Genomic DNA, 228,615 nt, shown 5'->3' on the forward strand with positions numbered 1-228,615 from the left:
CATCTCGATGACCGGCGGCCTGGCAACCAACCAGATTCCATCGGTTTCGGTTGCGACACTCGTCACCGACAAGCCTGAGCAACTGGCCGCGAGTCTGCAGAAAGCCGGCAGCGAATACGCGAAAAAACACGGTGGTGACTTCGAAGTCGCGGCCAAGGTTGACGGCAAAGACGTCAAGCTGAGCGTCACCGGCGTGTCCGCGCACTCCTCCGAACCCGAGTCCGGCGTCAACCCGGTCGCGCGGATGCTCGACTTCATCAACAGCCTCGACGGCAAGGTGGCGCTCAAGCACAACCAGATCACCGATGCTGCACGCTATGCGTCGACCAACTGGGGCCTGGATTATTTGGGCAAAAAACTCGGCGTCGGTTTCTCCGATTCGTTCATGGGTCCGCTGACCACTTCGCTGACCTACGTCGGCGTGGACGACAAAGCCTTCAAACTGGCAGTCAACCTGCGCGTGCCCAAGGGCAAATCGCCAGAAGTGTTGAAGAAGGAAATCGCTGACAAGCTCGCGGCCTGGAGCAAGAAAAACCATGTTGCCGTGGACTTCACTTACTCGATCGCCGAACCGATGTACCGCAATCCGGAAGGCGAATGGGTCAAGGCACTGCTGGCGGTGGCCACTGAAAACCTCGGCATGAAGCACGAGTTCGGCACGTCTGCCGGCGCGACATCGGTGCATGAACTGCCGAACGGCGTGCAATTCGGCCTGGCCCGGCCTGAAGTCAAATACACCGGTCACACTGACGGTGAGTTCAAGACGGTTGACCAGTTCCTGCTGGATCTGCAGATCGTCACTGAGATGATGGGCCGTGTCGGCCAGCTACCGAAGCTCTGATAAGGCATGGGCCCGTGCTTCAGCGGGCCTGACGTGAAAACAAAAAAGGACCCGAAGGTCCTTTTTTGTTGCGTGCTAAATGCTGCACAAACAAAAACGCCGATCATCACTGATCGGCGTTTTTGTGAAATTGGAGCGGGAAACGAGACTCGAACTCGCGACCCCGACCTTGGCAAGGTCGTGCTCTACCAACTGAGCTATTCCCGCAATGGCGTCCCCTAGGGGACTCGAACCCCTGTTACCGCCGTGAAAGGGCGGTGTCCTAGGCCACTAGACGAAGGGGACAGGCTACAACTTTCACTAATAAAAACGCCGCTCACTGAGCGGCGCTTTTAGAATTTGGAGCGGGAAACGAGACTCGAACTCGCGACCCCGACCTTGGCAAGGTCGTGCTCTACCAACTGAGCTATTCCCGCAAATGGCGTCCCCTAGGGGACTCGAACCCCTGTTACCGCCGTGAAAGGGCGGTGTCCTAGGCCACTAGACGAAGGGGACACGCTACCCGGAACACATGGTGTGTGTTTCGGTGTCCAGACCCGCATCCGAAGACATGGTTCTGGTTTCACTCAGCCCCGCCCGAAAGCAGTGCTGTTTAAAATTGGAGCGGGAAACGAGACTCGAACTCGCGACCCCGACCTTGGCAAGGTCGTGCTCTACCAACTGAGCTATTCCCGCAATGGCGTCCCCTAGGGGACTCGAACCCCTGTTACCGCCGTGAAAGGGCGGTGTCCTAGGCCACTAGACGAAGGGGACACGCTACAACATTCACTCCCTGCCGCGTTTCGCTGTGTGCTTTACGCTGCAAGTGGCGCGCATTCTATGGATGGTTTGAGAGGTCGTCAACCCCCGAATATAAATTTATTTAAATCAATGACTTCGACCTGCTTTACGGAAGCATTCGGGGTTTTCCGTCGCCCGACGATTGACGCCTATATTCCGCCACTCGCCAAGGCGTTATAGTCCGCAACACAATGATGGCAATCTGCGCACCTTGCGCCAGCATTCATATAAGCAGTACGCAGCCGATATAAACAGAAGCTGCTGAATCAACTCGTCGAGCGGCGCTGGGCGCCTGAATGTCCAGCCACTACACTCGCATGCGAACCCTATAAAGAGGTCTTACCGGTGACACCACTCATGATCACCCTGCTAGTTATAGCCGGGATCGCAATTCTGATCGCCATTGGCTACATGAACCATGTGGTGGAAAACAACAAACTGGAGAAGGCCCGCACCAAAGTCGAACTCAACGATCGCTTGCGCCGCTGCGGCGAGCTGACCGAAACCTTCCCCGGCCAGTTCATGACCCCGGCACTCAAGCTGCTGCTGACCCGTCTGGAGCTGAACGTCTGCCAACGTCTGCTGAACCTGGAAAAAACCAGCGCCACGACCAAGTCACGGATCACCGAACTCAGCGCACTGGTGGCCCAAGGTGAATCGATCCCGGTCAACAACCCGCCGGCACCGATCCTGACCGAAGCCAAAGCCAAGGACGTCCGCTTCCTGCTCGAAGCCCTGCACGGCCAGATCACCCGCGCCGCCCATGACGGCTTCCTGCCACCGAACGAAGCCAAACACTGGATCAAGGAAGTCCGCCACATCCTGGTCCTGCTGCACATCGAATTCTTCAACAACCTCGGCCAACAATCCCTGCAACAAAACCAACCCGGCCAGGCCCGCCTCGCCTTCGAACGTGGCGTGCAATACCTGCGCAAACAGCAGGAACCACAGGTGTACTCGGAACAACTGCAATACCTGGAAAAACTCCTGGCCCGCGCCAATGCCCAGGTCATGGACAAAATTGCTCCTGTTGAAGGCGAAGTGAACCAGTTGACCGAAGGCCTCAAGGAAGCCGAAGCCGATGCGGACTGGAAGAAGAAAGTGATTTACGACTGATGGTCGAAGGTCAAGAGAAGCCACCGAGAGGTGGCTTTTTTGTGGGGGGGTGGGCTGGTTGCCATTGAGGGTATTCAGTTAGAGATTGGTTGGCTGTCAGGCCGCCTTCGCGAGCAAGCCCGCTCCCACAGTGGGATTGGGTGAGTCAGTTAGAGACTGGTCGGCTGTCAGGCCGCCTTCGCTGGCAAGCCAGCTCCCACAGTTGGAATGGGGGCGCTCAGTTAGAGAATGGTCGGCTGTCAGGCCGCCTTCGCTGGCAAGCCAGCTCCCACAGTTGGAATGGGGGCGCTCAGTTAGAGAATGGTCGGCTGTCAGGCCGCCTTCGCTGGCAAGCCAGCTCCCACAGTTGGAATGGGGGCGCTCAGTTAGAGAATGGTCGGCTGTCAGGCCGCCTTCGCTGGCAAGCCAGCTCCCACAGTTGGAATGGGGGCGCTCAGTTAGAGAATGGTCGGCTGTCAGGCCGCCTTCGCGAGCAGGCTCACTCCTACAGAAAAGCAAAAGTCGACCACATGCTTTTCACCACTCAACAGGATGAGCGCAAGCTCGGCTGCAGCTCTTGATCTTGCCGTGCCGGCCCCGTCGGCAGGCTGAGTGGAGGGATTTATCCGGGGGTGGGAGCGCAGCGACCGTTTGGCGAAGCCAAACACATCGAGAGGAGGTGCAGCGAAGCAAACCGGAGGCGATGCGCCCGGATGAATCCCGCAACGAAGGAACCCGAGCCACGGCGAGGGCCGTACGTTGGGGCCAAAGACCTTTGCTTCCTTTGGGGCGTTTGCCAAAGGGAGTCGCTGTAAGAGCGAAACCGCCAGCCGCAGCCCCCGAAGCAACGGATATTCACCCAACCCCCCAAGAACCTGGTCGGCCCAGAGGCCGCCAAGTCAAAGCCGAAAATGCCCAACCATCCCCTTGAGCTCCCCCCCCAACCGCGCCAGCTCAACACTCGAAACCGCATTCCCCCGCATCGCCATCGAAGACTGATCCGCACTCGCGCGAATACTCGTCACACTGCGATTAATCTCCTCAGCCACCGAACTCTGCTCTTCAGCGGCCGCCGCAATCTGCTGATTCATCTGCTGAATCAACGAAACCGCCGCCGCAATACTGCCCAGCGCACTCTCGGTCTGCAGCGCATCACTGACCGCCAGCTTGACCAACTCACCACTGCTCTGAATCTGCTGCACCGACGAATGTGCCGCCGAACGCAAGGCACTGACCAGCCGCTCGATCTCCTCGGTCGATTGCTGCGTACGCCGCGCCAACGCGCGAACCTCATCAGCCACCACCGCAAAACCCCTGCCCTGCTCCCCGGCCCGCGCCGCCTCGATTGCGGCGTTGAGCGCCAGCAGATTGGTCTGCTCAGCCACGCTCTTGATCACATCCAGCACCGTACCGATGTTCTGGATCTGCGCACTGAGGCTTTCGATGCTTGAACTGGCCGATGTCGCCGAATCAGCCAGTTGCTCGATCCGCACCATGCTCTGGCGCACCACCTGTTGCCCGCTCTCGACCTTGGCATCCGCCGTTTGCGCGGCCAGCGCGGCCTCCTCGGCATTGCGCGCCACATCATGCACGGTGGCGGTCATCTGGTTCATGGCCGTGGCCACTTGCTCGGTCTCTTCCTTCTGGCTGTTGACCTCAAGGTTGGTCTGCTCGGTTACCGCCGACAGCGATTGCGCGGAACTGGCCAACTGCTCGATGCCCGCCTGCAAACCGCTAACGATCGTGCTCAGCCCGGTACCCATCTGCTGCATCGCCAGCATCAGTTGCCCGATTTCATCACGCCGGGTGACCTCCACCCTCGCGCTCAAATCCCCGGCCGCAATCTGCTGCGCGACCCGCATCACACTGCGCAACGGCGCGACGATCAACCGGGTGATGACCCACGCGGCAATCAGCCCCACCAGCAACGCCAGCGCCGAAGAACCGATGATCAGCACCGAGTTCTTCTTCAATTCCGCCTGCATCGCGCCGTCCTCGGCGCCATACGCCTGATCCACGCGCTCCATCACCTGCGCCGCACGCTGGTGCAACTGTTCGTAGACGGTTTTCTCCTGGGCCAGCAGGCCGGTGTATTCGGCCAGTTTGTCGTTGAAACCGGCGATGTGCCCGGACACTTCATTGAGTACCGTCAGATAGCCCTCATCCTTGACCGTGGTCTTCAACTGCTCGGCCTGAGCCTGCGCCTGGGCGGCCTGCTCGATGTTGCCCTTGCCGGCACTGTCGGCATCGCCCTTGCGGCTCTGATCCAGACGAATCCGCGCCTCGTTCATCGCCTGCAGCATCAGCCGCGACACCTGGCTGACCTGGCTGGCCTGTTCGATGAACTGCGCGCCATCCTTGCCTTCGGTGTCCTTCAAGGTATACGCGCCGTCATCAGCCAGCCCGGCCTGCAGCACGTCCAGGTTGTTGGCCACACTGGATACCGACCAACTGGCCATTTCCAGCGCCAGATCCTTGGCCTGGGTCAGCGAGACGAACTCATCGAAGGCCTTGCGATAGGCACTCAGGGCCTGCTCCACATCACTCATCACCGCCGCGTTCGCCGGGGATCGAGCCTTGAGTTGCGCGGCCCGGGCCAACAAGTCGTCGATGCCTTCGCGCAAGGCATCGACGGTTTTCGGGTTGTTGTGCAAGGCATAGTCCTGCTCCAGCAGCCGCACCTTGAGCAGTGCACTGTTGAGCGACGACATCTGCTTCAGCCCATCGAAGCGCTGACTGATGCTCTGCAGAGACCAGACCCCGATGGCGGCCACCAGCGCGGTCAACAGCAGCACCAGCACGAACCCGATACCCAGTTTCTTCGCCATACCGAGGTTGGCAAAACGTCCTTGCACGGCGGAAATCATTGCGCGTAGTCCCCTGCCAAAGTCTGTTGCCGAAGATTCGCAACGGCCATGGAGCAGCACAAGTCTCTGGCGGCGGAATAATGGCAAAAAGCTACGCACGCGTCGTTTTCAGAACGCTTGAGGTCGATTCGCACCGGTACTGCGAAAAAACTGCCGGGCCCTCGGATCACAGGCATAGGCCACATTGATCCGCTGCCACTCACTGGGTTCGCCGCTCGGACTGAAGGCCCCCGGGTCGCAAAGGCTGACACCATTGCACTGCGCCTGACTGTGCAAGCGCGCAGTATCGCCCAGCGGGGCACGAGCCCAGATGAACAGGCCGCCACATGGCTTACCGAAGACCTCCCAGTCGGCATCTTCCAGCGCCTGCAACGCGGCGACCCTATCGGTATTCAGCCGTTGACGCTGGCGCTGGACCATTTTGCGATAGGCGCCATTGGCCAGAAGACTGGTCAGCACCGCCTCATTGAAACCCGAGGCGCCCATGCTACTGATCATCTTGACCCGCCCCAGCCGCGCAATCAGCGCTGGCTCGGCGTACACAAACCCGACGCGCAGCGAGCTGCTCAGTGTCTTGGAAAAGCTGCCGACATAGATCACCCGTTCATCGAGTGCCGCCAGGCGAGTGCCGTTGCCATTGTGCAGGTCGGCGTAGACATCATCCTCAATCACTCGCACATCGTGAGCGTTGCACAAGCGCAGGATCTGTTGCGCGACGCCAAGGGTCAGGCAAGAGCCGGTGGGATTGTGGTGGTGACTGTTGATGAACATCGCCACCGGCCGGAACTGCCGCAACAGCGCTTCCAGCGCCTGAGGATCCGGCCCGCTCGGCGTGCGGCGCACTTCCAGCAACTGCACGCCGTACAGGCGCAACAGCTCGAACAGCGGCGCATAGCCCGGGGTTTCGACGACAACGCAGTCACCGGCCTTCAACAACGTGCGCGCGAGCAGATCAAGCGCCTGGCTGGCACCGGACGTTGTCAGCACCTGTTCATCCAGGGCCTCGACGCCAATCAGCCTGAGGCGTTTGACAATCTGCTCGCGTAACGCCGGCAGCCCCAGAGGGCTGCTGTAATTGAACAGACTCGCCATGTCGGTACGGGCCACCTGACGGATCGCGTAACTCAGGTCATCGGATTCACGCCAGCTCTGCGGCAAGCCTCCCTCGCCGAGTTTCAACCCGCTGTGTGCCTGCCCGCAGTCAATCCCGATCACCCCACCGCCCTGCGCGGCCACCATGAATCCGGCGCCCTGACGCGGGGCCAGAACGCCTTGCGCCACCAGCCGTTCACAGGCCTCGGCCACACACGACTGACTCAGCAGATTGGAGCGCGCAATTTGCCTGACGGAGGGCAAACGCGTGCTCGGTGCCACACCGCTTCGCGAGATCCACTCAGTCATGCCATCAACAATCTGCTGTACGACCGGCACCATTGCCTGTCGGTCAATTCTCAATTCCATGAGCACGCAAACTCCTGTCCATTTTGCTGGCGGCAGTAAATCACAGCCGCGTCGCTCAGGCTGTGCGACAACGCCGTCAAAAGCAGCCGTTCTAACCGTTTGATACAAATTGTTTAGTGGTTTAACGGAGCGGGCACCCAGCAATAAGAAAACCCGCACTGAGGCGGGTTTCTCGAGTCTTGCCACCAGGATTCAGAAAGCCGTGACGCCGCCATCCACCGCCAGGGAGTGACCGGTGGTAAACGCCGCACCATCGCTGCACAGATACAGCACGGCGCTGGCGATTTCCTCGACCTTGCCAATGCGCCCCACCGGGTGCATCGCGTTGGCAAATTCGCCTTTCTTCGGATCGGCCTCGTAGGCGCGGCGGAACATGTCGGTGTCGATCACCGCCGGGCACACGGCGTTGACGCGGATTTTCTTCTTCGCGTATTCGATCGCCGCCGACTTGGTCAGGCCGATCACCGCATGCTTGGACGCTGCATAGATGCTCATCTTCGGTGCCGCGCCAAGCCCCGCCACCGAGGCGGTGTTGACGATCGCTCCGCCGCCCTGAGCGAGCAACAGCGGCAACTGATACTTCATGCACAACCACACGCCTTTGACGTTGACGCCCATGATCGCGTCGAACTCGTCCATCGAGCCGTCGGCCAACTTGCCCTGCTCGATTTCGATCCCGGCATTGTTGAAGGCGTAGTCCAGACGACCGTAGGTATTGATCACCTCGTCCATCAGATTTTTCACTTCGCTTTCGACGGTAACGTTGCAGCGCACGAAGGTCGCTTCGCCACCGGCTGTACGAATCAGCGCCACCGTGCCTTCGCCCCCTGCCGCGTCCAGATCGGCCACCACCACTTTCAGGCCTTCGGCGGCAAACGCCTGGGCGGTCGCACGGCCAATACCGTTGGCCGCGCCAGTGACTACGGCAACCTGACCGGAAAACGTCATGCTCATTGTTATGTCCTCGGAGGAGAGATGCAGGAGGGATTTGCAGAGTCGCAGCATAGTCACCGAGGCCCGTGCCGCGTCAGCACTATCAGAAGGCTGTTTATGCCTTCATGCGTCGCAGTGATAAAAGCCTGTGGGCGACTATCACTGCACTGGATCATTGCGCATTCGCCGCATCAGCCGACCTTGCAGCATTGGCCTCAAGGGTCTATCAACAAGGCTTCATTCAGTTCGAGTGCCTGCCATGACCAGCCAGACCAATCGCCAGTTCCTGCTCGCCAAACGCCCGGTGGGCGCCGCCACCCGTGAGACCTTTACCTACCAGGAAGTACCGGTCGGCGAACCGGCGACAGGGCAGATTCTGGTCAAGAACGAATACCTGTCCCTCGACCCGGCCATGCGTGGCTGGATGAACGAGGGCAAGTCCTACATCCCGCCGGTAGAAATCGGTGAAGTCATGCGCGCCTTGGGCGTCGGCAAAGTCATCGCCTCGAACAACCCGAGCTTTGCCGTCGGCGACTACGTCAACGGCGCCCTCGGTGTGCAGGATTATTTCCTTGGCGAGCCCAGAGGTTTCTACAAGGTCGATCCGAAACTGGCACCGCTGCCGGTGTATCTGTCCGCGCTGGGCATGACCGGCATGACCGCCTACTTCGCTTTGCTCGATGTGGGCGCACCGAAGGCCGGTGACACCGTGGTGCTGTCAGGGGCTGCCGGGGCGGTGGGCAGCATTGCCGGGCAGATCGCCAAGATCAAAGGCTGCCGGGTGGTGGGCATCGCCGGGGGCGCCGACAAGTGCAAATACCTGATCGATGAGCTGGGCTTCGACGGCGCCATCGATTACAAGCACGAAGACGTGCTGGCCGGGCTCAAGCGTGAGTGCCCGAAAGGCGTTGACGTGTATTTCGATAATGTCGGCGGCGAGATCCTCGACGCCGTGCTCAGCCGTCTGGCGCCGAGAGCCCGGGTGGTGATCTGCGGCGCCATCAGCCAGTACAACAACAAGGAAGCGGTCAAAGGCCCGGCCAACTATCTGTCGCTGCTGGTAAACCGTGCGCGCATGGAAGGCTTTGTGGTGATGGACTACGCCGCGCAGTACGCCAGTGCCGCGCAGGAAATGGCCGGCTGGATGGCCAAGGGGCAGCTCAAGAGCAAGGAAGATATTGTCGAAGGATTGGAAACGTTCCCGGAGACGCTGATGAAACTGTTCAGCGGGGAGAACTTCGGCAAGTTGGTGCTGAAGGTCTGAAACTTAACGCGACAACACCCCAAAACCACTGTGGGAGCGGGCTTGCTCGCGAAGAGGTCGGGTCAGTCGATATCAATTTCGACTGAACCACCGCATTCGCGAGCAAGCCCGCTCCCACATTGTTGGATCTTGCGTGTTTGATCAGGCCAGTTCGGCCACGACCGAAGCCAGTGCCTTGGCCGGATCTGCCGCCTGGCTGATCGGACGGCCGATCACCAGATAATCGGAACCGGCATCCAGCGCCTGACGCGGGGTCAGAATGCGGCGCTGATCGTCCTGCGCGCTGCCCGCCGGACGAATCCCCGGAGTGACCAGTTGCAGCGATGGATGTGCGGTTTTCAGGGCCTGGGCTTCCAGCGCCGAGCACACCAGACCATCCATCCCGGCCTTCTCGGCCAGCGCGGCCAGGCGCAGCACCTGCTCCTGCGGCTCGATGTCCAGACCGATACCGGCCAGATCCTCGCGCTCCATGCTGGTCAACACGGTCACACCGATCAGCAACGGCTGCGGGCCGCTGCGCTTGGAAAGCTCTTCACGGCAGGCCGCCATCATGCGCAAGCCACCGGAGCAATGCACGTTGACCATCCACACACCCATCTCGGCAGCGGCTTTCACCGCCATCGCGGTGGTGTTGGGAATGTCGTGGAATTTCAGGTCGAGAAACACCTCGAAGCCTTTATCACGCAGGGTGCCGACGATTTCCGCGGCGCAACTGGTGAACAGTTCCTTGCCCACTTTGACCCGGCACAGTTTCGGGTCCAACTGGTCGGCCAGCTTCAGTGCGGCGTCACGGGTGGGGAAATCCAGGGCGACGATGATAGGAGTCTGGCAGGCGGACATGGATGGGCTCTCAGGCAAGTCGAAATCGGCGCGCATTGTAGCGGAAGCGGCGACGGCGCGGCACCCGATGATCGGTAAATCGTCGCCGCAACCGTGATCAGCATAGCGCTCGCGGCTATTGTGTCGAACCCGATACACAACCGACACGCCGCCAACAAGCGCCCGCGCTAGCCTCGCCAGCCGCAACACGTCCTTACATCAGCACTTCCCGCCTCACGGCAGGACGCCTATGCTGAAACCACCACCTCGCAGCCCATCTTTGTGGTTGGCGGCCTACTGGCAGATGAACAGCCCCATGCACAACACCCAGACCACCGTGACTGATGAGCAGAAAGACGACAAACGCTGGAGCATCCGCGCGCTGATCGTCGATGACGATGTGCCGATCCGCGAATTGATGATCGACTACCTGGCCCGATTCAACATCCACGCCAGCGGCGTCACCGACGGCGCGGCCATGCGTCAGGCGATGCAGGCCGAGCATTTCGACGTGGTGGTGCTCGACCTGATGCTGCCCGGCGAAGACGGCCTGTCGCTGTGCCGCTGGCTGCGCGCCGAATCGGACATCCCGATCCTGATGCTCACCGCCCGCTGCGAACCCACCGATCGCATCATCGGCCTGGAACTGGGCGCCGACGACTACATGGCCAAACCGTTCGAACCACGGGAACTGGTGGCGCGGATCCAGACCATCCTGCGTCGGGTGCGCGATGACCGCACCGAACAGCGCGCCAACATTCGCTTCGACAACTGGCGCCTGAACAGTGTGCTGCGCCAGCTGATCGCCGACGATGGCCTGGTGGTGCCGCTGTCCAACGCCGAATTCCGCCTGCTCTGGGTCTTTATCGAACGCCCGCGCCGGGTACTCAGCCGCGAACAACTGCTGGACGCCGCCCGTGGCCGTTCGATCGAGGCGTTCGACCGCAGCATCGATTTGCTGGTGTCGCGCCTGCGGCAAAAACTCGGCGACGACCCGAAAGCCCCGCAGTTGATCAAAACCGTGCGCGGCGAAGGTTACTTGTTCGACGCGCGAGACATCGGCTGATGCGAGCGCGCTTCGACACGCTGTTCGGCCGCCTGTTTGGCATGCTGTTCGTGGCGATCGTCCTCGCGCACCTGCTGGCCTTTGCCTGGTTTCACCACTACGGCCCGCCCCCGCCACCACCCCCGCCGGAGTTCGCCGAGAGTGTCGACGGCCAGCGGCCGCCGCCGGATCCGCGCTTCGCCCATCGCCCGCCGCGTCCGTGGTTCGGCGGGCCGCTGGTGCCGCTGACCTTCCAGTTCATCTCGCTGATGATCGCTGCGTGGTACGGCGCCAAACTGCTCACCCGGCCCATCCAGCGCCTGAGCGACGCCGCCGAACGCCTCAGCGAGAACCTCGACAGCCCGCCGCTGGACGAGTCCGGCCCGCGTGAAGCCCGGCAAGCGGCGCACACCTTCAACCTGATGCAACAACGCATTCGCGAACAGGTGCAGCAACGGGCACGCATGCTCGGCGCCGTCTCCCACGACCTGCGCACGCCGCTGTCGCGATTGAAGCTGCGTCTGGAAAAAATCGACGACGACAAACTGCAAGGCCAGATGCGCCAAGACCTCAACGACATGATCGGCATGCTCGACGCCACCCTCACCTACCTGCACGAACAACGCACCAGCGAGGCCTTGCAGTTGATGGATGTGCAGGCGCTGGTCGAATCGTTGTGCGAGAACGCTCAGGATCAAGGCGCAGACGTTGAAGTCAGCGGCCATTGCGCACCGCTGCAGGTGCAGCCGATGGCACTGCGCTCGTGCATCAACAACCTGATGGACAACGCCCTGCGCTACGCCGGACAGGCGCGCATCGAACTGCAGGATCAGCGCGAGCAATTGCTGATCCGCGTAATCGATCACGGCCCGGGCATTGCCGAAGACAAACGCGAGGCGGTGTTCGAACCGTTCTATCGCCTGGAAGGCTCACGCAACCGCAACTCCGGCGGCGTCGGCCTGGGCATGACCATCGCCCGCGAGGCGGCACAGCGTCTGGGCGGCCAGTTGAATCTGGAAGAAACCCCGGGCGGCGGCCTGACCGCAATCATCCGCCTGCCGCGCACTTGAGAACACACCACCGATTTTGTAGGAGTGAGCCTGCTCGCGATGAGGTCAGGTCAGTCAACATCAATGTCGTCTGATGTTCCGCCATCGCGAGCAGGCTCACTCCTACAAGGTTTACCTGCACTGCCAATCTGTGTACCACCCGGTACAAAGCCAAAACACCCAGGACAACTTGCCCCTTGAGTCTGCACAAGCCGGTACACCCACCGGTTCTACAGTCCAAGGAGTGAGCCCATGATCGGTAGCGTCAGCAACTACACGAGCTATACCAGCACCAGCAGCACCACCCAGAACGCCCGCAGCCAGCAACTGCAAAAGCAGCTGTTCGCCAAACTCGACAGCAACGGCGACGGCGCGGTGGATCAGGAAGAACTGAAAAGCGCTCTGTCGCAGAAGTCCGACGACGGCCTGCTGGTCAACCTGAGCAAGCAATTCGGCGATCTGGACAGCGACGCCAGCGGCAGCCTCAGCGCCGAAGAAATGACCGCAATGGCCCCTCCTCCGCCACCTCAGGATCAAGCACCGAACACCGACCTCGCCGACGTCCTGATCAGCGCCCTCGACGCCGATGGCGACGGCGCCATCAGCAGCGACGAATTGAGCACCGGCCTGACCAGCGCCGGCAGCAGTGCCGACGGCAACCAAATCTTCTCGGCCCTGGACAAGAACAAGGATGGCACCGTCAGCCAGGACGAACTCACCGCCAGCCTCACCCCACCACCGCCACCACCGCCGCAACAAGCCTCCAGCGACGAACTGTTCAGCCAACTGGATGCCGATGGCGACGGCAGCATCAGCACGACTGAACTGAGCAGCGCCCTGCAGACCAGCGACAACACCTCGACAACCAGCACCGACACCAGCGCTGCACTGCTCAAGGTACTGGACAGCGACAGCAGTGGCGGCGTGAGCAGCGACGAACTGAAAGCGGCGCTACAGGCAGGCCGGGATCACCCGCCCGAAGAACAGACCACCATTACCCAGACCACCAGCGAAGCGCTGAACCGGATGATTGCCAACTTGAGCAAACAGTACTCGCTGGACAATGCTGCGTCGGTGGGCAAGTACCTGAATGTGGCGACCTGACCTTATGTCGTGATGGGGTGATCGTTTCCGTGCAGAGGTGTGGAAACGGTCATTTGGGTGTGGCCGTGAGAGGCTGGTTGCCTGATATGCCTCTTCGCGAGCAGGCTCACTCCTACAATTGGATGGAGTGCATTCAGTTGGAGATTGTTCGGCTATAAGGCCGCCTTCGCGAGCAAGCTCGCTCCCACAGTGGGAATGGGTTTATTCAGTTGGAAATTGGTCGGCTATAAGGCCGCCATCGCCAGCAGGCTGGCTCCTACTGTTGGATGGAGTGCATTCAGTTGGAGATTGTTCGGCTATAAGGCCGCCTTCGCGAGCAAGCTCGCTCCCACAGTGGGAATGGGTTTATTCAGTTGGAAATTGGTCGGCTATAAGGCCGCCATCGCCAGCAGGCTGGCTCCTACAGTTGGAAGGAGTGCATTCAGTTGGAGATTGTTCGGCTATAAGGCCGCCTTCGCGAGCAAGCCCGCTCCCACAGTTGGATTGGGGGTGGTCAGTTGGAAACTGGTCGGCTGTCAGGCCGCCATCGCCAGCAGGCTGGCTCCTACAGTTGGATGGAGTGCATTCAGTTGGAGATTGTTCGGCTATAAGGCCGCCTTCGCGAGCAAGCTCGCTCCCACAGTGGGAATGGGTTTATTCAGTTGGAAATTGGTCGGCTATAAGGCCGCCTTCGCGAGCAAGCCCGCTCCCACAGTTGGATTGGGGGTGGTCAGTTGGAAACTGGTCGGCTGTCAGGCCGCCATCGCCAGCAGGCTGGCTCCTACAGTTGGAAGGAGTGCATTCAGTTGGAGATTGTTCGGCTATAAGGCCGCCTTCGCGAGCAAGCCCGCTCCCACAGTTGGATTGGGGGTGGTCAGTTGGAAACTGGTCGGCTGTCAGGCCGCCATCGCCAACAGGCTGGCTCCCACAATTTTTAACTGTATGCACCGCCCGCGGCGAAGCCGCCCCACTCAATGGCCGAGTGTCAGCTCGCCGAAAGCTCTTGATCTTGCCGTGCCGGCCCCGTCGGCAGGCTGAGTGGAGGGATTTATCCGGGGGTGGGAGCGCAGCGACCGTTCGACGAAGTCGAACACATCGAGAGGAGGTGCAGCGAAGCAAACCGGAGGCGATGCCCCCGGATGAATCACGGAGCGAAGGAACCCGAGCCCCGGCGAGGGCCGAACGTTGGGGCAAGACTTTTTGGTTACTTTTGAGGCGTTTGTCAAAAGTGACTCGCCGTAAGGGCGAAACCGCCAGCCGCAACACCCGAAGCAACGGATATGCCCGCAATCCCAAAAAAGCCAAGGCGCCTAAACCCGAGCCTGACTCTTACTCCAATCCGTCAACAAACTATAAGCCACCGCCAACAACGTAGGCCCGATAAACAACCCGATAAACCCAAACGCAATCAACCCGCCAAACACCCCGAGCAACACAATCACCAACGGCAGATTCCCACCGCGGCTGATCAGATAAGGCTTCAACACGTTATCCACGCCACTGATGATGAACGTCCCCCAGATCCCAAGAAACACCGCCATCCCGTACTCGCCCTTCCACGCCAGCCAGGCCGTCGCCGGAATCCACACCAGCGGCGGCCCCATCGGAATCAGACTCAACAGAAAGGTCACGATCCCCAGCACCAACGCCCCCGGGACCCCGGCAATCAGGAACCCGACCAACGCCAGAACCGCCTGCGCCGCCGCCGTACCGATCACCCCGTTGACCACCCGCTGTACGGTGCCGGCCACCAGCTCGATGTAATACCCGGCTCGCTCGCCGATCAGGCGCTGCAGCAGACCGTGCACAAACGCCGCCAAGCGCGGCCCGTCGCGATAGAAAAAGAACACAAAGACAATGCTCAGGGTCAGCTCGAGAATCCCGCCGCCGATCTGCGCACTGCGCGCCAGCAACCAGTTACCGACCTGCCCCAGATACGGTTTGACCGACACCATCAGCGCTGCGCCCTGCTGATCGATGCTGTTCCAGATACCCACCAGCCGCTCGCCCACCAACGGCACGCTGCCGAGCCAGGCCGGCGCTTCCGGCAGACCATCGACCTGCACATCCTTGATGAACGCCGTGGCATCGCGCACATGATCGGCCAGGTTGAACCCCAGCCACACCAGCGGCGCCGCCACCAGCAACATCCAGCCCAGGGTCAAAATAGCCGCGGCGAGTGATTCGCGGCCATTGAGCCAGCGGGTCAGCAGACGCATCAGCGGCCAACTGGCGAACGCCAGCACCGCGCCCCAGAACAGCGCCGACCAGAACGGCGCCATCACCCACAGGCTGGCACCGAACAGCACCAGCAGGAGGATTTGCACCAACAGCCGATCGTTATTGAGCATGTACAGTCTCGAAGAAGTCAGTCGGTCAAAGAGTAGGCGAACACGCCGCGCGTGCACGCCCGATGCAGCTTACCGCAACAGATCGATGCGCAGGCCAGAGCCGTCGGCGCTCCCCGCCTCCATCCGCGCCGCCCGTACCCCCTGACCGATCAGCGCCTGCCGCCAGGCCTCGGCCTTGGGTCCGGCAATCGTCACGCGTTGGGTGGTGTCGAGGTTCAAGCCACGGGAAATCAGTCGTAACCAGGTGTCATCCGGATCGCCGGTCAGCTTGGGAAAGTCCAGTTCGCCGGTGCTTTTGAGCTGTCGCAACAGCGTCGCCGAGGTCGGCAGCAACTCGCCCAGCGGCGCGCCCGCTTCGAACTGCTCGACATGCAAGTAGGCTTTGCGATTGCCGCGGGTGATGCTGTAGAGCGCCACCAGGGTGTTGTCCTTCGGTGCGGCCAGACGCAACAGCAGATAGGCCTGTTGCTCATCGGCACCGTACAGCTTGGCGTTGCCGAACACTTCATTGGCCCACAGGCTGCTTTCGCCGCAATCGCGGGCCTGACACCAGAACAGCAACTCGGCGTCCTGCTTTTGCAGAGCTTGGCGGGCGGCGGTGAAGGCCTCGGTGGCGGAATGCTCCGGCGGCAACTCGTAAGTGACCGAAGTGGTCTGGCCGCGCGCCGTGACCTGGCCGTCAAAGCGCAACTGGCCGCTGATCTTGCGGATCGAGCCTAGCGGATAAATCCGCTCAAGCTCCACAGGAGGGCGATAGTCGACAATCTGCGCATCGGCCAGACGTGGCACGATCTGCAGATCCTGACTGCCTGGCACATCGGCAGCGAATAGAACGGGACTGAAACAGCACAGCGCCAACAGACTGAGTGACCGCATAGTCAGGCTCATCGGATCGGCATGGCTTGGCGGGTCGGGGTCGCAGCGGTATAGAAATCCATCGTGTTTGTCTCCCATTTCAACCCGCCCAGCCTCGACAGTTGCCCGGTGCAAGTCAAGGAATGGCGAAGAACCGATTGAAACAGTCTGCGACAAGGTCGGCACCGGACTCATCGTTCAGGTGCAAATGATGCCCGCCCGCCAGCTGTTCCTGGCTAAAGGGTAGACGCTCCAGCAACTCAGGATGTTTGGCCAGCATGCCGTCGGCGGCCACCACTAGTTGCGCCGGACAGGTGATGCGCTGGACGAAAGCCATCGCCTGCTCCTGCGTCAGGCGCAACGGCGATGGCAGAGTCAGGCGATTATCAGTGCGCCAGGTATAACCGCCGGGCACCGGCATCAAACCGCGTTGCGCCAGCAGTTCGGCGGCTTCACGACTGACCGCTACCAAACCCTTCATCCGCGCTTCGATGGCGCGGTCGAGGGTGTTGTAGACCGGTTTGCGCTTCTCACGCAGATCCAGCTGCGCCTGCAGGGCCATGCCCATGCGCTCGGCGGCATTTTCGCCTTTGTCCGTAGGAGGAATCACCCCGTCGATCAACGCCAGGTGGCTGACGCGCTCCGGCAACGAACCGGCCAGCACCAGCGAAACGATGGCGCCCATCGAATGCCCGAGCAAGCCGAAGCGCTTCCAGCCCAGTTGCTCGGCAACCTGCAACACATCGTGTGCGTAGTCCCACAGCGCATAACCGGCGCCGTTGGGTCGATGCCCTGAATGCCCGTGCCCTGCCATGTCCAATGCAATAATGCGCAGGCCTTTAAGCTTGGGTGCCAGGCGCGCAAAGCTGTTGGCGTTGTCGAGCCAGCCATGCAGGGCGATCACCGGCAGACCGTCCTCGGGGCCGAACAAGTGCGCCGCCAGTTCGATATGCGGCAGGCTCAGGCGCACTTCTTCGAAGGTCGGGCTCATGCGCAGTCCTTGTGTTGGCGGCGCTCCCAGCGCGTAAACAGCTCTTTGAGCAGGCGCGCCGTGTCTTGCGGACGTTCGAGCGGAAACATGTGCCCGCCAGGCATGCTCAGTGCTTCACCCTGCGGCAGGCGCCCGACGAATCGGGTGTGATGACGCATGACCACGCGACTCTTGTGCCCGCGCACCACGGCCAGCGGCACCTGCAATTGGCGCGTGCGGCCCGGACTGGTGTGCGGCACGCCGCGATAGATGCTGATTTCGGTAGCCGGGTCGAAGCGCAGACGCAACTTGTCGCCGACCGTATGCAATCCGTGCTGCAGGTAGGCATCGAAACATTCCGGATCGAAACCGCGAAACAGGGACTTGCCGGCAAAGTAGCTGCGTGCCGTGTCGAGATCGGCGAACTCTTCGCGCCGCCCCAACGTACGTCCGGCCGGGGTCAGTTTGTCGATGAAGCCGAAGCGCTTGGCCGCGCGGATCACCCACTGGTCGGTGCGAGTCAGCACCGGCGAATCGAGCATGACCACGCCGCGATACAGCTCAGGGCAGCGCAATGCTGCGTGCAAGTGCAACACGCCGCCAAACGAATGGCCGACGCCCCACACCGGTTGATCCTGTTGCTGCAAATGGTGGATCAGTTCGTCGACCAGGTTGTACCAGTTGTCGTCCGCCGGGAAACGTGGGTCATGGGCATGCACGTCCAGATGCGCAACCCGGTACTCGGGCGCCAGCGCCGCGAACAACTTGCCATAGGTGCCCGAAGGAAACCCGTTGGCGTGGGCGAAAAAGATCGGTTGCGACATGCGGGCTTATCCATGAACGGGAAACGTGATGTTGATTGTCCGTAAGACCACGATCGGCAGCAATGACCATAACTGCCAGAAAGGGTGGTGGAGATGTCGTGAAAAGCAAAAGATCGCAGGCTGCGCCAGCTCCTACAGGGTACCCATCCCAATGTAGGAGCTGTCGCAGGTTCGGGCCGCGATCGGACGATCTTGTGATCTTCAGCAGATCACCGGGCCGGCGGTTGCTCACCCAATGGCACCACCGCCATGGTCAACCGCGACACACAACTGGCCTTGCCTTCATCGCTGGTCAAACGGATGTCCCAGACGTGCGTGGTGCGACCAATGTGAATCGGTTTGGCCACCGCGGTCACCCGCCCGCTGCGCAAACCGCGCAAATGGTTGGCGTTGATCTCCAGCCCCACGCAGTAGAACTTGCTGGCATCGATGCACAGGTAGCTGGCCATCGAACCGACGGTTTCCGCCAGCACCACCGAGGCGCCGCCGTGCAGCAGACCGTAAGGCTGGTGGGTGCGGTGGTCGATGACCATGCTCGCCGTCAGCGATTCTTCGTCGAAGGATTCGAAGCGGATATCCAGCACTTCGCCGATGGTGTTTTTCTGGATTGCGTTCAACTGCTCGATGTTCGGAGTGGTGCGCCACAAGCTCATCGCAGGCTTCCTTTGTTGTTTTGATCGTCACTCAATCCTGCCACAGCACCGCCTCGCTGCGCGCGCTCCATTCTTCAAACCGCGCGCCGTAGGTGTCTTCAATGACGTTGCGCTTGATCTTCAAGGTCGGCGTGAGAAAACCGTTTTCCACCGCCCAACTGTCCTTGACCACCACCAGCCGCCGCAGGCGCTCGTGCTTGTCGAGCACGGCGTTGACCTCTTCCAGCAGTTTTTCCAGGCTCGAATGCAGACTGGCCCGCCCTTCTTCCTGATTGACGGTCGAGAGCACGCACAAGCCCAGCGGCGCACTCAGGCCATCGCCGACCACGCAGACCTGCTCAATGCGCGAGTGCACCGCCAGCCGGTTTTCAATCGGCGCCGGGGCCACGTACTTACCTTTGCTGGTTTTGAAGATTTCCTTGAGCCGGCCGGTCAGGCGCAAGCGGCCCTCGGCATCCTGCTCGCCCTTGTCGCCGGTACGCAGAAAACCGTCCTCGGTGAGGGTCTCCGCAGTTTTCTGCGGCTCCTTGAAATAGCCGAGCATGTTCGCCTGACTGCGCACCTGCACCTCGCCGGACTCGTCGATTCGCACCTCGACCTCCGGGCACGGTTTGCCGATCCAGCCCTGTTTGTATTGGCCCGGCAGGCAGATGTGCGAGTAGCCGCAACTCTCGGTCATGCCATAGACCTCCAGCACATCGAGGCCGAGTTTCTGATACCAACTGAGCAAGGTCTGTGGCACCGGCGCCGCGCCGGACAGCGCGACGCGCAAGGCATCAAGCCCCAGCCCGGCCAGCACCTTGTGCCCGACCCGCTTGCCAATGAATGGCAGGCCGAGCAGGAAATCCAGGCGCTTGGCCGGGATCTTGCCGTACACGCCCATCTGGAATTTGGTCCAGATCCGCGGCACGCCGAACATCGCCGTGGGCCGCGCCCGGCGCAGATCGGTGATGAAGGTGTCGAGGCTTTCGGCAAAGAACACCGTTTGCCCGGTGTAGATCGAGGCCAGCTCAACGAACATGCGTTCGGCGACATGGCACAGCGGCAGGTACGACAGCAGCCGGTCTTGCTCGTTAAGCCCGAACAGTTGCGTGCCGCGAGTCGTGGCGAACCCCAGATTGGCAAAACTGTGCATCACACCTTTGGGCAGCCCGGTGGTGCCGGAGGTGTAGATGATGGTTGCCAGTTGCTCGGCCGCAGGACGCGGATCGTCCTGGATCGGCGAGCTTTTTTGCAGGTCATCCCAACTGAAATCGAACTCGCCGGGCGGGTGCAGCGGCAGGCTGATGGTCGGCAAATCCGCCGGCACACCGACCGACATGCCCGGCCAGTCATCAAGTTTGCCAATGAACGCCAGCACACTTTCCGAATGCGTCAGGACCTGATTCACCGAGTCTGCCGTGAGGTTGGGATACAGCGGCACCGAGACGTGCCCGGCCATCCAGATCGCCAGATCGGCGATGATCCAGTGCGCGCAGTTTTTCGAGATCAGCGCGATGTGACTGCCTTGCGGCAATTCCCGTGCGCGCAGCCAGTGCGCGGCGCAGCGGGCCTGATGACCGACGTCGGCCCAGGTCAGGGTCTCGACCTGCCCGCCACCGATGGGCTGCACCAGAAAACGCTGGCGCGGATGCCGGGCCTCACGCTCGTAAAACACGTCCAGCGGCAAACGGAAGGCGGCAGACATGCGACTCGCTCCTGTTTTTTGGGTCTGGAGCAAGCGTAGTCAACCAAGCAAGTGCTTGGTTGGAAAATTCAAACAAATAATTTCAACTGAAAATGAGGGCCCTGTGGGAGCGGGCTTGCTCGCGAATGCGCTGTGTCAGTCACTGTAAATGTCACTGATAGACCGCATTCGCGAGCAAGCCCGCTCCCACAAGGAATCAGCGTCAGGGGTGCTTGAGGCTGTTGAGGGTCATCGAGCCGATGAGCAGCTCAGGGCTTTCCAGCTCAGCCAGACCGGCAGTGCCGACCTTCTCCGGCGGATGCCCGGCGCCGTGCTGCAGATAGCTCAGCAGGTTGCCCACCAACGGGTTATGGCTGACCAGCAGCACATTGCTCACCGACACCAGTTGATCGGTGACCTTGTCCGGATCGCTCTCTGGCTTCAGCCAATCGACCGTGCGGATCTCCGGCTCGAACCCCAGCGCCTCGCGGACAATCTGTGCGGTCTGTTGCGCACGCAGATAAGGGCTGGCGTAGATCGCCGTCAGCGGCTGACCGATCAACCGGGCCGCACTGCTCAACGCCTCTTGGCGACCGTGCTCGGTCAGTTCCCGTTCGGAATCGGGGCACGAGCCGTAAGGCACCGCCTCGCCGTGACGCAACACCCAGAGTTTCATAGCTTGGGTTCCTCATCACGGGCCGGATGCGGCGCTGGCGGCACGGCGTGCGGCGCTTCGCCTTCCGGGGCACGCGGGGTTGGCCAGTCGGCGAACGGCCAGGGTTTCTGGTCACTGTGAAAGCTGCCGAAACGGCCGATCTGCGCGAGGAACTGGCTCAGGCTGTCGCCGAAATTCATCAGGCTGGCGCTCGGCGCGCCGTAAATCAAACGATAGATCAGTTGCACCAGCACCACGGCGCCGAGGATGAACTGCGCCACTTGCCAGACCAGCACGTAGACGATCATCCACAGCACCCGCAGGAGAATGGATTCGTACTTGGCTTCGGTTTTCGGATCGTTCATGGCTCGCTTCCTGTTGAATCAGTTGAAACCGCTGGTGGAAATAAAGTCGACGTCGGTTTTCGGTTCGGCACGCATCAGTAGACCGATCACCTGCTCCAGCGTGCGTCCTTCAAACAGAATCGCGTGCAGCCCGGCGACCAGCGGCATGTACACGCCAACCTCCTGGGACTTGGCCTTTAGCACCTTCAGGGTGTTCACGCCTTCGGCGACTTCGCCCAGGCGCGACACCGCTTCATCAAGGCTCAAGCCCTGACCGAGGGCAAACCCGACCTGATAGTTGCGGCTCTTCGGCGACGAGCAGGTGACGATCAGATCTCCGACCCCGGCCAGACCGAGAAAGGTCATCGGGTTGGCACCCTGATTCACCGCAAAACGCGTCATCTCGGCCAACGCACGGGTGATCAGCATGCTTTTGGTGTTCTCGCCCATCTCCAGCGCCACCGCCATGCCGGCGATGATCGCGTAAACGTTTTTCAACGCCCCGCCCAGCTCGACGCCGAAACGGTCAGCACTGGCATATACGCGGAAGGTGCGACCATGCAGCGCAGCCTGCACCTGTTTGCACAATTCTTCGTCTTCGCTGGCGACCACGGTGGCGGTCAACGCGTGCTCGGCGATCTCCCGCGCCAGGTTCGGCCCGGACAGCACACCAATACGTGCCTGCGGGGCGATTTCTTCGAGGATCTGGCTCATCAGTTTGAAGGTGTGGGCTTCGATGCCCTTGGTCAGGCTGACCAGCATTTTGCCGCTCAGGCGCTCGGCGTGGGCGGCCAGCACCGTGCGCAATGCGCTCGAGGGCAGCGCGACGAAGCACAGCTCGCAGGCGTCGAGGGTGGCCTGCAGGTCAGTGACCGCAGTCACTCCCGGCAGAATCTTGATGCCTTTGAGGTAACGCGGGTTCTCGCGGTTGACCCGGATGGCCTCGGCCTGCTCGGGGTCACGCATCCACTGCCGGACTTGATGGCCGTTCTCGGCCAAAAGGTTGGCCACGGCGGTACCAAAACTTCCGCCTCCCAGGACCGCAATCGGGCGCTGTTCAGTCATATGCAATCCGTTAATCCATACCAGTGGCGATGCCGGCATTATACGGGGCGACCGGAGCGCGGCCAGCCCCTGCGTCAATTACCGACACTTGTAGGAAGAAGACCAATAAAGCCGAGGAAAATGCCCGTATCGTGACTGGAAAAGTCACTGTCCTCGGTTAACATGCGCGCCAATTCTTTGCGATCAAGGCCGTGCCGTGTCTTTTGGCTCTCCCCCCTCGCGTTCGTCACTGCTGCTGGCGCTGCTGTTCAGCCCGGTGTTGCAGGCGGACGATCTGTTTGTCGACAGCGAAACGCTGCCGCAGGTGCTGACGGCTACGCGCCTGAAACAGACGCCGGCGGAAGTGCCGGGGAGCATGACCGTGCTCGACAGTGAGCTGATCAACGCCAGCGGTGCGCGAGATATCAGCGAGTTGCTGCGGCTGGTACCGGGGATGATGGTCGGCAACATCAACGGCAATCAGGCTGCGGTCAATTATCACGGAACCAACGCCAGCGAAGCGCGGCGCATGCAGGTGCTGATCGATGGCCGCTCGGTGTACCGCGCAGGCCTGGCCACGGTGGACTGGAGCGATATTCCGGTGGCCATGGAGGACATCGAACGGATCGAGGTTTTCCGTGGGCCGAACACCGTCAGCTACGGCGCCAACGCGCTGATGGCGGTGGTCAACATCATCACCCGCAATCCGGCGGACAGCCACGGCACGCGCCTGAAGTACACCCGTGGCCAGCGTGGCATTAATGATTTCTATGCCAGCCAGGGCACAGGGTGGAATGGCGGCGACCTGCGTCTGTCGCTGTCCGGCCAGGAAGACGATGGCTTCGACAGCGACCGCACGGGCGCCGATTATCGCGACAGCCGCCGCTTGAACCGCTTCAGCCTCGCGGTCAGCCAGACCCTGAGCGACAACCAGAGCCTCGACTGGCAGATCAACGCGAAGGACGGCAGCAACCAGCGGCCCTACACCTACCGCCCAGTGTTCTCGGGGATTACCGCTGCCGGGAACAATTCCGACGTGGTCGCCAAGGATTACGCCGGCTCGGTGCGCTGGAATCTCGACATCAATCCCGAACACAGCCTTTATATACAGGGCTCGGCCCAACACTGGGATCGCCAGCAGGTGTGGCGCGCCTGCGATGCCGAAGTGTCGTTCAGCCCGCAACTGACACAGCTGTGGCAGCTCAACCCGAACTACACCGAACGGCTGGCACGCAACATCACCCGCTTCACCGGCCCCGGTCCGGAAGCCGGCACCCCGCAGGAGATGGCCCTCGCCAATCAAGTGCTGGATCAATGGCGCAACGGTGCCAGCCAGACCCTGTGCGGCGACATCGACCAAAGCGCCCGCGAGTCGCGCTACGACCTCGAATTGCAGGACACCCTCAGCCTGTCCGACAGTCTGCGGCTAGTCAGTGGCCTGAACTATCGTTACGACCGGGCCGACTCCGAGACCTACTTCAACGGCACGCTGGACGACACCACCTGGCGCGCGTTCGGCCAACTGGAGTGGCGCGCCAGTGAACACTGGCTGCTGCAGGGCGGCGCCATGTTCGAAGACACCCAACTGATCGGCAATTCACTGACGCCCCGCTTCGCCGTCAACTACCTGATCAACCCACGCCATGGCCTGCGCGCGGTGTACTCGGAGGCGATCCGTTCGCCGGACATGTTCGAGAACAACGTCAACTGGAGCTATCAGGTAAGTAACCTGCGGCCGTCCGCCTACGGCCAGTCTTCGGCGCGCTACTTCGTCAAGACCCGTGGCCCGGGCAATCTCGATCAGGAACACATGCGCTCGCGCGAGTTGGGCTACAACGGCTATTTCGCCGAGCTGGGCCTGGCCGTGGACGTGAAGCTGTTCTACGACGAAATCACCGGGATGATCAGCGAGCCGCTGCGTAACAACCAGTACATCGCCAGCAACGCCAACAGCTCGCGCTTTCGCGGCACCGAAACCCAGCTCGACTGGCGCCTGAGCATGATTGATCGCCTGCGCTTCACCTACGCCTTCGTCGACGCCGAAGCGAGCAACCCGCTGGATCAGCAATTCACTGCGCGCAACAGCGGTTCTGCCGGCTGGCTGCGTGATTGGGGCCACGGCTGGAACAGCGCCCTGTTCTATTACGGCGACAACGCGCTCAACGGCTACCGCTTCGAACGGGTCGACACGCGCATCGCCAAACGCATCCCGCTGGGCAAAGCCCAACTGCAACTGGCCGGCGTGCTGCAGCAGCGGCTCGACAATGAACCGACCACTTTCGTCGACAACAATTACGACGAACGCCGGGTGCTGTACTTCAGCGCCGAGCTGGAGTTCTAGGGTGCGCTACGCCACGCCAAACAAGACGCCAACCCTCGGCCACTGGCTGGCGGGTGTCTGTCTGTTTTTGACCGCGTGGCTGCACGGCGTGGCGGTGCAAGCCGCAGACATTCTGTTGACCGGCGCCGAAGAAAGCCCCGGGGTGCAGGCCTTCGTCCAGGCCCTGAGCGAGCTGCGTCCCACCGACAACGTGCGCTTCCAGCCGCTGGCCAGCCTGCCGGCACCGGGCAAGTTGCCAAGCAATTTGCGGATGATTCTGCTCGATCTGCCCAGCCTCGACTGGCGCCTGCAGGAGCCCCAAGGCCCGGCGACGCTGGTGTTGCGCATCAGCCGATTGCAAGCGCGGCAACGCCTGGGTGGCGCACAACCGCCGCACTTGAGTCTGTTATGGAGCGATCCACCGTTGGGGCGGCAACTGCAACTGATTCGGCGGATTCTGCCGCAGGTGCGGCGGGTCGGCGTGCTGTTCGACCAGCACAGCGAATTCCTGCTCAAGGAGCTGCACCAGGCCGCAGCGCCGCTGAATCTGCAAATCGTCAGCCAGCGTTGGGACAACACCCAGGACAGTCGCCCGCTGCAAAGCGTGCTGAGAAACAGTGATGTGTTGCTGGGCCTTGACGATCCCGATCTGTACAACCCGAAAACCGCGAAAAACCTGCTGCTCAGCAGTTACTCCCGGCAAGTGGCGCTGGTCGGGCCGAACGCGGCGTTCGTGCGGGCCGGCAGCCTCGCCAGCACTTACAGCGATCAGCCCGACTGGCTGGCGATCCTCGACCAGTTGCTGGATCGCCCGCCGGCAACGTGGCCGCGCACGCTCTACCCCGATCGTTTCAAGGTCTCAAGTAATGTGCAGGTCGCTCGTTCCCTGGGTATCGAGCCAATCGATGAAGCGTCTGTAGCCCGTCAGTTGGCTGAAGGAGAAAGCCACCCATGAATCTGCGTCGCCGCTGGGACATCAACACCCGCACGCAATTGATCAGCCTCGGCCCGGCCCTGCTGCTCACGCTGCTGCTGATCAGCTTCTTTACCTTCGTGCGGATTCAGGATCTACGTCAGGAGCTCAATCACACCGGGCAATTGATCGCCAACCAACTGGCGCCCGCCACCGAGTACGGGGTGATTTCCGGCAACAACGAAGTGCTGGAAAGCCTGCTCAAAGCGACCCTGGCCACACCGAACGTGCGCTTTCTGGAAGTGCAGGACAGCGCCAACCGGATTCTCGCCTATGTTGAGCAAGCCGCCGACGCGCACAACCGCCCGCATCAGGTCGAGGTATTCCAGGCCCCGGTGCGCCTGCAACGGATCGCCCTCAACAGTGATTTTTTCCACGACGCCAAAGCCAGCAATAACGTGACCAGCGAGGACTATCTGGGCCGGGTGATCGTCGGTCTGTCCAACGATGCCTTCAGTCAGCGCCAGCAGGAAATTCTGCTCAAGGCCGGGATTCTGGCGTTGTTTGCCCTGCTCTTCACTTTTGTTCTGGCGCGGCGTCTGGCCGGCAGCCTGTCGGCGCCGATTCGCGATATCGGCAACGCGGTCAAAGCGATACAGCAAGGCGACTACAAAACCCCGCTGCCAATCGTTGATGACACTGAATTGGGCGCCCTGTCGCAACACATCAACAACCTCGCCCAGGCACTGGAACAGGCCAGCCGCGAACAACATCAGGCGATGGCGCAACTGATCCAGACCCGCGAGGAGGCGGAAAAGGCCAACAACGCCAAATCCGATTTTCTGGCGATGATGAGCCACGAACTGCGCACCCCCATGAACGGTGTGCTGGGCATGTTGCAGTTGCTGGAAACCACGGACATGACCGAGGAGCAGATCGAGTACGCGGCGCTTGCTTCGGAGTCGACCGAACATCTGCTGAAAGTCATCAATGACATCCTCGACTTCTCGCGGATCGAACGCTCGGAGCTGGAACTGGAGCACATCCCGTTCAACCTCGCCGACCTGATCGGCGCTTGCGCCCAGTCGTTCCAGCACAGCGCGGTGCAGCGTGGCCTGGACCTGAATCTGCGGATCCCCGAGGACATGCGCGACTTGCAGGTGCAGGGCGACCCGACGCGGATCCGGCAGATTCTGGTCAACCTGGTGGGCAACGCGTTGAAGTTCACCGAGCGCGGCCGGGTCAGCATCGAGGCGCAGTGGCAGTCTCTGGATCACGAACTGCTGTGGTTCACCTGTTCCGTGCGCGACAGCGGCATCGGCATCTCCTCGGAAAGTCTGGAGTTGATGTTCAACGCCTTTCAGCAGGCCGACAGCTCGATTTCCCGACGCTATGGCGGCACTGGCCTCGGCCTGCCGATCGCCCGCACCCTGGCCGAACGCATGGGCGGGACGTTGCGCGCGCAAAGTGAAGAAGGCCTGGGATCGGTGTTCACTCTGGAAATCCCGCTGGCCTTATATAAGCAGACGTTGCCGCAACTGGCGGCACCGCGCGCGGCCAATGGCAACGGGCATGGTGAAGGGCGCAATGTGTTGCTGGTGGAGGACAATCCGGTCAACCAGACAGTCATCGAAGCCATGCTGCGCAGCCTTGGGTTTACCGTCAGCGTCGCCAACGATGGCGCGCAAGCGGTGCGCAGCGCCGAAGGCAATGATTTCGAAGTGATTCTGATGGACTGCCGGTTGCCGATCATCGACGGTTACGAGGCGACCCGGCAGATCCGCCAACTGCCCGGACGCGGCGAGGTGCCGATCATCGCGCTGACCGCCAACGCCTTGCAGGGCGACCGTGAAACCTGCCTGTCGGCGGGCATGAACGATTACCTGGCGAAGCCGTTCAAACGCAATGACCTACAACAGATTCTGCAGCGCTGGGTGCAGTAGTGACGGTTTTTCGACCATCTGCGACTGGCGTGAAAAGCGAAAGTGCGGCAGTCTTAGGCACCCGAACAAGCCTCAAAAGAGGCTTGAATAAAAATTTCAGTGCACAAGTGTACATTCATGTCCTTGGTGCTGTGACTTTCACCACAACGCAATAGTCTATGAGTAGGCTGCCGGTACGAGGCATGAACGCGTCGATCGGCCGGGAAGATTTGCCCCACCTGCCGCATGGGATTATTGAGGAGCTCGCATGACCAAACAAAACGCCTTTACTCGGGAAGACCTGCTGCGCTGCAGTCGCGGTGAGCTGTTCGGCCCAGGTAACGCGCAACTGCCCGCCCCGAACATGCTGATGGTGGATCGCATCACCCTGATCAGCGAAGAAGGCGGCAAGTACGGCAAAGGTGAATTGGTCGCCGAGCTGGATATCAACCCTGACCTGTGGTTCTTCGCGTGCCACTTCGAGGGCGATCCGGTGATGCCGGGCTGCCTGGGTCTGGACGCCATGTGGCAACTGGTCGGCTTCTTCCTGGGCTGGCAAGGCCTGCCGGGCCGTGGCCGTGCGCTGGGTTCGGGCGAAGTGAAATTCTTCGGCCAGGTCCTGCCGACCGCCAAGAAAGTCACCTATAACATTCATATCAAACGCGTCCTCAAAGGCAAGCTGAACCTGGCCATCGCCGATGGTTCGGTGACTGTCGACGGTCGCGAAATCTACACCGCCGAAGGCCTTCGCGTCGGCGTGTTCACCTCCACTGACAACTTCTAAGGGTTATTCGCATGCGCCGCGTCGTTATCACTGGTCTGGGCATTGTTTCGTGCCTGGGCAATGACAAAGAGACCGTCTCCGCTAACCTGCGTGCAAGCCGCCCTGGCATCCGGTTCAACCCGGAATATGCTGAAATGGGTCTGCGTAGCCAGGTTTCCGGCTCCATCGACCTCAACCTTGAAGAATTGATCGATCGCAAGATCTATCGTTTCGTCGGCCACGCAGCGGCTTACGCCTACCTGGCCATGAAAGACGCCATTGCTGACTCCGGCCTGACCGAAGAGCAAGTGTCCAACCCGCGTACCGGCCTGATCGCCGGCTCGGGCGGCGCGTCGACCCTGAACCAGATGGAAGCGCTGGACATCCTGCGCGAGAAAGGCGTGAAGCGCGTTGGCCCATACCGTGTAACGCGGACCATGAGCAGCACCGTTTCCGCATGCCTGGCCACGCCGTTCAAGATCAAGGGCCTGAACTACTCCATCGCTTCCGCCTGCGCCACCAGTGCTCACTGCATCGGTACCGCCATGGAACAGATCCAGATGGGCAAGCAGGACATCGTCTTCGCCGGTGGCGGTGAAGAAGAGCACTGGAGCCAGTCGTTCCTGTTCGACGCGATGGGCGCCCTGTCCAGCAAGCGCAACGACACCCCGGAACAAGCCTCCCGCGCCTACGACGCCGACCGTGACGGTTTCGTCATCGCTGGCGGTGGCGGCATGGTCGTGGTTGAAGAGCTGGAACACGCTCTGGCCCGTGGCGCCAAGATCTACGCCGAAATCGTTGGCTACGGCGCGACGTCCGACGGCTATGACATGGTTGCCCCGAGCGGCGAAGGCGCAATCCGCTGCATGCAGCAGGCGTTGTCCACCGTCGACACCCCGATCGACTACCTGAACACCCACGGTACCTCGACTCCGGTCGGCGACGTCGCGGAAATGAAAGGTGTGCGTGAAGTGTTCGGCGACAAGGCTCCTGCGATCAGCTCGACCAAGAGCCTGTCCGGTCACTCGCTGGGCGCCGCCGGTGTTCACGAAGCGATCTACTGCATGCTGATGATGGAAGGCAACTTCATCGCCGGTTCCGCCAACATCGACGAACTGGACCCTGAAGTGGCCGATCTGCCGGTGCTGACCAAGACCCGCGAGAACGCCACCATCAACACCGTGATGAGCAACAGCTTCGGCTTCGGCGGCACCAACGCCACGCTGGTGCTGAAGCGCTGGGAAGGCAAGTAATTCCCCGCTGCTGAGCCACACATGAAAACGCCCCGACTGGTTCGGGGCGTTTTTTTTGGTCTGCAGAAAGTCACCAGGCACTCCGCTTTACCTTGTGGGAGCGGGCTTGCCCGCGAAAGCGCTGAGTCAGGTATGAAGACGGCGACTGATACTCCGCATTCGCGAGCAAGCCCGCTCCCACAAGGGATATCAGTGCGCTTGAAAATGAAACTTCTGTCATGAAACCTTGCACCCTGCGACCGAATGTCGCGGGTTACGCGGGCTGCAGCACTGTTGCAAAAACCGCAACAACACCTTGCGCAAATCAAGCGTTTACTTAGCAAGCTAACAAATCATATAAAAGAGTCCTGCACACGCCTTGCTGCAGATAACTTGAGATTTGGAGCTAGCAGATGACTGTAAAAGTAACTGAACGCGACGATTCACACATGTCCCACGAAGGCGTAGCCGCCGGTATCCGCATCTGGGATGTGCATCAACAAGACTTGCTGGTCGGCATGTTCCACAACGAGATCGACGCCCACAACTACAAGGCCGAACTGGAACTGCAGGAACAGCAGCGGGATCTGAAATCCGCTTAGGCAAATATTGAACCTGTGGCGAGGGAGCTTGCTCCCGCTGGACTGCGCGGCAGGCCCTGTTTTAAAACAAGGGCCGCTTCGCGCCCCAGCGGGAGCAAGCTCCCTCGCCACAGTTGTGTTGTTACAGCTTTATCGGTTTACCACATCAGGTCATCAGGGATCTGATAGGCCGCGTACGGATCGTCCTCGGCATTGACCTCTTCGGTCTGCACGTTGAGCTGCACGATACGCTGCGGGTCGCGCTCCTGGATCTTCAGCGCCGCTTCACGGGGGATCACTTCGTAGCCGCCGGCATGGTGCACGATCGCCAGCGAGCCGCTGCTGAGCTTGTTGCGCATCAGCGTGTTGACCGAGATGCGCTTGACCTTCTTGTCGTCGACGAAGTTGTAGTAGTCCTCGGTGGTCAGCTTCGGCAGACGCGAGACTTCGATCAACTGCTTGACCTGCGCGGCGCGGGCCTTGGCCTCGGCCTTTTCCTGCTGCTGACGGTTCAGCTCCTGGTCGCGCTTGACCTTCTCGGCCATGGCTTCCTGGGCGGCGCGCTGCTGCGAATCATCCAGCTCGGCCTGCCCTTTGTGGGCCAGACGCTGTTGCTTCTGCTTGTCTTTGCTGACCTGTTTGGCCTGCTTTTGGTTGACCAGGCCTGCTTTGAGCAACTGGTCGCGAAGGGAAAGGCTCATTAATGCTTACTCACTTGGGCAACGGCTCAGCCGCAGCTGGGCAAATTCTTTTCCTGACGTTTGGCTTCACCCCACAGGGCGTCCAACTCTTCGAGGGTGCAATCTTCCATGGGACGACGGGTGTCGCGCAATGCCTGTTCGATAAAACGGAAACGTCTTTCAAACTTGGCGTTGGCGCCACGCAGCGTGGTTTCCGGATCGACCTTCAGGTGCCGGGCCAGATTGACCACGGAAAACAGCAGATCGCCGATCTCGTCGGCCACTGCTTGCGGATCGTTTTCGGCCATGGCTTCGAGCACCTCATCGAGCTCTTCGCGCACCTTGTCCAGCACCGGCAACGCATCCGGCCAGTCGAAGCCGACCTGCGCAGCGCGCTTCTGCAATTTGGCCGAACGCGACAGCGCCGGCAACGCGGCAGGCACGTCATCGAGCAGTGACAGCTGCTGCGGCGCGGCGGATTTCTCGGCGCGCTCTTCGGCCTTGATCTCTTCCCAGCGCTGCTTGACCTGCTCTTCGCTCAAGCGTGGTACGTCCAGCGGCGCATACAGATCGCCGGTGGGGAACACGTGCGGATGGCGGCGGATCAGCTTGCGGGTAATGCTGTCGATCACCCCGGCGAACTCGAAGCGCCCTTCTTCCTTGGCCAACTGGCTGTAATAAACCACTTGAAACAGCAGATCGCCCAGCTCGCCCTGCAAGTGATCGAAGTCGCCTCGCTCGATGGCGTCGGCCACTTCGTAGGCTTCTTCGAGGGTGTGCGGGACGATGGTCGCGTAGGTTTGCTTGATGTCCCACGGGCAACCGTACTGCCGGTCGCGCAGGCGGTTCATCAGGTGGAGCAGGTCTTCAAGTGAATACATCTGTCATGCCTCTACACAAAACCAATGTGGGAGCGGGCTTGCTCGCGAATGCGGTGTGTCATTCAGCGTCAATATCGACTGACACGCCCTCTTCGCGAGCAAGCCCGCTCCCACCTTCGAACGAAGCCATCTTCACGGGGTACGGTTACGCCGCGTCTCGATGATGTTCGGCAACTGCGAAATCCGTCCCAGCAAGCGCCCCAGCGCATCCAGCCCGGGGATCTCGATGGTCAGCGACATCAGCGCAGTGTTGTCTTCCTTGTTCGAGCGGGTGTTGACCGCCAGCACGTTGATCCGCTCGTTGAGCAGCACCTGCGAGACGTCACGCAGCAGACCGGAACGGTCGTAGGCGCGGATGACGATGTCCACCGGATAGGTGAGCACCGGCACCGGGCCCCAACTGACCTGGATGATCCGCTCCGGCTCGCGCCCGCCCAATTGCAGCACCGAGGCGCAGTCCTGGCGGTGAATGCTCACGCCGCGACCCTGGGTGATGTAGCCGACAATCGCGTCGCCCGGCAGCGGCTGGCAGCAGCCGGCCATCTGTGTCATCAGGTTGCCGACACCCTGGATCTGAATGTCGCCGCGCTTGCCCGGCTTGTAACCGGTGGCCTTGCGCGGGATCAGCTCCAGCTGTTCGTTGCCGCGTTCCGGCTCGACCAGTTGCTGTGCCAGGTTGACCAGTTGCGCCAGACGCAAATCGCCGGCACCGAGGGCGGCGAACATGTCTTCGGCGGTTTTCATGTTGGCCTTTTCGGCCAGCTTGTCGAAATCCACCGCCGGCAGACCGAGGCGATTGAGTTCGCGCTCGATCAGGGTTTTACCGGCCGCGACGTTCTGGTCACGGGCCTGCAACTTGAACCAGTGAACGATCTTCGCCCGCGCCCGCGAGGTGGTGACGTAGCCCAGGTTCGGGTTCAGCCAGTCGCGGCTCGGCGTACCGTGCTTGCTGGTGATGATCTCGACCTGCTCACCGGTCTGCAGGCTGTAGTTGAGCGGCACGATCCGCCCGTTGATCTTCGCGCCCCGGCAGTTGTGACCGATTTCGGTGTGCACGCGGTAAGCGAAGTCCAGCGGCGTCGCGCCTTTCGGCAAGTCGATGGCATGACCGTCGGGGGTGAAGATGTAGACCCGATCCGGTTCAATATCGACCCGCAGCTGTTCGGCCAGACCACCGATGTCGCCCAGTTCTTCGTGCCACTCGAGCACCTGCCGCAGCCAGGAGATTTTCTCTTCGTAGTGGTTGGAGCCGGATTTGACGTCGGTGCCTTTGTAGCGCCAGTGCGCGCAGACGCCGAGCTCGGCCTCTTCGTGCATCGAGTGCGTACGAATCTGCACTTCCAGCACCTTGCCTTCCGGACCGATTACCGCGGTGTGCAGCGAGCGGTAGCCGTTCTCTTTCGGGTTGGCGATGTAGTCGTCGAATTCTTTCGGGATGTGCCGCCACAGGGTGTGGACGATGCCGAGCGCGGTGTAGCAGTCGCGCATTTCCGGCACCAGCACACGCACCGCGCGCACGTCGTAGATCTGGCTGAATTCCAGACCCTTGCGCTGCATTTTGCGCCAGATCGAATAGATGTGTTTGGCCCGGCCGCTGATGTCGGCGTCGACGCCGGTGGCCTGCAATTCGTCCTTGAGCTGGGTCATCACATCGCTGATGAAACGCTCACGGTCCAGCCGCCGCTCATGGAGCAGCTTGGCGATCTGTTTGTATTGATCAGGCTCCAGGTAACGGAAGGACAAGTCCTCCAGCTCCCACTTGATATGACCGATGCCGAGCCGGTGCGCGAGCGGCGCATAGATGTCGAAGACTTCCCGGGCGACGCGGTTACGCTTCTCGTCGTCAGCGGTTTTCACCGCGCGAATGGCGCAGGTTCGTTCGGCCAGTTTGATCAGCGCGACGCGAACGTCGTCGACCATCGCCACGAGCATCTTGCGCAGGTTTTCCACCTGGCCCTGGGTGCCCATCACCATCGACTGGCGCGGGCTGAGGCTGGCACTGATCGCCGCCATGCGCTGCACGCCGTCGATCAGCTTGGCCACCACCGGGCCGAAGCGCTGGCCGACCGCCGCGAGCTCGATCTGGCCTTCGCGCACGCCGCGATACAGCACCGCCGCAACCAGCGAATCCTGATCGAGTTTGAGGTCGGCGAGGATCTCGGCGATCTCCAGTCCCGTGCTGAAACTGCCGGAGCCTTCGGCCCACAGATTCTTCTTGGCATTGGACTGCTGTTCGGCCTCGCGAGCGAACTCGCAGGCTTCTTTCAAGGCTTCGCGATCCAGTGCCATGTCGACACTGACCGCGTGATCGAGCCAAGCCTCGAGATTGATACTGCCGTCAGTGTTGATCGGCTGGTGTGCTCTCACCTGTACCATGCTGCTTTACCTTCCCTACGACGCAGATTCAATGCGTCAAATCGCTGACCCTCAACGCCCGTATGCGCTCGCGGGGCTAAAGCGAGCGCCGCCCGGACAGGTCAGACGGATTCAGACGAGCCATCCTGGCTCGCTTCAAATAACGCCATGGCCTCGACATGTGCCGTCTGAGGAAACATATCGAGAATCCCGGCACGTTTTAACCGGTAGCCCTGCTTGATCAATTCGACCGTATCGCGCGCCAGAGTTGCAGGGTTGCACGATACATACACCAACCGTTTGGCACCCAGGGTCGCGAGCTTGCGCACCACCTCGAAAGCACCGTCACGCGGTGGGTCCAAGAGTACCGCAGAAAAGCCGTTTCCGATCCACTGAGCATCGGTCAAAGGCTGGGATAAATCGGCTTGAAAAAACTTTGTGTTATGCAAATTGTTGCTGGCAGCATTTGCAGCGGCACGGTCGACCATGGTCTGCACGCCCTCCACCGCCACCACTTCACGCACGCTTTTGGCCAGCGGCAAGGCGAAGTTGCCCAGACCGCAGAACAGGTCGAGTACGCGTTCATCGGGGCGCGGCTTCAGCCAATCCAGCGCCTGCGCGACCATCGCCTCATTGACCCCGGCGTTGACCTGAATGAAATCCCCCGGCCGCCAGGCCAGTTCCAGATCCCACTGCTCCAGGCGATAGCCCAGCAACTGTGTGGCATCCACCGGTTGCGGCTCGCCTTCGCCATGCAGCCACAGTTGTGCGTCATGGAACAGGCAGAATTCCTTGAGGATCGTCAGGTCGGCTTCGGACAGCGGCGCCATGTGCCGCAGCAATACAGCCAGCGACGACCCACTGAACAACTCGACATGCCCCAACGCCTGCGGTTTGCTCAAACGACGGAGCATCTCCGGCAAACGGGTCATGATCGGTTGCAAGGGCTGTACCAGCACCGGGCATTCATTGATACCGACAATGTCCTGGCTGCCGGCGGCGCGGAAACCGACTTCAAGCTGCTTCGCCTTCATGTCCCAACGCACGGCGATCCGCGCGCGGCGGCGATAGCCGAATTCCGGGCCGGTCAACGGCGCAGCCCATTCGTCAGGCGCGACCCCGGCAACCTTCGACAACTGCTCGGCGAGCATGCGCTGTTTCAGGGCAAGCTGTTCGGCGTGGGGCAAATGCTGCACGCTGCACCCGCCACAGCGGCCGGCATGCTGACAGGCTGCAGGGCGACGCAATTCGCTGGCCTTGATCACGCGTTCGGTGCGCGCCTCGACCACTTTGCCGCGGGCGCCGAGCACCCGCGCCTCGACCTCTTCACCGGCGAGGGCACCGAGAACGAACCAGGTTTTGCCTTCGAAAAACGCGATGCCGCGACCGTCATTGGCCAGGCGCTCGATGTTCAAGCGCTGTTTTTTGCCGGTCGGGATTTGCGCGGCCTTGCTGCCGCCAGTGGGCTGGAAGCGCAGGCCTCTCTCGTGCTTGGCCATCAGTTGGGCGCGTCGAAAATGCCGGTCGACAGATAACGGTCGCCACGGTCGCAGATGATCGCGACGATCACCGCGTTTTCAACTTCTTTGGACAGGCGCAGCATCGCTGCCACCGCGCCGCCCGAAGACACGCCACAAAAGATGCCTTCTTCGCGTGCCAGTCGCCGGGTGACGTCCTCGGCTTCGCTTTGCGCCATGTCGACGATACGGTCGACACGATCGGCCTGATAGATCTTCGGCAGGTATTCCTGCGGCCAGCGGCGGATGCCGGGAATGGCTGAGCCTTCCATCGGCTGCAGACCGACGATCTGCACGCTGTCGCTCTGCTCTTTCAAGTAGCGCGAGACACCCATGATGGTGCCGGTAGTGCCCATCGAACTGACGAAATGGGTGATGGTGCCCTGGGTCTGACGCCAGATTTCCGGGCCGGTGGTGGTGTAATGCGCTTCCGGATTGTCGCCGTTGGCGAACTGATCGAGCACCTTGCCACGGCCTTCGGCTTCCATCCGCTGAGCGAGATCGCGAGCGCCTTCCATGCCCTCTTCCTGACTGACCAGAATCAGCTCGGCACCGTAAGCGGTCATCGCCGCTTTACGTTCGGCGCTGGAGTTGTCCGGCATGATCAGGATCATCTTGTAACCCTTGATCGCGGCGGCCATGGCCAGCGCAATCCCGGTGTTGCCCGAGGTCGCTTCGATCAGCGTGTCGCCAGCGTGGATCTGCCCGCGCAGTTCGGCACGGGTGATCATCGACAGCGCCGGACGATCCTTGACCGAACCCGCCGGGTTGTTCCCTTCGAGCTTGAGCAATAGGGTGTTGCTGGTGGCACCGGGCAGGCGCTGCAAACGCACCAGCGGAGTGTTGCCGACGCAATCGGCGATGGTTGGGTACTGCAGGGTCATGGCGTATTCGCAATCCAGACGTGCGGGGGCGCCTATCATACCGGCAAACGTTCGCAGGCCATATCACGCAAAGTGCGGTGCTTATGGTTTATGGGAATAAGCAGTAAAAGTCTCACCAGTGGTGAGACTATTAGTTGAATCGAAGGGTCCCTTCGCGAGCAAGCCCGCTCCCACAGGAGGGTGGCGGTGTTGGTTATACAATCTGCGGACGACACACATCCAAAGTGGGAGCGGGCTTGCTCGCGAAGGCGTCAGCCGCCACGCCGCCGTCATCGGCAACCAGCCGCAAATTCAACCGCAACCCGGCCCCACCATTCTCCGCCCACAACATCCCGCCCTGGCGCTGCACCGCATTCCTCGCAATGCTCAACCCCAGCCCAAACCCGCCATCCCCCGGGCGTGAGCCGTCGAGGCGGATAAAGGGCGAGAAGATCCGTTGCAGATCGCTCTCCGCCACCCCGCCGCCCTGATCCTCCAGCCACAAATGCCAGTGATCACCATCACGCCGACCATCGAGGCGTACGATGCCGCCCTCGGGCGAATGCCGAATGGCGTTGCGCAGAATGTTTTCCAGCGCTTGCGCCAGGGAGTTGAGATTGCCGCGCACCCAGCATGACGCCGGCACCGCGCATTGCAATTGCAGGCTCGGCCAGCCGCTTTCATAACAGGCGTTGTCGGTGAGCATTTCCCACAGAGCCTGAATCTGGATCGCCTCGTCCGGCAGCGGCGCACGTTCGGTGTCGAGCCACGCCAGTTGCAGGGTGTCTTCGACCAGTCGTTGCATGCCGTCGACTTCACGGCCAATGCGCTCGCGCAGTTGCCGTAGATCCTGCTCGCTTTCACTGGCCACCCGCAGGCGACTCAGCGGCGTGCGCAGTTCATGGGACAGGTCGCGCAGCAATTGCTGTTGCAGGGCGACGGTGGATTGCAGGCGTTCGGACATCGAGTCGAAGGCCCGCGCCAGTTCGCCGAGTTCGTCCGGGCGCTGAGTAATGCCGCTCGACAGGCGCACATTCAGTTGATCGGCGCGCCAGGCGTTGGCCTGCGCGCGCAAATTGTTCAGCGGCACCACCAGCAAGCGATACAGGCCGACACACAGCAGCAAGGTGAACAGCCCCGGAATCACGCCATTGGTGATCACCCGCCAGAACACCCGGTATTTCCCCGGCAGGAAACGCTCGGGCAACTCGATCACCAGACTGCCGGCAGACGGGTCCTGGGGAAACGGCACCCGCAGCCACGGCCGGCCCTTCTTGTGGATCGGCCAGTCGAGCCCACGCAAAAAGGTCAGGTGCTGGATTTCCTGTTCATTCAGCGGCTCGCTGCTCAACGACTGCAGATTGCGGTCGATCACCCCGACCCAGGCGGCCTCACGCAGCTCCATGCTCTGCAACCAGTTATCGACCCCGTCGCGCTCACCACGCTGCCACGCCCGCTCGGCTTCGCTGGCATAACGGCTCAGCGTGCCGCGCGCCTCGTCGGAGAGATACTGGTTGCGCTCCTCCATGTAGCGGCCCCACGACCAGCTCAGCCAGATCATCAGCAGACAAAACGCCACCAGCAGACACGCCAGTTTCCAGAACAGCGAATGCCGCCCCGGCAACTCAGAGATTTTCATCGGTGGCACTCAGCACATAGCCTTTGCCCCACACCGTGCGCACCTCGCGCTCGGTGTAACCGATGGCCTTGAGTTTGCGGCGGATCTGGCTGATGTGCATGTCGAGGCTGCGGTCGTGGGCCGCGTAGCCGCGTTGCAGCACATGCTGATAAAGGAAGGCCTTGCTCAGCACTTCTTCGTCGTTGCGATGGAGAGTTTCCAGCAGACGGTATTCGCTGCGGGTCAGACCGGCAGCTTGCGCGTTATAGAAAACTTCGCACTGTTCTTCGTCGAAACGCAGCGCGCCGTGAATCGTAGCCGGTGCAATCGCTGCCGGGCGCCGATCCAGCGCCACCCGGCGCAGGATCGCCTCGATCCGCACATGCAACTCGGCGATGCTGAACGGCTTGGGCAGGTAATCATCGGCACCCAGACGAAAGCCGCTGATGCGGTCGGCCTCGGCGCCGAGCGCCGACATCAGCAGCACCGGCGTCGAATGGCTCTGACGCAATTGTGTCAGCACCTTCAGGCCGTCGAGCCCCGGCAGCAGAATGTCCATCAGCACCACGTCGAACGGCTGGTGACGCGCAATGTTCAGCCCTTCCTGACCGTTCTGGCACCAAGTCACCGCAAAGCCGCTGCGGCCCAGATGCTCGTGAACATAGGCGCCCAGCACCGGGTCGTCCTCGATGGCAAGAATGCGTGGCAGGTCGGCGGAGACAGGAGTCATGAGTATCTGCAAATAATTCTCAGTTGGGCGATTATTCAAGATTGCCCGCCATCGGGCAACCCAAGCTTGACCGGCCGGACACACGCACCAGGCCGCGCCGACCGATGGCGACATGATTTTTCCGAAGATTGCCTGCCTGCAAATCGCTACACTGCGCCAATGTCGCGTGCCGGACGCACGTGCGAGTCAACAGTTCAGCGGGATGCAGGAGATGGGTGTGCTCAAGAAACTGGGAATCAAAGGTCGCGTGTTGTTGCTGACCCTGTTGCCCACCAGCCTGATGGCGTTGGTGCTCGGGGGCTATTTCACCTGGATGCAACAGTCCGATTTGCAGACCCAGTTGATGCAGCGCGGTGAAATGATCGCCGAGCAACTGGCGCCGCTGGTGGCACCCGCCATGGGCCATGGCAATACCGATCTGCTGGAACGCATCGCCACCCAGTCCCTCGAACAACCCGACGTGCGCGCCGTTACTTTCCTCGCCCCCGACCGCACCCCGCTGGCGCACGCCGGCCCGACCATGCTCAATCAGGCACCCAGTGGCGACAGTGCGCAACTGCTACGGCGCAGCGGCAATGACGCCACGCGTTACCTGATGCCGGTGTTCGGCAAGCACCGCAATCTCGCCGGTGAGCTGATCCCCGCAGAATCCGACCGTCTGCTTGGCTGGGTTGAACTGGAGCTGTCGCACAACGGCATGCTGCTGCGCGGTTATCGCAGCCTGTTTGCCAGCCTGCTGTTGATTGCCGCCGGGCTGGCGGGAGCGGCCCTGCTCGCGTTGCGCATGGGCCGCACCATCAACCGCCCGCTGAGCCAGATCAAACAGGCGGTTGCCCAGCTCAAGGACGGTCATCTGGAAACCCGCCTGCCACCGCTCGGCAGCCAGGAACTGGACGAACTCGCCTCGGGCATCAACCGCATGGCCGGGACCCTGCAGAACGCCCGCGAAGAACTGCAGCACAGCGTCGATCAGGCCACCGAAGACGTGCGGCAGAATCTGGAAACCATCGAGATCCAGAACATCGAACTGGATCTGGCACGCAAAGAGGCGCTGGAGGCGAGCCGGATCAAATCCGAGTTCCTCGCCAACATGAGCCACGAGATCCGCACGCCGCTCAACGGCATTCTCGGTTTCACGCATCTGTTGCAGAAAAGCGAACTGACGCCGCGCCAGCTCGACTATCTGGGCACCATCGAAAAGTCCGCCGACAGCCTGCTGGGGATCATCAACGAGATCCTCGACTTCTCGAAGATCGAGGCCGGCAAACTGGTGCTCGACCACATCCCGTTCAACCTGCGCGACCTGTTGCAGGACACCCTGACCATCCTGGCGCCGGCAGCCCACGCCAAACAATTGGAGCTGGTGAGTCTGGTCTATCGCGACACGCCGCTGTCTCTGGTCGGTGACCCGCTGCGCCTGAAGCAGATCCTCACCAACCTGGTCAGCAACGCGATCAAGTTCACCCGCGAAGGCACCATCGTCGCCCGCGCCATGCTTGAAGAAGAACACGAAGACAGTGTGCAACTGCGCATCAGCATTCAGGACACCGGCATCGGCCTGTCGAGTCAGGACGTGCGCGCGTTGTTCCAGGCATTCAGTCAGGCCGACAACTCGCTGTCGCGCCAACCCGGCGGTACTGGTCTGGGCCTGGTGATCTCCAAGCGTCTGATCGAACAGATGGGTGGCGAAATCGGCGTCGACAGCACCCCGGGCGAAGGCTCGGAATTCTGGATCAGCCTGAGCCTGCCGAAAACCCGCGACGACAGCGAAGACCTGCCGGGCCCGCCGCTGCTCGGGCGTCGCGTGGCGGTGCTGGAAAATCACGAACTGGCGCGTCAGGCGCTGCAGCATCAACTGGAAGACTGCGGCCTCGACGTCACGCCGTTCAATACGCTGGAGAGCCTGACCAACGGCGTCACTGGCGCGCACCAGACCGATCAGGCGATCGACCTTGCGGTGCTCGGCATCACCAGCAACGACATGCTCCCGGAGCGCCTGAACCAGCATATCTGGGATCTGGAACACCTCGGTTGCAAAGTGCTGGTGCTGTGCCCGACCACCGAACAGACGCTGTTCCATCTCTCGGTGCCCAACCCGCACAGCCAGCTGCAAGCCAAACCAGCCTGCACGCGCAAACTGCGTCGGGCGCTGGCTGATCTGGCCAATCCACGCCAGCCGCGCAACGAGCCGGGCGAACCGCTGTCGAGCCGTGCACCGAAAGTGCTATGTGTCGACGACAACCCGGCCAACCTGTTGCTGGTGCAGACCCTGCTCGAAGACATGGGCGCCAAGGTGCTGGCAGTCGAGAGCGGCTACGCAGCAGTCAAAGCGGTGCAGAGCGAATCCTTCGATCTGGTGCTGATGGACGTGCAGATGCCGGGGATGGACGGACGCCAGACCACCGAAACCATCCGCCAGTGGGAGAGCGAACGGCATTGCACACCGCTGCCGATCGTCGCCCTCACCGCCCACGCCATGGCCAACGAAAAACGCGCCCTGCTGCAAAGCGGCATGGACGACTACCTGACCAAACCGATCAGCGAGCGGCAGCTGGCGCAAGTGGTGCTGAAGTGGACCGGTCTGGCCTTGCGCAATCAAGGAACGGAGCGTGCCAGCGACAGCGCGGCGGGCGCCAATGAGTTGCCGGTGCTCGACCACGAAGAAGGCCTGCGCCTGGCCGCCGGCAAGGCCGATCTGGCGGCGGACATGTTGGCGATGCTGCTCGCCTCGCTGGAGGCCGACCGCGAAGCCATTCGTGCCGCCAGTGAAGCTCGCGATCAGAACGCGCTGATCGAGCGCGTGCATCGTTTGCACGGTGCGACCCGATATTGTGGCGTGCCGCAGTTACGCGCGGCCTGCCAGCGCAGTGAAACCCTGCTCAAACAGGGCGATCCGAAAGCAGTGGTGGCGTTGGAGGAGCTGGATCGGGCGATCAATCGCCTCGCAACCCAAGCCCGAATCAGTGCCTGATCCACAGCAATGCCGCGTTCGCTGGCCCACGCTAAAGTGAGGTCGGGTCAACCCTGACTCGCCACCCCGCGCCAAGGAGCAATACATGCGCACGCTCGTTTTCAGCAGCCAGACCTACGACCGCGACAGTTTCCTCGCTGCCGCCTGCCCGGCCGGGCTGGAACTGCATTTTCAGCCGGCCCGGCTCAGTCTCGACACCGCCGCCCTGGCAGAACAGCATGAGGTGGTCTGCGCCTTCATCAATGACGACCTCAGCGCGCCGGTGCTGGAACGCCTTGCCACCGGCGGTACGCGACTGATCGCCCTGCGCTCGGCAGGCTACAACCATGTCGATCTGCCCGCGGCAAAACGCCTCGGGCTGGCCGTGGTGCGGGTACCGGCCTACTCGCCGCATGCGGTGGCCGAACACGCCGTGGCGCTGATTCTGGCACTCAACCGACGCCTGCACCGCGCCTACAACCGCACCCGCGAAGGTGATTTCACCCTGCACGGCCTGACGGGTTTCGATCTGGTGGGCAAGACGGTCGGAATTGTTGGCACCGGGCAGATCGGCGCGACGTTCGCGAAAATCATGCACGGTTTCGGTTGTGAATTGCTGGCCTACGACCCGTACCCAAACCCTGAGGTCGTGGCGTTGGGCGCACGTTACCTGAGTCTGCCGGAGCTGCTCGCGCAGTCGCGGATCATCAGCCTGCACTGCCCGCTCAACGCCCAGAGCAAACACTTGATCAACCGCGAATCACTGGCGCACCTGCAGCCGGGGGCGATGCTGATCAACACCGGACGCGGCGGCCTGGTCGATACACCGGCGCTGATCGACGCCCTGAAGGACGGTCAATTGGGCTATCTGGGACTGGATGTGTATGAAGAAGAGGCGCAGCTGTTTTTCGAGGATCGCAGCGACTTGCCGTTGCAGGACGACGTATTGGCGCGGCTACTGACCTTCCCGAACGTGATCATCACCGCGCATCAGGCGTTTCTGACCCATGAGGCGCTGGGCGCGATTGCCGCGACCACCCTGCACAATATCGCGACCTGGGCCGCAGGCGCGCCGCAGAACCAGGTCGAAGGTTGAAGGCTTGCCGGTTTACTTCGGCGACAGCGACGAGGCCAGGATCAGCAACGCCAGCCAGCCAAAACCGAAAAAGCGCTGCTTCATCGAATGACCGTTACGCAGCAGAAACCAGACGAAGACCATCGGCAGCAGGAACACCATGATCTTCAACCAGCCTTCCACCGGCCGCGAACCGTCGGCGTTGGGCTGAAGTTGAGGTGCGGGTTCCGGTTGCCGACGACGGCGGCCGAGCGCGGCCGGTGTGACTTTTGGCGCAGGCTCCGGGGCTGGCGCCGGGACGAAGGCTTCAGGCACGGATTTGTTGCGCGGCAGGCTGCCAAATGAAATCGTCGCGGCGGCGGCTTGCGCCGGTGTGTGCTCGTGCTGCTGCGCCATCGGAGCACCACAATGAATGCACGCCTTGGCTTCCGAGCTGATGCTCCGCTTGCATTCATAACATTCGATCAGCGCCATGTTCCGTTCCCTCAGAGTGAAGGGCGGCAGTTTGCCATGAGCGCCGGAGGATTTGAACCGGATCGAAGGTCGCACGCGTACGCCATCCTGCAATCCAGCCCGTGCTAGCATGTCGCGCAGATTTGGAGGACCCATGGTCGAACACGATTTCCGCTACACCCTGATGAACCCGCAACACACCCTCACCGAATGCCGCGCCCTCGTACCGGGACGCTATCAGGTCACCGGCAACGGTGGCTCGATTCGCAACGGTGACGTCCTGTTGGTCACCCTCAAAGGCAGCAAGGACTTGTCCATGCGCCTGACCGTCGACACCGTGCGCCACCTGATCAATCCGCCGGGCCAATGGACCGCGATGACCACCGGCCCGGTATTCGGCGAACTGGCGATCCACACCTGGCAGGTCAACTGCGACAGCTGCGCCAAAGAGCTGAACTTCGAGTTCGCCGTGGATGCCAAGCTGGGCAAGACTGCCGAGCAGCCAGCCGCCACGGCGCGCATCGCCGAGCTGGGCTGGAAAGCCGTCGGCGACAAGCACCTGTGCCCGAAATGCCAGGAGCCTGCGTGATGAAACGCCTTGCCCTGCCGCTGCTGGTCGGTGCCGCTCTTGTGGGCTGCGCCGCAGAGCCTGTGCAACTGCAGCAGAACCGCAGCTACATTTTGGAGTGGATCGGCGAGCGGCCATTGATGGATTACAGCCATCTGACCGTGACCCTCGGTGACGATGGCCGCGCGTACGGCAATGGCGGCTGCAACCACTGGTTCGCGCCGTACACCCTCGACGGTGACAAGCTGAGCTTCGGCCCGATCGGCAAGACCCGCAAACTCTGCGCGCCGGCGCTGATGGAGCAGGAACAACGCTTCCTGCAGGCGCTGCAAGGCGTGGAACGCTGGGACATCTCGCCGATCGAGCAGATGCGCTTCTGGCCGGCGCAAGGCAAGCCGTTGCGCTGGTGGCTGGAAGAGGGCTGATCGTTCAGCCGCAAAAAAGAGCGCAGCCTGCGGCAGCTCCTACAGGTGTACACATGACCTTGTAGGAGCTGCCGCAGCCTGCGAGCTTTTTTCTGAACGCCAGTTACTGTGGCGAGGGAGCTTGCTCCCGCTCGGCTGCGCAGCAGTCGCACAACCGTTAACCGCGCATTGCCGCAGACACGAGTCAGCAGGGTTTGGGGCCGCTTCGCGCCCCAGCGGGAGCAAGCTCCCTCGCCACAAAAGCCCATTCAACTCACTTTGTCGCCTGCAACGCCTCAAGCTTGGCCATCACCCCCGCCGCCGTCTGCTCGCCCATCAACTGCTCACGCACCTTGCCCTTGTTGTCGATGATGTAAGTCACCGGCAAGGCCTCACTGCGCGGCAGGTCGAACAGGTCCGCCGGATCCTGCGCCAGCACGGTGAATTTGATGCCCAGCTTCTCGCTGGCGCTCTTCAGGTCTTCACCCTGGACGTTGTCGAAGTTGACTCCGAACACACCAACGTTCTTGCTCTTGAGTTCGTCAGCCAAATGATTGAGCTCCGGAATTTCCGTGCGGCACGGGCCGCACCATTCGGCCCAGTAATTGATGACTACCCATTGCTTGTCCAGACGTTCGGACGCGACCTTCTGACCATTCTGGTCAATGCCGTAGTCATTGCCGCAGCCCCCCAGCATCAACGCCCCGATTATCGTCAATGCCGCTGCCAATCGCCGTGTCATGTCATGTTCCCTGGTCAAAAATTGAAGGCGCCTGCGACCCATCGCCTCTGAAGGTTCTGGATTGCGCGCTGCACAGTTAGAATAGCCGCCACTTTACGCCAGAAGCGACCCGCCATGACCGATCTGACGCTTTATCACAATCCGCGCTGCTCGAAATCCCGCGGCGCGCTGGAACTTCTCGAGGCCCGCGGCCTGACCCCGAACGTGGTGCGTTACCTCGAAACGCCGCTGAATGCGGTGCAAATCAAGGCACTGCTCGGCAAGCTGGGCATCACTCCACGGCAACTGCTGCGCACCGGAGAAGATGAATACAAAATGCTTCAGCTGGCTGACGAAAGCCTCAGCGACGCGCAATTGATCGACGCCATCGCCCAGCATCCAAAACTGATGGAACGGCCAATTCTTGAAGTCGGCGACAAAGCCGTTATCGGTCGCCCACCGGAGCAGATTCTGGAGTTGCTGCCGTGAGCGCGCCGTACATTCTGGTTCTGTATTACAGCCGCAATGGTTCGACCAACGAGATGGCCCGGCAGATTGCCCGCGGCGTCGAACAGGCCGGCCTCGAAGCGCGCCTGCGTACCGTGCCGGCAATCTCCACCGAGTGTGAAGCAGTGGCTCCGGACATCCCGGAAGAAGGCGCGCTCTACGCTACCCTCGATGACCTGAAGAACTGCGCCGGCCTCGCCCTTGGCAGCCCGACGCGTTTCGGCAACATGGCCGCGCCGCTGAAGTACTTCCTCGACGGCACCAGCAACCTGTGGCTGACCGGCGCGCTGGTCGGCAAACCGGCTGGCGTGTTCACCTCCACCGCCAGCCTGCACGGCGGTCAGGAAACCACCCTGCTGTCGATGATGCTGCCGCTGTTGCACCACGGCATGCTGATCACTGGCCTGCCGTACAGCGAGTCGGCACTGCTGGAAACCCAGGGCGGCGGTACGCCGTATGGCGCCAGTCATCATGCCGGGGCCGATGGCAAGAAAGGTCTCGATCAGCACGAGATGGCGCTGTGTCGCGCACTCGGCGCACGCCTGGCCAAGACCGCGCAAAAACTGGAGGGCTGAGGGTGGCGAAGAAGCCGAAAGTCCTGCCCTCCGTCGAGTGGCTTGAACCCCGCGTCAAGGCGATGCGGGTCGTCAGCCTGTTGTGCTTCTTCGGCCTCGCCGGGCTGCTCGCCGCTTACTACCTGGTGTTCGCCGACCTGCACGGCGCCCGACCGTGGGTGATCCTGCTGGTCGAGCTGATCCCGTGGCTGATCCTCGCGCCGGGCATGCTGATGGGCAACGCGCGTGCGCACTCGTGGATGTGTTTTGTGGTGAATCTGTATTTCATCAAGGGCGCGCTGGCAGCGTATGACCCGAACCGGCAACTGTTCGGCGTGCTGGAGATGGCCGCGAGCCTGGCGCTGTTCTGCTCGGCGCTGCTGTATGTACGGTGGCGGTATCAGTTGAATCGCAAACTCGCGGGCGAAGGCGAGATTTCCGTCGCCTGAGCTGACGCCTTCGCGAGCAAGCCCGCTCCCACAGTTTTTGTGTCGATCACAGAATTTTGTGTTTCAACAAGAATCCTGTGGGAGCGGGCTTGCTCGCGAATGGAGCGCTGCGGTCTTAATGATTGACGGTGTACGCGAGCATCATCGAAATCTGGCTCATCGGCCGCCCGCCACTTTGCTCATGCCACTGATTGAACGCATTCTGCACAATCGCCAGATCGCGCAGACTGGTCGGCACCTTGTCGACGATCTTCTGCGCATTCAGCGCGGCGACCACGTCATAGCTCGGCACAAATGTGTCCTTGCCGACCATGCGCAGGAAGCGCGGCGCCGACAGTCCGCCCAACTGACTCCCGTGTTTTTTCAGGTAGGTCCACAGACCGACGATATCGGTCACTGGCCAGTCGGCGATCAGCGCGCCGAAACTGCCCTTGTCCTTTTCCACATCGAGGATGAACTGCGCATTGCGCGGCACGCTCTTGAGCTTGCCCAGGTGGCGGATGATCCGCGCGTCCTGCATCAGGCGTTCGAGGTGTTCGGCGCTCATCAGCACGACTTTTTCCGGGTCGAACTTGAAGAACACTTCTTCGAAGGCCGGCCACTTGGCGTCCACCAGGCTGTGCTTGAGGCCGGCGCGGAACACGCGCAGGGCCATGGTCGAGAGGTAACGATCGTCGCTGATCTTGCGCAATTGCGCCGGGGTCTTGGGAACGGGCAGATGGGCTTCCAGTTCAGCCGCCGAACCGAAGCGGTTCAGACAGTATTCGTGCAGCCACTTGTAATCGCGCATGCCCTCTCCTATTGAATGAAACGAAAAACCAATGTGGGAGCGGGCTTGCTCGCGAAGACTGAGTGTCAGTCGACTCCTGTATCGACTGATACACCGCCTTCGCGAGCAAGCCCGCTCCCACAGGGACAGTGTTTACAGATTGACGACGTTGACGAAGCGCGAAGCCGCGGTCTCGTCGATCTTCAGGCTGGTGAAGTCGAACAGGTGGCGGTCGGCCAGTTGCGACGGCACCACGTTCTGCAGACTGCGGAAGATGCTTTCAGTTCGGCCCGGAGTCTTGCGCTCCCAGTCCTGAAGCATTTCCTTGACCACCTGACGCTGCAGGTTTTCCTGCGAACCGCAGAGGTTGCAAGGGATGATCGGGAACTCCTTGAAGTCCGAGTAGGCCTGGATGTCTTTCTCGTTGCAGTAGGCCAGCGGACGGATCACCACGTTGCGCCCGTCGTCGGCGCGCAACTTCGGCGGCATCGCCTTGAGGGTGCCGTTGAAGAACATGTTGAGGAAGAACGTCTCGACGATGTCGTCACGGTGGTGACCGAGGGCCATTTTGGTCGCGCCGATTTCGTCGGCAAAGGTGTACAGCGTGCCGCGACGCAGGCGTGAGCACAGCGAGCAAGTGGTCTTGCCTTCCGGCACCAGCTCCTTGACCACCGAGTAGGTGTCCTTCTCGACGATGTGGTACTCGACGCCCAGTTCTTTCAGGTAGGCCGGCAGCACGTGCTCGGGGAAGCCCGGCTGCTTCTGATCCATGTTCACCGCGACGATCTCGAACTTGATCGGTGCAACCTTCTGCAGGTGCAGCAACACGTCGAGCATGGTGTAGCTGTCCTTGCCCCCGGACAGGCAGACCATGACCTTGTCGCCGTCTTCGATCATGTTGAAATCGGCGACCGCTTCGCCGGCCAGGCGGCGCAGGCGCTTTTGCAGTTTGTTCTGGTTGACCGTAAGAGTGCCCATGACGCGAAATCCGTGAGGTGTGACGAAAGGCGGGCATTTTACGCAAAAACCCGGGGAGCGCGAAGGGCCGTGGGTCTGTCCCTTTCAACCGATCCCCTGTGGCGAGGGAGCTTGCTCCCGCTGGGGTGCGAAGCGCCCCCAAACCTGCAGCCGCTATTTTCCTGACGCACCGAACCGCAAGGATTGGCGACTGCTGCGCAGCCGAGCGGGAGCAAGCTCCCTCGCCACAGAGATGATCCGGCCTAAAATGCGCAAGACCCTGCCGCGATTACGCCCTGTGTTTACAGCGCAATTTGCTCTAAGCCCCTAGTCCCTGTGCGGTCAAGTCCTTTCTATACTGCGACATAAGGTCGCACACATCTGAAGACCTGAATTTGCTCGGCCACCTTGGCCCGTAGGCGCTCCGCTGGGGGGCGATGGCAATAACAAGAGGAGTGACTGGCATGATCCATCACGTAGTGGGACTTTTTACCCACCCCGATCAGGAATGGAAGGAAATCCGTGGCGACCAAGAGGAAAGCATCAGCCACATGTACCTGACGCACACGCTGATTCTCGCGGCGATTCCGGCGGTTTCGGCGTTTATCGGCACCACGCAAGTCGGCTGGGTGATCGGCAACCGCGCACCGGTGATGCTGACCTTTGAAAGCGCACTGTGGATGACCATCATGTCGTACCTGGCGATGCTCGGCGGGGTCGCGGTGATGGGCGCGTTCGTGCACTGGATGGCCCGTACCTATGACGCCAACCCGAGTCTGGCCCGTTGCGTGGCATTCGCCACCTACACCGCGACGCCGTTGTTCGTCGGCGGGCTGGCGGCGCTGTATCCGCACATGTGGCTGGGGATGATCGTCGGCACGGCGGCCATCTGTTACACGGTGTACCTGCTGTATGTCGGGCTGCCGACGTTCATGAACATTCCGTCGGACGAAGGCTTCCTGTTTTCCAGCTCGGTGCTGGCGGTGGGTCTGGTGGTGCTGGTGGCCATCATGGCGTTCACCGTGATTGTCTGGGGCCTCGGCGTGGGGCCGGTGTATACCAACTGACATGTTTCACCCCCGAGAAAAACAAGATCTGCCAATACAGGCCGCCGCAAGGCGGCCTTCTCGTTTGGCGGATGACCATTCGGCAGGTCAGCGATTCGCAAGTCCCAGAGGTTGCGGCATACTCGACGCCTCTGGAGATCCATCAAGCATGCCCGAGCAACTCAATACCCGCGTCGAAGACTGTTACCAACTCGCTGAAGCCTTTTTCAAACGTCATTTCCAACGCCCCGTCGTCAGCCTCAAGCTGCGCGGGCAAAAAGCCGGTGTCGCGCATCTGCACGAGAACCTGCTGCGCTTCAACCCGCAGCTGTACCGGGAAAACACCGAACACTTCCTCAAGCAGACCGTGGCCCACGAAGTCGCGCACCTGATCGCCCATCAACTGTTCGGCGACCGCATCCAGCCGCATGGCGAGGAGTGGCAACTGATCATGCGCGGGGTTTACGAACTGCCGCCGGATCGTTGCCACACCTATGCCGTCAAACGCCGCAGCGTGACCCGCTATATCTACAAATGCCCGTGCGCCGACAGTGATTTTCCGTTTTCGGCGCAGCGTCATAGCCTGGTGCGCCAAGGGCGACGGTACTTGTGCCGGCGCTGCCGCAATACTTTGGTGTTCAGTGGTGAGATGCGGGTGGAATAGCCAGTTTTTGTGTTGCCTCGACTGGCCCCATCGCGAGCAGGCTCACTCCTACAGGTGAAACGCATTTCAATTGTAGGAGTGAGCCTGCTCGCGAAGAGGCCGGTACAGACGCTAGAGAATCACCTTGGCACGCCGCAACTCGGCAATCCGCTCAGGGCTAAACCCCAACTCCCCCAACACCTGCTCCGTATGCTGCCCCAACCCCGCCCCGACATGCCGCGGCGCCGGCAGCGCCTCGGAAAACTTCAGCGGACAGGCAATCTGCGCCTGACTGGAACCGTCGCCGCGCGGCACCTGGGTCACCAGCCCGCGCGCCTGCAACTGCGGATGCTGCACCGCCTCGCTCAGGTTCAAGACCGGTTCGACACAGGCATCGACCCTGGCGAACAGCTCGCACAGCTCGGTGAAATCATGCTTCTCGAACTCGACTTTCAGCGCTTCCTTCAAGGCGCGCTGCTGTTCAGGCCTGGGTGACAAGCCCTGCGCCGCCAACTCCGGCCGGCCCAACGCTTGACACAGTTGCTGCATGAACCCCGGCTCCAGACTGCCCACCGACAACCAACGCCCGTCGCGCGAACGGTAGTAGTCGTAGAAGCTGCCGCCATTGAGCATCTGCTCTTCCCAATGCGGTTCCTCGCCACAGGCCAGATACCCGGCACCGGCCATGGCGTTCAGGCTGAAGGCGCAATCGGTCATGCTCACGTCCAGGTGCGTGCCCTGCCCGGTCTGCTGCCGGGCGATGACCGCCGCCAGCAGGCCGATCACCCCGTGCAACGATCCGCCCGCAACATCCGCCACCTGCATGCCCAGCGGCAACGGCCCGCTGTCGGCGCGGCCGGTGTAGCTGGAGAGCCCGGCCAGTGCCAGATAGTTGATGTCATGCCCGGCGCGATCCTTGTATGGGCCGGTCTGGCCGTAGCCGGTGATCGACACGTAAATCAGCTTCGGATTGATCGCCTTCAGCGCCTCGTACCCCAGGCCCAGACGCTCCATCACACCGGGGCGAAACTGTTCCAGAACGATGTCGTAGTCGGCCAGCAACTGCCTGACCACCTCCAGCGCTTCCGGTTGTTTGAGATCCAGCGCCAGGCTGCGCTTGTTGCGGTTGAGGTAAGCGTGGCTGGCGGACATGCCCTGATCATGCGGCGGCAACACCCGCAGCAGATCCAGGCGCGTCGGCGATTCGATGCGCAGCACTTCGGCGCCCATGTCCGCCAGCAGCAGCGAGGCGAACGGCCCTGGCAACAAGGTAGAGAAATCGAGAATCTTCAGCGAGGCCAGTGGTGCGGACATGGGCGAACTCCTTGGGCGATGCACTCAGCCTAGGCAGCGATGCCGCGCACGGCAATCACCGGATACATCAGCGGCAGTGACCGTAAAGCTCAAATCGCAGGCAATAAAAAACCTGCCGAAGCAGGTTTTTCAGAACACCTGTGGCGAGGGAGCTTGCTCCCGCTGGGTCGCGAAGCGACCCCCTCTTCAAAGAAGGGCCTGCTGCGCAGTCCAGCGGGAGCAAGCTCCCTCGCCACAAGGTATTACCAAATTGCAGTTACTTCACATTGCTCGGGGTTGGGCCTTCAGCCACACCCAGGTCATCTTCTTCACGCTCATCGGAGATACCGCGACCGCCAGAAGCCAGCTCGGCTTGCAGCACGTCGGTGTCCAGCTCTTTCACCCACTTGGCAACCACGATGGTCGCGACGGCGTTGCCGACCAGGTTGGTCAGGGCGCGGGCTTCGGACATGAAGCGATCGATACCGAGGATCAGTGCCAGACCGGCCACCGGCAGGTGACCTACGGCCGACAGGGTGGCGGCCAGCACGATGAAGCCCGAACCGGTCACACCGGCGGCGCCTTTGGAGGACAGCAGCAATACCAGCAGCAGAGTGATCTGGTGAGTGATGTCCATGTGGGTGTCGGTCGCCTGAGCGATGAACACGGCCGCCATGGTCAGGTAGATCGAAGTACCGTCGAGGTTGAACGAGTAACCGGTCGGGATTACCAGACCCACCACGGATTTCTTCGCGCCCAGACGCTCCATCTTGATCAGCATGCGTGGCAGTGCCGATTCCGACGAGGACGTGCCCAGTACGATCAACAGCTCTTCACGGATGTAACGCACCAGTTTAAACACGCTGAAACCGTGAGCACGGCAGATCGCACCCAGCACCACCACCACGAACAGCACGCAGGTGATGTAGAAGCAGATCATCAACTGGCCCAGTTGCACCAGCGAGCCAACGCCGTAGGCACCGATGGTGAAGGCCATCGCGCCGAAAGCACCCAGCGGCGCCAGTTTCATGATCATGTTGATGATGTTGAACATCACGTGGGCGAAGCGATCGATCATGTCCAGCAGCGGACGACCGTACGAACCCAGGCGATGCAGGGCGTAGCCGAAGATCACCGAGAACATCAGCACTTGCAGGATGTCACCGGTGGCGAACGCACCGACGATGGTGTTCGGGATTACATTGAGAAGGAAACCGACAATGCTCTGGTCTTTACTGGCCGTCACATACGTGGCGATTTTCGAGGCGTCCAGGGTGGTGACGTCGATGTGCATGCCGGCGCCCGGTTGCACAACGTTGACCACGATCAGACCGATCAGCAGGGCAATGGTGGAAACGATTTCGAAGTACAGCAGCGCGTAGCCGCCAGTCTTGCCCACCGATTTCATGTTCTGCATGCCGGCGATGCCGCTGACAACGGTACAGAAAATGATCGGGGCGATGACCATTTTGATCAGTTTGATGAACCCGTCACCCAGTGGCTTGAGGGCCACACCGGTCTGTGGGTAGAAGTGACCGAGCAGGATGCCGATGGCGATGGCAACGATCACCTGGAAGTACAGGGATTTGTAGAGTGGCTGACGAGTCGTCATTGCAAATTTCCTCAAGAGTCCCGCGGGGCAACATCCATCTGTTGTCCGCAAAACCTTAAATTGCGAACCCTCCTGCACTGGAGGGATTTGTTGTTGGAACGGCGCTTTTCCTGGTGGATAAACGCACGCTTCTATCGCTCTTATCGCAAACGTCGTGCCACTTTGGTGCAATTCGCTGCAAGCCTTTTGATATCAGGGGATGCGCAGTATTTTTTGTCACTGCCCGGTGACGCCAGTGTGGCGGATTTCCGCCAACTCGGCAGATCTCGTCCTACAATTTGGCGGAAATCCGCCTTGTTGCCCGGCGCATGCCCCGGCTACCATCCGGCGCCTGAGGAAGGATCTGCCGCTTATGCGCGAACGTACCATCGCCAGTCATTTCGCCCGTGCCGCCCTCGGCGGCGCACGCCGTTCGGGGTTCGACTATGCGCCATTGCTGCAGCAACTGGGGATCAGCCCCGAGTTGCTCGATGAGCCACGGGCGCGCATCGCCCCGGAGCAATTCACCCAACTGATCCAGAGCCTGTGGCTGGCGCTGGATGACGAATACCTGGGCTTTGGCAACGCGCCGAGCAAACCCGGCAGTTTCGCGATGATGTGCCACGCGCTGATCCACTGCCGCAATCTGGAGAAGGCGCTGCAACGCGGTTTATTGTTTTATAGCCTATTCCCCGAAGCACCTCGCCTGAGCCTGAGTCGCGAAGACGAATGGGTGCGCCTGAGCCTCGATGACTCGCAGTTATGGGACCCGGATCACTTCCTCAGCGAGAGCCTGCTGGTGATCTGGCATCGTCTCGGCAGTTGGTTGATCGGCCAGCGGATTCGTCTGGAGCAGGCCACCTTCAGTTACTCGAAACCGGCGCACGGTGCCGAATACGACCTGCTGTTCCCCTGCCCGCTGGTGTTTTGCGCCGAGCAGAGCAGCCTGCTGTTTCACAGCCGCTATCTGTCGATGCCGCTGTTGCAGGACGAACGCACCCTCAAGCACTTTCTCGAACGCTCGCCCGCCGACCTGCTGTCACGGCCGGACGACGGCGACAGCCTCAGCAGCCGCCTGCGCCGCTTGCTCAGCCGCGACAGCGCGCACTGGCCGGACCTGGAAGCGGTGGCCGCGCACCTGCACATCAGCCCACAAACCCTGCGCCGGCATTTGCGCGAAGAAGGCACCAGTTTTCAGGAATTGAAGGATCAGTTGCGCCGCGACATCGCGATTTATCACCTGGGACGGGCGGATCTGTCGTTGCAGCAGATTGCCGAGCAACTGGGGTTTTCCGAACCGTCGGCGTTTCACCGGGCGTTCAAGAAATGGACCGGGCTGACACCGGGGGCGTATCGGGCGCAGGAGCAGTAAGACCTGCGGTGAACTGACTGGCGCCATCGCGAGCAGGCTCACTCCTACATTTGAAATGCATTCCCCTTGTAGGAGTGAGCCTGCTCGCGATGACGTCAGAACAGCCATCACCTAAACCGCAGGAAACTGAATCCTGAACGCCGCCCCGCCCATCGGCGAGTCCCCGAGCATCAGCTTGGCGTTGTAGCTCTCGATGATGTCCTTGACCACCGCCAGGCCGATGCCCTGCCCCGGATGCTGACGATCCAGACGTTCGCCACGCTCGAGAATCCGCGCGCGCTGATTCGGTGGCACGCCCGGACCGTCGTCTTCGATGCACAGCTCGATACCCGCGAGGGTCTCGCGCACGCTGATGCGCACTTCGCCCAGGCACAGGCGATAGGCGTTTTCCAGCAGGTTGCCCATCATCTCCAGCAGCGCGCCCTGTTCGATCGGCACATAGCATTGTTCCGGCAGATCGAAGGCCACTCGAACGTGTTTGTCGCGGTAAACCTTGTCCAGCGTGTCGCACAGGCTCTGGAGCACCGGTTGCAGCCGCACCTGATGGCGCACCAGACCGCTTTTGCGCAGGCTGGCCCGTTGCAGTTGATAGCTGATCTGCTGACTCATGCGTTCGATCTGGGTTTGCAGCACCCAGGCCTGATCGCGATCTTCCGGGCGTTGCGCCATGTCCTCACTGACCCCTTGCAGTACCGCCAACGGGGTTTTCAGGCTGTGCGCCAGATCATCGAGAGAATCCCGGTAACGGCTGCGCTGCTGGCGTTCGCTGTGCAGCAAACGGTTGAGCGAGCCGGTCAGGCGCAGCAGTTCGCGCGGGTGCTGTTCGGTGAGACTTTCGCGGGTGCCGCTTTCGATTTCGTCGAGCTCCTGACTGAGCCGGCGCAGCGCCTTGAGGCCCCAAGTCAGGCCGATCCACAACAGCGCCAGCAGCACCAGCAATGCGGCGCCGAAGCCCAGATAAAGATTTTCGCGCAGGCCTTCGAGGGTGTTTTCGTATTCGCGCACCGGTTGCAGGGCGACGATACTGAACGCGGCACTTTTACCGCCGAGCAGTTTGACTTCGACGTCGTAGACGAAGAACTCCTGGCCGCTGGCTTCACGGATCCGCGCGAACTCGTTGCCGAGGCCGTCATAACGCGGTTTGTAATTGATCTGCTCTTCCTGAGTGGCTTTCGATCGCCAGACCAACTTGCCGTCGCGGTCGTAGATATAGCCGAGCAAGCGGAAGTCGGTGAGGTTGAAGCGCTCATCCGGCAACTGCGAGGGCATCACCAAATGACCATTCTCCACCCGTGCGGCGGAGATCAGTGTGGTGACGTCCGAGGCCAGGCGTTGCTCGATAGAATCCTGCAACGCGAGGCTGAACGCACCCTGCATCGCCGGCAGCAAGGCGAGCATGAACAACACCGCCAACGTGGTGGCGGCAAGCATCAAACGAACGCGAAGGGAACGGATCAAGTGCAGCGCTCATTGAACAGATAACCGAGACCACGCACGGTGTCGATCGGTTTGAACCCGCCCGGGCCTTCGAGCTTGCGGCGCAGGCGGCCGACCAGCACTTCGATGACGTTCGGATCACGCTCGTCGTCATCCGGGTAGAGTTGTTCCATCAGGCGATCCTTGGGCACCACTTGCTGGTGGTGGCGCATCAGGTATTCGAGGATGCGGTATTCGTAGGCGGTCAGCGCCAGCGGCTGTTCATCCAGCGACGCCTGCTTGCGATTGAGGTCCAGCAACAGCGGCCCGGCGACGATGGTCGACTGGGTGAAGCCACTGGAGCGGCGCAGCAAGGCATTCAGGCGCGCATCGAGTTCCTCGAACTGGAACGGCTTGACCACGTAGTCGTCGGCCCCTGCGGCCAGGCCTTCGACCTTGTCCTGCCAGTTGCCGCGCGCGGTGAGGATCAGGATCGGAAAGGTCTTGCCGCTCGAGCGCAACTGCCGGATCAGGTCCAGACCGCCCATACCAGGCAGGCCGAGGTCGATCACCGCCAGATCGAAGTTGAACTGTCCGGTCTGGTACAGCGCCTCTTCGGCATTGGCCACGGACTCGACCACGTGACCGCTCTCCGTCAGGCGGGTTTGCAGGTGATGGCGCAACAGCGCTTCATCTTCGACGACCAACAGTTTCATAACGCTCTCCCGGGTAAATCAAAAACTCCAACAACGCAGCTGTGGGAGCGGGCTTGCTCGCGAAAGCGGTGGATCAGTCAACCCGGATGTCGACTGACACATCGCCTTCGCGAGCAAGCCCGCTCCCACTCTGGATCTGGCGGCAACGCTTTAGAAAGCGTAGTTCGCCGACAGATAAGTCTGGGCGCTGCTGGTCAAGTCCAGCGAGCCTTGTTTGCTGCCACCGCTCTCTTTCATTTCAGTGCTGGCGTTGCTCATCAGGTAACGGTAACCGAGTTCCACCGAAACATTCTGCGCGACCTGTTGCAGTACACCGAACTGGCCACCGACGGCGTAACCGATGTCGCTGTCACGGCTGTAGCCTGGCGAGTCCTGAGTCAGCTTGGTCAAACCGGCCGTTGCACCGCCGAACAGTTTGGTGCTGCCGCCCACTGGATAGAACAGATCGTAGCTGCCCAGCAGGTTTTCCTGGCGCAGTTTAATGCCATTGTGCGAACCGGACACGTTGTCGTAAGTCGCGTAGTAACGACCTTGCGAGTTTTGCTGGCCGAGGCGCACGCCGTAAGTGTTGTTGCCGTCGATTGCGCCGCTGGCGTCCGGGTGGCCAAGGTTGTCGTTCAGCGCGTGGGACTTTTTGACCTTGTCACTGCTCTGGCCGAACGTCAGGCCGGCAAAGTTGCTGGTGTCATCGGCGTGTGCCGCAATGCTTGAGCCCAACAAGGTAAAAGCCAGCAGCAGTTTGTTTAGATGATTCATCGCGTTTCCTCTTTCACATTGCTGTTTGGGTATGGCGCAAGGTTACTGACCGGCCCCTGTACCGCCCCTGAACACTCTCTGAACCTGCGCTGAATCAAATCGACTAGGCTGTCCTGACCACTTTCGATAAGGAGACCGACCATGCGCCTGTTCCTCGCCCTCGCCTTGCTCGCCGCCAGCAGTCTGGCCAACGCCGCGATCAAAACTCAGGAGATTCCCTACCAGAGTGCCGACGGCACCAGGCTGATCGGCTACTACGCCTACGACGACGCGATCAAGGGCAAACGCCCGGGAGTCGTGGTGGTGCATGAATGGTGGGGCCTTAACGATTACGCCAAACGTCGCGCCCGCGACCTCGCCGAACTGGGCTACAGCGCGCTGGCGATCGACATGTATGGCGAAGGCAAGAACACCGAGCACCCGAAAGATGCGATGGCGTTCATGCAGGCTGCGACCAAAGACGCCGCGGCCTCCAGCAAACGTTTCGAGGCCGGGTTGAACCTGCTGAAAAAGCAGCCGCAGACCGACGTCAATAAAATCGCCGCCATCGGTTACTGCTTCGGCGGTGGCGTGGTGCTCAACGCCGCGCGTCAGGGCGAGCCGCTGGCGGGCGTGGTGAGTTTCCATGGTGCGCTGGCGACCACCACCCCGGCCGCACCCGGCAGCGTGAAGGCGAAAATTCTGGTCGAGCATGGCGCGCTGGACAGCATGGTCACCGCTGACAACGTCACCGCGTTCAAGAGTGAAATGGACAAGGCCGGCGCCGACTACACATTCGTCAGCCTCGATGGCGCCAGGCACGGCTTCACCAATCCGGATGCCGATCGTTTGAGCCATGGTGATCACGGCGGTCCGGATATCGGTTACAACAAGGCGGCCGATGAAAAATCCTGGGCGGACATGAAGGCGTTCTTCCAGAAGATTTTTGGCTGATCCACATCCACCCTGTAGGAGCTGCCGCAGGCTGCGATCTTTGCTTTTTTAAGATCAAGATCAAAAGATCGCAGCCTTCGGCAGCTCCTACAGGGTCAGCGCCGCCAGATACAGGATTTGGCTCTACCCAGCATCCGCGCCAACCGGCAAAATGCCCGCCATGAATTCCAGCCCGCCCCTCCCCGCCTGCTGCACCCCGCTCGACGCCCATTGGCCGTTGCCCAACGTGTTGCCCGAGACCGTACTGCTCAGCACCCGTTTCGACCCGAAGCAACTGCTGGGCGATGACTTCCAGCGCAGCGCCATCGAGCCGCCGCCGAGCATTCAGCGTTCTGTTGCCAAGCGTCAGGCCGAGTTTCTCGCCGGGCGAATCTGCGCCCGGGCCGCGCTGCAGCAACTGGAAGGCTCAAGCGTGATTCCGGCGATTGGCGAAGACCGTGCGCCGGTGTGGCCGGCGCACATTTGCGGCTCGATCACCCACAGCACCGGGCGTGCAGCGGCGATTGTCGCCAATAAACAGCACTGGCGCGGTTTGGGCATGGATCTGGAAAACCTGCTCGACAGCGACCGCGCCGAACGCCTGGCCGGGGAGATCCTGACGCCGCCGGAGCTGCAGCGCATGGCCGCCGGCTCGCGGGAGCAACTGGGGTTGTGCGTGACCCTGACGTTTTCGGTGAAAGAGAGCCTGTTCAAGGCGCTGTACCCGATTGTGCAGAAGCGCTTTTATTTCGAGCACGCCGAGGTGCTGGAGTGGACGGAGCAGGGTCAGGTTCGGTTGCGTCTGCTGACTGACTTGTCTGGCGAATGGCGTCATGGCACCGAGCTGGAGGCGCAATTTGGGGTGCAGGATGGGCAGTTGTTGAGTCTGGTCAGCATTCCGGCCTGAGGATTTTTCAGCGCCGGTTGCGCCGCTTTCGCGAGCAAGCCCGCTCCCACCCTTGAAATGCATTTCCCTGTGGGAGCGGGCTTGCTCGCGAAGGCGCCATTTCTGCTAACGCAAAACTTAGCGGCGTTCCTGATTCCTCGGCCAGCTCAGACTGAAGCAAGCCCCACCCAGGCTCTTGCTCTTGTTGATCAGCGCCCGACCGTCATGCCAGTGAATGATCCGCCGCACAATCGACAACCCCAAGCCATGCCCGCCCGACGCCCGGGTGCGGCTGTCATCCAGACGCAGGAACGGCGTGAAAATGCGCTCCCACGCCGACTCCGGCACGCCCGGCCCGTCATCCTCGACGTCCACCCGGCAGCGCAACTGCCCGACCTGATAACTCACCGTGACTTTCGAGCGCGCATGGCGCATCGCGTTGCTCACCAGGTTCTGCAACGCCCGATGCAGGAAGCGCGGCTCGGCCTCGACCCAGGCGCCGTCGTTATCCGCTGCCGACAGGCACAACCCGCGCTGCACCGCGACCTCGGCACGCAACGGCGCCAGTTCTTCGATCACCTGATTGATCAGCGCATCGAGATCGATGCGTTGAAAGGTCAGCGCTGGTGAACCCTGTTCCAGACGCGCGTAAGTGAGCATTTCGTCGACCAGTTTATCGAGATCCTCGATGTCGTGGTCCATGCCCTCACGGTACTTTTCCAACGCCTGCGGGGTGGTGGCCGAGCCGATCATCTCCAAACCGAAACGCAGGCGCGCCACCGGCGTGCGCAGTTCGTGGGACACCGCGCGCACCAGTTCGCGCTGGATCGCCAGCAACTGCTGCAAGTGCTCGGCCATGCCGTTGAACGCCGCCGCCAGCCGCCCCACCGAGTCAGCACCGCGGGCCGGTACGCGGGTTTCCAGGCTGCCCTTGGCGATGCGTGTGGCTGCGGCTTCGAGACCACGCAGACGCCGCTCGAGCTGACGCACCAACAGGTAGACGATCAGCCCGATCAGGCTCAGACCGAGGGCCGCAATCAGCACCAGCCATTGCGGCGGGTACGGATTCATCTGATACAGCGGGCCGATCTCCAGCACCCACGGCGTGCCGACCATGCCGGCAAACACCCGGATCGAATCCCCGCCCTTGCCCAGCGCCATCACCGTATCGCCCTCGGACACGCGACGGCTCTGGTCTTCATCCATGTCGGCTTCGTTGACCGTGACCAGCCGCAGATCGAAACCGAAGCCCTTCTCTTCCTTTAATTGCGCCAGTCGCCTGGGCTGTTCGCCGACCGGCACCCGCACCAGTTCATCGGCCAGCAGGTAAATAGTCGCACGCGCCAGTTGCTCGCTGATCTGCTGCACGTCGCCGGTGAGCACCAGTTGCTCTTTCTCGCTGACCATTTTGTAGACCCGCGCCGCATGCGGGCCGGTCTGCTCCACCAACGCCTGGCCGCGCTGCACCCGAGTGCGCTGGGACAAGTCCAGACCGGTCTCGGAGAACGTCTTCAGTGCCAACGGAATTCCCAGCAGACGCTCCCAGACCAACAACGCGCGATGGCGCTCGGTTTGGTTCATCGGTTGCAGGTTGTCGGCCATCAGCGAGAACGTGCCGTGGGCCAGACGCTCGCGGTATTGCTCGCTGCGCACCTGATTGAGCAGGTGCAGCGCCAGCACCCCGAGCACCGCCACCAGAATCAGCGCCGCGCACATGCCGCCATAGATGCGCAGGAAGATCGAATTCACAGGGCCAGATCCACGCAGGCTTCAGGGACGAACAGATAGCCTTTGCTGCGGATGGTTTTGATCAGGCGCGGATGGTCGGGGTCGTCGCCGATTTTCGGGCGGATGCGCGAGATGCGTACATCGATCGAGCGGTCCTGGCCGTCGTAGCCGATGCCGCGCAGCGCGGTGAAGATCTCTTCGCGGGAGAGGATCCGCCCGGCATTCGACACCAGCAGCCAGAGCAAGTCGAATTCGGCGCTGGTCAGTTCGATACCGCTGTCGCCGAGCCAGGCTTCGCGCAAGGCGTTGTCCACCACCAGCGGGCCGAATTGCAGGCGACGGCTTTTTTCCGCGACCGGCTCGGCTGTGTCGCTGCGGCGCAGCAAGGCCTGGATCCGCGCCAGCAACAGCCTTGGACGCACCGGTTTGCACACGTAATCGTCAGCACCGAGGTCGAGGCCTTGAATCTGGTCAGCGTCGTCAGTGCGCGCGGTGAGCATCAGGATCGGCCCGTCGTAACGGTCGCGCACCTTGCGGCAAATGCTCAGGCCGTCTTCACCGGGCAGCATCAGGTCGAGGATCACCAGGTCCGGCTGCTCCTTGATGATCCGCGCCGCCGCCAGCGCGCCGTTGCCTTCGATCTCCACACGCAATCCATTGGCTTGCAGGTATTCGCGGGTGAGTTCGGCCAGACGCTGGTCGTCCTCGACTATCAATACCTGCCAGGCTTCTTGCTCCACCGGTGACCTCTGCTTGCTGTTTTTATTAATAAGGAAGAATGCTCGGCCTGACTCGACTCCCCTGTGGGAGCAGGCTTGCTCGCGAAGACGGCGGCATGGTCAACATGAACATTGCCTGCCCCACCGCTTTCGCGAGCAAGCCCGCTCCCACATTTCTCCGGTCTTTTTGTCATCTTTCGGGAGGATAAGAACGGGTAAGCACCGCTCGATTGTATAAACGGCGTACAGCCAGAACACAAGTCGCCAAATGCGTTCGGACACGGCGGTTTTTTGTGGTAGGGTTCGCGCCCTTAAAATTCCGCTGAAGCGTTTTTCCCGGGTGAAAACCAGTGACAAACGGTCTAGCTCAGCAGGTTCGCGGCCTACACGGGAATTCCTGGTTTCTTACACAATTTACGCACAGGTTTATCCACAGCTAGTACGTTGCAAGCCCTCTCGAAACGCATTATCTTGTAGCACGGCGCGAGGAGAGACCCTACATATAGGGTTTTCCGCTCAGACGACCAACCACATTTCGGACCTGAAACTCAAGCGCTTTATTGCCAGTTTCCGGTTGAACCAAGCAAGTTTTTCAAAGCCCAAACCGCACTTGCGGATGGCGCCGTTTTTCAGGTCGGAAACGACCGGAACGGTACGGGTGTTGCAGTCATTACTGTCACCCGGGAAGGAATCCGGCTCGAGCCCTGGCTCGCAGCCAAAAACTTCGGCAAGGATGCGGCGTCATTAGCCTTTTTCCTACTGGTCCGAAGTTGTTATGCCCGACGCCCGTCGGTTGTAGTGCTTCGGACCAGAACGGTGAGCACCATGATGGTGCCCAAACAAACATAGAGAATGTGGAGATCACCCCCCATGCAAACCGACACAACTCGCGAGAACCCGCAGGGCACCTTGCCGCAGGCAGCCGATTCGAATTCGGATCTGGCCGCCACCGCGCCTGGTCAACTGCGCGTGATCAAGCGTAATGGCACTGTCGTTCCTTACACCGATGACAAGATCACCGTCGCTATCACCAAAGCGTTTCTCGCAGTTGAGGGCGGCACCGCTGCCGCTTCGTCGCGAATCCACGACACCGTTGCGCGCCTGACCGAACAGGTCACCGCGACCTTCAAGCGTCGCATGCCGTCGGGCGGCACCATCCACATCGAAGAAATCCAGGACCAGGTCGAACTGGCCCTGATGCGTGCCGGCGAGCAGAAAGTCGCTCGCGACTACGTGATCTACCGTGACGGCCGTTCGAAAGAACGCGCTGCCCACGCTCCGGTAGAAGCGGCTGTCAACGCACACCCGTCGATCCGCATCACCCGCGCCGACGGCAGCCTCGCGCCGCTGGACATGGGCCGCCTGAACACCATCGTCACCGAAGCCTGCGAAGGCCTGGCTGAAGTCGATGGCGACCTGATCCAGCGCGAAACCCTGAAAAACCTGTACGACGGCGTGGCCCTGAACGACGTCAACACCGCACTGGTGATGACCGCGCGTACTCTGGTTGAACGTGAGCCGAACTACTCGTTCGTCACCGCTCGCCTGCTGATGGACACCCTGCGCGCCGAAGGTCTGGGCTTCCTGGGTGTGGCCGAAAGCGCCACTCACCACGAAATGGCCGACCTGTACGCCAAGGCGCTGCCGGCTTACATCGCCAAAGGTATCGAGTTCGAACTGCTGAACCCTGTGCTGGCGACCTTCGACCTGGAAAAACTGGGCAAGGCGATCAACCACGAGCGCGATCAGCAATTCACCTACCTGGGCCTGCAGACCCTGTACGACCGTTACTTCATCCACAAGGATGGCGTGCGTTTCGAACTGCCGCAGATCTTCTTCATGCGTGTGGCCATGGGCCTGGCGATCGAAGAGAAGCAGAAAGAAGACCGTGCGATCGAGTTCTACAACCTGCTGTCCTCGTTCGACTACATGGCTTCGACCCCGACTCTGTTCAACGCCGGTACCCTGCGTCCACAGCTGTCGAGCTGCTACCTGACCACCGTTCCGGACGACCTGTCGGGCATCTACCACGCGATCCACGACAACGCCATGTTGTCGAAATTCGCTGGCGGCCTGGGCAACGACTGGACCCCTGTGCGTGCCCTGGGTTCGTACATCAAGGGCACCAACGGCAAGTCGCAAGGCGTGGTTCCGTTCCTGAAAGTGGTGAACGACACCGCCGTAGCCGTTAACCAGGGTGGCAAGCGCAAAGGCGCTGTGTGTGCCTACCTGGAAACCTGGCACATGGACATCGAAGAGTTCATCGAACTGCGCAAGAACACCGGTGATGATCGTCGTCGTACCCACGACATGAACACCGCCAACTGGATCCCTGACCTGTTCATGAAGCGCGTCTTCGATGACGGCAAGTGGACCCTGTTCTCGCCATCCGAAGTACCGGACCTGCACGACCTGACCGGTAAAGCCTTCGAAGAGCGTTACGAGTACTACGAAGCCCTGACCGAGTACCCGGGCAAGGTCAAGCTGTTCAAGACCATCCAGGCCAAAGACCTGTGGCGCAAAATGCTTTCCATGCTGTTCGAAACCGGCCACCCATGGCTGACTTTCAAGGATCCGTGCAACCTGCGTAGCCCGCAGCAGCACGTCGGCGTGGTTCACAGCTCGAACCTGTGCACCGAGATCACCTTGAACACCAACAAGGACGAGATCGCCGTTTGCAACCTGGGCTCGATCAACCTGCCGAACCACATCGTCGACGGCAAGCTGGACACCGCCAAGCTGCAACGCACCGTGAACACCGCCGTGCGCATGCTCGACAACGTGATCGACATCAACTACTACTCGGTGCCGCAAGCGAAGAACTCCAACTTCCGCCACCGTCCGGTCGGTCTGGGCATCATGGGCTTCCAGGACGCGCTGTACCTGCAGCACATCCCTTACGGTTCCGACGCTGCCGTCGAGTTCGCCGACAAGTCGATGGAAGCGGTCAGCTACTACGCGATCCAGGCGTCCTGCGACCTGGCGGATGAGCGTGGCGCGTACGAGACCTTCAACGGTTCGCTGTGGTCCAAAGGCATCCTGCCACTGGATTCGCAACAGATCCTGATCGAACAACGCGGCCAGAAGTACATCGATGTTGACCTGAACGAAACCCTGGACTGGGCACCGGTTCGCGCCCGTGTACAGAAAGGCATTCGTAACTCCAACATCATGGCCATCGCACCGACCGCGACGATCGCCAACATCACCGGCGTATCGCAGTCGATCGAACCGACCTACCAGAACCTGTATGTGAAATCGAACCTGTCGGGCGAATTCACCGTGATCAACCCGTACCTGGTTCGCGACCTCAAGGCTCGCGGTCTGTGGGACTCGGTCATGATCAACGACCTGAAGTACTACGACGGTTCGGTTCAGCAGATCGAGCGCATCCCGCAAGAACTCAAAGAGCTCTACGCGACCGCTTTCGAAGTGGACACCAAGTGGATCGTTGACGCGGCAAGCCGTCGTCAGAAGTGGATCGACCAGGCCCAGTCGCTGAACCTGTACATCGCCGGCGCCTCGGGCAAGAAACTCGACGTGACCTACCGCATGGCCTGGTACCGTGGCCTGAAAACCACTTACTACCTCCGTGCCCTGGCTGCGACCAGCACCGAGAAGTCGACCATCAACACCGGTAAGCTGAACGCTGTTTCCAGCGGCGGCAACCACGGCGACGATTCGGTTCTGGCAGCTCCGGCCGGTCCGGCGCCAGTGCCAAAGGCTTGCGCGATCGACGAGCCGGATTGCGAAGCTTGCCAATAAGCTGAGCCGGGGCAGGCGTCGCGAGACGCCTGACTCCTCCAGACAAAGAAAACCCCCGACAGACTTCTGGTGTGTCGGGGGTTTTCTTTTGTCTGCCATTTACGTGCAGGAGCTGTCGAGTGAAACGAGGCTGCTGTAGTGATTATGTGAATCTGACTGAGATTGGTCGGCTCACAGGCCGCTATCGCTGGCAGGCCAGCTCCCACAAGGATTGGGTACACCGGCAAGAGACTGGTCGGCTGTCAGACCGCCTTCGCGAGCAAGCCAGCTCCCACAAGGATTGAGTACACCGGCAAGAGACTGGTCGGCTGTCAGACCGCCTTCGCGAGCAAGCCCACTCCCACAGGGATTGAGTACACCGGCAAGAGATTGGTCGGCTGTCAGACCGCCTTCGCGAGCAAGCCCACTCCCACAAGGATTGGGTACACCGGCAAGAGACTGGTCGGCTGTCAGACCGCCTTCGCGAGCAAGCCAGCTCCCACAAGGATTGAGTACACCGGCAAGAGACTGGTCGGCTGTCAGACCGCCTTCGCGAGCAAGCCCACTCCCACAGGGATTGAGTACACCGGCAAGAGATTGGTCGGCTGTCAGACCGCCTTCGCGAGCAAGCCAGCTCCCACAAGGATTGAGTACACCGGCAAGAGATTGGTCGGCTGTCAGGCCGCCATCGCCAGCAGGCTGGCTCCTACAATTCAGAAAGCGTACAGCCCATGCGGCAAAGCCGCCCCACTCAACAGGATGAGCGCAAGCTCGGCTGCAGCTTTTGATCTTCAAGGCCCCGTCGGCAGGCTGAGTGGAGGGATTGATCCGGGGGGCGGGAGCGTAGCGACCGTTTGGCGAAGCCAAACACATCGAAAGGAGGTGCAGCGAAGCAAACCGGAGGCGATGCGCCCGGATCGATCCCGGAGCGAAGGAACCCGAGCCACGGCGAGGGCCGAACGTTGGGGCCAAGCGTTTTGGTTACTTTTGGGCGTCTGCAAAAGTGACTCGCCGTAAGGGCGAAACCCTAAGTAGCCGTTACCGCAGCAACGGATAAGCCCGCAAAACAATAGCCCACAAAAAAGCCCCTCAAAAAGAGGGGCTCCCTTGCACAACCAGAAACCGCAATCAGGTCATCTGAATGATGGTCTGCATGATGGTGCTCTGGGTCGAAATGGTCTTCGCGTTCGCCTGATAGTTGCTCTGGCCCTTGATCAGGTCCACCAGCTCGTTGGTCAGGTTAACGTTCGACTCTTCCAGCGAGTTGGATACCACCTCACCCAAGGTCCCGGTTTTCGGCGCGTCGTAGCCCGGAATACCGGAAGCGAAGGTTTCTTTCCAGCTGGTACCACCGATAGCCTGCAGGCCTTGTTCGTTGGTGAAGCTGGCCAGCGCAACCTGGCCGATGGCCTTGCTCTGGTTGTTGCTGAAGTTGGCGAACAGGGTGCCGGTGCCGTCGATGGTCAGGTTGGTGATCTGGCCAGTGGCGTAACCATCCTGAGTCGGGATCGAACGGGCAGTATCGGCGTTGTACTGGGTGGTCTGAGCCATCGAAATGGTGATGCCTGCCGGGTTCGCGGCTGCACCATTAGGCTTGAACGTACCGTTGATCACATTACCCGGGACCCAGCCACTGAGCTTGAGGTCACTGCTGATCACCGGACCCGGCAGAGTGCTGACCTGAGTCAGCTTGCCAGCGGAGTCAAATGTCATGGTCGAAGGTGTCGGCGCGGTGACCTTCGGATCGCTACCGGTAGCGTCCGGGTTACGACCGTCTACCAGGGTGTAGACCTTCCAAGTGTTGGCACCGGTCTTGACCACGTACTGATCCATCGGGTGCATGTTGCCCTGACTGTCATAGATCGGCGTGCTGAACGACTTGGTGTAGGTCGCGAGGTTGTTCGGATCGAACTTGCCGGCGGCCACTGTGTCGTCGATCACTGGAGCGGTCGAGTTCAGGTTGATGGTCGAGGTCACCAGCGAGGTGGACTTCGGCGCCAGGTTGGAAGTGTCGATCTTCAGGTCAGTCAACACACCATTGACGATCTTGCCATTGGCATCCACACCGTAACCTTGCAGACGCGAGGTGTAGTCGGTGTTGGTGATGTAACCGGCATTGTCGACTTTGAACGTGCCAGCACGGGTATAGGAGATCGAGCCGTTGTTGCTCATGGTGAAGAAGCCGGAACCATTAATACCCATGTCCAGCACGTTACCGGTGTTGTTGATATCACCCTGGGTGAACTGCTGAGAAACGTTGGCCAGACGTACACCGTTACCGATGACCTTGCTGCCACTGCCCAGACGGGTCGACGAGTAAACGTCTTCGAATTCTGCACGGGACGATTTGAAACCGGCGGTCGCGACGTTGGCGATGTTGTTGCCGGTCACGTCCAGTTGTTTGTTGGCTGCATAGAGACCGCTAAGGCCGATATTGAAAGACATATTCCACTCCTTTGTGCCGGTTAGTCGGCTCTATATACCAATGGTTTGTACTTTGGACAGGGCGACGGTGCCCTTGCCGGACAGGTTGAGCATCAGCTCGCCACCGGTCTGGCTGATGGTCACGCTGTTGACCGTGGCTGGCAGGTAGGTCGCCAGGTCAGTCGCGGTGCCATTGATCGAGGCGTTGGCTTTGACGGTATAGGTACCGGTCTTCACCAGATTGCCGTCCTTGTCCTTGCCGTCCCAGGTGAAGCTTGCGCTGCCTGCGGCGCGACTGCCCAGATCGATGGTGCGAACCACCGTGCCGCTGCTGTCGGTAATGCTGACGGTGCCACCGGCAATCGACGACGGCACGGTGACCGAACCGGTCATGCCTTTGCTCGGGTCGTCCAATTGCACGGTGTTGGTCTGCACGATCACGTTACGGCCAACCAGCGACGACGCCTGCAGGGCTTGCGAGGAGCTGTAGTTGCCGGCCAGCGAACTGACGGTGCTGTTGAGGGTGGTGATGCCCTCAAGGCTGCTGAACTGCGCCAACTGTGCTACGAAGGCACTGTTGTCCTGCGGATCGAGCGGGTTCTGGTTTTTCAGCTGGGTGACCAGCAGTTGCAGGAACGCATCCTTGCCCAGTGCCTGGCCGCCGGTGGTGCTGTTGGTGGCCGAAGCAATGCCGCCGGTGGTCGAACTGCTCGTTTTCTTCGAGGAGTTCGCCAAGATGTCATTCATGCTCAGGCTGCTGGTGGTATCGGAAACACTCATGGCAGTCGCCCCTTATCACTGACCGAGGGTCAGTACCTTCTGCATCATGGTTTTGGCGGTGTTCATCATTTCGGCGTTGGTCTGGAACGAACGGCTCGCGGAAATCATGTCAGCCATTTCTTCCACCACGTTGACGTTCGGGTAGTAGACGTAGCCCTTGGCGTCAGCGGCCGGATGGTTCGGCTCGTAACGCGCTTCGAGATTGCTCTGGTCTTCGACCACGCCAAGTACCTGCACGCCCTGCCCTGCGGCGTCCTGGCTCTGGAACAGCGAGTTGCTGCCACTGTTCTGGCCGCCCTGGAACATGGTGGCGAACACCGGGTGACGGGCGCGGTAGGTCTGGTCGATGCTCGACGAAACGGTTTCGGCGTTGGCGATGTTCGAAGCCACGGTGTTCAGACGCGTGGTTTGTGCGCTCATGCCGCTGCCGGCAATGTTGAAAACGCTGGACAGGGACATGGATTACTCTCCGCGCAGGGCTGACACCAGCCCTTTGAATTTGCTGTTGAGCAGGGTGAAGCTGGCCTGGAAGCCGACCGCGTTTTCCGCGTAGTTCGACTGCTCAAGCTGGGCGTCCACGGTGTTCTGGTCAATCGAAGGCTGCATCGGCGTGCGATACATCAGCGACTCGTCGCCATTGCCCAGGCCTTCAGCTTCGATGTGACGGCTGTTGGTCATGTTCAGGGCGATGGTGCCGTGGGCGTTCTTCTGGGTCTGTGCTTCAAGCACTTTGGAGAAGTCCAGATCCCGAGCCTTGTAGTTCGGGGTATCGGCGTTGGCGATGTTGTTGGCCAACACTTCGGCACGCTGGGCGCGGAAGCCCAATGCCTTTTCGTGAATGCCGAGCGCTTTATCGAAGCTGATGCTCATGTCGGGAACCTTCGGGTGACCGGTTTTTCGTAACTGAGCTTTAGCAAGCGCCGTGCCAAACAGAACAACCCCCGTAAACCGGGGCTTTGCGAGGAGTCGGCAAAGCGGCAATGCCAGAAAAGCGGCAAACGGTTTCCGCCAGATGCCGCTTTTCTGCCGCCTGTCCCCTCCCACCGACACCGTACGACTGTGGGAGCGGACTTGCTCGCGAAGGCGTCATCTCAGTCAATATTTGTTTTCCTGACACACCGCCTTCGCGAGCAAACCCGCTCCCACAGGGGATTTGTGGTGTGTGAGGGCGATAATTCAGGCACAAAAAAAACGGCAGGCCTTTGCGGGCCTGCCGTTTTTTCGTATTGCCGATGCAATCACTTCGCCTGGTAAATGATCCCCGGGCTGCACTGGACCATCTGGTAATGATCCGGCAAACCGTTCAGCGCTTCGGACGCGCCAAGGAACAGGTACCCGCCCGGCTTCAGCGTGCTGTGAATGCGCAACAGGATGTCTTTCTTCACCTCGGCGGAGAAGTAGATCAGCACGTTGCGGCAGAACACGATGTCGAACTTGCCCAGACTCGCGTAGCTGTCGAGCAGGTTGAACGAACGGAATTCCACCCGGTTCTTGATCGGCGCCTTGATCACCCAGCGCCCCGGCCCTTTCGGATCGAAGTAGCGCTGCAGACGATCGGCGGACAAACCGCGGCCGATCGCCAGGCTGTCGTACTCGCCGGTCTTGCAGTTGGTCAGCATGCTGCCGGACAAGTCCGTGGCAACAATCTGCACGCCCATCTTCAACTGACCGAGGTTGCTGCGCTCGAACTCATCGATCGACATCGACAGCGAATACGGTTCCTGACCCGACGAGCACGCCGCCGACCAGATCCGCAGACGCTGGTTGGGACTGGCCTTGATCGCCTCGGGCAGCACCTTGTTCTTCAAGACTTCAAACGGATAGGTGTCCCGAAACCACAGGGTTTCGTTGGTCGTCATGGCATCGACCACCTGCTCGCGCAAACCGCTGCGCGGCTGGGTCTGGATGCGCTGTACCAGCTCACCCAGGGACTTGATGCCTTGCTGCTCCATCAGTTTGTTGAGACGGCTCGAGACCAGGTACTGCTTGTTTTCACCGAGCAAAATGCCACAGGCTTTTTCCAGGAAGACCCGGAATTGTTCGAAATCCAAATTACCCGTAGACAATGATGCCGCCTCTTAAATCGTGTTGACCGCCAGGGACAAAAGGCCCCTAGCTGATATCTGCTGCTTTGATCCGGTCGACTACCCGGGATGCCAGGTCATCAGGACGGAATTTGGCCAGGAAGTCATCGGCACCGACTTTCTTGACCATCGCCTGATTGAATACCCCCGACAACGAAGTATGCAGGATGATATGAAGCTTTTGCATGCGCGGGTCGCTGCGGATCTCCGCCGTCAGGGTGTACCCGTCCATCTCCGGCATCTCGATGTCGGAAATCATCATCAGGAACTCTTCTTCCGGCTTCTTGCCCTCTTCGACCAGCTTGCGCAAGTAATCCAGCGCCTGCTTGCCGTCGTTCAGCGCCACCACTTCGACCCCGATCGTCTGCAGGCAACGCGTGACCTGCTTGCGCGCCACCGACGAGTCATCGACCGTCAGCACCCGCAGCGACAACGCCTTGCTCTGGGTTTCGACATCGACCACACCGACCGAAATCGCCTCAGGCGTCGGCGCCACTTCCGCCAGCACCTTCTCGACATCGATGATTTCGACTAACTGATTGTCGACCCGAGTCACAGCCGTCAGGTAGTGATCTCGCCCGGTGCCCTTGGGCGGTGGATGGATCTCTTCCCAGTTCATGTTGACGATGCGCTCCACCGAGCGGACCAGGAAACCCTGGGTCTTGGTGTTGTACTCCGTGATGATCACGAACGGACTGTTCTTGTCTTTCAACGCCCCGGAACCGGTCGCCATTGCCAGATCAAGGATCGGAATGGTCGCCCCCCGGATATTCGCCACCCCGCACACGACAGGACTGGACTTGGGCATCAACGTCAACGACGGGCATTGCAGCACTTCCCGCACCTTGAACACGTTGATTCCGTAGAGCTGTTGGCCGTCGAGACGGAACAACAACAGCTCCAGGCGATTCTGCCCCACCAGTTGCGTGCGCTGGTTTACCGAATCCATTACACCAGCCATGCCCAGACTCCTACACCAACGCCAAGTGTTGTTGCGACGCACATTCATTGCTAAACGGCACGGCGCTTGCTTTTTAACTCGTATGAACGCTCAAACGACATTTTTTCGACGCCTGACCTCCCGCACCCGCAAAGCGCTGTGCGCGGTGTCTGCCGTCTGCTTCTTCTTCGCTGGCAGCCCTGCCGGTGCTGATACGGTTACCTTGCCTGACATGCTTATCGGCGTCACTCAGGGCTTTCTTGAGTTCACCGTAGAAGACTATCTGGCTACCAGTCAAACGGAAGGCCGCTACGAAATCGAGGTCAACCAGCTCGACCCGCGCATGCGCATGCCTATGTGCGACAAGGAATTGACAGCCTCGCTGGAGAGCCCGGCGCGGCCGCTGGGCCGGGTTACGGTCAAGGTCCGGTGCGAAGGAAGTTCGCCGTGGACGGTGTTCGTGCCCGCTCAAGTCCGCCTGTTTCGCGAGATTGTCACCACCACCCGTCCGCTCAAGCGCGCCGGGATTATCGGGCCGCAGGATGTGACCTTGCGCGAGCGCGACGTCAGTGTGATCAATCAAGGTTTCCTGACCTCGGTAGACGAGGCGATCGGGCAGAAATTAACCCGACCAACGGTCGCCGATCAGGTCATTACTCTGGTGCATCTGGAACAGGCAGAAGTGGTGCGCAAAGGTGATCAAGTGGTCATCACCGCCCGCAGTGGCACGCTCGCCGTGCGCATGCCCGGCGAAGCCCTGGCCAACGGCGGTCTGAAAGAACAGATTCGGGTGAAAAACCTCAATTCCAACCGGGTGATCAAGGCGCAAGTCGTTGCGCCGGGCCAGGTGGAAGTGGCCATGTAAAACGCTCTCGCAGAAAACTGGCGCCAGCCCCGACGCTTCCCTAAACTGTGCCGCAGCAGGACACGCTTCGGCACATGCAGCTCATTGCAAAGTGAGCCTAAAGTTTTCCAGGGAATGGCCGAAAACATGGCAAGCGTCCAAATTCCCAGAGGTTTTTAACATGGTCATCGATTTCAGCCGTCTGAACAGCTCCTCGTCACTTACGGGCAGTACACGTACCAGCAACGCCAAGGAAACCGCCGAATCCGGCACCTCCGCGCCGCTGAATACCCAGGCCGAAACGGCCAGTACCGCAAAAAGCGGGGAATCGGTACACCTCAGCAATGAGGCTCAACAGTTGCAGAAGGTCACTGACAAGCTGCGCGATCAGCCTGCCGTCGACAAAGCCCGCGTGGCCGAGTTGAAAGCAGCGATTGCCGATGGCAGCTATAAAGTCGACAGCAACCGTGTAGCCAGCAAACTGCTCAACTTCGAAGCCCAGCGCTAGGCTTTTGCCGGCGCCAGGCTTTTGGACGCTTAGAACCCAAGGCCAGCCATGCACGACACTAATTTATTGCAACTGATCACCGACGACTTTGCTCCAGCTCAACAATTGCTGGAGTTGCTGCAAACCGAGTCCCTCGCTTTGCACGGTCGTGACATGCCTTTGCTCGAAGACATTCTGGCGCGCAAACAGGCATTGATCATTCTGCTTGAACAGCATGGCCGCAAGCGCAGCGAAATCCTTGCCAGCCTCAACCTGCCGCTCGACCGTCAGGGCCTGGAGCAACTGGCCAGCCAGTCGAGCATTGGCGATCAGTTGCTGTCCCAGAGCGATGTACTGACCGACCTGATTGCCCAGTGCCAGGCCGCCAATGTGAAAAACGGTCAGTCGATCCAGATTCAGCAGGCCGCCACGGCCAATCAACTGAAAATCCTCACCGGGGGCGAGCCGCCAGCGCTGTATGACGCTTCTGGCACATTTGCCAAACCGACCAAGCCGCGCACCCTCAGCCAGGCGTGAGCCATTCGATGTGCCTGCACTATCAACCCGCGAAACATGCTGGCAAAATGCTGGCTAGTTATAGTCAAATTTTGTCTGGAGATTGAGAAAACGTGCCAAACGCCCTAAGCGCGGATGACAGTCCGCAGCCCCCAAAGGTGCTGACCACGCCCCTGGAAATCTCCAGCAACCTGCGCCAGCTGCAAGAAAGCCACGACCCGCTGATCATCACGTTCCACGAGCGCAGTCAGCGCTTCCAGAGTTACCTGATCAAGGTTGACCGGGAAACGGCAACGATTGCCCTGGATGAAATGATCCCGCGCGATGGCGAGCGTTTTCTGCTGGCGGGCGAACCGTTCAAGGTCGAAGGCTTCCACGATGGCGTGCGCATCGCCTGGGAATGCACCGGTACGCTGAACATTGAAGAGTCCGAGGGCGATCGCTTCTACACCGGCGAGCTGCCGACCGAAGTGGTTTACCACCAGCGCCGCAACGCCTTTCGCGCAGCCCTGAAGCTGACCGATCTGGTCAGCGTCGAACTTGGCGGCGAAAAGCTCAAGGCGCCAATCAACGGCAAATTGCTGGATATTTCCGCCACCGGCTGCAAGCTGCGCTTTGAAGGCGACATCACCGACCGCCTGCAATTGGGTCAGGTCTACGACCGCATGATCGCCACCCCGCTGTTCGGCAATCAACCTATCTCGGTCGAGCTGCGTTATCTGCACTTCGAAGAAAAGCTCAACATCACCTTCGCCGGCCTGCGCTTTCACAACATCAGTGGCCAGGCGGCGCGCAATGTCGAACGCTTCGTTTATCAGTTGCAGCGTGAGGCACGCCGGTTCGATAAAGACGATATGTGATTCGTACGAGCAAATAGAAAGGGCAGTCCCTGGCGGGACTGCCCTTTTTTATGCGCGATTGAATCTCGCGGCGACTGGAGATCCATTGTGGGAGCGGGCTTGCTCGCGAATACGGCCTGACATTAAAAATTGATGCTGGCTGACACGCCGCCTTCGCGAGCAAGCCCGCTCCCACATTTCAGGGTCTGGCCCCACTGATGTCCGGTGCTGGTTTATCCCCCTCATCAGCCGGATCAGTTTCCACCGCCGCTTCAGCAGGCTGCACTTCGGGTTCCGGTTCCGGCTCTGGCGTAACCGTGGTCTGCATCTGCTCCTGCACCACCTGCTCATCCACCCGCGGGTCGAGGGCGGCCACCAGCGGCGAGCTGGACATGCTGTCCGGCATCGCCACGTGGTGCAGCGGCGCGTCGTCGACCTGATGCAGATTGGTCACCGCTTTCGGCCGGATGCGCCACACCAGCACCAACGCAAAAAAGCTGAAAAACGCATACAGGCTCTGACTTCCGAACAGCTTCATCAGCACACCTGCCAGCAGCGGGCCGATGCTCGCACCGACACCGTAGGTCACCAGCAGCATCGCCGTCAGCGACACCCGGCGATCACCCTCGACGTGGTCATTGGAGAACGCCACCGCCAGCGGGTACAGGCAGAACTGCACCAGTGAACACATGAACCCGACGACAAACAGAACTTCCAGCGGCACCTGCGGCAGGATCGCCAACGGCAACGCCGCCACCGCCAGGAACCCGGCAAAGCAGCGAATCAGCAGCGCCCGGTCATAACGATCGGACAGCCAGCCCAACGGCCACTGCACCAGCAGTCCGGCAAAAATGCAGCTACCCATGAACAGACCGACCTGCTCGGTCGACAGCCCCTGCTGCGACGCATACAGCGGCGCCAGACCGTAGAACGAGCCGATGATCAAGCCGGCGCCCAGCACCGTGCTCAACGACTGCGGCACCCGCTTGATAAAGAAGCGCGGTTCCATCGGTGCCGGATGCAGTGGCGCCGGGTGAATCCGGCGGGTCAGCGCCACCGGCACCAGACACAGGGCAAAACACAGCGCGACCAGCATCAGCAGCTCCAGACCGAGGCCCGGGTGCATGACCAGAATCAGTTGACCGAGCACCAGCCCCAGATACGAAGCGATCATGTAGCCACTGAATACCAGCCCGCGCTGGTTGGCGTCGGCCTGCTCGTTGAGCCAGCTCTCGATCACCATGTATTGGCACATCATGCCCAGACCGACGATGGTCCGCAGCACCAGCCACGCCGGCAGCCAGTCGACCAGGCCATGCCCGAGCACCGCCGCGCCGACGATCCCGGCACACGCCGAATACGCCCGAATGTGTCCGACCCGGGCGATCAAGCGGTGACCGATCTTGCCGCCCAGCACCAGGCCGAAATAGTTGGCCGCCATCAGCGCACCGACCCACAGCCCGTCGACATTGTCAGCGGCCAGGCGCAACGCCAGGTAAGTAGATAGAAGGCCCGAGCCGATCAACATCATCAGCGAGGCGAAATACAGCGCTCGAAAGGATTTCCAGATTTGGCGCATCGGCGTTCCGAGCGGCTCCTTGCAGTGAGTATCGGGCTATCCAGACGATAGCCCGACGGCGACAGTTAGTCAGGCCTGGGCTGCTAGAACACGCCGTTCCCAGGGAATGATTTCATCAAAGAAGCTGGTCAACTCCATGGTCTTCGAAGCGATGTAGCCTTCGATGAACTCCTGTCCGAACAGTTCCCTGGCCAATTGGCTACGTTTCAGACGTTCGAGTGCGGCATGCAAGGTACACGGCAGCGAAAGATTGTCCGGCACTTCGAATTCGCCCTGAATCGCCGCAGTCGGTTCCAGCTCATGCTCGATCCCATGCAAGCCGGCGGCCAGACTCGCGGCAATCGCCAGATACGGGTTGGCGTCGGCGCCCGGCAAGCGGTTTTCCACGCGACGAGCCACCGGCGAACTGGCCGGAATCCGCAGCCCTGCGGCGCGGTTGTCGTGCGACCAGCAGGCATTGTTCGGCGACGCATACGGGTGGCACAGACGCTGATAGGAGTTCACGTTCGGCGCAAACAGCGCAGTGAAATCGGCCATGCCCGCCTGCTGCCCGCCGATGAAATGGCGGAACATCGCGGTCGGCTGGCCGCTCTCGTCACTGAACACATTCTTGCCAGTGGCGATCTCGACCAGGCTCTGATGAATGTGCATCGAGCTGCCCGGTGTGTGCGCCAGCGGCTTGGCCATGCACACCACGCTCAGACCATGCTTGAGCGCGACTTCCTTGAGCAGGTGTTTGAACAGGAAGGTCTGGTCGGCCAGCAACAGCGGATCACCGTGCAGCAGATTGATCTCGAACTGGCTGACGCCCATCTCATGCATGAAGGTATCGCGCGGCAGGCCGAGGGCGGCCATGCATTTATAGACTTCACTGAAGAACGGCCGCAGACCGTTATTGGAACTGACGCTGAAGGCCGACTGCCCATCCTCGCGACGTCCGTCGAGGCCGACTGGCGGACGGAACGGCTGGGTCGGATCAGTGTTCGGCGCGAAGACGAAGAATTCCAGCTCGGTCGCCACTACCGGCGCCAGACCGCGTGCGGCGTACCGGGCAATGACTTTCTTCAATTGACCGCGGGTCGACAGGTTGGAGCTTTCGCCGCTCAGTTCGTCGGCATCGCAGATGGCCAGGGCACGTGGCTCGTCGCTCCATGGCAGGGGATGGATCATGCTCGGCTCGGCCACCAGCGCCAGATCGCCGTCATCACTACCGTAAAACCGCGCCGGCGGATAACCGCCCATGATGCATTGCAGCAGCACACCCCGCGCCATCTGCAAACGCCGTCCTTCGAGAAAACCCTCGGCGGTCATCACCTTGCCGCGCGGCACGCCGTTCAAATCCGGCGTGACACATTCAATCTCATCAATGCCGGTCAGTCGCTGCGCGAGTGAACACTGGCCATCGGTTGTCATGACGCAATCCTTGTTATTGTGCGAGCCGCGAACGGCGACCCGTACAAAATAGGCTCCGGCTGTTCGGAATATCAAGCAGCGTCAAACAAAATAAACTGCCTTTCATTCCCCCTGTAGGAGCTGCCGCAGGCTGCGATCTTTTGATGTTGCTTTTGAAAGACAAGATCAAAAGATCGCAGCCTGCGGCAGCTCCTACAGGGGGCATGCCTTCAGGGCAGGTAGAGGCTGAACACCCCGCCACCCAACGGCCCGCCATTGCGAATTTCGGTTTGCCCGACCACGCCATTGCGCTGATGCAAAGCAGCAATGCGATTGGCGAAATACAGGCCCAGGCCGGTGCTGCCGCTGCCGTGATTGATGCCCTGCACATAATCGGCTTGACGTTCGAGCATCTCGGCCGGGTAACCGTCGCCGTCATCGTTGATGCTCAATACCAGTTGCCCGGCCTCGTCGCTGACGGTAATCAGCAGCGACTCGCGGGCATAACGAATGGCGTTGTTGATGCAGTTGCCCAGCACCGATGCAACCAATTCGCGATCGAAGAAACCCAGCGGGCTCAGCGGATCGACTTCGTAGGTAGCAATGATCCCGCGACTGGCGAACACCTCTTGATGCGCGGCCAGTTGCGCCTCGATGAAATCATCCAGCTCGTGATACGCCGGTTGCAGCGGCAACTGGTTGACGCCGAGTTTGTACAGCCCGAGCAACTGCACCAGCATGCCGTTGAGGTGGGCGAACTCGAAGTCGATCACGCCCTGCTCCGCTCCTGCGCGCTGCCCCTCGGGCAAGCGCGCCAGCCACTGGCTGTGGGCCTGCATCAGCATCGCCAGCGAGTTCTTCATGTCGTGAACGGTGGAGGCAATCACCGTGGAGAAATCCAGAGCCTGCTCGTCTTGGTTCATTCGCCAAACGCCTTGCTTTTCAGCTTCTGATAACGCGCAAAACGCGCGTCGGTGTCGGGCATCAGGCCGACCATTTTCAGGCAGGCCCGACATTCTTCCAGCTCCGCCGACGGCACACTGGTGTCGGTGCCGTGCAGCAGCGACTGGGCCATGTTCAGCGCGATACTGATGTTTTTCGGTTGCATCTTCAGCGCCTTGCGGAAGACTTCGCGGGCCTCCACCAGGTTGCCGGTCTTGTACACACGCACGCCCTGCCGGTTGAGGTCGGCCGCGGCGTTGCTCGAACTGAGGATAGTCGGGTCGTCAGTAAGCTTGGCGATGTCTTTCATCACCGCCGGATCGTCACCGTAGATCTCCGCACAGCTCTTGAGCATCGACGTGCCCGCCTCGGCCTGACCGAGCATCTGCAATTGCTTGGCGACCAGCAGCGCCGCCTCGGGACTCATGAACTGCTCCATGCCGTCGAGGCGCATCAGCGCTTGTTCGGTGAGCTTGTCGGCGGTCTCGGCATCGTTGAGCAGCAGACTGGTGGCCTTCATCAGGCGCGCACGAATCTGCAGGCCGGGGTCAGACGGATTCTCTTTGGCGACGGCGCTGAGCGTGGTGTTGATCTCCAGCCGGGTGCGCGTATCGAGCCCGCGCTCACTGCCCTTGCTGATCAAGGCATGGGCCAGGCCGAGGTTGCTTTCCGGGTCCTTGAAACGCGACTGCGCGCCCTGCGCCACCGCCTGACGATAGGCCCGGGACGCGGTGTCGAAATCCTCGTTGGTCATCGCCAGTTTGCCGAGCAACGCCTGCCGGCGCACCGCCAGCGGCGACAAACGAATCGCCTCCTCCAGCACCCGCTGCGCGCCCTTGGTGTCGCCCTCGGCGACCAGCACATCGGCCATGCCGTCGTACAACGCCGGCATCATCGGGAACACTTTCAGCGCTTTTTCGTAGACATCTTTGGCCTGCGCCACTTGCCCACGCTTGAACAGCAACTTGCCCAGCCCGGCAAACGCCCACGGCAACGGCCGGTCAGCGATGATGCTGTCGTAGAGGCGTTCAAGGGCTTCGTTCTGATTCATATCGCGCAGCGCATCGGCGCGATAACGCAGGCACAGCGGCGAATAACGGATGTCCTGTTTGCACAGCGCAATACAGGCATTGAGCACCTCGACCGGTTTACCACGATCAAGGGCTTGCAGAATCGGTTTGAGCAACGTCTTGCGCTGCTCCAGACGCTCCAGGCGCTGCGCCAGGCCGGAGCGGTTGAACGGCTTGGTCAGGTAGGCATCCGGCTCATGCTCCAGGGCACTGAGCACCATCGCCTGACTGGTCTCGGCCGTGACCATGACAAACACCGCTTCATGGCTGATGAGCTTTTCCGACATCAGGTCTTCCAGCACCTGCTGGCCGTTCTTCTTGCCGTCGCCGAGGTGGAAATCCTGCAGAATGAAATCGTAGGACTTCTGCGCACACATCTTCAGCGCCTGCTCGCCGGTATCGGCGGTATCCACATCCTTGACCCCCAGTTCGCGCAGCATCGAGCGGACGGAACTGCGGAAATCCGAGAAATCATCGACGATCAGAAAACTCTTTTGGTGATACGACAGCATCGAGGATTTCCAGGCAATTGAAGTGAGGGCAATTTCAGGCGCGCAGATGATAGCTGCCGGCCAAATGCTATCAAGCGATTTCACGCGACTTTTAAGTCACCGAGTGGGTTATCGGCCACAAGTGACGTTCTCTGAAGCGGACACTTCAAGATTCCTCGCGCAGCGATTAACCTGCGCACCGACTCACCTTTCCCCCTACAAGGTTTATCTCGTGTACATCAAAGGACGTTGCATCGTGTCCGCCTGTGCGCTGCTGTTTTTCCAGCAGGCGATGGCGGGCGGAATGGATTGTGCGAAAGCGGCGAGTGCCGTGGAGAAGGCTGTCTGTGCGGATAAAGGGTTGTATGCGCTGGATGCGCAGATGGGTGGCGCATACAGCAAACTCATGAGGTCAGCGCCAGATAAAACGGCCGAGCTTAAAGGCGCTCAGCGCCTTTGGCTAAAGACCCGCAATCAATGCGTTGAAAATGTCAGTTGCCTTAATCAGCGTTATCGCGAACGGCTCGAATCATTGCAAACGCAATGGATCGATACGCTGGCGTACTTGCCCGACGAGATAGACAGACAGGCGATGGTCGAGCTGCAGCAACGTATCGAGGCGGCGAGCAAGGTTGATCCCGAGTTTGCTCTGGAAAAGACTCTAGGTGCATTCACGGTAAGCCTTGATAAAACTTCGTTTGCCGGTGTTCCCGATGATGATGAGCAAACGCACTTTCCCGAAACGATCCCGAAAGGAGTGAGCCAGGATGAATGGAAGGCATTGAATGCATCCAACATCACAGGTGCCTCTGAAATGGGTCAAACGACTTACATCCTTACCGATCTGAATGGCGATGGATTGCGCGACCTGATCGTTGAAACCTACTCAGGCGGCACCGGGTTGTTCTGGTACACCGAAACCTGGCACGGCACAGGAAGCAGGTTCACCAGACGAGGTTCCGAAGCTGCTCCCGAAACCAACGCCGAGACCACCCTTTTCTACACCAATGATCGCGGCGCCAACCAAGCGGTCAACTGGATCAAGGTGCATGACAGAATTTACGCCGCGTACCGAGATGGCGCGTACGGTGCTGATAAGGTCTATCTGCTCAATCCCCTGCGGATCAACCATCAGGTCCCCACGATAACGGTGCAGTATGGTTATGAACTGAACGTGCCTCGCACTCAGGCGAATCAGGACAATCCGACAGCCTATGAACTGGCCCCCACCGTACAAAAAGCGCTCACTCAAGGTTTATCCAAGATAAGAAATACGGAGTCGAAGAACCCGGCCCCCATCTGCCCAATCCCCCCGTCAGGCCAGGGGGACGATGACTATTACAGCTACGGCGCAAGTTATTACGCGGTTGAACCCGTCGCCGATTTCCCGGTGATCATTGGCGACGACTGCTTTATCGCCAGACTGATCAATTGGTTTGGTAGCTACGATGAAAAAGTCGGGCTGTTTGCGCAACTGGCGTTGCGAAAGCCGGGATCAGAAGAACAGGCACAAAGCTATACGGTCAACGGGCGCCGCCACATAACTCAAGTAAGCACCTCAATAGGTAAAGCCGACGGTGGCGCGGCAAACTAGCCAGCAGCAATGAAACGAAAAAGCCCCGCCAGATCATCCTGTGCGGGGCTTTTTTGCGAACCTTGGCGAGGCTCTGAATGATGGTGTCCCAGGGCAGGTTCGAACTGCCAACCTTCCCCTTAGGAGGGGGATGCTCTATCCAATTGAGCTACTGAGACACTGAGTTGTCGCGGCCGGACACCGCGCGACGGACGGCGTGCATGTTAACGGCCAGCCCCTGATTTGTCATGTCGTCCGTGGGCTTTTTAAGTGTAGGCAGGCGCCTTGCAATGCTGCGGGAACATTTACCGTGCAATTTGCACTACCGCAAAAAGCCATCATTGCAGATTGCAACCCGCACCCAGTGAAAAACCATTCCAAATCCTTGTTTTTAAAGGACTTCACAGCGGTTAGACTGTTGGCACGCCGGCTGCTTTGTCTGTTCTCATAACAGCTCAACCGGAGTCCGCCCCATGAACAGCACTCTCCTGCTCGCAAACGCAATCGCCCTGGCGATTTTGGTGGGCTTTCATTTTGTTCCCGAGGGTGCTGAACCGGTGGCCCAGCGCATGCCGCATTACTTGCAGGTGCAGAAAGCGCCACAGTGGGCGGTGCTGAGTGACCAGAGCGACTTCGCGGCACAGGCGGTCAATGAGCCTGAGCAAGCATTGCCGACGCGCGACACCGAACGTCTGGTTTTTTGAAATATCTTCAGGAGTACAGCATGTCCAGATCAGCCGCAGGATTTCTGATCCTCGCCTTATTGAGTGGCGTTGTGCATTTTTCGCTGTTCGAGGAAACCTCAGTCACCCTGCCCCTGATTGGCTGCGGCGTGTTTGCGGTGTTGTTTGTGCTGGCCCTGGTGGCCGGGCGCAGGATCAAGTTTGACCCGGTGCTGCGTTAAGCCGGATCAAGTCCAGCAGTTGCTTGACGGCGTCCGCCAGGTCGCCCGAGTTGTCGATCATGTGCACGGGCAAGTCAGTTGCCCTTCTGTCCTTGAAAAGCGCATTGCGCGCCAGCCTTGCATCGATCTGCTCAGGAGTCTCCCGACCTCGCCTGAGCAGACGTTCACGCAAGACCTCGTCCTTGACCGTCAGCAAAACCGGCAGCAGGCTCGGATAGCGCTCCAGCGCCTGACGCAGGTTGGCGCGCGAACCGTTCACCAGCACATGCCGTCCGGCACTTAACCACTCGTCGATTTCTGACGGGATGCCGTAAGCCAGCCCATTGGCGTGCCATGCCAGCGCGAAATCCCCGGCTTGCTGGCGTCGCTCGAACTCTTCAGGCGAAACACCGATGGCATCTTCACCGACCGATTCCGCAGAGCGGGTGATCACTCGGCGGATGATTTCGCAGTTCATCACCCGCAGTGGCTCACTCGCAGCCTCGATCAGGCTGTCCTTGCCTGAGCCAGAGGGTCCCATCAGATAAATAAGCCTGCCATCCATCCTGAAAACGCCCTCCAACGGGTGTTTGCCCTAGTAAATCGGCAAATTGCCACTATCCTGTACACATAAGGAACAAGGATCGAAAGCCGCATAGCATGCACGTTCTGAGGTCTTCGGACATCAATGGATGTGCATCAGGACGCGGCCAGTGATGCGGGTCGAGGCAAAGTTTTCCAACCAGTCCGCATTTCTGATAATTGGTGCTGGCATTACGCCTTTACCCAGCTCAATATTTGTCACAGAATTGACGCCAATGATCTGGCAATTTTGAGGCATGATGCGGGCCTCTTAACAATTCAGGTTGAACCATTTGGCGCGGATGCTTGTCCTACCACACATCCTGCGGCCAATCCCGAGAACCGCTCCCCTGAACTAACCGGTTAAATATATGCGCCCATTGAAACAGGCAATTTATTCCAGCCGTACGGCTGACAAGTTCGTCGTACGTCTGCCAGACGGAATGCGTGAACGCATTGCCGAGGTGGCTCGCAATCATCATCGCAGCATGAACTCCGAGATCATTGCGCGCCTTGAGCAGAGTCTTATTCAGGAAGGTGCACTGGGCGAAGAGTTGAGCATGCGCCTGGACAGCCCGGAGCTTTCATTGCACGAGCGTGAGCTGCTGCAACGCTTCCGCCAGCTGTCTCATCGTCAACAGAACGCTCTGGTGTCGCTGATCGCTCACGATGCCGAGATGGCCGCAGACGCGTCCTGAGTTACACCGAATATCTAAAGCCAGCTTAAGTGCTGGCTTTTTTTTGCCCGGATTTTAATCACGACAATGAGGCAGACTTTGTGGTGAGGGGATTTATCCCCTCCGCAGATCCCCCCTCACCACAGATCAATACACAAGCACAGATAACTACACAGGCACAAAAAAGCCCGCCATTTCGGCGGGCTTTTGCATGGCAGCGAATCAGAGCAGGAAGATCGTCGCCAGCCCCAGGAAGATGAAGAAGCCGCCGCTGTCGGTCATCGCCGTGATCATCACGCTGGCGCCCATCGCCGGGTCGCGGCCCATCTTGGCCAGCGTCATCGGGATCAACACCCCCATCAGCGCCGCGAGCAGCAGATTGAGGGTCATCGCCGCCGTCATCACCACCCCCAGCGACCAACTGCCGTAAAGCAGGTAGGCGACCACACCGATCACCCCACCCCAGACCAGACCGTTGATCAATCCCACCGCCAGTTCCTTGCGCATCAGGCGCGAGGTGTTGCCGGTGCTGACCTGGTCGAGCGCCATGGCACGCACGATCATGGTGATCGTCTGGTTACCGGAGTTGCCGCCGATACCCGCCACAATCGGCATCAGCGCCGCCAGCGCCACTAGTTTCTCGATCGAGCCTTCGAACAGACCGATCACCCGCGACGCGACAAATGCCGTGATCAGGTTGATCGCCAGCCATGCCCAACGGTTGCGCAGGGATTTCCAGACGGAGGCGAAGATGTCTTCCTCTTCGCGCAGACCGGCCATGTTGAGGACTTCGCTTTCGCTCTCCTCACGAATCAGGTCGACCATTTCGTCGATGGTCAAACGGCCGATCAGCTTGCCGTTCTTGTCGACCACCGGGGCCGAGATCAAGTCGTAACGCTCGAACGCCTGAGCCGCGTCATAGGCGTCTTCGTCCGGGTGAAAACTCACCGGATCGCTGGCCATGACTTCAGAAACCTGTTTCTCCGGGTCGTTGACCAGCAAACGCTTGATTGGCAGCACGCCCTTGAGCACGCCGTCGTAATCGACCACGAATAGTTTGTCGGTATGGCCCGGCAGCTCTTTGAGACGACGCAGGTAACGCAGAACCACTTCGAGGCTGACATCCTCACGGATGGTCACCATCTCGAAGTCCATCAGCGCACCGACCTGCTCCTCGTCATAGGACAAGGCCGAACGCACGCGCTCGCGTTGCTGCTGGTCAAGCGTCTCCATCAGCTCATGGACGACGTCTCGCGGCAGCTCGGAGGCCAGGTCAGCGAGTTCGTCGGCATCCATGTCCTTGGCCGCAGCCAGGAGCTCGTGATCGTCCATGTCGGCGATCAGCGTTTCCCGAACGGAATCGGATACTTCGAGAAGAATGTCGCCGTCGCGATCAGCCTTGACCAGTTGCCAGAGCGTCAGACGGTCGTCCAGCGGCAAGGCTTCAAGGATGTAGGCAACGTCGGCGGAGTGCAGATCATCGAGTTTGCGTTGCAGCTCGACGAGATTCTGCCGGTGAACCAGGTTCTCGACCCGGTCGTGATGCGCGCCTTCCTGGCGATGAGTCAGGTCTTCGACGACCTTCTGGCGCTGCAGCAGCTCAACGACCTGAGCCAGGCGATCCTGCAGGCTTTCCTGTGTTTTCTTTACTTCGATTTCGGACATAGGCGAACTCCACTCCCAGCAGCGGGGCACGCCGGAAGGATCAATCAGTCAATTCATGATTGGTGAAACGGGCTACTGAATAACTACTGGGTAAGTCCATGGAGGTTTTCCATAAGCCCCGGCGGGGCTGACGGGCGCAATGATACACCGCCTGACGGTTTTAAACGTTAAAAAATCTCGGCCGAAACAAGCGCTTGCGAAACAAACCTGAGCGCTGTCCTGATCCTTGCAAATGCGACGACTCATTCTGAAAAGAAAACACACCGGCGCTCAAAAATGTAGCGGCTACCCTTGAGCGTAGACCGTCAAGGAGGACGTCGAATGCGCTCTGCAACATCCAGTTTTTTACTCATCACCCTGCTCTGCCTGCCGCCCGCCGGGGCCACCACCAGCCTTCACCGCTGCGAGGCAGCCGACGGCGGCATCACCTTCACCAGTCTGAGTTGCGCGAACGACGAGCAGCGCTCGGTACAGCACGTTCACCCCTACTCGCCCGGATCCGTCGTACCGATCATGCCGGAACACAACCACGAGGAAATATCCGGTATGACAATCAGGGGACGTGAACCGGGCATCGTTGGCCGCCTGGAGGATAAATGTGGAAACCTGATCGATGCCAGGCAGCGCCGCGCAGCGATCATCAATCAACGAGTGATTGCCGGCATGAGCCAACAGGACGTCGAAAGCGCGCTCGGCAAACCGGACAAAGTGAACATTCGAACGTCGACGACGAGCTATCGCTATGAGCTGAAACGAGGCCGCAGTGCTCAAGTCGATTTTGATGAGAGGGGATGCGTGAAAGGAAAAGCCAAATCGCAGACAACAAAAAGCCCGCGTTAAACGCGGGCTTCTTGAATATGGTGCACTCGACAGGATTCGAACCTGTGACCGCTCGGTTCGTAGCCGAGTACTCTATCCAGCTGAGCTACGAGTGCATTTTGTGTTTTTAGACCAGATCACAACTGGTTGAAGCCGAGTTGCCTGTATTGCTACAAACGACTCTTAAATGGTGCACTCGACAGGATTCGAACCTGTGACCGCTCGGTTCGTAGCCGAGTACTCTATCCAGCTGAGCTACGAGTGCATGTGTGTTTTTAAACCAGACCACAACTGGCTGAAGCCGAGTTCTTTATATCGCTATAAACAACTCTTAAATGGTGCACTCGACAGGATTCGAACCTGTGACCGCTCGGTTCGTAGCCGAGTACTCTATCCAGCTGAGCTACGAGTGCATTTGTTGCGCCGCATTATAGCCCGTCTAATCTCTATTCCAACCACTTTTTCTAATAAATTCAAGAACTTACAGAAAAAGCCAGATTACAACGTACTAAGCAAATAATGGCGGAGAACGGGGGATTCGAACCCCCGACACCCTTTTGAGGTGTACTCCCTTAGCAGGGGAGCGCCTTCGGCCACTCGGCCAGCTCTCCGCAACACGGGGCGTATATTAACCACCTTCTTCCCCGTTTGCAAACATAAAAATCGATAAAAATTAATGGCTTGGTTCTTCGTCCTTCTCTTTCTTTATACGCAGGTAAATTTCCTCACGGTGCACGGCAACCTCTTTCGGGGCGTTGACGCCGATGCGCACTTGATTTCCTTTGACGCCGAGCACGGTCACGGTGATTTCGCCATCACCGATAATCAGGCTTTCTGCGCACCGACGAGTCAGAATCAGCATACCTTTCTCCTCACGCATTTCATTTCAGGGACAACAGTCTGCAAAAAAAAGGCACCCGACCTACAACCGGAGCGATCGTAGCCCTACATGCCTGAGTATTGACCAGCGCGAGCAAAAGAACAGTTCAGGGCTCGCGCCATTCAAAAAATAAAGGGCGCGGTCAGACCGCGCCCTTCAGGTGACCGGATTACTCGCCCTGACGAGCCGGAGCGTCCAGTTCGAAAGCCGTGTGCAGGGCGCGCACGGCCAGTTCCAGGTACTTCTCTTCGATCACCACGGAAACCTTGATTTCCGACGTCGAGATCATCTGGATGTTGATGCTTTCCTTGGCCAGGGATTCGAACATGCGGCTGGCCACGCCTGCGTGGGAACGCATGCCGACGCCGACGATCGAGACCTTGGCAATCTTGGTATCACCCACCACTTCCCGGGCACCGATCTCGCGAGCGGTGTTTTCCAGCACGGTCTGTGCGGCCTGGTAGTCGTTGCGGTGCACGGTGAAGGTGAAGTCGGTGGTGTTATCGTGCGCGACGTTCTGCACGATCATGTCGACTTCGATGTTCGCGGCACTGATCGGGCCGAGAATCTTGAACGCCACGCCCGGGGTGTCTGGCACGCCACGGATGGTCAGCTTGGCTTCATCGCGGTTGAAAGCGATGCCGGAAATGATCGGCTGTTCCATGGTTTCCTCTTCATCAATAGTAATGAGGGTGCCCGGACCCTCCTTGAAGCTGTGCAGTACGCGCAGCGGAACGTTGTACTTGCCGGCGAATTCCACCGCACGGATCTGCAGCACCTTGGAACCGAGGCTGGCCATTTCCAGCATCTCTTCGAAGGTGATCTTGTCCAGACGCTGAGCGACCGGCACCACGCGCGGGTCAGTGGTGTAGACACCATCGACGTCGGTGTAGATCTGGCACTCGTCAGCCTTCAATGCAGCCGCCAGTGCCACGCCCGTGGTGTCGGAACCGCCACGGCCGAGGGTGGTAATGTTGCCGTGCTCGTCGACGCCCTGAAAACCGGCGACAACCACCACGCGACCTGCTTTCAGATCACCGCGAATCTTCTGGTCATCAATCTGCAAGATACGCGCTTTATTGTGCGCACTGTCCGTCAGGATCCGCACCTGATTACCGGTGTACGACACCGCCGGCACACCGCGCTTGATCAGCGCCATGGCCAACAGGGCAATCGTCACCTGCTCACCGGTGGAGACGATCACGTCCAGCTCACGCGGAACCGGTTGCACGTCGCCACTGATTTGCTTGGCCAGATCGATCAGACGGTTGGTTTCGCCGCTCATTGCAGACAGCACAACCACCAGGTCATCGCCGGCATCGCGGAATTTCTTAACCTTGTCGGCGACCTGCTCGATTCTCTCGACAGTACCGACCGAGGTGCCTCCAAATTTCTGTACGATCAAAGCCATTTCAAAGCCGCCTCTGCCCATGAAGGGCGCCCAATAATCACTCGAACAGCCGCCGGGCCCGCCACTAGACTGCGGGCCCGGCGGGCCGTCTTATAAACCCTGCTCGACGAATGGAACGGTCAGCGCCAGTGCGCCATCCAGTGCGCCGGCGTCAACACCGCCGCCCTGCGCCATGTCCGGACGACCACCGCCCTTCCCGCCCACTGCCGCAGCAGCCTGTTTCATCAAATCACCGGCTTTGAGTTGGCCAGTCAGGTCCTTGGTTACACCTGCAACCAGTACGACCTTTTCCTCATGGACACTGCCGAGCAGGATCACTGCGCGGCCGAGTTTGTTTTTCAGCTGATCGACCAGCGCCAGCAGCGCCTTGCCGTCCTGACCATCCAGACGTGCAGCCAGAACCTTCACGCCTTTGACGTCGACTGCCGAGTTCGACAGATCGTCGCCCGCGGCGCTGGCAGCCTTGGCCTGCAACTGCTCGAGTTGCTTTTCCAGCGCGCGGTTGCGCTCCAGCACGGCCGACAGCTTGTCGATCAGATTGTCGCGGCTGCCCTTGACCAGGTTGGCCGCTTCCTTGAGTTGTTCTTCAGCAGCGTTCAAGTAAGCCAGTGCCGCAGCACCGGTGACTGCCTCGATACGACGCACACCCGATGCCACACCGCCTTCGCTGATGATTTTCAGCAGGCCGATGTCGCCGGTACGGTTGGCGTGGATACCGCCACACAGCTCGACGGAGAAATCGCCGCCCATGCTCAGCACGCGCACGTTGTCGCCGTACTTCTCGCCGAACAGCGCCATCGCGCCTTTCTGCTTGGCGGTTTCGATGTCGGTTTCTTCGGTTTCAACCGCGGAGTTCTTGCGGATCTCGGCGTTGACGATGTCTTCCAGCGCCTTGATCTGCTCCGGCTTGATCGCTTCAAAGTGGCTGAAGTCGAAGCGCAGACGCTGGCTATCAACCAACGAACCCTTCTGTTGAACGTGCTCGCCCAACACCTGACGCAATGCAGCGTGCAGCAAGTGAGTTGCGGAGTGGTTCAACGAAGTCGCGTGACGCACCTCGGCATCGACGTGGGTTTCCACTGGCGCGCCGATGGTCAGGCTGCCGGAATCCAGCACGCCGTGGTGCAGGAAGGCACCGCCGGTCTTGGTGGTGTCACGGACGTCGAAACGCGCGTTGCCCGCCTGGAGGAAACCGCAGTCGCCGATCTGGCCGCCGGATTCAGCGTAGAACGGCGTCTGATTCAGCACGATCACCGCCTCTTCGCCTTCACTCAAGACGTCGACCGACTGACCGTCTTTATAGATAGCGACGATTTTTGCCGAACCGCTGGTGTCTTTGTAACCGGTGAACTCGGTGGCCACGTCAACCTTGACCAGGGTGTTGTAGTCCAGACCGAACGAGCTGGCCGAACGCGCACGAACACGCTGGGCTTCCATTTCACGCTCGAAGCCGACTTCGTCAACCGTCAGGCCGCGCTCGCGAGCGATGTCGGCCGTCAGGTCCATCGGGAAACCGTAGGTGTCGTAGAGTTTGAACACCACGTCGCCCGGCACCACGGTGCCTTTGAGTTCCAGCAGATCCTGTTCGAGAATCTTCAAGCCGTGCTCCAGGGTCTTGGAGAACTGCTCTTCTTCGGCCTTCAGTACGCGTTCGATGTTGCTCTGCTGCTTCTGCAGTTCCGGGAAGGCTTCGCCCATCTCGGCGACCAGTGCAGCGACGATCTTGTAGAAGAAGCTGCCGGTAGCGCCCAGCTTGTTGCCGTGACGGCAGGCGCGACGAATGATCCGGCGCAGCACGTAGCCACGACCTTCGTTGGACGGCAGCACGCCGTCGGCGATCAGGAAACCGCACGAACGGATGTGGTCGGACACCACTTTCAGCGACGACTGATCGCCATTTTCGCAGCCGATCGCTTCGGCCGAGGCCTTCAGCAGGTTCTTGAACAGGTCGATGTCATAGTTGGAATTGACGTGCTGCATCACCGCACTGATCCGCTCCAGGCCCATGCCGGTGTCGACCGATGGCGCTGGCAACGGATGCAACACGCCATCGGCGGTGCGGTTGAACTGCATGAACACGTTGTTCCAGATCTCGATGTAACGGTCGCCGTCTTCTTCAGGCGAACCCGGTGGGCCGCCCCAGATGTGGTCGCCGTGATCGTAGAAAATCTCGGTGCATGGGCCGCACGGGCCGGTATCGCCCATGGTCCAAAAGTTGTCGGAGGCGTACGGCGCACCTTTGTTGTCGCCGATGCGGATCATGCGCTCGACCGGCACACCGATCTCTTTGGTCCAGATGTCATACGCTTCGTCATCGGAGGCGTAGACGGTGACCCAGAGTTTTTCCTTCGGCAGTTTCAGAACGCCGGTCAGGAAGGTCCAGGCGAAGGTAATCGCGTCGTGCTTGAAATAGTCACCGAAGCTGAAGTTACCGAGCATTTCGAAGAAGGTGTGGTGACGAGCGGTATAACCGACGTTTTCCAGGTCGCTGTTCTTGCCACCGGCACGCACGCACTTCTGGCTGCTGGTTGCGCGGGTGTACGCGCGCTTTTCCTGGCCCAGGAAGCAGTCCTTGAACTGGTTCATCCCCGCGTTGGTGAACAGCAGGGTTGGGTCGTTGCCCGGAATCAAAGAGCTGGAGGCTACACGGGTGTGGCCTTGCTCTTCGAAGAAGCGAAGGAAGGCTTCACGGATTTCTGCGCTTTTCATTAGGTTCTTCCACGGAGGCTGCGGCCAAAGGCCTGTACGAAACGTCAACAGACGAAACGACGGCAAAGGGCCGCATTATATCGGCCCTTCGCGCGGGGTACAGCGTGTTTATACGATAGTAACGGTCAATTGGACGGCTAACCCTTTCACTTGCGCGAAAACTCGACGAATGTCGCGATCACTTGCTCGATTTGCGAGCGACTGACGTCCATGTGCGTGACCATGCGCAAGCGTGCTGCGGCGCTCAACTTGATCCCGCGCTCGGCGGCAAACGTCTTGAGCGCTTCGGCCTGGTCACCCATTTGCACGTAGACCATGTTGGTCTGCACCGGCTCGACGCTGAAGCCTGCACCCCGCAGGCCTTCAGCCAGAAATTGCGCGTTGGCGTGGTCATCGGCCAGGCGCTCGACGTGGTGATCCAGCGCATACAGCCCCGCCGCTGCCAGCAATCCGGCCTGACGCATGCCGCCGCCGACCATCTTGCGCAGGCGACGCGTCTTGGCGATCAACTCGGCCGAACCGCACAACACGGAACCGACCGGCGCGCCAAGGCCCTTGGACAGGCACACCGACACCGAATCGAAATGCCGGGTGATTTCCCGCGCATCAACCCCAAGCTTGACCGCTGCGTTGTACAAGCGCGCGCCGTCCAAGTGCAGTTGCAGGCCGTTTTCCAGCGTGAACTTGCGCGCCCGCGCCAGATATTCCAGCGGCAGCACTTTGCCCTGCATGGTGTTTTCCAGCGCCAGCAATCGCGTCCGGGCAAAGTGGAAGTCATCGGGTTTGATCGCGGCGGCGACCTGATCCAGATCCAGCGAACCATCGGCCTGCACCTCCAGCGGCTGTGGCTGGATCGAACCGAGCACCGCCGCGCCACCCCCTTCGTACTTATAGGTGTGCGCCTGCTGGCCGACGATGTATTCGTCGCCACGCTCGCAATGCGCCATCAGCCCGAGCAAGTTGCTCATGGTGCCGGTCGGCACGAACAGCGCAGCGGCGAAACCCAGCCTTTTCGCCAATTCGGCCTCCAGACGATTGACCGTCGGATCTTCGCCGTACACATCGTCACCGGTAGCCGCCGCAGTCATCGCGTCGAGCATGGCAGGAGTCGGTTGGGTGACGGTGTCGCTGCGAAGATCGATAACGCTCATGAACCTGGCCTCTGGTCAGCAGGGGAAATCCCTTTTCGAAGGTGAATTACTGCGGTCATGGCGCCGATTAATCAACCCTTGAATGAGAAAAAGCACATTACTCCTTGAAAGGACGCAACCCAATGTGGGAGCGGGCTTGCTCGCGAAGGCGGTGTGTCAGCCGGCAAACTAATTGGCTGACACACCGCCTTCGTCGGAACGCCGCCCGGAGCAAGCTCGCTCCCACAGGTTCTGTGCAGGGCCGGAAAATATGTGATAAAAACGCTGCGCCGCCCGAGAAAGGGCGGCGAAAACGTTCTCAGGGCGGGGTGTAATTCCCCACCGGCGGTAATTGCGCGCAATGTGCATAGCCCGCGAGCGCTTGGCGACGAACACGGCAAAGGCTGTGATCGGCGGCAAGGTCAGCAGACCCGGTGTGATTCCGGGGCCGACGGTCATAGTCCGGATGAAGAGAGAACGGGATTGACACCAAAGGGCCGCCCGCGCGCTTGTGTGCTCGTGCGTACCCTTGAATCCCTTTCGATTCATAACGCCCTGTTTTTCACACAAACAGGAGTCAGAACATGCAACCCACCGCTATCGACAGCAAAACCAAACACCCCCACGGCGAGCGCGTCGCGTTCATCCAGGCCTGCTGGCACAAGGAAATCGTCGACCAGAGCCGTAAGGGCTTCGTCGCCGAAATGCTCGCTCAGGGTTATCAGGAATCGGACATCGACTTCTTCGAAGTCGGCGGCGCCTTTGAAATGCCTCTGCACGCCAAGCTACTGGCCAAGACCGGGCGTTATGCCGGCATCGTCGCGGCCGCTCTGGTGGTGGACGGCGGCATCTATCGTCACGAGTTCGTCGCCCAGTCAGTGGTCAGCGGCCTGATGCAGGTGCAACTGGAAACCGAAGTACCGGTGTTCTCGGTGTCCCTGACCCCGCACCACTTCCATGCCGGTGAAGAGCATCAGAAATTCTTCTTCGAGCACTTTGTACACAAGGGTCAGGAAGCGGCGCGGACTTGCGCGGATACGCTGCAGAAGGTTCGTGCGCTGCGTCGCAGTGAGCCGCGTGCGGTAGCGGTCTAAAGCTGAGTGAGGTTTTGACCTCACTCAAATCAAATGTGGGAGCGGGCTTGCTCGCGAAAGCGGTGTGTCAGTGACGAATCTGTGTACTGACACACCGCTTTCGCGAGCAAGCCCGCTCCCACATGGGGTCTGAGGTGTTCTCAGGATAAGTGTTCGTCGGTGGTCGGCACGATCAGAATGCCCGCGCGCAGGCCGTTCTTGACCTTGGGATTTGGGAAGATGATTCGTGCGCCCTCTTCCTCAATAATCCAGCGGGTATTGGCCAGATCTTCGGCCAGCACATAACCCATCTCCAACTCTGAAAAGTTTTCGATGTCCTGCGGTAGGTTCAGGCGGAACGCATCGCTGTGCTTGATGATTTCCCGCGCCACGCTGAACAGCTGCAAACCATCCAGTCCTTCTGCAGCCAGATCCGGCTCAGTGCCTTCGATGATCTGCTTCAGACGAGTTTCCAATAGCGAGACATTGACGCCGTCGTTCTGCCCGAACGGCCGCGCCTTGCCCAGCTCCAGGGTGAAAGCCTCGGCACCGAGTTTGTCGTAGGTGTACGAGCTGAAAACGATCGACGGTTTGTTCTGCAGCAGCACCGCTTCCATCCCGGCGGCGCGCAGACGCGCCAGTTCGCGGCGCGAATGCTGGCGACCTTCTTTCCACGGGTACAGGGCGAACTGCTCGATCTTCGAACCACGAATCGCGGTGTGCAGGTCGTAGTGCAGACGCTGACGATCCGGCAGGCTGAAGAAGCTCGCCGCCAGCCGTTCCAGCTCACAGGCGCGAATGGCTTCGGAACCGCTGGTTTGTTCATGACGGCCGTTGAACAGCCGGTTGACGTCCTGCTCGACGAAACGCTCGCCTTTGCGAATCGCTTCCGGGTTGCCGAACAGGAACAGAATGCGTGCACGCGGTTTCAGATCGCCGCGAGCGATGTCATGCAGCAGCCGATCGAGCAACTCGATCGGCGCTGTTTCATTGCCGTGGATACCTGCCGACAGCAGCAGGTCCAGGCCATTGTCGCGCGCTTCGGGAGGCCGGACTTCCAGCGCACCCTCGCTCAACCAGCGCATGCGCACGCCTTCGACAGTCAGTTGAGTCTTCTCCGCCGGTTCGCGGCCGGCGAGGGTCAGTTCAAGCAGTTTGCCGAGGGCGAGCATAGAGCGGTTTCCTTAGTGATCGTGGTTGCAATCCGGGCCGTGCACGTGGTCTTCGTCGTCGCCGACGTCAGCCGGTTCTATTTCCAGTTGCAGACTTACCAGATTAGTCGCCAATGGGCGCAGCAGCAGGTTGGCGTACTCGGCGTCACCTTCTTCAACGTCCACGCCGATCAGCAGCTGGCCACGGCCGTCCTGCTGGATCCACAGCTCTTTGCCTTGCCACATGACCGCGACGCGGGTGCACGAGGTTTGCAGTTGCGTGCCATCGGTGTCTTCAAGGATCAGCTGCAGGGAATCGCTCATGTTTTTACTCTCTTGGGGAGACAAGCCGCGCGTCGCGTTCAGGCGACGCGCCGGCCATCAATTGATCTGGAATGGATAAACCGCGCCCAGTTTAAGGATTTGCGTCAGTTCATCCAGTGCCGTCCGGCATTCAAGCAGCAACTGCGGATCCGCCAGATCGGTTTCGCTCAGGCGGTCGCGGTAGTGCTTTTCAACCCATGCGGTCAACGAACCGTACAACGGGGCCGTCATGATAACCCCTGGGTTGACGGCCGCCAGCTCGGTTTCGTTGAGCGCGACGCGCAGTCGCAGGCACGCCGGGCCACCGCCGTTCTGCATGCTTTGCTTGAGGTCGAAGACTTTGACTTCGCGGATCAGCCCGCCGGAGCTGGTCAGACCTTGCAGGTAGTTCCACACGCGCTCGTTGCCACGGCATTCTTCCGGCACGATCAGCAGCATCGAGCCGTCCGGACGCGACAGCAACTGGCTGTTGAACAGATAGGAACGCACGGCGTCATCCACGGTGACCGCCGAACGCGGCACGCAGACCGACTGGAACTTGCCGCCGACCTTGGCCAGTTTGCCCTGCAACTCGGCCAGCATCTGCTCGGTGTCGAGGAACGCGTCCTCGTGATAGAACAGCACCTCGCCATTACCCACCGCGATCACGTCGTTGTGGAATACGCCCTGATCGATCACCGCCGGGTTCTGCTGCGCATAAACCACGCCCTCGTCACGCAGACCGTGCAGACGCGCCACCGCTTGCGATGCTTCCAGGGTCTGGCGCGCCGGGTACTTCTGCGGCGCCGGGTAACGGGTGTCGAACGCACTGCGACCGAACACGAAGAACTCGACACCGGCCTCGCCGTACTCACGGCAGAAACGCGTGTGGTTGGCTGCGCCTTCGTCACCGAACTGCGCCACTGCCGGCAACGCGGCGTGGTGGGCGAAGTGCTGCTGATCGGCGAACATCGCGCCGAGCACGCGGCTGGTGGTCGGGTGTTCGATGCTGCGGTGGTATTTGCAATTGAGGTTGGCGGCGGTGAAATGCACGCGACCGTCAGCGGTGTCGGCACTCGGGCTGACCGTGGCAGCGTTGGCCACCCACATGCTCGATGCCGAGCAACTGGCGACCAGCAACGGCATGGCTTCTTTGGCGGCGCGTTCGATCACTTGCGCGTCGGTGCCGCTGAAACCCAGACGGCGCAACGCGGCCACGTCCGGACGCTCCTGCGGCGCCAGCACGCCTTGCTGAAAGCCCATTTCCATCAGCGCTTTCATCTTCGCCAGACCTTGCAGCGCCGCTTCCTTCGGGTTCGAGGACTGCTGGCTGTTGCTCTGGGACGCGACGTTGCCGTAGGACAGACCGCCGTAGTTATGGGTCGGCCCCACTAGACCGTCAAAATTGACTTCATAGGATTTCATCAGCGAGGCTCCACGAGAATCTGTTGTTATAGGCTTCAAGTAACAATTCAGTCAGACCGCGTCGCGGCTATCGCGAGCAGGCTCACTCCTACAGGTTTGGCGGGGAACACACATGTTGTGTACGACACAAATCCTGTAGGAGTGAGCCTGCTCGCGATGGCCGTTACGCCATTTTGATGCCTGGCGTCAGGGCCGCAGGCAACACCAGGCTCGGGGTTTCCAGCGACGCCACCGGGTACGCGCAATAATCCGCCGCGTAATAGGCGCTGGCGCGGTGGTTACCCGAAGCCCCGACGCCGCCGAACGGCGCGCTGCTCGCCGCACCGGTCAGCTGTTTGTTCCAGTTGACGATACCGGCGCGGCTTTCCAGCCAGAACTGCTGATAACGATCTTCGGAATCCGACAGCAAACCAGCCGCCAGGCCATAAGCGGTGTTATTGGCCTCGCTGATCGCCGCAGCGAAATCGGCGTAGCGAATCACCTGCAGCAACGGGCCGAACAGTTCTTCGTCCGGGCGCTCAGCGACGGCGGTCACATCCAGAATGCCCGGGGTCAGCAAGGCCGACTGCGCCTGTGGCTGAGTCATCGCCAGCAGCGACACCGCGCCATTGGCCAGCAGGTGTTGCTGGGCATCCATCAGCGCTTTCGCCGCGCCGAGGGAAATCACCGAGCCCATGAACGGCGCGGGCTGCTGATCGAACGCACCGACGTCGATGGTCGCGCTGACTTCCACCAGACGCTTGAGCAGGCTGTCGCCCCACGCGCCTTGCGGCACCAGCAGACGACGCGCACACGTGCAGCGCTGACCGGCGGAGATGAACGCCGACTGAATGATCGTGTACACCGCCGCGTCCAGATCAGCGACCTGATCGACCACCAGCGGGTTGTTGCCGCCCATTTCCAAAGCAAGAATTTTGTCCGGCCGCCCGGCGAACTGCTGGTGCAGGTGATTGCCAGTACGGCTGGAGCCGGTGAAGAACAGACCGTCGATGCCCGGGTTCGCCGCCAGCGCAATGCCGGTTTCACGCGCACCTTGCAGCAGGTTCAACACGCCGGCCGGCAGACCGGCTTCGATCCAGCACTTGACCGTCAGCTCGGCGACTTTCGGCGTCAGTTCGCTCGGTTTGAACAGCACGCTGTTACCCGCCAGCAGTGCCGGCACGATATGGCCGTTCGGCAAGTGACCCGGGAAGTTGTAAGGACCAAACACCGCCACCACACCGTGTGGCTTATGGCGCAGCACGGCGGTGGCGTCGCCCAGCGGGCCGCTCTTCTCGCCGGTACGTTCGCGGTAGCTCTGCACCGAGATCGCGATCTTGTTGACCATGCTGGTAACTTCGGTCGCGGCTTCCCACAACGGTTTGCCGGTTTCCTCACCGATGGTGCGGGCCAGTTCGTCGCTGTGGTTTTTCAGGGCGGCGGCGAATGCTTCGAGCACGCTGATGCGCTCGTCCAGCGAACGCCGCGCCCAGCCCGGAAAGGCCTGACGCGCAGCCTGCACGGCCGACTCGACCTGAGCGGCGGTAGCGCCCTCCCCCGACCACAGCACTTGCTGGGTCACCGGATTCAGCGACTGGAATGCTTCGCCCTGACCGGCAAGCCATTCACCTGCGATGTATAGCGAATTCATTATTTCGACTCCCGAGCAGCAGACAACGCCACGGCGCGCACTTGATCGCCGGCGTTGAGTTGAAGACGTTTGGCGGTCAGCGGATCGACCACCAGCGTGCCGGCGGCCAGGCGGGCCGGCGCAGCGGTGATGCGGCAGTCTTCGCGCTTGCGGTTATGGATGATGAACGGCGTGGCGTCATCGCCCGGTGTACCGATCGCCAGCACCAGTGCTTCGCTGTCGCGGACTGCGCGGATCTTGCTGGTTTCGCACTCGATGGCCGGGCCGGCGTCGAAGATATCGACGTAGCCCTGATAGCTGAAACCTTCGCTCTTGAGCATCGCCAGCGCCGGTTCGGTGTCCGGGTGCACCTGACCGATGACGTTGCGCGCATCCGGCGACAGGAAGCAGGTGTACAACGGGAATTTCGGCATCAGTTCGGCAATGAACGCCTTGTTGCCAACACCGGTCAGGTAGTCGGCCTGGCTGAATTCCATCTTGAAGAAGTGCCGGCCCAGACTCTCCCAGAACGGCGAACGACCGGCCTCATCGGAGACGCCGCGCATCTCGGCAATGATCTTGTTGCCGAACAGTTCCGGAAACTCGGCGATGAACAGCATGCGCGCCTTGGACAGCATGCGGCCGTTCAGACCGGTGCGGTAATCGGCGTGCAGGAACAGCGAGCACAGCTCGGAGTTGCCGGTCAGGTCGTTGGCGAGGAACAGCGTCGGAATCTCGCGATAGATGTTCAGCTCTTGCGACGCGCTGACGGTCAGGCCGACGCGGAAGTTGTACCACGGCTCGCGCAGACCGACCGCGCCGGCGATGGCAGAAATCCCCACCACGCGACCGTTGTCGTCTTCGAGCACGAACAGGTAGTCCGCATCGCCACGGCCGGCTTCGCCGCGAAAGGTCTTCTCGGCCCAGCCGACCCGATGGGTCAGGCGCTCTTCGTTGGCCGGCAAGGTGGTCAGGCCGGTGCCGGTGCTGCGGGCCAGGTCGATCAGCGCGGATAAATCGCTGCTGCGTACGGGACGAACAATCATGCTATCTCCTCAAACGGGCCGCCTTCGCCACCCGTGAAACTCGCTAAGGCGTTAAACCGCCACCAGGCGCACGCTGGCACCTTCACCGACGCCCAGGGCTTCGGCTGCTTCCAGATCCAGGGTCACCGGTTTGCCCGGCGCGTAATCGAGTTCCAGCAACACCGCGCGGTAATCCTGCAACTGCGCGTTGGCCACCAGATACTGGCGCCCGGCGCCTTTGACCGGCTCGCCGATCTTCACCGGCACTACACGGCTCTGGGCGATCGAACGGATCCCCGAAACACGTGCATGCAGGGTCGGGCCACCGTCGAAAATGTCGATGTAGTGATCGGTCTCGAAGCCTTCGCGCATAAGGATGTCGAAGGTGATCTGCGCACGCGGGTGCACCTGGCCCATCGCTTCTTGAGCGGAATCCGGCAGCAGCGGCACGTAGATCGGGTAATGCGGCATCAGTTCGGCGAGGAACGTGCGGCTCTTCAGGCCACACAGGCGTTCGGCCTCGGCGTAGTTGAGGTCGAAGAAGTTGCGCCCGATCGCGTCCCAGAATGGCGAATCGCCGTTCTCGTCGCTGTAACCGACGATCTCGGTCACCACCGAATCGGCGAAACGCTCCGGGTGGCTGGCGACGAACAGCAGGCGGCCACGGGAGTTGAGCTCGGCCCACGGCGACCCCACCAGCTCGCGCTGCACGTAGAAACTGGTCAGCAAGCTGTTGCCGGTCAGGTCGTGGCATTGCGAGAGCACGTGGATCTTGTTGTGGATCTTCAGCTCGCGGGAGGCGTGGACGAAGGTCTCGTTGCGGAAGCTGTAGAACGGCTCCGAATAACCGGCCGAAGCAACGATGGCCGAGCAGCCGACCAGTTTGCCGGTGGCGGTGTCTTCGAGGACGAAGAAGTAGCTCTCTTCACCGTTGAAGCTCACTTCGGCAGCGAACGAGGCTTCGCTCGCCGCGATCTTGTCGCTCAGACGTTCCACGTCATCCGGCAAGGAAGTGACACCAATCGGACTGTCCGCAGCCAGACGCTGTACCTCGCCCAGATCAGCCATTTGCGCAGGGCGCATCACCAGCATGGTGTCACTCCTTTCTCTTATAAAAATCACAGAAAAAACACCGGACATTGTGGGAGCGGGCTTGCTCGCGAATGCGGTGTGTCAGTCGCCATCTACGCTGACTGATACACCGCATTCGCGAGCAAGCCCGCTCCCACATTTGATATTGCCCGGTATCAAAAATTGGGTTCGACGCCCGAATCCTCAGGCGTCGAAGGGTCTATCAGGCTTGCGTCAGTGCTGCTGCCGCGCGTTCGAAGCGGTCGAGACCGGCATCGATATCGGCGTCTTCCACCACCAGGCTCGGGGCGAAACGGATCACGTCCGGGCCGGCCTGCAGAATCATCAGGCCTTCTTTCTCAGCGGCGTTGAAGATGTCCTTGGCCTTGCCTTTCCAGGCTTCGCTCAGCACGCAACCGATCAACAGGCCGAGGCCACGCACCTGAGTGAACAGGCCGTATTTCTCGCCGATCTGCTGCAGGCGGGTCTTGAATTTGTCGTGCTTGGCGTTGACACCGCTCAGCACCTCAGGGGTGTTGATCACGTCGATCACCGCTTCGGCGACGGCGCACGCCAGCGGGTTACCGCCGTAAGTGGTGCCATGGGTGCCGACGACCAGATGTTTGGCCAGCGCTTCAGTGGTCAGCATCGCGGCGATCGGGAAACCACCGCCCAGGCTCTTGGCGCTGGTCAGGATGTCCGGGGTCACGCCGTAATGCTGATAGGCGAACAGGTGGCCGGTACGGCCCATGCCGGTCTGCACTTCGTCGAACACCAGCAGCGCGTTGTTCGCGTCACACAGTTCACGGGCACCTTGCAGGTAAGCCAGTTCGGCCGGCAGTACGCCGCCCTCGCCCTGGATCGGTTCGAGCACGACCGCGCAGGTCTTGTCGGAAACCGCCGCTTTCAGCGCGGCCAGATCGTTGTAAGGGACGTGGGTGATGCCGGTGATTTTCGGGCCGAAACCGTCGGAGTACTTCGACTGGCCACCGACGTTGACGGTGAACAGGGTACGACCGTGGAAGCTGTTGAGCGCGGCGATGATCTCGTATTTTTCGCTGCCGAAACGGTCGAACGCCACGCGACGGGCCAGCTTGAACGCGGCCTCGTTGGCTTCGGCGCCCGAGTTGCAGAAGAACACGCGATCGGCGAACGTGGCGTCGATCAGCTTGTGCGCCAGGCGCAGGGCCGGCTCGTTGGTGAACACGTTGGACACGTGCCACAGCTTGTTCGCTTGCTCGGTCAAGGCACCGACCAGCGCCGGATGCGCGTGGCCCAATACGTTTACGGCAATCCCGCCGGCGAAGTCGATCAGCTCGCGACCGCTCTGGTCCCAGACGCGGGAACCGGCGCCACGCACCGGAATAAAAGCGGCAGGCGCGTAGTTGGGAACCATTACCTGGTCGAAATCGGCGCGTTCTACCGCAGCGTGCTCAACGGACATCGGAGTCTCCTGATGAGGGCCACCCGCCTGAAACTGGCGAGCGATGGGGGGATTGTAAGGACAGTTTTCAGCCCGGCCTTGCCGCCAAGCGACAACTTCTTATAGCGCAAACCCCGGATTTTCCCGGGTTTACGGCAATGCGACATATAGCGTCGCAAAGGCGCAGTTTAAACTGCACGCCGCCATTTGCGCAGACGTACCGGGGATCTTAATCAAGAGAGTTTTGTGGCGTGCGGTATATATGTACCGCACATCGAATCAATGGCCGGTGTTTGCTACGGACCTTTCTCAGGCAAACGGCCGTCTCCATGATTGACCAAAACACAACCTCACCCGCGACTCTGCCCGACGCATTGTTGCTCCCCCGACAGGACGCACACTATCAACCCCTGCTCCAGGCCATCCCGACATGGCTGATCCAGGCTTCGGCACACAAGCGCGCGGCTTTGAAACGGGCCAGCCCTCTACTGCCCGCCAGCCTCAACCAAGCATCACGCAATGAGCATGCAAAGCTGCGCGCACTGAATGCCGCGCACTGGACCGCACACAACCGCGTCGAACGAAGCCTTGCCCGGTTGCAGGACGCCAAAGCGTTCGCCGAACCGCTGCTACGTGCCGAACTGGCAAAGCGCTTTGGCTTGAATCTGGATGTCCGGCAGACCTTCCTGCGCCTGTATCTGCCCGACCATGTTCCGTGGTTACGCCTCAAATCCGGCGCCGCACGCACCTGGACCGTCTCGCTGCTGGACGCCGCGCTGCACAATTTTGAAAGCAGCGAAACCGCCGCCGACGCCTTCGAATCCGCCTCGGGCTACGTCAGCGAACCCTCGCCTGACGGTCAGTTCAGCGTACTGCCGAACATCCTCAAAGCGATGCCGATAGCTGCCTTCACCCGCCTGTGTCGTGAACTGGATATCGGCCGCCGCTACAACACTTATCTGCAAGACAATCTGGGTATCAGCAATCCGTTGGTCGCAGCCGTGCTGCAACCACAGGTTTGCACGAGTGACAAAGCCGCACTGGTCGCCGCCCTGCAAATGGCCTACATGCAAAAGCTGCTGGGGGCCGATGTCCATCGTCTGATCCTCGGGCTGCTCGATGGCTTGCAGCATTTGCGCCTCAATCGTCAGGCGTGGCATTGCCATGCGTTGGCGATGATGAAAGTCAGCCTGACCGGCATCGTGCTGTTCGCGCCGAATCTTGAGGCTGCACACGCAGCAGCGCGAGTCGTGGTTTATATTCCTGATGACCCGCAACACCCGGTCAAGGAATACGCCAGCAGCGCTGCCTTCGCTCAGGAGCTGGCGCAACGCTTGCGCGATCCGGACTATCAGGTGTTCTTCAGCCGTTTCATCGACCATGCCGATCGCGGCGCTTTCTTCGGCCAGTTGCGGGCCATGCTCAGCCCCGTCACCTGGCAACCCGTACCGGTCGGCGATCCACGCCCCACCTGGCGCGAACATCCGGCCGCGCGACCCTTTCTGCAGATCGTCGCGACCCCGATCCAGGGTGAGCTGTGGGTGTATCTGTACCAGCGCAAGCTCGACAAGATGCTCAACGATGCCCGCGTCATCGCCGTCTCGACGGCCATGGTCGATCGCAAGGCGCGCTGGGCACTCTGGGATTCCTTCACGGACATCGCACAGTCGTTGCTCAACCTCGTCGCGTTCGTCGCCTTGCCATTCGTGCCATTTCTCGGCGAGCTGATGCTTGCCTACACGGCCTACCAACTGCTCGACGAGACGTTCGAAAGCATCGTCGACTGGGCCGAAGGACAACCCCGCGAAGCGTTCGCGCATTTGATCGGCGCCGTAGAGTCCATGGTGCAGGGCGGCACTTTCGCCGCCGGCGGCGCTATCGCCGTCAGCGAGTTTCGCGCGCTGCTGCCTGCCGATGTCGTTCAGTTCATCGACCGCTTCATTCCCGTGAAGGCAGCCAATGGCAAGACCCGCTACTGGAAACCCGACCTGCGCCCTTACGAGTGGCCCGGCACGCTGCCCAAAGACATCCGAACCGATGCGCTGGGCCTGCAAACCCACCAGGGCAAAAACCTGCTGGCCCTCGAAGACAAGTTGTATGCCGTCAGCCTTGATGCCGAAACGGGCGCCTATCGCATCGACCATCCGACGCGTCCCGAGGCTTACAAACCCGCACTCAGGCACAACGCGGCAGGCGCCTGGCAAACCGAAATTGACCAGCCACTGGGTTGGGATCGCGCCACCGTGCTGAGCCGCAGCAGTGCGCAGATGCAGCGCCTTCCCGTCGCTCTGCGGGAGCGCCTGCTGAACATCAGTGGCTGCGAGGAAAATAGCCTGCGCCAGATGCACGTCGAGCGCGATCAGTTGCCACCCTTACTCAGTGACACGCTGCAGCGCTGGCAGATCGATCAGGACATTCAATTGTTTATCGAGCAGATTGGCAGCCCGCATGCCGAGGATTACCTCAAGGCCGACCCGGCCACCCAACTGCAACTGCTTTTCGACAACGGCAACTGGCCTGTTGACCGAGGCCTGCAACTGGTCGATCCCCAGGGCAGAACCCTGTGGCGCAGCCCCGTTGCCGATGTGCCCTTCATACAAATCGAGGGCTCACGACTGGATGATGGCGACCTGCTCAAGACCTGCCTGCAACGTCTGACAGAATCGCAAAGAAGGCGGCTATTGAGCGAAGCATCATATACGCCCGCCCCCTCGGCCGAAGCCCGCGCAACTAGCCTGCGGCGCAGCGTCGCCGAGCTGGCACAGCGCAAACGCCAAAGCCTGTTCGAGGGTCGATATCGCCAATTGCAGCGCGGCGCCAGCCCGCTGGTACAGGTACTGATGGATGCCGAACCCGGCCTGCCGAAGGCGTTGGCGCAATCGATACTGGAAACGGCAAGTGATGCCGAATGCCTGCAATTACAGCGCGGAACACTCTCCGAAAGACTGGCCGCTCTGACCCAGGAGACAGGCCTGCAAGTGCGCGCAACTCGAGCCCTCGAAGGACTGGAGTTGCAAGCGACAGTCAATAATCTGGATACCGATCGGCTGGCCCTACATTCTTTACCTCGGCTGCCGGGCTGGTCGCCGTCGATACGACTGGAGCTCAGGCACTACAGCCATAGCGGGCAACTGATCGACAGCCTCGGCGCACAGGACGCGCTCATTCGCAAAGTGCTGGTACTGACCGAACAGGGCGACTATCAGCCGTACGACGCTACCGGTGAGTCGCTCAGCGCGCCGGGCTCACTGTATTCAAGCCTGCTGCATGCCCTGCCCGACGCAGCACGTTCGGCGCTGAACATCCACATCACACAAGACCTGCAGCTCAAGCAGTTGATTCGTGACCACGCGCTCGACCGTCAAGCGTTGCTGGAGCTGTTGTCGCAAAACCCGCTTCGCAAACCCGCTTACGACCCAACAGTCATGCGCCTGCGTGGCGGTACCAGCGGCTATCGGCGCATGCCTACCAATACGCCGACGCTGCACGCCCACGCCCACTGGCTGCTGCCGCACTTGCTGCCTGAAGAGCTCAACGCGTTCGTCGAGCGCCTGCAACGTCATCCGGACGGCCCGCGAGCGGAACTGAGCCGCTTGATCACTGAACGCAACCGCCTCGACGCGGTGCTGAATCCGTGGACTGAGGGGATTCCCCTCGTTCATCCGGAGACCGGCGCCCGCCTCACCACCGAGCAATACGCGATCCAGCGTCATCGCCGACGGCAGATGCGGGTCGACATTCTGGACTGCTGGAAGCAGCAGGTTTCCTTGCCGGAGAACACCGAGCAGACCATCGATCTGCGTCTGTCACAGTCGATCATGGGAGAGCTGCCACAGCTGGAGGTGAACTTCAGTCACGTGGACTACCTGACCATCGAGGGGATCGGCAGCACTCAGGGTATACACGGGTTTCTGAACTGCTTCTCCGGCTTGCGTCGTCTGGCGCTGCGCAATTTCCAGCTGGGCAGCCTGCCGGAGTCGATCAGCCAGTCGCCACAACTGCGCGAGCTGATTCTCAGCGACTGCAGCATCACCCTGACAGCCGAGAGCCACACAACACTGGCGGCCTTGACTCACCTGAGAACCCTGGACCTGTTCAGGAACCCGCTCGGACTCACCCCCAACGTCGAAAAAATGCCCCGACTCAATTACATCGATGTGTCGGAGACCGGCATTTCCGAACTGCCACCCGGCCTGCTCACGCGTCCGTTATTGCGCACCGCACTGCTCAACGACAACCAGATCCGGTCGTTGCCTCCCGCCCTTTTCGAGCTGCCCAACAACGTTCCGGAAGGCTTCGACCTGAGCGGCAATCCGATTGCCAGCGCAGACCGGGAGCGCATCAAACTCCACTTCAACGACACCCGGCAGGACTTCGGCGTAATGGCCGAACAGGCTGATCTGCTGCGCGTACAGGCGCTGTACACGCACATGGATCTGGAACAGGCCAGTGAATTTTTCTATCTGCTACCCGGCACCCTGGCCGAGGGTCGAATCGAACTTGTACGGCTTGAGCGTGAATACAGCGACTTGAGTAGCAACCTCGCCAACTGGGCGAACGGCCACCCGGCCCTGCACCCGATCAGTGGCGAGCCCTTCACGATTGAGCAAGTGCTGAACGAGCACGCCGCACGACACGAATTCAAATCGCTCATTGAGCAGTGCTGGCGCCGGGAAACCGAGCAAGACGAACCGGATGAGAACCTCCAGCCACTGCATGACTTGAACCTGGCGACGATCATCCGCGGCGACTTGCCCGTACTCAATGCCGATTTCAGCCATGTCACCCATCTGTACCTCAGAAGCCTGCCGGGTCAGACGTTTGGAATCGACAGGTTTGTCGAGACGTTTGCCAGCCTCAGAGGACTGACGATTTATCAATATCGACTGGAACACATTCCACCAGCGGTGTTTCGCATGGCTGAGCTGACCTATTTGTCGCTTTCACACTGCGATTTGACGCTCACGCCTCAAGCCGCCCTTGAGCTTGCGCAAATGGAGCGCCTGGATCACCTGGATCTGAGTGACAACCCGCTGGGCGAGACCCCGGATGTCAGCCAGATGACCAATCTGCAAACGCTGATGCTGGACAACACCGGCATCACCAGCCTGCCGCCGAGCTTGCTGCAACTCGAACACCTGGAAATCGCCGACCTGAGCGACAACGCGATCACCCAGGTTCCCAGCGATATTCTGGAGTTGCCAGAAGAGCGTGCGGACAAATTCAGCCTGCGAAGCAATCCGCTCTCTGAGCTGAGCCTGCAACGGCTGATCGCCTACTTCAGAAAGCACCGCATCGATTTTGGCGTGGAAGCCGTCATCGAGCGGGCGGAAATGGAGGTGTCCACGTCCGAAGATTCCGGGGTCGATGAGTGACGCTCAGCGGGATCTGCCGGGGTGCGTCAACCGCGCTCCGGCGGCACTGACGACAGTTCGAACGGACTGCTGCTGCGCCGTTGGTTGCGATCTTCGCGCGGCGTGGCGCCGAAGAAATTGCGGTAGGCGCTGGAGAAATGCGGCCCCGAGGAGAAACCGCAGGACAGGCCGATCTGGATGATCGACTTGCTGGTTTGCATCAACATCTGCCGAGCCTTGTTCAGGCGCAGTTCCAGATAGTACTGGCTCGGCACGCGGTTGAGGTATTGCTTGAAGATTCGCTCCAGTTGCCGACGGGACACGCACACGTGCTGGGCGATTTCGTCGGTGGTCAGCGGCTCTTCGATGTTGGCTTCCATCAGCAGCACCGCCTGGGTGAGCTTCGGATGGCTGGAACCGAGGCGGTTCTGCAGTGGAATGCGCTGGCGTTCGCCACCCTCGCGAATGCGCTCGACCACCAGCTCTTCGGACACCGCCCCGGCCAGTTCAGCCCCATGATCACGGGCCAGCACCGCCAGCAGCAGGTCGAGCACCGACATGCCGCCACACGCGGTCAGGCGATCGCGATCCCAGTCGAACAGGTGACTGGTGGCGATGACTTTCGGGAAACGTTCAGCGAAATCGTCCTGCCAGCGCCAGTGCACGGCCGCGCGATAACCGTCGAGCAGACCGAGCTGCGCCAACGGATAGACACCGGCCGACAGACCACCGATCACGCAACCGGCACGCACCAGTTGCTTGAGCGCGCTGCTGAGGGCCGGAGCCAGGGTGGTCGGCGGCTCGTCGGCGAGCAAAAAGAGTTTCTGGAAGTTTTCCAGCTTGCCGGTCCACGCCTCGCCCGGCAGTTGCCACGCCCCTTCGGCCGCAACGTCTGTCACGGTTTCGGCCTGGAGGAACGACAATTCGTAAACCACCTCCGGATGCACCCGCTGAGCAACACGCAAGGCCTCCTCCGCCAGCGCCAGCGTCAGAGCTTTAGTGCTGGGCCAAATCAGGAAACCAATTCGATGGGCAGTCATGGGCGGGCAATCCGAAACGAAGAACGGTGATGAAGGCATGGGCCAATGCTAGCCCGTAATCGAAGCTGTCGCAGGTCCATTGTGGGAGCGGGCTTGCTCGCGAAGGCGGTGGTTCAGGCAGCAATGATGTTGACTGATCGACCGCTTTCGCGAGCAAGCCCGCTCCCACAGGGGGACCGAGCCAGCCTTCAGGTCGCGAAGCATGACCTAATCTGGTGCATAACGGCAGCGATTACTTGAGGCTACCTGAGAGGAACTGTTGCAAACGCTCGGATTGCGGATTGACCAGCACTTCGCGCGGGTTGCCGCTCTCTTCAACGACACCTTTGTGCAGGAACACCAACTGGTTCGACACTTCACGGGCGAAGCCCATTTCGTGCGTGACCACGACCATGGTGCGGCCTTCCTGGGCCAGAGCCTGCATCACCTTCAGCACATCGCCGACCAGTTCCGGGTCGAGAGCCGAAGTCGGTTCGTCGAACAGCATCACTTCCGGCTCCATTGCCAGCGCACGGGCAATCGCCACACGCTGCTGCTCGCCACCGGACATGTGGCCCGGGAACGCATCTTTACGATGGGCCACGCCAACCTTGTTCAGGTAGTGCTCGGCTTTCTCGCGGGCTTCGGCCTTGGACACGCCCAGCACGTGGACCGGCGCTTCCATGATGTTTTCCAGCGCGGTCATGTGCGACCACAGGTTGAAATGCTGGAACACCATCGACAGGCGCGAACGCATGCGTTGCAGCTGTTTCGGATCAGCGGCTTTCAGCGCGCCGTCCTTGTTGGCTACCAGTTTCAGCTCTTCGTTGTTGAGCAGGATCTTGCCCGCGTGCGGCTGCTCAAGCAGGTTGATGCAGCGCAGGAAAGTACTTTTGCCGGAGCCACTGGAGCCGATGATGCTGATCACATCGCCGGCTGCCGCTTTCAGGGACACGCCCTTGAGCACTTCGTGACTGCCATAGCGTTTATGCAGGTCTTGGACTTCAAGTTTGTACATGCGGTCGGTTCTCACAAAAACAGTCAGTCAGTCGTTGAGCAAGCGCCCGTGACGCAGCGCTTCGCGCCCCGCCACCTTGGCCAGCCAGAAACCGGGTTGGGCATAGCGCAGCCGTTCAATGGCAAACAGCACCCCGGACGTACCAGCACACACCGTGCTGACCCGATCGGACACAGGGTCGATCACTTCGAAGATCTCATCCCCGGCTTCAACCCACTCGCCGGGTTTACGCAGAAAACTCACCACACCGGGGTGCGGCGCCAACAGTAATTCAGTGCCTTCGAACGGCATGCCTTCGCACGGTTCGTTGACTGGCTTCGGCCACTCGCCAGTGATCAGGCCTTGCTCGGCGAGGAACGCCAGAATGCCTTCGGCCCACGCCACCGCATCCGCGCGGTCGGTATTGGCCTGACCGCCCAGCTCGACGGTAGTCGCCAGACAGGCCAGCGGGATCTGCGCGTCCGGGAACTGCCGCGACAATCGCAACCACGGCAACGAGCACGCTTCATCGAAGGAGCTGCCGCCGGAATCTTCCGCGAGCAAACCGACCTTCACATTCAGATGCGCGGCCAGCGAACGCCACTGCGGCCAATGCTGCGGCAGCGCATACATGTGCAGCGCCGCCTCAGCGTCGCAATGCAGATCAAGCACCACATCGGCGGTGCAGGCATGGCTGAGCAAAACGCGCTGCATGCCTTGCAACTGGCTGCTCGCCTCGGGCAATGCCGCCAGATGATCAGCCATGGCCTGACGGATCAGGCGAATGTTGGCGTGCGGATCGTCACCGAGACTATCAGCCAATGCCGCCGCAACCGGTGCGCTCAGCTCGACGAAATCGCGGTTGAAATTCTTGCCGCTGCCCGCCTCGAAACGCCCCTGATGATTGCCTTGCAGCAATTGGCCGAGGCCCAGCGGGTTGGCGACCGGCACCAGCTCGATCACACCGTTGAGCAGACCTTGGGCTTCGAGTTCGCCGAGGCGCTTTTTCAGCTCCCAGGCGGTGCGCATGCCCGGCAGTTCGTCGGCGTGCAGGCTGGCCTGAATGTAAGCCTTGCGCTCGCCGCTCCCAAACCGGAAGACCGAGATCTTGCGCTCGCTGCCCAGGTGGCTCCACGGCAATACGTGGTCGATGCGTTCCATATCAGTGCTTCCGCGGGGCCAGGTAGCTCAACCAGCGGCGCTCGGCCAGCTTGAACAGCTTCACCAGAATGAAGGTCAGGCACAGGTAGAACACGCCGGCGGTGATGTACGCCTCGAACGGCAGGTAATACTGCGCGTTGACGGTACGGGCCGCGCCGGTGATGTCGATCAGGGTCACGATGGACGCCAGACTGGTGGTCTGCAGCATCATGATCACTTCGTTGCTGTACTGCGGCAGTGCCCGGCGCAGGGCCGATGGCAACAGAATGCGCTTGTACAGTTTGAAGCGCGACATGCCCATGGCCTTGGCGGCTTCGATCTCGCCGTTCGGCGTGGCCTTGAGGCTGCCGGCGATGATTTCGGCGGTGTAGGCGCTGGTGTTGATCGCGAAGGCCAGGCACGCGCAGAACGTCGCGCTGGACAGCCACGGCCACAAGAAGCTTTCACGTACCGCTTCGAACTGCGCCAGACCGTAGTAGATCAAAAACAGCTGCACCAGCATCGGCGTGCCGCGGATCACGTAGGTGTAGAGCCACGCGGCGCCGTTGATGATCGGGTTCTTGGAGACGCGCATCAGGCCCAGCGGCAGTGCCGCCAACAGACCGAACAACAGCGACAGCGCGAGCAGTTTGAGGGTGGTCAGCAGGCCGCCGAGGTACAGCGGCATGGCCTCCCAAATGACGTTGTAGTCGAAGATCATAGATCAGCCGCCCTTACGCCTACCGAGTAGCGCTTCTCAAGGTGACGCAGCGCCAGCAACGAGACACTGGTGATCACCAGGTACATCGCCGCCACTGCGAGGAAGAAGGTGAAAGGCTCGCGGGTGGCATCCGCCGCCTGCTTGGCCTTGAACATCATGTCTTGCAGACCGACCACCGAAATCAGCGCGGTCGCCTTGGTCAGAACCAGCCAGTTGTTGGTGAAGCCAGGAATCGCCAGGCGAATCATCTGCGGCACCATCACCCGGAAGAACACCTGAAAACTGCTCATGCCGTACGCCATGCCCGCTTCGGCCTGGCCCTTGGGGATCGCCATGAACGCGCCACGGAACGTCTCGGACAGGTACGCACCGAAGATGAAACCGAGGGTGCCGATACCAGCGGCCAGCGGGTTCAGGTCGATGTAGTCGTCATAGCCGAGCATCGGCGCGACGCGGTTGAGCAAGTCCTGACCGCCGTAGAAAATCAGCAGGATCAGCACCAGGTCGGGAATCCCGCGGATCACCGTGGAATACAGATCGCCCAGCCACGCCAGCCAGCGAATCGGCGACAGGCGCAACGCGACCCCGATCAGCCCGAGAACGATGGCCAGGGCCATGGACGACAAGGCGAGCTGAAGCGTCAGCCATGCGCCATCGAGGATGACAGCCCCGTAGCCTTTCAACATGATTCAGGTCCTCGAAAGTTGGGATGAAAAAATGGCGCAAACCGCAGAGATCCTGTTGCTTGCGCCATTTCTGACTTGTCGCAGAGACGTGTTACTTGCCGTAGATATCGAAGGCGAAGTACTTGTCCTGGATGGCTTTGTATTTACCGTTTTCACGGATGGCCGCGATCGCAGCGTTGATCTTGTCTTTCAGCGCGTCGCCCTTGCGCACAGCGATGCCTACGCCGTCGCCGAAGTATTTGACGTCGGTGAACTGCGGGCCCACGAAGGCGAAGCCTTTGCCGGAATCAGTGTTCAGGAAGCCGTCCTGCAGCAGGGTGGCGTCAGCCACGGTACCGTCGAGGCGACCGGCGGCCACGTCGAGGTAGATTTCGTTCTGCGAGCCGTATGGCTTGATCTCGGCACCCAGCGGGGCCAGGACTTCACGGGCGAAACGCTCGTGGATCGAACCACGTTGCACGCCGATGTTCTTGCCCTTGAGCTCAGACAGGTTGTCGCTGACAACGGTGCCCTGCTTCATGACCAGACGGGCCGGGGTGTTGTAGTACTTGTTGGTGAAGTCCACGGATTTCTTGCGGTCTTCGGTGATCGACATCGACGACAGGATCGCGTCGATCTTGCGCACTTTGAGTGCCGGGATCAGACCGTCGAACTCTTGCTCGACCCACTGGCACTTGACCTTCATTTCTTCACACAGGGCATTGCCGATGTCGTAGTCGAAACCAACAATGCTGCCATCCGGCGCTTTGGAAGCGAACGGAGGGTAAGCCGCTTCGATACCGATCTTCAGAGGTTTTTCATCAGCGAAGGAATTCAGCGACAGCACGGACAGTGCCAGGGCGCCAAGCAGCACAAGTTTCTTCATCTTGGGACTCCATCGGTAAAGGGCAAAAACGGCAGAGTGAGCGACAGCCCAATATGCGAATGGGTGAATCGGGAAAGCGGTGCAGCATCGGTGGGAAATTTCCCGATGAAACCACCAAGGGTTTCAACGTCAGCCACGATGAGCGAGTGATCGGCATTCTAACGACAGGCCCGAAGCCGATATTTCTTCAATGCGACAACTAATTACAGATGCACAGAGAAAGCCGCTTGAGCGCATTGACAGCCTTGCAAATTCATGCAAGAGCGAAAGACGGTGAACCGATCTATGCTGCAAATTGCGGGCCTATTATTCGCAAACCCTTCTAATCCGGCAAGCGCAGCGTTGTGTCTTATTTTTCACCAGGGGGTTTGAGGCTCTAAAACGGGGCATTGCGTTTCCCTTCGCCCCGCGGCGGGGCGGGCGGTTACACATTTGGTTACTCGGGTAGGCATGGGTAACAGCGGGAAATGGCTTGCACAGGAAATCGATAATTATTGGTTGGGTGGGTTTGGGTTTCTGACAGGGGATTACTGCGGTGTCTGACAGATTGCCTTCGCGAGCAAGCCCGCTCCCACAGGTTGATCGCATTCTGTCTGAAAGAATGCAGGCCCACTGTGGGAGCGAGCCTGCTCGCGAAGAGGCCAGCAAAACCACCACAAACCCACCTGACAAAATAGCCCCGGCTGGACTGCATTCTTCCAGACAGACCACACATCAACCTGTGGGAGCGGGCTTGCTCGCGAAGGGGCCAGCCCTGCCACCCCAAAACCTCCAGACACAAAAAAGCCCCATCCGGCATCACCGGACAGGGCTTTTCAATGCATCAGACAGGCTTAAGCCACATTCATCGTCTTGTGCGTATCAATCAAATGCTGCACCACACCCGGATCCGCCAGGGTCGAGATATCGCCCAACCCATCGTATTCCGCCGTCGCAATCTTGCGCAGAATCCGCCGCATGATCTTGCCCGAACGGGTCTTCGGCAGCCCCGGCGCCCACTGGATCACGTCCGGCGAAGCAATCGGCCCGATCTCTTTACGCACCCAGTTCTTCAGCTCCAGACGCAGTTGCTCGCTCGGCTCTTCGCCATTCTTCAGGGTGACGTAGACATAAATGCCCTGCCCCTTGATGTCGTGCGGCACACCGACCACCGCCGCTTCGGCGACTTTCGGGTGAGCGACCATCGCGCTTTCGATCTCGGCGGTGCCCATGCGGTGGCCGGAAACGTTGAGCACGTCGTCGACACGCCCGGTGATCCAGTAGTAACCATCGGCATCACGCCGCGCACCGTCACCGGTGAAATACATGCCACGGAAGGTCTTGAAGTAGGTGTCGACGAAACGGTCATGATCGCCATACAGCGTACGCGCCTGCCCCGGCCACGAATCGAGAATCACCAGATTGCCCTCAGCCTCGCCCTCGATGATGTTGCCGAGGTTGTCGACCAGCGCCGGCACCACACCAAAGAACGGACGAGCCGCCGAACCCGGCTTCAGCGCATGCGCACCCGGCAGCGGGCTCATCATGTTGCCGCCGGTTTCAGTCTGCCACCAGGTATCGACGATCGGGCAACGGGATTTGCCGACATTCTTGTAGTACCAGTCCCAGGCTTCCGGGTTGATCGGCTCACCCACCGAACCGAGCAGACGCAGGCTGCTGCCATCAGCGCCTTCAACAGCAGCGGTGCCCGAAGCCATCATCGCGCGGATCGCGGTCGGTGCGGTGTAGAGGATGTTGACCTTGTGCTTGTCGACGATCTTCGCCACCCGGGTGATGTCCGGGTAGTTCGGCACGCCTTCGAACAGCAGCGTGGTCGCGCCATTGGCCAGCGGGCCGTAGACGATGTAACTGTGGCCGGTGACCCAGCCGACGTCGGCGGTGCACCAGTAGATTTCGCCCGGACGGTAGTCGAACACGCGCTCGTGGGTCATCGCCGCGTACAGCAGATAACCGCCAGTGGTGTGCTGCACGCCCTTCGGCTTGCCGGTCGAGCCAGAGGTATAAAGGATGAACAGCGCTTCTTCAGCACCCATCTCTTTCGGCGCGCACACGGTGCCCGCCACTTTCATCAGGTCTTCGTACCAGATGTCGCGATGCTGGTTCCACTTGATGTCGCCACCGGTGCGCTTGCACACGATGACTTTCTGGATGCTGCTGGTTTCCGGGTTGGTCAGCGCGTCGTCGACGTTGGCCTTCAGCGAGATTTTCTTGCCGGCACGAATGCCTTCGTCAGCGGTGATCACCACTTTCGATTTGCAGTCGATGATCCGCCCCGCCAGCGCTTCCGGCGAGAAGCCGCCGAACACCACCGAGTGAATCGCGCCGATCCGCGTGCAGGCCAGCATGGCGACCACGGCTTCGGGGATCATCGGCATATAGATAGTCACCACGTCGCCGCGGTGCACGTCCTGACCACGCAGGGCGTTGGCCAGTTTGCACACTTGTTCGTGCAGTTCGCGGTAAGTGATGTTGCGGCTTTCGGAAGGATCGTCGCCTTCCCAGATGATTGCGACTTGATCGCCGCGCTCGGCCAGATGACGGTCGAGACAGTTGTAGGAAACGTTCAGGGTACCGTCGGCGAACCATTTGATGTCGACATGGTGATCGTCGAAGGAAGTCTGCTTCACCGTGGTGAAAGGCTTGATCCAGTCGAGACGCTTGGCTTGCTCGCGCCAGAAACCGTCAGGGTTGACGACCGACTGCTGGTACATGGCTTTGTAGGTCGCCTCGTCAGTCAGCGTATTGGCCAGAACCTCGGGACGAACGGGATACAGAGAAGCCGCACTCATCTTTCTTACCTCGGTGGAATAGTTGTTTTTGTATGACCCCGTTGTAGCCGGGCCGGGCCCATAGAACCATTCGACGATGGTAGTAACAAGCCCCTACAAAACATGGCGATACCCAGACAGCAAGCCCGACGCACTACCCCCAAACACCCCAAACCCCTTGTAGGAGCTTGCCTGCAAGCGATCCAGACAACTCGGTTCCCCAGACAAATTGCATCGCCAGAAAACGCTCTTCCCCACCCTAACGACCGATTGTTACCAAAACCGCCAAAAGTGTTTATCAAAACCCCACCTGTTTACCCTCACCCCACCTGCCTAAAATCCACCTCGCCAACAAGGCAAACGCGATTAACAACGTTACAGCCCCCACGAAGGCCGTTAATCCAGCTCTCAAGTAATAACTGCAAATGATGAAGTTCCACACGCAACCCTAAAAAGGTTGCGTGACCCCACTCGACCTCAAAAAGGTAACTCTGAAATGAAAGCTTTATTGGTTCTGGCCCTCAGCAGTCTGTGCGCAACCGCCATGGCAGACGAGGTCCCGACTGATGTCGCACAGCAACAACCGGTGATCGAGGAATACACTTACTCCACTCACCTGGACATCGCCAAAGTTGTATCGATGAGCGAAGTGCCGAATGTCTGCGAAGTGGTACCGGCCAAAATGGAGTACGACGACTCCAAGGGTCAGCGCCACATCCTGCGTTACAGCGTCATGGGCAACGGCTGCACCAATTGATGATTGAGACTGCACCGAATCGGACCGCTCAGTGCCTCATTTGAGGGTCGATTCCAGCCCGGCTTCGGTCGGGCTCAGTTGTGTCTGGAGTCGTCAAAAATGCTTGCAAAACACTAGATGTAGTGAAAAACCGGTTTTTCTGTTCGTTTTTTGAGCAATTCCACAATCGCGAGATTTTTACGAAAAAAAATCTTCACCCGGCAAAGCCCTGTAAACCCGCACTCTCATCGAAAAACCACCCTCCTCGACCGCTCCATGCGCGGATTCGCCTCAGCACAGCCGTGTTTTTTTCCCTATAATGCCGCCCTAATCGGGTCAGCAATATTCCCTTACAGGGAACAAAAGCCATTCTGAAGCCCCGCAGCAGCGTCAACGCTGATCTGCGCCCGTCAGAGGCTCTCGGAAACCCGTACAAAATTCTGTTTTATTGCCTGCCTTGGCTGCCGCAAAAAACGATTCCTTAAGATCCAACGCGGTCTGTACGACCGTGTGAACAACCAACCAATCAGGTTTCACACGGGGCGACAGGCCCTCACGCAGGAGACGACACGTCATGCTGAGCTGGGACGAATTCGACAAAGAAGACAGTGAAGTAGCAGCAGTGAAAGGCGCCAACGCCGGCCACGCTACTGAAGCCAACATGGACCGCCTCGACAGCGCCGGCGGTGCCGCAGCGCTGGAAGCCCGCGCCGTGACCGCCGACGACTCGGCCGCCGTGGCCCGCGCCAAGGCCGCACTGGATTCCCTCGACGTCGCCGAAGGCCTCGCCGAGCTCGAAGGCGCCTCCGCCCGTGTCGCCGTTGACGAAAAGCGCATGATCAACTGCCGCGCCGACCTCAACCAACTCGTACCATTCAAGTACGACTGGGCCTGGCAGAAATACCTGGACGGTTGCGCAAACCACTGGATGCCGCAAGAAGTCAACATGACCGCCGACATCGCCCTCTGGAAAAACCCGGAAGGCCTGACCGACGACGAGCGCCGCATCGTGATGCGCAACCTCGGCTTCTTCTCCACCGCCGACTCCCTGGTTGCCAACAACCTGGTCCTGGCCGTGTACCGCCTGATCACCAACCCGGAGTGCCGCCAGTACATCCTGCGCCAGGCCTTCGAAGAGGCGATCCACACCCACGCCTACCAGTACTGCATCGAATCGCTGGCCATGGATGAAGGCGAGATCTTCAACATGTACCACGAGATCCCATCGGTCGCCAAAAAGGCAGCCTGGGGCCTGAAATACACCCGTTCGATCTCCGATCCGAAGTTCGAAACCGGCACCCCGGACACCGACAAAGAACTGCTGCGCAACCTGATCGCCTACTACTGCGTTCTGGAAGGCATCTTCTTCTACTGCGGCTTCACCCAGATCCTCTCCATGGGCCGCCGCAACAAAATGACCGGCGTCGCCGAGCAGTTCCAGTACATCCTGCGCGACGAATCCATGCACCTGAACTTCGGCATCGACGTGATCAACCAGATCAAAATCGAAAACCCACACCTGTGGGATGCCGAGATGAAAGAAGAAGCGACCCAGATGATCCTGCAGGGTACGCAGCTGGAGATCGAATACGCGCGCGACACCATGCCTCGCGGCGTACTGGGCATGAACGCGGCGATGATGGAGGACTACCTGAAGTTCATCGCTAATCGTCGTTTGTCGCAGATTGGTTTGAAAGAGGAATATCCAGGGACTACGAACCCGTTCCCTTGGATGAGCGAGATCATGGACTTGAAGAAAGAGAAGAATTTCTTTGAGACGAGAGTGATCGAGTACCAAACTGGTGGTGCGTTGAGCTGGGACTAATGGTCTCGCTTGGCACGATTTGACGATTGCTGCTTGAGTCGCCAAGTCGAGAAAGCAAAAAGCCCCGATCTGATCGGGGCTTTTTTATTGGACGAAATAAAAAAGGTATATGACTGAACGCCTCTTGCTACAGCGGAATAATCATTGAAGGGCGCTTCGACTTCACCTCATCATCGAAAAATTGCCTGAACGTGATGACATTATCGTAGCCCGCATAAGCAGACTCTTTAGCTTTCTTCAGGGACTCCGGAACGATCAGGGTGATTGAGTTTTTACCCATCTCAGTAATAGCCTCACTCGACACACGGTCATCAACAGTAGCGAGAAAAATTGCTCCAAACGGTTTCTCTAACGCCAACTGTTTCCATCTTTCACGCAGGGTTGTTTTCAAGGAAACAATAACAGCGTCCCCCTTGATGTTGAGTTCCTTAACGTCAGGTAAAACAAAATCCGGCCGGCGCCCACCAAAGACAGCCTGTGCTTCATGACGAATTCGACCTTCCTTGAAAAGCCTCGCCACGTGATGCTCAAAAGAAAGCCCGGCCCTGCTTTTACGGGTTTGCGCCGCGCTAAGGAAAATCGAGTCGAGCTCAGAAAATGCCCGTACAAGATTACCAACAGGATCACCTCCCCCATGAAGGAGAAGGCGGGCGACTTGAGCTGCTCGAAAACGGCGCTCCGCTTGCTTATAGATAGAGTATTCGATGTCTCTACTAATACGCATTACCGCATCACCAGGCTCGCGAACACAGAAGGGGTTCATGTGGCGAAGATCGTTTTCGTAAAGCCATTTATCCTGCGCCATTCTGGCTAGCGCGTCTGGAGTAGGCAGAGCCTGATTTTTAATAAACTGCTCTAGCGTTCCATCTTTGATCGCTTGCGATAACTCGGCAATGAGCTGATCGGTTTCGGAAGCAGGCTGAGCAATAGCCGCCGGATCGAAAAAATCATAGTGAAAGTCGGCGCTTAGCTCGAAAGCCGTCTCAATAATTTCCGCCTCTTCGCTTATCGAGTCGACAACAATAAGCCAATAGAGCGCACCAGATATAGCTTGCTTCAGCTTTCCGACAACAAGCAATGAGGCAGGGGAAAGCGATCGAAATTGCTCTTTTGGTACCCCCGTGTGATGCCATTCATATCGCGGTCTTTCTGTCTCCTTACCGGGATTTCGCTTCGAATAGTATTTGATCGTGGAGGTTTTTATTTCCCCGGAGGATGGCCAGAAGGTCTGATAATCAACTTCGAAAATGTGCGGCTTCTCTGGCTGTAAATTTTTCAGCTTCGGAAAAAAATCAGACTCTGCAATAGTACGAGGAATGAAAGGGCCATTCTGGTGGCCATTATCTGCACTGTCTGCCCATGATGAGTCATTGCGAGACAGCTTCTTAATGAAGATGCTCTCACTTTGATTGACCAAAGTAGAAATATCATTCCATTCAGGATGGAAACCCATCTTTATTCCTTATTTATGACTTTCAGCTGAGCTTAGGTAAGCAAAAAAGCTCGACCGACTGAACCACCCGATTACTGTGCAAACTTGACTAAAACCGCAAATCAGCACGCGCTAATGTGAGAAATCGCATCGTGAATTCAACATGGTTTCGTCGATCTGGAAATATTTCGATCCATTTTTAAGCCAGCTAGCAATCAGGTCAACAAGCAATGAGGACTTCCCTTTGCTCATTGACCGTACAGCACACTCCCAAACGACAAGAACTCTCCAGCCCATCGCCTTGAGCGCTTCTTCCTGCAGGCTGTCGCGTTTTTGATTTTTCCCGATCTTCTCCAGCCAGAACTCGGGGCGAGTCTGAGGAACCTTAAAATATTTACACGCATGCCCGTGCCAAAAACAGCCATGTACAAGGATGAGCGCGCGATATTTCGGCAACACCAGATCTGGTTTACCGGGAAGGTCTTTGACGTGCAGACGAAAGCGAAAGCCCCGCGCATGCAGGGCCTTGCGGATTAGAATTTCAGGCTTGGTATTTTTACCCTGAATTCCAGCCATCATTCTTGAACGAGTAGCTACATCCACGACATCAGTCATTTCGCATCCATATTGTCGTCAGATCGGCCGAAGCGTCTCTAGCATCAAGTGGGAAGGGCGAACTCCAATTGAGGCTGCCCAGTATCGGCCATTTTCTCTTTCGCTTTCAGGATGCGCTCTTTCATCAACCGGGCTACCGCTTCGAAAACCGGAACGGCAACCGAGTTTCCAAACTGACGATATGCCTGGGTATCGGACACTGGAATCACAAACTTGCTTTCCCCCGGTTTGTCGAAACCCATCAGACGCGAGCACTCATGCGGAGTCAGACGACGCGGACGATTGAGCTGATTCAATTCATTGTTGAAGTCCAGCGTTTCCACAAATCCACGGTCAACCAGGATTTCCGACCCGTCTTTGTGATATCTCGCTGAGAGGGTGCGAGCAATGTCGTTAGGACGGGTCAAACCAAAACCAAATCCGTTGCCCTTCTCACGATGCTTAGCAGCGTAGCGGTAGAGATAATCCCAAAGCTTCGGGGTAAGGATGTATTTTTCGTCCACTTCCCTATCAAGCAGATCACCGAAACTAGGTCGCTGCTTTGGTATGAGCTTGCTGATTTCACTCAGAGTGAATCCTTGGTGAACATTCAGATCACGCCGGAAACCGACCAGAACTATTCGCTCACGATGTTGCGGCACAAAGTGTCTGGCATCGATAACCTTCGGATCTGACCCCTTTGGCGCATTTACATCTGCAACCTCGTAGCCCAATTCATCCAGCGCTTCGCAGATGATCCGGAACGTATTGCCCTTGTCATGGCTTTTGAGGTTTTTCACGTTCTCAAGCAAGAATGCAGCCGGGCGTTTCGCGGCAATAATCCGCGCCACGTCGAAAAACAGAGTGCCTTGGGTCTCGCACTCGAAACCGTGCTTACGCCCCAGGGAGTTCTTCTTGGAAACACCTGCAAGCGAAAACGGCTGGCATGGAAAGCCTGCCAACAGAACATCGTGATCAGGAATTTCACGATCAATATTCTTGTAGGCTTCCTCGTCGCTGATTTCGGGCTTGTCTGAAAGCGTGACCGAGCGGATATCGAGATTGAAGCGATGACGAGCAGGATCGCAGTAGTGGTTCGCCTTGTACGTTTTAACGGCGTACTTGTTCCATTCGGATGTGAACAAGCACTCGCCGCCGATGGCTTCAAACCCTTTTCTGATACCGCCGATACCGGCAAAGAGATCGATAAAGGTGAATGAAGGTTTGTGGTTCAAACGCTTGGGCAGCAGATCCTTGAGGCGGGTGAACTCAATGTGGGAAAGCTTCGGCGAAGCCTTGCCCTTGATCCATCTATTGATGGTTTCACGGCACCAGTGATTCGGGCTCACATCGTTGAGAATTTCGGCCAACTGCCCTTGGTCATAGATTTCCAGCAGTTTGTGCAGCAGCGCCAAGTCAGTTACGGGATGGGTATCAGGCTCGTAAGAAGCCGAGGTTGCTTCGCTCATGGATTCAAAAGACGGTGTTTCAAAAAGATTCATGAGCCCGAAATTCCTCTGGGTCAAAGCTGTGACGAATGGTCACCATTCTAGCCCGCAAAACTTCAAAGTAAATGAAATTTCCTATATTCCGTGAGATGGTCGTGGCGACACGGATATGGGAGCTGCTGGATTCGATGGCGGACAAATACTGGATATAAACACAGCATAATTTACTCTGCGTCTTTGTCCAGGTTTCCTTTCGCCTCAGGATCAGTAGGAAAATTCGCTGGTTGACGACCATCCGTGATGCCCCTACCCTCAGCTACGAGCCTAAGAAACTCTACAAACCAGAGCGGTCCTCCGCACCCGACAGTCATGCGGCTTTTTTTCGTCTGCGGTTTCTCTACGCCTGCGAAAAATCCCGTTATGTCGGGAGTGGGCGAATACAAGACCCGAAAGGGGAATATGTCCGGCCCGTCTCTGGTGGGTTTCTTAGCTCCCGACACCCTAACGAATGCCCTAAGAAAGCAGCCAGAGGTAAATGGAAATGCCTGACTATCCAACCTTCATGATGAAGGTGATTCGCTGTACCCGCCGTTTGAATTCCGTGCTTCCTACTCGGGAGGCACGCCATGTCTGAACCACTTCTCCCGACTCGTTTCACCCGCAACAAAACCCACCTGCATGCCCTTCTGGTCGAGAACCAGGCGTGGTTCTGCGTCCATGAGCTGGGCCGGTTGATGGGCAAACATCTTGATGAGCGCCAGTTGCGCAAACTCGACGCTGATCAGCGGCAGATGATGCGTGTAGAAACCTATGGCGAATCTGAGGACCACATGATGGTGAGTGAGTCCGGCGTGTATGCGCTGCTGATCTATCACTACTGTCCTGAGTATCGGCAGCTTCGTGAGTGGCTGACGCATCAGGTCGTGCCTGCGCTGCGTGATGCTCGTCCGACGCGCTCGGTTGAGCGTCCGACGCTGAGTGTCTTGAGTTGGCCGCAGATGTCGCTGAGTACGTTGCACTGGCAGGACGAGCCGTGGATTCGGTTGCGGGATATGCCTTGTTTGCTGGCGGAGGATCCGTTCAATCGACAGGAGACCTGGTGGCGTAAGGCTTCTCGATTGTTGCGTGGTTGCTGAGGGTTTCAAGATCCGCTGTTTGAGGTTCAAGCCGCGGATTTTTTGTGGCTCAAAATCCTTTTTTTGGAGGGACGACGCCCACCGCCCCATACACTCTGTACTGACACCCAAATCAAACAGCGACAATTCCTAACCTGATCCAAGACCCGTCCTACAGCCTCAAAGCATCACCTTCGTTAACGTCGCCCGGCTTCATTCCGGTGCGACCTATAAATGAACGAAAGGATGATCAGTGGCTGGCAAAAAGGATATTCCCCGGGTCAGGAATCCACCTTCGGGTGACGGGCATCACGTCACCTACCGGTTCATGAACGCGACCGAACTGGCCGAGCGCGAAGCCACGCAGAACGCTTACGAGGCCATGCTGGCCCGGCAGGATGCGTTTGAGCGCAGCCGGCAGGTCGCAGCCAAAAAAAACGACGCGGTCAGGGCCGGATGTGTGTTCGCGAAGTCTTGCAAGCTGCCGGACGCCATCATTGACTACTCGAATCCTTCAGGGATGGTGCCGACCGACAGCCTGAAGGATTATGGCGAGTTCGCACTGCTTGGTGCCCGTGAAGCCGATGACGCTGGGCTGCACAACCTGCAAACCATCAGCGGAGATACTGTCGCACTTGGCCTCGGGCGCCTTGCTCTTCGCAGCCCGGCACTCGCTACGCCAACGGCAGGTCTGGGAGCAGCCATCGGCGCGACCAGTGCCGCACTCATGACCGGCATGGTCGCTTTGCTCTGGACACCCAGTCTGGGTGACAGCGCTCTCTACACCGACGAACAATTACGCGCCCTCAAGCAGGCCCGCACCCGTGTTCGCCTGCGCATTGAGCAGCAATCCGATGGCGCTCTAAAAGGTTATGCCTTCTACACCGGTAAGAACCGGGATTGGGAAATGGTCGAGGTCGTGAAACTTGAGACCCGCGACACCCAGTACGTCGCCAACCTGGGTGAAGGCGTCGAGCTGATCTGGACACCCGCCGTAGACGGCTCGGACATCCTCGGCATTCCGGCTCTGGAAGCCGCCCCGCAGACACCGCATATCTGGGTTTACCCGCCAACGAAAGCGGCGAACGACATCCTTGTGAATCCGGTTTATCCACAGGAATACAAGGATTTCATTCTGGTGTTTCCAGAGAGTTCGGGGGTAAGGCCGGTTTATATTGTGGTGAGTGTTTCTGATCACAAATATCATCCGGCACCCAAAGGATTAAGTGCGTTTCCCGACGCAACACCCGCAAAACAGAAGACCAGGGTCAAAGGACGAGGTACTCGTATGCGCTGGAAAACCAAGGATGGGCTAATTCTGGAATGGGATTATCAACATGGAGCGGTAGAGATGTACGACAAACGCGGTCGGCATCTGGGCGAATTCGATGCTGATACTGGAGAGCAGAACAAACCGGCCGATCCAAAAAGAAGGATAGAACCATGACTCACGTAATTTATGCATTTGATCGATCCACCGAAGCTCTGATTTTCGAAGTGCCTATCTCGGCAGAGGATATCGAGAAGTTGCGAGTCATCATGAAATGGAATGACGCAGAAGACGAACTCTACGGTTACGATCTTGACTCTCAGCAGTTAGCACAACTGGAAATGTTAACTGGAAGATCCTTCTACGATCCTCAATACGATTACCAACTGGCTAGCTATGGTAACTAACGGTCCAAGGCAACCCAGCGATGGTACGAAGACAGCAGATCCATGATTTTTCTAATCGAAGCATTTGATAAAGAAAGCGGTTTTCTGGCATTTGAAGAGGAACTCCCAAGTGGATCTGATCAGTCTATAAAAGCCATCATGGAATGGACGCTGGAACAGGAAGGATGGGAGGGATACGATCTCTCACACGAACAGCTTAGTGCCCTGGAAAAACTCTTGGGAAAGAAAGTTTATAACCCTGCTTATAAATTTCAGCTCAGCTGCAATGTGTAACCGATGGTTCTGACACCGGTGAGCAGAACAAACCGGTCGCATGTTCACCGGATTTGGGGCTGCTTCGCAGCCCAGCGGGAGCAAGCTCCCTCGCCACAGGGGTGATGTACTGCCTGCAGTGGCGGGGTGAGGATTGAAATCTGGTTGATGCCTGGAATCGTCAGCAGGATGGCTCCCACAGATTCCGCATCATCTTGAAAACAATCAGTGCAACCCGCCGCGCCTCCCGCTATTAATACCCCTCCCCCACTCAAGGATCCGAGCCCCGCCATGAAATTCGATCTCGCCTACTGCCTCAGCCTCGACGACAAGTTGTCGATCTATGACGTTCGCGATCTCAATTTTGATGAGACGGTGGCGTTCGATTCTGCGAAGGAGCATTTCCAGTGCCCCAACGACGCCTGTCGTGCGGCGTTCGATGCGTCCAATGAGTTGGGTACGTTCAACGCCAAGAACGTGAATTACGTGCGCACGCCGCACTTCAAGAATCTGCCCACAACGCAGCATGTGGCGGGTTGTCCGTATGTGAGTTTGAAGGCGTCGGCGTCGGGGGTTGAGGCGGCGGATGGCGAAGTGGATGACGGGAGGGAGGAGCATTTTCCGTCGGAGTTGTTGCTGACGCGGCGTGAGTATATGCGCAAGCCTGCTGCGCCGGCGGGGGCGGCGGATGTGTTGCGGGATGATCCGGTGCGGGTGGCGCAGGTGAGTTCCAATGAGTCGCCGGGGCGTGAGACGGCGCCGGACAAGACCAGTGTGTTTGCGCATCCGGTGGAATGTTTTGTGTCGAACTTCGCCGACAAGGAGTTGCTCAAGCGCATGCCGTTGAAGATCGGCGAGCACACGGCGCCTTATGGCTCGTTCTTCAAGAAGATCGAGTATCTGACGGACAACAAGGGGTTGATTTACTGGGGCAAGATCAAGGAGATCAAGGATTACACCCAGAGTTTTCGTATCGATTTCGAGCAGAAGGTCTGGTTCAAGCAGGCGGATGAGGCGAAGAAGAAGCCGTATTCGGTGAACGTTTACTTGAGCAAGAAGTTGATCGACAACTACCGCAAGCGCAAGGCGTTTCTGGAAGAGATCAAGCACGCGATCGACAGCGACAAGGAGTTGTTCTGTTTCTTCTATGGCGTGACGCCGGAGTTGAAGCAGGTGCCGAGCAAGAAGAACCCCGAACAGACGTTCGGGGTGTTCAGTGCCAACATCGAGAACCTGGATCACTTTATTGTGCGGGAGGCGCCTGGGTTGGCGTGATGGCTAGCCTTTGGGCAGTTGAAGTTCGACCGCGCCTGGGTGTTGGTTGACGACGGAGTACGGCAGGATCGACCAGTCTGGCCTGTCGCAAGAGCGTTGTGCTCGAGCGAAGTAGGCGCCCAGGTACAGGCCCTTATCAGTGAAGTACCACGGCGTAGTTCCCCAGATGCTTTCATCTGTGAAATCACAGTCGTCATCTTGCGCCGGTTTCTTCATTTCCGTGGGGTACAAGGCAGTGAATTCCTTGATGACCCAAGGCACCAACTCTTTGCTGATATACCGATAACGCGCGTCACTCTCCGCCTCGCTCAGCGGTTTGTCGCCCAGGCTGTCGCGCTCGGCGTGTAGCAATGGTTTGCCTTCACCGACCCACAGCACATCTTCAAGCGACAGTGGGTGGCCGGTTTTCACGTCGATGTTGAGCGGGGAATCACCGAAATCCGGATGCGCGCCGCCGCAGTAGTAGCTGGTGGAGATGTTCAGGCTGACCACGGCTGGCGAGATCATTTTCGGTTCTGCCTGCTGCATGAATTCGACGTTTTCTCCGCCCCGCAGCTGGCAGCTGTGGTAACTGATGACCTCATTCCAGAGTCGCCCGAGCAACTGCTGGTTTACCCGTTGCTGATCATCTTTCGACAGTCCGGACTCCACGCTGAACAGCGAGATTTTTGTCTCAGGCTCCGTCCACCATTGCAGGTCGTAGCCCATGAAGTTTTCTTTCTTCGCCGGTTTCAGTTTGATTCCCAGCAGGCGCAGATACTCGTAAGGCTCGTCGTATGGCAGCGCGGCAATGAACGGCAAAGTTGCTGACGTTGGCGCGGGAAGTCTGGCCTCTGCAAGTTTAACCGGCAGTTTCTTTCCCTGCGGACTTTGCCATTCACCCTGCCAGCCATTGGCAGTTTCTTCCAGCTTCAAGGTTGGCAACGGTTTGTCGTCGCCATAGCGGTTGTTGCCTTCGACGAGGTTCAACGTGCTGTCTTGGAGCGAGCCACTGAGCTCCAGGTCGCGGTGATACTTCTCGTAGAAGTAGCGGCCGGTAACTTCGTCCTGCTGCGTGGTGTTGAGCTCCACCACAATCGGCATCTTGCCCAGCGTGCCGGTGAACACGCGCCGGCCCTCCTCGGCATGGGCGGTGGAAATCAGTGTGAACAGCGCCGCAGCGTATGGCGCCAGGCGCAGCAGTCCCTTGAGCATGGATCGATCCCTGAATGAATGAGGCTGCGGAGTATGCAGAGGATGCGCGCAGGAATCGAGGCTCTACTTGAGCAGCATGCCCAGCATCACGATGATCAGCAGTGCGATGTACACCCAAGCATGCACCCGATCCGGTAGCCGCCCGATCCACGGCGTGGCCATTCGAATCCCGACCAACGACCCCAGCGTCAGCACTGCAAACGCCAGCAAATTCACATACCCGACAAACCATGCGCCCAGATCCGTCTCGCTGAAACCAGCCAGCGCCATATACGTCAGCGTCCCGGCCACCGCCACCGGCACGCTCAACGGGTTCGCCATGGACGTGGCTTGGGACATGCTCAGTCCGCAGCGGCGCAGGAGCGGCACGGTCATGACGCTTCCTCCTACACCAAGGAACGTGGCAATGGCGCCGATGCCTACACCGCCGACAGATATTTCCTTGCGATCCAAACCGCGTGGGATGACGCCTTCGCTGCGGGTGAGGAAGCCGCGTCTGAGCAGGCAGTCGATGATGGTCAGGCCGAGGTAGGCGATGAAGGCGTAGCGGATGACCTCGCCGCTGACCCACACCGCGGCTATTGCGCCGATGATCGCGCCCAAGGCGATGAAGCCGCCGAGCGGCCACAGGTAATGCCGGATCAGGTTGCCGGCGCGGCGGTGTTTGTCGGTGGCGATCAGGGCGTTGACAATCATCACGCAGGTCGAGGTGGCGACGGCGATGTGCATCGCCGATTGGCCGATGGGGTCGTCGGCGCCGTGGCTGGCGCTGAGCATGCGGTACAGCAACGGCACGACGACGAAGCCGCCGCCGAAGCCGGAGAGCACGGCGGTGATGCCGGTCATACAGCCGAACAGGGTTAGCAGGAGGTAGAACACGGCGCGTCTTCCGGTGATGGGGAGCGGTCGACGATAGAGCGACGCGGCTTGGCCTGCTTCAGCAACTCAGCCAATAATGTTTGCGTTTACGCCAACTGCCGGGAAACGCTCGATGCGCAATGTTTCGATCAATCTGCTGGATGACACGCCGCGCCCGGTGGTGGCGATCGGTACGGATTATTCCCACGGCCATCTGTTGCCATTTCATACACACCGGCGGGCGCAGTTGTTGTACGGCGCGACTGGGGTGATGCAGGTTCGTACTCATGACGGCAATTGGGTTGTGCCGCCGCAACGAGCGGTGTGGATTCCGCCGGGAGTGGCACATGAGGTGCTGATGCTCGGCGTGAGTACGCGCAGTTTGTACATCGAGCCGGGGGCGGTGGACTTGGGCGGGCGCTGCCAGGTGATCAGCGTTTCGCCGTTGATGCGGCACTTGTTGATGGAAGCGGTGGAAGTGCCGCTGGTTTATGACCTCGACCGTCGCGACGGCGTACTGATCGACCTGCTCCTGCATGAACTGGCGCGGAGTGCGCCCCTGCCCTTGCACATTCCGTTGCCGACTGACGGAAAGCTCCTGGCTTTGTGTCAGACCTTTCTGCATCAACCCAACGCCCATCAGTCGCCACAACACTGGGCCGAGCAGTTGCACATAAGCTTGCGCACCTTCAACAGACTGTTTCGGCAGCAGACCGGGTTGAGCTTCAGCCAATGGCGGCAACAGGCTTGCGTGGTGCTGGCGCTGGCGCGGTTGGCCGCCGGTGAGGCGGTGACGCGGATCGCCCTGGACTTCGGTTATGAGAGCCCGGCGGCGTTCTCGACGATGTTCCGGCGCATCCTCGGACAGGCACCGTCCGTCTGGTTGGAGGCGGCGAAATAGGGCAAATCAAAAAATGCGTTTGATCCGGGCCGAAAACAACTGTACAAAAACACAGTACATTTTCAATCAGCACTCTTGAGCCCGGAGCACACCATGGCCTCTCTTGCGATGAACCACATCCTCGAACGCATTGCCCTTTTCCAGTTCACCCCGACGCACTGCCTCCAGGCCCGAGCGATGCTGGGCTGGAGCGTGGAACAGCTGTCGCGCGAGGCGGAGGTTGCGGTGGACGACATTCAGCGGTTTGAAGCGCAGCAGGACGTGGCTGACGCAGCGCGGCTGGCGCTGGCTTATCGGTTTGAGGCGCAGGGGCTGGTGTTCTTTCCCGGGTTTGCGCCGGGTCGCAAATTGAATCCCCAGGCCATGCAGCAGAACGTTGTAGAGCGCGGGGATTTTGCTTAGGTGGAATGATTACTTGAACGCAGGGTGCCGCAGCTCGGCCGAGGCTTGTTCATAGCTGTAGGCCATGGCGAATAATTGCGGCTCGCTCCATGGTTTGCCGAAAAAGAACACGGAGGTCGGTAGCCCGTCATCGTCCATGCCCGACGGCAAGGTAATCGCGGGGTAGCCGGCGACGGCGGCGGCGAACTGCGAGTAACCATCGGCGTCAGCAACCATTGCGTCGAGGTTGTGCTCCTGCAGTTTCTCGTCAATGGCGTCTTTGAATTTTTCGCTGATGGCTGCGAGCGAAGCGCTTGCCTGATCATGCGTCATGTCCAGATCGTTGATCGCTTCAAGCATGGCCTGTCCGTGATCCTCTTTGCCGGGATCGGTTTTGTTGAAGTCGATCAACGCTTGCAGTGACTGGATTGGCAGGTCGGGACGACTGGCAAAGTATTCGGGCAATTCGTGTTTCATCCCACCCATCAACCCTGGGATGTAGCCATCGATGTCCGGCAAGCGAACAGTCACTGGCACGATCGTGGCGCCTTGTTTCTGCAGTGTGTCCATGGCCGCCAGAAACTCAACGCCAGGTGTCAGAGGCATACCGTTGGTGCCGACGTAGGCAACGGGATAACCGATGCGTTTGTCTTGCAGGGCATCGTTGGACAGCAACGCCGTGTAATCGATACCTGTGGGTGCGCCCGAAGTGGCGGAGTCTGCAGCATCGACACCTTGCATGACGTTGAACGTCAGCGCCGCATCGCGAACGGTGCGGCTGAGGGTACCCGGAGTGTCTTGCAGACGAGTGATCGGCACGATCCCGGATCGGCTTAACAAACCCAGAGTTGGTTTCACGCCAACCACACCGTTGGCCGATGCCGGGCAAGTGATCGAACCATTGGTTTCAGTGCCCAGGGACAGCGGCGCAAAACCTGCTGCCACAGCAGAGGCGGAACCGGAGCTGGAGCCGCAGGTGCTTTGACTCGACAGGTGTGGGTTTTTCCCTTGGCCACCGCGGCCACTCCAACCATGCGGCAGATCCATGTCTCGCACGTAAGCCCACTCACTCATGTTGGTTTTGCCCAACACAATCGCGACGGCATCCCTCAATTGTCTAACCACAAAAGCATCATTGGCAGGCGGCTGACCGACCATCGCTAAAGAACCCGCACTGGTTTGCAGGCCGTCGGCGGTATCGAAGTTGTCTTTTAGCAGCACGGGAATCCCATGCAGTGCCCCCCGCGTCCGACCTTCTGCACGTTCTTCGTCCAGCGCCCTGGCAATGTCGAGGGCTTGCGGGTTGAGCTCGATGACGGCGTGAAGGGCCGGGCCTTGTTTGTCCAGGTCAGCAATTCGCTGGGTGAGATGCTCAACCAGCGCGACAGAGGTCAGCTCATTGTTCGCCATCAGGCCGCCGAGTTCAGTGACGCTGGCGTATTCGAGCGCGGCATTTGCCGTGGCGGCGTTGGCGATAGTTGTGGCTGTCAGCGAAATCAGGATGGCTTGCGCCAGCGTGTTCATACGGCGTTTGAAGGGATGTTTCATCGGGATCGTCCTTGTATGAAAAAAAGCGAGTGAGTCATTCACTCGCGACACAGCCTACCGACACCGTCAGAAAGAGCTGTCAGCACAAGGACAATCATCAGTAGGAAAAATCAGCCTGACTTGTAGTCGCCACACGGGGCGGAGGCTTTTTCTTACACATCTTCTTCCAGATTCAACCACCACTGAACTTACTCTTAGCCCGCCAGTGAGGTGTGGTGAAGCCAGCCCCTCGATCACGGAAAGAAGGGCGTATTGAGTGGTGTTTTCCTGACTCGGCAGGCGACAGGTCGTCAGGCGCCCTGCACCACCGCTTCAGTCTCGCCTTCAACCGCCAACCACCATGCACTTCCGCGCTGCGGCTGCGCCAGGTTGAACGCCTCGCCCATTTGCGGCGTGGTGATCGAAACACTACGCTCCCAGGCCAGCGCCAGAATCCGGTCAAACGGTTCATGCCAGGCGTGCATCGCCAGGTCGAAGGTGCCGTTGTGGATCGGAAACAGCCAGCGGCCCTTGAGGTCGAGGTGCGCCTGCAGGGTTTCTTCGGGTTGCATGTGCACGTGTGGCCATTCGACGTTGTAGGCGCCGGTTTCCATCAGGGTCAGGTCGAATGGGCCATACTGTTCGCCGATGCGTTTGAAGCCGTCGAAGTAGCCGCTGTCGCCACTGAAGAAGATTCGCGTGTCGCCGTCGATCATCACCCACGAGGCCCACAGGGTGTTGTTGCTGTCGAACAGGCCGCGGCCGGAGAAGTGTTGCGATGGGGTGGCGACGAAGCGAATGCCGGCGATTTCGGTGCCCTGCCACCAGTCGTACTGGCGAACTTTACTGGCATCGATGCCCCATTTGATCAGGGTGTCGCCGACGCCCAGCGGGGTCAGGAAGTAGGTGGTCTTGGCCGCCAGTTTCAGTACCGCCTGGTAATCGAGGTGGTCGTAGTGGTTGTGCGACAGGATCACCGCTTCGATCGGTGGCAACTGGTCGATGCTGATCGGCGGCTGGTGAAAGCGTTTCGGGCCGGCCCATTGCACCGGCGACGCACGCTCGGCGAAGACCGGATCGGTGATCCAGAATTTGTCGCGCAACTTCAGCAGCAGGGTCGAGTGACCGAGGCGGTAAACACTGTGATTCGGTGCTGCCAGCAGGTCTTCACGGGTCAGCGGTTGCACCGGGATTGCAGCGGCGGGACGGGTATTGCGCGGTTTGTTGAAGATCATGTTCCACATGATCCGCAGCATCTTGCGCCCACCTTCGCGCTGTACCGGCGCATGGTTACGGAACAGCCCTTGATCCTGGCGCGAGGCTTCAGGCGTGGAAGTTTGATCCGCAGACAAATCTGGATTGGCCATGACTGAGAGACTCCAGAAAAACCGCGCGATTCGCAGTTTTTCACGGTGAGACGATAAATGGCCAAGGCACGCACGCATCAGCCGAACTTTCTGGTTTTTAGGTTGCGCGGATTAACGCAACATTACACTGGGCGGTGTAGTTTCTAGGTTGCATGAAACGCGATGACAAGTAAACTGCCAAGTGTAATTCCACCTCTCCTCTGCCGAAGCGTACTTATGACAGCTCCACAGCGCCTTACTGACCGCAAACGCGAAGCCATTATTCAGGCGGCGATTGCCGAATTCCGTGCCAACGGGTTCGAGGTCACCAGCATGGACAGGATCGCGGCCACCGCCGGGGTGTCGAAGCGCACGGTGTACAACCATTTTCCCAGCAAGGAAGAGCTGTTCGCTGAAATTCTCAACCAACTCTGGGCACGGATTACAGACGAGCAAGCCGTGACCTATCGCGCGGATCAACCGCTGCGCGAGCAACTGCTGCCCATGTTGCTGGCTAAACTGCAGATGATGGCCGATGACAACTTCCTCGGACTGGCGCGGGTGGCGATTGCCGCCACCATCCATTCCCCGGAGCGCGCGCAGGACATGGTGGCGCGCATGGGCGAGCGCGAAGAAGGCCTGACGGTGTGGATTCGCGCTGCGCTGGCGGATGGTCGGCTGAAAACCGTGAACGCAGAATTCGCTGCACAGCAGGTGCAAGGTCTGTTGAAATCGTTCGGTTTCTGGCCGCAGATTTCCATGGGCCTGCCGCCGCTGGACGCAGACACGCAGAAAGCCGTGGCCGAGTCGGCCATGGAGATGTTTCTGGCCAGATACCAGCTCTAAACCGGCCCTCTCCTGCGCCCCGCCACGATTAAATGGCTCGGAAGGACACTGATTATTCCCGGTGGAATAAATGACAATGTCCGACAATTTACCGACGAACGGTCAACCTGAAAAAACACTTCAAAGTATTTCAGGATGAATCTGGCGCAGGACATCATGGAAAATCAACGCGGCAAAGGCTTGTCATTCGCCAGACGCATTTATCTGCCCAGGATCATCGGTCTGGGCGTCGGCTTTTTCAGCGTCGCGGCCGCGTTGTATCCGTTGCACATGCCGAACTGGCTCTGGGCGCTGCTGGTGTTCAACGGTTTTATCTGGCCGCATCTGGCCTATCAGGTTTCGACCCGCTCGACCTTCCCCTACCACGCCGAACGCCGCAACCTGTTGTACGACTCGTTGTGCGGGGGTTTCTGGACCGCGTGCTTTCAGTTCAATCCGCTGACCACCGTGACCATTCTGTCGATGATGACCATGAACAATGTCGCCGCCGGTGGACGACGTCTGTTCCTGCTCGGTGCCCTGGCCCAAGTCGCCGGCGTGCTGCTGGGCTGGTTACTGTTCGGCTTCAAGTTCAGTCCGACGATGACGCAGATCCAGGTCTGGGCCTGTCTGCCGATGCTCACCTTGTATCCACTGGCCCTGGGCATGGTCAGCTACCAACTGGCGATCAAACTTGCACAACACAAACGTGCACTCAGAGACCTGAGCCGCACCGACAGCCTCACCGGGCTGCTCAATCACGGCGCCTGGAAGGATCTGCTGCACACGCATTTCATGCTGTGCCAGCAAAACCACACCCAGGACATTCTGGCGCTGATCGACATCGATCATTTCAAGACCATCAACGACAACTATGGGCACATCGTTGGCGACGCCGTGCTGCGTGAGCTGAGCCAGGCACTCAAGGGACTGCTGGCCGAGGGTGAACGGGCCGGCCGTTATGGCGGCGACGAGTTTTGCCTGATCCTGCCCGACCAGCCACTCAATAAAGCCGAGGCGCAAATGGAACGATTGCGTCAGGCGCTGGACCAATATCGGCACCCGGATGTGCCAGAGCTGCGCGTCAGCCTGAGTATTGGTCTGGCCCGGTTTCAGCCGACGTACAGCGACGCGGTTGCCTGGCTGGATGATGCCGACAAAGCGCTGTACACCGCCAAACACACCGGGCGCAACACCATCAGCGTGGCGCTGAGCAGTCCGGGCTAAGAAGACGCCAACCTTTCAGCATTGAAAAAACTGATTCGCAATTTCTTGTACAACTCAAAGCAGTTTGTATAAGATCGCCTCGTCAGCCTGGATGCTGGCACTTTGCAGTCAATTGCAAATGCTCATCCAGCATTTGCTCTGCCAGCGCGGAAACAGGGACACAAACCTCGTCTTTCCCTACTTCCAGGTACTGCCCCTATGTTTTTCAAACGCCACCAGTCCGAACTCAACGACCTTCAACACACCATCACCGAACAGAATGGCCTGCTTGAAGCGATCAATCGCTCCATGGCGGTGATCGAGTTCGATCTTGAAGGCGTGGTGTTAAAAGCCAATGACAACTTCCTGAAAACCATGGGTTACCGCGCCGAACAGGTGATCGGCCAGCCTCATCGCTTGTTCTGTACCCCGGAGTTTGGTCGCAGCGCGCAATACACCGAGCTTTGGTCGCGCCTGAAAAACGGTCAGTTCCAGTCCGGCACCTTCGAGCGGATCAACAGCCAGGGCCAGCCGGTCTGGCTGGAAGCCAATTACAACCCGATCAAGGATGCGTCAGGGCGCGTGGTCAAAGTGGTCAAATTCGCCATGGACGTGACGACCAAGGTCCAGCAGGAAAGCGAGGCCAATGCCAAGCTGCAGGCGATTGACCGGGCGATGGCGGTGATCGAATTCGACCTCAACGGCGGCATTCTCACGGCCAACCAGAATTTTCTGACACGCATGGGTTACACGCTCGCTGAACTCAAGGGTAAACATCACCGCTTGTTCTGCCGGGCGGAGCTGGTCAACAGCAGCGCTTACGAGGATTTCTGGCGGCGGCTGAATCAGGGTGAGCTGTTTCAAGGTCAGTTTGAACGCGTCGACAAACGCGGCCAGAGTGTGTGGCTGGAGGCCAACTACAACCCGGTGTACGACGCTGCCGGGCGTTTGTGCAAAGTGGTGAAATTCGCCACGGACGTCACCGCCCGGGTCGAGCAGCACGAGCACGATGCGCGCAGCGCCAGCGCCGCTTATCACATCTCCGTGGAAACCCGGAAAGTCGCCGAGCAAGGCACTCAGGTGATCCAGCAGGCGGCCAGCGAGATGCGCGAAATCGCTGACGACATCGCGCAGTCATCAACGCTGATCGCGCAACTCGGCGAACGCTCGGAGCAGATCACCGCGATCGTCAACACCATCCGCGCGATTGCCGACCAGACTAATCTGCTGGCGCTCAACGCAGCGATTGAAGCGGCGCGTGCCGGGGATCAGGGTCGCGGGTTTGCCGTGGTGGCGGACGAAGTGCGGCAACTGGCGGCGCGCACCAGCGGTTCGACGGCGGAGATTTCCAACATGATCGGCCTGATCCAGAGCGAAACCCGTCAGGCGATCAAGAGCATGGAAGGCACACGCGGGCGGGCGGCGCAGGGCGTTGAACTGGCGGATCAGGCTGGCAGCGTGATTCTGCAGATCCGCGATGGCGCCAGTGAAGCGGTGCAGGCGGTGAGCATGTTTGCCAATGAGCGGGCGCCGGGCTGATCGATATGTCGGGCCGTTGGACCGCGTCGCGGCTTTCGCGAGCAAGCCCGCTCCCACAGGTTCTGGGTTGATCACAAGATAAGTGATCGACTCAATCCCTGTGGGAGCGGGCTTGCCCGCGAAAGGGCCATTAGCCTCGATGCAGGACTATAGTGACCCTCAGTCCCAAGTCCTGCCGAGCCCATCATGACCACAAAAAAACCCGACGTCCCTGCGCCCGCCCCCGTCGACCACCTGCGCTTCCACCGCCCCCACGCCCACCTCAACACCACCTTCGGCAACGACACGTTCGCCTTGCGCGCCGAGGCCTTCGCGCGGTTCTTCGGCACGCCGACCTTTCTTGGCGCACAAACCCTGATCGTGCTGTTGTGGGTGTGCCTCAATGCGACGGGTATCACCACTTTCGACGTGTACCCGTTCATTCTGCTGAACCTCGCGTTCAGCCTGCAATCGGCTTATGCCGCGCCACTGATTCTGCTGGCACAAACCCGGCAAGCCGCGCGGGACAAGGCGCAATCGGACGCCGACGCGCAACACCGTGAAGCGCTGGCGGTGGCCAACAGTGAGCGCCAGGCCCAAGCGGCGCAGACCACCGCGCAATTGCTCGAACTGCTGGAACAGAACACCCGCCTCACCGAAATGACCAAGAGCCTGACCGAACGCATCGAAGGCCTGACCCGCGAACTGCATGCGCACATCTGCCAGAACCCGCAACGCTGATCACGGCAACCGCAGTGCCCGCCCCAGTTCATCGAACAGCGTGACCACCGAGCGCAACGCCCGACAATCAGGGCGGGTCAGCAGCCACAGCGCGGTGTCGTAGCCGTGCAGCGGTTCGCTGAGGGCCTGCAAATCTTCGCAGATCAGAAAGTCCGGCAACGCCGCCACCCCGAGTCCGCCGCGCACCAGTTCAGTCACCGACAGCATGCTGTTGCAGCGATAAGCCGGGGTCACGCCGGGCAACTGCTGGCGGCGCCAGGCGACGGTCGGGTGATCCGGCAAAAACTCATCCGGAGCGATCCAGGTCAGCCCTGCCAGGTCCGTCGAATCGACGCTTTGCAGGTAACGCGCACTGGCGCAGACCCGGTAGGAAATCTTCGCCAGTTGCCGTCCGACCAGATGCTCCGGCGGTGTACGCGTCAAGCGCAGGGCGATGTCAGCATCGCGGCGGCTGAGGTTGGCGAAATCGTTGGAGGTGCTCAGTTCGAGGGTCAACGCCGGGTAGTTCGGCATGAACTGCGCCAGCGCCGGCAACAACAGCCCTTGCAGCACCGAATCGGTACACGTCAGGCGTACCGTGCCGCTGACCACTTCACCGCCCTGCTCGACACCAATCCGCGCCGCTTCCAGTGCCTGCTCGGCGCGTTCGGCCTGCTCGGCGAGGGTCTGCGCGAGGGTGGTGGGCAGGTAACCGGCGCGACTCTTTTCGAACAATTGCTGACCAAGCGCTGACTCCAGCCGCCGCACCGCGCGAAACACCGTCGACACGTCTACTTTGAGAAGCTGCGAAGCCCGGGCCAGAGAGCCGCCGCGCACCAGAGCGAGGATCAGCGCCAGATCGGGGTAGTCGAGTCGATAGTGCGTGGCTGCATTGATCACTTGGGGAAACGCCAATATTGAGTGCGTGAACGCCAATCTATAGTGAGCCCCGGTGATCGACAACTGCAGACCCCTCCCCCAGAGGTTCATCACTCACTCAAATCAAGGAAATCCCATGGACGCCATTTCCATCGCCCTGATCGGCGATCAAGACCCGCAAGTCACCGCCCACCAGGCGATGCCCGTTGCCCTCGGCATGATCGCCGAGCAGTCCGGCCACAATGTGCAATTCGAATGGCTGCCCACCGAGCAGATTCACACCGACGCTGCGCTGGATCACTTCGACGGTTTCTGGTGCGTTCCGGGCAGCCCCTACAGAAACGAGGCTGGTGCACTCAGGGCCATTCGTTTTGCCCGCGAACAGCAGCGCCCTTTCCTCGGCACCTGCGGTGGTTTTCAGCATGCACTGCTGGAATTTTCCCGCAACGTGCTGGGCTGGGCCGATGCCGAGCATGGCGAAACATCGCCGGATTCGCCGCGAGCCGTGCTCACGCCGCTGAGCTGTTCAATGGTGGAGGCGGTGGACAGCATTCATCTGGTCGCCGGTTCGTTGATCGCCAAGGCCTACGAAACGTCCGAAATTCTTGAAGGCTATCGCTGCCGATTCGGGGTGAATCCGCAGTTCGAAAAAGAATTGCTGACTCATCAGCTACGCGCCGTGGGGCATGATTCGGCTGGTGACTTGCGCGCGATCGAATTGACTGACCATGTGTTTTTTGTCGCCACGCTGTTTCAACCGGAACGCGCAGCGCTCAAGGGCAACATCCCGCCACTGGTGCGGGCGTTTGTCGAAGCGTGTGCGGTGCGACGCCCATGAAGCCGAACCAGCCTTGCTTTGCGGTGATTTTCACCTCTACCCGCACCGAGGGTGACAACGGTTATGCGGCGGCGTCGGAACGGATGATGGAGCTGGTCAGCCAGCAACCGGGGTTTCTCGGCATTGATTCGATTCGCGGGGAAGACGGGGTCGGGATCACCATTTCGTACTGGCAGAGCGAAGCGGCAATTCTGGCCTGGCGCGAACATCCCGAGCACCGGGTGATTCAGGCGCGCGGGCGGGCGCAGTGGTATTCGAAGTTTCAGACGCGGGTGTGTCGGGTGGAGCGGGAGTATCGGTTTGGGCAGTGACGATGGCGGCGCGCTGACTGGCCTCTTCGCGAGCAAGCCCGCTCCCACAGGTACAGCGTTTGGGCTTTGAATTTGGTTGTGTTCTCACTGGCCTCATCGCTGGCAAGCCAGCTCCCACAGGAATTCGTGAACGCCACAGATCCAATGTGGGAGCGGGCTTGCCCGCGAAGAGGCCAGTACCGTCAATACAAAAACTTCAACCCTTCACCAGACTGCGCACCGCCACAATCTCCGGCACCTCAACCTTGCTCATGTACACCCGCAGCGGCTCGCTGATGTTGATCCGGTCGTCAATGTTCTGATCCAGCAACAACTGAATCAGCTCGCGCTTCAAGGTCATGGTCGTCTCAGAGGCCGGCGCCCAGACGAATTCATTCACAGGAATAATGCCGTCATCCGCCACGTCCATGCCGAACGAATCTTCGCTGAAACGCACGATGTACTGGCCGGTCTTGCGGTTGAGGCCGACAAAACCCTTGAGGTCATCGGCGGCCTGACAGATGAGTTGGGAAGTGATGCGCATGGTAAACCTCACGAAAAATCATCGATGGTTTACACGCAGGGCAACAGAATCGGCGCGCCCTCTGCCGGAGCGTCTGCCGAGGGCAAGCGTACTGCAAACCGCGCCACAAAAGTGCAGGAAAAATCGCTTTTAATACGTTTATGTCGGTCTGGCGATAGCACCCAATCGATTCAGTTGTTAAAAGGTACGTCTTTGAAAATGCCCTGCGAAAGGAACTCGAACATGCCCGCCACTTTCACCAAAAGCGCCCTCATGCTGAGCCTGCTGCTCGGTCTCGGCCAGGCCCACGCCGCCCAGACTGACGTCAACGCACTGGCCGCCGCCCATGGCATCCCGCATCCAGCCGTGATCGCGCACCGTGGCGCGTCCTTCGATGCTCCGGAGTCCACCGCTGCCTCCTACAAACTGGCCCGCGACCTCGGCGCCGACTACCTGGAAATGGATTTGCAGCGCAGCAAGGACGGCGTGCTGTTTGCCCTGCACGACAACAACCTGCAACGCACCACCGACGTCGCGACCAAGTTCCCGGAGCGCAAAGACAGCCCGGCCACCGCCTTCACCATGGCCGAACTGAAAACCCTCGACGCCGGCAGCTGGTACAACAAGGCTTACCCGGATCGCGCGCGTCCGACCTATGCCGGGCTGAAAATCCTCACCCTCGATGAAATCATCGACATCGCCCAGGCCAACCCGAAACACAAACCGGGCCTGTACATCGAAACCAAGGAGCCGCAGCTGTTTCCAGGGATCGAGCATGACCTGAAAGAGAAGCTGCAGGATCGCGGCTGGCTGAGTCCGGCCGGTTCGAAACTGGCCAAGAGCGAGCTGGCCGTCGGTCAGGGCAAAGGCAAGGTAATCCTGCAGACTTTCGAGAAGAACAGCCTCGAACTGCTGCAGAAGGAAATGCCGCAAGTGCCGAAAATCCTGTTGCTGTGGGTCGGCGAAGGCAGCATCGAGCCGAAATCCAAAGTGACCTTTGCCGAATCCGGCGAGAAGGACAAGAACGTTTTCTACGGCAAGCAGGAGCCGAAATCCGAAGCCGAATTCAAGCAATGGGTGGATTTCGCCAAGGCTCACGGCGCCATCGGCACCGGCCCTTCGGCCAAGCTGACCAAGGGCGGCGACCAGAGCTACTCGGATCTGGTGCAACCGTGGATGAACCAGTACACCCATGATCAGGGCATGCTGGTGCACGTCTACACCGTCGATGAGCCGGTGGACTTCGAGAAAGTCATGGCGGCCGGCGTTGATGGCATCTTCACCAACCGTGCCAGTGAGCTGTTGAAGTTCTACAAGCGTCCGGCGCCAGCCAGTGTGGATCAGGTGTTGAAAAACAACGGGTTCTGATCGGCAGACCGGGTTGTCCGCATCGCGAGCAGGCTCACTCCTACAAGAGTCTTGCCCGCGATCTGGGGTTTTAAGGGTGAGTTAAGTTGTGGTGGTTAACCTGAGCCCACTTCAACGAACAACCCAAGGAATGAGCCGATGAAAACTTTGACTGCCCTGTTTACCGCCGCTGCCCTGACCCTGACTGCTGGCCTGGCCCAGGCTGATGTCCGCGTCGACCAGATCCCTGAGCTGGTCAAATCCGGCAAGATCAAGTCGCTGGAGTCGATGAACGCCGAAGCGCTGAAACTGCACCCAGGTGCAACCATCACCGACACCGATCTGGATAACCACTTCAACGGTTACGAGTACGAAGTCGAGCTGAAAACCGCCGATGGCAAAGAGTTCGACGTCGATTTCGATGCCACCACCGGCAAAGTCCTGAGCAACAAGCAAGACACCTGATACACCGCCAAAACAAAGCCGCACGATCAGCGATCGTGCGGCTTTTTTGCGTCCGTAGCCCGGCGAATCACGCGGATGCAGCCTGAAGGGATGCCAAAACAGCCATCAGACCGCTAGTATGGCGACCATCAGATAAACGATTGCAGCCGAGAACGATGGGCATGGGGCAGACAGCGGCAGCAGACATCGCGACAATCGGACGGATCAGCGCGGTTCCGGCGATTCTTCAAGTGATCCGCGAACTGACCGGCCTGCGCTTTGCCGCCGTGGCGCGGGTTACCGAGGATTCGTGGACAGCCTGCGCCGTCCTCGATCAACTGGATTTCGGCCTGCAGGTCGGTGGCGAGCTGGATCTGGTCACCACGCTGTGCCACGAAATCCGTGCTGCGCACACCTCGGTGGTGATCGACAAGGCCAGTGAAGACCCGCTCTACCGCGATCATCACACCCCGCGCCTGTACAAGTTCGAGAGCTATATCTCGGTGCCGGTGTTCCGCACTGACGGACGGTTTTTCGGCACGATCTGCGCGCTCGATCCGAACCCGGCAGAGCTCAAGTCCAGCAGCATCCAGAGCACCATGGAGTCGTTCGCGCGGATGCTCGCGTTGCAGATTGAAGCCGAGGAAAACGCGCAGCGCACCGAAACGGCGTTGTTGCAGGAGCGCGAAACCGCCGAGTTGCGCGAACAGTTCATTGCCGTGCTCGGCCACGACTTGCGCAACCCGTTGTTCGCCATCAGCGCCGGTGCCGAAATGCTCCTGCGCAAGCATCCGGATCCGGCCATCGAAGTGCGGGTACGCAACATCCTTGGCAGTGCGCAACGGGCGACGCGGTTGGTGGATGATGTGCTCGACTTTGCTCGCGGGCGATTGGGCAAGGGTATTCCAGTGGATATCCAGCCCTGCGCGGATTTGACCGAAGCCGTGCAGCAAGTGGTGACGGAGATTCGCAACGTGCATCCGCAGCGCACGATTCATGCGTCCATCGGCGATTTGCGGGGCGTGCCCTGTGACCGGGCGCGGATCGCTCAACTGCTGTCGAACCTGTTGGCCAATGCCGTGGCCCATGGCGACCCGGATGGGGATATCGAAGTGATTGCCCAGGTTGAGCACGGTGCGTTGATGCTGGCAGTGAAAAACCAGGGGCATATCCCCGAGGCGATTCTGCCGCATCTGTTCCAGCCTTACTCGCGCCCGACCGGCAGCGCGCCCCAGGCCGGGCTCGGTCTGGGGCTGTATATCGCCAGCCAGATCGCCCAGTCCCACGGCGGGCATTTGCATGTGGCGTCCACCGCGCAGAGCGGCACGCTGTTCACCTTCAGCCTGCCCACTGCCTGAAACACACCACAGTTCCCCTGTGGGAGCGAGCTTGCTCGCGAAGGCGTCTTGTCAGTCAATATTTTCGGTGACTGAAACACCGCATTCGCGAGCAAGCCCGCTCCCACAAAAGCACTGCGGTGATGCTTAAGCCGAAGTGCTGACCAACGCCCCCGAGCTGCTCGATCCGGAATCCTGCAACGCCTGCAACAACGCCGCCGTCGCCGTCTGCAACGAAGCCGAGGTGCTGGAGATTTGCGACTCGGCGGAGGCCACGTCAGCCGCTTTGGCATCAGCGTCTTCCTGCTTGGCCTGAGCCGCTTGCAGTGCCTGCTGCTGTTCCTGCAGTTGCTTTTGCAGCTCGGCGATCTGCTTGCGCAGTGCTTTCACCGAATCAGATTCAGCGCTGCTGTCGGAACTGCTGTCGCCTGCCGGAGCCGCGCCACCGCCGGCCGCCACTTTACTGGTATCGGCGCTGACGCCAGTGCTGCTGGCTGCAGTGGTCGAGGTGTCGTCACTGGCGTCGCTGATCCTGGTTTTGCTGGTGGCGGTGCTGACGGTCTGATTGATCGAAACGGAGGTGATGCTGACCATGGGCTGGCTCCAATGCCGGTTATAGATAACCGGCCATCGGCGGCAGTCGCACGGATTTGAGATCGACTGTGTACCGACTCGGTATCCGAATCGGTACACGTCGGCTGACGTCAGGCGCTCAGGCGACGGATCACCGTGGCGGCAATGGCAATCTCACCACGCATCTGGGTGATGCTGTGAATGCGCTCTGCATGACTAATGTAACCAAGCGTGATCGGCGTACCAGAGCGCTTCTTGAAGAAAATCCGACCATTGACAGGTGAATTAACAGAATGTGATCGACCCTGGCCCAGGGTGGGAGCGGGCTTGCTCGCGAAAGCGGCGTGTCATCCACATCATCACTCAATGATCATCCGCATTCGGGAGCAAGCCCCCTCCCACAGGGTTACCAGTGGGCGATCCGGATCGCTGTCATTTTGCAGTCACGCCAACGTCACATGCGGTTGCGATGATGCGGCTCAGTGAACCTGCCATTCCGCGACCGGCGCCCCCTCCTCGCAGCGAGCCTCCATGAACCACAGCCTCGACATCAGTCATCGCGATCCTGATTTGTTCGGTTTGCTTTACGGCTTTCGTTTTCGTCCCGGTGAACGTGGCCGCGAAGTCGATTCGGCGACCGCCCTGCGTTGTCTGCAAGACGACAGCGACAGTGATGAATTCCTCTGGCTGCACCTGAACCTGGCGCACGCCGCGTGCGAGCGCTGGATGAAAAGTCATCTGCAATTGCCCGAAGAGTTTTTCGAAGCGCTGCACGAAGGTTCGCGTTCGACGCGCATCGAGCACGTTGACTCGGCGTTGCTGGCGGTGGTCAACGACGTGGTGTTCAACCTCAGCAGCATGGTTTCCTCGGACGTGTCGACGCTGTGGGTTTGCGTGCGCAGCAAACTGATCGTCAGCGCACGCCTGCAACCGCTGCACTCGGTGGACAAATTGCGTTCGTCGGTGAAGGCCGGCGAATGCTTTCGCTCGCCGTCGGAACTGCTGGTGCATTTGTTGCGTGATCAGGGCGAAGTGCTGACGCAGATCGTGCGCAAGACCAGCATGAGCGTCGATCAGGTCGAGGACGAATTGCTCTCCTCGCGCCTGTCGACAAACCGCGCCGAACTTGGCGCCAACCGTCGGGTGCTGGTGCGCCTGCAACGGCTGTTGGCGCTGGAACCGGGATCCTTGCTGCGCCTGCTCAATCGTCCGCCGCCGTGGCTGCAGAAGGAGGACGTCAAGGAGCTGCGCAAATCCACCGAGGAGTTCGCGCTGATCATCAACGACCTCACCGCCCTCGGCGAGCGGATCAAACTGCTCCAGGAAGAAATCGCCGCCAACCTCAACGAACAGAGCAACCGCACCCTGTTCACCCTGACCGTGGTCACGGTGCTGGCGCTGCCGATCAACATCATCGCCGGTTTCTTCGGCATGAACGTGGGGGGAGTGCCGCTGGCAACGGATCCGGAGGGGTTCTGGATTCTGGTGGCGCTGGTGGCGACGTTTACCGTGATTGCCGGGCGCTGGGCGTTTCGCAAGCGTGGGGATTATTGACCCCTGATTTATGTGTTCACCACAGATCTCTGTGGGAGGGGGCTTGCTCCCGAAGGCGTCAGGTCAGCCAACATCATCGCTGAATGACAGACCGCGTTCGCGAGCAAGCCCGCTCCCACCCCGGATCGCGACCAGCCAAAATACTTCATTCACGGCCCATCTCCTGTGGGAGGGGGCTTGCTCCCGAAGGCGTCAGGTCAGCCAACATCATCGCTGAATGACAGACCGCATTCGCGAGCAAGCCCGCTCCCACCCCGGATCGCGACCAGCCAAAATACTTCATTCACGGCCACCTCCTGTGGGAGGGGGCTTGCTCCCGAAGGCGTCAGGTCAGCCAACATCATCGCTGAATGACAGATCGCATTCGCGAGCAAGCCCGCTCCCACCCCGGATCGCGACCAGCCAAAATACTTCATTCACGGCCCCTCTCCTGTGGGAGGGGGCTTGCTCCCGAAGGCGTCAGGTCAGCCAACATCATCGCTGAATGACAGATCGCATTCGCGAGCAAGCCCGCTCCCACCCCGGATCGCGACCAGCCCAAATATTTCATTCACTGCTCATCTCCTGTGGGAGGGGGCTTGCTCCCGAAGGCGTCAGGTCAGCCAACATCATCGCTGAATGACAGACCGCGTTCGCGAGCAAGCCCGCTCCCACCCCGGATCGCGACCAGCCAAAATACTTCATTCACGGCCACCTCCTGTGGGAGGGGGCTTGCTCCCGAAGGCGTCAGGTCAGCCAACATCATCGCTGAATGACAGACCGCATTCGCGAGCAAGCCCGCTCCCACATTAAGATCTTCATCAGCCTTCAGATCAGCGGTGAGCTAATCCGCCAAACACTGACCTGTCGCAGTCTCTCTGTAACATTCTGCAATGATCATGACCGACATTCCTTCCCTCGCTCAGGATTGTCCGCTCATGGCTACTCCCTCCCTGACCGCCGCCCGCCCCACGTCCGCCCACGGCGGCCGCCCGGCACTCGATAAAAAACCCGGACCATTCACTTACGTGGTGTTCTTCGCGGTGCTCGCGATGGGGATGCTGTTCACCGCTTACAGCTTGATGCACGACATGCATGAACTGGGCACCACCGTCACCACCTGGACCCCGTTCCTGCTGCTCGGCGTAGCGCTGCTGATTGCGCTGGGCTTCGAGTTCGTCAACGGGTTCCACGACACCGCCAACGCGGTCGCGACGGTGATCTACACCCACTCGCTGCCGCCGAATGTGGCGGTGGTCTGGTCGGGGTTCTTCAATTTCCTCGGGGTGCTGCTGTCCAGTGGCGCGGTGGCGTTCGGCATCATCGCCCTGCTGCCGGTGGAGCTGATTCTGCAGGTCGGTTCGTCCGCCGGGTTCGCGATGATCTTCGCCCTGTTGATCGCGGCGATTCTGTGGAACCTCGGTACCTGGTGGTTGGGCCTGCCGGCCTCCTCATCCCACACCCTGATCGGTTCGATCATCGGCGTCGGCGTGGCCAATGCCTTGATGCACGGACGCGACGGCACCAGCGGCGTGGACTGGGCGCAGGCGACCAAGATCGGTTACGCCTTGCTGCTGTCGCCACTGGTGGGCTTCGGCTGCGCGGCGCTGTTGCTGCTGGCCATGCGCGCCTTCATCAAGAATCGCGCGCTGTACAAAGCGCCGGAAGGCAACAACCCGCCACCGTGGTGGATTCGCGGTTTGCTGATCGCCACCTGCACCGGTGTGTCTTTCGCCCACGGCTCCAACGACGGGCAGAAAGGCATGGGCCTGATCATGCTGATTCTGGTTGGCACCTTGCCGATGGCTTACGCGTTGAACCGCACCATGCCGGCCGATCAGGCGTTGCAGTTCGCTGCCGTCGCCGAAGTCACCCAGCAAGCGCTGGTGAAAAACACCCCGCTGCCGGCCCCGGCCGATCCGCGTCCGGTGCTGTCGGATTACGTGCGCAGCAAGCAAGCCACGCCGCAACTGATCCCCGCCCTCGCTGCCCTCACCGGACACATTGGCGCGGAGGTGAAAGGCTATGGTTCGCTGTCGAAAGTCCCGGCCGAAGCCATGGGCAACGTGCGTAACGACATGTACCTGGCCAGCGAAAGCATTCGCCTGATGGACAAGAACAAGGTCGGCAATTTCGACGCTGACACCACTGACAAACTGCAACTGTTCAAGCAGCAGATCGACAACGCCACGCGCTTCATTCCGCTGTGGGTGAAGATCGCCGTGGCCATCGCCCTGGGCCTCGGCACCATGGTTGGCTGGAAACGAATTGTGGTGACGGTCGGCGAGAAGATCGGCAAAACCCACCTGACCTACGCCCAAGGCGCCTCGGCGGAAACCGTGGCGATGCTGACCATCGGCGCGGCGGACATGTTTGGTTTGCCGGTGTCGACTACCCATGTGCTGTCATCGGGTGTGGCCGGGACCATGGTCGCCAATGGCGGCGGGCTGCAGATGAAGACCATCCGCAACCTGCTGATGGCGTGGGTGCTGACCTTGCCGGCTGCGATTCTGCTGTCAGGCAGCCTGTACTGGCTGTTCACCCAGATCTTCTGAACAACCCGGCCCCCCTGTAGGAGTGAGCCTGCTCGCGATAGCGGCGCTTCAGTCACATCTGCATCGACTGACAGCACGCCATCGCGAGCAGGCTCACTCCTACAGTTGATCTGCGGCAAGTTACAACGTCGAACGGATGACATCGCCCAACCACTCCATGAACACCCGCACCCGCAGCGGCAAATGCCGTTGCCGCGCATACAGGATTGAAATGCCCATCGCCGGCGCGGTGAACTGCGGCAGCACAGTCACCAACTCGCCAGTTTCGAGGTGCGGTTGCATGCCGGTGCGCGGCACCTGGATCAGACCAAAGCCACCCAGGCACGCCGACTCGTAAGCATCGGTGCTGTTGACCGTGACGCTGCCAGCCATCGGCAGGCGCCGCACCTGTCCATCCTGTTCATACACAAACCCTTCCGAGCGCGAACCGAGCACGCCGACGTAATGCACCAGTCGATGCTGCGCCAGATCTTCCAGGGTCTGCGGCACACCATAGCGCTCGAGGTACGCGGGGCTGGCACAGTTGATCATCGGGAAGTCGCCCAAGTGCCGCGCCACCACCGACTGATCCGGCTGCGCGCCAATGCGCACCACACAATCAAAGCCCTCGCTGAGCAGATCGACGCGGCGGTCGGTGCTGCTGATTTCCAGCTGCAGATTCGGGTGGCGCGCCATGAACTCCGGCAGCAGCGGCATGATCAGGCGCCGCGCGAGGATGTTCGGCATGTCGACGCGAATCCGCCCGCTCAGCGACGCCGGATCCTGCCGGAACAGCCCCTCGATCTCGTCCATGTGTGACAGCAGATCCTTGCTGCGTTCGTACAGCACCAGGCCGTCCTGCGTCGCCTGCACCTTACGTGTGGTGCGTTGCAGCAGGCGGGTGCCGAGCAGGGTTTCCAAGGCCTGGACGTGTTCGGAAACCGTCGAGCGCGGTAACCCGAGACTCTCGCCGGCCAGGGTGAAACTCGACAATTCGCTGACCCGGACGAAGGTGCGCAGCAGTTCCAGTTTGTTCATGAGGACACCCGTTGATTGTTCGACTGAGCCGACCAGTGATTCCGCTTTCAGTCTGTTTATCACCCCATGGCGGATAAATAAACTTTGCTCATCACCACTCACCGCAATTGAGGATTTCACATGAGCCGCAAAATCGCATTGATCACCGGCGCCAGCCGTGGCCTGGGCAAGAACGCCGCCCTGCACCTCGCCGCTGAAGGCGTGGACATCATCGGCACCTACAACAGCCGCGCCGATGAAGCCCAGGCGCTGGTCGCTGAACTGGAACAACGCGGCGCCAAAGCCGTGATGCTGCAACTGGACGTCGGTCGCAGCGAAACCTTTGCCGATTTCGCTTCGCGGGTTGAGCAGGCGTTGCAGCACTTTGATCGCCCGCGCTTCGACTTTCTGATCAACAACGCCGGGATCGGTGTGCACGCGGCGTACGCCGAGACCACCCCGGAACAGTTCGACCTGCTGATGAATATCCAGCTCAAAGGGCCGTTCTTCCTGACTCAGCAACTGCTGCCGCTGATTAACGATGTCGGGCGCATCATCAACATTTCCAGTGGTCTGACCCGCTTCAGCCTGCCGGGCTACGCTGCCTACGCGGCGATGAAAGGCGCGATGGAAGTGCTGACCCGCTATCAGGCCAAGGAGCTGGGCGCGCGGCAGATCGGCGTGAACATTCTGGCGCCGGGCGCGATCGAGACCGACTTTGGCGGCGGTGCCGTGCGCGACAACGCGGCGTTGAACGCGATGGTCGCGAGCAATACCGCACTGGGTCGCGCCGGGCAGCCGGATGATATTGGGGGGGCGCTGTCGATGCTGCTGGCGCCGGGTGCGCAGTGGATCAACGGGCAGCGGGTTGAAGCATCCGGCGGCATGTTCCTCTAAACCCAAACAGTGTGGCGAGGGAGCTTGCTCCCGCTGGGGTGCGAAGCGCCCCCCAAAACCGGCCAATGCGGTCTGACAGACAGACCGCGTTTATCGGGTTTACGACTGCTACGCAGCCGAGCGGGAGCAAGCTCCCTCGCCACAGTTTGTCTTCCAGACTCAAGCAGCACGGGCCGTCAATAACCGCTCGCGCACCACGTCATAACCCCAGTGATACACATAGGTGTACGGCAGGAAGAACAGCAGCACGCCGATGTCCAGCAAAAACGCCTGCCACAGGCTGACCGACAACCACCAGGCAATCAGCGGCACGCCCATCACGATCAATCCGCCCTCAAACAGCAGCGCGTGGATCACCCGTGTCCAGCCGTTGTGGTCGACATTCAGGCGCTTGAGCATGCGATCGAAAAAGCCGTTGAACAGCACGTTCCACGCCAGCGCCAACATCGCGATCAGCACGGTCACCGCGCCCATGTCCAGCAGCGGTTTGTCCATGATCCACGCCAGCAATGGCGTACAGATCAGAATCGCCAGACACTCGAAACCGATGGCCTGGAAGATACGTTCAGTGATGGATTTGTTGGCAGTCATGGCCTGACTCCTTGAGTGAAGATGGTTGCCATGATCCGCCCTCGCACCGATACTTCATAACCAATAACCATCGATCAAGGCGATAGTTCATGGCTTCGCAAGAAGTGCTGCTGGCGTTTGTCCAAGCGGCAACCCAGGGTTCGTTTTCGGCGGCGGCGCGTAAACTCGGGCGCAGTCAGTCGACCATCAGTGCGGCGGTGGCCAGCCTAGAGATCGATCTGGATCTGGTGCTGTTCGACCGTAGCAGCCGCAAACCGACCCTGACCCCGGCCGGGCATGTGATGCTGCAACGGGCCGAGGCGATTCTGGCGGCCACCAATCGCATGGAAATGAGCGCCCGGCAACTGACCCAAGGCGTTGAGCCGAAGCTGACCGTGGCGATTTCCGACACCTATCAATCGGCGCGTTTCGAAGCAGCGCTGGTCGGCTTCGAGCAGCGCTATCCGGACCTAGAACTGGAATGCCTGATCGCCGAGTGCGACGACCTGATCGAACTGGTCCAGCGTGGCCGCGCGCACCTGGCGTTTGCCGAAATGCAGGACACCTATCCACCGGATCTGGTGACCTCGACCGTCGCCGAGCGCACTGACCTGGCGCTGTTCGTCAAAGGTGATCATGTGCTGACCCGTGTCGAACGGGTCGACCAGCAGGTGCTGGAGCAGCATCGCGAGTTGCGCCTGGCGACCATCGTCAATCCCTACGACAGCCGGGCGAAAGGCCGGGTGTGGTCGGCGCCGAGTTACCTGATGCTGATGGAAATGGCGGAGATGGGCTTTGGCTGGGCGGCGCTGCCGCGCTGGCTGGTGGCGCGTTTCGGGAATGGCTCGCTGGTGGAACTGACGGTGCGCGGCTGGCCAAAACCGGTGTATGTCGATGCGTTGTGGTCGCGGATTTATCCACCGGGGCCGGCGGGGAGCTGGTTACTGAGCAAGATGCTGGAATAAAAGCTCCCAATCGCGAGCAAGCCCGCTCCCACAGTTGGAATGCGCTCACCTGTGGGAATGCTGGAATAAAAGCTCCCAATCTCGAGCAAATCCGAAGTTTTCATGCTGACTTTACTGGCCCCTTCGCGAGCAAGCCCGCTCCCACAGTTGGAATGCGCTCACCTGTGGGAGATGCTGGAATAGAAGCTCCCAATCGCGAGCAAACCTGATGTTTTCATGCTGACTTTACTGGCCCCTACGCGAGCAAGCCCGCTCCCACAGTTGGAATGCAATCACCTGTGGGAGCGGGCTTGCTCGCGAAGGGGCCGGCACTGCCAATGAATACCTCGGATCAATCCAGTTCGCTCAGCCGCCCCTCGATAAACCGCCGCTCCGGCTCTTGCCGGGTCAGTTCCAGTGCTCGCCGGTACGCCGCCCGCGCCTGCTCCACCCGACCCAACTGCCGACAAAACTCCGCCCGCGCCGAATGCGCCAGGTGGTAATCCTGCAACTCACCGCGATCCAGGATCCCCTCGATCAGCGTCAGCCCGGCTAACGCGCCATCGCGCGGTTCAACTCGATTACCGGCGACGGCATCACGCGCAACAGCACGTCATACAGCCCGACGATCTGCTGCCAATCGGTTTCTGCCGCTGACGGCGCTTCGGCATGCACCGCGGCAATCGCCGCTTGCAGGCAATACGGCCCAAATCGCCGCGTGGTCAGCGCCCGCTCCACCAGCGCACAACCTTCGGCGATCAACCCGGCATCCCAGCGCGAGCGATCCTGGTCGTCCAGCAGAATCAACTCCCCATCCACGGAAGTCCGTGCCGAGCGTCGCGACTCGTGCAACAGCATCAACGCCAGCAGGCCCATGACCTCCGGCTCCGGCAGCAATTCCATCAGCAACCGCCCGAGCCGAATCGCCTCGCGGGTCAGATCTTCACGGGTCAACTCAGCGCCCATCGACGCCGAATAGCCTTCGTTGAACACCAGATAAATCACCCGCAACACGCTGTCGAGGCGCTCGGGCAGTTCGCTCAGGCTCGGTACTTGATAAGGGATTTTTGCATCGCGAATCTTCGCCTTGGCGCGCACGATGCGCTGGGCAATCGCCGCCGGCGCCGAGAGAAACGCGCGGGCGATTTCCTCGGTGGTCAGGTCGCAGACCTCACGCAGCGTCAGCGGTACTTGCGCATCCGCCGCCAGCGCCGGGTGACAGCAGGTGAAGATCAGCCGCAGGCGGTCGTCTTCCACGTCTTCGCCACTCCAGTCAGCCTGTTCCAGCTCTTCGAGCTGCGCCAGCAACAGCGGCTGCGAGGCCTTGAAGCGGGCGCGGCGGCGCAACACATCGATGGCCTTGAAACGCCCGGTGGACACTAGCCAGGTGCGCGGATTGTCCGGCACACCGTCGCGCTGCCAGCGCTCGACCGCGACGAAGAACGCCTCGTGCAAGGCTTCTTCGGCGAGGTCGAAATCCCCGAGCAGACGAATCAGCGTCGCCAGAATCCGCCGCGAGTCTTCGCGATAGACCTGCTCGACCCGCGCCCGGACTTCAGACATTCAACTGTCGCACCAGACGCACTTCAACGCTGCCGACCCGGGCCGCCGGAATGTGGCCGGCGACCTGAATCGCTTCGTTGAGATCCTTGGCATCGATCAGGTAGAAACCGGCCAGTTGCTCTTTGGTTTCTGCGAACGGGCCATCGGTGATCGACAGCTTGCCGTTGCGCATACGCACGGTGGTCGCGGTCTGCACCGACTCCAGCGCTTCGGCCGCGACCATCCGCCCACTGCCCTGAATCGACTCGGCGTAGGCCCAGCACTCCACGTCTTCCGGGCTGTCGGGCGACGTGTGCAGCAGGCGCTCATCGCTGTAGACCAGGCATAAATACTTCATGGTGTTCTCCTGAATCGAACGGATCAACTATGGCTGAAGATCAGGGTTGCACATCGAACAGCGTGCTGCCGCTCATCGGATCGAACGGCGCCGACCAGTGCTCGTGGACAATCTTCCACGTCCCGCCCACCTGCCGATAGCACGCAGTAGCGCGCATCCAGCAGCTCTGGGTTTCGCCCTTGTCGTTGGTGCCGCCGCAGTTGGCGACCCAGTGCGCGAAGGCGAGGTTGTCGGCGGTCTCGATGACGATCTCGTGAAACTCGAAAACGTGCGGGCCGGGGCACATCTCCATGCAGGCTTCCCAGTGCGCGCGGTAAGCGGGTTTGCCCTTGAATTGCAGGGCCTTGATCGCGTCGAAGGAAAGAATGTCATCGGCATACAACGCCATGACTTTGTCGACATCCTTGGTCATCACCGCTTCGCGGTAAGTGTTGATCAGGGCTTGAATTTCAGTCTGTGCGCTCATGGTGTTCTCCGTGTTTTTGTTGTGAAGACACCGTTAGTCGTTCGGCAAACCGGCAGATCGACAGCCGAAACAAAAAATTTCCGCCGAACACAAAATCGCTAGAATCCGAGGCTCATCTTTGTAGGAAAAAGGAAATTCCCGTGTCAGCCCAACTCGTGCCGTACGACAGCCTGAACGCCTTGCAGCGTCAGCAAGTCGAGGCGATTGAAATCCATCCCGAGCAGATCAAGTTCTCCGGCGACATCCATGGCGCGCTGCATACGCTGCTGTCCAAACCGGGTCCCGGCGTCAAAGGCTTTGCCCTGCTGGCCGATCAGGTGCCGGTGGCTTTTCTGCTGCTCAAGCGCCCACCGGTGTTGCCGGCCTGGGCTGATGAACACAGCGCCACCCTGCACGCCTTGCAGGTGGATCACCGCGCGCAGGGCAAAGGTTACGGCAAGGCTTGCCTGCAAGCGTTGCCCGAGGTCGCGCGTGAAGCATGGCCGGAGATCAAGGGCCTGGAGCTGTCGGTGGATGCGGATAACGACGCGGCGATCGCGCTGTACGCCAAACACGGTTTCGTCGACAGCGGCGAAGCGTACAAGGGCCGTATCGGTTACGAGCGGCGTATGGGACTGTTTTTCTAAATCATCGAGGGATGCACGATGATCGATTCAATCGAAGCACTGGAAGCTATTTACGGCCTGCCCCACGACCGCGCGGTGCGCAAGCAGATCGGTTTTCTCAACGAGGATTATCAGGCGATGGTGCGCCTGTCGCCGCTGGTGATCGTCAGCTCGGTGGGCGCCGACGGTCTCGACAATTCGCCACGCGGTGACAAAGCCGGGTTCGTGCGGATCATTGACCAAAACACCCTGGCCCTGCCGGACCGCCCGGGCAACAACCGCATCGATACCCTGCGCAATGTGCTGCACGATCCACGGGTGTCGCTGCTGTTCATCATTCCGGGGATCGGCGAGACGTTGCGGGTTAATGGCACCGCGACCATCAGCGCCGATCCTGAGCTGCTGGAAAGCTTTGCGGTGAACGGCAAACCGGCGAAAACCGTGTTGCTGGTGACGGTGGAAGCGGCGTTTTTCCACTGTTCGAAAGCCTTTGTGCGCTCTGACGCCTGGAACCCGGAAACCCACCTGCCGCGCTCGGCCCTGCCCTCTGCCGGCGCCTTCCACAAGCGCCTGAACGACGGGCAGTTCGATGCCGAAACTTATGACCGCGAAGCACCGAAAAGAGTAAGCGACACTCTCTACTGACACCTATCAGCGAGTCACCACTGCCCCCCTGTGGGAGCGGGCTTGCCCGCGAAGGCGTCGTGTCAGATAAATCATTGGCAACTGACACACCGCCTTCGCGAGCAAGCCCGCTCCCACATTTGGGCTTGCAGCGATTTTCAGAGGGTCAGAATCATCTCGTGCCACGCCATCCCGCCGTGATCCGACTCCGACGGTTTGATGTAGGCAAAGCCGAACCCGGCGTACAGCGGAATATGCTTTTCCTTGCACATCAGATGAATCGTCGCTTTATCCATCCCGCGCATGCGCTCGATGAACTCGGCCATCAAGCGCTTGGCCAGACCCTGCCCCTGATAGTCCGGGTGCACCACCACCGACATGATCACCACGTTCGGCCCCGCTGGATCGTGACCGATCAGCTCCTTGAACGCCTCGTCGGACATCTGCACGTCAAATGCCGCACCGGAGTTCACGAAACCAGCGACCACGCCGTCCACCTCGGCGACGATAAAGCCCTCCGGCCAAGTAGCGATGCGCGTGGCGATCTTCTCGCGAGTGGCAGCTTCATCGCCTTCGTAGGCAACGGTTTCGATCGCGTAGCAGCGGTCCAGGTCGGCGGCGGTGACGTTGCGGATGACGGTGTTCATGGCAGCTCGAAAATCAGCGGAGAAAGGTGCGCAAAGCATAAAGGAATAAGGTGTTCATATCGATCCGCGCGGGGGGCGTAAAGCCTGCGTATAAGCGCTTTTCTTCGTGCCGGCGACGGGCTATTTCTGCGGTGTGTCTCTGATCACCCTTGGGGGGTAACCGCTTATGAGCAGCGTTGAAATCGGCCTGTTGATGGTGTTGGGCATCAGTACGTTCGGCTTTATCACCCTGGGCATCGACCTGTTGCGGGCGCGGCGGCTGGGCAAGGGCAAGCGCGGTTGAACAACATGAGGCGGATCAGCGATCCGCCTCATCGTTATGGGCTCAGGCCTTGGTATCGACCGGTACGCAGATTTCCAGTTTGCCGGTGTGCAGTCGCGGATTGAAATCGGCGCTGTAGCGCTCCAGCTCCGGGGCATTCAGTTCCACGTAGTGAGAGGTCGGCAGCCAGGTCTTGTAGATGTATTGCAGAGTTTGCGGCAACTGGTCGAGCGGTCCCTTGTGCTCGAACACCGCGTACTGCCGGGGCAGCACTTCGACCCACTGATAGACCTTCTGGTCGAGGTCATCGAGCTTGCTGATTTCCACCCCGGCGATGTAATCGAAGCCACCCTTGCCGTCGAAGTTGCTGCAGACGCCGTAGGTCACTTCGTTTTTTTGTCCCGGTATCTTTCCCAGGTGCGGCAAGAACTTTTCCCACAGCGCGGGAATGTCCTTGGCAGTGTCCTGAGTGAATCGACCACGAAATCCCGCGATCAGCAGAAAGTGTCCATGTTCGAAGCGAGGTTCCGCCACTTCGACGCGTTTTTGCTCATCCATGACTCGACTCCTGGAACAAAAGTAGGGGTTCGGCTGCTGAGTATAGAAGCCAAACCCGATTCGCAATGTCACAAGGCGTGCAACTGGTCGGCAGCCCCGGAGCCGACGAACTCGTTATAACCGGATACGATCACGTAGACCGCGAAATAGCAGAAGATCGCCGCCGATGCCATGTAGGAGTAGCGCAGAAGCTTGTCGCCCAGCAGCTTGCCGCCGTGGCTCGCGGCGAAGCACAGACCGGCCGACCACAGTAGACCGGCGCAGAGGAAACCACCGAGGAACAGCGCCGAACTGAGCGGACCGCCACCACCAGAGCGGGCGATCAGGGTGCCGCCAACTGCAGCGAACCAGAGGATCGCGCTCGGCGAAGACATGGCGAGGAAGATCCCGCGAAAGAACTCCTTGCGATGCGAGTTCTGCCCGACCTCCGCGGTCGCTGCCAACTGCGCTTCGTGGTGAATCGCCGAGTAGATCATCTTCGCCGCGAAATAGATCAGCAACGCAGACCCGCCGATCCACAGCACCCAGCGCACGCTTTCGTACTGCAGCAACACGGTCATCCCGGCTAGCGCCAACACCGCATAGATCAGGTCGCCGACGCAGGTGCCGAGGCCCAGCGCGAAGCCCTGAAAGTAACCGCGCTGCATCGCCAGGGTGATCATTGCGATGTTGGCTACGCCGATGTCCAGGCACAGCGAAAGGCTCAGCAAGAAGCCGCTGGTGAATTCCATTAAGCATTTCCTTGGAAAAAATTATTGTCGTGCACGCTGGACAGTCCGCCATCGCTGCCCTTATCTTCCGCCACAGGTCACCGCAGTGACCAGCGTCGCTCGGACGGTTCCGGGCGCTTACGTTATCCGAGGCAACAATGGCTGAACAAGGTTCGCCGCGCCGCTTTGCGCGCATAGATCGACTCCCCCCTTACGTTTTCAACATCACCGCCGAGCTGAAGATGGCCGCGCGGCGCCGTGGTGAAGACATCATCGACCTGAGCATGGGCAACCCCGACGGGGCCACGCCGCCGCACATTGTCGAAAAACTGGTGCAGGTTGCCCAGCGCGAAGACACCCACGGTTACTCCACGTCCAAGGGCATTCCGCGCCTGCGTCGGGCGATTTCCAACTGGTACAAGCAACGCTACGCGGTCGATATCGACCCGGAAAGCGAAGCCATCGTCACCATCGGTTCCAAGGAAGGCCTGGCGCACTTGATGCTGGCGACCCTGGATCAGGGCGACACGGTACTGGTGCCGAACCCGAGCTACCCGATTCACATCTACGGCGCGGTGATTGCCGGCGCCCAGGTGCGTTCGGTGCCGCTGGTGCCCGGCGTGGACTTCTTCGATGAGCTGGAGCGGGCGATTCGCGGTTCGATCCCCAAGCCGAAAATGATGATCCTCGGTTTCCCGTCCAACCCCACCGCACAATGCGTGGAGCTGGATTTCTTCGAACGGGTGATCGCCCTCGCCAAGCAGTACGACGTGCTGGTGATTCACGACCTGGCCTATGCCGACATCGTCTACGACGGCTGGAAGGCCCCGTCGATCATGCAGGTGCCGGGCGCCAAGGACATCGCGGTGGAGTTTTTCACCCTGTCCAAGAGCTACAACATGGCCGGCTGGCGCATCGGTTTCATGGTTGGCAACCCGGAGCTGGTCAACGCCCTGGCGCGGATCAAGAGCTACCACGACTACGGCACCTTCACTCCGCTGCAAGTGGCGGCAATTGCCGCGCTCGAAGGCGATCAGCAATGCGTGCGCGACATCGCCGAGCAGTATCGCCAGCGTCGTAACGTGCTGGTCAAAGGCCTGCATGAGCTGGGCTGGATGGTCGAGAATCCGAAGGCGTCGATGTACGTCTGGGCGAAGATTCCCGAGGCTTACGCGCATCTGGGTTCGCTGGAATTCGCCAAGAAGCTGCTGGCCGAGGCCAAGGTCTGCGTCTCGCCGGGGGTGGGTTTTGGTGAGTATGGCGATGATCACGTGCGCTTTGCGCTGATCGAGAACCAGGACCGGATTCGTCAGGCGGTGCGCGGGATTCGCGGGATGTTCCGGGCGGATGGCCTGGCCCCGAAAACCACTGCCTGACACCTATCCTCCTGTGGTAACGGGCTTGCTCGCGAAGGCGTCGTGTCAGTCAACATTTTCAGCGACTGATACACCGCTTTCGCGAGCAAGCCCGCTCCCACATTGGTTTTGGGTGAAACCTAAAATCAGGGCACAAAAAAACCGCATCGCTGCGGTTTTTTTGTGTCTGTGAGATCGCTTACACGAACAGCGACAACAGCAGGATAAAGCCCAGGCCCACCACCGACAGGATGGTTTCCATCGCCGTCCAGGTCTTGAAGGTTTCGGCCACGGTCATGTTGAAGTACTGCTTCACCAGCCAGAAACCGGCGTCGTTCACGTGGGACAGGATCAACGACCCGGCACCGGTGGCCAGCACCAGCAGCTCACGGTTGACGCCCGGGATCATCCCCACCACCGGCACCACGATGCCGGCGCCCGTGATGGTCGCCACGGTGGCCGAACCGGTGGCGATACGAATCACCGCCGCCACCAGCCACGCCAGCAGGATCGGCGAGATCTGCGCGCTGACCGCCATGTGGCCGATCACGTCGCCCACACCACTGGTCACCAGCATCTGCTTGAAGCCACCACCGGCACCGATGATCAGGATGATCGCGGCGGTTGGCGCCAGGCTCGCGTCCAGCCACTTGAGCATCTGCTGCGAACCGATGCCCTGCTTGTGACCGAAGGTGTACAGCGACAACAGCAAGGCCAGCAGCAGTGCCGAGATCGGGTGACCGATCATGTCCATCCAGGTGCGGAAGAAGTGACCGTCCGGCAGCGCCACGTCAGCGAAGGTTTTCAGCAGCATCAGGAACACCGGCAACAGCACGGTAATCAGGGTGATGCTGAAGCTCGGCAACTTGGTTGAGTCGTCGCTTTCACGGGCCAGTTGATCAACCAGTTCCTGATTCGGATGACCGGGAATGTGCTTGGCGATGAACGTACCGAAGATCGGGCCGGCAATGATGGCGGTCGGCAGTGCAACGATCAGACCGTAAAGAATGGTCTTGCCGATGTCAGCGCCGAACACCCCGATGGCCAGCAGCGGGCCCGGATGCGGTGGCACCAGACCGTGTACGGCGGACAGGCCGGCGAGCAGCGGGATACCGATCTTGATGATCGACACACCGGTGCGGCGGGCAACGATGAACACCAGCGGAATCAGCAGCACGAAGCCGATTTCAAAGAACAGCGGAATACCGACCAGGAACGCGGCGAACATCATCGCCCATTGCACTTTGTCCTTGCCGAACGCGCGGATCAGGGTCTGGGCGATCTGATCCGCCCCGCCCGACTCGGCCATCATTTTGCCGAGCATGGTACCCAGCGCGAGGATGATGCCGACGAAACCGAGCACGCCACCGAAGCCGTCCTGGAACGCCTTGATGATCGTGCCGATCGGCATACCGGACGTCAGGCCGAGGAACGCGGCCGCAATGGTCAGGGAGATAAAGGGGTGAATCTTGAATTTGGTAATCAGGACGATCAGTCCGATTACCGTGACCACTGCATCAAGCAGCAGAAACGTGTCGTGGGACATGCCAAACATTGGGGGTGTCTCCTGGCTTGTTGTTGTTATTAAAGCGGGTTAAACAGAATTCGTGAGGACAGCGCTAGCTCTTTCAACACACTCATACCGCCTGTTTCAGACCGTGGGCCTGCCACCAGACGTGTGCCTGGGCCGCCAGTTCTTCAACGCTGTGGATCGAAGCATTCAGTGCCAGGGTCAACGGCTCGCCGACCGGCGATTCGAGGGTGGCGAACTGGCTTTCGATCAACGTCGCCGGCATGAAGTGGCCCGGGCGATGAGACACGCGGTCGGCGGCGACTTCAGGGGTCAGCTCAAGAAACACGAAGCCCAGGCCCGGCAAGGCACTGCGCAACACTTCGCGGTAACTGTGTTTAAGGGCCGAGCAGGTCAGCACCGGGCGTTTACCCGATGCATCGACGCGACGCAGTTCATCGCACAGGCTGTCGAGCCAGCCGGCACGGTCGTCGTCGTTCAGGGGGATCCCCGCGCTCATCTTTTCGATGTTCGCGGCCGGATGGAAAGTATCGCCTTCAATGGCAGTGGCGCCGCTCAATTGGCACAGGGCCTCGCTGACGCACGTCTTGCCGCAACCGGCAACGCCCATGATGACCAGGGCGGTGATGGGATGACTCATATAACACCTCAGCGCGCAGACAGCGCTACCTTTGCTAGCTATGACTCTAGTGCACAGGCAGAAGTTGCCGACGCCTTCTTGTCGTTTTTTTGGGTTGCAGCAGGTTTGTTCCCAACGCCAAAAAGCGAAGATCAGGCAGGACCTCGCTTACGCATTTGCAGCTGCATCAGGACAGCGCTACCTTAGTGCCTTGATTTTTGTTTGGCAAGCCGCCCGATGACCACCCCTAAAAACGATAAAAACACTCGCACCACCGGCCGTCCCACCCTTAATGAAGTTGCCCGCCTCGCCGGCGTGAGCCCGATTACCGCCTCCCGCGCACTGCGCGGTGTCAGCACGGTCGCCACGGAACTGGTGGAAAAAGTGCAGAAAGCCGCGCTTGAACTCAACTACGTGGTCAACCCGGCAGCCCGCGCTCTGGCCTCGGCGCAGAGCCATTCAGTGGTGGTGCTGGTGCCGTCGCTGTCCAACCTGTTGTTCATCGATACGCTGGAAGCCATTCATCGGGTGCTCACGCCCAAGGGCTTCGAAGTGCTGATCGGCAACTTCCACTACTCGCGCGATGAAGAAGAAAACCTGCTGCGCAATTACATGGCTTATCAGCCGCGCGGTTTTCTGCTGACCGGGTTTGATCGCACGGAAAGTTCGCGACGGATGATCGAGGCCAGCAACATTCCCTGCGTGTACATGATGGAACTGGACAGCGCCGCCGGAGTGAACTGCGTGGGGTTCTCCCAGCTCAGTGCTGGCGAAACCGCGGCCGAACATTTGCTCTCCCGCGGACGCAAGCGTCTGGCCTACATCGGTGCGCAACTCGATCAGCGCACCTTGTTGCGCGGTGAAGGTTTCCGCAAAGCCCTGCAGAAGGCCGGGCGTTACGACCCGGATCTGGAAGTGCTGACGCCGCGCTCCTCGTCCGTGGGCCTGGGCGGTGAGCTGTTCCTGCAACTGCTGGCGGCGCATCCGGATGTCGATGCAATCTTCTTCGGTAACGACGACCTGGCGCAGGGCGCGCTGCTCGAAGCGCTGCGCAACGGGATCAAGATCCCCGAGCAGGTGGCGATCCTCGGCTTCAACGACTTGCCGATGTCCGAACACATGGTGCCGCGCCTGAGCAGCATCAACACCCCGCGCGAGGCGATCGGCCGGCGCGCGGCGGAGCAGATGTTGACGTTGATGGCGGGCAACAGCGTGGCGCGGCCGGTTGAGGATATGGGTTTTGAATTGAAGATTCGCGAGAGTACCTGATCCTTCTCAAATGCTGAGTTGAACACACCCCCTGTAGGAGTGAGCCTGCTCGCGATAGCGGTGTGTCATTTAACATGCATCGCCTGACACAACGCTATCGCGAGCAGGCTCACTCCTACAGTGTTTTGTGTCGGGTTCAGTGGCTGAGCAGGTCGACGAGAGCCGACGCGCCCTTCTGCAGCGGCTGGCTCTTGAGCCACACCGCATGCACCGGCAGTACCAGGCCGTTTTCGATGTTGCGGAAATTCAGGCGCTTCAGTCGTCCGCTGTCCAGCCACGGCTGCACCACCGATAACGGGAAATTGCCCCAGCCCAAACCTGCCTCGACCATCTCCAGCGCCGCCTCCAGGGTGTCGGTGCGCCAGTGCGACTCGGCCACCAGCGGCCGGGTTTCGCTGATTTCCAGGTCGCGACTGGCGACGACGATCTGCCGCACATGCACCAGATCTTCGAGAAACAGATCCTGCCCCTGCAATAACGGACTGTCCGCCGCCAGCGTGGCGATCATCCGTTCGCTGCCGACAAACTGAAAACGCTCCAGCACGTTCATGCTCAACCCGGCGAACGCCAGACACACGCTGACGCGGCCACTGTGCAGCATCGCCAGCACATCGTCCTGCGGCGCGGTCAACACTTCGATGTCGAGCAACGGATGACGCTCGGCAATCACCTTGATCGCGGCGAGCAAGCGGCGGCGGTCGATGTCGGCGACCACGCCAATCGACAACTTGCTCTCCAGCCCCAGCGACAACTCCACCGCATGCACTTGCAGTTGCTTGAGCTGCTCGGCAATCAATCGCGCGTGAGGCACCAGTGACAGTGCCATGGCCGTCGGCTGCGGTTCGCGGTGGCTGCGGTCGAACAAGGCATAGCCAAGCTCCGCCTCCAGATTGCCGATAGCCATGCTGACCGCCGACGGCACCCGCCCCAAAGCGCGGGCAGCAGCGGAAAACGAGCCACGTTCGATCACCGCGAGAAACAGTTCGATGCTGTCGCTGTTGAAATTCAAAACACCACCTATCACCAAAACTGAAAGCTACTGACTTTTTCTGTCACGCCTATTGAAGCTATCTTTTGCCGCCTTCGCCAGTCCCGCTGGCCAACCCGTTGCAAGAAAGAGGCAAATCTCCATGCAAGGCGTCAAACGCAAACTGGTCTACGTGTCGCTCTACGAAGTGATCGGCATGACCTTCTCCGCCCTCGGTCTGGCGCTGTTGTCCGGCACCTCGCCCGGCAGCACCGGCCCGCTGGCAGTGATCATCACCACCATCGCGGTGACCTGGAATTTCATCTACACCTCGCTGTTCGAGCACTGGGAAAGTCGCCAGAAATCGCGCACCCGCACGGTCAAACGGCGCATCGCTCATGCAGTCGGTTTTCAGCTGACACTGATCGTGTTCCTGATCCCGCTGATCGCCTGGTGGATGAACATCAGTCTGGTGCAGGCGTTCCTGTTGGATCTGGCGCTGATCATCTTCATCCCGTGCTACACGTTCGCCTTCAACTGGCTGTTTGATCGCATTTTCGGCTTGCCGGCGTCGGCGCTGCCCGATTCGACCGCAGCGGCATAAATCGTTAATTGGTAAGTAGTTATTGCAAGAAATCGGCGGTTCTCCGGGGCTAACCGCCGAAATTCACAATCCATCAACTCCGATAGCAGGCTAAGCTTTTCCATCAATAAAAAATGGATCCGCCGATGACTGCTCACGCCCCCGCCGCCGCGCAACGCGACGGCATCGACCCGATACGCGCCGCCGAGATTTCTGCCCGCATCGACCGCCTGCCCGCAGTCGCCACCATCTGGCGGCTGGTGGCATTGTTGTCGATCGGCGGATTCTTCGAACTTTACGATTTGTTCCAGACCGCCTACATCAGTCCGGGGCTGATCCGTGACGGGATCTTCGCCACCGGCAATCAGGGCGTGTTCGGCTTCTCCGATCAGGCAGCGTTCGCGTCGGCGACCTTCCTTGGCCTGTTCCTCGGCGCCAGCCTGCTCAGTCCGTTGGCCGATCGTTTCGGCCGGCGCGCGATCTTCACCTTTGCGCTGGTCTGGTACACCGTGGCCACGGTGCTGATGGGCGTTCAAAGCTCGGCGCTGGGCATCATCTGCATGCGCTTTCTGGTGGGCATCGGCCTCGGTATCGAGCTGGTGACCATCGACGCCTACCTCTCGGAACTGGTGCCCAAACGCATGCGCAGTTCGGCGTTTGCCTTCGCCTTTTTCGTGCAGTTTCTCTCGGTGCCGGCGGTGGCGTTGATGTCGTGGTGGCTGGTACCGCAGGCGCCGTTCGGTGTGTCGGGCTGGCGTTGGGTGGTGTTGGCGAGCGCGGTGTTTGCACTGTTCATCTGGTGGCTGCGCAAGCGTCTGCCGGAGTCGCCGCGCTGGCTGGCGCAGCACGGGCGGTTCGATGAAGCGAACAGGATTCTCGACGACATCGAGGCACGCTGCGAGAAGGATCACCGCCAACCGCTGGACGCTCCGGAAGCGGTGGCCGTGGATGTCGAGGGCAAGGGCCGCTTCGCCGATATCTGGCAGCCGCCGTACCGGCGTCGCGCGTTGATGCTGATCGTGTTTCACGTGTTCCAGGCGATCGGTTTCTTCGGTTTCGGCAACTGGCTGCCGGCGTTGCTTTCCGGCCAAGGTGTGAGCGTCACCCACAGCCTGATGTACGCGTTCATCATCACCCTCGCCTACCCCCTCGGGCCGTTGCTGTTCGTGAAGTTCGCCAACCGTTTCGAGAACAAGTGGCAGATCGTCGGCTCGGCGCTGGGCGCCATGACTTTCGGCACCTTGTTCGCGCTGCAGACCAGTGCATTCGGCCTGATCTTCTGCGGGGTGATGATCACCTTCTGCAATGCGTGGCTGAGCTTCAGTTATCACTCGTACCAGAGCGAACTGTTCCCGACCAACATCCGCGCGCGGGCGGTGGGTTTCTGCTATTCGTTCAGCCGCTTGTCGACGGTATTCAGCAGCCTGCTGATCGGGCTGTTTCTCGACAACTTCGGCACGCCCGGGGTGCTCGCATTCATCGTCAGCAGCATGTTGATCGTGATGCTGACCATCGGCTGGTTCGGCCCGCGTACGCGCAACCTGGCGCTGGAAAATATTGCCCATCGCTGAGGCCAGCGTGGTCATTGGCAAAGCAAGAACAGCGACAAACTGGCGGACAAGTTTCTCGCGGCGCTTTGATCTGAAAGTTGCTTGGAAACCAATGTAGGAGTGAGCCTGCTCGCGATAGCGATACATCAGTTACTTATCCAGTGACTGACGCACCGCAATCGCGAGCAGGCTCACTCCTACAGTTGTTGATGGGTGTCAGTTTAGTTGCAACGTCGCATTGAACTGCCCGATCGCATCCACCACATGCCGTGACCCCTGCTGAATCTCCAGGATCACCTCCCCCGCCTCGTTCGCCAGTTCCACACCCAGCCCGGTGCGGCTCAGGCTCGACTGCATGCTCGACACCGCACTCAGCGACAGGTCATGGTTTTTGCGCACCACTTCGACAATCTCCAGGGTTGCCTGACTGGTACGCGCCGCGAGACTGCGCACCTCGTCCGCCACCACCGCAAAACCGCGTCCGTGTTCACCGGCCCGCGCCGCTTCGATGGCGGCGTTGAGCGCCAGCAGGTTGGTCTGGTCGGCGATGCCGCGAATGGTCTGGACGATGGTGCCGATGATGTCCGACTGCTTGCTGACCGCATCGATGCTCAGCGCCGCTTCGTTGAGGTCGCGGGAAATGTCCTGAATGATCTGTACGGTTTGTTGCACGACTTGTGAGCCTTTTTGCGCGCAGGCGTCGTTTTGCACTGAAGTGCTATGGGCCGATTCCGCCGCGTTCTGCAGCGTGGTCATCTGGTCGGTGATGTCGCTGGCGAACTTCACGACTTTGTACAAACGGCCCTTGGTGTCGAACAGCGGGTTGTACGAGGCTTCGAGATAAACCATCTGCCCCGACTTGTTCTTGCGCTCGAAACGGTGCGAGTGATATTCGCCGCGATTGAGCGACGCCCAGAACGCCTTGTACTGCGCCGATTCGGATTCGGAACGGTGACAGAACATGCTGTGGTGATGGCCAACGATTTCGTTGAGCGAGTACTGCATCGTTTTCAGAAAGTTGTCGTTGGCGGTAATCACGTTGCCGTCCGGGGTGAACTCGATCACCGCCATCGAACGGCTGATCGCCGCCAGCATGCTCTCTTCTTCGTGCTCTTTGTTGACCCGGGCGGTGATGTCCGACGCCACTTTGATCACACTTTTGACTTGTTTGTCCGCGCCGTACACCGGCATGTAACTGGCTTCCAGCCAGATCTCCTTGCCGGACTTGTTCAGGCGCAGAAACGTGCCACTGATCGGCTCACCCCGGGCCAGGTCGCGCCACAACCTGGCGTACTCCTCGCTGCGGTAAAACGCTTCTTCGCAAAACACCCGGTGATGTTTGCCACGCACTTCCTCGGCGCTGTAACCCATGGTCTTGCAGAAGTTTTCGTTGGCATCCAGAACAATGCCTTCGGGGGTAAATTCGATCATCGCCATCGAACGGCTGATCGCTTCGAGCTTGGCGTTGGCTTCGGTCAAGGCGCAGCTGAAACGCTCGATTTCCCGCAGATCAGCCTTGTGATGTAGGTTGAACATGGTTGTATCACCTTCCGCGCGTTCTTTTGATTTGATGAAAGTTCAGGTCTTTCAGCATCCACCACTACGTTCCACAGAACAGGCACACGCATTCCTCCACAGGAGGAAGTTGTCAGGTGATAAATGATGTTTAATCCGAGGGTCCATGCAGCGACGCTCTCATCAAGACATCCTTCTCTTGATAGCCCGGCGACGGGCCAGCCCTAACGTGCAGAAGAACTTCCATGTAAAACCCCGCTCCTTGTTGGTTCAGTGTCCGGTGCCTTGGGTTGCGCACTCTGGCAGCGTTGAAATCACGGCTAACAGATGACGGTCGACATAGTTAGTTACAGCACAGCATAGCCAGCGCCCTGCCGTGCGCAAGGCCACTAGTCGGCCAGTATCTGGCACTTTTTGCACAAGAAACGGTTCAGCGAGCCGTCGCGACTGCCGTCTCCGCCACCAGATCCAGCAACGCCTGCACCGCCGCTGACGGCGTCTGCCCCGCAGGCAGCACCAGCGAAAACACTCGTTCGATACGTGGCTGCAAGGCAATCACGCGCAAGCCCTGACGCTCGGCCGGCAAGGTCATTTCCGGCACCAGGGTCACGCCGAGGTTTTCCCGCACCAGAGTGAAGGCGCTGCTCCATTCGCGCACTTCGACCCGCACATCCTGCAACTGCAACCCGGCCTCGGCGGCGAGGCTGCGGGCGTTGGTCGAGCAACCGCCGGTGGCCAGCACGAATGGCAGCGCCGTCAGTTCTGGCAGGCTCACGCCCTGCTCGATCCCCCGCAGCGCCAGCGGATGCCCTGCGGGAACGACCGCCACCCATGCGTCGCGACCCAATGGCCCGGCGTTGCGCTCGGGTGCCGGGTTGAGCACCACGCCGACATCCACCAGCCCGGCCGCGAGCAGGGTTTCGACCTCATCGTCGCTGACCTCCAGCGCCACTACTTCGATCCCCGGGTACAAGCGATTGAACTGGCGCAGCAGCGGTGGCAGAAAACTCGCCAGCACCATGGGAAAACTCGCCAGGCGGATCGTCCCGCGCAGCATCGGGCGCACGCTGTCGACGGTCTGGCGAATGGTTTGCAGCGCGCCGAGCATCAGCCGCGCCTGTTCGATCACCGGCAGGCCAATGGCGGTGGGCAAGGTCTGTCGGCTTTCGCGGCTGAACAGCTGCACGCCAAGGGTTTCTTCCATCAGCGCCAGGGCCTGGCTCGCGCCGGACTGAGTCATGCCGACCCGCTCGGCAGCGCGGGTTATGTTGCCGTGATCGGCCACGGCAACCACCAGCCGCCAATGCATCAGGTTCATCATGGCAGTAGCTGTCCTTATGGCTGCTTTCTGAAAGATTAATTTTACCGAGGGTGCGGCGCACTATGACACTGGCGCCAAATCCTCACCAGAGAGCTGCCGATGAAGCTGTATTACGCCCCGCAAGCCTGTTCACTGGCGCCGCACATTGTGTTGCGCGAACTGAAGCTGCCCTTCGTGCTGATCCGCGTCGACAACCGCAGCAAGCGCACGGCCAGCGGCGAAGACTTTCTCGCGATCAATCCCAAGGGATACGTCGCGGCACTGCAACTGGACGACGGCGCGGTGCTGACCGAAGGCCCGGTGATCCTGCAATATCTGGCGGATCTGCAACCACAATCGGGACTGGCGCCAGCGCCCGGCAGCTTTGAACGGCTGCGTTTGCAGGAGTGGCTGAATTTCATTTCGAGCGAGATCCACGGCGGGCTTGGTGCGCTGTTCGATGAGCGGCTGCCGGCCGAGGTGATCAAGGAGAAGTTGTTCAAGCGCTTTGCGGTGTTGGTCGCAGTGCTGGAGCAACAGGATTATCTGTTGCCGAACGGCTTCAGCGTGGCGGATGCGTTGTTGTTTGTGGTGTTGCGCTGGGCAGGGTTGTTCGGGATCGAGCTGGCGCAGTGGCCGGCGCTGGCGCGGTTTCAGGCGCGGATTGAACAGAGGCCGACCGTGATGGCGGCGTTGGCGGCGGAAGCGGCGTAAGTCTTTAGATCATTCGCGAGCAAGCTCGCTCCCACACTGGATTCGGGCAAGCCACAGACCCAGTGTGGGAGCGAGCTTGCTCGCGAAGGCGGTAGCTCAAACGCCACCGATCAAACAGTTGAAACTCAAAGCCCCGCCGTCACCTTGCTCGCCACCTCCCCCGGTACCCACGCCTTCCACACCTGCGGCTGATCACGCAAAAACGCTTCGGCGACCTGTCGCGGTGGCTGGCGCTTTTCGCTCATTCCGGCCAGCGTCTGGTTCAACAGATCAATCGGCAAATCGACTTTCTCGAAGAACGACACCAGCTCGGGGTATTGCGCCTTGAACGGCGCCGACACGCCAATCGCCAGGCTGGCCGGCATCGAGCGGGTGCCCTTGGGATTCGGGTTATTGGCATCGGCCAGAGTCTTCCAGGCTTCGGCATCGAACGGTGGCTCTTCGAGCTTCACCAGTTTGAAGCGCCCGAGCAGCGGCGTCGGCGACCAGTAGTAGAACAGCACCGGTTTGCCGCGTTTGATCGACGACGCCACCTCGGCATCCAGCGCCGCGCCGGAGCCGGTGCGGAAGTTGACGTAGCTGTCGGTCAGCGCATAGGCCTTGAGCTTCTGGCTGTTGACGATCTCCGAAGTCCAGCCGGTCGGGCTGTTGAGGAAGCGTCCACGGCTCGGGTCTTCCGGGTCGCGGAACACGTCCTTATAGCGCGGCAGGTCGGCCACCGATTTCAGCTCCGGGGCCAGCGGTTTGATGCCGCGTTCGGGGTCCCCCTTGATCACGTATTCCGGCACCCACCAGCCCTCGGTCGCGCCCTTGACCGTGTCGCCAAGGCCGAACACCTTGCCTTCATTGGCGGCCTTGACCCATGCCGGACTGCGCCCGGCCCATTCCTCGCCGATCACCTGAATATCGTTTTTCGCCAGCGCCGCTTCGAGGCTGACGGTGCTGCCCGGCAGCGTGTCGGTCGGGTAGCCGTAACCTTTCTCGACGATCAGGCGCAGCACTTCGGTGATGAAACTGCCGCTTTCCCAGGTGATGTCACCGAAGTGGATCGGCGCGGTTTTCTCCGCCGCCGAAACGGCGCCAACGCTCAGGCTCAGCGCCAGCAACGAACGGCCGAGCAGGGTTTTGATCGATCTCATGCGGACCTCTTGTCTGTCAGGATTTGGTTGGCGCTGTGGCGGTCGCACAGGGCCTGGGAGCGGCTCATGTAGACGCTGACCGAACGCTGGGAGATGCCCAGTTCGGCGGCGATTTGCGGGTAGGTCAGGCCATCGATCCGCGCCAGCAGAAAGGTCGAGCGGACCTTGCCGGGCAGGCGTTGCAGGCTGTGGTCGAGGCGTTTGAGGGTCTGGCTCAGTTGCGCGAGGTCTTCAGGTGAAGTGGCAGCATCGACGTCGATCTGCTGCGCATGCTGGCGCTCCAGATCCGCCCGGCGCCAGCGCTGATAAAGCAGGCGTTGGGCAATCGTGGTGAGCATGGCGCGCGGTTCGCGTATCGCCGTAATACTGGGTGCCTGCAGCAATTGCGCGAAGGTTTCGGCAGCGATGTCTTCCGCGCCTGCGGCGTCGTACAGATGTCGACGCAGGTAAGTGCACAGCCAGCGGTAGTGAGCGCGGAACAGCACGTCGAGATGATTGCGGTGAGTGGTATCGGCGCCGGACATAAGGGCTCCTGAATAAGGGTCGCTGAATGTCCGGTGATCCGGTGGCGCGATCGTAGCAAGGCGCCTTATGCATTAATAAGATTAATATTTCATTTTTATATTTCTTTTGGATATATAAGCAAAAGATCGCAGCCTTCGGCAGCTCCTACTTTGAAATGCGTTCAACCTGTAGGAGCTGCCGAAGGCTGCGATCTTTTAGCGCAAGCGGCCGTAGCCTAACTCTTCAGCCTCATGCTGATATTCGAGCACGATCTGATAATCGCTTTCGCTGGCGGGCAACACTTCAGGCAAGCCGAGGATCTGCGCCACATCAGGCAGTTCACGCAACGCCTGATTCATCACCCGGCTCAACTGTTCGATCTGCTCGTCCGTGGCAGTAGCGACGGTGATAAATGGCAACGTCGGGCTGAACGCACTGCGCGCCACCACCCGCAATCCACTGACTTCCTCAGGCGCATGCTGAGCGAGGTAGGCATAGGTCACGCTGTCAATGGCCGCCAGATCGGCACGCGCTTCACGCAGCCAGCGCAGACTTTCGCGGTGCGCCCCACTGATGCCGAGCGTGGCGAAGAACTGCCCGTCGCGATGCAACGGCGCCAGGCGCTGGCGCAACAGGTTCATGCCGCTGTTGGAATCTTCGCTATTGATCACCCCGCAACTGCCGCGAAAGTCCGCCAGGGTTTTGCGGTTGTCGTCCGTACGGCTGAGGATCAGGCTGCAGTGATTGCCGGCAGTGGCGTCGGGCAGTTCGTAGCGTGGACGACCGACGATGCGTACCTGACCGCGCAGCAAGGTCATCAACGGGTAACCGCAGGTCTGGGTCAGCAGCAGATCCGGGGATAACCAGAGCTCGGGGAGCGACAGGCTGACGGCGTTCAGGCGGGAGTGGCCGAGGTGTTCGAGGATGCGGGCGATCCAGCGTTCATTGGCCAAGCGGATGGGCTCAGGGGCGGTGTACATCAGCAGTTCGAGATGGTGTTGGGTCATACACGTTATTTCCCTGCAAATACTTACCCCTGTGGGAGCGGCGGTGCGACGATTCGACTTGCTCGCGAAAGCGGTGTGTCAGACACCAGACATGTCACTGTTCTACCGCATTCGCGAGCAAGCCCGCTCCCACAGGGGATTTTTGGTGTTTTTGAGGTTAGTGGTAAGGATGCTGCGGACTGTCGATCGGCTTCAAACCGTGCTGCCGCCACAACTGCCCATAACCCTGCACCAGAAACCCGCCACTGCGCGCCACCCACTGCTCGCGGCGCATGCGGTAGACCTGGGGCAAGTCGTACCACGCCAGCCCCGGCAGGTCGTGATGCACCAGATGGAAATTCAGATTCAGAAACAGCCAGCGCCACGGCCAACCGGCCTCGTTGAGCACGGTGCGCTGCTCCGGTTGAGCGTGCGGGCGGTGTTCATAGTAGGAGCGGATCATCGCGATCGACAGTGCCGGCACACTGATCAGCAGCAGGTAATGCCAGACCGGCAGCACGCTGAAGCGCGCGATAAACCACAGCATCAACACGCTGAACGCACCGTGGGTCAGCCACATCAGCCAGGCCTGACGCTCGCGGTTTTTCAGGCGTTGCAGTTCTTCCGCGGCCAACGCCAGTAGTCCCAGCGGCGCACCAATCGCAAAACGCCCGACCACGGTTTTGTTCAGCCAGTGCAGGCCTCGCTCGAAAAGCGAACTGCCCTGCCAGTGCGACGTTGTCAGGTAACGGCTTTCGGGGTCAACGCCGGGCACGGTGAGGTGTTCATCGCGGTGATGCAGCAGATGGCTGTCGCGATACAAGGTGTACGGGTACCACACCGCAAAGGGTGCATAACCGAGGATTTTATTGAAAAGCACCGAGCGGGTCGGATGCCCATGCAGCAGTTCATGCTGCACCGACAGCCACAGCACCAGCAGCGGAATCAGCAGCAATGTGCTCAAGCCGTGACCCAGCCACTGACTGTTGAGGATGATCGCGAACCAGCCGCCATACACGCCGATCAGCAGCAGCCACGTCGGCCATTCGGTGCGGGCGGTGAAGCGCTGGCGCAGGGTTTCGATCTGCTGGCGATGGTCGGCGTCGAAGTAGTTCGGCATGGCGTGGCTCGGAACGGGAATCTTCCCCTTCTGTGCAACGAAGCCGAGCAATCTTGCAGTTTATTTTTGCGCTGAAACGGGAGCCCGGGGGAAGGGCTCCCGAAGGACGTGATCAATGACCGAAAATATCGACTTTCTTGGCCTTCTTCTCTGCACGTTTTTCAATCGCGGTCTTGGCCGGTTTCTTCTTCGCGGCTTTCTTTGAATCCATACCTTTGGACATGATGCGTACTCCACTCACAGGGATGTAGGCTCAGGTATACACCTATCCAGCATCGCCCGTTCTTTTATAATCGGCGCTTTGCCCGCCGCCAGTCCGATCCCATGCCTGATACCCAGTACAGCCTGCTCGACGAGCCTTTGTGGCCGTTGATGAACAAGTTTTACCGCCGCCACCAATCGTCAATGAAGGCGGTGCGTGATGCGCAACTGTGGGTGGCACGGCGCGAGGACATCGTCGCCGCGCTGTGCTTGCGGCCGGTGGCGGGCGGGTACTGGTTGACCGGGTTGTTTGTCGATCCGGGTTGCCGTGAGCAAGGGATTGCCGGGCAGTTGATCGCGGCGGCAGTGAAGGATCTGCAGGAGCCGGTGTGGCTGTTCTGCCATCCGGATTTGCGCGGTTTTTATGAGCGGCGTGGCTTCAGTTTCGACCCTGCCCTGCCCTATGCGCTGGCCGAACGGTTGAGCCGGTATGCGCGGAGCAAGCCGATGATTGCGATGGGGCTGACACCGCATTCAATCTGAGATCACAGATACCCTTGTGGGAGCGGGCTTACTCGCGAAGGCGTCGTGTCAGTCGCTGCATCAATTGACTGATACGACGCCTTCGCGAGCAAGCCCGCTCCCACATTAGGATGGAGGTGTTCTGAGGATCAGTCGTCGGCTGTGGGATCGAGATCCGGGAACATCACTTCGGTAAAACCAAACTTGCTGAAATCGGTAATCCGCGACGGATACAAGCGGCCGATCAGATGATCGCACTCATGCTGCACCACCCGCGCATGAAAGCCTGACGCCACGCGCACGATCGGTTCGCCCTTGGGATCAAAGCCTTCGTAGCGAATCTGCTGATAACGATCCACCGCACCGCGCAGGCCGGGCACCGACAGGCAGCCTTCGAATCCCTCCTCGGTCAGCGGACTCAGCGGCGTGATCAGCGGATTGATCAGGATCGTCTGCGGCACCGCTTCGGCGTCCGGGTAGCGTTCGCTGTGCTCGAAACCGAAGATCACCAGTTGCAGGTCGACGCCGATCTGCGGCGCGGCCAAGCCGACGCCACCGACACTTTCCATGGTCTGGAACATGTCATCGATCAGTTGCCACAGCTCGGGGCTGTCGAACATTTCCGGCGGCACCGGTGGGGCGATGCGCAGCAGGCGTTCGTCGCCCATTTTGAGGATTTCACGAATCATGGTCGGGCTTCGTCAGTGTCCGGCTTGAGCGAGTGGTCGCGCCCCAGGCCCGAGACATGTTGTTTGGGATGTTCATCGAGTTCGCCGGGGACTTTCTCGCCCTCGTCCTTGCCCTCGCTGGACATGTGTTCGATCACCGCATTCATCTCCGCGCCGAGCAGCAGCACCGCCGAGGAAATGTAGAAATACAGCAACAGCACGATGATCGCCCCGATGCTGCCATACATCGCGTTGTAGTTGGCGAAGGTTTTGACGTAGAACGCAAAGCCCAGCGAGGCAATGATCCACACCACCACGGCCAGCACCGAACCGGGAGTGATGAAACGGAATTCCTGTTTGACGTCGGGCATCACGTAGTAGATCAATGCCACCGCGACCATCATCAGGATCACGATCACCGGCCAGCGCGCAATCGTCCACACGGTGACGATAAAGTCTTCCAGGCCCACTTGCGCGGCAATCCAGCCCATCACCTGCGGCCCGAGCACCATCAGTGCGGCCGCTACCAGCAACATGCCGGCGATGCCGATGGTGTAGAACACCGATAGCGGGAAGCGCTTCCAGATCGGCCGGCCCTCGACTACGTCGTAAGCGGCGTTCATCGCGCTCATCATCAGCCGCACGCCGGCAGACGCGGTGTACAGGGCGATGACGATACCGACCGAAAGCAAACCGCCCTTGGACTGTTGCAGCTGATCGATCACCGGGTTGACCTGCTCCAGCGCCTGTGGCGGCAGCACCAGTTCCGACTGCAGGCGCAGCCAGCTGAAGAAGTCCGGCAGGTGCAGGAAACCGATCAGGGCGATCAAAAACAGAATGAACGGGAACAGCGAGAACAGCATCTGGTAGGCCAGCGCCGAGGCATAGGTCGACATCTCGTCGTCGACGAATTCAGTGACCGTGCGCACCATCACCCGGTGCAGTGGCAGACCTTTCATGTCTGGAAAAATCATTCGCGTCTCCTTTCGCCGCATTGCAGGTTGAAGTCGTGGCGACTCAGGGGCCGTTTTCTACATCACGGTAGCCTACTTGGCGACCTTCGTGGATGGCTGTCGGGTTTTGACACAAAAACGGCCATCCTTGGATGGCCGCTCGTGTATTTCGTTCAAGGCCCGATTACGCCTTGTCGACACCTTTCTTGATGGCGTCTTTGGCTTTGCCCACTGCTTGTTGAGCTTCGCCTTTTTTCTCTTGAACCTTGCCTTCGGCCTGCAGCTTGCTGTTGTCGGTGGCTTTACCGACGCCTTGCTTGACGTTGCCGACCGCTTCGTTGGCCATGCCTTTTACTTTATCGCCAGTGCTACTCATGGTGTTTCTCCTTGGTGCATTGAAGGGGAAAAGTCAGTACGTAATGATTGACTGGCCGGGTTTGCCACGAGTTTCATTTATTTTTGCCGTTCATTTCGTCGTGCAATGCAGGTTGGGCTTTATGTTTGCCCCGCAAGCCCCGAGAATGCGCAGCTATGGGCGCGGTGCGCCAACGATCAGATCCCGCAGGAATGTTATGAAACTCGATAAAAAGCAGGCCATTGCCCGTCGCAACCAGGAACTGGGCGGCGCTGTGCTCGGCACCAACAACTGCCACTTCGCCGAACTGAACCGCAACCGCAACATCTGGTGGTTCGACCTGCCAGTGACGCGTCTGGCTGTCGGGCAATACGAGTGGATTCACCTGCTGATGCACACCCCGGCCACCGACGAACTGCTGCACCTGAAAGTGCCGACGGTGTTCCTGCGGGAAAAGCTCGAAGGTCTGGTGATTCGCAACGAAGGCAAGCGCAAGGCGGCGTTGAGTCTGGAATTGAGTGCGGACAAGGATTCGTACCTGCAGGACATGCGCCCGGCGGGGACCAACGTGAATTTCGCGCCGTTCCGTCAGTAACCGAAAAGCTTCGCGAGCAAGCCCGCTCCCACATTTGACTGTATTCCAACTGGAGGAACGCGGTTGAATGTGGGAGCGGGCTTGCTCGCGAAGGCGGCATCACAGTCACTACAAATCCACCACCTACTCCAACAAAAAGCCCCGCATCTGCGGGGCTTTTTGCTTCAGGCGGCGGACTTGGCCTTGATCTTCTTCAGCTCTTCGTCACGCAACTCACGACGCAGGATCTTGCCGACGTTGGTGGTCGGCAGCGCATCGCGGAACTCCACCGAACGCGGCACCTTGTAACCGGTGACGTTGGCGCGCATGTGGTCCATCACGGTTTCCTTGGTCAGGGTCACGCCCGGTTTGACGACGATGAAAATCTTGATCGCCTCGCCCGACTTCTCGTCCGGCACGCCGATGGCCGCACACTGCAACACGCCCGGCAGGGTCGCCAGCACGTCTTCCAGTTCGTTCGGGTAGACGTTGAAACCGGAGACCAGGATCATGTCTTTCTTGCGATCGACGATGCGCATGTAGCCATCGGGCTGGATCAGCGCGATGTCACCGGTCTTCAGCCAGCCTTCGCTGTCGAGGATTTCATCGGTGGCTTCCTGACGCTGCCAGTAGCCCTTCATCACCTGCGGGCCCTTGACGCACAACTCGCCGATTTCGCCCATGGGCTGCTCGACACCGGCATCGTCGATGATTTTGCACAGGGTCGATGGTACCGGAATGCCGATGGTGCCGATCTGGATGTTCTGGATCGGGTTGACCGTGGCCACCGGGCTCGTTTCGGTCATGCCGTAACCTTCGCAGATCGAGCAACCGGTCACCGCTTTCCAGCGCTCGGCCGCGGCCAGTTGCAGGGCCATGCCGCCGGACAGGGTGACTTTCAGGTTGGAGAAGTCCAGCTTGCGGAAACCTTCGTTGTTGCACAGCGCGACGAACAGCGTGTTGAGGCCGACGAAACCACTGAACTTCCACTTCGACAGTTCCTTGACCATCGCCGGCAGGTCGCGCGGGTTGCTGATCAGGATGTTGTGGTTGCCGATCAGCATCATCGCCATGCAATGAAAAGTGAACGCATAAATGTGGTACAGCGGCAGCGGCGTGATCAGGATCTCGCAACCTTCATTGAGGTTGGAGCCCATCAGCGCCTTGCACTGCAGCATGTTGGCGACGAGGTTGCGATGGGTGAGCATCGCGCCCTTGGCCACGCCGGTGGTGCCACCGGTGTATTGCAACACTGCGACATCGCTGCTGTGCGGATTGGCTTCGGCCACAGGCTGGCCCTGGCCCTTGCTCAGCACGTCGTTGAACTTGACGGCTTTTGGCAGGTGATAGGCCGGCACCATCTTCTTCACGTACTTGATCACGCTGTTGATCAGCAGGCGCTTGACCGGCGGCAGCAGGTCGGCGACTTCGGTGACGATGACGTGTTTGACCCCGGTTTTCGGCACCACGGCTTCAGCCAGGTGCGCCATGTTGGCCAGGCAGACAAGCGCTTTGGCGCCGGAGTCGTTGAATTGGTGTTCCATTTCCCGCGCGGTGTACAGCGGGTTGGTGTTGACCACGATCAGCCCGGCGCGAATCGCACCGAAGACGGCTACCGGGTACTGCAGAACGTTGGGCAGTTGCACGGCGATTCGATCACCGGGCTGCAAGTCGGTATGCTGTTGCAGATACGCGGCAAACGCACCGGACAATTCGTACAGTTCACCGTAGGTGATTGTCTTGCCCAGGTTGCTGAAAGCCGGCTTGTTGGCGAAGCGTTGGCAGGATTGCTTCAACACTGCCTGAATATTCGGGTACTCGTCTGGATTGATGTCGGCAGCAATTCCAGCCGGGTATTTATCCTTCCAAAAGTCTTCGATCATGGAAGCCCACTCCTCAGCAACGCGAATTCTTCACCGCATTTGATGCGATTATTATTGGTGTGTGTTTTGTATTGGTGAATCTGGCTTTTCTACAGGCCGAGAAGTCACAAAGCGCGCCGAGAGTAGCAGCTTTGCCGAGGGCCGACTAGAGCCAAAAGCGGCCTCCATGGTCACTTTAATGACTCAAGACTTTCTAACAGTCATTTTAGAGCAAAAATCCTATACATCCCTGAAAGCCCCGGTTTTCCGGGCCTTGAAAGCAAAAGATCGCAGCCTCCGGCAGCTCCTACAGGGAATGAGTTCCAATGTAGGAGCTGCCGAAGGCTGCGATCTTTTCGCTTCCAGGATTTCTACGCGATATCGCGCAACTCCCGCCGCAGAATCTTCCCGACCGGCGTCATCGGCAACGACTCACGCAGCACAATGTGTTTCGGCACCTTGTAAGCGGTGAAATTCTCTTTGCAGTACGCCTTCAGTTCTTCGAGGCTGACCCCGGTTTCCCGCGCCACCACAAACAGCTTCACCGCCTCGCCCGAACGTTCGTCCGGCACACCGATCACCGCGCAGTTGGCGACTTTCGGGTGAGCCATCACCACGTCCTCGATCTCGTTGGGGTACACGTTGAAGCCGGAGACGATGATCATGTCCTTCTTGCGATCGACGATGCGCACGAAACCGTCCGGGTCGATCACCGCGATATCACCGGACTTGAACCAGCCCTCGGCATCCAGCACTTCGGCGGTGGCTTCGGGTTTGTGCCAGTAGCCTTTCATGATCTGTGGGCCCTTGATGCACAACTCGCCGCGCTCGCCCATCGGCTGCTCGACACCCTCGTCATTGATGACTTTCAGCAGCGTACCCGGCACCGGCAGACCGACCGTGCCCAGACGCGACTGGTCGCCATACGGGTTGGTGCAGGCCACCGGCGAAGTTTCGGTGAGGCCGTAACCTTCGGTGATGCGGCAACCGGTGATCTGCTCCCAGCGCTCGGCGGTGGCCTTGACCAGCGCAGTACCGCCGGAGTTGGTCAGCTTGAGACTGGAGAAATCCAGGGTCTTGAAGTCCGGGTGATCCATCAGTGCGACGAACAACGTATTCAGGCCGAGCAGCGCCGAGAAGCGCCAGTTCTTCAGCTCTTTGATGAAGCCTGCGATGTCCCGCGGATTGGTGATCAGCACGTTGTGGTTGCCGGAAACCATCATGCACATGCAGTTCGCGGTGAAGGCATAGATGTGGTACAGCGGCAGCGGCGCCACCATCACCTCCTGCCCTTCGCGCAGCAGTGGCTGACCGTCCGGCCCCAACTGCGCAAGACACGCACGCACCTGCTGCATGTTCGCCACGAGGTTGCCGTGGGTCAGCATCGCGCCCTTGGCCAGGCCGGTAGTGCCGCCGGTGTATTGCAACACGGCGATGTCGTCGAGACCGACACTCAGCGGCTTGATCCCCAGGCCGCGCCCCAGATGTAACGCACTCTTGAACGAGATCGCCTGCGGCAGCGAATACGCCGGGACCATTTTCTTCACTTTGCTGACCACGGTGTTGACCAGCCAGCCCTTGGCGGTGGGCAGCATGTCGCCCATCTTCGCTTCGATCAGGTACTGGATGTCGGTATCCGGCAGCACTTCCTGAACCTTCTGCCCGAACATGTTCAGGTACACCAGCGCGCGGGCGCCGGAGTCCTTGAACTGGTGGCGCATCTCGCGCGCGGTGTACAGCGGGTTGGTGTTGACCACGATCAGCCCGGCGCGCAAGGCGCCGAACACGGCAATCGGATATTGCAGCACGTTGGGCATCTGCACCGCGATCCGATCCCCCGGCACCAGATCGGTGTGGGCTTGCAGGTAACCGGCGAACGCCGCGCTGTAGCGCTCGAGTTCCGCGTAGGTCAGGGTCACGCCCATATTGCTGAAGGCCGGACGGTCCGCGAATTTCTTGCAGGAACGCTCAAACACCTCGATCACCGACTTGAACTCGCCCATGTCGATGTCCAGTGGTACGCCGGCGGGGCGTTTGTCATTCCAGAAATCAGGTTGCATTGTTCTTGTCCTCTTTACCTGAATCGATCCGGGAGCCGCTTTTCTGTGGTTTCGCGCTTATCCCTGAGGGCACAAAGCAAAAAGCGGAGCTTCACGGACACTAGCAGTTATGGCCATTGAGGCAAATATGGACGAAGCCGTCATTGATCGTATGAATCTTCCTGCCGTGGCGTGGGCTGATCGGACGCGCTATACAATGCAACGACTGCGGGCCGTTACCGCTCGATAAAAAGGAATTGCCATGATCCACCGAGCCTTCTGGCTGGACGCGAGTGACCGCAGCCGCCTGTTCGTCAACCAGTGGCTGCCCGCCGCGCCCTTGAAAGCGGTGATCCTGCTGGCCCACGGCATGGCCGAACACAGCGCGCGCTACGAGCGGCTGGCGCATGCGTTCTGTGAACAGGGCTACGGTGTGTACGCCCCGGATCTGCGCGGCCATGGCAAGACCGCCGAACACGGGACGCTTGGGCATTTCGCCGATGACGACGGCTGGTGCAAGGTGATCGGCGATCTGGCCAGCCTCAATCAGCACATCGGCCAGCAGCATCCCGCCGTGCCGATCATCCTGCTCGGGCACAGCATGGGCAGCTACCTCGCCCAGGGTTACCTGCTGCATCACAGCGCCAGCCTGCACGGGGCGATTCTGAGCGGTTCGAACTTCCAGCCAGTGGCGCTTTACGGCGCGGCGCGGCAAATCGCCCGTTTCGAAAAACTGCGCCAGGGTGGCAAGGGCCGCAGTGCGCTGATCGAGTGGTTGTCATTCGGCTCGTTCAACAACAAATTCAAACCGGCGCGCACGCCGTTCGACTGGCTGAGCCGCGACCCGGTCGAGGTCGATCTGTATGCCCTCGACCCGTTGTGCGGCTTTCGCTGCACCAATCAATTGTGGATCGACTTGCTCGGCGGCTTGCAGCAGATCAGCAAAGCGTCCAATCTCGCCCAGATCGACCCGGGCCTGCCGCTGCTGGTGATCGGCGGTGAATGTGATCCGGTGAGCGAAGGCAAGCGTCTGACAGATCTGGCCGATGCGTTGCGCAGGGCCGGCAGCCAGAATCTGCAACTGAAGATCTACCCGCAGGCACGGCACGAATTGTTCAATGAAACCAATCGCGACGACGTGATTGCCGATGTGCTGACCTGGATCGACCAGGCGCTGAGCCATCGCCGCCCGCATCGCAGCGAATAATTTTTTGTGGATTCACTTTAATCCGTCACAGGAATCAAGACCGATGACCCAGGTTACCAACATCCCTTACGAAGCCCTCGAAGTCGGCCAGACCGCCAGCTACAGCAAGACTGTCGAAGAGCGCGACATTCAGCTGTTCGCCGCGATGTCGGGCGACCACAACCCGGTGCACCTGGACGCCGAGTTCGCCGCTGCCAGCATGTTCAAGGAACGCATCGCCCACGGCATGTTCAGCGGTGCACTGATCAGCGCGGCCGTGGCGTGCGAGCTGCCTGGGCCGGGCACCATCTACATCGGTCAGCAGATGAGCTTTCAGAAACCGGTGAAGATTGGCGACACCCTGACCGTACGCCTGGAAATTCTTGAGAAGCTGCCGAAGTTTCGCGTGCGCATCGCCACTCGCGTGTTCAACCAGCGTGATGAGCTGGTCGTGGATGGCGAGGCCGAGATTCTCGCGCCGCGTAAACAGCAGACCGTGACCTTGCCGACGCTGCCGGCGATCAGCATCGGCTGATCATCAGGTAGAAAAAACAAACGTGGGAGCGGGCTTGCTCGCGAAGGGGTCATGTCAGCAACATTATCGTTGCATGACACAGCGCTTTCGCGAGCAAGCCCGCTCCCACAGTTTTTTCAGCGCGGCTTACGAACGTGCGCGAGCCTGGTTACGCAGGGCTTTCACCTGGTCGTGGTTGCGTTGTACGCCGTGGTACTGACGCTCAACCAGGTCACGGATACCGACCAGACCGTGCTTGTTGATTTTCTCGATGGCTTCACGATAAGCCTTCAACGCATGGTCTTCACCGCGCTCGGCTTCGTTCAGCACAGCCTCTTCGTCTTTGCCGGTGAACATGGCTTTGACGTCGACCCAGCGACGGTGCAGGTCACCGCTGACGCTGGTAGAGGTTTCCGGATCACCGCCCAGTTTACGCACTTCAGCCTGCAGTTCAGCGGCAGCAGTCGCGCAATCGGCAGAACGGGTCACGAACAGGGTTTTGAGCTCTGGATGCTTGATGTCTTCAGCGCAAGTCTTGAACCCTTCCTGGCCGTCCTTGCAGGTTTCGATCAGGTCGTTGAGTACAGAGATCGCTTCTTTATTCATGTCAGTCATTTTTTCAATTCCTTGCGGTTGGTTGAAGATGCAAGGGTTATTGCAGTGTGCGTGCCAGCTTTTCATTCAAAAATAAATCGTTAATTTTCAACAAGTTAAAGATATTTGAACTATCTGTATCACGGTTATTTGCATGATCTGTCATTTGGCCTGCATGCAGAATGCCTGTATTTTCCTGACTGATTGAATCCAGATGATCGCCACTGATGAATCCTGAAAAACTTGAACTGCTGATCACCCGTGAAATGCCCTTCGGCAAGTACAAGGGCCGGATCATTGCCGACCTGCCGGGGCCTTACCTGAACTGGTTTGCCCGCGAAGGTTTTCCTCACGGCGAACTCGGCGGACTGTTGGCGCTGATGCAGGAAATCGACCATAACGGTCTGTCGGATCTGCTCGAACCGCTACGCGCCAAACACGGCAAACCCGCCCCGCGCCACTGAAGCGCCCCTCTCCCTTGAGCCGAGTCGACCATGCCTGACAACACCCGCCGCGCCCGTGACGAAGCGTTCTGGCAAACCTTCGCCGATCGCTACGAAGCGCAAACCGGCCCGCTGAACCTGGAGAACGGTTACTTCGGGCGCATGTCGCGCACAGTGATCGAGGACTACCAGCGCAACATCGAGCTGATCAACACCAGCAACTCGGTGTACGTGCGCCAGCGTTTCGAACAGCACGACAGCCTGGAGATCCGTGCGCAACTGGCCGAGACCATCGGCGTGCGCGCGCAGAGCGTGGCCTTCACCCGCAACGCCAGCGATGCGCTGCAGTCGCTGATCCGTAATTACAATCGCCTGCTACCGGGCGATCAGGTGCTGATCAGCGACCTGGAATACGACACGGTCAAAGGCGCCATGCGCTGGCTGTCTCGCCATCGCGGCGTCGACGTGATCGAGATCAACCACACTCACCCGGCCAGTTTCGACAGCCTGCTGGACAGTTACCGCGAAGCCTTCATCCGCTATCCGAAACTCAAACTGATGGCCCTGACCCATGTCACCCACCGCACCGGTCTGGTGATGCCGGTGCAGGCCATCGCCGCGCTGGCGAAACAGCACGGCGTGGACATCATCCTCGACGGCGCTCACGCCCTCGGCCAGATCGAGTTCAACCTTGAAGCACTGGGCATCGCCTTCGCCGGTTTCAACCTGCACAAGTGGATTGGCGCACCGCTGACCCTGGGCTTTCTGTACATCGCCCCGCAGCGTCTGGCCGACATCGATCCGGACATGGGCGAAATGCACTTTCCGGCCAGCGACATCCGCGCGCGCACGCCGTACAGCACGCCGAACATTCCGGCGCTGATGTCACTGCCGTTGGCACTCGAGGAGCACCGCTCGCTCGGCGGCGCTGCGGCCAAAAGCGCCCGGCTCAATTACCTGCGCAACCTGTGGGTGAGTGCCGTGCGGCACCTGCCGGGGATCGAGGTGATGACCCCGGACGATCCGCGCCTGTATTGCGGGATCACCTCGATGCGTTTCACTCGCCACGCCGATCAACAGGCGATGGTCGAGCGCCTGCTCAACGAGTACAACCTGTTCACCGTGGTGCGCAACGGCGCAGCGAGCGGGCCGAGCATTCGCATCACGCCGGGGCTGACCACCACGGCGGCTGACATGCAGTTGCTGACCCGTGCGCTCAACGAGCTGCGCTGATCGGTTCACACGGTGTACTTGTCGAAGTCCTCGGGTTTGATCTGCGACGAGGCGGCAAAGGTGTCGATGCCGATGGTCAGGTGGCCGAAGAAACCGTCCTCGTGAGAGTCTCGGCCGATCGGCCACACGGTCAGGGTCGAACCCTCGCCGCCCATATTGGCGTAGTAGCTGTCGTCGGCATTGTTCAAGGGGGTTGAGGCTCGCCCGCGGTAGTCCCTGGCATTGAGCACCGCACGTGAGACCACTTCGGGGAAATACAGCTGACCGACCCAGGCCACGTTGCGCTCCTCCAGGTATTCAGTGCCGCTGACCATGCGCACCGCCACATGAATGTGCAGCGCCCGACCAGCATAGAACCCCGGATAGATGGTGGTGAAGCGCACCCGCCCCTGCTGATCGCAGAACTGGCTGCCGCGCAGGTAGGTGTCATCGTCGGTGCGCGGCACCGAGCCGATGGCATCGGAGTCGACCTCCAGATCCGGGTTGATCCGGCTCCATCCCGAATAGGCGCCCCGTGCATTGCAGTGCCAGATGTCCACCAATGCCCCGCTCACCGGCTGGCCGGTCATCGCGTCGACGATGCTCAGGCGCAGCAACAGGGGCAGCCCTTCGGCGCCTTCGCTGATATTGCGCCGCAGCAATTTGGGATTGCGAAAGTACGGCCCGGCGATCTGCTCGGGGGCCAACTGATAGATTGATGGTGATGATGCGGTTGAAGTGTCTCGTTCCATGACGCGTTCTCTTTTCCATAAGATAAACGCAGATTAACGGCGCACGAGGTTGTCGGTGCGGTAACTATGTGTCGCGCCGTTTCCATGAATATTTTTGCCGGGCAAAAAAAAACGGTGCACCGACCAAGCGCACCGTAAAGCCGTAGAACACACAACGAAGTGTCAGGTAAAACGTTTAGTCCAGTAGCGCCAGGGCCTCGGCGGTGCATTCCTGAATGCGCGCCCAGTCGCCGTTCTTGATCCACTCGGGATCGAGCATCCAGCTGCCACCCACGCACATGACGTTTTTCAGCGCCATGTAGCTCTTGATGTTGGCCGGGCCAACGCCACCGGTCGGGCAGAATTTCACTTCGCCGAACGGGCCGCCGAGTGCCTTGATCGCGGCCACGCCACCACTGACTTCCGCCGGGAACAGCTTGAAGCGGCGATAGCCCAGACCATAGCCTTCCATGATGCCGGAAGCGTTGCTGATGCCGGGCAACAGCGGAATCGGGCTGTCGACGCTGGCTTCGAGCAGGTCACGGGTGATGCCTGGGGTAACGATGAATTGCGAACCCGCCGCTTCCGCTGCTGCAAGCATGTTGCGATCAAGCACGGTGCCGGCACCGGTCACCAGCTCCGGACGCTGCTCACGCAGGATCTGGATCGCCTTGAGACCGAATTGCGAACGCAGGGTCACTTCCAGCGCGGTCAGGCCACCGGCGGCCAGGGCGTCGGCCAGCGGCAGCACGTCCTGTTCACGGGCGATGGTGATCACTGGCAGGATCCGCGCCTTGGCGCAGAGGCTGTCGATCAGGGCAACTTTGTCCGCCATGGAAACGGTCGGGGATGGGGTTGTCATAGCGGCTGTTCCTTGGCTCATGGGCACCAGTAAATCTCTAACGTAGGTTGCAGAAACGCGCGCACCGGCATGGCCGCGACGTCATCGGATGCCAGTGCGGCATTCAGGGTGGTCAGTTTCGACTGACCGGAAATCGACAGAATCTTGTGCTTTGCCGAAGCCAGCAGCGCACGGCTCATGGTCAGGCGTTGACGCGGCACGCTCGGCGCCAGCATCGGCCAGCAGCGACGGCTGCCGTCAGCCTGCAAGGCTTCAGTCAGGTTCGGGCTGTCAGGAAACAGCGACGCGGTGTGACCGTCATCGCCCATGCCCAGCACCAGCACGTCAATCGGCGGCAATTCCGCGAGCAGACGGTCGGCCTGTTCTGCAGCCTGCTCGACGTTGGCCGCCGCGCTGTAGAGGCTGAGGAACTGTGCCTTGGCGGCCGGCCCTTTGAGCAGGTACTGCTTGAGCAGGCCGGCATTGCTGTCGGCGTGTTCGACCGGCACCCAGCGCTCATCGGCAAGGGTCACGACGACCTTCGACCAATCCAGCTCCTGCTTGGCCAGGTGCTGAAAAAACGCCACCGGGCTGCGTCCGCCAGAGACCACCAGCACCGCTTTGCCGCGTGCGGCGATGGCCTCGCTCAGTTGCTTGGCGACGTTCAGCGCCAGACCTTCGGCCAACAGCACCGGGCTCTTGAATGGGTGGGCATTCACGCCCGCGGGCAGTTGCACATCAGATATCGCCATACCACGACCTCCCGTCCCGCGTGATCAGTGCAATCGAGCTCATCGGCCCCCACGACCCGGCCGCATACGGCTTGGGCGCGTCACCGGATTTTTTCCAGCCGGCGATCAACTGGTCACACCACTTCCACGCGGCTTCGATTTCATCTTTACGGACAAACAGGTTCTGATTGCCGTTCATCACTTCCAGCAACAACCGCTCGTAGGCATCGGGGATCCGCGCGCTGCGCCAGGTGTCGGAGAAATTCAGTTGCAGCGGGCCGCTGCGCAGTTGCATGCCCTTATCCAGGCCCTGCTCCTTGGTCATCACACGCAAGGAAATGCCCTCGTCCGGTTGCAGACGGATGATCAGTTTGTTGCTGATCTGCAGGCGTTGCTCCGGCGCGAAAATGTAGTGCGACGGTTCCTTGAAGTGGATGACGATCTGCGACAGTTTCTGCGGCATACGCTTGCCGGTACGCAGGTAGAACGGCACGCCGGCCCAGCGCCAGTTGCGGATGTCGGCACGCAGGGCGACGAAGGTTTCGGTGTCGCTCTGGGTGTTGGAATTCGGCTCTTCGAGGTAGCCCGGCACCGACTTGCCTTCGCTGTGCCCGGCGATGTACTGACCGCGCACCACTTGCGTGGTCAGGCCTTCCGGGCTGATCGGTGCCAGCGCCTTGAGCACTTTTACCTTTTCGTCACGGATGCTATCGGCGGACAGGTCGGCCGGCGGGTCCATGGCGATCAGGCACAGCAGCTGCAACAGGTGATTCTGGATCATGTCGCGCAGTTGGCCGGCCTTGTCGAAGTAGCCCCAACGGCCCTCGATGCCGACCTTCTCGGCCACGGTGATTTCCACGTGGGAGATGTAATTCTGGTTCCACTGGGTTTCGAACAGGCTGTTGGCGAAACGCAGGGCGATCAGGTTCTGGACGGTCTCTTTGCCCAGGTAGTGGTCGATGCGGTAGGTGCGGTTCTCCGGGAAGAACTGCGCCACGGCGTCGTTCACTTTGCGCGAGGATTCCAGATCGGAGCCGATTGGCTTTTCCAGCACCACGCGGGTGTTTTCCGCCAGACCGACTTTCGCCAGGTTTTCGCAAATTGCGCCATACACCGCCGCCGGTGTGGCGAAGTAGGCAATCATGCGTTGCGCGCTGCCGGCCGATTCGGCCAGCGCCACATAATCTTCAGCCTTGAGGAAGTCGACGTGCAGGTAGCTCAGGCGCGCCAGAAAGCGCTCGGCCACGGCCTCATCCAGCTCTTTGCCGACGTAACGGCGCAATTCGGCGGCGATGAACGCCAGATGCTGCTGCTCGGAGCCGGGTTCACGGGCCAGCGCGATGATGCGCGTGTCCTCGTGCAACAGGTCGGCGCCATCGAGGTGATAAAGGGCAGGAAACAGCTTGCGCAGGGCCAGATCGCCCAGAGCGCCGAACAAGGCAAAGGTGCACGGTTCAACCGTAATCGAAGGCATGATGTTTGTTCTTTTATCAAGTTAAGCTACAAATACCTTTTTTCAAGGCATCACTCAAGGGAAAATGTAGTAATAACCACAACATTTTCGCAAAATACAGATTCCGAGTGGTGGTCGGTCGGAGCCACCAGTAGGATAGGCCACCGTTACGGGCCACATCAAAGGCCCAATTTGCATAGCCCGGCGCACCTTTGCGCAGGTGAATTAGGAATTCCATATGGACCGCGTGCGAAATTTACTGGAACAGATCCAGAGTCGCCTTGAAGAGCTGAACAAGGCCGAACGCAAAGTCGCCGAGGTGATCCTGCTCAACCCGCAGCAGGCTACTCGCTTCAGCATCGCCGCCCTCGCCCAGGCCGCATCGGTGAGCGAGCCGACGGTCAACCGTTTCTGCCGTTCGTTCGGTGTCAGCGGCTATCCCGAACTCAAGTTGCAATTGGCGCAAAGCCTGGCCAGCGGCGCGGCATATGTCAGCCGCGCGGTGGAGGCGGATGACAATCCCGAGGCGTACACGCAGAAGATTTTCGGCAGCGCCATCGCCTCGCTGGACAGCGCGTGTCAGGCGCTCGACCCGAACCTGATCAGCCGCGCCGTCGACCTGTTGATTCAGGCGCGGCAGATCCACTTCTTCGGCCTCGGTGCGTCAGCGCCTGTGGCTTTGGATGCGCAGCACAAATTCTTCCGTTTCAACCTCGCCGTCACCGCCCATGCCGATGTGCTGATGCAGCGAATGATTGCTTCGGTGGCGCACACTGGCGAGCTGTTCGTGATCATTTCCTACACCGGCCGCACCCGCGAACTGGTGGAAGTGGCGCGCATCGCCCGGGAGAACGGCGCTTCGGTGCTGGGCCTGACCGCCGAGAATTCGCCGCTGGCCAAGGCCAGCACCCTGAGCCTGAACATTCCGCTGCCGGAAGACACCGACATCTATATGCCGATGACCTCGCGGATCATTCAGTTGACGGTGCTGGATGTGCTGGCGACCGGCATGACGCTGCGTCGCGGAGTGGATTTCCAGCCGCATCTGCGCAAGATCAAAGAGAGCTTGAATGCGAGCCGGTATCCGGTGGGTGACGAGTTCAACTGAGGCCAGATGGTTCTTTATTGAATGATCCGGCCTCTTCGCGAGCAAGCCCGCTCCCACAGGGGATCTGTTTTGAACACGGACTCTATGTCCACTGAAGATCCAATGTGGGAGCGGGCTTGCTCGCGAAGGCGCCAGTCGACTCACCGCAAATCTAGGCAGCAGCCCACGCCTGCAAGCTCAGATGCGCCTTCTCCCCCGGCGCCAGATGCAGGCTGTCAGTGCCCCCCGCCGCCGCTTCGACACAGACAAACTCCGTCACTTCATCCCAGCTCACACCCAGCAATGGTCGCGAGCCTGGATGCCAGACCACGGTGTCGCCACTGTCACCGGTATCGATGCACAACTCGCGCTGCCAGGCGTGATCCTTGAGCTGTAATTCGCCGTCGTGCTGGAACACCCGCTGACAGCCGCCATCCACGCGCAACTCGCCTTCCTGCTGGCACGACTGGCGGCTCAACTGGTCGTAACCCTGCGCACCTTCGAGGCCAGACAGCGCTATCTCACCGACATCACCAATACGCCAGTAAGCGTGCAAAGCCTGGCTCAACTGGCACGGCATGTCGTCCTGATGCTCGGTGCTCAGGCGTAATTCCATGCGTTCACCGAGGTGCGCGTGCAGGTCGACCTGCCAGTCGCACAACTGCAATTGCCAATGCAGGCGTACGCCATCCTCGGCACTGCTGCTGTCGAGCAGCTTCCAGTCGAGCAGCCGCGCCCAGCCATGGGACGGCCAGGCGTTTTCGCTCGGATGGCGGCCATACCACGGCCAGCACACTGGCACGCCGCCACGAATGGCGCCAACGTGCGGCCACTTTGCCGCACACCACAACCACGGTTTCTGCCCGCGTGGCTGAAAGTGCAGCAACTGCGCGCCCTGCCGACTGAACACCGCCTGACACAGCGGATGGTCGATCACCAGCACATCGCGCATCTGATAGCGCTCCCAGGCGAACACCGGCCGTTCGCGCAGGGATTTGAAGAAGCGTTGCAGCGGATGCTCATGCATTGGCCACGGTCCTGAAAATCATGGGGTACTCAACAATCCACATTGCTCTTGTGGCGAGGGAGCTTGCTCCCGCTGGGCTGCGAAGCGGCCCTGAAACCATTCACTGCGGTGTGTCATTTAAACCTCATCACTAGGATTTACGACTGCTGCGCAGCCGAGCGGGAGCGAGCTCCCTCGCCACAAATGGGCACGACACAGACCTTGTATACGAGTCGCAAAAAAAAGCGGACAGCCTTGGCTGTCCGCAAATATGCGCACATAGAGAGGAGCTTATCGCAGACGCGTCAGAACGTAGACTGAATTTTCAGGCCAGCGACCAAAGCGTTGTCTACTTCATCCACACCACCCGGGTGAGTGATGTACTGCAGGTTAGGACGTACGGTCAGCCAGTTGGTGACGTGGAAGCCGTAGTTGATCTCGTAGTTGTATTCGGTTTCACGAATCGGCGAGAACACCGGATTGTCGTAGTCCGAAACACCGTTGGAAGCATTCAGGAACTCGGCGTTTTTCTTCACGTCATCGTTGACATGGATACGCGCCGCACCGATGCCCACGTCATCTTTAGGACGCGCGTCGAACGGGCCCTTGTAGACAAACATCACCGACTGGTAGTTATCGATGAAGTTGGTGTCCTTGTCGTGGAACGTGGCGTTGGCCGCGATGTTCAGACCGCGAGTAGCATCACCGTTGTGGCTGGTGAGTTGCTGCTGCGCGACGAACCAGTAGCCGTGTTTGCTGCTGTGAGTCTTGTACGCGTCGCCGGTAGTCGCCGCGTCGAAACCGTTGACGTCTTCGCGGACGTCGTCGGCATCCGCCGTGCTCTTGTAGTAACCGACGCGGTATTCGCCCGGCAGGCTGTTGACCTTCGGCGACCAGACCAGTTCGACTGGCAGAACGGTGCCTTTGGTGCCGCTGCCGCTGAGCTTGAAGCCGTTGCCGTGTTCCAGCTGCGACGGGTTCTGGTTGTACGCGCCGATCTGCGCGTAGAGCTCGTCGTTGATGTTGTATTTCACACGGATCGCGGCCTGGCTGACGGGCCAGTTGTACCAGATGTTGGTCGCCCAGTTACCGACCTGCGAACCGCAGAACGCCAGGTTCTGGAAGTCGCACGGGAAGGTGTTGAAGTCTTCGCCTTCACCGAAGTAACCGGCCTTGACGTCGAGCTTGTTGTCGAAGAACTGGTGCTGAATCCACAACTGGGTCAGACGCACCATGTGGCCACGACCGTAAACTTCCTGCGACGACGACAGGGTGCCGGCACGCGGATCGCCCACGCGGTCGTTGGAGATGTTGTAGCCGTTACGGTTGGTCAACTGGATCTTGGCCTGAGTGTTGTCCCAGCCCCAGAGTTTTTGCAGATCCAGCGCCACGCCCAGACCGAACTGATCGCTGTAGCGACCGGTCTTGTCGTCGTTGTAGCCGCCATGCAGGTTGGCGCCCATTTCCCCAACGTAGTCAGCCTTGATGTCGATACCCTGCTCGATCAGCTTGGTCCGCTCGCCGCCCCAGTCACCGGTCATCCATTTCGAATCGGAGCTGAATGCATCGGCAGCCATTGCATTGCCGGCCAGCACCAATGCCGCCGCAGCTGACACTTGGCAGATCAACCGGGCATTGACGTGTTTCTTTTTCATCCCTACATCCTCGTCTTTATTGTTATTAACTGTTTTTTTCCAACGCGGTTTACATAAATTGCGATGCTCGACAGGCCGGGCAGCGCTTGCTCCTTGTAGGAGTGAGCCTGCTCGCGATAGCGGTTTTACATTCAACATCTCTGTCGACTGATACACCGTCATCGCGAGCAGGCTCACTCCTACAATTGATCTTCAGCGGCCTTTGAACTGCGCGACATTTGCCGACCGCGCTTCGGTCTGCGCCTGGCCCGCAACGCCCAGACGCTCGCCAGTCTTGGCATCGAACAACAACACTTTCGACGGATCGAATTGCAGGGTCAGGGTTTCGCCCACCTGCGGTGCCACGTCCGGTGCCAGGCGGCAGCAGACCTTGGTGTCATTCAGGTTGACGAACACCAGGGTGTCCGGACCGGTCGGTTCGGTGACCTGCACTTCGGCCTTGATGCTCGGCAGGCCATTGCCCTCGCCGTTCGCCAGAACGATCTGTTCCGGGCGCAGGCCGAGGATCACTTCGCGATCTTCAAGACCGGCATCCGACATGCTCATCGGCAACTCGCAACGCGCCTGGCCGCTGTCGAGCAGCGCCAGCAGACGACCGTCCTTGCGTTGCAGACGCAGCGGAATGAAGTTCATCGGCGGCGAACCGATGAAGCTCGCCACGAACAGGTTGGCCGGATCGTTGTAGATCTCTTTCGGCGTGCCGAACTGCTGGATGATGCCGTCCTTCATCACCGCCACTTTGTCGCCCAGGGTCATCGCTTCGATCTGGTCGTGGGTCACGTAGACCGTGGTGGTTTTCAGGCGCTGGTGCATCAGTTTCATTTCGGTACGCATCTCGACGCGCAGCTTGGCGTCGAGGTTCGACAGCGGTTCGTCGAACAGATAGATCTTCGGCCGACGCGCCAACGCACGGCCCATTGCCACGCGCTGTTGCTGACCACCGGAGAGCTGACCCGGCTTGCGGTTGAGCAGGTGTTCGATCTGCAGCAGCTTGGCCACGCGCGCGACTTCTTCGTCGATCGCCGACTGCGGCATCTTGCGGATCTTCAGACCGAACTCGATGTTCTCGCGCACGCTCATGGTCGGATACAGCGCGTAGGACTGGAACACCATGGCGATGTCGCGATCCTTCGGGCTCATGCCGCTGACGTCCTGATCGCCGATCATGATCGCGCCACCGGTGATGGTTTCAAGGCCGGCGATGCAGTTCATCAGGGTCGATTTGCCGCAGCCCGACGGGCCGACCAGGATCAGGAACTCACCGTCCTTGATCGACAGTTCGATGTTCTTCAGGGTGTCCGGCAGGCCGGCACCGTAGGTCTTGTTGACGTTGCGAAGTTCGAGCGTAGCCATGATTACCCCTTGACTGCGCCGGCCGTCAGCCCGCGCACGAAATACTTGCCTGCGACCACATAGACCAGCAGGGTCGGCAGGCCGGCGATCATCGCCGCTGCCATATCAACGTTGTATTCCTTGGCGCCGGTGCTGGTGTTGACCAGGTTGTTCAGCGCCACCGTGATCGGTTGCGAATCACCGCTGGAGAACACCACACCGAACAGGAAGTCGTTCCAGATCTGGGTGAACTGCCAGATCAGGCAGACCATGATGATCGGAGTCGACATCGGCAGAATGATCTGCCGGAAAATCGTGAAGAAACCCGCACCATCCAGCCGCGCAGCCTTGATCAGCGCATCGGGAATGCTCACGTAGTAGTTACGGAAAAACAGCGTGGTAAACGCCAGACCGTAGACCACGTGGACGAAGACCAGGCCGGTGGTGGTGCTCGCCAGGCCCATCTTGCCGAGGGTGAACGAGGCCGGCAGCAGCACGGTCTGGAACGGCAGGAAGCAGCCGAACAGCAGCAGACCGAAGAACAGCTGCGAACCGCGGAAGCGCCAGAACGACAGCACGTAGCCGTTCAGCGCGCCGATGGCGGTGGAGATGACCACGGCCGGCACGGTGATCTTGATCGAGTTCCAGAAGTAACCGTCAACCGTGGCCCAGGCCTTGACCCAGCCGATGCCGCTGACCACGGTCGGCCAGCTCAGCAGGTTGCCGGTGCTGATGTCTTCCGGGGTCTTGAAGCTGGTCAGCAGCATCACCACCAGCGGAATCAGGTACAGCAATACCGCGAGGATCAGCACCGCGTAGATCGCCACGCGACTCAGGCTGAAGGCAGGTTTGGCAGCGAGACTAGTCATTACGCTTGGTCCTCAGCTCGGAGTACAGGTAAGGCACGATGATCGCGAGAATCGCACCGAGCATCAGAATCGCACTGGCCGAGCCCATGCCCATCTGGCCGCGACTGAAGGTGAAGGAGTACATGAACATCGCTGGCAGGTCGGAGGAATAACCCGGGCCACCGGCGGTCATCGCCGCGACCAGGTCGAAGCTCTTGATCGCGATGTGGGCGAGGATCATTACCGCACTGAAGAACACCGGACGCAGGCTTGGCAGCACCACTTTCCAGTAGATGGTCGGCATGCTCGCGCCATCGATCTGCGCGGCACGGATGATCGACTGATCAACCCCGCGCAGGCCGGCGAGGAACATCGCCATGATGAAGCCCGAGGCTTGCCACACAGCCGCGATCACCAGGCAGTAGACCACGCGATCCGGGTCGATCAGCCAGTCCAGACGGAAGCCTTCCCAGCCCCAGTCACGCAACAATTTGTCCAGGCCCATGCCCGGGTTGAGCAGCCATTTCCACGCGGTACCGGTGACGATCATCGAGAGCGCCATCGGGTACAGGTAAATGGTGCGGATAAAACCTTCGCGACGGATACGCTGGTCGAGGAACACCGCCAGCAGCACACCGATCACCAGGGTGATGCCGATGAACATGCCACCGAACACCGCGAGGTTCTTGCTCGCGACCCACCAGCGATCGTTGTCGAACAGCCGGACGTATTGCGCCAGGCCGGCCCACTTGTAGTTGGGCAGGAACGTCGAAGTGGTGAACGACAGCACGAACGTCCACAGGATGTAGCCATAGAAGCCCACCAGCACGATGAACATGCTCGGCGCCAGCACCAGTTTCGGTAGCCAGCGCTGCAGTGCATCGAACGGCGAGGCCTTGCTGAACACAGCAACAGAACTCATGGGGAAATCCAGTACGAGAGAAAAGGACTACTTGGGCAACTCGTCCCCTTGTAGGAGTGAGCCTGCTCGCGATTGCGGTGTGTCAGTTGATGAATCTGTTACCTGACAAACTGCTATCGCGAGCAGGCTCACTCCTACAGGGGCCAAGGATTACTTGGCCGACTGAACCGCCGCGCCGAGTTTCTTGGCCGCATCGGCCGGGTCGGCTTTCGGGTCGTTGATGTAGTTGGTCACGACATCAAAGAACGCGCCCTGCACCGCCAGCGTGGTCGCCATGTTGTGCGCCATGCTCGGCTGCAGGCCACCGGACTTGGCATCCGCCAGGAAGTCCTTGGCAGCGGTCTGCGCGCAGGAGTCGAAACCGAGTTTCTCCATGTTGTTCAACATGTCGTTACGCACCGGGATCGAGCCTTTGTTGATGCTGAAGACTTTCTGGAAGTTTTCACCCAGCACGACTTTGGCAATGTCCTGCTGACCGGCCGCAGTGCCTGCGTCCTTCTGCTTGAACACCGCCAGGGAGTCGATGTTGTAGGTGAACGCCTTGTCGGTGCCCGGGAAGGCTACGCACTCGTAATCCTTGCCGGCGACTTTCTTGGCCGCGGTCCATTCGGACTTGGCCCAGTCACCCATGATCTGCATGCCGGCCTTGCCGTTGATGACCTTGGCCGCTTCCAGGTTCCAGTCCTGGCCCTTGCCGTCGGCGTCCATGTAGGTCGCGACTTTCTTCAGCTCGGTCAGCGCCTTGACCATTTCCGGGCCGGTCAGCGCTTTGTTGTCTAGGTCGACCAGGGCTTTTTTGTAACCCTCAACGCCCATGACCGAGAGCACCACGGCTTCGAACACGGTGCTGTCCTGCCAAGGCTGACCGCCGTGAGCCAGCGGGATGAAGCCCGCAGCCTTGAGCTTGTCGCCAGCGGCGTAGAATTCTTCGAGGGTGGTCGGGTTCTTGGTGATGCCGGCTTTCTTGAAGACTTCCGGGTTGATCCACAGCCAGTTCACGCGGTGAATGTTCACCGGCACGGCCACGTAATCACCGTCGTACTTCACGGTATCGGAGACTTTCTTGTCGAGCAGGCTGTCCCACTTTTCCGACTTGGCGACGTCTTTCAGCACGTCGGTGTCGAGCAGACCGGTGGAAGCCCATTCCTGGATGTCCGGGCCCTTGATCTGGGCAACGCCCGGTGGGTTGCCGGCAACGGCGCGGCTTTTCAACACGGTCATGGCTGTGGCACCGCCACCGCCGGCGACAGCGCCGTCTTTCCAGGTGAAACCGTCTTTTTCAACTTGCGCCTTGAGCACATCGACAGCGGCTTTTTCGCCACCGGACGTCCACCAGTGCACGACTTCGACCGAACCTTTGGATTCGGCAGCGGAAACACTGAGAGGCAGAATTGCGAGCGGGAACAGGGAGGCGACAGAAATGACAGTAGCGAGGCGAGAAATCGCATTCATCTGAGATGTACCTTTCTTGTTGTTATGCATTGCAAGTCTGGTGCTTGCGCTGCACAGGAGTTTAAACAGGGCGATTCCCTTCGCAGGTAACGAAGGGATGCGCAAATGTCACCACATGGTTACACAGGAATGCTCCGCGACCATTGCGCCAGAGCTGTTGCCATACTGGGTGACAAGGGTAGACGAGGAATCAGCACCGCCTGCCACGCGTGGTAGAGATCCGGTTTGCCCGGCCAGATGTCGGCGCTCGGGCGGTTTTGCGGATCGAGTTCGTGATGCCAACTGCCATCACAGCGATCGATGAAATGGTTTTCGCAGAACTCCCAGAACCGTCGATACCAGGTTTCGTATTGCGCATCGCCGGTACGTTTGAGCAGAGCGCTGGCCGCCGCGCTGGCCTCGGCATGGGTCCAGTGCAGACGGTGACGCACCACGGCTTTGTTGTCCCAATCGAGGGTGTAGACGATCCCCGGGGCGCCATCGACGTCCCAGCCGTGTCGGCAGTTCTGCTCGAAGAGTTTTTGCGCATCGGTCGCCAGCCAGCCCGGCGTGAGCATCCCGGCCTGAACCCGCGCGGCTTCGAGGTGCAGCAACAGCCGCGCCCACTCGAAGCCGTGGCCCGGGGTGGTGCCGTAAGGGCGGAAACCATCGGCAGGATTGTCGTGGTTGTATTCGCGCAGCGGCTGCCAGTCGCGGTCGAAGTGTTCGATGACCATGTAGCCATTGGCGGCGGCGTGACCGTGAATCACCCGCTCGACGATGCGTTGCGCACGCACCAGCCAACGCGGGTCTTCAGTGACATCGGCCAGCGCGAGGAATGCTTCGGTGGCGTGCATGTTGCTGTTGGCGCCGCGATAGGCTTCTTCTTCGCGCCAGTCGCGGTTGAAGAATTCGCGCATGGCGCCCTCTTCTTCGCTCCAGAAATACGTGTCGATGATGTCGATCGCATCATCCAGCAGCGCCTGGGCACCGGGACGCTGCGCGACCACCGCCGAGCTGGCCGCGAGCGCGACAAAAGCATGCAGATAGGCGTTCTTGCCGGTGTTGCCATCGCGATGTTCGGCGACCGCAAACCAGCCGCCGTGCAGCGCATCACGCAATGGCCCGCGCAGGGCCGCGATACCGTGATCGACCAGTTCGGCAAACCCCGGCAGGCCCTGAATATGGGCCATGGCGAAACTGTGGGTCATGCGCGCGGTGTTCATGGTTTCGGCTTGCGCGTGCGCCGGCAAACGGCCGCGCTCGTCGAGGTTGCCGAAACCCTCGGGCAGTCTGGAAGCCTTGGCGAATGCCAGCAGACGCAGACCTTCGTCGGCGAGCCATTGCTGGTGGGCAGGGGCATTCAGCCAACTGCTGAAGTCTGGGTGAAAGGTGTCCATGAGTGGCCCTTTTTTGTTGTTATGACTGCGGGCAGTCTAAACAACGGGCCGGGGTGGGCTTGTAACGAAGGGGGCGGGTTTTGTCACCGGCTCGTGACATTCACATATTACTTGCTCCCGCTGTGACGCGAAGCGGCACCCAAAAGACGGCCTGCTGCGCAGTCCAGCGGGAGCAAGCTCCCTCGCCACAGGGGCGGTATCAGTCAACACTGCGCGGCAACTGCAGGGTTACCCGCAACCCACCCTCACGCAAATTCTGCAGCGTCACTTCGCCGCCATGACTGTGGGCAATGTTGCGCGCAATGCCCAAGCCGAGACCATAACCCTGCTGCTGCCCGGCCAAGCGAAAGTGCGGCTCGAACACCTGCTCCAACCGCTGCTCCGGTACGCCCGGGCCTTCGTCGTCGACATGCAGGACAAACGCGCGCTCATCGTCATCAATGTGCAGGTGCGCGTTCTGCCCGTACTTCAACGCGTTGTCGATCAGGTTGCCGATGCAGCGCTTCAACGCCAGAGGCTTGCCCGGATACGCCGCCAGCGCCTTGCCTTGCTGGGTCACGCGGCCGTTGCCGTTGGGCGCCAGATACGGTTCTACCAGACAGTCGAGTACATGATTGAGGTCGACCGGCTCGATGTTCTCGTGGATGTCGGTGTCTTTCACGCATTGCAGCGCGCCTTTGACCAGCAGCTCCAGCTCATCCAGATCGCGGCCGAACTTGGCTTGCAGCTTCTCGTCTTCGAGCAGTTCGACGCGCAAGCGCAGACGGGTGATTGGCGTGCGCAGGTCATGGGAAATCGCGCTGAACAACTGGCTGCGTTCGGTCAGGTAACGGCTGATGCGTTCGCGCATGGTGTTGAACGCACGGCCCACTTCCACCACTTCACTGCCGCCGCCCTCGGCCACCGGCTCGACATCGGCACCCAGCGAAAGATCCCGCGCCGCCCGCGCCAGACGCTTGAGCGGCCGGCTCTGCCAGTGCACCAGCAGGCCGATGAACAACAGCAAGAAACCGCTGGTGAGGACAATGAACCACACCTGCTGCGCCGGCAGGCCTTGCTCTTCAAGACTGGTGTAGGGTTCGGGCAGCAACGAGGCGATGTACAGCCATTCGCCCGGCGCCATTTGAATCTGCGTGACCAGCACCGGCGGATTCACCGGTTCGAGGGTCAGCGCATAATGCGCCCACGAGCGCGGCAGCTCATCGAGTTTCAGCCCGGCATTGAAGATCCGCAGATCCTCCGGGCTGACGAAGGTCACCGAAATATCAGTGTCATGGCCCAGCGACTGGCGCAGCACTTCATCCACCGCTTGAATCACCGCGGCCTTGCGTGGGGTGATCGGCAGCACGTCCATACCCAGCGGTTTGTCGTTGAGCGTCACCACAAATCGGGTGCCGCCCATGCTGCGCAACTGGTCGAGCACCAGCGGGCGGTACGCCACCGGCAGCGAACGGAAATAGCTGACGCTGGCGGTCATCGAATGCGCCAGGCTGCGGGCGCTGGTGACCAGGCCTTCGAGCTGGGTGGCGCGCAGTTGCGAGACCCAGATCACGCTCGACAAGGTCTGTGCGAACAGCACCGCCAAAAGAGTCAGCAGCAGCATCCGCCCGAGCAGCGAACGCGGCACCGGCACTTTGCTGGCGAGCCGGCGCAGCGACTCAGTGAGCATTGCCGGCAACCACATTGGCTGCCAGTTGATAACCGCTGCCGCGCACGGTGCGGATCAGACGCGGCGGTTTTTCCGTGTCGCGCAGGCGCTGGCGCAAACGGCTGACGGCCATGTCGACGATGCGGTCGAGCGGCATCAGATCACGGCCACGGGTGGCGTTGCCGATGGTGTCGCGGTCGAGGATTTCCTGCGGATGATCGAGAAACAACTTCAGCAACGCGAAGTCGGCACCGGAGAGAATCACTTCTTCGCCATCGGTGTGGAACAGTCGATGGCTGACCATGTCCAGCCGCCACTCGTCGAAGGCCAGCACGTCGCTGCCGCTGCGTTCCTGACCGAACTGCGCCCGCCGTAGCAGCGCCTTGATTCGGGCTTGCAGTTCACGAGGGCTGAAGGGTTTGCCGAGGTAGTCGTCAGCGCCGAGCTCCAGCCCGATTACCCGGTCGGCTTCGTCGGAACTGGCGGTGAGCATGATGATCGGTACCTGCGCCTGACGCGGATGCTGGCGCACCCAGCGGCACAGGCTGAAACCGTCCTCGTCGGGCAGCATCACATCGAGGATCACCAGATCGCTCGGCGCTTCATTGAGCGCCTGGCGGAAACTGGCGCCATCGGCGGTGGCCCGCACCTGAAACCCGGCGCGGGTCAGGTAGGTTTCCAGCAACTCGCGTATTTCCTGGTCGTCATCGACCAACAATATCGACTTGTTGACTGAGCTCACTTCGAAGGCATCCTTGTTGTTGGAATTGGGGCGGATTATGCCTTAAGCACTGATTTTACAAACACCACAAAACACCTGTAGGAGTGAGCCTGCTCGCGATAGCGGTGTATCAGTCAACGAATATGTTGAATCCAAGACCGCTATCGCGAGCAGGCTCACTCCTACAGTTTGATTGCATTTCAGACAGGGATTGCTTGCTCCAGTGCCACACCGGCACCCACCAGCCCGGAATACGGCGCCGTCACCAGCCACACCGGAATGCCCTTGAAGTAATGGCTCATGCAGCCCTTGTCGGCGAAGCTGCGGGCGAAGCCGCTTTCGACGAAGAAATCGGCAAAGCGCGGAATCACCCCGCCAACGATGTACACGCCGCCGCGACCACCGGTGGTCAGCACGTTATTGCCGGCCACGCGGCCGAGCCAGCAGCAGAACTGCTCCAGCACTTCCAGCGCGATCGGATCGCCAGCCAGACCGGCTGCAGTAATCGCTTCCGGCGTATCAAGCTTTGGTTCATGTCCGTCCACCGCGCAGATCGCACGATACACCCGCGGCAAACCGCCACCGCTCAACGCCGTTTCCGCACTGACGTGGCCGATTTCGTTGTGGATGTGCTGCCAGAGCTGGGTTTCACGCGGACTGCTCAGCGGCAGATCGACGTGGCCACCCTCCCCCGGCAACGCGGCAAACCGGCCTTCGCCGAGATCGAGCAAGGTGCCGACGCCCAGGCCAGTGCCCGGGCCGATCACCACCGCCGGGCGCAACGGCTCCGGCGTGCCTTCGCAGACCACACGGAATTCCCCGGGCTGCAAACGGGTCATGCCCAGCGCCATCGCCGAGAAGTCGTTGATCAGCAGCAGTTGCTCGACCTGCAAGGCCTTGCAGAACGCCGTGCGGCTCAGGCGCCAGTGGTTGTTGGTGAACTTGAACTCATCACCACTCACCGGCCCAGCCACCGACAGGCATACCGAACCGATCGAACCCGGCGCCAGACCGAGGCCGCTCAGGTACAGGCTGATCGCCTGTTCCGGGCTGGCGTGGTCGGCTGTCGCCAGCACCTGAACCGATTCCAGTTGCTGGTTTTTCCACAACGCGAACCGCGCGTTGGTGCCTCCGATATCACCGACCAAAGCCAGTTTCAATTAAGCGTCTCCAGGGCAGAAGTGAAGGCGCTGGCGCCCTGCTCCGCCGAGCTGAAGGCCAAACGCATGAAGCCAAACAGTTCGCGACCGCTGCCGATGTTGTTGCCCAACAGGCCTTTGGCAGGTTCGCGCGCTGCAAATTCTGCGGCGTCGACCTTGAGTTCCAAAGTGCCTTTGACGCCATCGACGCGGATGATATCGCCCTCTTGCACCCGCGCCAAAGCACCACCGACATAAGCTTCAGGGCTGACGTGGATCGCCGCCGGGATTTTCCCCGACGCGCCGGACATACGCCCGTCGGTGACCAGCGCGACTTTGAAGCCGCGATCCTGCAGCACACCGAGGAACGGCGTCATCTTGTGCAGCTCGGGCATACCGTTGGAGCGCGGGCCCTGGAAGCGCATCACCGCGACAAAATCCTTCTCCAGCAAACCGGCCTTGAACGCATCGGCCAGGTCCTGTTGATCCTGGAACACCATGGCCGGTGCCTCGACGATCTGGTTTTCCAGCGCCACCGCGGAAACCTTCATCACCCCGCGACCGAGGTTGCCCTCCATCACTCGCAAGCCACCTTCGGCGGAGAATGCACGGGCGACCGGGCGCAGGATGTTTTCGTCGAGGCTTTCGATCGGGCCTTCGCGCCACACCAGCTCACCGTTATCGAGGAACGGCTCTTTGGTGTAGCGGCTCAAACCATGGCCGAGCACGGTATTGACGTCTTCGTGGAGCAGGCCGGCTTCGAGCAACTCACGGATCAGGAACGACATACCGCCAGCGGCCTGGAAGTGGTTGATGTCGGCCTTGCCGTTCGGGTAGACGTGGCTCAGGGTCGGCACGACTTCGGAGAGGTCGGCCATGTCCTGCCAGGTCAGCTGGATGCCAGCGGCCATGGCGATCGCCGGCATGTGCAGGGTGTGGTTGGTCGAGCCGCCGGTGGCGTGCAGCGCGACGATCGAGTTGACCAGCGCCTTCTCGTCGACGATTTCGCCGATCGGCATGAAGTTGCCGTTCTGCTTGGTCAGACGCGTGACCTGATGCGCCGCTTCACGGGTCAGAGCATCACGCAGCGGGGTGTTCGGGTTGACGAAAGACGCGCCCGGCAAGTGCAGGCCCATGACTTCCATCAGCAACTGGTTGGTGTTGGCGGTGCCGTAGAAGGTGCAAGTGCCCGGGCTGTGATAGGACTTCATTTCCGATTCCAGCAGCTCTTCGCGGGTCGCCTTGCCTTCGGCGTACTTCTGCCGCACGTCGGCTTTTTCCTTGTTGGAAATCCCCGAAACCATCGGCCCGCCCGGGACGAAGATCGTCGGCAAATGGCCGAAGCGCAGCGAACCCATCATCAGGCCCGGGACGATCTTGTCGCAGATGCCGAGCATCAGCGCGCCGTCGAACATGTTGTGCGACAGCGCCACCGCCGTGGACATGGCGATCACTTCGCGGCTCGGCAGGCTCAGCTCCATGCCTGGCTCGCCCTGGGTCACGCCATCGCACATTGCCGGTGTACCGCCGGCGAACTGCCCGACCGAGCCGATTTCGCGCAGGGCGTTTTTGATCTGCTGGGGAAAGACTTCGTACGGCTGGTGCGCCGAGAGCATGTCGTTATAGGAAGAAACAATGGCGATGTTCGCCGAGTTCATCATCCGCAAGCTGTGCTTGTCTTCGCTGCCGCACCCGGCCACGCCGTGGGCGAAGTTGGCGCATTGCAGCTTGCCGCGCATCGGCCCGTCGGTGGCGGCGCCGCGAATCAGTGCAAGGTAAGCCTGACGCGTGGCGCGGCTGCGGGCGATAAGCCGTTCGGTGACCTCAAGAACGCGGGGATGCATGTGTAGAACTCCAGGCTAACGGATGTGGCGACCTGATTGTCTATGCTGATCAAACGCCGTTGTTGTTGGAATGACAGACGGCTTTTTTGACCATTCGGACCAGTTGATTCAGGTCACTCGTTGTAGATAAAACAAAATATTGCCACTAAAAAGGCTTGTTTTCTATTTTTATGCGAATAATCTTGTAATTCCAACAACAAAACGACGGCGGCGCTGTTCAATGACTCTTCGAATCGCAATCAATGGTTTTGGCCGCATCGGCCGTAATGTCCTGCGCGCACTGTATACCCAAGGCTATCGACAGGATTTGCAGATCGTCGCCATCAACGATCTGGGCGACAGCGCAATCAATGCCCATCTGCTCAAATACGACACCGTTCACGGCACATTCGACGCCGAAGTGGCCCATGACAATGAGAGCCTGACGGTCAATGGCGACCGCATTGCGGTCAGCGCCATTCGCAACCCGGCCGACCTGCCATGGGCCGCGGAAAAGATCGACGTGGTGTTCGAATGCACCGGTCTGTTCACCGACCGTGCCAAAGCCGCCGCGCATCTTACTGCCGGCGCGCGCAAAGTCATCATCTCGGCCCCGGCCAAAGGCGCCGACGCTACCGTGGTTTACGGCGTGAACCACGACATTCTGCGCCAGTCGCATCAGATCATCTCCAATGCTTCGTGCACCACCAACTGCCTGGCGCCGGTGGCACAAGTACTGCACCGCGAGCTGGGGATTGAAAGCGGTCTGATGACCACGATTCATGCCTACACCAACGACCAGAACCTCACCGACGTTTATCACACCGACCCGTACCGCGCGCGCTCGGCCACGCAGAACATGATCCCGAGCAAGACCGGCGCCGCTGAAGCGGTAGGCCTGGTGCTGCCGGAACTGGCGGGCAAACTGACCGGCATGGCCGTGCGGGTGCCGGTGATCAATGTGTCGCTGGTGGATCTGACTGTGCAGTTGAAGAAGGAAGCCACGGCCGACGAGGTCAACGCGCTGATGAAAGCCGCCAGCCAGCATTCGAAAATTTTGGGTTACAACACGTTGCCGCTGGTTTCCAGCGACTTCAACCACAACCCGCTGTCGTCGATCTTCGACGCCAACCACACCAAAGCCAGCGGCAAACTGCTGAAGGTACTGGCGTGGTACGACAACGAATGGGGCTTCTCGAATCGCATGCTGGATAACTGCCTGGCGCTCTGCAACGCGGAGTAATTCCCTCCTCCCATGTGGGAGCGGGCTTGCTCGCGAAGGCGTCGTGTCAGGCAATTAATGTATCGACTGACTCACCGCATTCGCGAGCAAGCCCGCTCCCACAGGTTTTTGATTTCAATCTGAAATCAACACTTGACCACTCGACTAGATGATAAGCATTATCATTCGCTCGAAATGGATCAGGTTCCCCCGTGAGTCAATCGCGCTTCAATCATGTCTTCCTCTCTCAGCGCACGTCCCTGCTGCGCACGATCGAGCGGATGGTCAACAATCACAGCACCGCCGAAGACCTGCTGCAGGAGACCTACCTGCGCGTCACGCGGGCGCTGAGCGAGCGCGCCATCGATCACCTTGAACCCTTCGTGTTCCAGACCGCGCGCAATCTGGCGCTGGATCACCTGCGTGCGCGCAAGATCCATTCGCGGACCATGGTCGATGACGTGCCGCAGGATGTGGTGCACAGCGTCGCCGCCCCCGCCAGCAGCGCCGAAGACGCCGCCCACGCCGAACAATTGCTGGAGCGCCTGAACGTGAGCCTCAGTCAACTCAGCCCGCGTCAGCAGCAGATTTTCATCCTCAGCCGCCTGCACGGGCACAGCTATCAGGAAATCGCCGACGAACTGAATGTTTCCCTCAGCACCGTGCAGAAAGAACTCAAGCTGATCATGACCATTTGTATTGGCGTCGCCGAACGTCTGAATGGCGACTGAGGCCACAGGCGTTTGCTGTCATCCACAGGATCGCCTGCACTGATCATTGGGCTTTGCTACCCTTGGCCGACTTTTACGCTTCACTTAAAAAACAGCCGTGCACAGACACTGCCGAGGAAACACCGTGACGGACACCCACCGCTCGCCTTCGCCGGATTCGGCGCAGGACGCTGCCAACGCAATGGATCAGGCACTCGACTGGCTCATTGTGCTCGGCAGCCCGGACGAGGAACAGACCCGGCAGTTCCATGCCTGGCTGGCGGCCGATCCGTTGAATGCCGAGGCGTTCGCCAAGGCGCAAGCGATCTGGGACGGGCCGCAAGTCGCCCAGTGCGCGCAAAACCTCGCGGCCAAACCGGCGAAAGTCACCGTCCTCAAGCGGTTGCGTCCGCACTGGAAACCGTTGGCCACCGCTGCGGTGCTGATTCTGGGCCTGTTCAGTTTCAGCAATCTGCCGATGCGCATTCAGGCCGATCACCTGACCGTGGTCGGCGAGCGTCAGCGCCTGCAACTGGAGGATGGCTCCAAGGTGCTGCTCAACACCAACTCGGCATTCTCCAGCACCATCAATGAGCGCCAGCGCGTGGCGCGCCTGTATCAGGGCGAAGCGTTTTTCGAAGTGGCCGCCAACCGTGGCCAGCCGCTGCAAATCGATGCCGGCCCGGTGCAGGCCAGCGTGCGCGACACCGCGTTCGCCGTGCGTTATCTGGATGGCGTCGCGCAGGTCAATGTGCAGCGCGGCGATGTCGATCTGCGCGCCACGCACAACGACGCGCGGGTGCGTTTGAGCGCCGGCGAAAGCATCCGCATCGGCCCCAACGGTTTCGATCGTCCGGCCAAACTGGATACTGCCACCGACCTGGCCTGGGTTCAGGGCCGGTTGATCTTCGAGAACTGTCCGCTCGACAAGGTGCTGGCCGAACTGCGCCGCTACTACCCGGGCTGGATCATCAATACCAACGAGCAGTTGGCCGACGTCAACGTCACCGGCAACTACCGCCTCGACCAGCCGCTGGACGTGGTGCGCTCACTCGCCCACATCACCTCGGCGCGCCTGCAGGAATTCCCCGCGCTGGTGATCCTGAACTAAATGAGAATTATTTTTACTCGATAGCCAAACCCCGTTCGTCTCGTTATAGCCAATGCAATTGATTCGCATCTTCGGAGGCGGATCAGCACCTATAAAGATTCGTGCGACACGGAGCGCTATCGATGTCCTCTCGCCTTACCCGCCAGACTGCTTCCCCTTCCCGCGTATTGTCGCTGCTGACGGCCGCCATCCTCATGGCCGGCACTGCACCGCTGATGGCTGCCACCGAACAACCGGCGCGCAACATGGGTGATTATTCGTTCTCGATCGGCCAGCAACCGCTGGTGTCGGCGCTCAATGCCTTCACCAGCGTGACCGGCTGGCAGGTCGGCTTGCCGGCAGAACTGGGTCAAGGCGTGTCGTCGCCGGGCGTGCGCGGTTCGCTGCCGCCGGAAAAAGCCCTGGAGCGCCTGTTGGTGGGGACCAACCTGAGCTTCCGCAAACTGAGCAATAACAATGTGGTGCTGGAGAAGCGCGCCACCAGCGGCGCACTCAATCTGGATCAGGTGACCATCAGCGCCACCCGCCAGGAACAGTCGGTCAATAGCGTGCCGGCCACCGTCACTGTGCAGACCCGCGAGGATCTGGATCGCAACAACGTCAACACCATCAAGGATCTGGTGCGTTACGAGCCGGGCGTATCCGTCGGCGGCGCCGGCCAGCGTGGCGGTATCAGCGGCTACAACATCCGTGGCATCGACGGCGATCGCATCCTGACTCAGGTTGACGGCGTTGAAGTGCCGGACGGTTTCTTCAACGGTCCGTACGCCAAGACCCAGCGCAATTACGTCGACCCGGAAATCGTCAAACGCGTGGAAATCCTCCGTGGCCCGGCCTCGGTGCTGTACGGCAGCAACGCCATTGGCGGCGCCGTCAGCTACTACACCCTCGACCCGGACGACATCATCAAGCCCGGCAAAGACGTCGGTGCTCGCCTCAAAACCGGCTACAGCTCCGCCGATGAGAGCTGGCTGAAATCCGCCACCGTCGCCGGGCGTGCCGAGCAGTTCGACGGTTTGCTGCACTTCAGCCAGCGCGACGGTCACGAAACCGACTCCTACGGCAGCAACAACGGCACTGGCCTGGCGCGCACCGCTGCCAACCCGGAAGACGTCAAGGCCACCAACGTCCTGGCGAAGATCGGCTGGAACTACAACGACGATTCCCGTCTGGGCCTGACCTACGAGAAGTACAAGGACGATCGCGACACGGATCAGAAAAGTGCCTACGGCGGCCCGTACTTCAACGGCGCCCCGACCATCCCCAACAGCATGCTGCCCGGCGGCATGTACCAGTGGCGCACCGGCAACGACACCATCACCCGCGAGCGCTTCGGCCTCGAACACAGCTTTGCCCTCGACAGCCTGCTGGCCGACAACGTGAAGTGGAGCCTCAACCACCAGATCGCCAAGACCGATCAGAGCACCGAGGAGTTCTACTACCCGATGACCCGTAAAGTGCTGCGCACCCGCGACACGGTCTACGAGGAAAAACAGTGGGTATTCGATGCGCAACTGGACAAGGCCTTCGCCATCGGTGACACCGATCACGTGCTGACCTACGGCACCACGATCAAGCAGCAGAAAGTCACCGGCTCGCGCAGCGGCGACGGCAAGTGCCTGGCAGTCGGCCGTGGTTGCACCGCCATCGGCGCCACCAGCGCGGCGGATGTGCTGAAAAAATCCAGCGACTTCCCGGACCCGACCATCAACACCTACAGCCTGTTCGCCCAGGATCAGATCAGCTGGAACAAGTGGACCTTCCTGCCGGGCCTGCGCTACGACCACACCCAGCTCAAGCCGCACATCACTCAGGAATTCCTCAACACCGTGGCCGCCGATGGCAACGGCACGGTCAGCGACGCGAACAAGAGCTGGCACAAAGTTTCGCCCAAGTTCGGCCTGACCTACGCCCTGACCGATAACTACACCTGGTACGGCCAGTACGCCGAAGGTTTCCGCACGCCGACCGCGAAAGCGCTTTACGGGCGTTTCGAAAACAGCACCACAGGCTACAACGTGGCGCCGAACCCGAACCTGGAACCGGAGAAAAGCAAAAGCTATGAAACCGGTCTGCGCGGCAACTTCGAGCAAGGCTCGTTCGACGTGGCGGTGTTCTATAACAAGTACCGCGATTTCATCAACGAAGACGCGGTCACTCCCGGCTACGACGAGCTGACCTTCCAGTCGAGCAACATCAAGCACGCGACCATCAAGGGCGCCGAAGTCAAAGGTCGTCTGAACCTCGATGCGTTCGGCGCGCCGCAGGGCCTCTATACCCAAGGCTCGATCGCCTACGCCTACGGTCGCAACAACGACAACGGCGAGCCGCTCAACAGCGTCAATCCGCTGACCGGCGTATTCGGTCTGGGTTACGACCAGGACAACTACGGTGGCCTGCTGAGCTGGACCGTGGTGAAGAAAAAGGACCGCGTCGACGACAGCAACTTCAAGTCGCCGGATGGCGTCAGCAGCCAGTTCAAGACCCCGGGCTTCGGCATTCTTGATCTGGCCGGCTATTACAAAGTCACCGACGACGTCACCGTCAGCGGCGGCATTTACAACCTGACCGACAAGAAGTACTGGCTGTGGGATGACGTGCGCGGTTACGACAGCGTCGGCGAAGCCTCGGTGACACAACCGGCCAACCTCGATCGCCTGACCCAGCCGGGCCGCAACTTCGCGATCAATCTGGTCTGGGACATCTGATCCGCACGGCCCCGCGACGCGCATTGATCAGCGCGTCGCGGGGCTTTTTTTACGGTTTGCCAGCTGCCCGTTCGTCTCGTTATCAAGCGCCTCTTTTATCAAGGACACCCCCATGACCACTTCGGAAAAAGCCCTGCGTTCACAACGCCTGAACCAGATCACCCACGAGCCGCACAGCAAGCTCGACGCCCTGGTCAAGGCCCACGCGCCGTTCGAAACCCGCGCCAACTTCGCGCGTTTCGTGGTGGCGCAGTACCTGTTCCAGTCGGAACTGGTCGACCTCTATAACAACGCCGAATTGACTGCCATCGTCCCGGATCTGCCGGCCCGTTGCCGCGCCGAAGCCGCGAAGGCAGATTTGGCGGATCTGGAAACTGAAGTGCCGGCGCCTGTGGCTGGCGCGGTGAAAAACCCAAGCAAGGCCCGTGCACTGGGCTGGATCTTTGTCTCCGAAGGTTCGAAGCTCGGCGCAGCGTTCCTGAGCAAACGTGCGGTGGCGCTGGAGCTGAGCGAAACCTTCGGCGCCCGTCACCTGGGTGAGCCTGAAGGTGGTCGCGCCGAGGGCTGGAAAAGCTTCGTGCGCACTCTCGATTCCCAGCAGTTCACGGCCGAAGAGGAAGCCGAAGTCGAGCAAGGCGCGATCGACGCGTTCAACCGCTTCACCGTGCTGCTGGAACAGGCTTACGCCACCGAAGCCGAACCGGCCTGACACAACACAAATCCCTACTGTGGGAGCGGGCTTGCTCGCGAAAGCGCTGTGTCAGCCACCTCGTATGTCACTGACACAGCGCATTCGCGAGCAAGCCCGCTCCCACATGAGAACAGCGCTAGCCTGTAGAATCCCCGATTCGCCTCACTGCAACCCCGAGCCCATGCCGCAACCCGCCACCTCAAAACTCGCCCGTGTGCTGTTCGGCCTGCTGGCCTACGTCAGCCTCGGCATTGGCCTGATCGCCATCGTCGTGCCTGGCCTGCCGACCACCGAGTTCATCCTGCTCGCCGCCTGGGCCGCGACCCGCAGCTCGCCACGCCTGAGTGCCTGGCTGGAAAACCATCGGCTGTTCGGGCCGATCCTGAACAACTGGCGCAACGGCAAGATCATCGCGCGCAAGGCCAAGGTCAGCGCCACGATCAGCATGCTGCTGTGCGCGACACTGATGCTGGTGATGCTCGATCACGGCTGGCCGGTGTATCTGGCAATTGCCGGGATGAGCCTTGGCAACCTGTGGATCTGGTCGAGACCGGAAGCCACCCCTCTCTGAATTCGCACGCTCCCCCTGTGGCGAGGGAGCTTGCTCCCGCTGGAGTGCGAAGCGCTCCCCTGCATTTCTTCTGATTCACCGTGTTTACCGGTTTTGCGACGGCTTCGCCGCCGAGCGGGAGCAAGCTCCCTCACCACAACAGCCTCATCACCACAAAAGCATTCGGTCGTTCACCAGGCTGAAACTTCCCTGTAATTAATCACCTTTTCAGCACAATCCACTGCGCAAACGTTTAGCGCTGACCGTTCGTCGGCAAGCGCCTCATGCACCTTCGCCGCGCGCCGATGAGCAATGCATGGCGCTGAATGGATTTGGCAAACCGGGTAGTTCATCCCGTGGCCACCTGCTCATTCATTCACGAGATCGCCCCATGTTCGACTCTCTCTCCATTCGCCTGAAAATCGTCCTGCTCTCCGGCCTGTGCCTGCTGGGTGTGGTTGCGCTGATCGTCGGCATGAACATTTACCAGACCAACCAGAACGACGAACTGGTCAGCAACTCCAGCAACCAGTTGCTCACCGCCAGTGTGCAGAACCTGTTGCAGGCCAAGGCGGCCGAGCAAGCGGTGCGGGTGCAGAAGACCTTTGGCGAAAGCCTGACGGTGATCACCGCGCTGGCCGATCAGATCAAGGACATGCGGGTGCTGGCCGCCAAGCGTTCGCTGGACGCCGGGGCCCTGCGTGAAGAGTTGAACCTGAGCCTGAAAACCGCATTCCAGCGCAACGACAAGGTGCTCGGCATCTGGCTCGCCTTCGAACCCAACGGCCTCGACGGCAAGGACAGCGAGTTCGTCAACGACGCCGCGCGCCAGTCCAACGAAGCCGGGCGTTTTGCGAGCTACTGGAGCCGCGCTGCCGGCTCGGCGCTGAACACGATCATGGTCGAAGAAGACATGACCAAGACCACCCTCAGCGTCAGCGGCACGCCGTACAACAGCTGGTACACCTGCCCTCGCGACAACAAGCGTACTTGCCTGCTGGATCCGTATGCCGACACCGTGGGCGGCAAGGAAATGTTGATGACCACCATTTCCGTGCCGTTGATCGTCGACGGCAAGGCGATCGGCGTGGTCGGCGTCGACATCGCCCTCGATGCCCTGCAAGCAGCGGCGGTGGATTCCCAGCGTAACCTGTTCAACAACGCCGGGCACATGCTGATCGTCTCGGGCAGCGGCGTATTGGCTGCCGACAGCTCGGACGCCGCCAAGGTCGGCAAAAAGATCGGCGACACCCTCGGCGCCGACGGCAAGGACGTGCTGCAACTGGTCAGCAGCGGCACGCCGAAGATTCTTGAACAGGGCGAGTTGATTCGTGCGGTGTACCCGGTGGATCCGATTGGCAACTCGCGGGCCTGGGGCGTGGTCATCGACCTGCCGAAACAGGTGCTGCTGGCCGACTCGGTGAAGCTGCAAGCGGTACTCGACGATGCACAGGAAACCGGTGTGCTCACCGCATTGGCGGTGGCTGCAGTTGCCGGTTTGATTGGCTTGCTACTGATTTGGCTGACCGCCTCCGGTGTCACACGCCCGATCAACAATGTCGCCGAGATGCTGAAGAACATCGCCAGCGGTGAAGGCGATCTGACCCAGCGCCTGAACTACAGCAAGAAAGATGAACTGGGCGAACTGGTGAACTGGTTCAACCGCTTCCTCGACAAGCTGCAACCGACCATCGCCCAGATCAAACAGAGCATCACCGAAGCGCGTGGCACTGCTGATCAGTCTTCGGAAATCGCCCGCCAGACCAGCGAAGGCATGCAGGTGCAGTTCCGCGAAATCGATCAGGTCGCCACCGCCTCCAACGAAATGAGCGCTACCGCACATGACGTCGCCAACAGCGCGTCGAACGCGGCCAACGCCGCCAAGGGCGCCGATCAGTCGGCCAGGGACGGCCTGTCGATCATCGAGCGCAGCACCCGCGACATCAATCAACTGGCCGATGAAGTCAGCAAAGCGGTGACCGAAGTCGAAGCACTGGCGGTCAACAGCGAGCAGATCGGTTCGGTGCTGGAAGTGATCCGCAGCATCGCCGAACAGACCAACCTGCTGGCGCTCAACGCCGCGATCGAAGCGGCCCGCGCCGGGGAAAGCGGCCGTGGTTTCGCGGTGGTGGCCGACGAGGTGCGCAACCTCGCCAAGCGCACTCAGGATTCGGTGGAAGAAATCCGCATCGTCATCGAGCGCATCCAGACCGGTACCCGTGGCGTGGTCGCGACCATGCATTCGAGCCAGACCCAGGCGCACAACAACGCCGGGCAGATCCGCCAGGCGGTGGATGCGCTGGGCAAGATCAGCGATGCGGTGACCGTGATCAGCGACATGAACCTGCAGATCGCCAGCGCCGCCGAACAGCAGAGCGCCGTGGCCGAAGAGGTCAACCGCAACGTCTCGGCGATTCGCACCGTGACTGAAACCCTGACTGAACAGGCGACTGAATCGGCGGCGATCAGCAGCCAGCTCAATGCCCTGGCGAGCCAGCAGATGAAGCTGATGGATCAGTTCCGCGTTTGAAAATCACCGCAGTCCCCTTGTGGGAGCGGGCTTGCTCGCGAAGGCGGTATGTCAGCGACATTTGAAGTGACTGACACACCGCATTCGCGAGCAAGCCCGCTCCCACAGGGTTGAGTGTTCGGCATTTGGTTTTTTCATCTGACCCGAAATTTTTTTGCACTATCATCGCCCTCTCTCCCGGAGGGCCTTCGATGACTGATTTACTCACGTCCATTCAAGCCGCGCTCGGCTTGCCCCACACGCCGATTCCATTCACCGCCAGCGGCGCCCTGCCCTCGGCGTTCGCCGTCACCGATCTGGCCTGCGCCAGCATCGGCGCTGCCGGTCAGGCCGTCAGCGAGCTGCTCCGGCAACAGACCGGGCACTTGCCCGCGGTGGAAGTCGATCGACGTCTGGCCTCGTTCTGGTTCGCCACTTCGTTACGACCGATAGGCTGGGAAGTCCCGCCGCTGTGGGATCCGGTCGCCGGCGATTATGCAACCAAGGACGGCTGGATCCGCTTGCACACCAACGCCCCGCATCACCGCGCTGCGGCTGAAAGCGTGCTCGGTGCCTGTGCCGACCGCGCCGCAATGGCGGCGAAAGTCGCGCAATGGAACAGTGCCGATCTGGAACAAGCAGTGGTCAGGGCCAAAGGCTGCGCCGCACAAATGCGCAGTTGGGCGCAGTGGCAACAGCATCCGCAAGGCCAGGCGGTGAACGCCGAACCGCTGGTGCATTTCATCGATTCGCAGGATGAAAAGGCCAACACGTGGCAAGGCTCGGTAGCGCAACCGCTGGCCGGGATCAAAGTGCTCGACCTGACCCGCGTGCTCGCCGGCCCCACCGCCAGCCGTTTTCTCGCCGGCCTCGGCGCCAATGTGCTGCGCATCGACCCGCCGACCTGGAATGAGCCGGGTGTGGTGCCGGAAGTCACCCTGGGCAAACGCTGCGTGCGGCTGAATTTGCAGCAACCGGCTGACCGCGTAGTGTTTGAAAACCTGTTGAAGGACGCCGACATCCTGCTGCACGGCTACCGTGCCGATGCGTTGGAACATCTCGGTTTCGGCACCGAGCGCCGCCGGCAACTGGCACCGGGGCTGATCGACGTCAGTCTCAACGCCTACGGCTGGAGCGGCCCGTGGCGCAACCGGCGCGGCTTCGACAGCCTGGTGCAGATGAGCAGCGGCATCGCCGAGGCCGGACAGCGCTGGAAGCAGGCTGACAAGCCGACGCCGTTGCCGGTGCAGGCGCTGGATCATGCGACCGGGTATTTGATGGCGGCGAGTGCGATCACCTTGCTCACTGAACGTTTGCCCAGCGGTCGCGGCGGTTCAGCACGCTTGTCACTGGCGCGCACCGCCAAGCTGTTGATCGAACACGGACCGGGAACGAGCAAAGCGTTGCGCGTCGAGGATAAACAGGATCAAGACTCGCGGTTGGAGCAGACCCCGTGGGGGCCGGCGCATCGCTTGCTGGCGCCGGTGAAGATCGGCGGGACGCCGCTGCAGTGGGCGTTGCCGGCTACTGAATTGGGTTCACACAGCCCGCATTGGTGATGACCATTCGGCCCCCTTCGCGAGCAAGCCCGCTCCCACATTTGAAATGCGTTCCCCCTGTGGGAGCGGGCTTGCTCGCGAAGAGGCCCGCACTGACACCACCGATGCACAATCAATCCACCTACAACGACAACACCCCGCTGTACAAACCATAGGCCGCCAGCCCCGCGCCGATCAGCACGCAGGCGAAAATGCCTTTCTCGACCGGGGTGAACAGCGGCTCACCCTGCTCATGCTTGGCCTTGGCGAACAGCACCACCCCCGGCGCATACAGCAACGCCGACAGCAGCAAATACTTCACCCCGCCGGCATACAACAACCACACCGCATAACACAGGGCGATCCCGCCAATCAGCAGATCCTTGGTGCGTTCGGCCGAGGCATGTTCGTAGGTTTCGCCACGTCCGCTGAGCAACACCGCGTACGCCGCCGACCACAGATACGGCACCAGAATCATCGACGAGGCGAGGTAGATCAGGCTGGTGTAGGTGCCGGCGGAAAACAGTGTGATCAGCAGGAAAATCTGAATCATCACGTTGGTCAGCCACAGCGCATTGACCGGCACATGGTTGGCGTTTTCCTTTTTCAGGAACGCCGGCATGGTCTTGTCCCGGGCCGTGGCAAACAGGATTTCCGCGCACAGCAGCGCCCACGACAGCAGCGCGCCGAGCAGCGACACCGCCAGACCGAGGCTGATCAACAAAGCGCCCCATGGCCCGACGATGTGTTCCAGCACCGCCGCCAGCGACGGGTTCTGCAGGGTTGCCAGTTCGGGCTGGCTCATGATCCCCAGCGACAGCACGTTGACCAGCACCAACAGCGCGAGAACGCCGATGAAACCGATCACCGTGGCGCGGCCGACGTCGCTGCGTTTCTCCGCGCGCGCCGAGTACACGCTGGCGCCCTCGATGCCGATGAACACGAACACCGTGACCAGCATCATGTTGCGCACCTGATCCATCACCCCGCCGAAGCTCGGGTTGCTGCGGCCCCAGATGTCGCGCGTGAAGATGTCGGCCTTGAACGCCACTGCCGCAATGACGATGAACATGATCAGCGGCACGATCTTGGCGACCGTGGTCACCTGATTGATGAACGCCGCCTCCTTGATCCCGCGCATCACCAGAAAATGCACCGCCCACAGCAGCACCGACGCGCAGCCGATGGCGATCGGCGTGTTGCCCTGGCCGAACACCGGGAAGAAGTACCCGAGGGTGCTGAACAGCAGGACGAAATAACCGACGTTGCCCAGCCACGCGCTGATCCAGTAACCCCAGGCCGAGGAAAACCCCATGTAGTCGCCAAACCCGGCCTTGGCGTAGGCGTAGACGCCCGAGTCCAGCTCGGGCTTGCGGTTGGCCAGGGTCTGGAACACGAAGGCCAGGGTCAACATGCCGATGGCGGTGATCCCCCAGCCGATCAGGATCGCCCCGGCATCGGCGCGGGCCGCCATGTTCTGCGGCAGGGAAAAAATCCCCCCGCCAATCATCGACCCCACCACCAGGGCGATCAATGCACCCAGTCGCAGCTTTTGCGTCGGTTGCGACATTCCAGTCTCCCTTTTCCTGACAACGATTCTCGAAACCTGTTTATACCTGTGGCGAGGGGATTTATCCCCGATGGGTGGCATAGCCGCCCCAAAACCTGAGAACTCGTTCTGCCTGATACACCGCGCTTAATGGATCTGGGGCTGCTACGCCACCCATCGGGGATAAATCCCCTCGCCACAAGATGTGTCTATTTCTGGGTATTAACTAAACGGATAAAGCGTAAGTACGTTTTTTGAATAACGCCAATACCGCTCTTATATATAGCCAACAACGCTAACGCATAGCACGACTAATCGCTTTTGTGCGCGAATCCTGATTATTCGATTCTGTACTGAAAACAGATGTGAAAAATTTGCCAAAAGCTGAAAACCAACTAGCGTGATAATTCCAAAGTAATAGGAGAAATTCCCAACCACATCTGCCAAAAGCCTCTGGAATGGGCCTTTTCGGGCAGCAGCTTTATGCCATCAGCTCTTTCATAAGTCATTCATTAACAATGGAATGTGACCATGAACTGATCCAAGTCAGCTGTTTGAACAGACAACAGCATTACGCTGTGAACTCTTCTCTCCTGCAATGGAGTCATGCAATGTCTGAAGCTCCCGGAAAACTACGATTAGGTGCACTGGTTGCCTTGGTCGTCGGCTCAATGATCGGTGGCGGGATATTCTCTTTGCCACAAAACATGGCCGCCAGCGCCGACGTCGGCGCGGTATTGATTGGTTGGGCCATCACCGCTGTCGGCATGCTCACCCTCGCTTTTGTCTTCCAAACCCTCGCCAATCGCAAGCCTGACCTGGACGGCGGTGTCTACGCCTATGCCAAGGCCGGATTCGGCGATTACATGGGTTTCTCGTCCGCCTGGGGTTACTGGATCAGCGCCTGGCTGGGCAACGTTGGCTACTTTGTTCTGTTGTTCAGCACCCTCGGGTATTTCTTTCCGATTTTCGGCGAAGGCAACACGGTAGCGGCGGTGATCGGCGCCTCGGTGCTGCTGTGGGCCGTGCACTTTCTGGTACTGCGCGGGATCAAGGAAGCGGCGTTCATCAACCTGGTGACCACCGTCGCCAAAGTCGTGCCGCTGCTGCTGTTCGTCCTGATCGCGATTTTCGCTTTCAAACTGGACATCTTCACCGCTGACATCTGGGGTGTGAAAAACCCGGATCTGGGCAGCGTGATGAACCAGGTGCGCAACATGATGCTGGTCACCGTGTGGGTGTTCATCGGTATCGAGGGTGCAAGCATCTTCTCGGCCCGCGCCGAAAAACGCTCGGACGTGGGTAAAGCCACCGTCATCGGTTTCATCACCGTGCTGCTGTTCCTGGTGCTGGTCAACGTGCTGTCGCTGGGCATCATGACTCAGCCGGAACTGGCCAAACTGCAGAACCCGTCGATGGCCGCCGTGCTTGAGCACGTGGTTGGTCATTGGGGCGCGGTGCTGATCAGCGTCGGTCTGATCATCTCGCTACTGGGTGCGCTGCTGTCGTGGGTGCTGCTGTGTGCGGAGATCATGTTCGCCGCCGCCAAAGACCACACCATGCCGGAGTTCCTGCGCAAGGAAAACGCCAACCACGTACCGGTCAACGCCCTGTGGCTGACCAACGCGATGGTGCAGATTTTCCTGATCATCACCCTGTTTTCGGCGAGTACTTACCTGTCGCTGATCTACCTCGCCACTTCGATGATTCTGGTGCCGTACCTGTGGTCGGCGGCCTATGCCCTGCTGCTGGCGGTGCGCGGCGAAAGCTACGAAGGCTTCGCGGCCGAACGACGCAAGGATCTGATTATCGGCGGCATCGCGCTGATCTACGCGGTGTGGCTGCTGTATGCCGGCGGGGTCAAGTATCTGCTGCTCTCGGCCCTGCTCTACGCACCCGGCGCGATCCTGTTCGCCAAGGCCAAGCTGGAACTCAAACAACCGATTTTCACTAACGTCGAGAAGCTGATTTTCGCCGCAGTCGTCGTGGGTGCCCTGGTGGCTGCCTACGGTCTCTACGACGGCTTCCTGACCTTGTAACCCTTGATTTGTAATCTGGAGGATCACTGCAATGACCACGGAAAAAGTTAAGTACGGCGTCCATTCCGAAGCCGGCAAACTGCGCAAAGTCATGGTTTGCTCCCCAGGTCTGGCCCACCAGCGGCTGACCCCGAACAACTGCGATGAACTGCTGTTCGACGATGTACTGTGGGTCGCCCAGGCCAAGCGCGACCACTTCGACTTCGTGACCAAGATGCGTGAACGCGGGATCGACGTGCTGGAAATGCACAACCTGCTGACCGACATCGTCGCCATCCCGGAGGCGCTGGACTGGATTCTCGATCGCAAGGTCACCGCCGACTCGGTGGGCCTGGGCCTGATCAGCGAAGTCAAATCCTGGCTGAAAAGCCTTGAGCCGCGACACATCGCCGAATACCTGATTGGCGGCGTATCCGCCGATGATCTGCCGGACAGCTTCGGTGGCAAGACCATCCAGATGTTTCGCGACTTCCTCGGCCACTCCAGCTTCATCCTGCCGCCGCTGCCGAACACCCAGTTCACCCGCGACACCACCTGCTGGATCTATGGCGGCGTGACGCTGAACCCGATGTACTGGCCGGCGCGACGTCAGGAAACCCTGCTGACCACTGCCATCTACAAATTCCACCCGCAGTTCACCAACGCCGATTTCGAAATCTGGTACGGCGACCCGGACAAGGATCACGGCAGCTCGACCCTCGAGGGCGGCGACGTGATGCCGATCGGCAACGGCGTGGTGTTGATCGGCATGGGCGAACGCTCATCCCGTCAGGCCATCGGCCAACTCGCGCTGAACCTGTTCAAGAACAAAGCCGTGGAAAAAGTCATCGTCGCCGGCCTGCCGAAGTCCCGCGCCGCGATGCACCTGGACACCGTGTTCAGTTTCTGCGATCGCGACCTGGTGACGATTTTCCCGGAAGTGGTCAACCAGATCGTCGCTTTCACCCTGCGCCCTGACGAAAGCAAACAGGGCGGCATCGACATCCGCCGCGAAGAAGGCAGCTTCCTCGACACCGTCGCCGCTGCGCTCAACCTGCCGAAACTGCGCGTGGTGGAAACCGGCGGCAACAGCTTCGCCGCCGAACGCGAGCAATGGGACGACGGCAATAACGTGGTGGCCGTGGAACCGGGCGTGGTCATCGGCTACGACCGCAACACCTACACCAACACTCTGTTGCGCAAGGCAGGCGTCGAGGTCATCACCATCAGCGCCGGTGAACTGGGCCGTGGCCGTGGCGGCGGCCACTGCATGACCTGCCCAATCATCCGCGACCCAATCGATTACTAAACGACCATCTCCCCGGCCGCACTCACCCTGTAGCGGCCGGGCCGATTACCGAATCCAAGGAGAATCATCATGGCGTTCAACATCCACAACCGTAACCTGCTCAGCCTGGAACACCACACCCCACGTGAGCTGCGTTACCTGCTCGACCTGTCCCGCGATCTGAAACGCGCCAAGTACACCGGCACCGAGCAGCAACACCTGAAGGGCAACAACATCGCCCTGATCTTCGAAAAAACCTCGACCCGTACCCGTTGCGCGTTCGAAGTGGCGGCCTACGACCAAGGCGCCAACGTCACCTACATCGACCCGAACTCGTCGCAGATCGGCCACAAGGAAAGCATGAAAGACACGGCTCGCGTGCTGGGTCGCATGTACGACGCCATCGAGTACCGTGGCTTCAAACAGGAAATCGTCGAAGAGCTGGCGAAGTTCGCCGGAGTGCCGGTGTTCAACGGTCTGACTGATGAATATCACCCGACCCAGATGATCGCCGACGTGCTGACCATGCGTGAACACGCCGACAAGCCGATCCACGAAATCAGCTACGCCTACCTCGGCGATGCGCGCAACAACATGGGCAACTCGCTGCTGCTGGTCGGCGCCAAGCTCGGCATGGACGTGCGCATCTGCGCGCCGAAAGCCCTGTGGCCGCATGACGATCTGGTCGATCGCTGCAAGAAATACGCGGAAGAATCCGGCGCCCGCATCACCCTGACCGAAGACCCGAAAGCCGCAGTCAAAGGCGTCGACTTCATCCACACCGACGTCTGGGTGTCGATGGGCGAGCCGGTCGAAGCCTGGGCCGAACGTATCCAGCAACTGCTGCCGTACCAGGTCAACGCCGAGCTGATGAAAGCCACCGGCAACCCACGCACCAAGTTCATGCACTGCCTGCCGGCGTTCCACAACAGCGATACCAAGGTCGGCAAACAGATCGCCGAACAGTATCCGCATCTGGCCAACGGCATCGAAGTGACCGACGACGTGTTCGAGTCGCCCGCCTGCATCGCCTTCGAGCAAGCGGAAAACCGCATGCACACGATCAAGGCGATCCTGGTTTCGACCCTGGCTGATCTGTAACTGAAATAGCTCCCACTGAAGGAACCGAATCCCAATGTGGGAGCGGGCTTGCTCGCGAAAGCGGTGTCTCATTCAACAGAGATGTCGACTGATCCGCCGCCTTCGGGAGCAAGCCCCCTCCCACCAAGGCCCCCGGTTCCGGCAGTGCGACCGAGTCGTTTGCCATTCCTCTGTTTTAGAAGGACATGCACCATGCGTATCGTCGTAGCTCTGGGCGGTAACGCCCTGCTCCGTCGTGGCGAGCCGATGACCGCTGACAACCAGCGCGCCAACATCCGCATCGCCACCGAGCAAATCGCCAAGATCCACCCCGGCAACCAACTGGTCATCGCCCACGGCAATGGCCCGCAAGTCGGCCTGCTGTCGCTGCAAGCGGCGGCCTACACCTCCGTCACCCCTTACCCGCTGGACGTGCTCGGTGCCGAAACCGAAGGCATGATCGGCTACATCATCGAACAGGAACTGGGCAACCTGCTGGACTTCGAAGTGCCGTTCGCCACCCTGCTGACCCAGGTCGAAGTCGATGCCAAGGACCCGGCCTTCCAGAACCCGAGCAAACCGATCGGCCCGGTCTACGACAAGGCCGAAGCAGAAAAACTCGCCGCCGAAAAAGGCTGGGCCATTGCTCCGGACGGCGACAAGTTCCGTCGTGTGGTGGCCAGCCCACGGCCAAAACGCATCTTCGAAATCCGCCCGATCAAGTGGTTGCTGGACAAGGGCAGCATCGTCATTTGCGCGGGCGGCGGCGGGATTCCGACCATGTACGACGAGCACCGCAACCTCAAGGGCATCGAGGCGGTGATCGACAAGGATCTGTGCTCGTCGTTGCTCGCCGAACAACTGGAAGCGGATTTGCTGGTGATCGCCACCGACGTCAATGCGGCGTTCATCGACTACGGCAAACCGACGCAGAAAGCCATTGCCGAGGCGCACCCGGATGAGCTGGAACGTCTGGGTTTTGCCGCCGGCTCCATGGGACCGAAGGTGCAGGCAGCCTGCGAATTCGCGCGCCATACTGGCAAGGTCGCGGTGATCGGCTCGCTGGCGGACATCGAAGCAATCGTCCAGGGCACTGCCGGTACACGCGTCAGCACGGCGAAGCCGGGCATCAGCTATCGATAACTAGAAACTCCGGGGGCAGACCGAGGGTCTGCCCTTCTCCCATGCCTTGAAAGGAGAAACCCATGGCCCAGTTTGAACCCGGTCATTTGCACATTGAGCGGCACGCACTGACTCCGGATGACGTCAGTTACAACGTGCACCTCGACTATGAAGTGTTCACCGATCCGCAGAAAGGCAAAGGCATCCAGTTCACGATGCACGGCAACCTTCAGGGCAAGGACATGAAAGAGACCTTCTTCCTGCCCAAAGAGGAGGCCTACAACTTTGCCAACAATGTGACGAAAATCGCCGAGAAGTACGGCATTCCCAAGACCCACAGCCAGATCGGCTCGGTTCACAAGCATTACGACATGATGTTTGAAGACATCCGCAAGCAACTTGATATGAAGTCCGGCGACCCGGTAAATCTCGAGCACTTCGAATAACCTGGATTTTGCACATCCCCTGTAGGAGTGAGCCTGCTCGCGATAGCGGTGTATCAGTCAACATCGTTGTTTCTGACACACCGCTATCGCGAGCAGGCTCACTCCTACAAGGGATCCGTGTTGGCCTGAAATCCTGTGTCCGGTTTCACCATTGCCCCGCCCCAAGGCATACTTGCCCCCCTCCGCATTCCAGAACACTGAACCGCCCCCATGCGTATCCACGTCAGCTTCATCGACCGCGTCGGCATCACCCAGGAAGTCCTGGCTATCCTCGGTGGGCGCAATCTCAATCTGGATGCGGTGGAGATGATCCCGCCCAACGTCTACATCGACGCCCCGACCTTGAGCCCGCAAGTGCTCGAAGAGCTCAAAGATGCTTTGTTCCGGGTGCGCGGCGTGGAGGCCGTGGTGGTGGTCGACATTCTCCCCGGCCAGCGGCGGCATCTGCAGCTTGATGCACTGCTCGCGGCGATGACCGATCCGGTACTCGCCCTCGATAGCGCCGGCAAGGTGCTGCTGGCCAACCCGGCACTGATCGCCCTGTATGGCCGCGAACCGGCGGGGGAAAGTGTCTCGGAACTGTTCAACGATCCCGGCCTGCTGGAAACCCTGCTCGAACAAGGCTTCCGCCTGCCGTTGCGCGAGATTACCGTCAACGGCCAGACCCTGCTGCTCGACGCCACACCGATCACCGACGCCGGCGCGCTGCTGACCCTGTATCAGCCAAATCGCATCGGCGAACAGCTCTCGGCGTTGCACCATGACCACGCCGAAGGCTTCGATGCTTTGCTTGGCGAATCCCCGGCGATCCGCACCCTCAAGGCTCGCGCGCAACGGGTGGCTGCCCTCGATGCGCCGCTGCTGATTCAGGGCGAAACCGGCACCGGTAAAGAACTGGTGGCCCGCGCCTGCCACGCCATCAGCGCCCGGCACAGTGCGCCATTCCTCGCGCTTAACTGCGCGGCGCTGCCGGAAAACCTCGCCGAGAGCGAACTGTTCGGCTACGCCCCCGGCGCCTTCACCGGCGCGGCGCGTGGCGGCAAACCCGGACTGATGGAACTGGCCAACCAGGGCACGGTATTTCTCGACGAGATCGGCGAGATGTCGCCGTACTTGCAGGCCAAGTTATTGCGCTTTCTGAATGACGGCAGCTTCCGTCGGGTCGGCGGTGATCGCGAAGTAAAGGTCAACGTGCGGATCCTCAGCGCGACCCACCGCGACCTGGAAAAAATGGTCAGCGAAGGCCTGTTCCGCGAAGACCTGTTCTACCGCCTCAACGTGCTCAACGTCGAAGTGCCGCCGCTGCGTGAGCGTGGCCAGGACATTCTGCTGCTGGCGCGCTACTTCATGCAGCAGGCTTGTGCGCAGATCCAGCGCCCGGTGTGTCGCCTGGCACCGGGGACTTATCCAGCGCTGCTCGGCAACCGCTGGCCGGGCAACGTGCGGCAATTGCAGAACGTGATCTTCCGCGCCGCAGCGATCTGCGAAAGCAGCCTGGTCGATATCGGCGACCTCGACATCGCTGGCACCTCGGTGGCGCGGCAGACCGACAGCGACGTCGACAGCCTCGAACAGGCCGTTGAGTCCTTCGAAAAATCGCTGCTGGAAAAACTCTACGTCAGCTACCCCTCGACCCGCCAACTGGCCAGCCGCCTGCAAACCTCGCACACGGCAATCGCCCATCGCCTGCGCAAATACGGCATTCCCAACAAACCGTAAGCCGCACGCGGTCAAAAATGTGGGAGCGGGCTTGCTCGCGAATGCGGTCTGACATTCAACATTTGCGGCGTCTGACACACTGCTATCGCGAGCAGGCTCACTCCTACAATGATCTGCGGTGGATTTGAAATCCGTTCAAAACCGACCTCCATCTGTACTGAAAGCGCTACAGCGGAACGATATCGATACACTCTCCTCCGATCACCGCTGTGCAAGGCTTTGATCCGCTTCAGCTTTTCTCCCCGCCCCAAGCTGTAGCGATTTCGCTACAGAGGCCTCATTCCCACCACAACCAGAAACACATAACCATTTGATTTGTATAGAAAAATACAATCTGGCCGTGTTCTTGCTAAGTAACCGCTCATAAAATCAGGGCTTTCATGCCCAAGCCTTCCACCGCGTCCACCAGACGAGTCTGGCCCCCCTTAGGAGTTTCCATGAGCGAGTTGCGTTTTACTGAAGATCACGAATGGCTGCGCACCGAAGCTGACGGCAGCGTTACTGTCGGCATCACCGCTTTCGCGCAGAACGCTTTGGGCGACGTGGTGTTCGTGCAACTGCCTGAGCTGCAGGCTTACGAAAAAGGCGCCGAAGCCGCCACCGTGGAATCGGTGAAAGCCGCCAGCGGTGTATACATGCCCCTCGATGGCGATGTACTGGAAGTCAACCCGGCGCTGCAAGACGCACCGGAACTGGTCAACGAAGATCCGCTGGGCGAAGGCTGGTTCTTCCGCTTCCAGCCAAGCGACGCCTCGGCTGTAGCAAAACTGCTGGATCAGGACGCCTACGACCGTTTGATCAAAGCCCAAGCCGAAGCCTGAGGAGTAGCGACATGACCCAAGTAAACCTCGGCACTGCCAACGAATTCATCGCCCGTCACATCGGCCCGCGCGCCGCTGACGAGCAAGCCATGCTCAACAGCCTCGGCTTCGACTCGCTCGAAGCCCTCAGCGCCAGCGTCATCCCGGAAAGCATCAAGGGCACCAGCGTGCTCGGCATGGACGACGGCCTGAGCGAAGCCGATGCACTGGCGATGATCAAGTCCATCGCCGGCAAAAACCAACTGTTCAAGACCTACATCGGCCAGGGCTACTACAACTGCCACACGCCGTCGCCAATCCTGCGCAACCTGCTGGAAAACCCGGCCTGGTACACCGCTTACACCCCGTACCAGCCGGAAATTTCCCAGGGTCGTCTCGAAGCGCTTCTGAACTTCCAGACCCTGATCAGCGACCTCACCGGCCTGCCGATCGCCAACGCTTCCTTGCTCGACGAAGCCACCGCCGCTGCCGAAGCCATGACCTTCTGCAAACGCCTGAGCAAGAACAAGGGCAGCCACCAGTTCTTCGCCTCGATCCACAGCCACCCGCAAACCCTCGACGTGCTGCGTACCCGTGCCGAGCCGCTGGGCATCGAAGTGGTGGTCGGCGATGAGCGTGAACTGAGCGACGTCACGCCGTTCTTCGGCGCACTGCTGCAATACCCGGCGAGCAATGGTGACCTGTTCGACTACCGCGAACTGACCGAGCGCTTCCACGCCGCCAACGCACTGGTGGCCGTGGCTGCCGATCTGCTGGCCCTGACTTTGCTGAGCGCTCCGGGCGAGTTCGGCGCCGACGTCGCCATCGGTTCCGCACAACGCTTCGGCGTACCGCTGGGCTTCGGTGGCCCGCACGCCGCTTACTTCTCGACTAAAGATGCGTTCAAGCGCGACATGCCGGGCCGTCTGGTCGGTGTTTCGGTTGACCGTTTCGGCAAGCCGGCCCTGCGTCTGGCGATGCAGACCCGTGAGCAACACATCCGCCGCGAGAAGGCCACCTCGAACATCTGCACCGCGCAGGTGCTGCTGGCCAACATCGCCAGCATGTACGCCGTGTACCACGGCCCGAAAGGCCTGACCCGGATCGCCAACCGCGTGCATCACCTGACCGCGATTCTGGCCAAGGGCCTGAGCGCACTGGGCCGGACCGTCGAGCAGACAAGCTTCTTCGACACCCTGACCGTAGCCACCGGCGCACACACCGCCGCGCTGCACGACAAGGCGCATGCACAGCAGATCAACCTGCGCGTGATCGATGCCGAGCGTCTGGGCCTGTCGGTGGACGAAACCACCACTCAGGCTGACATCGAAACCCTGTGGGACCTGTTCGCCGACGGCAAGGCCCTGCCGGACTTCGCTGCGCTGGCCGCTTCGGTGCAAAGCACCATTCCGGCGGCGCTAGTACGTCAGTCGCCGATCCTCAGCCACCCGGTGTTCAACCGTTATCACTCGGAAACCGAGCTGATGCGCTACCTGCGCAAACTGGCGGACAAGGACCTGGCACTGGATCGCACCATGATCCCGCTGGGCTCGTGCACCATGAAACTCAACGCCGCCAGCGAAATGATCCCGGTGACCTGGGCCGAATTCGGCGCCCTGCACCCGTTCGCCCCGGCCGCACAAAGCGCCGGTTATCAACAACTGACCGATGAACTGGAAGCGATGCTCTGCGCCGCCACCGGTTACGACTCGATTTCGCTGCAACCGAACGCCGGTTCGCAAGGCGAATACGCAGGCCTCTTGGCGATCCGCGCTTACCACCAGAGCCGTGGCGACGAGCGCCGCGACATCTGCCTGATCCCTTCGTCCGCCCACGGCACCAACCCGGCCACCGCCAACATGGCCGGCATGCGCGTGGTGGTGACCGCGTGCGATGCCCGTGGCAACGTCGATATCGAAGACCTGCGCGCCAAGGCCATCGAGCACCGCGAGCACCTCGCCGCGCTGATGATCACCTACCCGTCGACCCACGGCGTGTTCGAAGAAGGCATTCGCGAAATCTGCGGGATCATTCATGACAACGGCGGCCAGGTGTACATCGATGGCGCCAACATGAACGCGATGGTCGGCCTCTGCGCACCAGGCAAGTTCGGCGGCGACGTGTCGCACCTGAACCTGCACAAAACCTTCTGCATTCCGCACGGCGGTGGCGGCCCGGGCGTCGGCCCGATCGGCGTCAAGTCGCACCTGACCCCGTTCCTGCCGGGTCACGGTCAGATGCAACGCAAGGAAGGTGCGGTCTGCGCAGCGCCGTTCGGCAGCGCGAGCATTCTGCCGATCACCTGGATGTACATTCGCATGATGGGTGGCGCCGGTCTGAAGCGTGCTTCGCAACTGGCGATCCTCAATGCCAACTACATTTCCCGTCGCCTCGAAGAGCACTATCCAGTGCTGTACACCGGCAGCAACGGGCTGGTGGCGCACGAATGCATCCTCGACCTGCGTCCGCTGAAAGACAGCAGCGGCATCAGCGTCGATGACGTCGCCAAGCGTCTGATCGACTTCGGCTTCCACGCCCCGACCATGTCGTTCCCGGTCGCCGGCACGCTGATGATCGAGCCGACCGAAAGCGAATCCAAAGAAGAGCTGGACCGCTTCTGCGACGCCATGATCCGCATCCGCGAAGAAATCCGCGCGGTGGAAAACGGCACGCTGGACAAGGACGACAACCCGCTGAAAAACGCCCCGCACACCGCGGCGGAGCTGGTCGGCGAGTGGACCCACCCGTACAGCCGCGAGCAGGCCGTTTATCCGGTAGCGTCGTTGGTCGAAGGCAAATACTGGCCGCCGGTCGGTCGCGTCGACAACGTCTTCGGCGACCGCAACCTGGTCTGCGCCTGCCCGTCGATCGAAAGCTACGCTTAATGAATGAGGGGCGGGTTGACCTGCCCCGATTTTCAGCAACACCACAGATCCAAATGTGGGAGCGGGCTTGCTCGCGAATGCGGTGTGTCAGGCAACATTGATGGCGACTGATAAACCGCATTCGCGAGCAAGCCCGCTCCCACAGGGGATTTGTGTCCAGCCTCGAGCTTGCGCCAATTCCTATAACAAGAAACCGGAGAACCACTCATGTCGTTAAGCGTGTTCGACCTGTTCAAGATTGGCATCGGCCCTTCCAGCTCCCACACCGTCGGCCCGATGCGTGCCGCTGCGCGCTTCGCCGAAGGCCTGCGCCGCGACGACCTGCTGTCGGCAACCAGCACCATCAAAGTCGAGCTGTACGGCTCGCTCGGCGCCACCGGCAAGGGTCACGGCAGCGACAAGGCCGTGCTGCTCGGCCTTGAAGGTGAACACCCGGACACCGTCGACACCGAAACCGTCGCCGCGCGCCTGCAGGAAATTCGCGGCAATGGCCGGCTGAACCTGCTCGGTGAACACAGCATTGCGTTCAACGAGAAAGAACACCTGGCGATGATCCGCAAACCGTTGGCCTATCACCCCAACGGCATGATCTTTCGTGCCTTCGATGCTGCCGGTATTCAGATCCGCAGCCGCGAGTACTACTCGGTCGGTGGCGGCTTTGTGGTCGATGAAGATGCGGCTGGTGCCGACCGCATCGTCGAAGACGCGACACCGCTGACCTTCCCGTTCAAAAGTGCCAAGGACTTGCTCGGCCATTGCGCTACCTACGGTCTGTCCATCAGCCAAGTGATGCTGACCAATGAAAGTGCCTGGCGCCCTGAAGCGGAAACCCGCGCCGGTCTGCTGAAAATCTGGCAAGTGATGCAGGACTGCGTCGCCGCCGGATGCCGCAACGAAGGCATTCTGCCGGGCGGGCTGAAGGTCAAACGCCGGGCGGCGGCATTACATCGGCAACTGTGCAAGAACCCGGAATCGGCACTGCGCGATCCGCTGTCGGTGCTCGACTGGGTCAACCTGTACGCCCTCGCCGTCAACGAAGAAAACGCCAACGGCGGCCGCGTGGTCACCGCGCCGACCAATGGCGCGGCAGGGATTATTCCGGCGGTGCTGCATTACTACATGCGTTTTATCCCGGGTGCGAATGATGACGGCGTGGTGCGCTTTCTGTTGACCGCCGCCGCGATCGGCATTCTGTACAAGGAAAACGCCTCGATCTCCGGCGCCGAAGTCGGCTGTCAGGGCGAGGTCGGCGTGGCCTGCTCGATGGCCGCCGGCGCGCTGTGCGAAGTGCTTGGCGGCAGCGTGCAGCAAGTGGAAAACGCCGCGGAAATCGGCATGGAACACAACCTCGGCCTGACCTGCGACCCGATTGGCGGGCTGGTGCAGGTGCCGTGTATCGAGCGCAACGCCATGGGCTCGGTGAAAGCGATCAACGCGGTGCGCATGGCCATGCGTGGCGACGGGCAACACTTCGTCTCTCTCGACAAGGTCATCCGCACCATGCGCCAGACCGGCGCCGACATGAAAAGCAAATACAAAGAGACCGCCCGTGGTGGTCTGGCAGTCAACATTATCGAATGCTAATTAGCCCCCTTTCCCTGCGGGAGAGGGTTGGTGTGAATCAAGGAGTTCCGCATGTCCACCGAACAACTGTCGAAAACCCCGCTGCACGCTCTGCATATCGAACTCGGCGCCCGCATGGTGCCGTTCGCCGGCTACGACATGCCGGTGCAATACCCGCTGGGCGTGATGAAGGAACACCAGCACACCCGTGAGCAGGCCGGGCTGTTCGATGTGTCGCACATGGGCCAGATCCGCCTGACCGGCGCCAATGCCGCCAAGGCTCTGGAAACCCTGGTGCCGGTGGACATCATCGACCTGCCGGTGGGCATGCAGCGCTACGCGATGTTCACCAACGACAACGGCGGCATCCTCGACGACCTGATGGTCGCCAACCTCGGAAACGACGAGCTGTTCCTGGTGGTCAACGCCGCGTGCAAGGATCAGGATCTGGCGCATCTGCAACAGCACATCGGTGATCAGTGCACCATTACGGAGCTGTTCGAAGCGCGCGCGCTGCTGGCGTTGCAGGGTCCGGCTGCGGTCACCGTGCTGGCGCGTCTTGCCCCAGAAGTGGCGAAGATGACGTTCATGCAGTTCAACCGCGTACAACTGCTGGGCGTGGATTGCTTCGTCAGCCGTTCGGGTTACACCGGTGAAGACGGTTTCGAAATCTCGGTGCCCGCCGCCGCTGCGGAAAAACTCGCCCGCGCCCTTCTGGCCGAACCGGAAGTCCAGGCCATCGGCCTCGGCGCCCGCGACTCGCTGCGCCTGGAAGCCGGCCTGTGCCTGTATGGCCACGACATGAACACCGACACCACGCCGATCGAAGCCAGCCTGTTATGGGCGATCTCCAAGCCACGCCGTGCCGACGGCGCGCGGGCCGGTGGTTTCCCTGGGGCAGAGACAGTTTTCGCTCAGCAGCAGAACGGCGTCGCGCGCAAACGCGTCGGCCTGCTGCCGCAGGAACGTACGCCAGTGCGTGAAGGCGCAGAAATCGTCAACGAAGCCGGCGAAATCATCGGCAGCGTGTGCAGCGGCGGCTTCGGTCCGACCCTGGGCGGCCCGTTGGCGATGGGTTACCTCGACAGCGCTTATGTCACCCTGGATACGCCAGTCTGGGCCATCGTTCGTGGGAAAAAGGTGCAAATGCTTGTAAGCAAAATGCCATTTGTTCCACAAAGCTACTATCGCGGTTGATTGACTGTTTCTATAAGTAACGCGATTGCGTTATGCGTGCACTAATGTGTAACGCAATCGCCACAAAAAAGTGCATTTTCTAACATCTGATTCGATTATGAACTTTGCTTATAACGTTCGAAAACTTTTGAACAAGCTATTCATCCATGCCGCACTAGCAGACTGACTAACTGCCAGCAGGGGCAGGAAAACCGGGGCCTTCGCGGGGCTTGTTTTTTCTCCCGTAGTTGGCGTAGAGTTTGTCCACTGTGTTTGCATGGGTCAGCTTGGAATCGTGACCTGGGCAGTAGCCTACAAGTTAGCTACATCCCGCTCGACGTCTTCTTACTCTCCTGCAACCAGCCCCAGTACTCTTTCATGAGAAAGAGGCTGTCATCAATTTATGCGTCAAAGGAAATAAGAAATGTCCCAACGTCAGAGCGGTACCGTCAAGTGGTTTAACGACGAGAAAGGTTTTGGTTTTATCACTCCAGAAAGCGGTCCGGATCTGTTCGTGCATTTCCGCGCTATTCAGGGCAACGGCTTCAAGAGCCTGAAAGAAGGCCAGAAAGTGACCTTCGTTGCTGTGCAAGGCCAGAAAGGCATGCAGGCTGATGAAGTACAAGCAGAAGCCTAATCTTCTGTAACGAAAAAGCCCCTGATATTGATATCAGGGGCTTTTTTGTGCGCGCCAATCCGTAAAATGGCATTTCATTTTGCGTCCAGAGGCTGCCATGTCGAAAAACCTGCTCACTCCCCAGGGCGACTTTCCTGCTGTTGGCCTCGGCCGGCGTCTGGCGGCGATGTTCTATGACTTCCTGTTGTGCACCGCCCTGCTGATCGTCACCGGGTTCATCTACAAGTTGATCCAGGCAACGATCATCGGTGAAGAACGCCTGCGCGTGCTGACCGATGCCGGGAAAATGGATGGCGATCCGCTGTACTCCACGGTATTGCTGGTGGTGCTGTTCGCATTCTTCGCCAAGTTCTGGACCCACGGCGGACAGACACTGGGCATGCAGGTATGGGGGATTCGCGTGCAGAACGCCGACGGCAGCGCGATCAGCCTGTGGCAGGCGCTGCTGCGCTTCATGGTATCGATCGCTTCATGGCTGTGCGCAGGGCTAGGATTCCTCTGGTCGCTGTACGACAAGCAGAAGCGCACCTGGCACGACATCTATTCCGATACCCGCGTGGTGCGGATTCCGAAGAAGACCAAATAATTTCCAGACACCGAAAACCACTGTAGGAGTGAGCCTGCTCGCGATAGCTGGGTGTCAGTCAATGTTTAAGTCGACTGATACACCGCTATCGCGAGCAGGCTCACTCCTACAGTTTTGTGTCATGCCTTTGAAACTTAGGCGTTACCCGCCAGCTTCATCCGCGCCGCCTGGGTAAAGTCCAGCATGCGCTTCAACGGGCGAATCGCCTGCGGAATCAGCGCCGGATCAACAAAGATCTCGTTCGTCCCTTCCTTAAGGCTCTTGAGCGTGCGCTCAAGGGTGTTCATGGCCATCCACGGGCAATGTGCGCAACTGCGGCACGCCGCGCCGTTACCGGCGGTTGGCGCCTCGATGAAGACCTTGTCCGGGCACAGCTGCTGCATCTTGTAGAAGATGCCACGGTCGGTGGCGACGATCAGGGTCTTGTTCGGCAGGCTTTGCGCAGCAGCGATCAACTGACTGGTGGAACCGACGGCGTCTGCCAGTTCGATCACCGAGGTCGGCGACTCCGGGTGCACCAGAATCGCGGCGTCCGGGTACAGCGCTTTCATGTCTTCGAGCTGCTTGGATTTGAACTCTTCGTGAACGATGCAGGCACCGTCCCACAGCAGCATATCGGCACCGGTCTTGCGCTGGATGTAGGTGCCCAGGTGCTTGTCCGGGCCCCAGATGATGGTCTCGCCGTTGTCCATCAGGCTTTCGACGATCTCCAGCGCGCAGCTCGACGTCACCACCCAGTCAGCGCGGGCTTTGACCGCTGCCGAGGTGTTGGCGTACACCACCACC

201 protein-coding genes, 11 tRNA genes, 7 pseudogenes and 1 riboswitch (2 of these 220 only partly in view) are annotated in these 228,615 nt (G+C 60.2%); of the genes and pseudogenes, 95 read left to right on the top strand and 124 right to left on the bottom strand.

All coding sequences use genetic code 11. The features are described from left to right. Positions 1 to 841, top strand: partial view of a dipeptidase gene (locus ACS4NR_RS14045; RefSeq protein ID WP_456017714.1) — the final stretch only. It extends 899 nt beyond the left edge of the window; 841 of the gene's 1,740 nt are visible here — the last part of the coding sequence; its start codon lies off the left edge, out of view; it ends in the stop codon at positions 839 to 841. Positions 842 to 972: 131 nt separating this feature from the next. On the opposite strand, the gene ACS4NR_RS14050 is transcribed toward ACS4NR_RS14045, so the two are convergent. From ACS4NR_RS14050 to ACS4NR_RS14075, 6 genes are all read right to left on the bottom strand, one after another. Then, positions 973 to 1,048: transfer RNA gene (locus ACS4NR_RS14050), tRNA-Gly, on the bottom strand. Between the two features lie 2 nt (positions 1,049 to 1,050). Next, positions 1,051 to 1,126, bottom strand: a tRNA-Glu gene (locus tag ACS4NR_RS14055). Between the two features lie 55 nt (positions 1,127 to 1,181). Then, positions 1,182 to 1,257, bottom strand: a tRNA-Gly gene (locus tag ACS4NR_RS14060). Positions 1,258 to 1,260: 3 nt separating this feature from the next. After that, positions 1,261 to 1,336, bottom strand: a tRNA-Glu gene (locus tag ACS4NR_RS14065). Positions 1,337 to 1,440: 104 nt separating this feature from the next. Then, positions 1,441 to 1,516, bottom strand: a tRNA-Gly gene (locus ACS4NR_RS14070). Positions 1,517 to 1,518: 2 nt separating this feature from the next. Then, a tRNA-Glu gene (locus ACS4NR_RS14075) sits at positions 1,519 to 1,594 on the bottom strand. A gap of 384 nt (positions 1,595 to 1,978) precedes the next feature. On the opposite strand from ACS4NR_RS14075, the gene ACS4NR_RS14080 reads away from it, so the two are divergent. Next, positions 1,979 to 2,737: a hypothetical protein gene (locus ACS4NR_RS14080; protein WP_177439986.1), complete on the top strand. Its 759-nt coding sequence runs from the start codon at positions 1,979 to 1,981 to the stop codon at positions 2,735 to 2,737. An 878-nt stretch (positions 2,738 to 3,615) separates the two neighbouring features. On the opposite strand, the gene ACS4NR_RS14085 is transcribed toward ACS4NR_RS14080, so the two are convergent. The 4 genes and pseudogenes from ACS4NR_RS14085 to ACS4NR_RS14100 form a co-directional block, all read right to left on the bottom strand. Next, a complete protein-coding gene (locus ACS4NR_RS14085) occupies positions 3,616 to 4,497 on the bottom strand; it encodes a methyl-accepting chemotaxis protein (protein ID WP_431061454.1) in 882 nt (293 codons plus the stop codon). Next, positions 4,477 to 5,583, bottom strand: a pseudogene (locus ACS4NR_RS14090) (HAMP domain-containing protein); the annotation flags it as partial. The pseudogene ACS4NR_RS14090 and the gene ACS4NR_RS14085, both read right to left, overlap by 21 nt. A gap of 108 nt (positions 5,584 to 5,691) precedes the next feature. Beyond that, on the bottom strand, positions 5,692 to 7,044 hold the full coding sequence (locus ACS4NR_RS14095) for an aminotransferase-like domain-containing protein (RefSeq protein WP_095137181.1): 1,353 nt from the start codon (positions 7,042 to 7,044) through the stop codon (positions 5,692 to 5,694). 192 nt (positions 7,045 to 7,236) lie between these two features. Then, positions 7,237 to 7,998, bottom strand: a complete 762-nt coding sequence (locus tag ACS4NR_RS14100; protein ID WP_041073750.1) for an SDR family oxidoreductase — start codon at positions 7,996 to 7,998, stop codon at positions 7,237 to 7,239. 238 nt (positions 7,999 to 8,236) lie between these two features. Here ACS4NR_RS14100 and ACS4NR_RS14105 point away from each other — a divergent pair, with 238 nt between their 5' ends. Beyond that, on the top strand, positions 8,237 to 9,241 hold the full coding sequence (locus tag ACS4NR_RS14105) for an NADP-dependent oxidoreductase (protein ID WP_456017715.1): 1,005 nt from the start codon (positions 8,237 to 8,239) through the stop codon (positions 9,239 to 9,241). Positions 9,242 to 9,382: 141 nt separating this feature from the next. Here ACS4NR_RS14105 and pyrF read toward each other — a convergent pair whose 3' ends face one another. Further along, entirely contained in the window at positions 9,383 to 10,081 is a 699-nt protein-coding gene (gene pyrF / locus ACS4NR_RS14110) for an orotidine-5'-phosphate decarboxylase (protein WP_204895128.1), read from the bottom strand. 295 nt (positions 10,082 to 10,376) lie between these two features. Here pyrF and ACS4NR_RS14115 point away from each other — a divergent pair, with 295 nt between their 5' ends. From ACS4NR_RS14115 to ACS4NR_RS14130, 4 genes are all read left to right on the top strand, one after another. Further along, a complete protein-coding gene (locus ACS4NR_RS14115) occupies positions 10,377 to 11,126 on the top strand; it encodes a response regulator (protein ID WP_041073744.1) in 750 nt (249 codons plus the stop codon). Beyond that, positions 11,126 to 12,175: a sensor histidine kinase gene (locus ACS4NR_RS14120; protein WP_456017716.1), complete on the top strand. Its 1,050-nt coding sequence runs from the start codon at positions 11,126 to 11,128 to the stop codon at positions 12,173 to 12,175. Before ACS4NR_RS14115 ends, ACS4NR_RS14120 begins: the two co-directional genes overlap by 1 nt. A gap of 231 nt (positions 12,176 to 12,406) precedes the next feature. Continuing rightward, the gene (gene xopAW / locus ACS4NR_RS14125) at positions 12,407 to 13,258 is read left to right on the top strand and encodes a XopAW family type III secretion system calcium-binding effector (protein ID WP_456017717.1); all 852 of its coding nucleotides are present in this window, start codon (positions 12,407 to 12,409) and stop codon (positions 13,256 to 13,258) included. A 144-nt stretch (positions 13,259 to 13,402) separates the two neighbouring features. After that, positions 13,403 to 14,275, top strand: coding sequence for a hypothetical protein (locus tag ACS4NR_RS14130; RefSeq protein WP_456017718.1), 873 nt, complete (start codon positions 13,403 to 13,405; stop codon positions 14,273 to 14,275). A gap of 272 nt (positions 14,276 to 14,547) precedes the next feature. Here the strand turns inward: ACS4NR_RS14130 and ACS4NR_RS14135 are convergent, their stop codons facing one another. The 9 genes from ACS4NR_RS14135 to ACS4NR_RS14175 all read right to left on the bottom strand — a co-directional run bounded on the left by ACS4NR_RS14135 (position 14,548) and on the right by ACS4NR_RS14175 (position 22,620). Continuing rightward, positions 14,548 to 15,588 (bottom strand): AI-2E family transporter, encoded by a 1,041-nt coding sequence (locus ACS4NR_RS14135; RefSeq protein ID WP_456017719.1) that lies wholly within the window; start codon positions 15,586 to 15,588, stop codon positions 14,548 to 14,550. A gap of 69 nt (positions 15,589 to 15,657) precedes the next feature. Next, positions 15,658 to 16,464 carry a DUF4892 domain-containing protein gene (locus ACS4NR_RS14140; RefSeq protein ID WP_095137175.1) on the bottom strand — a complete coding sequence of 269 codons (807 nt, stop codon included), beginning with the start codon at positions 16,462 to 16,464 and terminating at the stop codon, positions 15,658 to 15,660. 115 nt (positions 16,465 to 16,579) lie between these two features. Continuing rightward, positions 16,580 to 17,434, bottom strand: coding sequence for an alpha/beta hydrolase (locus ACS4NR_RS14145; RefSeq protein ID WP_095137174.1), 855 nt, complete (start codon positions 17,432 to 17,434; stop codon positions 16,580 to 16,582). Further along, complete coding sequence (locus ACS4NR_RS14150) at positions 17,431 to 18,237, bottom strand: alpha/beta fold hydrolase (RefSeq protein WP_456017720.1); 807 nt, start codon at positions 18,235 to 18,237, stop codon at positions 17,431 to 17,433. The genes ACS4NR_RS14145 and ACS4NR_RS14150 overlap by 4 nt, the downstream gene beginning before the upstream one ends. Positions 18,238 to 18,446: 209 nt before the next feature. Continuing rightward, a complete protein-coding gene (locus ACS4NR_RS14155) occupies positions 18,447 to 18,890 on the bottom strand; it encodes a hotdog fold thioesterase (RefSeq protein WP_027612314.1) in 444 nt (147 codons plus the stop codon). A 31-nt stretch (positions 18,891 to 18,921) separates the two neighbouring features. Further along, positions 18,922 to 20,577: an AMP-binding protein gene (locus ACS4NR_RS14160; RefSeq protein ID WP_253151357.1), complete on the bottom strand. Its 1,656-nt coding sequence runs from the start codon at positions 20,575 to 20,577 to the stop codon at positions 18,922 to 18,924. Positions 20,578 to 20,779: 202 nt separating this feature from the next. Continuing rightward, positions 20,780 to 21,232, bottom strand: coding sequence for a phosphohistidine phosphatase SixA (gene sixA, locus ACS4NR_RS14165; RefSeq protein ID WP_456017721.1), 453 nt, complete (start codon positions 21,230 to 21,232; stop codon positions 20,780 to 20,782). Next, entirely contained in the window at positions 21,229 to 21,576 is a 348-nt protein-coding gene (locus ACS4NR_RS14170; protein ID WP_007968953.1) for a DUF4389 domain-containing protein, read from the bottom strand. The genes sixA and ACS4NR_RS14170 overlap by 4 nt, the downstream gene beginning before the upstream one ends. 18 nt (positions 21,577 to 21,594) lie before the next feature. Further along, positions 21,595 to 22,620: an NAD(P)H-dependent glycerol-3-phosphate dehydrogenase gene (locus tag ACS4NR_RS14175; protein ID WP_007968955.1), complete on the bottom strand. Its 1,026-nt coding sequence runs from the start codon at positions 22,618 to 22,620 to the stop codon at positions 21,595 to 21,597. A gap of 196 nt (positions 22,621 to 22,816) precedes the next feature. Between ACS4NR_RS14175 and ACS4NR_RS14180 the strand changes: the two genes are divergently transcribed. From ACS4NR_RS14180 to ACS4NR_RS14205, 6 genes are all read left to right on the top strand, one after another. Beyond that, complete coding sequence (locus ACS4NR_RS14180) at positions 22,817 to 24,940, top strand: TonB-dependent receptor plug domain-containing protein (protein WP_456017722.1); 2,124 nt, start codon at positions 22,817 to 22,819, stop codon at positions 24,938 to 24,940. A gap of 1 nt (position 24,941) precedes the next feature. Beyond that, positions 24,942 to 25,874, top strand: a complete 933-nt coding sequence (locus ACS4NR_RS14185; protein ID WP_115984154.1) for an ABC transporter substrate-binding protein — start codon at positions 24,942 to 24,944, stop codon at positions 25,872 to 25,874. Next, complete coding sequence (locus tag ACS4NR_RS14190; RefSeq protein ID WP_095137167.1) at positions 25,871 to 27,775, top strand: response regulator; 1,905 nt, start codon at positions 25,871 to 25,873, stop codon at positions 27,773 to 27,775. Before ACS4NR_RS14185 ends, ACS4NR_RS14190 begins: the two co-directional genes overlap by 4 nt. A gap of 247 nt (positions 27,776 to 28,022) precedes the next feature. Then, on the top strand, positions 28,023 to 28,538 hold the full coding sequence (fabA, locus tag ACS4NR_RS14195) for a 3-hydroxyacyl-[acyl-carrier-protein] dehydratase FabA (protein WP_003227150.1): 516 nt from the start codon (positions 28,023 to 28,025) through the stop codon (positions 28,536 to 28,538). An 11-nt stretch (positions 28,539 to 28,549) separates the two neighbouring features. Next, on the top strand, positions 28,550 to 29,770 hold the full coding sequence (fabB, locus tag ACS4NR_RS14200; RefSeq protein WP_007957797.1) for a beta-ketoacyl-ACP synthase I: 1,221 nt from the start codon (positions 28,550 to 28,552) through the stop codon (positions 29,768 to 29,770). Between the two features lie 392 nt (positions 29,771 to 30,162). After that, positions 30,163 to 30,351 (top strand): hypothetical protein, encoded by a 189-nt coding sequence (locus ACS4NR_RS14205; RefSeq protein WP_095137166.1) that lies wholly within the window; start codon positions 30,163 to 30,165, stop codon positions 30,349 to 30,351. Between the two features lie 137 nt (positions 30,352 to 30,488). Here the strand turns inward: ACS4NR_RS14205 and ACS4NR_RS14210 are convergent, their stop codons facing one another. From ACS4NR_RS14210 to ACS4NR_RS14240, 7 genes are all read right to left on the bottom strand, one after another. Continuing rightward, positions 30,489 to 31,031, bottom strand: coding sequence for a DUF2058 domain-containing protein (locus ACS4NR_RS14210; RefSeq protein WP_007968960.1), 543 nt, complete (start codon positions 31,029 to 31,031; stop codon positions 30,489 to 30,491). A gap of 26 nt (positions 31,032 to 31,057) precedes the next feature. Beyond that, positions 31,058 to 31,891 carry a nucleoside triphosphate pyrophosphohydrolase gene (gene mazG / locus ACS4NR_RS14215; RefSeq protein WP_456017723.1) on the bottom strand — a complete coding sequence of 278 codons (834 nt, stop codon included), beginning with the start codon at positions 31,889 to 31,891 and terminating at the stop codon, positions 31,058 to 31,060. A gap of 132 nt (positions 31,892 to 32,023) precedes the next feature. Continuing rightward, positions 32,024 to 34,267 carry a GTP diphosphokinase gene (relA, locus tag ACS4NR_RS14220; protein WP_095137164.1) on the bottom strand — a complete coding sequence of 748 codons (2,244 nt, stop codon included), beginning with the start codon at positions 34,265 to 34,267 and terminating at the stop codon, positions 32,024 to 32,026. Between the two features lie 101 nt (positions 34,268 to 34,368). Beyond that, positions 34,369 to 35,745 (bottom strand): 23S rRNA (uracil(1939)-C(5))-methyltransferase RlmD, encoded by a 1,377-nt coding sequence (gene rlmD / locus ACS4NR_RS14225; protein ID WP_456017724.1) that lies wholly within the window; start codon positions 35,743 to 35,745, stop codon positions 34,369 to 34,371. Then, positions 35,745 to 36,647, bottom strand: coding sequence for a cysteine synthase CysM (gene cysM / locus ACS4NR_RS14230; protein ID WP_026000780.1), 903 nt, complete (start codon positions 36,645 to 36,647; stop codon positions 35,745 to 35,747). The genes rlmD and cysM overlap by 1 nt, the downstream gene beginning before the upstream one ends. A 193-nt stretch (positions 36,648 to 36,840) precedes the next feature. Further along, a complete protein-coding gene (locus tag ACS4NR_RS14235; RefSeq protein WP_456017725.1) occupies positions 36,841 to 38,265 on the bottom strand; it encodes a histidine kinase sensor domain-containing protein in 1,425 nt (474 codons plus the stop codon). Continuing rightward, positions 38,252 to 38,974 (bottom strand): response regulator transcription factor, encoded by a 723-nt coding sequence (locus ACS4NR_RS14240; RefSeq protein WP_443535784.1) that lies wholly within the window; start codon positions 38,972 to 38,974, stop codon positions 38,252 to 38,254. The genes ACS4NR_RS14235 and ACS4NR_RS14240 overlap by 14 nt, the downstream gene beginning before the upstream one ends. Positions 38,975 to 39,191: 217 nt before the next feature. Here ACS4NR_RS14240 and ACS4NR_RS14245 point away from each other — a divergent pair, with 217 nt between their 5' ends. Then, positions 39,192 to 41,945 carry a response regulator gene (locus ACS4NR_RS14245; RefSeq protein WP_095137393.1) on the top strand — a complete coding sequence of 918 codons (2,754 nt, stop codon included), beginning with the start codon at positions 39,192 to 39,194 and terminating at the stop codon, positions 41,943 to 41,945. Positions 41,946 to 42,030: 85 nt separating this feature from the next. Further along, a complete protein-coding gene (locus ACS4NR_RS14250) occupies positions 42,031 to 43,020 on the top strand; it encodes a 2-hydroxyacid dehydrogenase (RefSeq protein ID WP_456017726.1) in 990 nt (329 codons plus the stop codon). Positions 43,021 to 43,032: 12 nt separating this feature from the next. Here the strand turns inward: ACS4NR_RS14250 and ACS4NR_RS14255 are convergent, their stop codons facing one another. Next, positions 43,033 to 43,473 (bottom strand): hypothetical protein, encoded by a 441-nt coding sequence (locus ACS4NR_RS14255; RefSeq protein WP_103368748.1) that lies wholly within the window; start codon positions 43,471 to 43,473, stop codon positions 43,033 to 43,035. A 133-nt stretch (positions 43,474 to 43,606) separates the two neighbouring features. On the opposite strand from ACS4NR_RS14255, the gene ACS4NR_RS14260 reads away from it, so the two are divergent. Both ACS4NR_RS14260 and ACS4NR_RS14265 read left to right on the top strand, forming a co-directional pair. Continuing rightward, positions 43,607 to 44,041, top strand: coding sequence for a hypothetical protein (locus ACS4NR_RS14260; RefSeq protein ID WP_095137158.1), 435 nt, complete (start codon positions 43,607 to 43,609; stop codon positions 44,039 to 44,041). After that, the gene (locus ACS4NR_RS14265) at positions 44,041 to 44,445 is read left to right on the top strand and encodes an META domain-containing protein (protein WP_047599708.1); all 405 of its coding nucleotides are present in this window, start codon (positions 44,041 to 44,043) and stop codon (positions 44,443 to 44,445) included. Before ACS4NR_RS14260 ends, ACS4NR_RS14265 begins: the two co-directional genes overlap by 1 nt. Positions 44,446 to 44,698: 253 nt before the next feature. Here the strand turns inward: ACS4NR_RS14265 and ACS4NR_RS14270 are convergent, their stop codons facing one another. Next, positions 44,699 to 45,166: a TlpA disulfide reductase family protein gene (locus tag ACS4NR_RS14270; protein WP_027612297.1), complete on the bottom strand. Its 468-nt coding sequence runs from the start codon at positions 45,164 to 45,166 to the stop codon at positions 44,699 to 44,701. A 114-nt stretch (positions 45,167 to 45,280) separates the two neighbouring features. Here ACS4NR_RS14270 and arsC point away from each other — a divergent pair, with 114 nt between their 5' ends. From arsC to ACS4NR_RS14285, 3 genes are read left to right on the top strand one after another with little or no spacing between them, the layout of a single operon-like run. Further along, a complete protein-coding gene (gene arsC / locus ACS4NR_RS14275) occupies positions 45,281 to 45,634 on the top strand; it encodes an arsenate reductase (glutaredoxin) (RefSeq protein ID WP_253151918.1) in 354 nt (117 codons plus the stop codon). Next, positions 45,631 to 46,227 (top strand): NAD(P)H:quinone oxidoreductase, encoded by a 597-nt coding sequence (gene wrbA, locus ACS4NR_RS14280; protein WP_095137156.1) that lies wholly within the window; start codon positions 45,631 to 45,633, stop codon positions 46,225 to 46,227. The genes arsC and wrbA overlap by 4 nt, the downstream gene beginning before the upstream one ends. A gap of 2 nt (positions 46,228 to 46,229) precedes the next feature. Beyond that, positions 46,230 to 46,655 carry a DUF2069 domain-containing protein gene (locus ACS4NR_RS14285; protein ID WP_027612294.1) on the top strand — a complete coding sequence of 142 codons (426 nt, stop codon included), beginning with the start codon at positions 46,230 to 46,232 and terminating at the stop codon, positions 46,653 to 46,655. Positions 46,656 to 46,770: 115 nt separating this feature from the next. On the opposite strand, the gene ACS4NR_RS14290 is transcribed toward ACS4NR_RS14285, so the two are convergent. Both ACS4NR_RS14290 and ttcA read right to left on the bottom strand, forming a co-directional pair. Beyond that, positions 46,771 to 47,445, bottom strand: coding sequence for a DNA-3-methyladenine glycosylase I (locus ACS4NR_RS14290; RefSeq protein ID WP_115984165.1), 675 nt, complete (start codon positions 47,443 to 47,445; stop codon positions 46,771 to 46,773). 132 nt (positions 47,446 to 47,577) lie between these two features. Further along, complete coding sequence (ttcA, locus tag ACS4NR_RS14295; protein WP_456017727.1) at positions 47,578 to 48,402, bottom strand: tRNA 2-thiocytidine(32) synthetase TtcA; 825 nt, start codon at positions 48,400 to 48,402, stop codon at positions 47,578 to 47,580. A 443-nt stretch (positions 48,403 to 48,845) separates the two neighbouring features. Here ttcA and ACS4NR_RS14300 point away from each other — a divergent pair, with 443 nt between their 5' ends. Together ACS4NR_RS14300 and ACS4NR_RS14305 are read left to right on the top strand one after the other, a co-directional pair. After that, on the top strand, positions 48,846 to 49,448 hold the full coding sequence (locus ACS4NR_RS14300; RefSeq protein WP_016773629.1) for a Yip1 family protein: 603 nt from the start codon (positions 48,846 to 48,848) through the stop codon (positions 49,446 to 49,448). A gap of 148 nt (positions 49,449 to 49,596) precedes the next feature. Continuing rightward, on the top strand, positions 49,597 to 50,091 hold the full coding sequence (locus ACS4NR_RS14305; protein ID WP_041067555.1) for a SprT family zinc-dependent metalloprotease: 495 nt from the start codon (positions 49,597 to 49,599) through the stop codon (positions 50,089 to 50,091). Positions 50,092 to 50,202: 111 nt separating this feature from the next. Here the strand turns inward: ACS4NR_RS14305 and ACS4NR_RS14310 are convergent, their stop codons facing one another. Together ACS4NR_RS14310 and ACS4NR_RS14315 are read right to left on the bottom strand one after the other, a co-directional pair. Continuing rightward, the gene (locus ACS4NR_RS14310; RefSeq protein ID WP_456017728.1) at positions 50,203 to 51,384 is read right to left on the bottom strand and encodes a CaiB/BaiF CoA transferase family protein; all 1,182 of its coding nucleotides are present in this window, start codon (positions 51,382 to 51,384) and stop codon (positions 50,203 to 50,205) included. A 256-nt stretch (positions 51,385 to 51,640) separates the two neighbouring features. Further along, positions 51,641 to 52,975, bottom strand: a complete 1,335-nt coding sequence (locus ACS4NR_RS14315; RefSeq protein WP_095137152.1) for a dicarboxylate/amino acid:cation symporter — start codon at positions 52,973 to 52,975, stop codon at positions 51,641 to 51,643. Between the two features lie 352 nt (positions 52,976 to 53,327). Here ACS4NR_RS14315 and ACS4NR_RS14320 point away from each other — a divergent pair, with 352 nt between their 5' ends. Further along, a complete protein-coding gene (locus ACS4NR_RS14320; RefSeq protein WP_166497749.1) occupies positions 53,328 to 54,326 on the top strand; it encodes an AraC family transcriptional regulator in 999 nt (332 codons plus the stop codon). A gap of 111 nt (positions 54,327 to 54,437) precedes the next feature. On the opposite strand, the gene ACS4NR_RS14325 is transcribed toward ACS4NR_RS14320, so the two are convergent. The 3 genes from ACS4NR_RS14325 to ACS4NR_RS14335 form a co-directional block, all read right to left on the bottom strand. Beyond that, positions 54,438 to 55,784, bottom strand: coding sequence for an ATP-binding protein (locus ACS4NR_RS14325; RefSeq protein WP_095137150.1), 1,347 nt, complete (start codon positions 55,782 to 55,784; stop codon positions 54,438 to 54,440). Continuing rightward, positions 55,781 to 56,458, bottom strand: a complete 678-nt coding sequence (locus ACS4NR_RS14330; RefSeq protein ID WP_095137149.1) for a response regulator transcription factor — start codon at positions 56,456 to 56,458, stop codon at positions 55,781 to 55,783. The genes ACS4NR_RS14325 and ACS4NR_RS14330 overlap by 4 nt, the downstream gene beginning before the upstream one ends. A gap of 150 nt (positions 56,459 to 56,608) precedes the next feature. After that, positions 56,609 to 57,214, bottom strand: coding sequence for a hypothetical protein (locus ACS4NR_RS14335; RefSeq protein WP_095137148.1), 606 nt, complete (start codon positions 57,212 to 57,214; stop codon positions 56,609 to 56,611). A 141-nt stretch (positions 57,215 to 57,355) separates the two neighbouring features. Here ACS4NR_RS14335 and ACS4NR_RS14340 point away from each other — a divergent pair, with 141 nt between their 5' ends. Together ACS4NR_RS14340 and ACS4NR_RS14345 are read left to right on the top strand one after the other, a co-directional pair. Further along, positions 57,356 to 58,147, top strand: coding sequence for a dienelactone hydrolase family protein (locus ACS4NR_RS14340; RefSeq protein ID WP_456017729.1), 792 nt, complete (start codon positions 57,356 to 57,358; stop codon positions 58,145 to 58,147). A gap of 160 nt (positions 58,148 to 58,307) precedes the next feature. Further along, positions 58,308 to 59,033 (top strand): 4'-phosphopantetheinyl transferase family protein, encoded by a 726-nt coding sequence (locus tag ACS4NR_RS14345; protein WP_456017730.1) that lies wholly within the window; start codon positions 58,308 to 58,310, stop codon positions 59,031 to 59,033. A gap of 117 nt (positions 59,034 to 59,150) precedes the next feature. Here ACS4NR_RS14345 and ACS4NR_RS14350 read toward each other — a convergent pair whose 3' ends face one another. Both ACS4NR_RS14350 and ACS4NR_RS14355 read right to left on the bottom strand, forming a co-directional pair. Further along, positions 59,151 to 60,761, bottom strand: a complete 1,611-nt coding sequence (locus ACS4NR_RS14350; RefSeq protein ID WP_456017731.1) for an ATP-binding protein — start codon at positions 60,759 to 60,761, stop codon at positions 59,151 to 59,153. After that, complete coding sequence (locus tag ACS4NR_RS14355) at positions 60,758 to 61,480, bottom strand: response regulator (RefSeq protein ID WP_115984172.1); 723 nt, start codon at positions 61,478 to 61,480, stop codon at positions 60,758 to 60,760. Before ACS4NR_RS14355 ends, ACS4NR_RS14350 begins: the two co-directional genes overlap by 4 nt. A gap of 849 nt (positions 61,481 to 62,329) precedes the next feature. Between ACS4NR_RS14355 and ACS4NR_RS14360 the strand changes: the two genes are divergently transcribed. After that, on the top strand, positions 62,330 to 65,224 hold the full coding sequence (locus ACS4NR_RS14360) for a ribonucleoside-diphosphate reductase subunit alpha (protein WP_047599692.1): 2,895 nt from the start codon (positions 62,330 to 62,332) through the stop codon (positions 65,222 to 65,224). A gap of 1,107 nt (positions 65,225 to 66,331) precedes the next feature. Here the strand turns inward: ACS4NR_RS14360 and flgE are convergent. The 6 genes from flgE to ACS4NR_RS14390 form a co-directional block, all read right to left on the bottom strand. Further along, positions 66,332 to 67,648, bottom strand: coding sequence for a flagellar hook protein FlgE (gene flgE / locus ACS4NR_RS14365; protein ID WP_166497745.1), 1,317 nt, complete (start codon positions 67,646 to 67,648; stop codon positions 66,332 to 66,334). A gap of 30 nt (positions 67,649 to 67,678) precedes the next feature. Next, complete coding sequence (gene flgD, locus ACS4NR_RS14370; protein WP_166497744.1) at positions 67,679 to 68,407, bottom strand: flagellar hook assembly protein FlgD; 729 nt, start codon at positions 68,405 to 68,407, stop codon at positions 67,679 to 67,681. 15 nt (positions 68,408 to 68,422) lie between these two features. Then, positions 68,423 to 68,866 carry a flagellar basal body rod protein FlgC gene (flgC, locus tag ACS4NR_RS14375; RefSeq protein WP_003227217.1) on the bottom strand — a complete coding sequence of 148 codons (444 nt, stop codon included), beginning with the start codon at positions 68,864 to 68,866 and terminating at the stop codon, positions 68,423 to 68,425. A gap of 3 nt (positions 68,867 to 68,869) precedes the next feature. Continuing rightward, positions 68,870 to 69,277: a flagellar basal body rod protein FlgB gene (gene flgB, locus ACS4NR_RS14380; protein ID WP_122604926.1), complete on the bottom strand. Its 408-nt coding sequence runs from the start codon at positions 69,275 to 69,277 to the stop codon at positions 68,870 to 68,872. Between the two features lie 368 nt (positions 69,278 to 69,645). Continuing rightward, complete coding sequence (cheR, locus tag ACS4NR_RS14385; RefSeq protein ID WP_007963053.1) at positions 69,646 to 70,473, bottom strand: protein-glutamate O-methyltransferase CheR; 828 nt, start codon at positions 70,471 to 70,473, stop codon at positions 69,646 to 69,648. 46 nt (positions 70,474 to 70,519) lie between these two features. Beyond that, positions 70,520 to 71,452 (bottom strand): chemotaxis protein CheV, encoded by a 933-nt coding sequence (locus tag ACS4NR_RS14390; protein WP_095137138.1) that lies wholly within the window; start codon positions 71,450 to 71,452, stop codon positions 70,520 to 70,522. Between the two features lie 82 nt (positions 71,453 to 71,534). Here ACS4NR_RS14390 and flgA point away from each other — a divergent pair, with 82 nt between their 5' ends. The 4 genes from flgA (at position 71,535) to ACS4NR_RS14410 (ending at position 74,138) form a co-directional block, all read left to right on the top strand. Beyond that, the gene (flgA, locus tag ACS4NR_RS14395; protein ID WP_115984176.1) at positions 71,535 to 72,296 is read left to right on the top strand and encodes a flagellar basal body P-ring formation chaperone FlgA; all 762 of its coding nucleotides are present in this window, start codon (positions 71,535 to 71,537) and stop codon (positions 72,294 to 72,296) included. Between the two features lie 160 nt (positions 72,297 to 72,456). Next, positions 72,457 to 72,783: a flagellar biosynthesis anti-sigma factor FlgM gene (gene flgM, locus ACS4NR_RS14400; RefSeq protein WP_007917589.1), complete on the top strand. Its 327-nt coding sequence runs from the start codon at positions 72,457 to 72,459 to the stop codon at positions 72,781 to 72,783. A 48-nt stretch (positions 72,784 to 72,831) separates the two neighbouring features. Then, positions 72,832 to 73,299, top strand: a complete 468-nt coding sequence (locus ACS4NR_RS14405) for a flagella synthesis protein FlgN (protein ID WP_027612275.1) — start codon at positions 72,832 to 72,834, stop codon at positions 73,297 to 73,299. Positions 73,300 to 73,391: 92 nt separating this feature from the next. Next, positions 73,392 to 74,138 (top strand): flagellar brake protein, encoded by a 747-nt coding sequence (locus ACS4NR_RS14410; protein ID WP_095137136.1) that lies wholly within the window; start codon positions 73,392 to 73,394, stop codon positions 74,136 to 74,138. A gap of 178 nt (positions 74,139 to 74,316) precedes the next feature. Here the strand turns inward: ACS4NR_RS14410 and ACS4NR_RS14415 are convergent, their stop codons facing one another. From ACS4NR_RS14415 to ACS4NR_RS14430, 4 genes are all read right to left on the bottom strand, one after another. Further along, positions 74,317 to 75,696, bottom strand: coding sequence for an MFS transporter (locus tag ACS4NR_RS14415; protein WP_456017732.1), 1,380 nt, complete (start codon positions 75,694 to 75,696; stop codon positions 74,317 to 74,319). A 69-nt stretch (positions 75,697 to 75,765) separates the two neighbouring features. Beyond that, positions 75,766 to 77,007, bottom strand: coding sequence for a glutamine synthetase family protein (locus ACS4NR_RS14420; RefSeq protein ID WP_456020389.1), 1,242 nt, complete (start codon positions 77,005 to 77,007; stop codon positions 75,766 to 75,768). A gap of 311 nt (positions 77,008 to 77,318) precedes the next feature. Beyond that, positions 77,319 to 78,011, bottom strand: coding sequence for a sensor histidine kinase (locus tag ACS4NR_RS14425; RefSeq protein WP_456017733.1), 693 nt, complete (start codon positions 78,009 to 78,011; stop codon positions 77,319 to 77,321). Next, positions 78,008 to 79,612 (bottom strand): tetratricopeptide repeat-containing response regulator, encoded by a 1,605-nt coding sequence (locus ACS4NR_RS14430; RefSeq protein ID WP_095137132.1) that lies wholly within the window; start codon positions 79,610 to 79,612, stop codon positions 78,008 to 78,010. The genes ACS4NR_RS14425 and ACS4NR_RS14430 overlap by 4 nt, the downstream gene beginning before the upstream one ends. Before the next feature lie 211 nt (positions 79,613 to 79,823). On the opposite strand from ACS4NR_RS14430, the gene ACS4NR_RS14435 reads away from it, so the two are divergent. Continuing rightward, positions 79,824 to 81,185: a lysozyme inhibitor LprI family protein gene (locus tag ACS4NR_RS14435; RefSeq protein WP_456017734.1), complete on the top strand. Its 1,362-nt coding sequence runs from the start codon at positions 79,824 to 79,826 to the stop codon at positions 81,183 to 81,185. 81 nt (positions 81,186 to 81,266) lie between these two features. On the opposite strand, the gene ACS4NR_RS14440 is transcribed toward ACS4NR_RS14435, so the two are convergent. After that, positions 81,267 to 81,343: transfer RNA gene (locus tag ACS4NR_RS14440), tRNA-Arg, on the bottom strand. Positions 81,344 to 81,637: 294 nt separating this feature from the next. Here ACS4NR_RS14440 and ACS4NR_RS14445 point away from each other — a divergent pair. Both ACS4NR_RS14445 and ACS4NR_RS14450 read left to right on the top strand, forming a co-directional pair. Next, positions 81,638 to 81,868 carry a hypothetical protein gene (locus ACS4NR_RS14445; protein WP_095137128.1) on the top strand — a complete coding sequence of 77 codons (231 nt, stop codon included), beginning with the start codon at positions 81,638 to 81,640 and terminating at the stop codon, positions 81,866 to 81,868. Positions 81,869 to 81,888: 20 nt separating this feature from the next. Next, entirely contained in the window at positions 81,889 to 82,068 is a 180-nt protein-coding gene (locus tag ACS4NR_RS14450; protein ID WP_027612267.1) for a PA3371 family protein, read from the top strand. Here the strand turns inward: ACS4NR_RS14450 and phnN are convergent. Then, the gene (gene phnN / locus ACS4NR_RS14455) at positions 82,043 to 82,612 is read right to left on the bottom strand and encodes a phosphonate metabolism protein/1,5-bisphosphokinase (PRPP-forming) PhnN (RefSeq protein WP_456017735.1); all 570 of its coding nucleotides are present in this window, start codon (positions 82,610 to 82,612) and stop codon (positions 82,043 to 82,045) included. The two genes, ACS4NR_RS14450 and phnN, sit on opposite strands and share 26 nt — an antisense overlap. Before the next feature lie 388 nt (positions 82,613 to 83,000). Here phnN and ACS4NR_RS14460 point away from each other — a divergent pair, with 388 nt between their 5' ends. After that, complete coding sequence (locus tag ACS4NR_RS14460; protein ID WP_003178899.1) at positions 83,001 to 83,327, top strand: Arc family DNA-binding protein; 327 nt, start codon at positions 83,001 to 83,003, stop codon at positions 83,325 to 83,327. A gap of 201 nt (positions 83,328 to 83,528) precedes the next feature. On the opposite strand, the gene mgtE is transcribed toward ACS4NR_RS14460, so the two are convergent. Then, a complete protein-coding gene (gene mgtE / locus ACS4NR_RS14465) occupies positions 83,529 to 84,971 on the bottom strand; it encodes a magnesium transporter (RefSeq protein ID WP_047599679.1) in 1,443 nt (480 codons plus the stop codon). Positions 84,972 to 85,292: 321 nt separating this feature from the next. Between mgtE and ACS4NR_RS14470 the strand changes: the two genes are divergently transcribed. Then, positions 85,293 to 85,811 (top strand): cell envelope protein SmpA, encoded by a 519-nt coding sequence (locus ACS4NR_RS14470; protein ID WP_095137125.1) that lies wholly within the window; start codon positions 85,293 to 85,295, stop codon positions 85,809 to 85,811. An 18-nt stretch (positions 85,812 to 85,829) separates the two neighbouring features. On the opposite strand, the gene ACS4NR_RS14475 is transcribed toward ACS4NR_RS14470, so the two are convergent. The 8 genes from ACS4NR_RS14475 to ltaE all read right to left on the bottom strand — a co-directional run bounded on the left by ACS4NR_RS14475 (position 85,830) and on the right by ltaE (position 91,941). Further along, a tRNA-Arg gene (locus tag ACS4NR_RS14475) sits at positions 85,830 to 85,906 on the bottom strand. Positions 85,907 to 85,978: 72 nt separating this feature from the next. Then, a tRNA-Arg gene (locus ACS4NR_RS14480) sits at positions 85,979 to 86,055 on the bottom strand. Positions 86,056 to 86,126: 71 nt separating this feature from the next. Continuing rightward, positions 86,127 to 86,203, bottom strand: a tRNA-Arg gene (locus ACS4NR_RS14485). Positions 86,204 to 86,310: 107 nt separating this feature from the next. Next, positions 86,311 to 86,401 (bottom strand) — tRNA-Ser (locus ACS4NR_RS14490). Between the two features lie 62 nt (positions 86,402 to 86,463). Beyond that, positions 86,464 to 86,652 (bottom strand): carbon storage regulator CsrA, encoded by a 189-nt coding sequence (gene csrA, locus ACS4NR_RS14495; protein WP_002554426.1) that lies wholly within the window; start codon positions 86,650 to 86,652, stop codon positions 86,464 to 86,466. Positions 86,653 to 86,839: 187 nt separating this feature from the next. Continuing rightward, the gene (locus ACS4NR_RS14500) at positions 86,840 to 88,081 is read right to left on the bottom strand and encodes an aspartate kinase (protein WP_025112914.1); all 1,242 of its coding nucleotides are present in this window, start codon (positions 88,079 to 88,081) and stop codon (positions 86,840 to 86,842) included. A gap of 90 nt (positions 88,082 to 88,171) precedes the next feature. Next, positions 88,172 to 90,790 carry an alanine--tRNA ligase gene (alaS, locus tag ACS4NR_RS14505; RefSeq protein ID WP_204895096.1) on the bottom strand — a complete coding sequence of 873 codons (2,619 nt, stop codon included), beginning with the start codon at positions 90,788 to 90,790 and terminating at the stop codon, positions 88,172 to 88,174. Positions 90,791 to 90,936: 146 nt separating this feature from the next. Beyond that, positions 90,937 to 91,941: a low-specificity L-threonine aldolase gene (gene ltaE / locus ACS4NR_RS14510; protein WP_456017736.1), complete on the bottom strand. Its 1,005-nt coding sequence runs from the start codon at positions 91,939 to 91,941 to the stop codon at positions 90,937 to 90,939. Positions 91,942 to 92,231: 290 nt separating this feature from the next. Beyond that, a riboswitch (FMN riboswitch) is annotated at positions 92,232 to 92,403 on the top strand. Between the two features lie 101 nt (positions 92,404 to 92,504). On the opposite strand from ltaE, the gene ACS4NR_RS14515 reads away from it, so the two are divergent. Beyond that, positions 92,505 to 93,014 (top strand): 6,7-dimethyl-8-ribityllumazine synthase, encoded by a 510-nt coding sequence (locus ACS4NR_RS14515; protein ID WP_047599675.1) that lies wholly within the window; start codon positions 92,505 to 92,507, stop codon positions 93,012 to 93,014. Positions 93,015 to 93,154: 140 nt separating this feature from the next. On the opposite strand, the gene astE is transcribed toward ACS4NR_RS14515, so the two are convergent. The 7 genes from astE to ACS4NR_RS14550 form a co-directional block, all read right to left on the bottom strand. After that, positions 93,155 to 94,165, bottom strand: a complete 1,011-nt coding sequence (astE, locus tag ACS4NR_RS14520) for a succinylglutamate desuccinylase (RefSeq protein ID WP_456017737.1) — start codon at positions 94,163 to 94,165, stop codon at positions 93,155 to 93,157. A 12-nt stretch (positions 94,166 to 94,177) separates the two neighbouring features. Further along, a complete protein-coding gene (locus ACS4NR_RS14525; protein ID WP_456017738.1) occupies positions 94,178 to 94,468 on the bottom strand; it encodes a topoisomerase II in 291 nt (96 codons plus the stop codon). A gap of 57 nt (positions 94,469 to 94,525) precedes the next feature. After that, positions 94,526 to 95,872 carry an N-succinylarginine dihydrolase gene (gene astB, locus ACS4NR_RS14530; RefSeq protein WP_115984193.1) on the bottom strand — a complete coding sequence of 449 codons (1,347 nt, stop codon included), beginning with the start codon at positions 95,870 to 95,872 and terminating at the stop codon, positions 94,526 to 94,528. Positions 95,873 to 96,035: 163 nt separating this feature from the next. Continuing rightward, positions 96,036 to 97,505 (bottom strand): succinylglutamate-semialdehyde dehydrogenase, encoded by a 1,470-nt coding sequence (gene astD, locus ACS4NR_RS14535; protein WP_456020390.1) that lies wholly within the window; start codon positions 97,503 to 97,505, stop codon positions 96,036 to 96,038. Next, entirely contained in the window at positions 97,502 to 98,527 is a 1,026-nt protein-coding gene (gene astA / locus ACS4NR_RS14540; protein ID WP_027612638.1) for an arginine N-succinyltransferase, read from the bottom strand. Before astA ends, astD begins: the two co-directional genes overlap by 4 nt. A gap of 51 nt (positions 98,528 to 98,578) precedes the next feature. Further along, on the bottom strand, positions 98,579 to 99,598 hold the full coding sequence (gene aruF / locus ACS4NR_RS14545; protein WP_025112905.1) for an arginine/ornithine succinyltransferase subunit alpha: 1,020 nt from the start codon (positions 99,596 to 99,598) through the stop codon (positions 98,579 to 98,581). Between the two features lie 202 nt (positions 99,599 to 99,800). Next, the gene (locus ACS4NR_RS14550) at positions 99,801 to 101,021 is read right to left on the bottom strand and encodes an aspartate aminotransferase family protein (RefSeq protein ID WP_456017739.1); all 1,221 of its coding nucleotides are present in this window, start codon (positions 101,019 to 101,021) and stop codon (positions 99,801 to 99,803) included. A 446-nt stretch (positions 101,022 to 101,467) separates the two neighbouring features. On the opposite strand from ACS4NR_RS14550, the gene ACS4NR_RS14555 reads away from it, so the two are divergent. Continuing rightward, positions 101,468 to 106,375 (top strand): dermonecrotic toxin domain-containing protein, encoded by a 4,908-nt coding sequence (locus ACS4NR_RS14555; RefSeq protein WP_456017740.1) that lies wholly within the window; start codon positions 101,468 to 101,470, stop codon positions 106,373 to 106,375. Between the two features lie 26 nt (positions 106,376 to 106,401). Here the strand turns inward: ACS4NR_RS14555 and argR are convergent, their stop codons facing one another. From argR to acs, 7 genes are all read right to left on the bottom strand, one after another. Further along, on the bottom strand, positions 106,402 to 107,394 hold the full coding sequence (argR, locus tag ACS4NR_RS14560; protein ID WP_027612635.1) for a transcriptional regulator ArgR: 993 nt from the start codon (positions 107,392 to 107,394) through the stop codon (positions 106,402 to 106,404). 232 nt (positions 107,395 to 107,626) lie between these two features. After that, the gene (locus tag ACS4NR_RS14565; RefSeq protein ID WP_003227281.1) at positions 107,627 to 108,391 is read right to left on the bottom strand and encodes an ABC transporter ATP-binding protein; all 765 of its coding nucleotides are present in this window, start codon (positions 108,389 to 108,391) and stop codon (positions 107,627 to 107,629) included. 27 nt (positions 108,392 to 108,418) lie between these two features. Beyond that, the gene (locus ACS4NR_RS14570) at positions 108,419 to 109,531 is read right to left on the bottom strand and encodes a M14 family metallopeptidase (RefSeq protein ID WP_166496519.1); all 1,113 of its coding nucleotides are present in this window, start codon (positions 109,529 to 109,531) and stop codon (positions 108,419 to 108,421) included. Between the two features lies 1 nt (position 109,532). After that, positions 109,533 to 110,231 (bottom strand): ABC transporter permease, encoded by a 699-nt coding sequence (locus tag ACS4NR_RS14575; protein WP_047599666.1) that lies wholly within the window; start codon positions 110,229 to 110,231, stop codon positions 109,533 to 109,535. Beyond that, entirely contained in the window at positions 110,228 to 110,917 is a 690-nt protein-coding gene (locus ACS4NR_RS14580) for an ABC transporter permease (RefSeq protein ID WP_003227287.1), read from the bottom strand. Before ACS4NR_RS14580 ends, ACS4NR_RS14575 begins: the two co-directional genes overlap by 4 nt. A 91-nt stretch (positions 110,918 to 111,008) precedes the next feature. Next, positions 111,009 to 111,782, bottom strand: coding sequence for an ABC transporter substrate-binding protein (locus ACS4NR_RS14585; protein ID WP_027612633.1), 774 nt, complete (start codon positions 111,780 to 111,782; stop codon positions 111,009 to 111,011). 833 nt (positions 111,783 to 112,615) lie between these two features. Then, on the bottom strand, positions 112,616 to 114,571 hold the full coding sequence (acs, locus tag ACS4NR_RS14590) for an acetate--CoA ligase (protein WP_007963105.1): 1,956 nt from the start codon (positions 114,569 to 114,571) through the stop codon (positions 112,616 to 112,618). A 475-nt stretch (positions 114,572 to 115,046) separates the two neighbouring features. On the opposite strand from acs, the gene ACS4NR_RS14595 reads away from it, so the two are divergent. Together ACS4NR_RS14595 and ACS4NR_RS14600 are read left to right on the top strand one after the other, a co-directional pair. Further along, a complete protein-coding gene (locus ACS4NR_RS14595; RefSeq protein WP_027612631.1) occupies positions 115,047 to 115,307 on the top strand; it encodes a DUF2790 domain-containing protein in 261 nt (86 codons plus the stop codon). Positions 115,308 to 115,860: 553 nt separating this feature from the next. Further along, positions 115,861 to 117,111, top strand: coding sequence for a ribonucleotide-diphosphate reductase subunit beta (locus tag ACS4NR_RS14600; RefSeq protein WP_027612630.1), 1,251 nt, complete (start codon positions 115,861 to 115,863; stop codon positions 117,109 to 117,111). A gap of 127 nt (positions 117,112 to 117,238) precedes the next feature. On the opposite strand, the gene ACS4NR_RS14605 is transcribed toward ACS4NR_RS14600, so the two are convergent. The 3 genes from ACS4NR_RS14605 to dcm form a co-directional block, all read right to left on the bottom strand. Beyond that, positions 117,239 to 118,564 (bottom strand): type II restriction endonuclease, encoded by a 1,326-nt coding sequence (locus ACS4NR_RS14605; protein ID WP_456017741.1) that lies wholly within the window; start codon positions 118,562 to 118,564, stop codon positions 117,239 to 117,241. Positions 118,565 to 118,675: 111 nt separating this feature from the next. Then, complete coding sequence (locus tag ACS4NR_RS14610; protein WP_456017742.1) at positions 118,676 to 119,158, bottom strand: very short patch repair endonuclease; 483 nt, start codon at positions 119,156 to 119,158, stop codon at positions 118,676 to 118,678. A 44-nt stretch (positions 119,159 to 119,202) separates the two neighbouring features. Next, positions 119,203 to 120,639 carry a DNA (cytosine-5-)-methyltransferase gene (dcm, locus tag ACS4NR_RS14615; protein ID WP_456017743.1) on the bottom strand — a complete coding sequence of 479 codons (1,437 nt, stop codon included), beginning with the start codon at positions 120,637 to 120,639 and terminating at the stop codon, positions 119,203 to 119,205. Between the two features lie 572 nt (positions 120,640 to 121,211). Between dcm and ACS4NR_RS14620 the strand changes: the two genes are divergently transcribed. From ACS4NR_RS14620 to ACS4NR_RS14640, 5 genes are all read left to right on the top strand, one after another. After that, positions 121,212 to 121,721, top strand: coding sequence for a BRO-N domain-containing protein (locus tag ACS4NR_RS14620; RefSeq protein WP_456017744.1), 510 nt, complete (start codon positions 121,212 to 121,214; stop codon positions 121,719 to 121,721). Positions 121,722 to 121,953: 232 nt separating this feature from the next. Then, complete coding sequence (locus tag ACS4NR_RS14625; RefSeq protein WP_456017745.1) at positions 121,954 to 123,147, top strand: S-type pyocin domain-containing protein; 1,194 nt, start codon at positions 121,954 to 121,956, stop codon at positions 123,145 to 123,147. Next, complete coding sequence (locus ACS4NR_RS14630) at positions 123,144 to 123,377, top strand: DUF7683 domain-containing protein (protein ID WP_456017746.1); 234 nt, start codon at positions 123,144 to 123,146, stop codon at positions 123,375 to 123,377. Before ACS4NR_RS14625 ends, ACS4NR_RS14630 begins: the two co-directional genes overlap by 4 nt. 42 nt (positions 123,378 to 123,419) lie before the next feature. Then, positions 123,420 to 123,650 carry a DUF7683 domain-containing protein gene (locus ACS4NR_RS14635; RefSeq protein ID WP_456017747.1) on the top strand — a complete coding sequence of 77 codons (231 nt, stop codon included), beginning with the start codon at positions 123,420 to 123,422 and terminating at the stop codon, positions 123,648 to 123,650. Positions 123,651 to 123,920: 270 nt separating this feature from the next. After that, positions 123,921 to 124,904, top strand: coding sequence for a hypothetical protein (locus ACS4NR_RS14640; protein WP_456017748.1), 984 nt, complete (start codon positions 123,921 to 123,923; stop codon positions 124,902 to 124,904). A 3-nt stretch (positions 124,905 to 124,907) separates the two neighbouring features. On the opposite strand, the gene ACS4NR_RS14645 is transcribed toward ACS4NR_RS14640, so the two are convergent. Continuing rightward, entirely contained in the window at positions 124,908 to 126,098 is a 1,191-nt protein-coding gene (locus ACS4NR_RS14645) for a hypothetical protein (RefSeq protein WP_456017749.1), read from the bottom strand. Positions 126,099 to 126,161: 63 nt separating this feature from the next. Further along, complete coding sequence (locus tag ACS4NR_RS14650) at positions 126,162 to 126,977, bottom strand: sulfite exporter TauE/SafE family protein (protein ID WP_456017750.1); 816 nt, start codon at positions 126,975 to 126,977, stop codon at positions 126,162 to 126,164. A gap of 112 nt (positions 126,978 to 127,089) precedes the next feature. Between ACS4NR_RS14650 and ACS4NR_RS14655 the strand changes: the two genes are divergently transcribed. Next, complete coding sequence (locus ACS4NR_RS14655) at positions 127,090 to 127,857, top strand: AraC family transcriptional regulator (protein WP_456017751.1); 768 nt, start codon at positions 127,090 to 127,092, stop codon at positions 127,855 to 127,857. A 93-nt stretch (positions 127,858 to 127,950) separates the two neighbouring features. Beyond that, entirely contained in the window at positions 127,951 to 128,259 is a 309-nt protein-coding gene (locus tag ACS4NR_RS14660; RefSeq protein ID WP_456017752.1) for an XRE family transcriptional regulator, read from the top strand. Between the two features lie 9 nt (positions 128,260 to 128,268). Here the strand turns inward: ACS4NR_RS14660 and ACS4NR_RS14665 are convergent, their stop codons facing one another. Together ACS4NR_RS14665 and ACS4NR_RS14670 are read right to left on the bottom strand one after the other, a co-directional pair. Continuing rightward, positions 128,269 to 129,786, bottom strand: a complete 1,518-nt coding sequence (locus ACS4NR_RS14665; RefSeq protein WP_456017753.1) for an amidase family protein — start codon at positions 129,784 to 129,786, stop codon at positions 128,269 to 128,271. A 290-nt stretch (positions 129,787 to 130,076) separates the two neighbouring features. Beyond that, positions 130,077 to 131,132: an MBL fold metallo-hydrolase gene (locus ACS4NR_RS14670; protein ID WP_456017754.1), complete on the bottom strand. Its 1,056-nt coding sequence runs from the start codon at positions 131,130 to 131,132 to the stop codon at positions 130,077 to 130,079. Positions 131,133 to 131,348: 216 nt separating this feature from the next. Between ACS4NR_RS14670 and ACS4NR_RS14675 the strand changes: the two genes are divergently transcribed. From ACS4NR_RS14675 to ACS4NR_RS14695, 5 genes and pseudogenes are all read left to right on the top strand, one after another. After that, positions 131,349 to 131,957: a TetR/AcrR family transcriptional regulator gene (locus ACS4NR_RS14675; protein ID WP_456017755.1), complete on the top strand. Its 609-nt coding sequence runs from the start codon at positions 131,349 to 131,351 to the stop codon at positions 131,955 to 131,957. A gap of 156 nt (positions 131,958 to 132,113) precedes the next feature. Beyond that, positions 132,114 to 133,163, top strand: a complete 1,050-nt coding sequence (locus tag ACS4NR_RS14680; protein ID WP_456020391.1) for a diguanylate cyclase — start codon at positions 132,114 to 132,116, stop codon at positions 133,161 to 133,163. Between the two features lie 288 nt (positions 133,164 to 133,451). Further along, positions 133,452 to 134,135: pseudogene (locus ACS4NR_RS14685) on the top strand (PAS domain-containing protein); the annotation flags it as partial. A 108-nt stretch (positions 134,136 to 134,243) separates the two neighbouring features. Beyond that, positions 134,244 to 134,681: pseudogene (locus ACS4NR_RS14690) on the top strand (methyl-accepting chemotaxis protein); the annotation flags it as partial. A gap of 186 nt (positions 134,682 to 134,867) precedes the next feature. Beyond that, positions 134,868 to 135,401: a DUF1003 domain-containing protein gene (locus tag ACS4NR_RS14695; protein ID WP_456017756.1), complete on the top strand. Its 534-nt coding sequence runs from the start codon at positions 134,868 to 134,870 to the stop codon at positions 135,399 to 135,401. Here the strand turns inward: ACS4NR_RS14695 and ACS4NR_RS14700 are convergent, their stop codons facing one another. Then, a complete protein-coding gene (locus ACS4NR_RS14700; protein WP_456020392.1) occupies positions 135,402 to 136,343 on the bottom strand; it encodes a LysR family transcriptional regulator in 942 nt (313 codons plus the stop codon). Between the two features lie 52 nt (positions 136,344 to 136,395). On the opposite strand from ACS4NR_RS14700, the gene ACS4NR_RS14705 reads away from it, so the two are divergent. Next, positions 136,396 to 137,097, top strand: a complete 702-nt coding sequence (locus ACS4NR_RS14705) for a CTP synthase C-terminal region-related (seleno)protein (protein ID WP_456017757.1) — start codon at positions 136,396 to 136,398, stop codon at positions 137,095 to 137,097. Then, on the top strand, positions 137,094 to 137,408 hold the full coding sequence (locus ACS4NR_RS14710) for an antibiotic biosynthesis monooxygenase family protein (RefSeq protein ID WP_204895083.1): 315 nt from the start codon (positions 137,094 to 137,096) through the stop codon (positions 137,406 to 137,408). The genes ACS4NR_RS14705 and ACS4NR_RS14710 overlap by 4 nt, the downstream gene beginning before the upstream one ends. 196 nt (positions 137,409 to 137,604) lie before the next feature. Here the strand turns inward: ACS4NR_RS14710 and ACS4NR_RS14715 are convergent, their stop codons facing one another. Further along, positions 137,605 to 137,931, bottom strand: coding sequence for a DUF2025 family protein (locus ACS4NR_RS14715; RefSeq protein WP_095137098.1), 327 nt, complete (start codon positions 137,929 to 137,931; stop codon positions 137,605 to 137,607). Positions 137,932 to 138,153: 222 nt separating this feature from the next. Here ACS4NR_RS14715 and ACS4NR_RS14720 point away from each other — a divergent pair, with 222 nt between their 5' ends. From ACS4NR_RS14720 to ACS4NR_RS14730, 3 genes are all read left to right on the top strand, one after another. Continuing rightward, complete coding sequence (locus ACS4NR_RS14720) at positions 138,154 to 139,278, top strand: glycerophosphodiester phosphodiesterase (protein WP_095137097.1); 1,125 nt, start codon at positions 138,154 to 138,156, stop codon at positions 139,276 to 139,278. 138 nt (positions 139,279 to 139,416) lie between these two features. Next, positions 139,417 to 139,722, top strand: a complete 306-nt coding sequence (locus ACS4NR_RS14725) for a PepSY domain-containing protein (RefSeq protein ID WP_007917758.1) — start codon at positions 139,417 to 139,419, stop codon at positions 139,720 to 139,722. Between the two features lie 161 nt (positions 139,723 to 139,883). Beyond that, positions 139,884 to 141,059 (top strand): GAF domain-containing sensor histidine kinase, encoded by a 1,176-nt coding sequence (locus ACS4NR_RS14730; protein ID WP_456017758.1) that lies wholly within the window; start codon positions 139,884 to 139,886, stop codon positions 141,057 to 141,059. A 126-nt stretch (positions 141,060 to 141,185) separates the two neighbouring features. Here the strand turns inward: ACS4NR_RS14730 and ACS4NR_RS14735 are convergent, their stop codons facing one another. Further along, on the bottom strand, positions 141,186 to 141,632 hold the full coding sequence (locus tag ACS4NR_RS14735; protein WP_456017759.1) for a hypothetical protein: 447 nt from the start codon (positions 141,630 to 141,632) through the stop codon (positions 141,186 to 141,188). 510 nt (positions 141,633 to 142,142) lie between these two features. On the opposite strand from ACS4NR_RS14735, the gene ACS4NR_RS14740 reads away from it, so the two are divergent. Both ACS4NR_RS14740 and ACS4NR_RS14745 read left to right on the top strand, forming a co-directional pair. Next, on the top strand, positions 142,143 to 143,165 hold the full coding sequence (locus tag ACS4NR_RS14740; protein WP_047599633.1) for a transporter: 1,023 nt from the start codon (positions 142,143 to 142,145) through the stop codon (positions 143,163 to 143,165). A gap of 917 nt (positions 143,166 to 144,082) precedes the next feature. Further along, positions 144,083 to 145,699 carry an inorganic phosphate transporter gene (locus tag ACS4NR_RS14745; RefSeq protein WP_095137093.1) on the top strand — a complete coding sequence of 539 codons (1,617 nt, stop codon included), beginning with the start codon at positions 144,083 to 144,085 and terminating at the stop codon, positions 145,697 to 145,699. Positions 145,700 to 145,819: 120 nt separating this feature from the next. Here the strand turns inward: ACS4NR_RS14745 and ACS4NR_RS14750 are convergent, their stop codons facing one another. Then, positions 145,820 to 146,716 (bottom strand): LysR family transcriptional regulator, encoded by an 897-nt coding sequence (locus tag ACS4NR_RS14750; protein WP_095137092.1) that lies wholly within the window; start codon positions 146,714 to 146,716, stop codon positions 145,820 to 145,822. Positions 146,717 to 146,836: 120 nt separating this feature from the next. Between ACS4NR_RS14750 and ACS4NR_RS14755 the strand changes: the two genes are divergently transcribed. Next, a complete protein-coding gene (locus ACS4NR_RS14755) occupies positions 146,837 to 147,592 on the top strand; it encodes an SDR family NAD(P)-dependent oxidoreductase (protein ID WP_456017760.1) in 756 nt (251 codons plus the stop codon). Between the two features lie 159 nt (positions 147,593 to 147,751). Here the strand turns inward: ACS4NR_RS14755 and ACS4NR_RS14760 are convergent, their stop codons facing one another. Then, positions 147,752 to 148,183, bottom strand: a complete 432-nt coding sequence (locus ACS4NR_RS14760) for a multidrug/biocide efflux PACE transporter (protein ID WP_456017761.1) — start codon at positions 148,181 to 148,183, stop codon at positions 147,752 to 147,754. 89 nt (positions 148,184 to 148,272) lie between these two features. Here ACS4NR_RS14760 and ACS4NR_RS14765 point away from each other — a divergent pair, with 89 nt between their 5' ends. Further along, positions 148,273 to 149,127 (top strand): LysR family transcriptional regulator, encoded by an 855-nt coding sequence (locus ACS4NR_RS14765; RefSeq protein ID WP_456017762.1) that lies wholly within the window; start codon positions 148,273 to 148,275, stop codon positions 149,125 to 149,127. A 331-nt stretch (positions 149,128 to 149,458) separates the two neighbouring features. Here ACS4NR_RS14765 and ACS4NR_RS14770 read toward each other — a convergent pair. The 3 genes and pseudogenes from ACS4NR_RS14770 to ACS4NR_RS14780 form a co-directional block, all read right to left on the bottom strand. Beyond that, positions 149,459 to 150,669 (bottom strand): annotated as a pseudogene (locus ACS4NR_RS14770) (RNA polymerase sigma factor). After that, entirely contained in the window at positions 150,662 to 151,006 is a 345-nt protein-coding gene (locus ACS4NR_RS14775) for a YciI family protein (RefSeq protein ID WP_456017763.1), read from the bottom strand. Before ACS4NR_RS14775 ends, ACS4NR_RS14770 begins: the two are co-directional and overlap by 8 nt. Positions 151,007 to 151,046: 40 nt before the next feature. After that, a complete protein-coding gene (locus ACS4NR_RS14780; RefSeq protein ID WP_204895681.1) occupies positions 151,047 to 151,472 on the bottom strand; it encodes a nuclear transport factor 2 family protein in 426 nt (141 codons plus the stop codon). Positions 151,473 to 151,612: 140 nt separating this feature from the next. Here ACS4NR_RS14780 and ACS4NR_RS14785 point away from each other — a divergent pair, with 140 nt between their 5' ends. Both ACS4NR_RS14785 and ACS4NR_RS14790 read left to right on the top strand, forming a co-directional pair. Further along, positions 151,613 to 152,098 carry a GNAT family N-acetyltransferase gene (locus tag ACS4NR_RS14785; protein WP_115989063.1) on the top strand — a complete coding sequence of 162 codons (486 nt, stop codon included), beginning with the start codon at positions 151,613 to 151,615 and terminating at the stop codon, positions 152,096 to 152,098. Between the two features lie 18 nt (positions 152,099 to 152,116). Further along, a complete protein-coding gene (locus ACS4NR_RS14790) occupies positions 152,117 to 152,722 on the top strand; it encodes a pyridoxamine 5'-phosphate oxidase family protein (RefSeq protein ID WP_095137084.1) in 606 nt (201 codons plus the stop codon). 137 nt (positions 152,723 to 152,859) lie between these two features. Here the strand turns inward: ACS4NR_RS14790 and ACS4NR_RS14795 are convergent, their stop codons facing one another. The 3 genes from ACS4NR_RS14795 to ACS4NR_RS14805 form a co-directional block, all read right to left on the bottom strand. Continuing rightward, the gene (locus tag ACS4NR_RS14795) at positions 152,860 to 153,348 is read right to left on the bottom strand and encodes a GNAT family N-acetyltransferase (protein WP_166219081.1); all 489 of its coding nucleotides are present in this window, start codon (positions 153,346 to 153,348) and stop codon (positions 152,860 to 152,862) included. 325 nt (positions 153,349 to 153,673) lie between these two features. Then, positions 153,674 to 154,168, bottom strand: coding sequence for a GyrI-like domain-containing protein (locus ACS4NR_RS14800; RefSeq protein ID WP_456017764.1), 495 nt, complete (start codon positions 154,166 to 154,168; stop codon positions 153,674 to 153,676). Positions 154,169 to 154,236: 68 nt separating this feature from the next. Continuing rightward, the gene (locus tag ACS4NR_RS14805) at positions 154,237 to 154,899 is read right to left on the bottom strand and encodes a LysE family translocator (protein ID WP_007969355.1); all 663 of its coding nucleotides are present in this window, start codon (positions 154,897 to 154,899) and stop codon (positions 154,237 to 154,239) included. Between the two features lie 137 nt (positions 154,900 to 155,036). Here ACS4NR_RS14805 and alaC point away from each other — a divergent pair, with 137 nt between their 5' ends. After that, positions 155,037 to 156,254, top strand: coding sequence for an alanine transaminase (alaC, locus tag ACS4NR_RS14810; protein WP_095137080.1), 1,218 nt, complete (start codon positions 155,037 to 155,039; stop codon positions 156,252 to 156,254). Between the two features lie 178 nt (positions 156,255 to 156,432). On the opposite strand, the gene ACS4NR_RS14815 is transcribed toward alaC, so the two are convergent. Both ACS4NR_RS14815 and ACS4NR_RS14820 read right to left on the bottom strand, forming a co-directional pair. Continuing rightward, positions 156,433 to 157,788, bottom strand: a complete 1,356-nt coding sequence (locus ACS4NR_RS14815; protein ID WP_095137079.1) for a GntP family permease — start codon at positions 157,786 to 157,788, stop codon at positions 156,433 to 156,435. A gap of 82 nt (positions 157,789 to 157,870) precedes the next feature. Beyond that, positions 157,871 to 158,404, bottom strand: a complete 534-nt coding sequence (locus tag ACS4NR_RS14820; RefSeq protein ID WP_027612589.1) for a gluconokinase — start codon at positions 158,402 to 158,404, stop codon at positions 157,871 to 157,873. A gap of 216 nt (positions 158,405 to 158,620) precedes the next feature. Between ACS4NR_RS14820 and gntR the strand changes: the two genes are divergently transcribed. Next, positions 158,621 to 159,652 (top strand): HTH-type transcriptional regulator GntR, encoded by a 1,032-nt coding sequence (gntR, locus tag ACS4NR_RS14825; RefSeq protein ID WP_007917805.1) that lies wholly within the window; start codon positions 158,621 to 158,623, stop codon positions 159,650 to 159,652. A 136-nt stretch (positions 159,653 to 159,788) separates the two neighbouring features. On the opposite strand, the gene ACS4NR_RS14830 is transcribed toward gntR, so the two are convergent. Next, positions 159,789 to 160,661: a LysR family transcriptional regulator gene (locus ACS4NR_RS14830; protein ID WP_166496491.1), complete on the bottom strand. Its 873-nt coding sequence runs from the start codon at positions 160,659 to 160,661 to the stop codon at positions 159,789 to 159,791. Positions 160,662 to 160,782: 121 nt separating this feature from the next. Between ACS4NR_RS14830 and ACS4NR_RS14835 the strand changes: the two genes are divergently transcribed. Together ACS4NR_RS14835 and ACS4NR_RS14840 are read left to right on the top strand one after the other, a co-directional pair. Continuing rightward, entirely contained in the window at positions 160,783 to 161,223 is a 441-nt protein-coding gene (locus ACS4NR_RS14835) for a PACE efflux transporter (protein ID WP_095137077.1), read from the top strand. A gap of 125 nt (positions 161,224 to 161,348) precedes the next feature. Next, positions 161,349 to 162,773 carry an MFS transporter gene (locus ACS4NR_RS14840; protein WP_456017765.1) on the top strand — a complete coding sequence of 475 codons (1,425 nt, stop codon included), beginning with the start codon at positions 161,349 to 161,351 and terminating at the stop codon, positions 162,771 to 162,773. Positions 162,774 to 162,968: 195 nt separating this feature from the next. Here ACS4NR_RS14840 and ACS4NR_RS14845 read toward each other — a convergent pair whose 3' ends face one another. The 3 genes and pseudogenes from ACS4NR_RS14845 to ACS4NR_RS14855 form a co-directional block, all read right to left on the bottom strand. Further along, the gene (locus ACS4NR_RS14845) at positions 162,969 to 163,508 is read right to left on the bottom strand and encodes a methyl-accepting chemotaxis protein (RefSeq protein ID WP_256214240.1); all 540 of its coding nucleotides are present in this window, start codon (positions 163,506 to 163,508) and stop codon (positions 162,969 to 162,971) included. 3 nt (positions 163,509 to 163,511) lie between these two features. Next, positions 163,512 to 164,288, bottom strand: a pseudogene (locus tag ACS4NR_RS14850) (PAS domain-containing protein); the annotation flags it as partial. A gap of 409 nt (positions 164,289 to 164,697) precedes the next feature. Next, entirely contained in the window at positions 164,698 to 165,588 is an 891-nt protein-coding gene (locus ACS4NR_RS14855; protein WP_456017766.1) for a LysR family transcriptional regulator, read from the bottom strand. Between the two features lie 99 nt (positions 165,589 to 165,687). On the opposite strand from ACS4NR_RS14855, the gene gstA reads away from it, so the two are divergent. Then, positions 165,688 to 166,281 (top strand): glutathione transferase GstA, encoded by a 594-nt coding sequence (gene gstA / locus ACS4NR_RS14860; RefSeq protein ID WP_456017767.1) that lies wholly within the window; start codon positions 165,688 to 165,690, stop codon positions 166,279 to 166,281. Between the two features lie 125 nt (positions 166,282 to 166,406). Here the strand turns inward: gstA and ACS4NR_RS14865 are convergent, their stop codons facing one another. The 4 genes from ACS4NR_RS14865 to ACS4NR_RS14880 all read right to left on the bottom strand — a co-directional run bounded on the left by ACS4NR_RS14865 (position 166,407) and on the right by ACS4NR_RS14880 (position 170,030). Next, the gene (locus ACS4NR_RS14865; RefSeq protein ID WP_003227391.1) at positions 166,407 to 167,420 is read right to left on the bottom strand and encodes an ABC transporter substrate-binding protein; all 1,014 of its coding nucleotides are present in this window, start codon (positions 167,418 to 167,420) and stop codon (positions 166,407 to 166,409) included. After that, on the bottom strand, positions 167,417 to 167,944 hold the full coding sequence (locus ACS4NR_RS14870; RefSeq protein WP_456017768.1) for a sigma-70 family RNA polymerase sigma factor: 528 nt from the start codon (positions 167,942 to 167,944) through the stop codon (positions 167,417 to 167,419). The genes ACS4NR_RS14865 and ACS4NR_RS14870 overlap by 4 nt, the downstream gene beginning before the upstream one ends. 195 nt (positions 167,945 to 168,139) lie before the next feature. After that, positions 168,140 to 168,931, bottom strand: a complete 792-nt coding sequence (locus ACS4NR_RS14875; RefSeq protein WP_456017769.1) for a phosphate/phosphite/phosphonate ABC transporter substrate-binding protein — start codon at positions 168,929 to 168,931, stop codon at positions 168,140 to 168,142. A 157-nt stretch (positions 168,932 to 169,088) separates the two neighbouring features. Continuing rightward, positions 169,089 to 170,030 carry a fatty acid desaturase gene (locus ACS4NR_RS14880; RefSeq protein WP_456017770.1) on the bottom strand — a complete coding sequence of 314 codons (942 nt, stop codon included), beginning with the start codon at positions 170,028 to 170,030 and terminating at the stop codon, positions 169,089 to 169,091. Between the two features lie 324 nt (positions 170,031 to 170,354). Between ACS4NR_RS14880 and ACS4NR_RS14885 the strand changes: the two genes are divergently transcribed. Then, complete coding sequence (locus tag ACS4NR_RS14885; RefSeq protein WP_456017771.1) at positions 170,355 to 170,774, top strand: GNAT family N-acetyltransferase; 420 nt, start codon at positions 170,355 to 170,357, stop codon at positions 170,772 to 170,774. 128 nt (positions 170,775 to 170,902) lie between these two features. Here the strand turns inward: ACS4NR_RS14885 and def are convergent, their stop codons facing one another. From def to ACS4NR_RS14900, 3 genes are all read right to left on the bottom strand, one after another. After that, complete coding sequence (gene def, locus ACS4NR_RS14890; protein ID WP_003227403.1) at positions 170,903 to 171,442, bottom strand: peptide deformylase; 540 nt, start codon at positions 171,440 to 171,442, stop codon at positions 170,903 to 170,905. After that, positions 171,439 to 172,395 (bottom strand): YihY/virulence factor BrkB family protein, encoded by a 957-nt coding sequence (locus tag ACS4NR_RS14895; RefSeq protein ID WP_095137067.1) that lies wholly within the window; start codon positions 172,393 to 172,395, stop codon positions 171,439 to 171,441. Before ACS4NR_RS14895 ends, def begins: the two co-directional genes overlap by 4 nt. A 163-nt stretch (positions 172,396 to 172,558) precedes the next feature. Continuing rightward, positions 172,559 to 172,750 carry a CsbD family protein gene (locus tag ACS4NR_RS14900; protein WP_095137066.1) on the bottom strand — a complete coding sequence of 64 codons (192 nt, stop codon included), beginning with the start codon at positions 172,748 to 172,750 and terminating at the stop codon, positions 172,559 to 172,561. 196 nt (positions 172,751 to 172,946) lie between these two features. Here ACS4NR_RS14900 and ACS4NR_RS14905 point away from each other — a divergent pair, with 196 nt between their 5' ends. Further along, positions 172,947 to 173,324 (top strand): hypothetical protein, encoded by a 378-nt coding sequence (locus ACS4NR_RS14905; RefSeq protein WP_007969330.1) that lies wholly within the window; start codon positions 172,947 to 172,949, stop codon positions 173,322 to 173,324. Between the two features lie 164 nt (positions 173,325 to 173,488). Here ACS4NR_RS14905 and fadD1 read toward each other — a convergent pair whose 3' ends face one another. Then, on the bottom strand, positions 173,489 to 175,186 hold the full coding sequence (gene fadD1, locus ACS4NR_RS14910) for a long-chain-fatty-acid--CoA ligase FadD1 (RefSeq protein ID WP_443534230.1): 1,698 nt from the start codon (positions 175,184 to 175,186) through the stop codon (positions 173,489 to 173,491). A gap of 350 nt (positions 175,187 to 175,536) precedes the next feature. Next, positions 175,537 to 177,225, bottom strand: a complete 1,689-nt coding sequence (gene fadD2, locus ACS4NR_RS14915; protein WP_456017772.1) for a long-chain-fatty-acid--CoA ligase FadD2 — start codon at positions 177,223 to 177,225, stop codon at positions 175,537 to 175,539. 241 nt (positions 177,226 to 177,466) lie between these two features. On the opposite strand from fadD2, the gene ACS4NR_RS14920 reads away from it, so the two are divergent. Continuing rightward, on the top strand, positions 177,467 to 178,411 hold the full coding sequence (locus tag ACS4NR_RS14920; RefSeq protein WP_456017773.1) for an alpha/beta hydrolase: 945 nt from the start codon (positions 177,467 to 177,469) through the stop codon (positions 178,409 to 178,411). A 43-nt stretch (positions 178,412 to 178,454) separates the two neighbouring features. Further along, positions 178,455 to 178,925 carry a MaoC family dehydratase gene (locus tag ACS4NR_RS14925; RefSeq protein WP_003227420.1) on the top strand — a complete coding sequence of 157 codons (471 nt, stop codon included), beginning with the start codon at positions 178,455 to 178,457 and terminating at the stop codon, positions 178,923 to 178,925. A gap of 126 nt (positions 178,926 to 179,051) precedes the next feature. Here the strand turns inward: ACS4NR_RS14925 and ACS4NR_RS14930 are convergent, their stop codons facing one another. Then, positions 179,052 to 179,519, bottom strand: coding sequence for a ferritin-like domain-containing protein (locus ACS4NR_RS14930; RefSeq protein WP_003227422.1), 468 nt, complete (start codon positions 179,517 to 179,519; stop codon positions 179,052 to 179,054). A 206-nt stretch (positions 179,520 to 179,725) separates the two neighbouring features. Here ACS4NR_RS14930 and ACS4NR_RS14935 point away from each other — a divergent pair, with 206 nt between their 5' ends. Together ACS4NR_RS14935 and ACS4NR_RS14940 are read left to right on the top strand one after the other, a co-directional pair. Beyond that, positions 179,726 to 179,962, top strand: a complete 237-nt coding sequence (locus ACS4NR_RS14935) for a DUF3820 family protein (protein WP_003227425.1) — start codon at positions 179,726 to 179,728, stop codon at positions 179,960 to 179,962. A gap of 30 nt (positions 179,963 to 179,992) precedes the next feature. After that, entirely contained in the window at positions 179,993 to 181,174 is a 1,182-nt protein-coding gene (locus ACS4NR_RS14940) for an aminotransferase class V-fold PLP-dependent enzyme (protein ID WP_095137062.1), read from the top strand. Positions 181,175 to 181,179: 5 nt separating this feature from the next. On the opposite strand, the gene ACS4NR_RS14945 is transcribed toward ACS4NR_RS14940, so the two are convergent. The 4 genes from ACS4NR_RS14945 to zwf all read right to left on the bottom strand — a co-directional run bounded on the left by ACS4NR_RS14945 (position 181,180) and on the right by zwf (position 184,930). After that, positions 181,180 to 181,905: an intradiol ring-cleavage dioxygenase gene (locus tag ACS4NR_RS14945; protein WP_095137061.1), complete on the bottom strand. Its 726-nt coding sequence runs from the start codon at positions 181,903 to 181,905 to the stop codon at positions 181,180 to 181,182. Between the two features lie 175 nt (positions 181,906 to 182,080). Next, the gene (locus ACS4NR_RS14950) at positions 182,081 to 182,746 is read right to left on the bottom strand and encodes a bifunctional 4-hydroxy-2-oxoglutarate aldolase/2-dehydro-3-deoxy-phosphogluconate aldolase (RefSeq protein WP_007969324.1); all 666 of its coding nucleotides are present in this window, start codon (positions 182,744 to 182,746) and stop codon (positions 182,081 to 182,083) included. A 17-nt stretch (positions 182,747 to 182,763) separates the two neighbouring features. Then, positions 182,764 to 183,477, bottom strand: coding sequence for a 6-phosphogluconolactonase (gene pgl, locus ACS4NR_RS14955; protein ID WP_456017774.1), 714 nt, complete (start codon positions 183,475 to 183,477; stop codon positions 182,764 to 182,766). Continuing rightward, positions 183,464 to 184,930, bottom strand: coding sequence for a glucose-6-phosphate dehydrogenase (gene zwf, locus ACS4NR_RS14960; RefSeq protein ID WP_456017775.1), 1,467 nt, complete (start codon positions 184,928 to 184,930; stop codon positions 183,464 to 183,466). The genes pgl and zwf overlap by 14 nt, the downstream gene beginning before the upstream one ends. A 226-nt stretch (positions 184,931 to 185,156) precedes the next feature. Here zwf and ACS4NR_RS14965 point away from each other — a divergent pair, with 226 nt between their 5' ends. Next, the gene (locus ACS4NR_RS14965) at positions 185,157 to 186,017 is read left to right on the top strand and encodes a MurR/RpiR family transcriptional regulator (RefSeq protein WP_169842436.1); all 861 of its coding nucleotides are present in this window, start codon (positions 185,157 to 185,159) and stop codon (positions 186,015 to 186,017) included. A gap of 151 nt (positions 186,018 to 186,168) precedes the next feature. On the opposite strand, the gene ACS4NR_RS14970 is transcribed toward ACS4NR_RS14965, so the two are convergent. The 11 genes from ACS4NR_RS14970 to edd all read right to left on the bottom strand — a co-directional run bounded on the left by ACS4NR_RS14970 (position 186,169) and on the right by edd (position 199,942). Continuing rightward, positions 186,169 to 187,023 (bottom strand): D-hexose-6-phosphate mutarotase, encoded by an 855-nt coding sequence (locus ACS4NR_RS14970; protein ID WP_007969321.1) that lies wholly within the window; start codon positions 187,021 to 187,023, stop codon positions 186,169 to 186,171. 284 nt (positions 187,024 to 187,307) lie between these two features. Continuing rightward, on the bottom strand, positions 187,308 to 188,657 hold the full coding sequence (locus ACS4NR_RS14975) for a carbohydrate porin (RefSeq protein ID WP_095137059.1): 1,350 nt from the start codon (positions 188,655 to 188,657) through the stop codon (positions 187,308 to 187,310). Between the two features lie 192 nt (positions 188,658 to 188,849). Next, positions 188,850 to 190,010: an ABC transporter ATP-binding protein gene (locus ACS4NR_RS14980; protein ID WP_456017776.1), complete on the bottom strand. Its 1,161-nt coding sequence runs from the start codon at positions 190,008 to 190,010 to the stop codon at positions 188,850 to 188,852. 2 nt (positions 190,011 to 190,012) lie between these two features. Further along, entirely contained in the window at positions 190,013 to 190,858 is an 846-nt protein-coding gene (locus tag ACS4NR_RS14985) for a carbohydrate ABC transporter permease (protein WP_007969317.1), read from the bottom strand. Beyond that, positions 190,851 to 191,759 (bottom strand): carbohydrate ABC transporter permease, encoded by a 909-nt coding sequence (locus ACS4NR_RS14990; protein WP_456017777.1) that lies wholly within the window; start codon positions 191,757 to 191,759, stop codon positions 190,851 to 190,853. The genes ACS4NR_RS14985 and ACS4NR_RS14990 overlap by 8 nt, the downstream gene beginning before the upstream one ends. 150 nt (positions 191,760 to 191,909) lie before the next feature. Continuing rightward, on the bottom strand, positions 191,910 to 193,211 hold the full coding sequence (locus ACS4NR_RS14995; RefSeq protein ID WP_456017778.1) for an ABC transporter substrate-binding protein: 1,302 nt from the start codon (positions 193,209 to 193,211) through the stop codon (positions 191,910 to 191,912). 119 nt (positions 193,212 to 193,330) lie between these two features. Beyond that, positions 193,331 to 194,590 (bottom strand): D-mannose isomerase, encoded by a 1,260-nt coding sequence (locus ACS4NR_RS15000; protein ID WP_456017779.1) that lies wholly within the window; start codon positions 194,588 to 194,590, stop codon positions 193,331 to 193,333. A gap of 199 nt (positions 194,591 to 194,789) precedes the next feature. Continuing rightward, positions 194,790 to 196,259, bottom strand: coding sequence for an ATP-binding protein (locus ACS4NR_RS15005; RefSeq protein WP_027612561.1), 1,470 nt, complete (start codon positions 196,257 to 196,259; stop codon positions 194,790 to 194,792). Beyond that, a complete protein-coding gene (locus tag ACS4NR_RS15010) occupies positions 196,249 to 196,980 on the bottom strand; it encodes a response regulator (protein ID WP_007917879.1) in 732 nt (243 codons plus the stop codon). Before ACS4NR_RS15010 ends, ACS4NR_RS15005 begins: the two co-directional genes overlap by 11 nt. A gap of 179 nt (positions 196,981 to 197,159) precedes the next feature. Continuing rightward, positions 197,160 to 198,119 carry a glucokinase gene (locus ACS4NR_RS15015; RefSeq protein WP_456017780.1) on the bottom strand — a complete coding sequence of 320 codons (960 nt, stop codon included), beginning with the start codon at positions 198,117 to 198,119 and terminating at the stop codon, positions 197,160 to 197,162. Beyond that, on the bottom strand, positions 198,116 to 199,942 hold the full coding sequence (gene edd / locus ACS4NR_RS15020; protein WP_047599558.1) for a phosphogluconate dehydratase: 1,827 nt from the start codon (positions 199,940 to 199,942) through the stop codon (positions 198,116 to 198,118). Before edd ends, ACS4NR_RS15015 begins: the two co-directional genes overlap by 4 nt. Positions 199,943 to 200,162: 220 nt before the next feature. On the opposite strand from edd, the gene gap reads away from it, so the two are divergent. The 9 genes and pseudogenes from gap to ACS4NR_RS15065 all read left to right on the top strand — a co-directional run bounded on the left by gap (position 200,163) and on the right by ACS4NR_RS15065 (position 210,981). After that, positions 200,163 to 201,164, top strand: coding sequence for a type I glyceraldehyde-3-phosphate dehydrogenase (gene gap, locus ACS4NR_RS15025; protein ID WP_166496471.1), 1,002 nt, complete (start codon positions 200,163 to 200,165; stop codon positions 201,162 to 201,164). 191 nt (positions 201,165 to 201,355) lie between these two features. Then, positions 201,356 to 201,874: an RNA polymerase sigma factor gene (locus tag ACS4NR_RS15030; protein ID WP_047599555.1), complete on the top strand. Its 519-nt coding sequence runs from the start codon at positions 201,356 to 201,358 to the stop codon at positions 201,872 to 201,874. Between the two features lie 124 nt (positions 201,875 to 201,998). Then, positions 201,999 to 202,964, top strand: a complete 966-nt coding sequence (locus ACS4NR_RS15035) for a FecR family protein (protein ID WP_456017781.1) — start codon at positions 201,999 to 202,001, stop codon at positions 202,962 to 202,964. Positions 202,965 to 203,086: 122 nt separating this feature from the next. Beyond that, positions 203,087 to 205,672: a TonB-dependent receptor gene (locus ACS4NR_RS15040; RefSeq protein ID WP_456017782.1), complete on the top strand. Its 2,586-nt coding sequence runs from the start codon at positions 203,087 to 203,089 to the stop codon at positions 205,670 to 205,672. Positions 205,673 to 205,784: 112 nt separating this feature from the next. Continuing rightward, a complete protein-coding gene (locus ACS4NR_RS15045; RefSeq protein ID WP_456017783.1) occupies positions 205,785 to 206,381 on the top strand; it encodes a biliverdin-producing heme oxygenase in 597 nt (198 codons plus the stop codon). A 163-nt stretch (positions 206,382 to 206,544) separates the two neighbouring features. Further along, positions 206,545 to 206,934: a YbaN family protein gene (locus ACS4NR_RS15050; RefSeq protein ID WP_456017784.1), complete on the top strand. Its 390-nt coding sequence runs from the start codon at positions 206,545 to 206,547 to the stop codon at positions 206,932 to 206,934. Between the two features lie 634 nt (positions 206,935 to 207,568). Next, a pseudogene (locus ACS4NR_RS15055) lies at positions 207,569 to 208,585 on the top strand (PDC sensor domain-containing protein); the annotation flags it as partial. Between the two features lie 333 nt (positions 208,586 to 208,918). After that, positions 208,919 to 209,443: pseudogene (locus tag ACS4NR_RS15060) on the top strand (methyl-accepting chemotaxis protein); the annotation flags it as partial. Between the two features lie 191 nt (positions 209,444 to 209,634). Then, positions 209,635 to 210,981: a CoA transferase gene (locus ACS4NR_RS15065; RefSeq protein ID WP_456017785.1), complete on the top strand. Its 1,347-nt coding sequence runs from the start codon at positions 209,635 to 209,637 to the stop codon at positions 210,979 to 210,981. A gap of 121 nt (positions 210,982 to 211,102) precedes the next feature. Here the strand turns inward: ACS4NR_RS15065 and arcD (ACS4NR_RS15070) are convergent, their stop codons facing one another. Beyond that, positions 211,103 to 212,530, bottom strand: coding sequence for an arginine-ornithine antiporter (arcD, locus tag ACS4NR_RS15070; protein WP_115984260.1), 1,428 nt, complete (start codon positions 212,528 to 212,530; stop codon positions 211,103 to 211,105). 590 nt (positions 212,531 to 213,120) lie between these two features. Between arcD (ACS4NR_RS15070) and arcD (ACS4NR_RS15075) the strand changes: the two genes are divergently transcribed. The 12 genes from arcD (ACS4NR_RS15075) to ACS4NR_RS15130 all read left to right on the top strand — a co-directional run bounded on the left by arcD (ACS4NR_RS15075) (position 213,121) and on the right by ACS4NR_RS15130 (position 227,829). Next, complete coding sequence (gene arcD / locus ACS4NR_RS15075; protein WP_095137046.1) at positions 213,121 to 214,548, top strand: arginine-ornithine antiporter; 1,428 nt, start codon at positions 213,121 to 213,123, stop codon at positions 214,546 to 214,548. 31 nt (positions 214,549 to 214,579) lie between these two features. Then, positions 214,580 to 215,836 (top strand): arginine deiminase, encoded by a 1,257-nt coding sequence (gene arcA, locus ACS4NR_RS15080; protein WP_095137045.1) that lies wholly within the window; start codon positions 214,580 to 214,582, stop codon positions 215,834 to 215,836. Positions 215,837 to 215,905: 69 nt separating this feature from the next. Beyond that, positions 215,906 to 216,916, top strand: a complete 1,011-nt coding sequence (locus ACS4NR_RS15085) for an ornithine carbamoyltransferase (RefSeq protein ID WP_047296014.1) — start codon at positions 215,906 to 215,908, stop codon at positions 216,914 to 216,916. 192 nt (positions 216,917 to 217,108) lie between these two features. Continuing rightward, positions 217,109 to 218,038: a carbamate kinase gene (gene arcC, locus ACS4NR_RS15090; protein WP_047599539.1), complete on the top strand. Its 930-nt coding sequence runs from the start codon at positions 217,109 to 217,111 to the stop codon at positions 218,036 to 218,038. A 62-nt stretch (positions 218,039 to 218,100) separates the two neighbouring features. Next, the gene (locus ACS4NR_RS15095) at positions 218,101 to 218,463 is read left to right on the top strand and encodes a DUF5064 family protein (RefSeq protein ID WP_007908047.1); all 363 of its coding nucleotides are present in this window, start codon (positions 218,101 to 218,103) and stop codon (positions 218,461 to 218,463) included. Positions 218,464 to 218,673: 210 nt separating this feature from the next. Further along, on the top strand, positions 218,674 to 220,182 hold the full coding sequence (locus ACS4NR_RS15100; RefSeq protein WP_095137042.1) for a sigma-54-dependent transcriptional regulator: 1,509 nt from the start codon (positions 218,674 to 218,676) through the stop codon (positions 220,180 to 220,182). A gap of 437 nt (positions 220,183 to 220,619) precedes the next feature. Then, positions 220,620 to 221,003, top strand: a complete 384-nt coding sequence (gene gcvH / locus ACS4NR_RS15105) for a glycine cleavage system protein GcvH (protein WP_095137041.1) — start codon at positions 220,620 to 220,622, stop codon at positions 221,001 to 221,003. 11 nt (positions 221,004 to 221,014) lie between these two features. Beyond that, positions 221,015 to 223,867 (top strand): aminomethyl-transferring glycine dehydrogenase, encoded by a 2,853-nt coding sequence (gene gcvP, locus ACS4NR_RS15110; RefSeq protein ID WP_456017786.1) that lies wholly within the window; start codon positions 221,015 to 221,017, stop codon positions 223,865 to 223,867. A gap of 207 nt (positions 223,868 to 224,074) precedes the next feature. Continuing rightward, positions 224,075 to 225,451: an L-serine ammonia-lyase gene (locus ACS4NR_RS15115; RefSeq protein WP_456017787.1), complete on the top strand. Its 1,377-nt coding sequence runs from the start codon at positions 224,075 to 224,077 to the stop codon at positions 225,449 to 225,451. A 51-nt stretch (positions 225,452 to 225,502) separates the two neighbouring features. Beyond that, a complete protein-coding gene (gcvT, locus tag ACS4NR_RS15120) occupies positions 225,503 to 226,627 on the top strand; it encodes a glycine cleavage system aminomethyltransferase GcvT (protein ID WP_456017788.1) in 1,125 nt (374 codons plus the stop codon). Positions 226,628 to 227,030: 403 nt separating this feature from the next. Continuing rightward, a complete protein-coding gene (locus ACS4NR_RS15125; RefSeq protein WP_003175786.1) occupies positions 227,031 to 227,243 on the top strand; it encodes a cold-shock protein in 213 nt (70 codons plus the stop codon). Positions 227,244 to 227,340: 97 nt separating this feature from the next. Then, positions 227,341 to 227,829, top strand: a complete 489-nt coding sequence (locus ACS4NR_RS15130) for an RDD family protein (RefSeq protein ID WP_456017789.1) — start codon at positions 227,341 to 227,343, stop codon at positions 227,827 to 227,829. A gap of 134 nt (positions 227,830 to 227,963) precedes the next feature. Here the strand turns inward: ACS4NR_RS15130 and nadA are convergent, their stop codons facing one another. Then, positions 227,964 to 228,615, bottom strand: partial view of a quinolinate synthase NadA gene (gene nadA / locus ACS4NR_RS15135; RefSeq protein ID WP_003227499.1) — the 3' portion only. Its footprint extends 407 nt past the window's final position; only the last 652 of its 1,059 coding nucleotides appear in the window; its start codon lies off the right edge, out of view; its stop codon occupies positions 227,964 to 227,966.

This window comes from Pseudomonas sp. JQ36 (assembly GCF_053851495.1).

Excerpts from the sequence above, each read along its gene's own strand:
- ACS4NR_RS14080 (WP_177439986.1), top strand. The coding sequence starts at position 1,979 with ATGATCACCCTGCTAGTTATAGCCGGGATCGCAATTCTGATCGCCATT.
- ACS4NR_RS14085 (WP_431061454.1), bottom strand. The coding sequence starts at position 4,497 with ATGCTGGCGATGCAGCAGATGGGTACCGGGCTGAGCACGATCGTTAGC.
- ACS4NR_RS14095 (WP_095137181.1), bottom strand. The coding sequence starts at position 7,044 with ATGGAATTGAGAATTGACCGACAGGCAATGGTGCCGGTCGTACAGCAG.
- ACS4NR_RS14100 (WP_041073750.1), bottom strand. The coding sequence starts at position 7,998 with ATGAGCATGACGTTTTCCGGTCAGGTTGCCGTAGTCACTGGCGCGGCC.
- ACS4NR_RS14105 (WP_456017715.1), top strand. The coding sequence starts at position 8,237 with ATGACCAGCCAGACCAATCGCCAGTTCCTGCTCGCCAAACGCCCGGTG.
- pyrF (WP_204895128.1), bottom strand. The coding sequence starts at position 10,081 with ATGTCCGCCTGCCAGACTCCTATCATCGTCGCCCTGGATTTCCCCACC.
- ACS4NR_RS14115 (WP_041073744.1), top strand. The coding sequence starts at position 10,377 with ATGCACAACACCCAGACCACCGTGACTGATGAGCAGAAAGACGACAAA.
- ACS4NR_RS14120 (WP_456017716.1), top strand. The coding sequence starts at position 11,126 with ATGCGAGCGCGCTTCGACACGCTGTTCGGCCGCCTGTTTGGCATGCTG.
- xopAW (WP_456017717.1), top strand. The coding sequence starts at position 12,407 with ATGATCGGTAGCGTCAGCAACTACACGAGCTATACCAGCACCAGCAGC.
- ACS4NR_RS14135 (WP_456017719.1), bottom strand. The coding sequence starts at position 15,588 with ATGCTCAATAACGATCGGCTGTTGGTGCAAATCCTCCTGCTGGTGCTG.
- ACS4NR_RS14140 (WP_095137175.1), bottom strand. The coding sequence starts at position 16,464 with ATGCGGTCACTCAGTCTGTTGGCGCTGTGCTGTTTCAGTCCCGTTCTA.
- ACS4NR_RS14145 (WP_095137174.1), bottom strand. The coding sequence starts at position 17,434 with ATGAGCCCGACCTTCGAAGAAGTGCGCCTGAGCCTGCCGCATATCGAA.
- ACS4NR_RS14150 (WP_456017720.1), bottom strand. The coding sequence starts at position 18,237 with ATGTCGCAACCGATCTTTTTCGCCCACGCCAACGGGTTTCCTTCGGGC.
- ACS4NR_RS14155 (WP_027612314.1), bottom strand. The coding sequence starts at position 18,890 with ATGAGCTTGTGGCGCACCACTCCGAACATCGAGCAGTTGAACGCAATC.
- ACS4NR_RS14160 (WP_253151357.1), bottom strand. The coding sequence starts at position 20,577 with ATGTCTGCCGCCTTCCGTTTGCCGCTGGACGTGTTTTACGAGCGTGAG.
- sixA (WP_456017721.1), bottom strand. The coding sequence starts at position 21,232 with ATGAAACTCTGGGTGTTGCGTCACGGCGAGGCGGTGCCTTACGGCTCG.
- ACS4NR_RS14170 (WP_007968953.1), bottom strand. The coding sequence starts at position 21,576 with ATGAACGATCCGAAAACCGAAGCCAAGTACGAATCCATTCTCCTGCGG.
- ACS4NR_RS14175 (WP_007968955.1), bottom strand. The coding sequence starts at position 22,620 with ATGACTGAACAGCGCCCGATTGCGGTCCTGGGAGGCGGAAGTTTTGGT.
- ACS4NR_RS14190 (WP_095137167.1), top strand. The coding sequence starts at position 25,871 with ATGAATCTGCGTCGCCGCTGGGACATCAACACCCGCACGCAATTGATC.
- fabA (WP_003227150.1), top strand. The coding sequence starts at position 28,023 with ATGACCAAACAAAACGCCTTTACTCGGGAAGACCTGCTGCGCTGCAGT.
- fabB (WP_007957797.1), top strand. The coding sequence starts at position 28,550 with ATGCGCCGCGTCGTTATCACTGGTCTGGGCATTGTTTCGTGCCTGGGC.
- ACS4NR_RS14205 (WP_095137166.1), top strand. The coding sequence starts at position 30,163 with ATGACTGTAAAAGTAACTGAACGCGACGATTCACACATGTCCCACGAA.
- ACS4NR_RS14210 (WP_007968960.1), bottom strand. The coding sequence starts at position 31,031 with ATGAGCCTTTCCCTTCGCGACCAGTTGCTCAAAGCAGGCCTGGTCAAC.
- mazG (WP_456017723.1), bottom strand. The coding sequence starts at position 31,891 with ATGTATTCACTTGAAGACCTGCTCCACCTGATGAACCGCCTGCGCGAC.
- relA (WP_095137164.1), bottom strand. The coding sequence starts at position 34,267 with ATGGTACAGGTGAGAGCACACCAGCCGATCAACACTGACGGCAGTATC.
- rlmD (WP_456017724.1), bottom strand. The coding sequence starts at position 35,745 with ATGGCCAAGCACGAGAGAGGCCTGCGCTTCCAGCCCACTGGCGGCAGC.
- cysM (WP_026000780.1), bottom strand. The coding sequence starts at position 36,647 with ATGACCCTGCAGTACCCAACCATCGCCGATTGCGTCGGCAACACTCCG.
- ACS4NR_RS14235 (WP_456017725.1), bottom strand. The coding sequence starts at position 38,265 with ATGAAAATCTCTGAGTTGCCGGGGCGGCATTCGCTGTTCTGGAAACTG.
- ACS4NR_RS14240 (WP_443535784.1), bottom strand. The coding sequence starts at position 38,974 with ATGACTCCTGTCTCCGCCGACCTGCCACGCATTCTTGCCATCGAGGAC.
- ACS4NR_RS14250 (WP_456017726.1), top strand. The coding sequence starts at position 42,031 with ATGCGCACGCTCGTTTTCAGCAGCCAGACCTACGACCGCGACAGTTTC.
- ACS4NR_RS14255 (WP_103368748.1), bottom strand. The coding sequence starts at position 43,473 with ATGGCGCTGATCGAATGTTATGAATGCAAGCGGAGCATCAGCTCGGAA.
- ACS4NR_RS14260 (WP_095137158.1), top strand. The coding sequence starts at position 43,607 with ATGGTCGAACACGATTTCCGCTACACCCTGATGAACCCGCAACACACC.
- ACS4NR_RS14265 (WP_047599708.1), top strand. The coding sequence starts at position 44,041 with ATGAAACGCCTTGCCCTGCCGCTGCTGGTCGGTGCCGCTCTTGTGGGC.
- ACS4NR_RS14270 (WP_027612297.1), bottom strand. The coding sequence starts at position 45,166 with ATGACACGGCGATTGGCAGCGGCATTGACGATAATCGGGGCGTTGATG.
- arsC (WP_253151918.1), top strand. The coding sequence starts at position 45,281 with ATGACCGATCTGACGCTTTATCACAATCCGCGCTGCTCGAAATCCCGC.
- ACS4NR_RS14290 (WP_115984165.1), bottom strand. The coding sequence starts at position 47,445 with ATGCGCGATTACAAGTGGCTGCACGAATACTGTCTGAACCGCTTCGGT.
- ttcA (WP_456017727.1), bottom strand. The coding sequence starts at position 48,402 with ATGGGCACTCTTACGGTCAACCAGAACAAACTGCAAAAGCGCCTGCGC.
- ACS4NR_RS14300 (WP_016773629.1), top strand. The coding sequence starts at position 48,846 with ATGATCCATCACGTAGTGGGACTTTTTACCCACCCCGATCAGGAATGG.
- ACS4NR_RS14305 (WP_041067555.1), top strand. The coding sequence starts at position 49,597 with ATGCCCGAGCAACTCAATACCCGCGTCGAAGACTGTTACCAACTCGCT.
- ACS4NR_RS14310 (WP_456017728.1), bottom strand. The coding sequence starts at position 51,384 with ATGTCCGCACCACTGGCCTCGCTGAAGATTCTCGATTTCTCTACCTTG.
- ACS4NR_RS14315 (WP_095137152.1), bottom strand. The coding sequence starts at position 52,975 with ATGACGACTCGTCAGCCACTCTACAAATCCCTGTACTTCCAGGTGATC.
- ACS4NR_RS14320 (WP_166497749.1), top strand. The coding sequence starts at position 53,328 with ATGCGCGAACGTACCATCGCCAGTCATTTCGCCCGTGCCGCCCTCGGC.
- ACS4NR_RS14330 (WP_095137149.1), bottom strand. The coding sequence starts at position 56,458 with ATGAAACTGTTGGTCGTCGAAGATGAAGCGCTGTTGCGCCATCACCTG.
- ACS4NR_RS14335 (WP_095137148.1), bottom strand. The coding sequence starts at position 57,214 with ATGAATCATCTAAACAAACTGCTGCTGGCTTTTACCTTGTTGGGCTCA.
- ACS4NR_RS14340 (WP_456017729.1), top strand. The coding sequence starts at position 57,356 with ATGCGCCTGTTCCTCGCCCTCGCCTTGCTCGCCGCCAGCAGTCTGGCC.
- ACS4NR_RS14345 (WP_456017730.1), top strand. The coding sequence starts at position 58,308 with ATGAATTCCAGCCCGCCCCTCCCCGCCTGCTGCACCCCGCTCGACGCC.
- ACS4NR_RS14360 (WP_047599692.1), top strand. The coding sequence starts at position 62,330 with ATGCAAACCGACACAACTCGCGAGAACCCGCAGGGCACCTTGCCGCAG.
- flgE (WP_166497745.1), bottom strand. The coding sequence starts at position 67,648 with ATGTCTTTCAATATCGGCCTTAGCGGTCTCTATGCAGCCAACAAACAA.
- flgD (WP_166497744.1), bottom strand. The coding sequence starts at position 68,407 with ATGAGTGTTTCCGATACCACCAGCAGCCTGAGCATGAATGACATCTTG.
- flgC (WP_003227217.1), bottom strand. The coding sequence starts at position 68,866 with ATGTCCCTGTCCAGCGTTTTCAACATTGCCGGCAGCGGCATGAGCGCA.
- flgB (WP_122604926.1), bottom strand. The coding sequence starts at position 69,277 with ATGAGCATCAGCTTCGATAAAGCGCTCGGCATTCACGAAAAGGCATTG.
- ACS4NR_RS14390 (WP_095137138.1), bottom strand. The coding sequence starts at position 71,452 with ATGGCTGGTGTAATGGATTCGGTAAACCAGCGCACGCAACTGGTGGGG.
- flgA (WP_115984176.1), top strand. The coding sequence starts at position 71,535 with ATGAACGCTCAAACGACATTTTTTCGACGCCTGACCTCCCGCACCCGC.
- flgM (WP_007917589.1), top strand. The coding sequence starts at position 72,457 with ATGGTCATCGATTTCAGCCGTCTGAACAGCTCCTCGTCACTTACGGGC.
- ACS4NR_RS14405 (WP_027612275.1), top strand. The coding sequence starts at position 72,832 with ATGCACGACACTAATTTATTGCAACTGATCACCGACGACTTTGCTCCA.
- ACS4NR_RS14415 (WP_456017732.1), bottom strand. The coding sequence starts at position 75,696 with ATGCGCCAAATCTGGAAATCCTTTCGAGCGCTGTATTTCGCCTCGCTG.
- ACS4NR_RS14420 (WP_456020389.1), bottom strand. The coding sequence starts at position 77,007 with ATGACCGCCGAGGGTTTTCTCGAAGGACGGCGTTTGCAGATGGCGCGG.
- ACS4NR_RS14425 (WP_456017733.1), bottom strand. The coding sequence starts at position 78,011 with ATGAACCAAGACGAGCAGGCTCTGGATTTCTCCACGGTGATTGCCTCC.
- ACS4NR_RS14430 (WP_095137132.1), bottom strand. The coding sequence starts at position 79,612 with ATGCTGTCGTATCACCAAAAGAGTTTTCTGATCGTCGATGATTTCTCG.
- ACS4NR_RS14445 (WP_095137128.1), top strand. The coding sequence starts at position 81,638 with ATGAACAGCACTCTCCTGCTCGCAAACGCAATCGCCCTGGCGATTTTG.
- ACS4NR_RS14450 (WP_027612267.1), top strand. The coding sequence starts at position 81,889 with ATGTCCAGATCAGCCGCAGGATTTCTGATCCTCGCCTTATTGAGTGGC.
- phnN (WP_456017735.1), bottom strand. The coding sequence starts at position 82,612 with ATGGATGGCAGGCTTATTTATCTGATGGGACCCTCTGGCTCAGGCAAG.
- ACS4NR_RS14460 (WP_003178899.1), top strand. The coding sequence starts at position 83,001 with ATGCGCCCATTGAAACAGGCAATTTATTCCAGCCGTACGGCTGACAAG.
- mgtE (WP_047599679.1), bottom strand. The coding sequence starts at position 84,971 with ATGTCCGAAATCGAAGTAAAGAAAACACAGGAAAGCCTGCAGGATCGC.
- ACS4NR_RS14470 (WP_095137125.1), top strand. The coding sequence starts at position 85,293 with ATGCGCTCTGCAACATCCAGTTTTTTACTCATCACCCTGCTCTGCCTG.
- csrA (WP_002554426.1), bottom strand. The coding sequence starts at position 86,652 with ATGCTGATTCTGACTCGTCGGTGCGCAGAAAGCCTGATTATCGGTGAT.
- ACS4NR_RS14500 (WP_025112914.1), bottom strand. The coding sequence starts at position 88,081 with ATGGCTTTGATCGTACAGAAATTTGGAGGCACCTCGGTCGGTACTGTC.
- alaS (WP_204895096.1), bottom strand. The coding sequence starts at position 90,790 with ATGAAAAGCGCAGAAATCCGTGAAGCCTTCCTTCGCTTCTTCGAAGAG.
- ltaE (WP_456017736.1), bottom strand. The coding sequence starts at position 91,941 with ATGAGCGTTATCGATCTTCGCAGCGACACCGTCACCCAACCGACTCCT.
- ACS4NR_RS14515 (WP_047599675.1), top strand. The coding sequence starts at position 92,505 with ATGCAACCCACCGCTATCGACAGCAAAACCAAACACCCCCACGGCGAG.
- astE (WP_456017737.1), bottom strand. The coding sequence starts at position 94,165 with ATGCTCGCCCTCGGCAAACTGCTTGAACTGACCCTCGCCGGCCGCGAA.
- ACS4NR_RS14525 (WP_456017738.1), bottom strand. The coding sequence starts at position 94,468 with ATGAGCGATTCCCTGCAGCTGATCCTTGAAGACACCGATGGCACGCAA.
- astB (WP_115984193.1), bottom strand. The coding sequence starts at position 95,872 with ATGAAATCCTATGAAGTCAATTTTGACGGTCTAGTGGGGCCGACCCAT.
- astA (WP_027612638.1), bottom strand. The coding sequence starts at position 98,527 with ATGATTGTTCGTCCCGTACGCAGCAGCGATTTATCCGCGCTGATCGAC.
- aruF (WP_025112905.1), bottom strand. The coding sequence starts at position 99,598 with ATGCTGGTGATGCGCCCTGCGCAAATGGCTGATCTGGGCGAGGTACAG.
- ACS4NR_RS14550 (WP_456017739.1), bottom strand. The coding sequence starts at position 101,021 with ATGTCCGTTGAGCACGCTGCGGTAGAACGCGCCGATTTCGACCAGGTA.
- argR (WP_027612635.1), bottom strand. The coding sequence starts at position 107,394 with ATGACTGCCCATCGAATTGGTTTCCTGATTTGGCCCAGCACTAAAGCT.
- ACS4NR_RS14565 (WP_003227281.1), bottom strand. The coding sequence starts at position 108,391 with ATGTACAAACTTGAAGTCCAAGACCTGCATAAACGCTATGGCAGTCAC.
- ACS4NR_RS14570 (WP_166496519.1), bottom strand. The coding sequence starts at position 109,531 with ATGGAACGCATCGACCACGTATTGCCGTGGAGCCACCTGGGCAGCGAG.
- ACS4NR_RS14575 (WP_047599666.1), bottom strand. The coding sequence starts at position 110,231 with ATGATCTTCGACTACAACGTCATTTGGGAGGCCATGCCGCTGTACCTC.
- ACS4NR_RS14580 (WP_003227287.1), bottom strand. The coding sequence starts at position 110,917 with ATGTTGAAAGGCTACGGGGCTGTCATCCTCGATGGCGCATGGCTGACG.
- ACS4NR_RS14585 (WP_027612633.1), bottom strand. The coding sequence starts at position 111,782 with ATGAAGAAACTTGTGCTGCTTGGCGCCCTGGCACTGTCCGTGCTGTCG.
- acs (WP_007963105.1), bottom strand. The coding sequence starts at position 114,571 with ATGAGTGCGGCTTCTCTGTATCCCGTTCGTCCCGAGGTTCTGGCCAAT.
- ACS4NR_RS14595 (WP_027612631.1), top strand. The coding sequence starts at position 115,047 with ATGAAAGCTTTATTGGTTCTGGCCCTCAGCAGTCTGTGCGCAACCGCC.
- ACS4NR_RS14600 (WP_027612630.1), top strand. The coding sequence starts at position 115,861 with ATGCTGAGCTGGGACGAATTCGACAAAGAAGACAGTGAAGTAGCAGCA.
- ACS4NR_RS14605 (WP_456017741.1), bottom strand. The coding sequence starts at position 118,564 with ATGGGTTTCCATCCTGAATGGAATGATATTTCTACTTTGGTCAATCAA.
- ACS4NR_RS14610 (WP_456017742.1), bottom strand. The coding sequence starts at position 119,158 with ATGACTGATGTCGTGGATGTAGCTACTCGTTCAAGAATGATGGCTGGA.
- dcm (WP_456017743.1), bottom strand. The coding sequence starts at position 120,639 with ATGAATCTTTTTGAAACACCGTCTTTTGAATCCATGAGCGAAGCAACC.
- ACS4NR_RS14620 (WP_456017744.1), top strand. The coding sequence starts at position 121,212 with ATGTCTGAACCACTTCTCCCGACTCGTTTCACCCGCAACAAAACCCAC.
- ACS4NR_RS14630 (WP_456017746.1), top strand. The coding sequence starts at position 123,144 with ATGACTCACGTAATTTATGCATTTGATCGATCCACCGAAGCTCTGATT.
- ACS4NR_RS14635 (WP_456017747.1), top strand. The coding sequence starts at position 123,420 with ATGATTTTTCTAATCGAAGCATTTGATAAAGAAAGCGGTTTTCTGGCA.
- ACS4NR_RS14640 (WP_456017748.1), top strand. The coding sequence starts at position 123,921 with ATGAAATTCGATCTCGCCTACTGCCTCAGCCTCGACGACAAGTTGTCG.
- ACS4NR_RS14645 (WP_456017749.1), bottom strand. The coding sequence starts at position 126,098 with ATGCTCAAGGGACTGCTGCGCCTGGCGCCATACGCTGCGGCGCTGTTC.
- ACS4NR_RS14655 (WP_456017751.1), top strand. The coding sequence starts at position 127,090 with ATGCGCAATGTTTCGATCAATCTGCTGGATGACACGCCGCGCCCGGTG.
- ACS4NR_RS14660 (WP_456017752.1), top strand. The coding sequence starts at position 127,951 with ATGGCCTCTCTTGCGATGAACCACATCCTCGAACGCATTGCCCTTTTC.
- ACS4NR_RS14665 (WP_456017753.1), bottom strand. The coding sequence starts at position 129,786 with ATGAAACATCCCTTCAAACGCCGTATGAACACGCTGGCGCAAGCCATC.
- ACS4NR_RS14670 (WP_456017754.1), bottom strand. The coding sequence starts at position 131,132 with ATGGCCAATCCAGATTTGTCTGCGGATCAAACTTCCACGCCTGAAGCC.
- ACS4NR_RS14675 (WP_456017755.1), top strand. The coding sequence starts at position 131,349 with ATGACAGCTCCACAGCGCCTTACTGACCGCAAACGCGAAGCCATTATT.
- ACS4NR_RS14680 (WP_456020391.1), top strand. The coding sequence starts at position 132,114 with ATGGAAAATCAACGCGGCAAAGGCTTGTCATTCGCCAGACGCATTTAT.
- ACS4NR_RS14695 (WP_456017756.1), top strand. The coding sequence starts at position 134,868 with ATGACCACAAAAAAACCCGACGTCCCTGCGCCCGCCCCCGTCGACCAC.
- ACS4NR_RS14705 (WP_456017757.1), top strand. The coding sequence starts at position 136,396 with ATGGACGCCATTTCCATCGCCCTGATCGGCGATCAAGACCCGCAAGTC.
- ACS4NR_RS14710 (WP_204895083.1), top strand. The coding sequence starts at position 137,094 with ATGAAGCCGAACCAGCCTTGCTTTGCGGTGATTTTCACCTCTACCCGC.
- ACS4NR_RS14715 (WP_095137098.1), bottom strand. The coding sequence starts at position 137,931 with ATGCGCATCACTTCCCAACTCATCTGTCAGGCCGCCGATGACCTCAAG.
- ACS4NR_RS14720 (WP_095137097.1), top strand. The coding sequence starts at position 138,154 with ATGCCCGCCACTTTCACCAAAAGCGCCCTCATGCTGAGCCTGCTGCTC.
- ACS4NR_RS14725 (WP_007917758.1), top strand. The coding sequence starts at position 139,417 with ATGAAAACTTTGACTGCCCTGTTTACCGCCGCTGCCCTGACCCTGACT.
- ACS4NR_RS14730 (WP_456017758.1), top strand. The coding sequence starts at position 139,884 with ATGGGGCAGACAGCGGCAGCAGACATCGCGACAATCGGACGGATCAGC.
- ACS4NR_RS14735 (WP_456017759.1), bottom strand. The coding sequence starts at position 141,632 with ATGGTCAGCATCACCTCCGTTTCGATCAATCAGACCGTCAGCACCGCC.
- ACS4NR_RS14740 (WP_047599633.1), top strand. The coding sequence starts at position 142,143 with ATGAACCACAGCCTCGACATCAGTCATCGCGATCCTGATTTGTTCGGT.
- ACS4NR_RS14745 (WP_095137093.1), top strand. The coding sequence starts at position 144,083 with ATGGCTACTCCCTCCCTGACCGCCGCCCGCCCCACGTCCGCCCACGGC.
- ACS4NR_RS14750 (WP_095137092.1), bottom strand. The coding sequence starts at position 146,716 with ATGAACAAACTGGAACTGCTGCGCACCTTCGTCCGGGTCAGCGAATTG.
- ACS4NR_RS14755 (WP_456017760.1), top strand. The coding sequence starts at position 146,837 with ATGAGCCGCAAAATCGCATTGATCACCGGCGCCAGCCGTGGCCTGGGC.
- ACS4NR_RS14760 (WP_456017761.1), bottom strand. The coding sequence starts at position 148,183 with ATGACTGCCAACAAATCCATCACTGAACGTATCTTCCAGGCCATCGGT.
- ACS4NR_RS14765 (WP_456017762.1), top strand. The coding sequence starts at position 148,273 with ATGGCTTCGCAAGAAGTGCTGCTGGCGTTTGTCCAAGCGGCAACCCAG.
- ACS4NR_RS14775 (WP_456017763.1), bottom strand. The coding sequence starts at position 151,006 with ATGAAGTATTTATGCCTGGTCTACAGCGATGAGCGCCTGCTGCACACG.
- ACS4NR_RS14780 (WP_204895681.1), bottom strand. The coding sequence starts at position 151,472 with ATGAGCGCACAGACTGAAATTCAAGCCCTGATCAACACTTACCGCGAA.
- ACS4NR_RS14790 (WP_095137084.1), top strand. The coding sequence starts at position 152,117 with ATGATCGATTCAATCGAAGCACTGGAAGCTATTTACGGCCTGCCCCAC.
- ACS4NR_RS14795 (WP_166219081.1), bottom strand. The coding sequence starts at position 153,348 with ATGAACACCGTCATCCGCAACGTCACCGCCGCCGACCTGGACCGCTGC.
- ACS4NR_RS14800 (WP_456017764.1), bottom strand. The coding sequence starts at position 154,168 with ATGGATGAGCAAAAACGCGTCGAAGTGGCGGAACCTCGCTTCGAACAT.
- ACS4NR_RS14805 (WP_007969355.1), bottom strand. The coding sequence starts at position 154,899 with ATGGAATTCACCAGCGGCTTCTTGCTGAGCCTTTCGCTGTGCCTGGAC.
- alaC (WP_095137080.1), top strand. The coding sequence starts at position 155,037 with ATGGCTGAACAAGGTTCGCCGCGCCGCTTTGCGCGCATAGATCGACTC.
- ACS4NR_RS14815 (WP_095137079.1), bottom strand. The coding sequence starts at position 157,788 with ATGTTTGGCATGTCCCACGACACGTTTCTGCTGCTTGATGCAGTGGTC.
- ACS4NR_RS14820 (WP_027612589.1), bottom strand. The coding sequence starts at position 158,404 with ATGAGTCATCCCATCACCGCCCTGGTCATCATGGGCGTTGCCGGTTGC.
- gntR (WP_007917805.1), top strand. The coding sequence starts at position 158,621 with ATGACCACCCCTAAAAACGATAAAAACACTCGCACCACCGGCCGTCCC.
- ACS4NR_RS14835 (WP_095137077.1), top strand. The coding sequence starts at position 160,783 with ATGCAAGGCGTCAAACGCAAACTGGTCTACGTGTCGCTCTACGAAGTG.
- ACS4NR_RS14840 (WP_456017765.1), top strand. The coding sequence starts at position 161,349 with ATGACTGCTCACGCCCCCGCCGCCGCGCAACGCGACGGCATCGACCCG.
- ACS4NR_RS14845 (WP_256214240.1), bottom strand. The coding sequence starts at position 163,508 with ATGACCACGCTGCAGAACGCGGCGGAATCGGCCCATAGCACTTCAGTG.
- ACS4NR_RS14855 (WP_456017766.1), bottom strand. The coding sequence starts at position 165,588 with ATGATGAACCTGATGCATTGGCGGCTGGTGGTTGCCGTGGCCGATCAC.
- gstA (WP_456017767.1), top strand. The coding sequence starts at position 165,688 with ATGAAGCTGTATTACGCCCCGCAAGCCTGTTCACTGGCGCCGCACATT.
- ACS4NR_RS14865 (WP_003227391.1), bottom strand. The coding sequence starts at position 167,420 with ATGAGATCGATCAAAACCCTGCTCGGCCGTTCGTTGCTGGCGCTGAGC.
- ACS4NR_RS14870 (WP_456017768.1), bottom strand. The coding sequence starts at position 167,944 with ATGTCCGGCGCCGATACCACTCACCGCAATCATCTCGACGTGCTGTTC.
- ACS4NR_RS14875 (WP_456017769.1), bottom strand. The coding sequence starts at position 168,931 with ATGACCCAACACCATCTCGAACTGCTGATGTACACCGCCCCTGAGCCC.
- ACS4NR_RS14880 (WP_456017770.1), bottom strand. The coding sequence starts at position 170,030 with ATGCCGAACTACTTCGACGCCGACCATCGCCAGCAGATCGAAACCCTG.
- ACS4NR_RS14885 (WP_456017771.1), top strand. The coding sequence starts at position 170,355 with ATGCCTGATACCCAGTACAGCCTGCTCGACGAGCCTTTGTGGCCGTTG.
- def (WP_003227403.1), bottom strand. The coding sequence starts at position 171,442 with ATGATTCGTGAAATCCTCAAAATGGGCGACGAACGCCTGCTGCGCATC.
- ACS4NR_RS14895 (WP_095137067.1), bottom strand. The coding sequence starts at position 172,395 with ATGATTTTTCCAGACATGAAAGGTCTGCCACTGCACCGGGTGATGGTG.
- ACS4NR_RS14900 (WP_095137066.1), bottom strand. The coding sequence starts at position 172,750 with ATGAGTAGCACTGGCGATAAAGTAAAAGGCATGGCCAACGAAGCGGTC.
- ACS4NR_RS14905 (WP_007969330.1), top strand. The coding sequence starts at position 172,947 with ATGAAACTCGATAAAAAGCAGGCCATTGCCCGTCGCAACCAGGAACTG.
- fadD1 (WP_443534230.1), bottom strand. The coding sequence starts at position 175,186 with ATGATCGAAGACTTTTGGAAGGATAAATACCCGGCTGGAATTGCTGCC.
- fadD2 (WP_456017772.1), bottom strand. The coding sequence starts at position 177,225 with ATGCAACCTGATTTCTGGAATGACAAACGCCCCGCCGGCGTACCACTG.
- ACS4NR_RS14920 (WP_456017773.1), top strand. The coding sequence starts at position 177,467 with ATGATCCACCGAGCCTTCTGGCTGGACGCGAGTGACCGCAGCCGCCTG.
- ACS4NR_RS14925 (WP_003227420.1), top strand. The coding sequence starts at position 178,455 with ATGACCCAGGTTACCAACATCCCTTACGAAGCCCTCGAAGTCGGCCAG.
- ACS4NR_RS14930 (WP_003227422.1), bottom strand. The coding sequence starts at position 179,519 with ATGACTGACATGAATAAAGAAGCGATCTCTGTACTCAACGACCTGATC.
- ACS4NR_RS14935 (WP_003227425.1), top strand. The coding sequence starts at position 179,726 with ATGAATCCTGAAAAACTTGAACTGCTGATCACCCGTGAAATGCCCTTC.
- ACS4NR_RS14940 (WP_095137062.1), top strand. The coding sequence starts at position 179,993 with ATGCCTGACAACACCCGCCGCGCCCGTGACGAAGCGTTCTGGCAAACC.
- ACS4NR_RS14945 (WP_095137061.1), bottom strand. The coding sequence starts at position 181,905 with ATGGAACGAGACACTTCAACCGCATCATCACCATCAATCTATCAGTTG.
- ACS4NR_RS14950 (WP_007969324.1), bottom strand. The coding sequence starts at position 182,746 with ATGACAACCCCATCCCCGACCGTTTCCATGGCGGACAAAGTTGCCCTG.
- pgl (WP_456017774.1), bottom strand. The coding sequence starts at position 183,477 with ATGGCGATATCTGATGTGCAACTGCCCGCGGGCGTGAATGCCCACCCA.
- zwf (WP_456017775.1), bottom strand. The coding sequence starts at position 184,930 with ATGCCTTCGATTACGGTTGAACCGTGCACCTTTGCCTTGTTCGGCGCT.
- ACS4NR_RS14970 (WP_007969321.1), bottom strand. The coding sequence starts at position 187,023 with ATGCATGAGCATCCGCTGCAACGCTTCTTCAAATCCCTGCGCGAACGG.
- ACS4NR_RS14975 (WP_095137059.1), bottom strand. The coding sequence starts at position 188,657 with ATGAAAAAGAAACACGTCAATGCCCGGTTGATCTGCCAAGTGTCAGCT.
- ACS4NR_RS14980 (WP_456017776.1), bottom strand. The coding sequence starts at position 190,010 with ATGGCTACGCTCGAACTTCGCAACGTCAACAAGACCTACGGTGCCGGC.
- ACS4NR_RS14985 (WP_007969317.1), bottom strand. The coding sequence starts at position 190,858 with ATGACTAGTCTCGCTGCCAAACCTGCCTTCAGCCTGAGTCGCGTGGCG.
- ACS4NR_RS14990 (WP_456017777.1), bottom strand. The coding sequence starts at position 191,759 with ATGAGTTCTGTTGCTGTGTTCAGCAAGGCCTCGCCGTTCGATGCACTG.
- ACS4NR_RS14995 (WP_456017778.1), bottom strand. The coding sequence starts at position 193,211 with ATGAATGCGATTTCTCGCCTCGCTACTGTCATTTCTGTCGCCTCCCTG.
- ACS4NR_RS15000 (WP_456017779.1), bottom strand. The coding sequence starts at position 194,590 with ATGGACACCTTTCACCCAGACTTCAGCAGTTGGCTGAATGCCCCTGCC.
- ACS4NR_RS15005 (WP_027612561.1), bottom strand. The coding sequence starts at position 196,259 with ATGCTCACTGAGTCGCTGCGCCGGCTCGCCAGCAAAGTGCCGGTGCCG.
- edd (WP_047599558.1), bottom strand. The coding sequence starts at position 199,942 with ATGCATCCCCGCGTTCTTGAGGTCACCGAACGGCTTATCGCCCGCAGC.
- gap (WP_166496471.1), top strand. The coding sequence starts at position 200,163 with ATGACTCTTCGAATCGCAATCAATGGTTTTGGCCGCATCGGCCGTAAT.
- ACS4NR_RS15040 (WP_456017782.1), top strand. The coding sequence starts at position 203,087 with ATGTCCTCTCGCCTTACCCGCCAGACTGCTTCCCCTTCCCGCGTATTG.
- ACS4NR_RS15045 (WP_456017783.1), top strand. The coding sequence starts at position 205,785 with ATGACCACTTCGGAAAAAGCCCTGCGTTCACAACGCCTGAACCAGATC.
- ACS4NR_RS15050 (WP_456017784.1), top strand. The coding sequence starts at position 206,545 with ATGCCGCAACCCGCCACCTCAAAACTCGCCCGTGTGCTGTTCGGCCTG.
- ACS4NR_RS15065 (WP_456017785.1), top strand. The coding sequence starts at position 209,635 with ATGACTGATTTACTCACGTCCATTCAAGCCGCGCTCGGCTTGCCCCAC.
- arcD (WP_115984260.1), bottom strand. The coding sequence starts at position 212,530 with ATGTCGCAACCGACGCAAAAGCTGCGACTGGGTGCATTGATCGCCCTG.
- arcD (WP_095137046.1), top strand. The coding sequence starts at position 213,121 with ATGTCTGAAGCTCCCGGAAAACTACGATTAGGTGCACTGGTTGCCTTG.
- arcA (WP_095137045.1), top strand. The coding sequence starts at position 214,580 with ATGACCACGGAAAAAGTTAAGTACGGCGTCCATTCCGAAGCCGGCAAA.
- ACS4NR_RS15085 (WP_047296014.1), top strand. The coding sequence starts at position 215,906 with ATGGCGTTCAACATCCACAACCGTAACCTGCTCAGCCTGGAACACCAC.
- arcC (WP_047599539.1), top strand. The coding sequence starts at position 217,109 with ATGCGTATCGTCGTAGCTCTGGGCGGTAACGCCCTGCTCCGTCGTGGC.
- ACS4NR_RS15095 (WP_007908047.1), top strand. The coding sequence starts at position 218,101 with ATGGCCCAGTTTGAACCCGGTCATTTGCACATTGAGCGGCACGCACTG.
- ACS4NR_RS15100 (WP_095137042.1), top strand. The coding sequence starts at position 218,674 with ATGCGTATCCACGTCAGCTTCATCGACCGCGTCGGCATCACCCAGGAA.
- gcvH (WP_095137041.1), top strand. The coding sequence starts at position 220,620 with ATGAGCGAGTTGCGTTTTACTGAAGATCACGAATGGCTGCGCACCGAA.
- gcvP (WP_456017786.1), top strand. The coding sequence starts at position 221,015 with ATGACCCAAGTAAACCTCGGCACTGCCAACGAATTCATCGCCCGTCAC.
- ACS4NR_RS15115 (WP_456017787.1), top strand. The coding sequence starts at position 224,075 with ATGTCGTTAAGCGTGTTCGACCTGTTCAAGATTGGCATCGGCCCTTCC.
- gcvT (WP_456017788.1), top strand. The coding sequence starts at position 225,503 with ATGTCCACCGAACAACTGTCGAAAACCCCGCTGCACGCTCTGCATATC.
- ACS4NR_RS15125 (WP_003175786.1), top strand. The coding sequence starts at position 227,031 with ATGTCCCAACGTCAGAGCGGTACCGTCAAGTGGTTTAACGACGAGAAA.
- ACS4NR_RS15130 (WP_456017789.1), top strand. The coding sequence starts at position 227,341 with ATGTCGAAAAACCTGCTCACTCCCCAGGGCGACTTTCCTGCTGTTGGC.